A 230,686-nucleotide genomic window follows, 5' to 3' on the forward strand; every position below is an offset into this window, starting at 1 on the left:
CGTAGCGGTACAGAAAACCAGAAAAAATCAGATAGAAAGTCCTGGGTCTTAAATATGAAAGCGATATCCTTACTCAGTAGCGGGCTTGATTCGGTTGCGGCCCTTTCGATAGCAGCCAAAAGTATGGACCTTGAACTGGCACTTAGCTTTGATTACGGGCAACGGGCCGCAGAGCGGGAAATCGAATATTCCCACAGGGTCTGCGAACATTTCGGGATCAGGCAGAAAGTAATAAAACTGGACTGGCTCGCCGAGATCACGGATACGGCCCTTGTGAACCCGGGCGTGGAAGTCCCGGTCCTTTCGGAAGAAGATATCTTAGCCACCGCCCCCGCTGAAATTACCAAAGCGTCCGCAAAGGCTGTCTGGGTCCCGAACCGGAACGGGGTCATGCTCAACATCGCGGCAAGCTTTGCCGAAAGCCTGGAATGTGAATACGTAATAGCTGGTTTTAACGGAGAAGAAGCGGGGACTTTCCCGGACAATTCCCTGGAATTCGTGCAGGCAACAGACGCCTGTTTTACCTATTCCACCCAGAACAGCGTCAGGGTACTTGCCCCTCTTATTAAACTCAGCAAACCTGAAATTGTCAGAAAGGCCCTTGACGCAAAAGCCCCCCTGGAATATAGCTGGAGCTGCTACCATGGAGGGGAAAAACCCTGCCAGACCTGCGAAAGCTGCGTCCGCCGGGCCAGGGCCTTCAAAGAAGTCGGAGAAGAGGACCCGCTCCTGAAGAGGCTCGGACTCTAAAAATCAAAAATCAAAAAAGGTGTTTTTATGAAATGCATCGTCCTTGAAGAGAAAACAGACTACGACGGAAGCCAGATCTCCTCCCTCTGGGGCTATAATAGTTTCGGGGTGAAGGAAGACTCAATAATCATATTCAGAGGAGAATGTGACGTAAAAATCGAGCACATGATCGACCTTGAGGACCGAAGGGAAAACGAGTCCATATGGTCCGAAGACATGCTCAGCTTTATTATCGAACATTTTGATTCCACGGACCTCAAGCTCATCTACGCAAGGCAGCGCCTCTTCACCGCCATAGTAAGGGAATACCTGGCCGATATAGGAGTTTCGACCAGCCGGGAAGGAGACGACCTTTTCCTGGAAGGAAAGAAGCTGACGGTCTCCATTGCCAGTACCTCGGCTGTTTCCCAGAAGATCCATTTCGGAATTAATGTGACCCATCCGGTATACGGGGACCTGGAAGAAGCCGGGATAAAAGGCGAAGGCATCCGGAAGCTCATGCAGGAAATAGGAATGCGCTACGTCCGGGAGTTTGAGGACATTGAAAAAGATCTCCGAAAATCCCGTCCCCTTGGAGTGGTTTGAGAAATGACTCAGGCCCGGGATACACCGGAAGCCCCTATAAGGGAAGTTTTCTGCTCGGTGCAGGGGGAAGGCCCCTATGTCGGAAAACGCCAGATCTTCGTCCGTTTTTGCGGTTGCAACCTGGCCTGTGCCTACTGTGATACGGACTTTAAGAGGCCTGATGCCTGTGATTTTGAAAGGGAGGAAGGCTGCGGGGCCTTTGAGAAAATCCCGAACCCCGTAGATGTTGAGACCCTTGAAAGAATGCTTGGGACTTTCAGGAATGTGCACTCCGTTTCCCTGACAGGGGGAGAACCTCTGCTACATGCGGATTTTATCGAAAAAATGAAAACCCGTCCCCTTTACCTGGAGTCCAACATGACCCTGCCTGAAAACGCGAAGAAAATCCGGGACAGGGTCACATATGTGGCCGGAGACTTCAAGCTTCCCGAAGCTCTCGGGATAAAGGACAGCGGAGCCAGAGAGGCCCACTTTGAAAACACGATGGAATGCTTCAGGACTCTCCGGAATACGGAAAACAGGGATTGCTTCTGCAAGATCGTGGTAAGCAGGAACACGGAAGCTGAAAGCGTCCTCTCCGCGGTGGACGCGATTGCCCCTTATGTCTCATGTGTGATCCTGCAACCGGAAACGGTTTCCGGACCCGGGATAGGACAGCAGGAGACCACATCCCCGGAGTTATTCCCGGCAAAATGCGCCCCTGACCTCAGGGAACTGCACAGACTCCAGGAAAAGCTGCTTGACAGGATAGACACGCGGATAATTCCCCAGACCCACAGGATGTGGGGGTGCTTATGATAACTGAAAATACGAAAACGGAATGTGTGAACATGGAAAAAACAATGACAGAAAATACGAAGGCAGGAACGAAAATGAGACTAGGAATCATCGATTATATAGACAGTGCCCACTACCTTCCCGGACACGGCAAGTGCGGAAGAGTCCACGGCCACACCTACAAAATAGAGGTGGTAATCGAGGGCGAGGTACAGGAAACCGGCATGGTCATCGATTTCTATGACCTGAAAAAGGGAGTAAAAGAAACCCTTGAGGAATACGACCACAGGCTACTCAACGACCTGATCGAGTTCCCGAGTTCCGAATACCTCTGCCAGCAGATCCACGCTCGCCTTTTTGAAAAATTTGGCTTTCCCCTGAAGGTCCGCGTCTGGGAAGGGGAAGGCAAGTGGTGCGAGCTGGATAACTTTTCGGAATGAAACTCCTTCTTTCCGAACCTTTTTTCTCCGTATAGTACGTAAAAGCACCCAATAGATATAATTAGTATCCATAATAAATTATATTGTATCCACTATAAAAGCAAACGAAGTGCTCAATCTGCTAAGGAATGAGTGAAATATAATATCAATTATTGTAACTATTCAGCCATACTTTGAACAAAGGCAATTTTTCCTCGTTTCGAGGAAAAATTGCATATAAAATAACTCTATCTCTTCAGTATCATGCTTACACGTGAAGAGATTCTTGAAATCTATGAAGAAGGCCCTGAAGCAGTCGTTGCTGTAATTCAGAGACTTGAGACTATCATAGAGAAACAGGCTTCTCAAATTGCTGAACTTGAGGAACGTGTAAGGGTTTTAGAGGCTCGTCTAAATCAAAACAGCCAAAACAGCAGTAAACCTCCTTCTACTGACGTTTTTGTGAATGAAAAACCTAAACCTAAGAGTAGCCGCACAAGAAGTGGGAAAAAACCTGGTGGTCAAAAAGGTCATTCTGGAAGTACTTTCGAAATGGTTGGGGATCCTGACCATATAATATTTCATTCCCCTCACTGCTGTGAAAATTGTGGTCATGATCTTGAAGATACTGAAGTTCGGGACTGTGAACGCAGGCAAGAAGCTGATATTCCTCCTGTGAACATCATATTTACCGAACATCGTGCTGAGTCCAAGAAATGCCCTCACTGTGGGAAAATAAACAAAGGTACTTTTCCAGACTCTATAAAATTCCCTATTCAATATGGACCTCGCCTTTTATCCTCTCTTGTATATTTAAGGAACTTTCAATTGATTCCTTATAAACGGATTTGTGATTTGTCAGAGGACTTTTATGGAATACGTATCAGCCCTGCTACCATAAAAAGAGCTGAAAAGGAATTATTCCAGAAATTGGAACCTTTCGAAAAAGCTGTTTTCGAACATCTACGGGTAGCCTATTCTGTACATTGTGATGAAACAGGAATGAGGGTTTTAGGGACAAAATGGTGGCTCCATGTTGTTTCAAACAGTCTGTGGACATACTATTTTGTACATCCAAAAAGAGGATCAGAGGCAATGAATGCTTTGGGTTTTCTTCCAGAATACAAGGGGGTAGTAGTTCATGATGGTTGGGCATCATACAACAAATATGGATGTGAACATGCTCTCTGCAATGCTCATCTTAAGAGGGACCTCACTGGAGTTGAAGAGAATTTTGAGCAGCAATGGGCTAAAAAAGTAAATGAACTTCTGAGTGAAGTAAAAAAATATACCGACGAATGCAGAGAAATGGAAATTCCAATAGATCCAATAAAAGTCAGGGCATTCGAGGAAATATACGATAAAATAATTAAAGAGGGAATTGAAGAAAATCCACCTCCTGACCTCTCAAAACAGGTTAAAAAAAGAGGAAGACCAGCACAAACAAAAGCAAAGAATCTCCTTGATAGGTTCATAAAATACAAGGATAGGATTCTGAAATTCCTCAATGACCTGAGAGTTCCATTTGATAATAATCAAGCAGAGCGAGACATCAGAATGATGAAGCTACAACAGAAGATTTCGGGAACTTTCCGAAGCATCGAAGGAGCGGTAGCTTTCTGCAGAATTCGGGGATACATATCCACTATTAGAAAGAATAGCTTGAATGTCATGGATGCTATTCGAGCGGCGCTCAATGGAGCGCCGCTATTATCCGATAGTTGCAACATTAGCTGAAACTATGCTTTTTTTATCAGTAGGCTGAATAGTTACCAATTATTTTTGTTTACCGTTCCTTAACCACGGAAAAGCACGGAAGGACACGGAAACCGGCCTGATGGCCGGTGAGTATGCCGGGACTTTAAATAATCAATTCAGAACCTACTGTAGACAAAGCGCCATAGCAACCTTAAATATCGTCTTCCTGCATTCATTTTCCGTGCTTTTCCGTGACTTTCTGTGGTTTGGATACACACACCAGATGTCTCCATCAACAAAAATACAACCTGTATGGGCATAAAGTGATTCCCTTTCTGAAAATATGAAGTTATTTTTCAGCCATTCCTAAAGGTATCAAGAAATACATTAAGCATCAGAAATATTTGACGAAATAATTTCAATGCTTCATTATTATTCTGTGAAACATTATAGCAAAAGAAAAGAAAAAAGGTTAGAAATCGAGGTCGAGCCAAATTGATAATTAAACGTGTTGAGCAAATCCAGTTTCATTCCAGGGAAATAGGGGATTTGTGCCATAAGTCCAAAAACCTGTACAATTTCTCTGATTATATTATCAGACAGGAGTTCTTCAATAAAGGAAAATGGATCAGGTACAATAAACTTTATGGGCTTGTGAAGGCCTCTGAGCCTTACAAAGAGCTTCCTGCTAAATCTGCTCAACAGACTCTGAAAGTACTTGACCGTAACTGGAAATCTTTTTTCGAAGCTTTAAAATCTTACAAAAAGAATCCTGAACTTTTCACAGGCAAACCAAAACCTCCAAAGTATCTGGAAAAAAACGGGGAATACCTGTTAATTTTTACAAATCAGCAGGTCAGTATCAAAGACGGGGTGCTCAAGTTTCCCAAAGTAGTTCCGTTATCCATTCAGACAAGACTTCCTGATGATACTAATTTGAAAGAAGTCAGGATCATTCCAAAACACGCAGGATACACCTGTGAAATTGTTTTTGAAAAGGAAATCGAAGACCCCATACCTCTCAATTCCGGTCGAGTCCTGGGAATTGATCTTGGAGTTGTCAACCTTGCAACCATTGGAAACAATTTTGGAGAAAATCCAATTATTGTTAAGGGCGGGGTTGCCAAGTCAGTAAACCAGTTTTACAACAAGCAGAAAGCAAAGCTCCAGAGCACTTATGAGAAGCATGGAATCAAAACAGGAAAGAGTGTAGAAGTACTGACCCATAAAAGAAACTCAAGGATTAAAGACGTACTCCACAAACTGAGCAGGGCAATAATCAACTATTCTCTGGAAATGAACGTGGAGAAAATTATTATCGGAAGCAACCCTTTCTGGAAACAGAAAGTCAACATGGGTAAGAAAAATAACCAGAATTTTGCTCAAATCCCTCACAGTACCCTTATTTCAATGGTCGAATACAAGGCTGGAGAGGTTGGAATTTCGGTTGAACGGATTGAAGAGTCCTATACAAGCAAATGCTCTTTCCTTGATAATGAGCTAATGGAACACCATGAAGAATATCTCGGAAAACGGGTCAAAAGAGGGCTTTTCCGAAGTGCCACGGGAGTTCTTCTTAACGCTGATGTCAATGCAGCATATAATATGATTAGAAAAGCAATCCCTAATGCCTTTGCAGAGGGGATAGAGGGTGTTGTGCTTCACCCTGTTAGTGTTAATCCACTATACAAAGAACAGTTTATATCACAAATTCATAATAGTTTGTGATACTAATTAGGACTTTTCATAGCATAACCTCCTTCAATAGGAGACTCAGTTCCAAAAGTCCCGAGGTTCTTTAAAATACCTTATTTTCAAACTGCCTGCCGGTCAGGCCACAGGTCAGACTTTTATAGTCTGGCATCAAAATTCTTTAACTAATCTCGAAAGAAGCTTTGACCCACTTAAATTTAGTCCGCTTTATAGAGCGAAGTATTAGAAAAACTTTTAAAACTAATCAACCTTATCGAGTAGAATAATGTCCGAGAAAAAACTCCTTGAAATCAGAAATTCTTATTATCTCCCGGAAGACGTCCTGGAAAAAGTACACGGGGCAATTTCCGAAGACGTGGACAACATGGTAAGCTTATTTAAGGTCCTTTCAGACCCGACCCGGCTGAAGATCCTGAAAGCCCTGGAAGTCCGGAACCTTTGCGTCTGCGTACTTGTGGAGATCACGGACTATAAACACTCGGCCCTTTCCTACCATCTAAAACTTTTAAAAGAAGCAGACCTGGTAAACTCCCGGAGGGAGCGCAATTTCCAGATCTATTACCTGACGGAATTTGGGAACCTTCTCCTCAAATCCATTGAAAAGTACTTTTGAGGCTTTTCGAACAGGGTTATTATAGAAGAAAAAAACGAAATCAAAGGTCAGAGTTGATCATTGGAAACTACGGTGGTAAGCTTTGAGAACTTTACACCTTTCATGGACATGATGTTCTCTGCAAATTCCTTGATTTCCTCTCCGTCCCCGTCCAGGACGATTACTTCAAAACAGCTGTCATGGTCAAGGTGGATGTGGATCGAGGACTTTATCAGGTGGGTGTACTTGTGCTGAATATCAGCAAGAGCATTTGAAAGCCCGCGCTTTGTGTGGTCATAGATCACAGAGACTGTCCCGACCCGGTGACCTTTGATATCTCCCATCCATTCGTAATAGGATATGTAGTTCCTGATAGCATCCCTGATTCCTTCCGACCGGGAAGAGTAGCCTCTTTTATCGATAATTCCATCAAATTTAGTTAAAAGAGAGTCGGGGAGTGAAACCCCTATCCGCATAAGTTCTTTTTCCATAGAGTCACCAGATATAAGCTATATAATATACGAAATAATACTTTATGCATTGTACTTAAAACATTATATGTTTTTTTTCACAAAGAAATTAAGTTAAAAGAGTAACTTTTGCTCTTCATTTCAGGACTAAGTAATATTAACATTTCCGGTTTATTATTATTTATACTTACCTGACACATTGTGATGAAAATTATATAAATGGGGAGGCCACATGCCGCTTCAGCCTGCCCTTTATCTGCGGTCTACAAGCCGCTTCGGTCTGCCCTTTACCTTATGGAGTTCAAGCCCTCCGGGGCCCGTTAAATTGAAGAGAATTTTGAAAACCCCTTCCTCGGAAGCCCTGGAAAGTAGAGGTTTATAATTCAGAAAGGAACGCAGGAAATTCTCTTTTATAAGCGTCCTGTCACAGGTCTCCGGGTCTTTGCATTCCAGACTCAGCCGAAGGGTGACCTCTCCCTCGTCCTCGCCTCCGTACACGAAAGCCTCGTACTCCCCGGTAAGATATTCCAGGTTCTCCCGCTGAAAGACCCCCTTCTCCACATCCACTCTGTTAAAAGGAGTCCCTGCAACCCAGACCGTTTCAGCCTCTCGCTGGGGGGTCATGATTTTCATGTGCGTCCTCCCGCAGGGGCAGGTTTTCCGGGAAAGGACAACTGTGGTGTCTTCCGTATCGTAATTCAGGAGAAGGGTTCCGGCCTTTCCCCCAACAGGCAGGAGAGTGCTCAAAACCGTTCTCCCGCATTCCCCGTCAGGCACAAAACTCTCAAGCCGGGGGTCGTAGACGTCCAGGTGCAGGAGGTCTTCGGGCACGTGCAGGCCGGAAAGGTCGGTACATTCCCCGCACATGGTCCCTTCGGTGCTCCCGTAGGTATTGTAAACAGGACAATCCCAAATTTCGGAAAGATAGCTCCTCGCCTCCTCGGCAAAGGATTCGCCTCCCACGACCAGTTTTGAAATCCCACTTTCCTGAGGGTCGAGCCCCTCGGCCTTCATCCTCTTCGCAAGGTCCAGGAGTTTGAAGACACTTCCGACAATGCCCGTCGGGCTGTAGGCCTTTATGACTCTCAGGGGAAAGGTGCATTTACCTTCGGGAATGATTGCCATCCCGAGCTTCCGGGCCGCAAGGGTCATGGTGTTTGCGCCCACGTTCATCCCGTAGGAGGCGCAGACCACAACCCGGTCCCCTTTCCCGAAGCCCTGGGCCTGAAAGATCCGGGCGTACTTTTCCGCATAGCGTTCCCAGTCCTCCCAGGTCAGAAAAAAGCCTTTCGGGTTTCCGCTTGTCCCGCTGGTCTCATGGATGGTGTAGACCTCATCGAGCCCCACGCTCCTGAAAAGAAAATCATCGGTTTCCGGGGGCTGGTTTTCCCGGATAGTTTCCCCTGAGATGATAGGAAGCTCCAGAAGGTCCTCATGAGCCTTTATGTCCCCCGGCTTTACCCCGTGCTTCTCAAACCATTTCCTGTAAAAAGGAGAGTTTTCGGCCGCGTATTTTACCGTGTAGCGGACGCGCTCTTCCACAAGGGCATCGAGTTCTCCCCTGTCCATTGTCTCGATTTCAGGATCGTAATAAGCCTGACTGATGTTAAAACCCCCTTAAACGTATTTTCCCTGAATTCTATATTGGGCTGGGAGAATATCAGGGTATTCCAAAAATCCGGCAATTGGTCCTCGGTTAAGATAATAAATACACGAGAACTCAAATATATTCATAATGTTTGAGGCATACAGGCTCATCCTTTTTGGGTTATTTAAGGTTTATTATGATCTTGATAAGTATTAAACCATTTAATAAAGCTTAATTATCATATCTAGCTATTATTAAAGTTTATTTTGTAAATTTATTCCTTTTTTTAACTTTGTTTCTGAAAGTAACCTTATATTTAAGCCTGCCAATGTGGGGAATGTCAACCGGCAAGAAGTTGAAACCCGGTAAAACCACATCAGAAACAGACCCATAAGATCAAAAAATCCTGGCAGAAATGTCTGGCAAAAACTGCATTACCTGCTATGGAAATTCGTTTCCAAAGCAGAGTGGAGAAATCCGAACGTGGAACGGAATGCCTGAAAGTATATAGCATTCCTCCCAAGACTAAAGTCACAGGCATCCTGCCTGAGGAATCGAGGTGATTGTATGAAGATTTCCGGTATGAAAATAATATCCCTTATCTCAACTTTATTAATATTATCCTGTTTAATCCCCAGTAGTGCGTTTGCTGAGGGTGGTAGAGAAGCACCTCCCTTTGATTCGGGTGAACAATCTATTGATGTAATGAAAAGCCAAATGAACGAATCAATCTCCAGCATGATAGATAATCTGGAGGACTCGGAAGGGGATCTTGACGAGGACCTGGTCGATGAGGCAGAAGAACTCATTGATGAACTTGAGGGACTACAGACAGAACTTGACGACGTCGAAACGGATTCCGAATTGCTTGAGATAAAGACCGAACTTGATTCTTTAATTGAGGAAGCCTCTGATGACTTGAAGGATGTGTTTGGATCTATTGAACAGGGCGGACAGGGAATGAACTCTGATCAGGGTGGACAGGGAATGAACTCTGATCAAGGTGGACAGGGAATGAACTCTGATCAGGGGATGCAGGAAACTGAAGGCGAACCTGAAAGGGATCCATCGATGATGGAAAACAGGAGTCAGGCAAAAGACGAAAATGCAACAAAAGAAGACGGAGTACCTGAAGAAAGGAAAACATCCGAAGAAAGCTCTGATAGGGAAAATGAAAACGCTAAAGAAACGGAATCCGAAAGTACAGGTTTCTTTGGACAATTCTTAAACAGCATAAAATCTCTTTTCAGCTGAGCTTCCGAGCTCAGTTTCCAAATTTTAAGATCAACCCCACATCACAAAAAATTATTTGTTATATTTGATGGCGATTTTGAAACTCTGATACACCCCCTTTTACTCAAAGCATTTCTTCTTCCAGGTCCCGGACCCTGCAATCACAGCCCCTTTCCTTCAGGGTCCGGATGTTCCTCTTAAGGGTAGACGAACTCGTCCTGAACAGCCTTTCCGGTCGCAAGGGCCGGGTCAAGGGGGAAATGGTGCTTATCTGAACAAACCGTGGAATGACTTCGTAAACTCATTCTGGGAAAATACCGATGATTCACAAATCCAACATCTCAGTCTTTTTTATGTCATTACCAGGTCAGAGTCATCTAACTGAGCTGCGGGTGCATAAGCAACAGGAATGACAAATCTGTCGGGCAATCATTTTTAACCAAAAACCGGCTCAATTTCGGGAAATTCCACCATTTCTGTGGTTAAATACTCCCCGGAACAACGATGCTGGAATACCAGAGGGGAATACAGGAGGAATGCACCATGAAAATACCACTACAGAAAAACAAAAAATCAACGGATAAAATAGTCCGGAGAAAACTTCAATTATCCGTTTTAGCGATCTGCACCTGCACGGTGTTATGCCTGCTTGGATGTGGATGCGCCTCTGTCGGAGAGACCACTGAAACAAACCTCGGTGACACCGGACTGAACCGGTCAGTAGACTGGACAGAAGAAACGCATGGAAACGATGCAGCCCCAAACTATTCTGTCGTATTCCCCGAGGACGAGGTAAATGAGATCACCATTGCCATAAGTCCGGAAAATTGGCAGATTATGCTTGATGACATGACCTCGGAATTCGGAGAATTTGGCGGATCTTCGACTGCTCAGGCCGGAATGGGGGAAAAACCACAGGATAACTTTGATTTTGATCCGGTCACAGTTGCGGCAGACATTACTTTTAACGATACAGAATGGACAGATGTCGGTATCCGGTTCAAAGGGCAGTCAACCCTTGGAAATACCTGGACGGACGGTTCGTATAAGCTCTCATTGAAACTGAATTTTGACAAATTTGAAGATGAAAATCCCGACATCAAAAATCAGCGGTTCTATGGATTTGACGAACTGAACCTGAAAAGCGGATTCGGGGACAGCTCACTGATGAGAGATAAAATTGCCCCGGAAATATTCAGTGATGCAGGAGTTATTGCCCCTGATACTGCGTTTTACCGGGTGTATGTCGATTACGGAGACGGCCCCGTATACTTTGGCCTGTATACCATGATAGAGAGTGTTGAAGACACCCTTATTGAGACTGCCTTTACCGATGATTCCGGAAATGTGTACAAGCCTGAGGGAATCGGAGCCACGTTTGCAGAAGGCATGTTTGGCACAGAATATTTCGAGAAGAAGACGAACGAAGACGAGGAGGACTGGAGCGATGTGGAAGCATTGTATACCGTTCTCAATGACGACACCCGGACAACGGACCCCGAAGAATGGAGAGATAATCTGGAAGAGACCTTCAACGTTGATGGATTTATTCGATGGCTCGCCGTAAATACCGCGATCCAGAACTGGGACTCCTATGGAATCGCGAGCAAGAATTACTATCTCTACACCAGTCCTGCTGACGGGACAATTACCTGGATTCCCTGGGATAACAATGAGGCCATCTACGCGGGAAAGAATGCGGATACCACAGACAGGCAAGCAATAGAACGGCCGAATGGTGGGCAGACAAACACCAGCATCCCGGATTTCGGAGGAGATATGCAGCCGCCTGAATGGGCTGAGGATGAGGACACCCGGCCTCCCATGGGAGGGGACAGAATCATGGATGGCCAGCGGATGGCCCCGCCGTTAGAAGACACAGAGAATGCCGGCGGGATGCAGAACGGGGGTGGCCGGATGGGAACGCCGCTTTCGCTCACTCTGGATGAGGTTGACGATTCCTGGCCGCTTATTCGTTACCTGATGGACGACCCTGTGTATCATGCAATGTATCTGGATGACCTTGAAGACGTTGTCACAACCGTCTTTGAACCGGAAGCGATGGAAACAGCCTATCGGTTTAACCATGATCTTATTGAGCCATATGTCACCGGTGCAGAAGGAGAAACAGAAGGGTATTCCAATCTAAAGAGCACGAACGAATTTGATGCCTCACTCAATGAGCTCATCGAACATGCAGATAGCCGGTATGATGCGGTTATGGAATATCTTTCCACACAAACAGGGGGGTCTTCATGATTAATACATCCTCCACCCCTCTTTCTGGTCTCCCGGCAGAACTTGAACGGTTTGAAAAAATTACCCTTGAAGACCTGAAAAACTCAGATGCCCAGCTCCTCAACAGACAGGAGCGAAAATTCCTGATGACACGGGGCCAGTTCTCAGAACTTCTCACCGGCCTTTCCGGTTCATACAGTGTGCTCGAGATTGACCATTCCAGAATGAGCAGGTATTCAACCGAGTATTATGATACTGATTCATTCCTGACATATCTTCAGCACCACAACGGCAAAGCCAACCGCTTCAAACTGCGAATCCGTCACTATCTCTCATCAGGGGACTCCTATCTTGAAATCAAAGAGAAACTAAACACTGGAAACACTATGAAAAGGCGTATTCCTGTAGAGGGCGATACCAAACTCTCAGAGCCGGCCCCGGAGGCATTCCTTTCGTCCGCATTTCCATATGACTACCGGGCGTTCCACCCGGTTCTTACGACCGATTACACGAGAGTCGCCCTTGTTGCACGGGACCATCCCGAACGCATCACGTTTGATTTGAACCTCTCTTTCCAAACCGATGAATGCAAATATTCCTATCCGGATGTTGTTGTGGGAGAAATAAAACACAACTGCCCGCTGCGGCAGTCCCCTGCGGGTGCGGTACTGCATACTTTGGGAATCAGAAATACCAGCTTTTCAAAGTACTGCATCGGAATATCTCTTACCAAAACACAGGTGAAGCATAACCGTTTCAAGAAAAATCTGCTGCTCCTCGATAAACTCTCCAGAGGGGGCACCAGCATATGCTGAGCGATACAAACCTCATATTTGTCCTGGGTTTTTTTATCAATTTCCTGTTTGCGTTCATCATCATACGCTTCGTCTACTTCCCGCGGCAGAGTGAGCACACCTACATCTTCACGTTCCTCGCCTTCAATACGGTGATCTACTTCATCATGGGGCTTTTCACCAGCTTGGAGCTCTCAATCGGGGCCGGGTTCGGGCTGTTTGCCCTCTTTTCTGTGCTGCGTTACAGAACAGAGACGGTCCCGATTCATGAGATGACATACCTCTTCCTCATGGTTGCTCTCCCTGTCCTGAACTCGATACTTATCAGCAGCAGCCAGTACGAGGAAATGATTCTTACCAATGTGCTGATCACCGGAGTCATCTGGGCGCTCGAGAATGGCTGGGGATTTACCAACCGAATGCACAGCAAAGAGATTGTGTACGAAAAGATTGATCTGGTACACCCGGATAAACAGGAAGAAATGCTCGCTGATATCCGGGAGAGAACCGGCCTCTATGTCGTACGGTTTGAGATTAGCAGGATCGATTATCTGCGTGATACAGCGGATGGACGGATCTTTTATCTGGAAGAACCAGATGAATCAGGATCACGAATCCACGTCAAATAATCGGAGTCAACTACCCCACGCTGAAGAAGCTGTCCGACAATTCAATTTCAGGCAAAAACAGGCAATAATTCCCCGGTTTAGGCCCCCGCTTTTCGCTTTAATTCATCTTCCAGGTCCCGGACCCGGCAGTCGCAGCCCCTTTCCTTCAGGGTCCGGACCTGTTCCTCATAGGGGTAGACGAACTCGTCCTGAACAGCCTTTCCGGTCGCAAGGGCCGGGTCAAGGGGAGAGTGGTGCTTATAGCCCCGCGCGGTCATCTCCTTCACAAGGGCCTCGTGCCTCAGGTAAAGGGCCTTTAATTTCCCGACCCAGCGCAGGGTTTCGGGGTGATGCGCATAGGCTTTTTTGTTGTTCGTTATGATGGACCAGAGGGCGTGCAGTTCCCTGTGTTCGCCCAGCAGATGCTGCCTGCACAGTTTTTCAGGAGAGATGTCCCAGATTCTCATTTTTGTGACCTCAGAATAATTTAAAATTTGGGGCAGGATTTACCGGATCTTAGTTTCCAGCCCGAAAAAAGCTCTGATAATCTCCAAGATTATTTTTGTCCTGATATGTATTTACTCCCGACCGGGAATATATTAACTATGAAGAGGAGGACCTGTCTTAAAAGAAGTTCCTGCAAGCATGGCCTTTTGCGTCTCATCCCTGTGTTTTTCTTTTTCGCCCTTCTGTCGGGCATTTTCTTTACAGCTTCCCCCGCTCTTGCCCACGTACCCGAATTTGAGGAAGAGGGAAAAAGCCTTGCAGAGGCTGTCCCAGTCGAAAACCCCGCAAAGTCCAGGGTCCTCTATGGTCGGCTTGAAAGTCGCGGAGATGGGGAAAACGAGGAAAACGGGAGAAATATTCGATACTACAGCTTTGAGATGGAAAAAGGAGAGAGGATTCTGCTCAGCCTCCTCGTCCCGGCCCCTTTCCCCGAAGGTTTTGTCCCGGAAATGGCTTTACTGGGGCCGGGAATCTCCCTGCCCGAAACCCGGCCCGACAACCTGGAAATCCCTGCTGGGTACGGAGCAAAGATCTTCCCCGGTCGGTTGCCCGAAAAAGCTGCATACGAAGGCTTTACTCCGAGCGCATTTTATACCCTCGCCTCCCTCGACCTTGAAGCTCCGGAAAGTGGGACCTACTACGCAGTGGTCCGGGCTCCTTCAGGGAAAGGCAATTACGGGCTTGTGCTCGGCTACCTTGAAATATTTTCATTATCGGAATGGCTGCTTGTGCCCGCAGCTCAGATCAGGATTTACCGCTGGGAAGGCCAGATTTTGCCGCAAATTTTTGCCCCGCTGACCCTGACCCTGCTTCTCAGCGGCCTGTTCCTCAAACGACAAAAACCATCCACAGGCCCTTCAGGCCTGACAGGGACTCTTGCTGCCCTCTTTTTCCTGGGGACGGGGGCTTCCCTCCTCTTTCAGATGTTGCTCGCCCTGAGCCTGACAGCTTTTTCCCCTGAGGCTTTTATAACGCTCTTTCTGGCCCTTTCCCATATCGGGATTGGTGTCCTGGTCCTTTTCCTTTCCCTAAGGTCTGGAAAAAGGAGGGCATATTCCGGAATCTATTTCATTGGCCTGGGACTTGCGGGACTCTTCCTCTGGGCAGGCCTGTATGCGGGGCCTTTGCTCGCAGTTATTGCCGGCCTTATTCCTGAAAGAGGCGGAACGTAAAGGACAGGGGCTGAGATTCTGAAAGCGGAGTTCAAAACCCCGGCCTAAATTTCAAAAGGATTTTCAGGGGCCGGAATATTTTTCAATATAGGCCTTAACATCGAATTTTCGCCGGCAGCCCTCATAATTCATGTACCGGACCTTTCCATAGACTTCGCGTTCCTTCCAGGCCCGGTCATGGAGCCCGCCTATGCTCCAGGCAATTCCCACGTAACCGTTAGGGTCCCGCCCGTCAAGCTCGTAGCGGTCGTTTAAGCAGATGGCGATTTTCAGGGCCTGTTCCGGGGACTCGCTCCATTCCAGGATTTTCTTTGCCCAGTACATCCGCATGTAGCCGTGCATCTTGCCCCTCACCAGAAGTTCCCGCTGGCTTGCGTTCCAGAGAGGATCATGGGTCTTTGCAGCCTCAAACTCTTCAAGTGAATAAAGGTAGGGCCTCGGGTCCTGACGGTGAGCATCAAGTGACTGCCTTGCCCAGGCCGGAAAACCGTTAAAATTGTCGTAGTCCGGACTGTAGTAGCAGTAGTTGTCCGAAAGTTCCCGGCGCACGATAAGTTCTTCAAGGAAAGTTTCCTTTGACTCCTCGTTGGCATCCGCGTTTTTAACTTCGAGTGCCACCTGCTGGACCGAAAGTTGCCCAAAGTGCAGATAGGGAGAAAGGTCCGAAAGCCCGGCTTTCGTGGGGTTTCCACTATTAAGCCGGTAAGAGTCAAGGCGCTCCCGCAGAAAAGTTTTCAGCACTTTTCGGCCGGCTTTTTCCCCGGGCCTGAAATGCCCGGCTTCGAAGAGGGCGTCTCCCGAAAAACTGGAGTCTTGGATCCTTTCGGGCAGGAGGACTTCAATGTCGGAACCTTTCAAGCTGGAAACCTTTAGACCGAAAAGCTCCGATTCCGAACCCACAACTTTTTCCGAAATCTCCAAACCTTCCGACTGTTTTTCAAGTTTCGGAAACTCTTCCAGAAAAAAGGGCAGAAGGGCATGAATTTTCGGCCGGAAAGTCCGGGCCGCGTATTCCTGTTTGGGAGAGGCCAGCCAGCAGGGCACGATGTTGTGGGCGTCCACCTCATAAAAAGGGACGTCGATTTTCGATGCGGTTTTTTCCACCCATTCCTTTTTGATACGAAGGGGAGAAAAGTCTGTCAGGAGGGTGGAAACCCCGTATTTTTTAACAAAAGTGGGAATTACTTTTTCCGGCGCTCCCCTCAGGAAGAAAAAGGGAATACCCTTTGAGGTCAGGGCCTCCTCCACTTCCTGCAGACCCTTCAGCATAAACTCGTACTGCCTGCGGCCCGCACCCAAAAAGCTATCCGTAAGGCAGAAAAGTACGATCAAGGGCACGTCCCCTTCTCGGGCCAGGGCCTGAGAAAAAAGAAGCGCCCAGTTGTCTCTCGTCCGCTGGTCCCGGCTCATCCAGTATGCAACAGGGCCTTTTTTTGCCTTTCCGGGTTTCAGGGTCCGAATCCTTTCCGGGTTCATACTCTAAACTTGGGGGCGCTCGTATATAGGAAATTACAGAGGCCAAAAAAAGGGAGAGCTGAGGAGGTATGCCTTATGCAGGCAGCACCTGAAAACAGGCGGTACCCGAAAGCCGGAACTCAGCTCAAAGAGAAGCAAAAAACAAAAGCAGTTATCAAAACTCAAAGACCTGCCCGTCATAGCCCAGCGGCAGAAAACGAGACTCGACCTCATGCGGACGATATAAATGGCTCAGGTGGACCAGTACCGTTTCTTTTGCGTTGAGTTCTTCCCCAAGCTGCACGGCATCTTCCGAACTCATGTGTTTTACCACATGGATATGAGGAGGGGCAATGGCATCGGCTATCAGAAGGTCCGGCTTTTTCATGATTTCTAGACTGGCCCCGGGAATTTCTTTCGACGTATCTCCCGTGACCACCACTTTTTTGTCCCCGGCTCGAATCATGACCCCCACAGGAACTTCCACAGGCGGGTGATGTACCTTAAAGAGGGTAAACTCAAGCCCGATAAGCTTGAAAGGCCTGTAGAGTTCCATGTAGTGCATCCGGGGCTTTAAAAAGTAGACAAACTGGTGGATATAGTCCAGGGTCTCTTTGACCCCGTAAACATCAACCTTATTCTGAACTCTGTAAAACTCCCCGAAGCCGGAGTAGTGGTCGTAGTGCCCGTGGGTCCAGATAACCGCGTCCACCTTTCCGATTTCCTGTCCCAGGAGCTGCTCTCGCATGTCCGGGCTCGTATCGATAAGGACGCGGCCCTCGTCAGACTCGACCAGGACTGAAAACCGGAGCCTTCGGCTTTTTCCTCCTTCTCGGCCAGCCTTACATGCAGGACATGTACAGCCGATTTTCGGTGTCCCGGTGGCATCTCCGGTCCCGAGCAGGGTGACCCTCATTTTTTCCCAGGGCTCCCATAATCTTCGGTCCTGAACCCTTCCCGTTCGTCAAAGGCCTGCACGGCTTCCAGGAGGTCTAGCTGGGTCAGGACCTTGCGCTCTTCCAGAAGGGCACTCAGGACCGCTTCCCTGATAACCATGCGCAGGTCAGAGCCTGCATACCCCTCGGTCATTTCCGCAATTTCCTTTGTGTCAATGTCCCCTTCGATGCTTTTTGTCACAATGTCCAGGATTTCCTGGCGCATATCAAGGTCCGGGAGCGGGAAGTGTACGATTTCATCAAAGCGCCTCCAGGCTGCACTGTCCAGCATCCGGGGGTGGTTTGTTGCGGCGATCAGGAGTACCCCGTCTTCTACGAGGCTGATTTCGTCGATGGCCTTGAGGAGGGTGTTGACTGCCCGCTTGATTGCAGCGTTTTCGTCCGAGTTCCTGGCCTTTGCCACGAAGTCCAGTTCATCAATGAAAAGGATGCAGGGGTTCAGTTTCTTGGCCAGCAGGAAGACCCTGTCAATGTTTTTGGCGGTTTCCCCGAGGTACTGGTCAGTGATCATGGAAAGCTTAACTTCCACAAAGGGGATGGAAAGCTGCTCGGAAAGGGCCCGCGCAACCGAGGTCTTGCCTGTGCCCGGAGGCCCCACAAAGAGGAGTTTTCCGATATCGTGAAGCCCGATTTCCCGGAGGTAGTCCCTGTGCTTGATGGCTTTCATGATCTTTTCGACCTCGCTTTCCTGCTCCGGGGTCATGACAAGGTCTATAACTTTCTGTTTTACGTCTTCGGGAGCGAGGATGGACACGAGTTTGAGCATGTCCTCCCCCTTTTCCTCCTTCTCGATTTCGGCGATAAGGGACTCGATCCACTCTCTTCCAACTTCCTTTGGTCTGGTCCGGGCCCGGGCCCCTTCATAGCTTGAAGCTTCCCGTTTTTTGATTTCCCCGAAGTAATAGGCAAGCACGGGGTTGTTTTCGATTTTTTCCGCGTTTCCTTCCTGCCTTTCAAACCACTCCGCTCCGAGGTCAAAGGCACTGAGCCGGATTTCGGCAGTGGACCTGTCAACGTTTATAAAGGGCATGTTCTGTACGGTTTTTTCCACGTCTCGGATCTCATAAAGTTTTTCGATCTTCGAGAAGGAAACGTTCATCGGTCTGCGGACAGTCCTTTCCTTACTGCTCCAGTAGTTTTTACGAATTTCTTTAGGTAAGTCGTTGACGTCCAGTTTCGGATACCTGTTGTATATCTCCGCAGTAAGCAACAGTTCCACTATGTCAAATACGGTGCCGGCCATGTTTTTACCCATTGTATCTTGAATTCCTCTCAAAAATTCCGCTCATAGATGCTAGCCTCTCAAATACTAGCTTTGTCAAAAGTAAGCTGTATCAAAAGTCAGTTTACCGAACGCTGGTTCTCAAATGCTGGCTTTATGTCGTTAAACCTAATAGTTCACTTTCTTCCATAATATAGCTTACGTCAACGACCCTTCCCTAAAACCCCCGCCTGAATGCTCAAATTTTTGAAGAAGAGGCTTCCTGCTTCACAGCCCGAAGTAGCCAGTCTCCACCGATCCACATGCCCATCCCCTTTTTCAGGGGTGCAGGGTGGTATATAGTACACGATTTTCTCCAATAATTAAAAATCAAGATAGATATATGAAAAATAATTATATGATACATTTATTAATCAGAAAGACACTACTACATTCTTCATCTTTCCGGGGAAGCCTTACCCTTTTTAAACAAATACTCGCCTAATTTCCGAAAAAAATATTAGAGAAAACATTTTAGAGTAGACATTTTAGATTAAACTTCAATAAGCTGTTAACAATAAGCTGTTAACAATAAGCTGTTAACAATAAGCTGTTAACAATAAGCTGTTAACAATAAGCTGTTAACAATAACCTGTTAACAATAACCTATTAACAATAAGCTGTTAACAATAACCTGTTAACAATAACCTATTAACAATAACCTGTTAACAATCAAATATTAGCAATGAAATATTAGCAATCAAATATTAGCAATTCATTATTATTCAACACATAATTATCAATTCACCATATCCCTGAGAGGATCTTTATGAAAAAAGAACAACTCTATTCCGGGAAAGCAAAAACCGTCTATTCAACTGAAGACCCAGAAGTCTTCTTTGTCGAGTTTCGAAACAGCCTGACAGCCTTCAACGGAGAAAAGAAGGCCGAGATGGAGAAAAAGGGTTATTACAACGCCCAGATTTCGAAAAAGCTTTTTGAGATGCTTGAAGAGAACGGGATCAAGACCCATTATATAAAAATGCACTCCGAGAACGAGATGCTGGTTAAAAAGGTCGAGATCATCAAGCTCGAGGTCATTGTCAGAAACATTGCCGCGGGTTCCATTACTAGAAAGTATCCGATGAAGGAAGGAACGGTTTTTGAATCCCCCGTAATTGCATTTGACTACAAAAGCGATGAGTTCGGAGACCCGATGCTCAACGACGACATCGCCGTGGCCCTTGGAGTGGCCACCCGCGAAGAACTCGCAACCATCAGGAAACTTGCCCTCAGGATCAACGAACTGCTTATCCCCTACATGGATAAGCAGGGAATACGGCTCCCGGACTTCAAACTGGAATTCGGAAGAAAGGACGGAGTAATCCTCCTCGCGGACGAAATTTCCTGTGACACCTGCCGCTTCTGGGACAAAAAAACCGGAAAGTCCCTGGACAAGGACGTATTCAGGTTTGACAAGGGAGACCTTTCAAAAGCCTACGAGGATGTCGCAAGGCGCATTGTACCAGAGATCTTCGAATAATTTATTTAAATCATTTTTTATTTTTTTATTTTTTCAAGTCGTTTCAAAAATATTCGGATGATTCGGATAAGTCGAAAAAATTCGAAATTTTTTCAAAAAAATCAGAAAAAGGCGTCCAGAGTTGTCTGGAAGCGGAAATCCGAAAGCATCCTGGCTTTTTGCACCCATTCAGCCTTTGGAGTCCTGACCCTGCCAGCAAGCTCGCTTACTGCAGCTTCGATGGAGGGAAAGGTCTCGGGCGGGTTTTGAAGGGCTTTTCTGACCCCTTCCCGGACCACCCAGACTCCGAGAGGGGCCCAGTATTCAGGGGTGATTTCCCTCAGGATGAATACGGAGGCCTGTCTTTTTATCGCGGCGAGGTACTCAAGGACGGGAAGCCTTGCGGCGTAGTAGCCCCCTGCAAGGGGCGAATACTGCTTTTTACCGTCAGGACCTTCGCTGTCTTCTCCTATCCAGCTCGATTCCCCGGACCAGACGGTTTTAGGGAGCCAGGCCTCGATTAATTCGAAAGCGTAGCTCCGGGGAAGGAGTAGAATTTCAAAATGGTTTCCGAAATGTGTCCCGGAAAAGAGGCTGATTTCCGAAACCCAGGGGTAGTCCCGGACTTTTTCGTAAATGGCTTTTCCGGTCAGGTCGTCAACCGCGGTTATGGACCAGCGGGTCGGGACAAGTTTACGTTTTTTTCCGAGGAGCCCGATTGAGAAAAGGCGGGAAATCTGTTCAGGTGCGACCTTGCTCCTGTAGAGTTCGAGGGCCGCGTCCTTTGCAAGGGCATCGGTGTCATAGACGAGATAGTCCACTTTTTTAGGGACATTCGGGTTTTCCGCAATTTCAAAGTTTTTGACGAGGCCAGCCGGCCCCATGGGAGAGAGGACGGAATCGAACTTTAGCTCCTGCCTGGGAGCTTTAAAAAACCAGGCCTCGGTATCCACGGGAGTCTTCGAAAGGGCAAGTTCCTGGGTCTTTAAAAGAAGAGGGTTTTCCTTTTTCAGGGCGTCTTTGACATTAAACGTCGTGTTTGCCCTGACAAGGCTGGAGCGCATTGAGATGATGTCCTCGATGGTCAGGTTTCCCCAGCCTGAAGGATCTTCCAGAAAAGCGGCCTCACTGCCCTTTACCAGCGGTGGAATAAGCGGGCCTGCCGAAACTCTTGGGTAACTGTAACTGCCAACAAAAACAGCGGGAGGAGAAGCTCCAAAAACCGAATCTCCGGAAATTATCGGAGATATTGACTTTATGGACTTAAATTTTTCAAGGATAGGACAGCGGGGCCGCCCACAAAGCCCTTTTCCCTTACATTTGATACAGAGTTCTTCTTTCAATTTTATTCAATGTCTCCGCAAATGCTGCAGGATTTTGCTCCGGGGGCGTTTTTGTATAACCAGCCTGATTTCTGGACAAACTTGCACACATTGCACATGCCATCCACTTTCCCCTGGTAACTCAATTTATTTTCCAGAAGGAGAGCCGCAAACTTTTTTATTTCGGCCTGGGTCTCTTCAGAAAAATCAATTTCAGCACCCCGTTTTTCACTCACATACTGGGATACCGCAGCTCTTGAAAGCTCCATGACTTCCGCAACGTCCTGCTGGGTACGCCCATAATCAGAAATCATGACACGTGAAAGTTCCGCCCTGATTGCAGGCAGCACCTTCTGAACCATTATCTCACATGTTGTTTTCATAAAGACCACTTCAATTAAGCGTTTTAAGATATTATATATTTTTTGTGACAGGCAATTATCAAGCGATTAAGCGGAGTAAAAGGCAATAGTCCCTGGAAAAAATCAAATGTTTCCCTAAGTGACCTTCCAGGAGCGGCTTCAATAAGCCGGCTTATCCTTCAATGCCGGTTTATCATTTATAACGCCTCTGCTGCGAGCTCTGTATTTATGAAAAAATCCTGCCGCAGCTTAAAACTCCCACAATGCACACACAGGCATGCAAAAACTGATTAAAATATATGTGCAACCCCGGAACCCGGAAATGTTGCCCTCATCGCCAGAACGAGATGGCCGAAAGGCCATCTCAAATAAACCAATCGAGCCTTTAATGTGAACTTTTAATTCTTAATCTGCTCAGCTGTGAAACCTTTTTGCATGAGTACGTCTTTCATACGGGTCAGGTGATTGCCTTGAAGTTCTACCGTGTTCCCTTTCACGGTACCACCGCATGCAAACTTGGATTTCAGATAGGTGGAAAGCTCGTGAAGGTCAATTTCACTGGCATCAAAGCCCTCTACAACTGTTACTTCCTTCCCATATCTTCGCCGATTAACTTTCACTGTGATCCGCTGTTGCTCCTTTGCCACTTCTTCGCAAATGCAAAGTTCTTTAGGAAGCCCGCAGACCGGGCACATTCCGCTGCTCATTTGTTGGTATGTCCTCCAAATTTGTAATAATTGTATATGTAAAATACATCTAAAAATTACTGAGTAGATATAAAGTACTTATCGATGAAGATATTAAAGCCTAATGGTAATTGTGGGCACTTCAATTAAATCCAGCGCAGGAAAGTAACATGCACTAAATCCTTAAATACAAAACTCAGGCCCCAATAACATTCTTTCCGACTTTAGTCTTCGTATTCTTTATGTACATTAGATACATTATTTATATAGAGCTTATAAATTTTTTGTATTTACTGCATTCAAATATATCTAAAAACCATATACCGTTTCGTATTCCGAAAACAAAAATAGATATAGTTTGAATTTCATATATATATATAGATGATGTTATTAAAAATGATATCATCGATTATATATCAATATATCCAATATATATTATTATAAAGAAATACTAAATAAGCACATTTTATGAAAATGATGACTTAATATAGTCAGCATTCATTTTAAAACCGGAGATATTATCGTGAACGAGCTGATAGGTTTCGTAAACGGAAACAATTTAAGACAGAAAGTGCTGGCCCTGCTTGCCTCAAAAGGGGAAATGGACGGGAAACGTATTGCAAAAATACTCCATATTGCATATCCATCCATGGAGAAGACACTGGGGGAACTTCAAGAAAAAGAACTGATCTTAGAGCAGGAGGAAAAATTCACTCTGACTGACACAGGAGAAAAGATACAAAAAATAGTATTAAGTATCTGAAATTTTTCTCTTTTAAATCCAATCTTTCTTAATTTTTATCTCAAACAGCAGAAGGGCCCCCCTTCCTCGACAGTTTCGGCCTTGCCGGGAATGACAGGAAGGGGATGAATGCTTCAAGACTCATGCCTCATTTTTTCGGTTTTTTTTAACCTGGTACTTTTGGGAGGGATAGTTGACCCTTGCCAGACACGTTCTATTTTTAAAATACTGCAAAGAAATCTTTATCTAACCCCTGTTCCTTTATGTCGGCGTAGTTTGTTTCCTGGTTTATTTCCATTAATCTGAACCCTGATTAGCAGGGATCAATTCATTATTATATAAGCCCGGGGGAAGCTCAGGGCCAGTTCAAGAGACAGCCCCGGCCCCCTATCAGATATGCTTAAGAATCAGAGGCCAAAAACCAGAAGCTAAGAATCAGAGGCCAAAAACCAGAAGCTAAGAATCAGAGGCAAGGCAATGTTACCTGAAGAAGACCTTAAGATCATCAAAGAAAAACTGGGCAGAGAGCCTAACCTTGTTGAACAAGGCTGTTTTTTAAACCTGTGGAGTGAGCACTGTTCCTACCGCTCAAGCGCCCCTCTCCTGAAAACCTTTACCACCACCGGCGAAAACGTCCTGATAGGGCCCGGGGACGATGCCGCAATCCTGAAGTTCGAGGACGGTTACGTGCTCGCCTTCGCAATGGAAAGCCACAACCACCCTTCCTACGTGGACCCCTACAACGGAGCAGCCACAGGAGTTGGGGGGATTGTGAGGGACATAATATCCATGGGAGCCCGTCCGATTGCTCTCATGGACCCCCTTTACTTCGGGACCCTTGACACCCCAAAAAACCTCTTCCTCTTTGAACAGATCATCAAAGGGATTGCAGGCTACGGGAACTGTATCGGGGTACCCGTGCTGAGGGGCGAGACCTTTTTTGACCGGAGGTACAGCGGAAACCCCCTTGTAAACGTGGTCTGCGTGGGCCTCTGTAAAGAAGACGAGGTCGTCATATCCAATGCCCAGACCCCCGGAAACAGGCTCGTACTTGCAGGCTCTGGCACCGGGAAAGACGGGCTCGGAGGCGCGTCGTTTGCCTCAAGAGACCTATCCGAATCCGCCGAAGCCGATGACCGGCCAAGCGTCCAGGTGGGTGACCCCTACACCGAAAAACTCACAATCGAAATGACCCTGGAAGCCATCGGAAAAGGCTATGTGAAAGCCTGCAGAGACCTCGGGGCCGCAGGGCTCGGAGGCGCAAGTTCCGAGATGGCTTTCAAAGGTGGACTGGGCGCCCATATCATCGCGGACAACGTCCCCCAGCGGGAACCCAACATGAACGCCTATGAGATCCTGCTCGCAGAGTCTCAGGAACGCATGCTTTTCGAAGTTGCCCCGGAAGACGTGGATGCCGTACTTGCTCTTGTGGAAAAGTACGACCTGAGCGGAGCCAACATCGGCTACCTGACAGAAGAAAAGACCTACACCGTGGAATTCAAAGGAGAAAACGTTGCAGAGCTTCCAATCGACTTCCTCACAGGCGGAGTCCCCATCTTCGAGCGCCCCTCAAAAGCCCCCGAAGCCAGGAAAGAAGAGAGCAAACCCGAAAAACCCGAAATTCCGACAGACCTGAAACAGGCTGTCCTGAATGTACTCTCCTCCCACAACCTCGCCTCCAAAGAGTGGATCTACAGGCAGTACGACCATGAGGTCCAGCTCAGGACCGTGGTAAAACCCGGAGAAGACGCAGGAGTCCTCAAGATAACCGACAAACACGGCCTTGCCCTTTCCTGCGGCTGTCAGCCGAGGCCTACCCTGCTCGACCCCTATGAAGGAGCAAAGGCCACGGTTTACGAAAACGCAATGAACCTCGCCGTAAAAGGAGCGGAACCCCTTGCCCTCGTAAACTGCCTCAACTTCGGAAACCCGGAACGTCCGGAAATCTACTGGCAGATCAAACAGTCCGTCCTGGGCCTGGGCGACGGAGCCAGAGAACTTTCCATCCCGGTAGTCGGAGGAAACGTGTCCCTCTACAACGAAAGTGACGAGTACAAAACCGCAATTCCCCCGACTCCCTCAATAGGCGTGATCGGAAAGGTGGAACTCGACATCCCCTTCACCTCAGGCTCCTTTACCGGGCCGGGAGAGAGCATCATCCTTATCGGGGAAACAAAGCCCGAAATGGGAGGCTCGGAATACTACACCCTCCTCGGAAAAACCGAAGCCGGAACCGCCCCGAAGGTCCCCAAAAACGCCACAGCAACCGTAAAAGCCGTAAGAGATGCCGTCAAAAGCGGCAAAGTCACCTCGGCCCACGACCTTTCTCTGGGCGGGCTTGCCGCAGGCCTTGCCAGGATGTGCGGGACAAACGGCGCCGAAATAGACCTTTCTAAAATCTCCGCAGGGTTACAGGCCGATGAAGTCCTCTTCGCAGAATCTCCCGTGCGAGCCCTCCTTGCAACATCCGAACCCGAAGCGGTCCTGGCCCTCCTCGGAGACCTGCCCTGCACCATTATCGGGAAAACCGGAGGAAAAGACCTAAGGATAAGAGGAGAAGGCTTTGAAATCGCCCTCTCCCCGGAAGAGCTTTCCGAAGCATACGGGAGCCTGACCAGATTTATGGTCAACTAACCCCACCTAAAATCTTAGCCTTCAGGCTAAGATTTTAGAGTAAGGGGCTTGTTTCGGCAAGTCCCTGGTTGACCAGATCGCCAGTAAGGAGCTTTGTAATACTGGCAGCCGATACGAAAGAATATTATAGTTACCCTGGAATGCCGCCTCAGTTTCAGGCTCTAAGGATGCTGGTTAAACAGTCCTGAGAGGTAGGGACAGTGCTTGCATCATACAAACCTTTCAGTATCAGATCGAGAGGGAGCCGGATTTGGTGGGTTGACTCCATAGCCCCCAATACGCATAACTCCAAAAAATGGAGGTAAACTCTATGCTAGTTTACATAATAAACCAGAACGGAAAACCACTAATGCCCTGTAAACCTTCGAAAGCCAGAAAGCTTTTGAGGGAAGGCAAGGCCAAGGTTTTGAGAACTACACCCTTTACTATTAAACTGCTTTTCGGAAGCAGTGGGTACACTCAGCCCGTGATAGCAGGCATAGACTCAGGCTCGAAAGTTGTTGGCTGTGCGGCTATTGCTAACGGAAAAGTACTTTATCAATCAGAAGTTCAATTAAGGCAAGATGTTTCTAAAAAGATGGATCAACGGAGGATGTACCGAAGAAACCGGAGAGGCCGGAAAACAAGGTACAGGCCCGCAAGGTTCAATAATAGAGCAGTTTCGAGGAAAGAAGGAAGGCTGGCCCCTTCAATCAGGAGTAAGCTGGAGTCCCATATCAGAGAAAAAAACTTTGTGGAATCCATCTTACCGGTTACAAAGTGGAAGGTCGAAACGGCTTCCTTTGACATTCACAAAATAACGAATCCGGAAGTTTCAGGTATTGAGTATCAGGAAGGTCCACTGAAGGATTTCTACAACGCCAGGGCTTTCGTACTGGACCGGGACGGGTACACATGCCAGCACTGCAAAGGTAAATCAAAGGATAAGCATTTGCAGTGTCACCACATCATTTTCAGGTCTGATGGAGGCTCCGATACTCCAGAGAACCTTATTACCTTATGCCGAACCTGCCACCAGGCCCTCCATGCCGGAGAGTTTGAGTTAAAGAAAAAGCAATCAAAAACCAAACATGCAACCGACATGGGAATTATCAAAAGCCAGCTTAAAAAATCAAGTTGGAACTTTGAAGAAACTTTTGGACATGAGACAAAGTTCAAAAGAGAGCAGTTTTTAAAGCTCCCTAAAACTCACTATAATGATGCTATTGCCATCTGCTGCGAGGACGGACAAACGGTAAAGCTGGATAATACGGTTTACCATAAAAAACATGTTTCTGCCGGGGACTTCCAACAGACAAAAGGTGCTAGATCAGAAAAGAAGATTCCAACCGGTAAAATATACGGGATTAGAAAATTTGACCGTGTAAAATCAGTTAAAGGAGAAGGGTTTGTGAAAGGAAAAAGAGCCACCGGCTTCTTTGCAATTCAAGATATATTTGGCAATGTGATATCAAACAGTGTTAATGTAAAGAAAAACTGTACTCGCCTCTGTGCGAGAACTACAACTTTAATCCAGGCGGTGAATGTTTGAACGCATTCCTCCCCCACCTGCCAGTTCCGCCAAAGCCGGAACTGTCGAGGAAGGGGTCTCCTGCTGAGGTAAGATGAAATGATTTATTCATCATCCCCTATTTTTTCATCATCCCCTATTTTTTCATTTTTAAATTCAAACATCCTCTTTTTTCGAATAAAAATCAGAAATCTCAGGCTCGGAACCCAAATAACAATAGCTATTAGTACCTAATCCACAATTTTTTCTGATATGAAAGCGGTATGTGTGTGTGGAGATGTCCACCTTCCGTATAATCCAAAATGGTACTGGCCAGCCAAAGGCACCCCCGACAGGCCGGATCTGGACCGGTACTTTGACAGGAAGACGATATTTGCAAAGTTTCAGACCGTGGGGAGGGGCCTGCTCCGCCTGAACAACCTGGTGCTGGAATCCATTGAAAACGGGGGGAAGTATGCCTTTAACCTCTCGGGCCCCTTCCTTGACCAGTGTCGCTGGGACCCTGAACTTAGCGCTTCCTTCCGGGAACTTTTAGAATCAGGGAGCGTGGAATTTACAGGAAGCTGCCGCTACCATTCCCTCAGTGCCCTTTACCCGGACCTTTCCTGGTTCAGGGAAGAAGTAAGCCAGCAGACGGCCCTGCTCCAGGAGTTTTTCGGGGAGAGTCCGAAAACTTTCGTAAATACCGAGCTTTTGCTTTCGGGCCGGGTGGAGGCCATCCTGGCGGATATGGGATTTAAGAGTATTATTGCGGAAGGTTCACAAAACCTCCTTAACGGCTACGATCCCTCTTACATCTATGAAAACCACCTCCCTACCCTGCTCAGACACATCAACCTCAGTGAAGACCTTGAGACCCGCTTCTCGGACAGGAGCTGGAAGGGATACCCCCTGATCCCGGAAAAGTTCGCGGACTGGATAAGCAACATGGAAGGAGACGTTGTCACGATCTATTTCAATTACGCAAACCTCTGCCTGCACCACAGGAAAGAAAGTCTGATTGCAGACTTTATAAGGAAACTACCCCTGGAATTGAAAAAACGGGGGATTGAGATGCTTACTCCCTCGGAAGCGGTCTCCCGCTTCAAGCCCAAAAAACTCCCCACCCTCAGGACTGAGCAGACAATTCGCTACGGCATGAACAACGCGCTTGGAAACCGGGCCCAACAACTTTACCTGCGGGAACTTGTGAGGGTTGGGGAAGAATTTAAAGAACTTTCAGAGAAAAGAGATTACACGGACTTCAGGAAGATCTTCGGCTACCTCCAACAAAGTGATATCCTCTTTTCCATGAGTTCCGGGGAAAACATCCGGGAAGGCTATGAAAAAGCCGTGAACTATTACTCGATCCTTTCAGATTTCAGGCGGGCTATCCTGGAGGAAGGGACATGACTTCCCTCTGCATGTACTTCCAGTTACACCAGCCCTTCAGGGTGCGCCAGTTCTGGCCTGACGACAGGACAGGCTTTTTCAGATACTTTGACGAGACTGGAAACAGGGAAATTTTTAAAAAAGTAGCCAAGAAGTGTTACCGGCCCACAAACCGGGTGCTTCTGGAAGCCCTTGACGAACACGGGAAAGACTTCAAGTTCTCCCTCTCGACAACAGGGACCCTCCTGGAACAGTGTGAACTCTGGGAACCGGAAGTGCTCGATGATTTCCGGGAAATGGCAAAAAGCGGGAAGGTGGAGTTTCTGGATGAGACCTGCTACCATTCCCTGGCCAGTCTCTTTGAGGACAAAACGGAGTTTATTGAGGAGATTAAAGAACACAGGCAGCTGATGTCCGAACTTCTGGGTGTAAAACCCCGGATATTCCGGAATACCGAACTTCTATATAACAACAGCATAGGAGAAATCGCGGCGGAACTGGGCTACAAAGCCATACTTACGGAAGGGGCTGACCACATGCTCGGCTGGAGGTCTCCGAACTTTCTGTACCGGGCAAAGGGTTCAGGGATCCCCATCCTCCTCAGGAACTACAAGTTAAGCGACGACATAGGATACCGTTTTTCGGCCCGCTGGTGGGACGAGTATCCCCTGACCGCGGAGAAATGGGCGGGCTGGGCCTCGGGAATAAGGGATGACACGGTCAATATTTTCATGGACTATGAAACCTTCGGGGAACACCAGTGGAAGGAAACCGGGATCTTCGAGTTTCTGAGAAACTTACCCGGAGAAGTTCTGAAGACCCACCTGAGCTTTGACACCCCCTCCGAACTTATAAAAAAATACAGGCCTATTGCCGAACTTGACATCGGAGACTTTTCCACCATTTCCTGGGCCGACATGGAACGCGACACAAGCGCCTGGCTGGGAAATGATATGCAAAGGCGCTGTTTTGATGAAATGAAACTCCTGGAGCCTTACGTAAAGCAGACGGGAGACGCAGAACTGCTGCGCATCTGGAAACATCTATTAACATCGGACCACTATTATTATATATGCACCAAATGGCTGGGGGACGGAGATGTCCATTCTTATTTCAGTGTGCACCCTTCACCTTTTGATGCAGCTGTTAACTTCATGGCAGTACTGATGGATTTTAAGGCAAAGGTCTTTAAGAAATTCAGGGAGACTGCCGGACTTTAAGGCAAAGGACTTTAAGAAAATCAGGGAAACTGCCGAAAAACAGATTGGGGCCAGACGGGTTTGATTTTGCGAGATTTCAGGGACAGACTGACGGCGAGTTTATAGGCCATAACAGTTTGTACCTGCATCCGAAAACGGATTCAAAATAAGCTCACAGTGGGGGATTCAAAAGTTACCGGGATCCGTCGGAGACGGGATAGGGGCCCTTACTCGAAGAGAAAAAGGAGAGAAATCAGCAATGGTTCAGGACTTATGCATGTTTGCGGGCTGGGAAGAAGATACGGAAATCGTATGGTTCAAGATACATTACCCCGCAGGAAAAGGAAATCTGGCTTCTATTTTGAATTTTCTGGAAGAACGTGATGTGGGAATAAAGATAGGGCATATAGACAACACCGAATCCAAAGATGTGGGTTACTATTCCATTTTTACCCGGATAAAAAAAGGTGTGGACCTGGATAAATTTACACAGGAGATGAAAGCTCTCGGCCCCGTAAAGGACATTGAGTACGGAATTTCCAAATATAATATGATCTATTCCGTGGATTTCCCCATGAATGTAATCGGGGCCAGGGCAATCATCGCAAGGGCGAAGACCCTTGTGGACGTAATCAAGACTTTTTACGAAAATGCCCCCCATGCGGAAGGTCTGCTTATCCAGTCAGGCCTGAAGGGAGGTATCGAGGCCGCAAAATATTTTGAGAGCGTCATGCCCCTGGACATGAATAACGCCGGAGACATGATTGCCGAGCTTTTCTTCGCGGTTGGCTGGGGACGGCTTGACATTGAATGTGACTGCGAGACCATGGCTGGGAGAGTAATTGTGAGAGACTCTTTTATCGCCGACGTCTGGGGAGATTCCGACCAGCCGGTCTGCGCTTTCATAAGTGGCTACCTTGCAGGCTATTTTACCCAGGTGACAGGCAGGCCCATCCAGGTACGGGAAGTCAGCTGTAAGGCCACCGGACATGAGGTCTGCGAACACGTAATCTCTCCAGCCCCCGAAACCATGAAGCTCGAACACCTGATGAGAGGGGAAAGGTCTTGATTAAACAGCCGAATGTTATCCTTGGAAACGCCGACCTTCTGGTAACCATGGGAACGAAAGGGGAGATTTTCGGGTTTTTTTATCCCCGAAGAGACCACGCCCAGCATGTCGAAGAGTCCCTCGCCTGCATCCATACAGGGGAAAAGCTCCTCTGGACGAACAGCAACGAATGGAGTGCCACCCAGAACTATATTGAAGACTCCAACATCGTGTCCACAAAACTCTACCACGATTCCGGCATCCGGATTTCCATTCTCGACATGGTACACCCCGAGGTGCCCGTACTGATCCGCAGGTTCAAAATCCAGTCCCAGAACAAACTCTCAGGCAAGTTCTATTACTATTCAAACTTCAATGTAGGGGAAACTTCAAAGAAGAATTCGGGTTTTTGCGATACAGAAGAAGGCCTGATTGCGCAGTACTGGCAGGAATATTACCTGGGGCTCTATACCATCCCCGAATTTACGGAATGGCAGATAGGCAAGGCAATGGACACTATCTGGTGGACAAATTCCAAATACGACATGGAAGACGGAGAACTTCAGAAAAACAAGGAAGACATAGGCAACATCAACAACGCGGCCGGCTGGGAACTGGACCTGCAACCCGGGGGTTCAAACGAGTTTATCATCTTCCTAGGGGCCGCCTCCACCCGCCCTCGCCTCTACAAGCGGATGAGAGAACTCTCGAAGCAGTCTCTTGATTTCATTTTTGAAAAAACAAGGGAATACTGGGTCATGTGGCTTTCCAAGAAAAAGGTCCTGAAGTTGCCGGGACTGGAGGCCCAGAGCAACCTGCGCCAGGAACTTTTCAATTCTTATAACCGCGCTCTTCTGAACCTTTACCTCTTAAACGACCATAAACACGGCTCCTTTGTTGCGGCCCCGGAGTTTGACTCGAACTTTGAGAAATGTGGAGGTTATGGTTTTTGCTGGAACCGGGACTCTGCCGAGCTTGTACTTGCCCTCAAACATTCGGGATACCCCGAATATTGTGAAAACTTTTTCAAATGGTGCATCCGGGCCCAGATGCCGGACGGGTCCTGGTTCCAGCGTTACTGGCTCGACGGGAGCACGGGCCCTTCCTGGGGCAACTTTGACTATTCCAGCCAGATCGACGAAACGGGTTCCACCCTCCATGCAATGGACATCTACTACCGTGTCCTGGAAGGCCTGAAGAAAGTTGAGTTTCTGGAAGAAGTCTGGATCTCGGTCCTGCGGGGGGCTGAGTATCTGATGAAACGGAGCAAATCCGGCCTGCATGAGAGCTGCATGGACCTCTGGGAAACCTATTACGGGGTTTTTACCTATACCAACGCCGCGGTCTATGCGGGGCTCATGGGGGCTGCCCACCTGGCCGAGGAAAATCAGGAAATCGGGCTTGCGAGGCGCTGGCGTAAAAGGGCAGATTTTGTAAAACAGGCCACTATCGACCGTTTATGGTTGAAGGAAGGGTATTTTGCAAAAGGGGTTATCAACGACAGGCTTGACAAAACCGTTGACGCAAGCATCCTTGGGGCTTATCTCCCATTCGGGATGCTTTCCCCGAAAGTGCCCCTGGAAAGGGACATGATCATGTTCATGATCGATAATATACAGAAAACATTATCCTGCCCCGTAAATGGACATTACGGGATCAGGCGTTATGAAAACGACAATTACATAAACGGCAACCCCTGGATTGTTACAACCCTCTGGCTTTCGGAGGCCATGTTCGCCCTTGCCCTCGACCTTCCCTATGAGGTAGAGGAGGACCCGTACGCAGAGGTCCGAAAAAGGTTTACTGAAGAGGGGATCAAATTCCTGAAATGGACTCTTGCAGGCACAACAAGCGCAGGCCTCCTCCCCGAACAGGTGGACAAGTCAACCGGGAGGCCTGCCTGGGCCATCCCCCTTGGCTGGAGCTGCTCCCTGATGATTGATAACATCCTGCTCCTGGATAAGATATGCAGGATAAATGAGGGGGAAGAAATTGAGCCTTGAAAAGGGAACAAAAAAGGGAAATTTGAAAAAAACTTGAAAGAAAAACAGGAAAGACGGAATCAGGCCGTGAGTTTCCCGTAAGGGCTTTCTTCGTAATAACTTACAAGCCGACTCACGGACTGAGAGGTCCCGGTAGCTTCCGAGCCCAAAAGCAGGCTTGATAAAGAGGCCCTGTTCATGTACATGACCCTTGGTTCGTCTTCGATTCCTCCCAGTTCGGCGGCCTTGTCAATGGCGTCATAGAGGTTTCCTAATTCGTCTACAAGCCCGAGTTCCTTTGCTTTGATTCCGGTATACACCCGCCCGTCAGCAAGGGATTTTACATCGCTTTTGCTCAGGTTGCGCCCCTCTGCGACACTGCTTATGAAGGTCTCATAGTTTTCCAGGATAATCCTGTCAGCGTACTCTTTTTCATCATCCGTAAGCCCCCGCCAGGAACCTCCCATGTCCTTGTACTCTCCTGACTTTGCGATGTAGAATTCAATGCCTTCATCCTCATAGTAAGAGGATAGGTTCTGGAAAGTCCAGATGACTCCGATGGAGCCCGTCGTTGTTGAGGGGTTTGCTATGATGTAGTCGGTAGGCGCCGAGATGTAGTAGGCTGCACTGGCCGCAACGTCTCCCATGGAGACCACAATCGGAACCCCCTTTGCCTGGGCTTTTTTTATTTCCCCTACAATTTCCTGGGCTGCCGAGGGAGACCCACCTCCGCTATTGACCCGGAGCACGATTGCTTTTACCTGCTCATCCTCGACGGCTTCGCGGATGTTTTCAGAGATCTCTTCCGAGGTCGCATAGCCGAGACCTGAAGGGATGTTGCCTGTAAGCATGGTACCCTGTACGTAAATCACGGCCACCTTGTCCGAGGTCCCAAGGTCTCCCCCGAAACCGAAACCGTAGAAGATGGCTACTATACTAAAACCTATGATAAAGAGGAGCCCGAAGACCAGAGCTATGTAGGAAAGATGGTTTCGCTTCTTTTTTTCGGGAACGCCGGGAGAAGGACTGCCAGTATTCATATACGCATTCTCTCTTTTGAAATCTTGTTTTTGGGATTCCCGAACCGGACGGGATGTCCTGAAATTTGGATTGTCAGTCCTATGGGATCGGGAAGTCTCAAAATTAGTTTTGTCAGTTTGGGAGGGGGCGGAAAATTCATTATTATCCTTACCCCTGGCAGAGACTTCAGGTCCAGGACTCTTTTCAGCTTCTGAGGGACTCGCAGCTTCAGGCTCCTTTTTAGAGTCTGGAACTATTTTAGCTTCGGAAGCAATAGCAGCTTCAGGCTCCTTTTTAGAATCTGGAACTATTTTAGCTTCGGGAGGACTCTCAGTTCCATGACTCATTTCAGCTTCTGAGGGACTCGCAGCTTCAGGCTCCTTTTTAGAGTCAGGAACTATTTCAGCTTCAGGAGCAATAGCAGGTTCAGACCCCTTTTCGGAATCAGGAACTATTTCAGCTTCGGGAGGACTCTCAGTTCCATGACTCATTTCAGCTTCGGAACTTTTCTCAAATTTGAGATTGCTCTCTGGCTCAACTCCCTTTTTAAACTCGGTACTCAATTCGGTTTCAAGATCTTTTTCGAGTTCAGAACTTCCGGATTTCGATGTGGAAACATCAGATGCGCCGGAATCAGGAGTTGAATCTTTCTTAACCGGAACGTCAGGTCCCACATTTTCCGAAGTTGAACTATCCGGATGTTCTTCATCAGTATTATTATCATCAGAATCGGAATTTTCTGGATTCATTTCTACCTAGACCCGTATAACTTGCTTATTTATGAAAGTAAGTTTTTTTGCTTACGTTTATCTCAAACAACAGAAGGCCTTTATCCCAAAAATATTGTTCACCCCAGACAGGAATAAAGAAAGCTCCCAAATTATAAAGAAAAATTATAAAGGAAAAACCGGGTTTCAAAGCCCATCCTGAATAAATAGAGAGATTGCTGACGTTATTAGCCACCTTTTCTTTTAAAAGCTTCCTTTATATATAAGATTATAACCAATCCATTCAAAAATCTTGTCTCGAAAACCCGTAAGCGAAATATATTTCATAATTGCGGACGTCCAGAAAGAATATATTTTAAAAGATTCCATGGAGATCAGAATGTCAGAATTATCCGATAAACCCGTACTGGTGACCTGCGGCCTGCCCTATGCCAACGGGAAAGCCCATGTGGGCCACCTGAGAACTTACGTACCTGCCGATATTTACGTCCGCTCTCTTAAAAAAGAAGGGAGAGAAGCCGTCTTCGTCTGTGGCTCGGACACCCACGGAACCCCGATTGTGGTGAACGCCGAGCAGCTCGGCATCACCCCCGGAAAACTTGTGGAAAAGTACCACGAACACTTTGATGAGACTTTTAAGAAACTGGGAATCAATTTTGATGCCTTCGGGACCACGGACGATGAAGAAAACCATTCCCGGACCCTGGAAATCGTCAGCAGGTTGATTGAAAAGGGGTACGTTTATCCGAAAACCATCGAAATCGCCTACTGCCCGAAATGCGACCGCTCCCTCCCGGACCGCTATGTGGAAGGGACCTGTCCCTACTGCGGAGAAAACGCAAGGGGCGATGAATGTGACCAGGGCTGTGGAAAACACCTTGAACCCGGAGAACTCAAAAATCCTGTCTGTACCATCTGCGGGGGGCCTTCCGAGTACAGGGAACAGGAACACTTTTTCTTCAAGCTCTCGGAATTCAGCGATTACCTGATGGACTACCTCTCAAACGATCTCGGAGGAACTATCAATGCCAGAAACTACGCTCTGGGCTGGGTAAAGCAGGGGCTTACCGACTGGTGCATCACCCGGAACCTTGAGTGGGGTGTGAAGTTCCCGGGTCATGACGAGCTTGTGGTTTATGTCTGGGTGGACGCTCCCATAGGCTATATGGCCTTTACCGAAGAATGGGCGGCCAGAACCGGCGGCTCCTGGGAGAAGTTCTGGAAAGGCGACGGGGAAATAATCCACTTTATTGGGGGAGACATAACCTACCACCACTGCATCTTCTGGCCTGCCATGCTCAAAGGAGCCGACTACTCCAGCCCCACGGACGTTGTGGCCTCAGGCATGGTCAAGATAGAGGACAAGACCTTTTCCAAGTCCCGGGGCTACGTGGTCTGGGTTGGGGAAGACTATCTGGACCACGGCTTCCACCCGGACCTTTTGCGCTACTACCTGTCAAGCTACACCTCCCACACAAAGGAACTCAACTTCTCCTGGCGCGTACTCCAGGAAAAGATCAACACCGAACTCGTGGCCGTGCTCGGAAATTTCCTCTACAGGACCATGCTCTTTGCCTTTAAGAACTACGGGGAAATCCCGGCCGGGAAAATCGAGCCTGAAATCAAAGAAGAAATCGAAAAGACCATCAAAGAAGTGGGAGCCGCCATGGAAGACTACGAGTTTAAGAAAGCCGTGGACACTGCCATGACCCTCGCTTCCTACGGGAACGGTTACTTCCAGGCCCGGGAACCCTGGAAACTGATAAAGGAAGACAAAGAAGCCTGTGGCCAGATACTTTACAACTGCCTCCAGCTCGGAAAAGCCCTCACCCTGCTCTTTGAGCCGGTCCTCCCCGGAAGTATGGAAAGGGCCTGGGAAGGCTTTGGAATGGAAGGAAGCGTCCATGAGGCAGAGTACAGTGAAGCCTTGGTCCCGCTCAAACCCGGCAGCCCAATGGCAAAGCCAGAGATCCTTTTCACCAAACTCGAGGACGACAAGATTGGAGAAATGGAAGAAATCTCCAGCCAGAGGATCAAAGAAGCAGTTGAAAAACAGGCTGCGAAAAAGAAAAATGAAAAACAGGTGAAAGAAGTGACAAAATCCGAAGGAATGCCTCTAAAAGAAGAGGAAAAAACAGAAACCGCAGAAAAAGTAGAAGAAAAGGTAGAAGGGAAGGCAGAGGAAAAGGCGGAAGAGGAAGCAGAAACCCTCCCCCCAATCGACTACGACGACTTCGCAAAACTTGACCTGAGGGTCGGAAAAGTCCTTGTCGCTGAGAAGATCAAGAAGTCCAAAAAACTGCTCAGGCTTGAAGTGGACATAGGAGAAGCCGAACCCAGGCAGATTGTCGCGGGCATGGCCCCCTACTACGACCCCGAGGAAATGATCGGCAAACAGATCATCGTGCTTGCTAACCTCAAACCCGTCAAACTTTGCGGCGTCAAGTCAAACGGCATGATGCTCGCGGCCGAAGACGGAGACCTCGTTGCGGCGCTTATGTCGGACAACAAAGAACTCGGGCCGGGTTCTAAAATAAAATAATCCGGCGAAAAAGCGTAAAATTAAAAAACGGTGGTGTGGTTAAAAAACACACTGCACCTTCTTTTTTTTTATTTTTAAAATCCCGAGCCGCAGGTATATTACCGTGGATTTTTTCAGAAACAAAACCCTGATTTGGAAAAAGCATTTCTGATGACCGGAGCTACCTTAACTGGCATCTTCCTTCGTTCCTGTCCACGCTCGCTTGCGAGCGGCCTTTTCTTAATGACAGGACAGATTGGAAGGTACACTTCGCGTTATAGCCAGACTCAATGAAAAACGAATCAGAAACCGGACCGCAGATCTGAAAAACGAAAAAGACGAAAAAGAGAAGGGAAAGCTGGAAAATAACCGGAAAACAGAAGGAAAACTAAAAAAACCTCGATAAAAAAAGACCTTATTTCTCCATCTTTTCAAGCACCATTTCAAGATAGGAAGTCCTTATCGAATCCGCTTTTCCAACCCCGAAACGTCCAAGGAACTCAAAAAGTTTGGCCCTGCTAACTTCAAGCTCGCTTTCGTCCCCGGCCACGATTTCCACTTCGAGAAACTCCCCGAGCCCTTCCACGGTATCCAGGCAGACGGTGATTTCTTCAACCCGGAAGACTTCCCGGACTTTCCGGACGGCTCCGGCCTCGGAAAAGCCGAGGGCGTGCAGGATTTGAACCATGGGCCCTTCTTCCACGAAAGTTTCGAACTCCTTCCGGCTCTTGGAGACTGCGTCCAGTTTCGGGCCCTTGTAGGTCAGAATGCTTTTTCCATCCAGAGACCTTATCCGGATGGCCTCGTCGGTTTTTGCGAAATCCCGGTGGGGAGCTGCAAAGTAGGCATCGGACTGCTCTTCCACCTTTACTTTTTCCGCCCCGAGGTTTTCAAGGAAGGGACGGACGCGGGCATGTTCGGCCCGCACCTTGACTTCAATTTCTATCATATTTTTGATTCCTCCAGTCCAATCCGATCCGTAGTCCTGACCGGGCCGAATCTGGCCGAACCTGGTCGAATAGACTCCTTTTTCAGCTCAGGCAGCAGGGGGGTCCCCTTCCTCGACAGTTCCGGCTTTGGCGGAACTGGCAGGTGGGGGAGGAATGCGTTCAAACATTCACAGCCTGAATTAAAGTTGTACTGCTTGCTCTTAATCTGATGCAGTTTTTTTTAATATTGACACTTGTAGTTATCATGTTACCGAAAATATCACACAACGTGAAATATCCAGTTGATCTTTTGCCCCTGATAAAACCGGTCCCTTTTTCTGTTATTACAAGATCGAACTTCCTAAGGCCAAACACTTTTCCAGTAGGGATTTTTTTCTCTGACCGCTTACCCTTTGTTTGCTGGTAATCGCCTGCAGGGATGTGTTTTTTGTAGTAAACCGTATTATCCAACTTTACCGTTTGCCCGTCCTCGCAGCAGATAGCAACAGCATCATTATAGTGAGTTTTAGGGAGCTTTAAAAACTGCTCTCTTTTGAACTTTGTCTCATATCCAAAATTTTCCTCAAACTCCCAATCTGACTTTTTAAGCTGGCTTTTGATAATACCCATGTGGGTTGCATGTTTGGTTTTTGATTGCTTTTTCTTTAACTCAGCTTTCAAAGAAGAGCTATTTTTGCCTTGATTTGCCACAAAAATCAGTGGCAAGGAAGATCCGTTAAAAAAAATATTTGTAAGGCCTAAGTTCTAAATTACATTTAAAAAGCCTATTGTATCTGTTTTTTGAAGAAATATCTTTATATACGTAGAACCTAAATTTATATCATGGTTTTTTTAAAACAGAAAATAATCAACGGTAAAAAATACTGGTATATTATTAAAACTGGCAGAATTGATGGAAAAGTGAAAACTATATTTCAGATATATTTAGGCAATGCCGAAAAAATATTTGAAATGAAAAAACAGAGTGAATCATTGCCCTACATGAAACTGAAATCTTTTGAGTACGGCAAACTTGCCGCACTTCTTCATGTGAATGAAGAGCTTGGATTCGTTGACATAGTGAACAAGCACACTATGAAAAAATCAATCGATGGTTTAAGTGTCGGAGAGTATCTTTTACTTGATATAGTGGGGAAATCTCATGGAGTTTTAAGTGAAAACGGTATTGGGGAATGGTTCAAAAAATCGGCCTTATCTTTTAAGTGGAAATTCCCTCATAAATTAAATTGTCAGAATTTTTTGAATCATATGAATTACATTGATTCCGACACAATGAAAAATATTGAAGACGATTTGTGCCGAGTTCTCATCGAAAAAGGACTAACCCCTTCAGTACTGTTTGTGGATGAATCAAACTGGTTCACTTATGCTACCAATTATGATGAAAAAAGTGAATTGCTTCATAAAGGGTATAACAAAAAGCATCGTAAAGACAAAAATCAGGTATCTGTAGCGCTGGCTGCTAATGATTACAACTTACCTTTTATTCACGAGACATATCCAGGAAATGTGCATGATTCAGAGGAATTTTCAGGTCTGGTTGACAAAATAGTAAACCGTCTAACCGAATTGAATATTTGTTCGGAAGACCTTGTTCTTGTTTTTGATAAGGGAAACAATTCAAAGGACAACATTGAAAAAGCAACTTCAAAGATGAATTTTGTAGGGGCTGTAAAAGCAAATCAGGCAGATGATCTTCTTGAAGTGCCATTATCTAAATATCAATTTTTATATGAAAGCTCAGAAGGCCACAAAATTTATGGCTATCGGACAAAGCATCAGTTTTACGGGACAGAATTTACAACAGTAATTACTTTCAATGAAGGAACTCACAAACTTCAAAAAAGAACTTGTGAGTCAAATATGTCAAAAATAACTGAGAATCTGGAAGACCTACAGAGGAGACTGGAAAGCAACAGAGGAAAAGCAAGAAACAGGAGCAGTGTAGAAAAAGAGGTTGCAGACATTATTATCAAAAAATACAGAAGTATGGTGAAATATGAAATTACTGATGCTCCTGAAGGTAAGAAAAAACCTCAGTTAAAGTTCTGGATTGACGAAGAGAATAAAAATAAGCGCGAAAATTCATTAGGAAAAAATATACTATTTACAGATAAGCACCGTTGGCACACTAAAAAAATTGTGCAAACATACAACAATAAAGGCGCTATAGAGGATGATTTTAAGCTATTGAATGATCACCTGCTTGTCCCTGTGGGACCGGTGTACCACCACAAAGATGAAAATATCAAAGTTCACGTATTTCTGTCTATAATTGGCTTACTTTTCTACAGATATTTAGCCTGGGAGACAAAGAGATATGGTCTTTCTATGAGAAGACTAATTGAAAATTTGTCCGAAATTAGGCTGGCAGTTATCCAGGATAAAGAATCAAATAAGTGTAATATTATTCTGGAAGAGATGAGTACAAAGCAAGCATCATTATTTTCTTTCTTGAACTTGGGTAATTACCTGCCACCCCAATAAAAACGTCATCAGTAGGATTATTCATTCCTTAGGCCCACACAAACAAAGCCGCTTGATAACGGAAAAACATGCATCTTTGAAAGTAAAGTTTAACTCAAACTCTCCTGCATGGAGGGCCTGGTGACAGGTTTTGCATAAAGTAATAAGGTTTTCCGGAGTATCGGGGCCTCCATTTGTCCTAAAAATTATGTGGTGACACTGCAAATGCTTATCCTTTGATTTACCTTTGCAGTGCTGGCATGTGTACCCGTCCCGATCCAGTACGAAAGCCCTGGCGTTGTAGGCATCCTTCAGTGGACCTTCCTGATACTCAATACCTGAAACTTCCGGATTCGTTATTTTGTGAATGTCAAAGGAAGCCGTTTCGACCTTCCACTTCGTAACCGGTAAGATGGATTCCACAAAGTTCTTTTCTCTGATGTGAGATTCCAACTTACTCCTGATTGAAGGGTCCAGCCTTCCTTCTTTCCTCGAAGCTGCCCTATTATTGAACCTTGCGGGCCTGTACCGGGTTTTCCGGCCTCTCCGGTTTCTTCGGTACATTCTCCTTTGATCCATCTTTTTAGAAACATCCTGTCTTAACTGAATCTCCGACTGGTACACAACTTTTCCGTTAGCAATAGCCGCACAGCCAACAACTTTCGAGCCTGAGTCTATGCCTGCTATCACGGGCTGAGTGTACCCACTACTTCCGAAAAGCATTTTAATCGTAAATGGTGTAGTTCTCAAAACCTTTGCCTTACCTTCCCTCAAAAGTTTTCTGGCCTTTGAAGGTTTACAGGGCATTAGCGGTTTTACGTTCTGGTTTTTAACGTAAACTAACATAGAGTTTACCTCCATTTTTTGGAGTTCTGCGTATTGGGAGTTGTAGAGTCAACCCATCAAATCCGGCTTCCTCTCGATCTGATACTGAAAGGTTTGTATGATGCAAGCACTGTCCCTACCTCTCAGGACTGTTTAACCGGCATCCTTAGAGCCTGAAACTGAGGCGGCATTCCAGGGTAACTATAATATTCTTTCGTATCGGCTGCCAGTATTACAAAGCTCCTTACTGGCGATCTGGTCAACCAGGGACTTGCCGAAACAAGCCCCTTACTCTAAAATCTTAGCCTGAAGGCTAAGATTTTAGGGAGGGGTAATTGACGCCTCGTCCGGGATAAACTTGGTGCCGTAGTAGATCATACCCCGCTCGCCGTCCGAGCCGAGTTTGCGGAAGACGGACTTTACCCGCAACCCGATGTGCACCTTTTCAGGGGGGCCCACAATCTGGGAGGTGAGGCAGGGGCCTTCGTCCATTTTGATGATGGCAAGAGCGTATGGGGTCTGCGCCTCAAACCCTTCGGCTGCGGTGTGGATTATCGTAAAGGTAACCACTTCCCCCACGCCTTTGAACTTATAAGCCTCGATTTTACCGAGCCGTCTGCAGTTTACACAGGTGTCCCTCGGAGGGTAGTAATACTCTCCGCACTCCTTGCAGTGAGTTCCCTCAAGGTTGTATCTGCTGCCCAGATTTCTCCAGAATCTTGGTACTGACATCTCCAATCACCTGTTCCTCGAAAAGATATGTATGGCTGCGGTTGCTCCGGACCCTCCTACGTTATGGGTCATGCCGTACTCGGCTCCGTCCACCTGGCGTTTGCCGGCTTCTCCACGGAGCTGGGCTACGATTTCCGCTGCCTGCTTGATGCCGGTTGCCCCGACAGGGTGTCCGCAGGCTTTCAGGCCGCCCGAGGTGTTGACAGGGATGCGGCCACCGATTGCGGTTTCGCCTTCGGAGGTAACGATTCCTCCTTTGCCCTTCTCGGCAAAGCCAAGGTCCTCTATAGCGCAGATCTCGGCAATGGTAAAGCAGTCATGCACTTCCACAAGGTCGATATCCTTCGGCCCCACCTTTGCCATTTCATAGGCCCGCCTTGCGGCCACGACTGTCGCGTCCAGAGTGGTGATGTCCCGCCTGTCATGGAGAGCGAGGGTATCACTGGCCTGGGCTGTCGCCTTGATGTAAATTGGAGTATCGGTGTACTTATGGGCGATTTCTGCGGGGGCCAGCACAACGGCTGAGGCCCCGTCCGTAATCGGAGAACAGTCAAAGATATGCAGGGGGTCAGCCACCATAATGGAGCTCAGGACCTGCTCAACCGTGATTTTGTTCCTGTACTGGGCAATCGGGTTATGGGCCCCGTTCCTGTGGTTCTTTACCGCAACTTCGGCCATCTGTTCACTCGTTGTCCCGTATTTATGCATGTGCAGCTTGGCAATCATTGCATAGAGGCCGGGGAAAGTGGCCCCTGCCATGCCTTCCCATTCCCGGTCCGCGGCTGCCGCAAGGGCAGTTGAGGCTTCACTGGAACAGACATCCGTCATTTTCTCGGCGCCTGCCGCAATCACAATGTCCCCGTAGCCGGAAGCCACGGTCATGATTGCCTGACGAAGCGCAAGTCCGCCTGAGGCACATGCGGCCTCGACCCTTGTTGCAGGCACATGCAGGTTCCGGGAAAGCCCGGAATAGTCAGCGATTAAGGCTCCTATGTGTTCCTGGTCAATAAAACGCCCTCCGCTCATGTTCCCGACGTAAAGGGCATCGATATCTTTTCCACTGACTTCGGCGTCCTCAATGGCTCCAATTCCGGCTTCGACCACGAGTTGTCTTAGAGAACGGTCCCAGAGTTCTCCGTACTTTGTGTTTTTTATTCCGATAATTGCTACATCTCTCATTTGCATACACCCCTTTCAGGCAAAGCGGATCTTTCCTTTATGCTTGGCATACTGGCCATAGTCCAGGTAGATCGGATTCTTTATAAGTTCGGAAACCTTCGGGGCTTTGTCCCTGATTTCCTCGATCCTGTCGGTGACCGTTATGCTAAAAGAGTCGGACCCTGCTCCGGACCCGAAAGCTGTCATAAAAATCCGGTCTCCGGGCTTTGCCTGGTCCAGAGTGGCCGCAAGCCCCATCATACAGGAACCTGAGTAGGTGTTTCCGATCTTTGTTACCACAAGGCCCGGTTCGATCTGCTCTTTGCTGAAGCCAAGCATCTTTGCGGCATTTCTCGGGAACTTCCCATTTGGCTGGTGGAAGACCGCGTAGTCGTAGTCTTCGGGTTTTGTGTCCAGCTTTTTCATGAGGCCCTTTGAGGCATTCGTGACGTGTTTAAAGTAGCCGGGCTCCCCCGTAAAACGTCCGCCGTGTTCAGGGTAAGGCTGACCTTCCCTGCGCCAGAAGTCAGGGGTGTCCGTTGTAAAAGAATAGGTGTCTTCAATCACGGCACAGAGTTCGGACTCGTTTCGTCCGATTACTAAAGCGACTCCTCCTGCTGCGGCCGTGTATTCCAAGGCATCACTTGGAGCTCCCTGGGAAACGTCGGACCCGATTGCCAGGCCAAGGTCTACCATTCCGGAACTTACGAGCCCCATGCAGGCCTGAACAGCGGCCGTCCCTGCCTTGCAGGCGAACTCGAAGTCTGCGGCCGTCAGTTCGGGGGTTGCCCCGACTGCCTGAGCTACAATGGTACTTGTGGGTTTTACAGCGTAGGGGTGGCTTTCCGAACCTGTGTAGACGGCCCCTATACGGGAAGGGTCACATTCTCCGCGAGCTAGGGCATAACGGGCAGCTTCAACGGCAATGGTCGCCGCGTCCTCATCGAGGGCAGGTACCGACTTTTCTTGCACCATAAGGCCCTTTTTAAGGATATCCGCGTCGTCTCCCCAGAGCCTGGCGATTTCTTCGACTTTTATCCTGTATTTCGGGACATATGCACCGTAGGATACGATTCCGATAGTCATATTATCACCTGTTTTTATAAAAAATAACGAGAGGTTGGGTTTTTATTATAATCGTAAAAGTGTATTCTTCCAATTCGTTTACATGAATCATTCGTTTACCTGATGGCTGTATTTCTTCAATACCCGAAGGATCTTATCTAGATCCATTGTGGTCGCAATCAGGGGGATCCTGTCAACCTCGGCCATTTTGATAGCCGCCGGGTCCACCTGGTTCGCGCGAAGCCCGTGGATTACAACGGCCCCGGGTTTCAGGTTGGTGACCCGGATTGCCACGAGGGGGGACTTGCCGGTAGTTACTTGTGTAAAGATCATGGCCCTGTCCGTGCTCCAGCCGTAAAGGCGCTGGAACTCGTAGGAGGAAAGTTCCAGGATGGCCCGCTGACTGTCAATTACTGTAAAGCCATAAAGAGGTTTTTCCACGCCTTTGTAGACGACATCGGCTTCGAGAAGGTTGACCAGTTTTGCAAGTTGTATGGGAAATGTGTATTCGTATGTGGAATAAACTGATCTGGAACTGTTTTCAGTGCCCAGCATTGCTTCATAATTGTGGATCTTTTTCCCGCCTCGCCCCAGATCAAGCTCAAGCAGGGACTCAACGATTTTCCGGATGATCATTGTTCCGGGCGATTTTCTCCTCCCGCTCTCATAGTCGCTTATCACGGAAGGGGATACTTTTAGGTAATTTGCGATATCGGTCTGAGAAATTTCGAAATTCAATCTCCATTTTTTCAGGGATTCTCCTGGTTTGTCAGAAAGCGTGATCTCTCCGGCCATTTTTTCAGCCAAACGGTTCCGGAGATTGTCTGATAATTCGTTGGATGTCATGACTCCATACCTTAAGAAGAAATGTTCCCATATATATTTAACGAATGTGGTTTCGTTGATTGTCGCACATTTCTGCCCGGTGCAGAAAATAGTACTTTGTGCATATATTAATAAGTAATGCAACATAAATTTAGATGTTATGAAGTCCAGTACCCAAGTTCCTCAGTCAAGCGTTTCGGACCTGCTACTGTATTTTGGCTGTCCGAGACGGGTGTATTATACAGCCCGGGGGTTTGAACTCCTCCCCGAAATGACCGCCGCCAGGGTAGAACGGATGCTCGAAAAAGAGCTTGCTCTTGCCTATCCTGAACTTATTAGAGAATGTTCGTTAAATGCCGATAGCTTGAACTCGGCCCTTGAAGCTACCTTCGCCCATGCGGCCGAAGACCTGCCCCTGCTCTATCCCGTCGAATTTGCGGCCGTGGACGAAGTCCTGCTCGAAGAAGGAAAAGCTCTTGCAAAGGCCCAACTCCCGGAAATTGGGGCCAATCTCCTGCAAACTCTTGAGGAGTACGGAGAGAAAAACTTTTTGGCTGCCCTGACTCCCATAAAAAGCGAACCCTTCCTCTCCTCAGCTCGCCTGAAACTGAGAGGATCCCCCTCAAAACTGGTCTGCTTTGAAGAAAAACTCCTGCCCTCCGTAATAAAAACCGGAAACTGCCCTACAAACGGAGTCTGGGCCCGGGACCGTTTCCACGTCACAGCTCTCGCCCTCCTCCTTGAAGCCGAAAAGGAGGAAGCCGTACAGAACGCCTTCGTGGAATACGCAGGACACGGCCTTCTCAGGAAAGTCAAGCTCAGGGCCGCCGACCGGCGAGAAGTCCTTAAAGTCACCAGACGGGTGGAAAAAATAAAAAACGGGTTCATGCCCGAAAAAAAGGAAGGCCCCCTCTGCAACCATTGCAGCTTTTCCGAGCAATGCAGCCAGAAATCCTCTTCCCTCCTGTCCAAACTCTTCTGACAAACCGACTTTCAGACAGCAAAAATCCGTAGAAAGAGACTGATTGGACAGCAAAACATTTGACAGACCCGGCTTCAGCGCAGCGTGTCCACCCTGAACCCTCCTTTAGAACCCACGGCCGCATTATAGAGAGCCCCCGTAATGTAACCCGCCAAAAACCCGGAAACTCCATAGAAAACGGGCAAGCTGACCACCGCCAGTTTCCCGAAGATAAGGGAAAATATCCCAAAACTCTCGGGCATAGCATAACCCATAAAAGCGGCAATAGTTGTAAAAACCCCAAACACGAACCCCGCAGAGCCGTAAAGGATAGCAAGAACCTTTCCGTAAGCAAGTGCGTCAATTTCTTTGATGATAACCATATTTCCCCCTAAAATAAAGTTAAATTTATAATTTAATTATTATATGCATGCGTTTTAGATTTAAAATCTTGCAGGCAGGTCAGTCAGCACATTAAAAATCATGGAAGAAAGAAAAAAGAACCACGGAAGACACGGAATACACGGAAAAAAGAACGCATGGAAGACACCATTTACGGTTGCTCTGGCGTTTTTTAGTACTCTTCTCGAAATAAGGTTTATAGTCCTCTTTTCAAAATAAGGTTTATAGTCTGCTTGAGTGAGCGCAGCGAGCGAAACGGACCCCGTGCTCCCGAAGCGGAACTCGGGTGATGGAACTCGGGTGACAAAGCCTTTTTAAAGGTTGCTTTCCTCAGATTGCCTGATGTCGAAACCAGCGTTTCTTGGCAAACTTCTCCTGCACTGGTGTGAAACCTGCAACGTACCCGTACTCGGGAAACGGTGCGGGTGTGGGAATGCCACTAAAAAAGTCGAGGTTACCCCCCCAGGGGATATCCGACCTGCATTTCCTTATGATATAAGGCGTATAAATTCCGTTTCTGAAAAACAGTTCAATACCCCTCTTATCCCCGAGGGAAAGCTTGTCGTGCTGAACAAGGCCCCCTACGACGACCGGATGGACGAGATTATCATGGAAGGGGAGGTCATTGCTTCCATCAGGTTCGAGGTTGAGAGCTGTGAGTGGGTGCTCCTCCCCAGGCTTGAGGGCGCAAGAAGGCTCTTTCAGGGAAAGGACAGGACAGAGCTTAAGAAATGGATCATTCTGGCCGAAGAGGTTCTTCCCTTTATCCTGAAAAAAGGAGCCAGTGTCCTGGTCCCCGGCATTCTTGACGCTGACCCTGAAATCCAGGCAAACGACGAGGTAGTGATCCTCATCCCCTCCGGAGAAGTTGTCTCCTGCGGAAGGGCCAAAATGTCCGGCCGGCAGATGCTTGACGAGAAGCGCGGAAATGCCGTAAGGCCCCGCTGGAGTGGGGAACCGAAACCTTTCACGCTATCGGAAGGGGAAAATGAGGCAGGGACCGAAACCGAAGCAAGGGACGATTCCCGGACCTGGGATGACGCCATCCGGGCAAACGCCAATATCCTGGACAGCTTCGTAGGCGAAGCCCAGGCCTTCATTAAAAACGTAGTCGGAAGCATGGACAAGCCGATAAGCGTATCCTATTCCGGAGGAAAGGACAGTCTGGCCGTGCTCCAGCTCGTGGACGACTGCCTTGACGATTATGAAATCATGTTTGCCGATACCGGGCTAGAATTCCCGGAAACCCTTGAAAACGTCCGGCAGGTAGCCGAATACTACGGAAAAACTCTGAGGATGACAAGTGCCGGGAACGCCTTCTGGGACTCGATAGGAATCTTCGGTCCTCCCACCATGGACACCCGCTGGTGCTGCAAGATCTGCAAACTGGGCCCCATAACCCGCCTCATCCAGGAGAATTACGGGAAAGGCTGCCTGAGTTTCATAGGGCAGAGAAAATACGAGTCCCACGCCCGCTCAATCAGCAAAAGGGTCTGGAAAAATCCCTGGGTAGGAAACCAGGTCGGAGCCTCCCCGATTCAGGACTGGACCGCGCTGCACATCTGGCTCTACATCTTCAGGACAAAGGCCCCCTACAACCCGGCCTACGAGAACGGCTACGACCGCCTGGGCTGCTGGCTCTGTCCCTCCTCGTCCCTCTCAGATTTCTTCCTCCTCAAAGAAGTCCACCCCGAACTCGCGGAAAAACTTAACACCCACCTCCTGGCCTACGCCGAAAAAACCGGCCTCTCCGAAGAATGGGTCAAATACGGCCTCTGGCGCTACAAAAGGTTCCCGCAACCCCTCGAAGAACTGGCCCGTAAAAGAGGAATCGCCCTTCTCCCCCAACACGCAAACCCGGACACTTTAACCTTTGAAGTCGCAACCGGCTACCGCCCCTGCAAAGCCGGTGGTCTCACAGCCGACGGAAGCTTCGGCCAGCCCATCGACCTTGAAACCCTTGACGCAAGTGGCATGTTAAGGCCCATAGGAAAAACAGCCTCAATCGAAGGCATGATCTCCACAAGCGCAGGCGAAGACCGGGTTCAGATCTACGCCTCAGGCAACGTCAACGGCCGAAGCGAAAACAACGAGAAAAGCCTGAAAAAACTCATGCGAAAAGTGGAGTTTTCAGTAAGAAGAGGTCTCCTCTGCAAAGGCTGCGGGGTCTGCGTCGGGCACTGCGACCACGAAGCCATTGAGATAAAAGACGGAAAAGCCATAATTTCCGAAGCCTGTATCCACTGTGGGGCCTGCATTGAGGTCTGCCCGCTGGTCCGGTTTATCTGAAAATCTGCGATTTGAAATCCGGTGGCGGGGTTCTGAGAAGAGTGGGAATTTTTACCCCGCCGGTTTTTTGAATATATGAGAGCTGAAAGACCGGAGTGGGGAAAATGGCGTATTTGGGGGGAGCTTTCCCCGCAGCTGCGCTGCGGCCTGTTCGTGGCGCTGAATGAGAAGAATAGAAGCAAACAAAAACAGGCCGGTATTTTTGAGGAGTATAGTCAAGATGTTACCGTTCTCTCGAAAAGCGGAAGCCTAAAAGGAAAACACAAAAAATACTGAAGAAAAGTTAAATGAAGAATTGTAGACCAATCAGAAGATCGGTATAGTCAATAGAAATCAATACAGATCTGTTAATAGTCTGCTTGAGCTCGCGCAGCGAGCGAAACGGACCGCGTGCTCCCGAAGCGCAACTCGGGCAGCGCAACTCGGGTAATTCAGTGGGTAGTTCATTGGGAAGTGCGCGGATCAAGCATCAATGTGAATTTCAAAGCAGCTTGAAACCTGGTTTCCTTTGCGGCATGTACCGGTTATTTTCTGGCTTCCTCCGGATACTACCTGGATTTGCCAGGTACGGTATCCTAGGACTTCCTGATCACCCCCCCCTTGCAGGGGGACATATTTTTCAGTCATAACTTCCAGGCCGTTGCTTGTTGCTATATCCCAGCTAAATCCCGTGCCGGGGTTTTCAGGGAACTGAATGGTAAACGGTCTTTTGAGCATATTATATCCCTCTCAAATTCCTTTTTTCAACTTAAAACGAATATGTTTTCATGAGATTTCGAAACCTACATGAAAAACAATGATAAATACGGACGTGGAAATAGGGCTTTGGACGTTGGACAGAAGCCGCAAAACATAGATCCATAACAATATTGTAGTTCTTGTTTGATAAATTTTTTGAAAAAAACAATCCATACGGGGTTAACATATAAGGAAAAATCCATGACAGGAGAGAAAATGAGACGAAATCAAGAAAAATATCATGGTTAACATATAAAAAGAGCTTTTTTTGTAAATTTCCCTCTGTCAAACGGAAAAATCGTTAAAAAGGACAAGATTAAACCTCAATAGTCAAACAGGCTGGTCTGGCCCTTTATTTCCTGCAAGCCCCCGACCCGCACCCCGACGCGTCGGAGGGCCTCCGGGTTTTCATCAAGAAAAACTTCCAGGATCTCACGGGCCGTCTGCCGCAGGATTTCCCTGTCCGAGACCGCATGGCTCAGGGTGCGGCTCTTCGTGTGCGTCCTGAAACCCGAGTTAATGGCCGTGAAGGTGACCACCTGGAAAGTAAGGCCCCTTGCATTCAGTTTTGCAATTAAGTCCTCGATAAGCCTCTCTATCAGGGGAAAAATCAGCTCAGGGTCCCGGGTGTCCTCGGGAAGGGTTGCAATCCTGCCGATCTGCTCCGAGCCTTCCCTATCCCTGACAGGGGACTCATCAATTCCGGCCGCAGCCTGCTTGAGCCAGATCCCCCGCTTTTTCCCGAAGGCCGAAATAAGAGCCATCACGTCATGGGCCGCAAGTTCTCCGACCGTTTCAATGCCCATTTCTCCGAGTTTTTCCGCAGTCACGTTCCCGAGGCCCCAGAGTTTCGTAAGTTTCAGGGGAGCCAGAAAAGCGGGGAGGTCCTCAGGCCGAAAAGAGGTGATCCCGTCCGGTTTTTGCATAGGGGAAGCCATCTTGGCAATCAGTTTGTTCGGGCCGATCCCGACCGAGCAGGTGAGCCGTTCCTTTTTTCGGACCTCCTCCTTGATCCGCAGCCCTAGCTCGCAGGCTTTCTCAAAGTTCCCACCTGTGCGCTCCATGATCTCCAGAAAAGCCTCGTCAATGCTGACCTGCTCAAAAGCGAGCGCAGGCCCGGAATTATTTCCATTGCTGCTATTCCCGCGGTCCGCATACTCCCGGAGAATATCCATAACCTCATCCGAAACTGTTTTGTAAAAATCTTTTCGCACTGGCAAAAAGACCGCGTCCGGGTTCAGCTTCTTTGCCTGTGAACAGGGCATTCCGGACCTTATCCCATATTCCCGGGCCGCATAGTTGCAGGTGCTAACCGAACCGCTCAGCTCGCTCCGGCCGGAAAACATGCAGACCACAACTGCTTTTCCCCGGAGTTCGGGGTTTTCCCGTTCCTCGATTGCCGCAAAAAAAGAGTCCATGTCTACATGGATAACGACCCGCTGCATCAGAAGGGGGATATGAGAGGGAGCTTTGTATAATTATCCATCATAATCTTTCAAATTCTTAAAAATCAAAAAATAGAAACACAAACCATAATAATTAAAAACAATAATCTCCTTAGAAGTAGCACTATTTTTTAAAAGTTAACATCGACACCTCAGTGTAAAGGACGTCATCAAGGATGCAGATCACAAATCCCAAAAAAAATCCCAGGAAGGAAGAAGATATCCCGGGAAAAGCCCCGGGCCAGAAAAACATGAAAACCGGCTCAGACCGGGAGGAGCCGGGCCTGGCAGGGAAAAGAGCAGGAGAAGCTCCTGTTCTTGAAACCAGAAAGCTCTGCTACCGCTATCCTCACCTGAAGGAAAACGCCCTTGACGGAATCGACCTGAAGGTTTACCGGGGAGAGAGGATTGCAGTGCTCGGGGCCAACGGGGCCGGGAAATCCACCCTGTTCAAGCACCTTAATGGGATTCTGCACCCTCATTCGGGGGAAGTCCTGCTAAAAGGGGAAAAAATCACGAAAAAGAATATGCGGGCCTGCCGGCAGACTGTGGGAATCGTGTTTCAGGACCCTGACGACCAGGTGCTTGCCCCGAGCGTGGAAGAAGACGTGGCTTTCGGGCCGATTAACCTGGGGCTGCCTGAGACAGAGGTCCGGGCAAGAGTGAAAGAAGCCCTTGTACTGGTCGGTCTCAGCGGGTTTGAGGAGCGAGCTCCCCACCACCTGAGCGGAGGGCAGAAAAAACTGGTCGCAATCGCAGGCATCCTGGCCATGCGCCCCGAGGTCATCGTGCTGGACGAGCCCACGGCCGGCCTCGACCCCCTGAGTTCGGCCCGGGTCCTTGAGTTGATCATGAAAATGAACAAAGAGCTCGGAATTACCCTTTTGCTCTCCACCCACGAGGTGGACATTGTCCCCTATTTTGCGGAAAGGGTGGTCGTGCTCCACCACGGACGCCTGGAAGCCGACGGGGGGCCGGAAGAAATATTCAGTAACCCGGACCTGATCAGCAAAGCCCACCTCAGGCTTCCCAGGGTTGCAGAAATCTTTGAACTGCTGCGGCAGGAAGGGGTCAACGCACAGATCCGGATAACAGCCGAATCCGCAAAAGAGGAAGTCCTGCGCCTTATGCAAACAGGCCCGGATTAATTAAACCGGAAAAGCCAAAAAACCAAAAAACCGGAAAAAAAGAGCTTTTCCAGGCCTTCAAAAAGGAGATTTTCCAGTGGTGACCCTTACCGATATCGAACGCGAATCTTACAAAAACAGCCCCATACACCGGCTTGATGCCCGGGTAAAGCTGCTTTTTACACTTGCGATTATCCTCTACGTTGTGAGCCTGCCCCGGATTCATGAAAAAAATATGGTCCGCTTTCTCTTCCTTGAGATCTACCTTATACTCCTGGTCTTCCTGGCAGGGCTGGACCTGCGGTATTTTGTCCTGCGCATCCTGGCTGTGCTCCCCTTCGGGCTCGGAATTGCCCTCCTCCAGCCCTTCCTCAGACCCTCCTTTGTTGAAAGCTATACCCTTTACCCGGCTACTCTTCCCTTCGGGTTGAGCATAACTTACGAGGGACTGGCTTTCGGGACCTCCCTCATCTTAAAGTTCCTGGTCTGCGTTACGGCAATCGTTTTTTTCTCATCCAGCACCCGGATGAGGGACATGGTCAACGCGGCCGGGAGACTTGGGATCCCGGCGGAGTTTACCCTGCTCCTGAGCATGATGGTGCGCTACCTCTTCCTCTTCTGGGGAATGCTAAAACGCATAAGGCTGGCCCAGCAAACCCGGCTCTTTGACATCTGGAACAAAAAAGTATCGAGGAAATGGGTCCTCAAACAGGTCGGGAACAGCATAAGTTCACTGTTTATAAGGTCCTACGAACAGGGAGAGAAGACCTACATAAGTATGCTCTGCAGAGGGTACGGGAGTGGGCATGAAAGAGCTTATTACAGCAGCAAAATAGGCGGGAGAGATGCCCTCTTTTTGCTTGCGGGCCTTGGGTGCATCCTGTTGACTCACTTTTTTGCCTGAGCATTTTTATCCATTTTTTCAGGATAAAAGAACCTGTACAACCTGTACTGTTTTTCTGGTGAAAATTCATCTGAAGAACCTTTTTTCTTGTGGATACCAGCAGCAGATCCGGATAATAACATGAAGTTCTACTTCAAGTATACATAATGTGATCAAAATCACATATAATCGAAAAAAGTATTATCAAAAAGTATTTATGTAATACTGAATAACATAACAGTGTTAAGTTAACATTGTTATATAAACAGTGTCAACTACCCCTCCCTAAAACCTTCGCCTAATGGCTCAGGTTTTAGAGTAAGGGGCTTGCTTCGGTAAGCCCTAGTTGAATAGCCTTTCGTTATACTGGTCATGATATTCGAGGATACTCCACACGTTCTCGGAGATTTCGATTTGGATTAAACATCCCTGAGAGGTAGGGGAAGTGTTCAGGTCATTAACAAGCCAGTATAACAGTGGCGATGTGGACTCACTCCTGCAAAGGAGGACAGAACATAAGGTCACTGTCAAACAACATTAAGGTCCCCTGTTAAACAAAAAATGGGGGCCTTAGTCTCGATGCATTCATCTCCCACCTGCCAGTTCCTCCAAAGTCGGAACTGTCGTGTTAAACCATAGGTTTAACAGGAGTTTCTAATTTTCAATTAGAAACATCGAGGAAGGAGTCTTCTGCTGTCTGAGATAAATAACAGAAGTGTTACAATGATTATTTTGTTAAAACGGTAAGAATAGAGCAACCGTGCAGTCAAAATTCCACTAATGTATTAAATTAATATTATTAAGTTAACCGATTTAAGACCACATAGTCAACTGCTTCTGACTGAAGACTCAGGGATTTTCTGCTGCGTTCTTATAAATGGACAATAGAATAACATTACAAATATTAGATTCATCAAAAATATCAGATTCATCAAAAATTAAGGAAAAAGAGAGGGAAAAAAGTTGCATATACCTGATGCCTTTATGCCTTTAAACCAGGCAATCATCTACTGGATCATTGCTCTCCCATTCATCCTGATGTCAATGAAATGGGCAAAAAATGAACTTGATGAAATGAAAGTCCCGATCCTCGCCGCCCTTGCGGCCGGAATTTTTGCAATCCAGGCCATGAACATCCCCATCGGGATGGGGACGAGCGGGCACATGGTGGGGGCAACCCTTGTGGCTATCGTCTTTGCAAGCCCCTGGGCTGGAGTCCTTGTCCTTACCCTTGTGCTGCTCGTGCAGGGCTTTGTTTTTGGAGACGGTGGGATTTCCACCATGGGGGCAAACATTCTAAATATGGGAGTTATTTCTGGTTTTGTGGGGTACTATACCTATGCGGCTCTTCGAAAGAGTTTGAGTGCCAACGTAGCAGCCTTTGGGGGCGCCTGGCTCGGGCTCTTCGTATCTGCCATCGTTTGCGCCGTCCAGATGAACCTTGCCGGAATGTTCCCTCTCAAAGAAGGGCTTATAGCCATGGGGACCTTTCACCTGATCATTGGCTTTATCGGGGAAGGCCTGATCACAGCAGTCGTAATCTCAGCAATTGCCAGGTCCCGCCCTGACCTGCTGGAAAACAAATTTGAAGCAGGTTCCGAGAGAGCTGATACGGAGGCCTTCGCATGAAAGCGGATAATATGAAATTCCTCTATGCGGGGGTCCTGATTGCCCTGGTAATTTCAGGGCTTGCCCCCTTCCTTGCATCTTCCGATCCCGACGGGTTGGAAAGTGCAGCTGGTGGGGTAATTGATGAGTCCAGAATGACCGAACTTGAAGAAAGCGAACCTGTTGTGAACGCTCCTATGGCGGACTACGCAATTGAGGGCCTGGGCAAAAGCGGGGAAATTGCAGCCATTGCTCTGGGGACGCTCGCAGTGCTGGGAATAAGTTTCGGATTTGGAAAAGCCTTTAATAAAAAAGCCTGAGAGAGGGAAAATATTCCCCTCTTTCTTCAGAAAAACCTGTGTTTTCTATTTTCTTAATCAGCTCAAATCCTTCTTAATCAAGCTCAAACCGTGCTCGAAGGGCAGAGTTGACTTAGCACGCACTCCATACACTTCGGCTTCCTGGCCTGACAGACCTTTCGTCCATGATAGATCAACGTCATGGACAGGGAGTCGAGATCCTCTTTTTTTGCAAGTGCTATCAGGTCCCGCTCGATTTTAACCGGATCAGAATTTCTGGAAAAGCCCAGCCTTTTCGAAAGCCTTTTTACGTGCGTGTCCACCGCGATTCCCTCAATGATCCCAAAGCCCCGCGCAAGTACGATGTTTGCGGTCTTTCGCCCGACGCCAGGAAGGCTTATGAGCTCTTCCATAGTCTGCGGGACCCTGGAATCATATTTTTCAAGCAGAATCTGCGCGGCCCTGATAATGTTTTTTGCCTTCTGACGGTAAAAACCCGTGGAATAGATGTCCACTTCGAGTTCCCGGGGGTCGGCAAAGGCGTAGTCTGTGACGGAGTTGTATTTTTTGAACAGGTGTTCCGTAACCTTGTTGACCTGAGAGTCCGTACACTGGGCCGAAAGCACGGTTGCTACCAGAAGTTCAAGGGGGTTTCCGCAGTTCAGGGCCGGTTTTGCGTCCGGGTACTCATTTTTAAGGAGAGCCCAGACCCTGTCGAAGTTTTGACGTTTGTCCGGGATTTCAGAAGCTGAAGAAGATGAAGAAGAAGATGGAGCAGGTTTCGGTTTTTCAGAGTTTTTTTCAGGATTTTTTGCGGGCATGGGGAAAACACCGGTTTGATTGGTCTGATTCAGAAAGAAATCTCAAAGACTCTTCCGGGAGGCAGTATTTAGAACTTTGGGCCTGTGTGGGAAGACAGAGAAAAACCCGAACGAATTTTGGGAAGAAATGGAACTCTTTTTGTGAAAAAGCACCAACGTTAACAAAAAATCAAATAAAAGCTGGAGATTCCTGTTTTTTCCGAAATACATTATTATATTAGTCTGTTGACCATAAGTTTTATAGGCACCCATTTAGAAACAAACTATATTGGTGATTTTTTGGTAAAAAGGGCACTGCTCAGCGTCTCTGATAAGACTGGCATCGTGGAATTCGCTCGTGGACTCGAAGAACTCGGTGTGAAGATTATTTCAACTGGCGGAACTGCGAAAATAATTCGCGATGCCGGAATTGAAGTGGCCGATGTTTCGGAAGTTACGGGCTTTCCCGAAATGATGGGGGGCCGGGTCAAGACCCTGCACCCCAGGATTCACGGAGGGCTGCTATGCCTCCGGGGAAGCAAAGAACAAATGGAAGAAGCTCGGAAAGAAGACATAGCTCTCATTGATATGGTGGCCGTAAACCTCTATCCTTTTGAAGTCACGGTCTCGAAAAAAGATGTCGAGCTTGAAGAAGCCATCGAAAACATTGATATCGGAGGGCCCACCCTGCTCCGGTCGGCCGCCAAGAACTACGGCTCCGTGGTGGTCCTTTGCGACCCTGTGGACTATGGGCATATCCTGAAGGAGATCAGGTCAAGCGGGGTCGTCTCGGATCAAACCCGGGCCGAACTTGCGGTCAAGGCCTTCAGGCACACGGCAAACTATGACGCTGCAATTGACACCTACCTGAGCAGGACCCTGCTTGGAGAAAGTGTCATGCGGATGAACTTCACGGAAGGAATAAAACTCCGCTATGGGGAAAACTGGCATCAGGAAGCCAATTTCTATAAGGACCCTGGGGTCAAGGGGCCGAGTCTCTCCAATGTGATCCAGTTGCACGGAAAAGAGCTCTCCTACAACAACTACGTGGATGCCGACAATGCTCTCCAGACAGTCAAGGAACTCGGAAACACGGGCCCTGAGGTTGCCATTGTGAAGCACAACAACCCCTGTGGGCTTGCCACCGGAAACACGCTGCTCCAGGCCCTTCAGGCCGCCTGGGACGGAGATCCAATTTCCGCTTACGGGAGCATCATCTGCACAAACACGACCTTTGACCTTGAGTCTGCCCATTTCCTGAACGGGAAATTCGTGGAAATCATCCTTGCCCCGGACTTCACACATGACGCCCTGGAATTCCTGAAAAACAAGAGCGAAAATCTGAGGCTCCTGAAACTTCCAGAAATAAACGAGAGTTTTGGGACGGACTATACCTACAAATGCTTAATCGGAGGAATGCTCAAGCAGACCAGGAACACAGGGCTCTATGAGAAATGGGAGTCAGTAACCGAAAATGCTTTCCCCGAAGAAAAACTGCCCCTTTCGGAATTCTGCATCAAAGCCTGTAAGTCCACAAAATCCAACGCCGTAATCCTGGCCCATGAATACGAACCCGGTTGCTTTATGGTACTCGGGATGGGAGCCGGTCAGCCGAACCGCGTGGACTCTATCCGCAAGCTTTCCGCCACAAAGGCCATTGAAAACCTGAAGATAATCTATGAAAGAGAGCAGCCTGAACTTCCATTTGAAGCCTACTGCAAGCAGATCATGTCCGAATGCGTGATGGTCTCTGACGCCTTCTTCCCCTTTGACGACAGCATCATCCATGCCGCAGAAAATAACGTCCGCTACGTCGTGTCCCCGGGAGGTTCAATCCGGGATAACGAGGTCATAGAAACCGCAAACAGGCTTGGAGTCTCATTGATTTTTACCGGAATGAGGCACTTCCTGCACTGAGCAAAGTAAAGTCAACTACCCCTGAGCTAAAAACTCAGGGACCCCCTCTGCTGTGTTCTTATAAAATGTTCTTCATTACTGTTCAATTTTTCTTAATTCTGATTTCCGATTTCTTTTTTTGCTATTCCGGTACTTATTATTATTATTATTATTATTATTATTATTATTATTATTATTATTATTATTATTATTATTATTATTATTATTATTATTTTTTAGTAAGCTGCCCTACCAGAAACCATTCTCAGTCAGAAGGCTCGAATTATTGATTAAGGGCTCCTGCTGCAAAGGATTGAACACAACGCTACTTTCTCCAGTTAAGCCTTTTAGCAGGTCGACCTTTTCAGAAATTATGCAAATATATTAATATTAGTGGATAACATTTATATTATTGTAATCAACTAATATTCAATAACCCTTAAAAGGAATATGTCAAACACATACTTACAAACACAATCTACTTATGTTTAATAATTATTATGTAACAATATATATATATTTCCAAAGACATTCAAGCGTAAACTTTATGCATAACTTTCGATCACAATAAATACTCTTGTTACCATATAGTCTCTTCAGGAATAGCTACAGAAACCCTATCAACGACCCTAAGCCAAAGATTAAGAGATTTTCTGCTGAGTTCATATAAAAGTACAAAAAACCCGACAAACCCAACCAGACCCTTAAAAAACCCCATTAAATAATCTGGAAAAATCACAGTAAACCCCACTAAAATGTTTTAATATTGGATGGAAAATCCTGATTAAAACAGCCTTAGAAATTTGATTTTTCCGATAAAACAACTTTATTCCACATCCATGCCATCAAAAACGGGTGATCCAATTGAAATCAAATGGACTGTTAAGTGTACTTACTTTTTCTGAAAAACGAAAAGGACTGCTTTTTTTACTGCAAGAAGAACCAAGAACCCTTTCGGACATAAAAGAGCATTTCGATGTAAGATCTCCTGAGATCCTCCCCCGTCTGAAAGAAATGGAAAACACTAACCTGATTTATAGAGAAGACGGACTTTACTACCTGACTCCCATCGGAAAAGTTGCAGCAAGGCATTTTGAGCCTTTCCTTAAAACCCTTAATGCAATTGAAGTCAATGAAAGCTTCTGGAAAAAACATGACCTTTCCAATATTCCCGAAAACCTGCTTGACAGGATTAAGGATTTGGGAGAATGCAAGATAGAAAAAGACGAAAATGAATACATATATGACTCCCACATACATTTTCTGGACAATGTCACAGCTTCGAGCCATTTCATGGGTTTTTCCTCTATATTTCTCCCCCATTACCCGTCCCTTTTCCTGGAAATGGCCAGAAAAGGAATTGCCGTATCCATTATAGTTACACCAAACGTCTTTTTCAAGCTCAAAAGCGGCCACTCTGAAGAAATCAATGAATTTCTGGAATTCGAGAAAACCGAGCTCTATCTCGCGGACAGCTTTAAAATCGCATTTGTGGCAACCGATAAATTCTTTTCCCTTTCCCTTTTCTTCAAAAACGGGACCTACGACCCGCAAAATGATCTTGTGGGCTTCAGTCCGGATGCCCTGGTATGGGGAGAAGACCTTTTTAATTATTACAGGGAAAAATCAATGAAAATCGAGACCCTTTGAGCTTTCAAAAAAAAGAGGAATGAATTAATGAAGGGGATAAGAATGTGTTTAGTCCCTGCCAATCCGGCAGGGGCTGCTGTGCCCTGAAATACTGGCTACACGACTTATCCCATAAGAGCCCTGGCAGCCAGCCTGAGTCCTACTATTGAGGTGGATTCCCCATCTACCAGGAAGGTGCGCTCTATTTTCTGGCTGGAGAGTACATTTTCTTCTTGTTTGGTATAGTTGAGGATGCAGATTAACCCACTAAAGAGACTGTAAAGAACAATGACTGGCTCGAAGGCTATCACTCCTTGCACCAGGGCAAGGCCGATCAGGAAGTGGGAGAACAGGTGCAGGCCGGTAAGCAGGTGGCGGGTATTTTTCATCCCAAGGCAAACGGGAAGAGTCCTGATACCTGCGAGAGTGTCTCCTTTTATGTCTTTAAAGTCATAGATTGCCGAGTTTATGAAAAGTTTGACCCCGAAGAAAGCGAATACCAGAATAATGGGCAGCAGATGTCCGGAACCGAATCCTGCAAGCCCTGCAATGAAAGCGCCCCAGGTCACCCCGACTACAAGGTTCTTGACTCCGAGCCCGCCTTTGAGCTTAAATGAGAACTTTCCAATTTTTAGACCTTTGCTGTAAAGGTAGCCGGTAATAAAAGGCAGAAAAGCAAGCATGAATAAGCCTTCTCTCGCCAGCAAATATAGCCCGGCAACAAAAGCCAGCAAAGAAACCGCAAGTCCGACACCCCGCCTTGAACCTTTCAGTTCCTGCCGGTTAACAGCATCTTCCTCGGACTCAAGGGCCCTGTCAAGCGTATAGACCGTGTAGACCACAAGCCCCCCCCCTATACAGGTCAAAAGGCTGGACTGAATATGGAGCAGGAGAAAAGCCAGGTGGACCCTGAGAGCTCCCGAAAAGGCGACCAGAGCAGAACTTTTCAGGAGCTCAAGGGTAGCATACAGATCGGGCCATGCAAGTTTATACAGTCTGGGATGTTTGAAAACGTTAGCAAAACTTCCAACTTCTACATTTGAGTTCATCGAACTAAACAGATCTGAACATTGCAATATTATTTATTGGATATAATATATTAGAATTAAAATAAAGTTATAATATAAAAATAATAAAATACGATTCGTTGAATAGAATAACAATGCTATAAAGGATACAAGGACAGACTAAACTAGATAGATATTCAATATCAAATATAATAGTCTGTTAATAACTTAAAAAAGATAAAACCAGGTTGCTTTACGAGGGGGAAAATGTCTCAAATTATACTCCAGTTTTAGGATATTTTGAAAATGTTTAACAGTACAGATAACCGTATCAGAACGTATTAATTGACATATCTCATCCTGCTTTCGGCAGGTACTTTGCATATTCTACATCATTTTTTCCGGATGTACCACATTTTCGGACATGTCTTCAGATTTTTTCACACCTCATTTGTACCTCCTTGCCCCCATAAATTTCACAAGTTCCACGGCAAGAAGGGTGGTCAGGGAAAGTGGCAGGATCACGGCCCAGTCCGAAAGGAAAAGGGCCTCAGTTTGGAAGGCCAGTTGCAGGACCGGAACATAGATCACGAGGAGCTGAAGGATCAAAGTGGTCCCTACGGCATAGAGGAGGGGCCTGTTTGAAAAAAACCCGAGGGTAAAGACCGAGTACCTGTCCGAGCGCCAGTTAAAAGCGTTGAATATCTCGGAAAGGACAACGAGGGTGAAGATGAGGGTCTGGAGTTTCTTAAGGTCAAAGTCATTTTTAAGGTCAAATCCATTTTCAAGGGACCAGACCACCACCAGAAGGGCCTGCACAGCGATAAGACCTCCTATAGCAAGCCCGGCCGTAATTTCCTTGTGGGTGATTAGCCCTTCTTTAACGTTCCTGGGTTTCTGACGCATGAGACCCCGGTCCGGCGGTTCCACCGAAAGGGCCATGGGGGGCAGACCGTCCGTGATGAGGTTGATCCAGAGGATCTGCACGGCGATAAGGGGTAAAAACTTCCAGTAGAGCATGACCGCAAGGACGATAATGACCTCTCCTATGTGGCAGGTGAGCCCGTAGGTGATGAAATTCTTGATGTTTTTGAAGATATTCCTGCCCTCCTCGACCGCGGCCACGATGGAGGCGAAGTTGTCATCGGTCAGGATCATGCTCGAAGCTTCCTTGCTCACGTCCGTCCCTGTGATACCCATGGCGATTCCCATATCTGCCGCCTTCAGGGCAGGGGCGTCGTTTACCCCGTCACCGGTCATGGCCACAACGTACCCCTTTTTCTTCAAAGCCTCGACAACCCTCAATTTGCTCGTGGGGTAGACCCGGGCATAAACCGTGACCTTTTCCACCACAGCCTCGAACTCCGTTTCTCCCATTCCCTCCAGTTCCGTGCCCGTAAGCACGAGGTCGCCTTCCCGGAAAATCCCGAGTTCCTCTGCCACAGCAAGGGCTGTCGTCCGGTGGTCTCCCGTAATCATTACGGTCCTGATGCCCGCGGCTTTGCAGGTTTTGATCGCCTCCCGGACTTCCTGGCGTGGAGGGTCCCGCATCCCCATGAGCCCCACAAAGACCATGTCCTCTTCCGCCTCTTCGTCCGTAATTTTTTGGATATGAGGTATGGGGCCCCCCCGCTCTTGCTCCTCCTTTTCACCCACTTTCTCTTCACCCACCTCCTTTTCAAAAGGCCGGTAGGAAAAAGCCATTACCCGGAGGGCCTGCCCCGCCATGTCTTTGACAGATTCCAGGATTTCCTCCCTCAGGTCGGGGGTCAGGGATTCGATCTGCCCGTTTTGGAAAACTTTCGTGCAGGAAGCCAGGATTACTTCGGGGGCCCCTTTTGAATGGGCAATGACGCCTTCCAGGGAAAGGTTAAGGGTGGTCATCCGTTTACGTTCGGAGGAGAAAGGGACTTCTCCTACCCGCCTGTGCCTGGCCTCAAGTTCGGATTTCCGGAACCCGGCTTTGGTTGCAGCTACCACGAACGCGGCCTCGGTCGGATCCCCTCTGATACCCCAGTTACCTTCTTTCAGGACCAGGCTTGCGTCGTTACAGAGGGCCCCTGTTATCAGGAGCTGCCGGAGTTGCGGTTCGTCCGGGGAAACAGGCACCTGACCAGAATTTTTTAAAAACTTCCCTTCAGGCGCATACCCGGCCCCGGTGACCTCAAGGAGCTGCCCTCCTACATAGATTTTCTCGACCGTCATCTTGTTCTGGGTAAGGGTTCCGGTCTTGTCCGAACAGATGATGTTGGTGGCTCCAAGGGTCTCAACGGAAGGGAGCCTGCGGACAAGGGCGTGCCGCTTAACCATCCTCCGGACCCCAAGCCCCAGGCCCACGGTCACGACTGCGGGCAGGGCTTCCGGGATTGCGGCAACCGCAAGGGCCACCCCCCAGATTAACATTTTATAAAAGTCAAAACCCCTCAGGACCCCGAGCCCCACGACAAAGGCCACCACCACAAGGGTCGCGGCCCCAATAAACTTCCCGAACTGGTCAAGGCTTTCCTGGAGGGGAGTCCTTTCCCGCTCGATTTTCCCAAGAAGCCCGGCCAGGGTCCCGAAGGTGCTTTGCATTCCGGTAGCCGTGACCACGGCGCGACCTCTGCCATAGGTTACCACCGTCCCGGAATAGACCATGTTCAGCCGGTCCGAAGCTTCGGTTTCCGGGGGAAGGACGGCGGAATCTTTCCGGGCGGGCACGGACTCGCCTGTTAGGGCCGACTCGTCTGCCCTGAGGTTTACGGCCTCGACCAGTCTCCCGTCCGCAGGGACCCGGTTTCCGACCTCCAGAAGGATGATGTCCCCCGGGACAAGTTCATTTGAAGGTATTTCTTTCTCAGTTCCCTCTCTTATGACCAGGGCCTCGGGGGCGGTCAGGGATTTCAGGAGATCTATTGCCTTTTCAGCCCTGTACTCCTGCACAAAGCCGAGCACCCCGGCAAGGAAAACCGTGAACATGATGACGACTGCGTCTATAACTTCTCCGAGCCCGGCAGAAACGAGGGCCGCAGCTATAAGAATCATGATCAGGAGACTCCTGAACTGCGAGATGAAGAGTTTCAGGGAAGATGTTTTTTCTTCCTCTTCGAGTTCGTTTTTCCCGTGTTCCAGAAGCCTTTTTTCAGCCTCTTCCGAACTCAGGCCCGCCTCAGACGTCTCCAGGGCCTCAAAAACAGATTTAATTTCCCGGTCATGGTACACTCAAATTTCCCCGTACCGCTGTCAATAGAATCCGTCAGTGGAATCCATTACTCAAATTATCGTATTATTATTAAATCCCTTTTAATATAATGCCTTGGCTCATCTGATTATGATAAATCCTGGTAAATATCTTTTTAGTATTTTTTTGGACTAACTATTATATAGTCACAAAGATAATATAATCATTGACTCTAATTGTAGAACTTCGTTCTGCAGGGCCCGTTGTCTGATCATGTATTCATTTTTCACCGGGGGCATTGGTGGATATGAAGGGGGATAAAGACAACAGGGGATCTAAAAATGAGTGGACGTTAGGCTCTAAAAATATGTAAGAGTAAACGTTAGGTTCTAAAATAGGTCAACTACCCCTCCCTAAAACCTTCGCCTAATGGCTCAGGTTTTTGAGGAAGGGGCTTGCTTCGGTAAGCTCTAGTTGAATAGCCTTTCGTTATACTGGTCATGATATTCGAGGATACTCCACACGTTCTCGGAGATTTCGATTTGGATTAAACATCCCTGAGAGGTAGGGGAAGTGTTCAGGTCATTAACAAGCCAGTATAACAGTGGCGATGTGGACCCACTCCTGCAAAGGAGGACAGAACATAAGGTCACTGTCAAACAACATTAAGGTCCCCTGTTAAACAAAAAATGGGGGCCTTAGTCTCGACGCATTCATCTCCCACCTGCCAGTTCCTTCAAAGTCGGAACTGTCGAGGAAGGAGTCTTCTGCTGTCTGAGATAAACGTTAGGCCGCATCAACCGGCCTTGGGGCCCCTTTCCCCGGATGCTCCGGCTCTGACGGAGCTGGTAGCCGGAGAATTCCTGGAGATTTCCGCATGGGCCTCTTGCAAACAATATTTAGAAAATAAGAAAAGGGAGTGGATAAAAGATGTTATTCTTGGACATTAGTACCTGGGACCCGACGGACCGTGATGCGATTCTGGACCACTTTAAAACACTGAAGGTACCTGACGGAGTTGAGATCATCAACCAGTGGATTGACCTCTCCGGAGGCCGCTACTTCATCCTCTATGAAGCTGAAAATTCAGAGGCCTATGCAGCTTTCAACCTGCCCTGGACAGATGTTTGCATCGTGGACAGCGTGCCTGTAATGGAAGCCAGCGAGTTCATGCAGATTATGCCTAAGTACCAGCAGTAAAGTTTCCGGGTCTATCGGGCGGATTCCAGCCCGAAAACCCGACTATTTTTCATCACAATTTCAATAAATTCGGCCCAGGGGCCGGTTTGCCGAAAACATTTACATATTTTTTAACTTCCTGGGGAATAACTTTTTCTGAAGGACATTTTCCTGTTTTCCGTTTCTCTTTTCCTGTTTTCCGGTTGCCACTCTCAGGTCTTTACCATGACGGTTTTGCTTTCAAGATATTCCGAAAGGGCATCCACCCCGTTTTCCCTGCCGATTCCGCTCTCTTTCGTGCCTCCGAAAGGAAGTTCGGGAGCGACTTTCAGGTGCTGGTTCACCCAGACTGTCCCCGCTTCAAGCCCTTCGTATGCGGTTCTGATCCTGTCAATGTCCTTTGTCCAGACCGAGGCCCCGAGGCCGTACTTTGTCCTGTTGGCCTCTTTGATTGCCTCGTCCAGGTCCAGGACGCGCACGATGGGGAGCACCGGCCCGAAGACCTCTTCCCGGACTAGCCTGGAATCCGGGGCCACGTCTGTTATGAGGGTGGGCTCAAAGAAGTTTCCTCCGGCGTATTCTTCTCCCTCGGGAATCCGCCCGCCCGTAAGCACTGTGCCTTCCTTTTTTTCTCTGACTTCTTCGAGGAGGTCCAGGACGTAAGTCATCTGTTTCTCCGAGTTCAGGGGGCCCAGGTCAACCCCCTCCGAAAGCCCGTTTCCGACCCTCAGGCCTTCTACCCGCACCTGGAGTTTTGCCGTAAATTCGTCCGCAATTGTATCCTGGAGGTAGAGCCGCTTTACAGCGGTACAGGTCTGCCCGCAGTTGTAAAACCTGCCCTTCAGTACTCCTTCGACCGCAGCGTCAAGGTCTGCGTCCTCACAGACTATCATGGGATCACTTCCTCCCAGTTCGAGAGTCAGGCGCTTCATGGAAGGGGCCGAAAGGGATGCAACCCGTTTTCCGGTCCCGGTGTCTCCGGTAAAAGAAAGCCTTTTGATTCCGGGATGTTCTGCAATCGCTTCTCCTACAACCGGGCCCGGTCCCGTGACCACGTTCAGGACTCCGGGAGGAAGCCCCGCTTCTCCGAGGAGGGCGGCAAGGGAGAGGTTTGTGAGAGGCGTGGAACTTGCGGGTTTCAGGATCAGGGTGTTTCCGGAGATCAGGGCCGGCCCTATTTTCCAGCCCATGATCAGAGCGGGCATGTTCCAGGGGATGATGGCGGCACAGACTCCGAGAGGGTTTTTAAGGGTAAAGGAATAGCCGTTTCCCGGAACCCGGACAAAGTCACCTTTAAGGGTACTTGCAAGCCCGCAGTAGTATTCGAGTACCCGGGAAAAACCCCTGAGTTCGTTTTTCGCCTCAGTGAGGGGTTTTCCCTGCTCCGAGGTGAGAAGCACGGCAAGGTCGTCCATCCACTCCCGTACAAGCCCCACGGCCTCATAGAATACCCTGGCCCTTTCCTGTGGGGGAGTGGCTGCCCAGGGCCCGGCGGCCAAGGTTGCGGCTTCGACTGCCGCCTCCACATCTTCCTTTCCTCCCAGTGGGGCCTTATCAACAACTTCCCCGGTCGCGGGGTTCAGGACCTCATAAAATTCCAGGCTATGAGAGTCCTCAAATTTACCGTTTATCCACATTTTCATAATTTTTTCACCTTAATCTACAATATTGATCTTTCAAATTATAGTCATAAACCTGGAATTTAAAATCGACCCATTGGTTAACAAATTTCCCATTAAAGAACCACAGGTGGACACGGATAAACATGGATTGAAGCCTTCGTGTTCATCTGTGTTTATCCTTGGTTTATTCCCAAATTTTAGAAAATCAATACATTAATTTCTTCTTACCCTCTCAACATTTTCCCTTTTTCAGCAGCTTTGTATTGGCATGAGTAACTGGCATGAGTAACAGCTTATATAGCAGAATGCATTTTTATATAATCCTTGTGATATTAATTTGAAAATTGTAAATCCTGTGTTTCCGGAAAAAAGGAACATCGTTTCTTTCATGCTCCTCAAGCCTTATAATTTCAAAACAATTCCATAATGTATATCAAGGGTTCCGCATTATACTTTGCTTAAGATATCAGTTTATATTGAATATTCAAATACCCCGGCACTGAAGTTTCCCTTCAGTTAAGGCCCCGAAAGGAGGATAAGAAATTGTCAGAAAACAATAATCCCAACACTGATTCCGGCACTGAGATGATAGCTGATGAAGAGCTCAGAAGAAAGATTTCCGAGCACCCCTGCTACGATAAAAGGGCCCAGCACAAGTACGGAAGGATCCACCTGGCCGTGGCCCCGAAGTGCAACATCCAGTGCAATTTTTGTGTGCGGGAATTCGACTGTGTAAACGAGAGCAGGCCGGGGGTTACGAGCAAGGTGCTGACTCCTCAGGAGGCTCTGGAAAAGACGGTGCTGGTCCTGAAGGAATATCCGTTTATCAAGGTGGTAGCAGTTGCAGGTCCGGGGGATCCCCTCGCCAACGACGAGACCTTTGAGACCTTTGAGCTAATCCGGGAACAATTCCCTGAAATTACCCTTTGCATGAGTACGAACGGTCTGATGCTTCCCGAAAAGCTCCCCGATATGCTGAGAGTGGACGTCTCCACTCTGACCGTTACGGTAAATGCCATTGATCCTGAAATCCAGGCGCAGATCGTGAACCACGTCTCCTACCACGGTAAAGTCTACAAAGGAGTCGAGGCTGCCAAAATCCTGATCAAAAATCAGCTTGACGGTATAAAGGCAGCTGTGGACGCGGGGATTGTTGTCAAGATCAACACCGTTTTGATTCCCGGCCTCAACGACAAGCATGTGCTTGATATTGCAAAGAAAATCAATGAACTCGGGGTCTACATCATGAACATCATGCCCCTGATCACTCAGGGGGCTTTTGCCGACCGTGAGGCTCCGACTGCTGAGGAACGAAAAGAAGCTCAGGCCGCCTGTGAGCCCTATGTAATGCAGATGCGCCACTGCAGGCAGTGCAGGTCCGATGCCTACGGCCTGCTAAGCCAGGACCTTTCCCAAATGAGCGAGGAACGCAGGAGTGTCGTAAAACTGCAGACAAAAGAGCAGATGGAAAAGAGTATGAAAGAAATGGCTGAAAATGAAAAGGCCGAGTAAAAAAAGATCTGTAAAAGATCTGTAAAAATTCTTAAAAATCTGAATGTGGGAGTTCCGGGCAATTTCCTGAAGAACAGGAAAGGTCCCGAAACTCCTTTTTGGAACGAAAAAAAGATTTCTCCTGAAAAGAAACGGAAATTCGAAGTTCTTTCCTGAAATCCGTATTCAGAACTCGATTTTTAATTTTTTTGAGTATAGTACGTAATAGCACCCAATAGATATAATTAGTATCTATATTACATTATATAATATCCACTATTAATGCAAAAGAAGTGCTCAATCTGCTAAAGGTATCAAGAAATACATTAAGCATCAGAAATATTTGATGAAATAATTTCAATGCTTCATTATTATTCTGTGAAACATTATAGCAAAAGAAAAGAAAAAAGGTTAGAAATCGAGGTCGAGCCAAATTGATAATTAAACGTGTTGAGCAAATCCAGTTTCATTCCAGGGAAATAGGGGATTTGTGCCATAAGTCCAAAAACCTGTACAATTTCTCTGATTATATTATCAGACAGGAGTTCTTCAATAAAGGAAAATGGATCAGGTACAATAAACTTTATGGGCTTGTGAAGGCCTCTGAGCCTTACAAAGAGCTTCCTGCTAAATCTGCTCAACAGACTCTGAAAGTACTTGACTGTAACTGGAAATCTTTTTTCGAAGCTTTAAAATCTTACAAAAAGAATCCTGAACTTTTCACAGGCAAACCAAAGCCTCCAAAGTACCTGGAAAAAAACGGGGAATACCTGTTAATTTTTACAAATCAACAGGTCAGGATCAAAGACGGGATGCTCAAGTTTCCCAAAGTAGTTCCGTTATCCATCCAGACAAGACTTCCTGATGATACTAATTTGAGAGAAGTCAGGATCATTCCAAAACACGCAGGATACACCTGTGAAATTGTTTTTGAAAAGGAAATCGAAGACCCCATACCTCTCAATTCCGGTCGAGTCTTGGGAATTGATCTTGGAGTTGTCAACCTCGTAACCATTGGAAACAATTTTGGAGAAAATCCAATTATTGTTAAGGGCGGGGTTGCCAAGTCAGTAAACCAGTTTTACAACAAGCAGAAAGCAAAGCTCCAGAGCACTTATGAGAAGTATGGAATCAAAACAGGAAAGAGTGTAGAAGTACTTATCCATAAACGAAACTCAAGGATTAAAGACGTACTCCACAAACTGAGCAGGGCAATAATCAACTATTCTCTGGAAATGAACGTGGAGAAAATCATTGTCGGAAGCAACCCTTTCTGGAAACAGAAAGTCAACATGGGTAAGAAAAATAACCAGAATTTTGCTCAGATACCTCACAGTACCCTTATTTCAATGGTCGAATACAAGGCCAAAGAGGTTGGAATTTCGGTTGAACGGATCGAAGAATCCTATACAAGCAAATGCTCTTTCCTTGATAATGAGCCGATGGAACACCATGAAGAATATCTCGGAAAACGGGTCAAAAGAGGGCTTTTCCGAAGTGCCACAGGAGTTCTTCTTAATGCTGATGTCAATGCAGCATATAATATGATTAGAAAAGCAATCCCTAATGCCTTTGCAGAGGGGATAGAGGGTGTTGTGCTTCACCCCGTTAGTGTTAATCCACTATACAAAGAACAGTTTATATCACAAATTCATAATAGTTTGTGATCCTAATTAGGACTTTTCATAGCATAATCATTCAAGAGAGATTGCCCCATTCGGACATGCATCTTCGCATACTCCGCAGTCAAGACACTCGTCTTCTTTCACAACTGCAATATCATCAACAAGGGTAATTGCGGCCGCAGGGCACTCATCCACACATGCTCCGCATCCGGTACAGGAATCTGCATTAACTTTTGCTGTCATTTTTTTCTTCCTCTTTTTTAATTTAATATTGTTATTTATCTATATATTTCTAGTATATTAGTATTCTATAAAAGTTTTCTTATTTTTATAAGTAAGCTTGAATCATCCTATTAAATAAAAAGCTATCGAAATATATCTTGAAAATAAGGCTTTAAACTCAGCTTTCAAAGAAGAGCTATTTTTGCCTTGATTTGCCACAAAAATCAGTGGCAAGGAAGATCCGTTAAAAAAAATATTTGTAAGGCCTAAGTTCTAAATTACATTTAAAAAGCCTATTGTATCTGTTTTTTGAAGAAATATCTTTATATACGTAGAACCTAAATTTATATCATGGTTTTTTTAAAACAGAAAATAATCAACGGTAAAAAATACTGGTATATTATTAAAACTGGCAGAATTGATGGAAAAGTGAAAACTATATTTCAGATATATTTAGGCAATGCCGAAAAAATATTTGAAATGAAAAAACAGAGTGAATCATTGCCCTACATGAAACTGAAATCTTTTGAGTACGGCAAACTTGCCGCACTTCTTCATGTGAATGAAGAGCTTGGATTCGTTGACATAGTGAACAAGCACACTATGAAAAAATCAATCGATGGTTTAAGTGTCGGAGAGTATCTTTTACTTGATATAGTGGGGAAATCTCATGGAGTTTTAAGTGAAAACGGTATTGGGGAATGGTTCAAAAAATCGGCCTTATCTTTTAAGTGGAAATTCCCTCATAAATTAAATTGTCAGAATTTTTTGAATCATATGAATTACATTGATTCCGACACAATGAAAAATATTGAAGACGATTTGTGCCGAGTTCTCATCGAAAAAGGACTAACCCCTTCAGTACTGTTTGTGGATGAATCAAACTGGTTCACTTATGCTACCAATTATGATGAAAAAAGTGAATTGCTTCATAAAGGGTATAACAAAAAGCATCGTAAAGACAAAAATCAGGTATCTGTAGCGCTGGCTGCTAATGATTACAACTTACCTTTTATTCACGAGACATATCCAGGAAATGTGCATGATTCAGAGGAATTTTCAGGTCTGGTTGACAAAATAGTAAACCGTCTAACCGAATTGAATATTTGTTCGGAAGACCTTGTTCTTGTTTTTGATAAGGGAAACAATTCAAAGGACAACATTGAAAAAGCAACTTCAAAGATGAATTTTGTAGGGGCTGTAAAAGCAAATCAGGCAGATGATCTTCTTGAAGTGCCATTATCTAAATATCAATTTTTATATGAAAGCTCAGAAGGCCACAAAATTTATGGCTATCGGACAAAGCATCAGTTTTACGGGACAGAATTTACAACAGTAATTACTTTCAATGAAGGAACTCACAAACTTCAAAAAAGAACTTGTGAGTCAAATATGTCAAAAATAACTGAGAATCTGGAAGACCTACAGAGGAGACTGGAAAGCAACAGAGGAAAAGCAAGAAACAGGAGCAGTGTAGAAAAAGAGGTTGCAGACATTATTATCAAAAAATACAGAAGTATGGTGAAATATGAAATTACTGATGCTCCTGAAGGTAAGAAAAAACCTCAGTTAAAGTTCTGGATTGACGAAGAGAATAAAAATAAGCGCGAAAATTCATTAGGAAAAAATATACTATTTACAGATAAGCACCGTTGGCACACTAAAAAAATTGTGCAAACATACAACAATAAAGGCGCTATAGAGGATGATTTTAAGCTATTGAATGATCACCTGCTTGTCCCTGTGGGACCGGTGTACCACCACAAAGATGAAAATATCAAAGTTCACGTATTTCTGTCTATAATTGGCTTACTTTTCTACAGATATTTAGCCTGGGAGACAAAGAGATATGGTCTTTCTATGAGAAGACTAATTGAAAATTTGTCCGAAATTAGGCTGGCAGTTATCCAGGATAAAGAATCAAATAAGTGTAATATTATTCTGGAAGAGATGAGTACAAAGCAAGCATCATTATTTTCTTTCTTGAACTTGGGTAATTACCTGCCACCCCAATAAAAACGTCATCAGTAGGATTATTCATTCCTTAGGCCCACACAAACAAAGCCGCTTGATAACGGAAAAACATGCATCTTTGAAAGTAAAGTTAAAGGCGTGAAAATCATTTTTGGGAAACAAATGTAAAAGCAACAGAGACAAAAAGGATGAGTTATATGGGGTTGTGCATAATTATGCATATAATCTCTTATTAAGTTCTTAAATGAAGGAGGAAAAGCCTTGCCCGAAAAAAAGAAAAGCGATATATCAGAGACAACCTCTTCCCGGGCTCCGGAAGAAAAATTTCCGGCAGAGCCTGAAAACCCCGAAAACACAGAAAAACAGAAACATACTTTTGATAAAGACCGTTACCGGATAATAGCCGAGCACCCCTGTTACAGCGAAAGTGCAAGGCATAGATTCGGGAGGATGCACCTGGCAGTCGCCCCTAAGTGCAATATTCAGTGTAACTTCTGCGTGCGGGATTTTGCCTGTGTGAACGAAAACAGGCCGGGAGTGACTGCAGAGGTCTTGAGCCCCGACCAGGCTTTTGAAAAGGCAAAACAGGCTCTTGAAGAATACCCTTTCATCAAGGTGATAGGGATTGCGGGCCCCGGAGAACCCCTTGCCAACGAGGAGACCTTCGAGACAATGGAGAGGCTGCGGCAGGAATTTCCGGACCGCCCCTTCTGTATGAGCACTAACGGTTTGCTCCTTCCTGAAAAACTCCCGGAACTTGTCCGGCTGGGGGTGGCCACTCTGACCGTGACCGTAAACGCCGTGGACCCGGAAATCCAGGGGAAGATATGTGACCATATCACGTACGAAGGAAAAGTATACAGGGAAGCCGAAGGGGCCGTAATTCATATCAAAAAGCAGCTTGAGGGAGTCGAGGCTGCGGTAAAGGCAGGGCTTGTGGTCAAGATCAATACTGTCTTCATCCCGGGCATAAATGACGGGCATGTTGTGGAGATTGCAAAAGCCGTCAGGGAACGAGGGGTCTACATAATGAACATCATGCCTCTTATCCCACAGGGAGCTTTTGCCCATATACGAGCCCCGACCCCCGAAGAGGTGCAGGCTGCCCAGGACACCTGTGAGCCCTATGTCAGGCAGATGCGGCATTGCAGGCAGTGCAGGTCTGACGCTTACGGATATCTTGACCAGGACCTTTCTCAGATGAGCGAGGAACGCAGAAAGCTTATCAGGATAGAGACTAAGGCAAAGCAGATGCTTCAGAAAGAAGGAGCAGAAGGGAATAAAAGAGTGTAAACTACCCTTCCCCTCTTTTTTGGAGTCTAAAAGGGGTATTTTGCGGATGGTTAAAATCAGAAAAATGGGTAAACAAAAGAATCTCTAATAATAAGCAAATGTTTATATCGTATCCCATATACGATGCCTGAAAATAATTTTTTTCCTGATTTTTATCTATTTTATCTTTACGGTATTTTTACGGCTTGGGCTTTTAATAAAAGAAAAAGGAAGTTTCTGGATTGGACCTGGAAAAACTTGCAGAAGGAATAAGGAATTTTGAAGGAGTGACCCGGAAAAGGCAGATCGAGGACATTGTCTCGATCTTTGAAAGCGTCCGGTCTGAGTATAAGGACGCTATCGTGGATTTCGGAGACGACGCGGCGGTAATTGATATAGGAGGCGACGATGTCATCCTTTTCGCCGCAGACGGGATATGGGGTCGGCTCCTGGAGAAAAGCCCCTGGTGGGCCGGGTATGGGGCCGTGGTGGTAAATGTAAATGATATCGCGGCCATGGGAGGTAGGCCTATTGCCATGGTGGACATAGCATCCGCAAACAGCCCGGAAGCCTGCAAGGAACTCATGGAAGGTCTGGCCGAGGGGGTCCGGAAATTCGGAATCCCTGTTGTGGGCGGACACCTGCACCCGGACACGGATTATACCTCCCTATCCGTTGCTATTATAGGGATTGCTAAAAAGGATTCTATCATACGGAGTGATACTGCAAAACCCGGGGACCTCGTGATTGCGGCCTACGACATGGACGGAAAAATCGGGATCAATTCTCCTTATAGCTGGGACACGACCTCCTTTAAGGAGCCGAAAGTGGTCAGGGAAAGCTACCTGGTTCCCCGAAAAATCGCCGAAGCCGGGCTTGTTACCGCAGGCAAGGACATCAGTAACCCTGGGCTCATTGGGACGCTCGGTATGCTCTGCGAGACCAGCAGAGTCGGGGCTTCCGTGGACCTTGAAAAGGTCCCTGTGCCGGAGGGCGTGGACTTTGAGCAGTGGTTGAAGGTACATCCGGGCACGGGCTATGTCTTTACGGCAGAACCGGAAAAAGCAAAAGCGTGCGTGGAAATTTTTGAAGAGGCAGGCCTGACCGCGGTCGTTATCGGAAAGATCGAGGAAGGCTTGAAGCTTGATATTTATGAAAAAGAGGACAAAGTCACGGTCTTTGATTTTTCAAAGGACGGTATTACAGGCATAAGTGTCCCCTGATCAGGGAACTTCTGCCTGTATCTTTTTTCTGCATTTTTTCTGTAATCTACTGCTCCGGGGAATGAAGCAGGAATCCCACGGTTTCAGATTTTTAGTCTTGGGTAGTTGACTCTTTTGTATCTTCCCCGATCCAGGCCTTCATTTCCTCGTAAAGGAACTTTTCTGCGGCCTGGACTGTTTCAAGGGTGCCGCGGAGGACCAGGACTTCCCTTTCTTCACTGTTGGCGATGTTTACCTGCATTTTTCGTTGCACAGGTTCAAGTTCAAATTCCTCCACAAGGTCAATGATGATGGACATAACAGTTCCTGGCGGAATGATGAGGTCATAGAGCTCTTCGAGGTTGATTTCCACCCCATCTTCTCTCGCTTTTTCCGCCTGTTTGCTGGCAATCAAATCATCCAGGTTAAGCGTTTTATGCATTCTTTGGACCACCTTTTCTCATTATAAGGATCTGATAACTTTGATCATATTTATGGTTGTTTCTTAAACTTTGTTCATTTTTATATTGTGTTTGGGGTGCGCAGCCGGGAGTAAATGGGGGTGAATAAATAAAAAGGTAATTGAGGATTGCCTAGCAACACGTTTTTAACAGCAATACCCAATATTGAATTAACTCTGACCCATAAGGAATTTTGAGGCTTCAAGGGCTTTCAAATTTACAAAGTTAAGCAACATTTATCACAAATGAAAATCTTTTACAAGAGGATAGTCATGAAGGAATATAAATTAAAACGCGGCTTTAAACCTGATCCGGAACGAATTTATGCTGTTTTACAGGAATGTTTCCCTTCTGAAATCACCCGGAATGGGGACCGGTTCGAGACCTCCTATGGGGCAATGTCAAAGATCTCAGTCTGGATTGAGGACAAGAAACTCTGTGTGGATACGGTCTCCGACACCAGCATGACGGATGATGAGCTTATCCTCAAGACCAACAGGGCTTTCCGTGACTTCCTTAATGAGGGCACGGGATACTCTGCAAAAGAGCGGATGAAACAGGCCAAGAAGGCTGTCGCCGGCAAATAAGCTGCCGGCCAGACCTCCTGTTTTATCATTTTTGAAAACTGAACATCTTTTGCCTGAGGGATTTTTTTGGACTTCGATTTTCTGGAAAAACTAAAGGGCCTGGAGATTCCGACCTGTCTCCGGGTCTGCTGCGGGACCGACGGTTCGGTGACTTTCCTACTGGAAATTATGACCCGCAGGTCCGTGAACGTGGAAACTGAATCTCAGTACGTCCGCAGGGCTGATAGGGACGAAGCGGTCCTCCTGGGAATTGAGGAGGGCAGCGAGATAAATGATCGGAAGGTCCTGCTCTATGCGGGCGAGACGGTCTTTGCTCACGCAAGGTCTCTTTCTCCCCTTGAAAGAATGCCGCAGACCATGCGGGAACAGCTCATGTGCGCGGATATTCCCATAGGCCGGATCTTAAGGGACCACGGCCTTGAGACCCGTCGGGATATGGGTAAACTTGAAATCCTGGAGGGAAATACTTCTTTCGGGGACGTGCCCGTGCTTTCCCGGACTTATAAAATAGTCCATAAAAACAGTGTGCTCATGTGGATTAATGAAGAGTTTCCTATTGATGAGCGCTGGAAACTTTAAATTTTCTTTTTTTTTTTTTTTCTTTCTTTTCTCTTTTATTTGGAGGGCAGGGGGCATGTTCTTCCCGTGACCTGCTCTGTTCCTCATCTTTCCTCAGGGCAGGGGCTTGTGGATGCGGTGTATTTCTTCTGCACTTTTTATAACTTATTCCAATAATTTTGTAAAACTCCCTGATTTTTCCGGTCAAACACTTACGTACAATCTAATTTTGTTACAAACTCCTCGCTTTGTTTGGGTACAGTTGTCTACAGACTTAGGGAAATCCTTCGTCCACTCGACAGCTTTATATGTTTGGTGTGATATTTTGGAGGTGCTCTTATGGCAGCAGTGCCTCGATGGCTCAGAGGTAGAGCGCGTCCTTGGTAAGGACGAGGCCGCGGGTTCAAATCCCGCTCGAGGCTTTTTCCTATGACTCTTTTGATGTGACTTTTTTGAAGATTAATAAATTGAAGCTACACACTATATATTATATTTTTCTAAAGAACTTCTCTGCTAAGTCATATTGTTGTTTTCCAGATCAGTTGATGTTGTTTTTTAGACTGCATCAAATAATTCCTGATTCTTTTTTTACCTCTAAACATCTAAAAGGTGGGTCCTTTAACCTTCTAAACGATTTTATTTTTCAAAATACACATTCGCAACTTATTTATAGCATACGGGATTTATAAAAATAACAGAACAGATGAGCCAGAAGCTATTACAACGCAGGCATTTTTATGATGGGGATATTCGCCGATAGGGCAAGAACAGGAAAAAAAGTCATTCTGACTTTAATAAACGGGATCGTGCTTGAAGGGAATATTGCAGGTCTTGGTGAGGATTACATTTTAGTTGAAACTGACAGGGGCAGCGCAGGCGTCCGGCACGCAATGGTAGGGGCTTGGGAATTATTATCCGGTTCAAAGCCGGAAAATGAGTCGGAAATTATGAAAAATGGCCCCTGGCCTGGTGGGGCCGAAGGGTACAGTCCTGAAAATATTTGTCCTGAATCCGGACCTGAAGAGGAAGTCGAAGCATATGGCCCGCTTGCAGGCCGCATGGGAGAACTGCTCGGAGATTTCAAGAAAAATGTCACAGGAGCAAAACTGTCCCTGAAAGAGCCGGACTTTTCATTTCCCTTAAACAGCCTTGATTCGGATCACCTGCAGGATGACAAAAAAGAATGGGATAAAATAAACAGCAAGTACCGAGATTTCATAAAAAATAAAAACCTATCCCCCATCCCCCTCCTTGTAACCGAACTGCTGAAATTTGCCCGAAAATACCCTGAAATCGGGGTTTTCTATTACAATGCTGCCTGCTATCAGGTAAAGCTTGAAGACTTCCAGCAGGCTCTGGAATACTTTGAAGAGGCGGCCAGCCGTGAACCCCTGCCGGAATACTTCTATAATGCCGCAGCCTCGGCTCTGAAAATCCGGGATTATGAAAAGGCCCGGCTTTCCCTTGCCCGCTACTTCGAGTTTGTGGACCCGCTGGAAGCCCGAAATGCCTGGTATGTATTCTGTGGCCTGACTGAAAATCGGGGAGGAGCTGGTGGTGGAAACACTGCTTTGCCCCGCTATTCCTTATTCAGGGATGTCCTCCTTTCCTGCCTCAGGAATTCCGGGCAGGGAGAAGTCGTTGGTCAGGAAACTGGGGCAAATGGACGTGAGAAACTTGAATTTTTGGTGAAATCGGCCCTTTATTTATTGGAAATGGGGAAAAAATACAGAGAGGCCGAATCCTTGGTCGTTTTTTTTGATAATGAGAAAAATGAAGATGTGGTGACTGAGGGAGAAAATGAAGATGGGGTAATTGAGGGGGAAAATAAAGATGGGGAGATTGAGGAGGAAAAAGGGGCTGAGTGGGAGGAGGTGACCTTCCTGCTTGAGGAGGCCCTTGCAGTTTTTTCAGAATATACTGGTGCTGAATGTGAAACTAATGTTGAAGTTTTGAATCAGCACAAAAAAGGTTTTCAGGCTGAAGGCTTGAAAGAAAAAGCCTCTCAGGAAATCGTTCAAGATGTCGTTCAGGAGGTCATTAAAGATGTCACTCAAGAGACCTCTCAGAGGGCTGTCCATGAAAGTGATGCAGTGGGTGACAGGGAAGAGCCTGGAAGAATAGAGAGCAGGAATCCGCAGGGTGAAGGCTCTGAAAAATATAACACCGGGTCGAATCAGAAAGAGTCAGGGGAAATCGACGAATACGACATAGACCTTGAGGAACTAAAAGCGATTTCTACCTCCTCTCTTTACGAAAGCAAAAACAGCAAAGAAGGCGAACCCTCAAAAGTTCTCTGCAGCAAAATTCCTCGTAGGGTGGGCGACATATACAATTATATCGCAGCGCAGGGGTACGGTTTTATAATGGACAGGGAGGGCAAAAATCACTTTTTTCACGTGAGTTCGATTATAGATAGCTCAATATCCGATGGGGGGCTGAATAACATAGCCTGGGGCGCCCAGATGCGGGTTGTGTTTGAGTCTACGAAAGGTTCTCGGGGGGCTATAGCGGTCCAGATCTCTTCATATGAGGTCCTTAACGAGATGCAAAAGCTGGCAAAAAGGTATGCTAAGGCAAGGGATTACAAAAAAGCCGTTGAACAGGTCGAGTATCTGCTTTCAATCGAGCCTGAACATCCTGGTTCGAAGGAACTCCTCGAAGAATGGGAGATTAAACAAAATGTGGTCTTTGAAGAGGAAGAGGTTCTGGATGAATTGCTTAAAAATGAGCCAGGAAGCAGGGAGAACTGGGATTCGAAAGCTGATTTTCTCATTAAACACGGAAGGCATGAAGAGGCCCTTCCTGTAGTGGATAAGGTAATCGAACGGACCCCGGAGATTTTGAATTCCCTGCCTTCAAAAAAACAGTTATACTCTTTTAGGGATCTCTATGCTTTAAACCCCGAATATGTAAAAGCCCTCTGCAAAAAGAGTTTTGTGCTTTCCCGGCTCGGAAGGCATAAAGAAGCCCTGGAAACCGTTGATAAGGCCCTCAAAATCGATCATGAACATACCGATTCCCTTGCTATGAGAGCGTCCGCCCTTCTGGGACTTGAAAGGCCTCAGGAAGCCCTGGAAATCCTCGAAAAGGTTCTGGAGCAGGAGCCAAAAAGAGGGGATTTTCTCTTTTTGAAAGGAAAAGCCCTTTTGAAATTCCATGAATATGAAGAGGGGCTGGAGGAATTTGAAAGGGCCCGTTTTCTTTCCCCGAAAAACCCTGAGATTCTTTTGAAAATAGGATACGCCCTATCCAAACTTAACAGGTTTGCAGAAGCCGTCAAAGCCTATGACAAGGCAATAGAGCTCCGGCCAGAAAACCCCAGGGCCCTTGCAAACAAAGGTTTTATCCTCATCATGGCCGGGAAATACGAGGAAGCCCTTGAATTTTATAATGGCTTAATTTGCTTAAACCCTTTCAACCCCATGCTGTGGTCAAAGAAAGGGGCCATTCTTACCAAAATGCACAGGTCTGACGAAGCCTTAAGAGCTGTTGACCAGGCCCTGGAAATAGCCCCTTATGACTCGGAAACCCTGTTTACAAAGGGGTATATTTACTCCAAAAACGGAAGGCATGAAGAGGCTCTGAAGTACTTTGATAGGGTTCTGGAACTCAAACCCTATGACCAGAAAACTCTTACTAAAAAAGCTTTCGTATTCTCCAGGCTGGGCAGGCCCTATGAAGCTTTTGAGGCCATCAGAGAAGCCCTTGCACTCAGCTGGCATAATCCAAGGACCTGGTATTACAAGGGGTTTATCCATTACAATATTGAAGAGTATGAAGAGGCCCTTTTGGCTTTTAACAAATCCGCAGAATTGAATCCTGCAGACCCCCGAATCGAAAGAATGAAGCATTTTACTCTTGCCAGACTCGGAAGGCAAGAGGGCGAAAATTCAGCAGACAGCCTGCAGGCTGACGAAGAACTGTTTGATAAAGAACTGCAGGATGAGTATGATTCGGAAGAGTACTATTTCACATAAGGCAGGCAGGAAACCTGTTGTTTAGCGTGGGGTAGTTGACTGAGGGCTGACCTACTGAGGGAAAAAAGGGAGAACTGCCGGGCTATTGGGTAAGCTCTTTTCTGGCCCATCTCACTATTTTTGAAAAAGTTGTAATATATATATATTTTTATACATTTTTCCTCTTTTTGAATATTATATATATATTTTGTCATTTCAACTTATTTTTAATATTAAATTATGAAAAGAATTTGCTTTTTATTGAAATTTAGGCGTAAGCTTTAATAAATGAAAATTCGTGTAAGATTATAATATTTATATATAATATTTTTATAATATGTCACGAAGTTCAGCAGGTTACAGGGAATCACTGTTTTAAAAATTGGCAAACTTATTGAATTCCATGCCAAAAATTGGCTGATTTCTTTAATCCCAAACTAAAATTAGCTGATTTCTTTAATCCCAATTCAGAAATTGGCTGATTTCTTGAACCCCATCTAAAAAACGGAGCGTATTCATGGATATCTGGACACTTGTAAACGGCCTGATCTACCTTGCGGCCTTTGCCCTTTTTGGCTGGGTCCTGGTGGATGCAAGCAAAGTTTCTAAAAAAAGATAATCGTATGACGATCTTACCCAAAAATAATTTTTAAAAACGGAGGTATAAAAAAATGGCAGAATCGACAACAGATACCTCACATAGCGGAGGCCTCGTAAAAACCCTGAAGCCTTACCATGTCTGGGCCCTTGGTGTGGGCATCGTGCTGGTCGGGGAGTACATGGGCTGGAACTTCACGATTGCGAAAGGAGGCGTTTTAGGAGCCCTTTTCGCAATGCTCGTGGCAGGGACCATGTACACGGTTATTTCGCTCTGTGCAAGTGAATTAGGCTCGGCGACAAAGCTCGCCGGTGGGCCCTATGACTGGGCCAGGCTTTTTGTGGGGCCGGGAGCTGCGGCAATTGTCGGGCTTGCGGTATATATGGAATTTATTGCCCTTGAGGCGGCAGACGCGATTGTTGTTGCGAGTATAATGACCGAGATCTTTCCCCGGATACAGGTATTTCCGGTGACGCTTTTTGTAATCGCGCTTTTGACCTTTATCAACTACCGTGGGGTCGTGGGAGCTCTTACCCTGAACTTCGCGCTTACGATGCTGGCTTTCTTTGCAATCATTGCCTTTTTCTTCACAACTGCCCGTGGTGGAGTGAACATCCACCCGGAGTACCTGTTCGAAGGGGCAATTCCAAACGGTATGATAGGGCTTTTTGCGGCTCTCCAGTTTGGGCCCTGGTTCTTCCTCGGAATCGAAGGAGCCGCCATGTGCGCCGAGGAGTGCAAGCACCCTTCAAGGGCTGTACCTCTCGGGCAGCAGGCCGGGATGATCACCCTGCTCGTAGGCGCCGCAATGACGATCTATCTCTGTTCTTCCCTTATCCCCACAGCCCAGCTTGGCACGTCCGTTTACCCCCTATTTGAGGCTGCCCAGAACAGCGGCATAATATTCTTCATAGCCTTCCTGGGACTTGGCACCCTCCTGACCTGTGTGGCCAGTGCAAATGGCTGTGTCTGTGACGCTTCAAGGTCTTGGTTCGCCCTTTCGAGGGATGAATATGTATCTCCCTGGTTCGCGTCCGTGCACCCAAGATACAACACCCCTTACAGGGCCGTAATCTTCACAGCCCCGATTGCCGCAGCCTTTGCTTTTAGTGGTTACCTGGACCAGGTAATTACCTTCTCCATCATCTCGGGCCTGCTCTGCTACGTGTTCATTCCCTTCTCCCTGATCCGTTTCAGGAAGCTCTTCCCGGCAACAACAAGCGCTGTGAGGCCTTTTGCAGGTCCACTTCAGCCCTATATATCCTATTTTGCCATAGGAATTTCCATAATAATCATGTCCACCCTCTTCTGGGGGTACAAATACAACCTGCTCTTCGGGCTCCTTTTCTACATCATCGCGTACTTTTACTTTTCTTCCAAGAACAAGAGTTCGTCCGGAAGTGAACCCGTCTGGAGCGAACTGGGCTGGCCGGAGCCGGAAAAAGCCGGTTCTCAGTATTTAAAGGAGGTAGATGGCGTTGAGTTCAGCAGATAACGTAAACCAGGCAAAATACCAGAGCAGGCTTAACATGGACTCCGTCCTGATCGGGGGAATGCTTGCTCTGCTCTACGTAGCACAGCTTTTTCTTGTGTACTCTGTCCTTTCGGCAACCAGACCTGTCCTTGCGGAGCACGCAATCCTTGTGCCCGTTTATCTGGTATTTGTGGGTCTGATGTTTACAATCGAAACCATCGGCTGCCTGAAAGTCCGCAGTTCCCTAAAGCAGCACATGCATGAATTCCGTTATTATGAGTGAGGAGGCGTACAATGAGTAAAAACAGTAAGGAAAAGGGCCTGATCATGCAGGTCGTTGACATCGCCTTTATCTTCGTGCTGGCCTTCGTCTGCCTTGTGGTCCCAACGACCCTGCAGGGCGCGGTCCTGGTCTCCTGGGATGAGAGCGGATCAGGCATTGGCTTTGTCTGGGACCCGGTGGGCTATTTCGGGCTTCTGCTCGTGATCGTGGCCTTCTTTGCCTTCATCCTGGCCCACTCGGTCAGAAATCACAGGGTATGAATTTGAAAAAATCCTGTTGGGTTGTCTGATTAAAAGAATAAAGACCTGCCAGAAAAATCGGCAGATCTTCTCTTTTTTTTTACAAATACTGGCATTGTTCTTTCAGTTGAGAATCAAATTAAGAATAATCCCGAAATAATAATAAAAAAGTATACTTAATTATGATTAAATTATAATAATAAATAAAAAAATATGAATGAATTAATTCATAAAATCGAATGAATTATGAATTTAAAGAGGTGGTACAGGCTCAGAACAAACATGGCCACTTTTATGATCATAAACTCGATGTGGTGCAGGGAATCTACAACCGTACTTACAGTTAAACTCTCTTCTATCAGGATTTTATCCAAAACATTTTTTAGACTTTTTTTAATTAACATCCAAATTCTGATCCCCCTCTGGTAAACAAATTCAGGACTCATGTATTCCTGATCAGGCATTCTGTACTCGAAAATACCCATTATTTTTATCCCCTCCAGTTTTATCTTTATAGTTTGATAGTATTAATAAGTTTGTTTTCACAGAAGAAATTTTGAACAGATCCCCTCTCTTAAATTCGGCTCTTCATCCGGTTTTCTTAAAGTGGGGGGCCGGAAATTCTTCCATATATGGGAAAATCCCCCTTCAAAATCCATCAGGCAGAAAATGGAAGCCTCTGGCTTTTATTGTGAGCTTTGAAGTGATTATAATCATTTTACAAAAATATCAAAATTGAAATGCAAAAATAAATAAAATCATTATGAGCTATGTCATATCCATGGAATTGCATAATTTGTAAAAATTATATTAAAATAAATATTAATAATTAATAGATATTGTAGTGTATATTATGTAATATTCTGTCAGACCATCAACAAACTAAAATGAATATTTATATATGTAAATTCATTTAAAAATCATTCTTTAAAAAACCTATTTGAAGAAAGCCTGAAAGTCATATACGTCGATATTTGAAACAAAGCCGAAACATTTACTATTAATTAAGTTACTTCTACTATATCTCAAAACCCAATTAGTTCAGGACCTTATTATTATATCAGGAGGCGCACGCATGCAAGATCCTGTTGTCGCAAAAATAAAAGAGCAGTTTTTTAAAAAAGGTAACCCCACAAAGATCCCTCTAATGAGCAGAGCACGCTTTTTTGAAGCCCGGGCCGAAATAGACGGAATTTACGTTGATAGTCTGGATAACAATTCCTTTTTACCCTGGAAAGCTTTCGCAGAGGCCGTCGATTTTATAACGAAAAATGGCGGGCATGCAAGGAGAGGAAATACCCGAATTGCTATGGGGGAGCCGGGCCTTGAGCCTGACACTCTTGAAGGGCATATTGCCCGGAAAATCTACGGCTGCAGAGAAGGTGACAGTGTTTTTAGGGAGATTTCGCTTATCGCCTGCATCCTTGTCTGGGCGGGGATCTGCAGAGATGAAAAAGAGCAGCTTGTGGTCTGTAATGAAGATGAGGAAGAAGAAGGGGAAGACGAAATAAGCTTCGGAATCAGTATACCGGATGTGGAAACCGGAATCCTGCTGGAAGGCCTTGGTGATAATAAAGAACAGGGTGAAGAAAACGTTGGAATCAGCATTCCAACCGTGGAAACAGCTTTCCTGCTGTCAGGTTCCGGAGATGAAATAGAAGCCGGAAATAACCTGGAAGACAGGGCCCTCCACCTGAAAATCATAAGCAAGGCAGTGGAGCTTAACGTTCTTGAAAGCGAAATTGCAAAGAGAGACGGGACAATCGAAAAACTAAACACAGGCCTTGAAGAGAGGGACAAAAGAATTAACGGTCTTGAGGCAGAGCTTGCAGACAACACTGAAAAAAATGAGCGGCTAGAAGGGGAGCTTTCCGGAAAAGAAAAGGAACTCATGGGGCTTGAAGAGCAGCTTACGGAAAAGGGAGAAAAGCTGCAGGGGCTTGAGAAAGAAATCGGGGAGAACGCAGAAAGGATCAAAAAATTCGAAGAGCAGGTCACAGAAAAGGATGGGCTCCTAGCTGCTCTTGGAAGCAAAATCGAGGAAAATGACCTTTCAATAAAGGCTTTTGAGATTGATGTCATGGAAAAGGATGGGCTCCTAGCTGCTCTTGGAAGCAAAATCGAGGAAAATGACCTTTCAATAAAGGCTTTTGAAGAAAAAGCTCTGGAAAGAGATGAACTGATAAAGGCTCTTGAAATCCAGCTTCAGGAGAAAGGCTCTAATATAAAAGCCCTTGAGGAAAAAGTTTCCGAAAAAGATGAAGCTATCATAGATTTCGAGGCCCGGCTTTTGAGCAAATCTGAAAAATCAGAGAAACTTTCCGTAAAAATTGCTGAAAAAGGCGAAGATGTTAAAAAACTCAGTGAAGAATTCCTGGCAAAGGAAAAGGACAACGAAACGCTGAAAGAGAAGCTCCTGGCAAAAGAAAAAGACAACGAAACGCTGAAAGAGAAGTTCCTGGCAAAGGAAAAGGACAGTGAAGCGCTGAAAGAGAAGTTCCTGGCAAAGGAAAAGAACAGTGAAGCGCTGAAAGAGAAGTTCCTGGCAAAGGAAAAGGACAACGAAACGCTGAAAGAGAAGTTCCTGTCAAAAGAAAAGGACAACGAAGCGCTGAAAGAGAAGCTCTCATTGAAAGAAAAAGAGATCGAAGCACTCAGCTTAACAGTGGAAAGAGTGATTCCTGCCCTGGAGTTTGAGGCAAAGGACGGGGAAATTAAAAAACTTGAAGAGAAACTTGCCGGAAAGGAGAAAAGGATCAGCAATCTGGAAACTCAAATCTCCTTACAGGAAGAAAAACTCATGCTCCTTGAAAAGCCGCTCCCGGATGAAGAAGGGACGGGCGAAAATTTCAGGGAAATGGAAGCCCTTATAGAAAAACTAAAAATCATCCTGGCCAGTAAGGGAGAGGAAGTTTCAAGGCTCAACGACGAAAACAGTGTGTACAGGATGCAGCAGAAAATGGCTTCAGAGGGTCTGAAAGAGATAGAAGAGAAGAAAGCTGCAAAAAAACCCTGGTGGAAGTTCTGGTAATTTTTTGAGGGACTCAGATAAGTTTTCGGCCGGGGGATTTTTCCATTCCGTCTCCGCCAACTTTTTCCCCGGCGACTGCGGAAGTCTTACGCAGGATGTGAAGGATCAGGTCCGGGCTTATTCTTCGAAGATTTATTATCTCGGAAATGATCTCCTCTTCAGAAAGGCCCTGGATTTTCAGTTCGTTTATTTTTTCAATTACATAAGCAGGGATTACAAAATAGTTCTCCAGGTCATGCCAGTGCCCGCTCACGTCTCCTTTGACAAGTTGAGTTCCCGCAGATTTCAGGTACATCTTCATAAACTTAGAGAGGGCATCATAGGCTGAGGCCGGAAGCTGGAGTAATTCTATCTTCGGGCAGGCCTTGAGCAGATTAAAGAAATCCCTGTCCGCAGGGCGAAAGGCAAGGTGGATTGCCTTCTCCTCTGGTTTCAGGTTCAGGATTTCATCCCTGCCGGTAACTACCCGAATTCTTATGCTCCCTCTCAACATTATCTCTTCCCTCAACTATGTAAGAGAGGGATTATTTATTTAATTTTGTAGTACTGTTTTTCTGATCAAATATCAGTACATCATGGTAATAATATTTTATAAAGAAGTTAAATAGCTCAGAAAAAAATTCATCCCGGGAATGAAACTTATTTTTCGGCTTTATTTTCAGGTTTGCCCTTCAAGCCTGCTGCAATTGCCTGCCCGAAAGAGATACCCCCGTCTCCACAGGGGACCCTGGAATGGGTGAGGAATTCGAGCCCGGTATCTCTGACGGTTTCGGAGATCCGGGATGTGATGTGCTCGTTGTAAGCCACCCCTCCGCTCAGGCCCACTGCCTCCAGGCCCCTTTTTCGAGCAAGGGAGCACGCAAGTTCCGAGACCCCGCACGCAAGGCCTTCTTCAAAAGCAAAGGCAAGGTCGGAAGGGGAATGCTTTCCCAGAAGTTCATAAACCCCGTACAGGAGTTCACTCGTGTCAAGCACCCGGAGCCCTGTTGCTTCACAGTTCCGGAACACGGGCTCAATTTCCACCCGCAGAGTACTTTTTTTTGCAGAGGACTCAAGTTTCATGGCAGGCTCCCCTTCATAAGTGCGCTCCCCGCAAATTCCCAGGAGGGCCGCAGCCGCATCAAGGACCCTGCCTGTGCTGCTGCTCAGGACAACGTTAATCCCTTTTTCGAGCTGCTGCAGGACAAGCTTCAGTTCGGCCTCCCCTCGCCTGAAAGAGAGGGGTAGTCTCTCCAGTTCACTTTCAGAAAGCAGGCCGGAAAGCATCCCTAGAACCATCCGGGCAGGGTATCTGGCCGCAAGGTCTCCCCCTGGCATGGGCTGGGGCATGAGGTGGGCAAGCCGTTCCTGTCCTGCATAGGAGGAGTCGAAAATTTCTCCGCCCCAGACCGTCCCGTCGCTCCCGTAGCCCACCCCGTCAAGGACAATTCCCAGCAGTCTGGATCTTTCGGGCAGGAAGCTGTCAGCCATGAGAGCCAGCATGTGGGCCTCGTGGTGCTGCACCTCGATGAGGGCAGGGAGGCTCACCTCCTCCTTTCCCCTCTTTCCGAATCCGGTTTTTCTGTTTTTTTTGTTTTCTCCGACTTTTCCGGCTTCTTCCTTTGCAAAGGCAGTCGTATTAAATGAGGGATGCAGGTCGCAGCCCCAGTTTTTGGGTTTTATGCCTGTAAGCCCTATCAGGTGCCGGACCACCTCCTTATGATAGGAAAAGGTCTCGACTTTCCCGGTGTTGCCTATGTATTGGGAAAGGTAGGCCCGCTTTCCCCTTGCAAGTGTTACCGTGGTATTTAACTCGGCTCCGACCCCAATGGCCGGTTTCACTTTGAAAGGCAGCTCAATGGGTTCCGGCACAAAACCCCTGGAGCGTCTTATAAATGAATTTCTGCCGTTTACGACCCTTATGACCGTGTCGTCGTTCCGGTTCGCAATTACCCTGGAGTGGAGCAGGTGGTAGTCCACGATTTCCTCAAGTTTCTCCAGAGCCTCCCGGTTTTCGACCAGCATGGGCCTGCCCGGGAGGTTTGCCGAGGTCATGACATAAATGGCATCTTGCTCCCGGTCAAAGAGCAGGTGCTGGGTCCCGGTATAGGGCAGCATTGTCCCTATGTTGTGAAGTCCGGGGGCAAGTGACTCTGTGAGGGGAAAAAGCTCTTTCTTAGGAAGCAGGGTTATAGGTCGCCTGAAGGATGTAAGGGCCTCTCTCTCTGGCTCCTCGACTTTTGCAAAGGTCTCGACAGCTTCTACCGTTCCCGCCATCACGGCAAAGGGCTGCTCGGGCCTTCCCAGTTTTTTCCGGATTTTTTCGACCGCGTCCTCCCGCCGGGCTGAACAGGCGATATGAAAGCCCCCGAAGCCCTTGACTGAGAGGACAGAGCCCTCTTCGAGGAGGGCCGCAGCTTTTACTATGGCTCCGTAGTTTTCCGCAAGCATCCTGCCCGAGGAGTCAGCAAGCCAGAGTTTCGGCCCGCAGGTCTCACAGCAGACCGGCTGGGCGTGGTACCTGCGGTTTGCGGGATCCGTGTATTCTATATTACAATCCCCGCAGAGGGGAAAGTCCGCCATTGTCGTGTGTTCTCGGTCATAGGGGAGGGCCCGAACCGTTGTATAGCGGGGGCCACAGTTGGTGCAGACCGTAAAAGGGTAATGGTAATACCTCGAAGTCGGGTTCAGGATTTCGGAAAGGCAGGCTTTGCAGATTGAGCTGTCCGGGGGGATAATGGAGTCCTCGGTAACTGCGCATTCACTATGCAGGATAGAAAACTCGGAGTGGCCGCAGACAGCTACTTTTTCTGAATCGAGGCTTGATATCCGGGCCAGAGGAGGTTTTTTTAAGGGGAGTGCCTCAAGAAAAGCCGCAAGGTCAGCCCTCTGGCCTTCAGCAAAAATCTCCACAATATTTCCTAAATTCTTCACATAGCCGGAAAGTCTGTGGGCTTTTGCCAGCCTGTAGACAAAAGGCCGGAAACCCACGCCCTGCACCGTACCGGTCACATGGATAAGTCTGGCTTCGTTTTGCATTGAGGTTTTCAGGATTTTCAGTGTTAAAATAGCTTCTGATTTAACATGAAAGTACTGTGTGTACTTTCATTTTTTTGTGGCTGTTATTTAATATCATATTCGTTTTTGGTTACAGGAACGAAAATTCCGAAACCGGCCAAAAAAACAAGATGCTAACCATGCTAAAAAAAACCAGATGTTAGCCATGTCAGTAAAAATAAGATATTAACTATGCCAGGTAAAATCCGCAAAAAAAACAGTCAAATATCGTGCCAGATATCGAGATGATTAAAATCATCTCGAAAATTCCAGTCACAATAAATTTGGAAAAAGCGTCTTTAATATGATAAGAAACCCTAAAACCAGCATGAGGAGTGATATCCTCCACGAGACTTTTATAAGTCGTGCCTGGTTTTCAGGTTCACTTAACTTAAAAATCGCTTTTTCAACCAAATTGGGTTGATCCCTATATGCTTCCATGTTTAAATCAAGCTCATTTATTTGCTCTTGCCTTGACTCTCTTCAACCTGAAGGTTCCTTCTCTTTCCACTTCTTCAAGGGTGAAGCGGATGAATTTCATTGTATCAATGAGTTCGGGAATGACCTTGAATTCGAGAGCGTTTACACGCCTCTTGGTTTTCTCGATCTCATTAAGGAGTCTCTTCATGGTAGTTTCGAGTTCCGCAGCGATGATAATCTTTTCGACCAGATCCTCATAGGCATCAGAGGTTTCGTCAATGTAGGAATTGGTCCCGATTATCCCGTACCCTTTCTCATTGAGAGGTTTTCGGACTCCGGTGGAGCTGATTTTGGGCACAAACACACCCATGATGTTATGTCCGGAAAGCTTGATTTCAGGCGATCCTTTAGTGGTAAAAGCGGTTGACTTGATGGCAACCACTCCGTTCACGGCGCAGGCAAGATTAATCCTGTCCACTGCTACTTTAAAGGCTTCGTCCAGCTCGGTTCTGACGTTTCTTGCTTCGTTCAGGATCTTGAAGAACTCCAGAATCAGCCCGTCCCTCTTCATCTTCAGGAGTTTGTGTCCGCCTTCCGAAAGCTTGATCCTTTTTTTGAGTGTAATAAGTTCTGACCGAGTTGGTTTTACGTCCTGCAGAACCATGGTAATCACTCAGCTTTTTTGTGTGCCGGGTGGTACTTCTGGATGTACTTGTTGTCAATCCTGTTCAACTGGTTTTCTGGCAGGTGTGCGAGGATCTTCCAACCGATATCCAGAGTTTCTGCAATTGTCCGGTTTTCGTTTCTGCCCTGGGTAACAAAGTTCTGTTCGAAGAGGTCCGCAAACTCAAGGAGTTTTATGTCTCTTTCGGAGAGGGCTTCCTTCCCAACGATTGCCACCAGACCTCTCAGGTCACGCCCTTCAGCGTATCCTGCATACATCTGGTCAGAAACAGCCTTGTGGTCTTCCCTTGTCTTCTCGCCTCCGATACCGGAGTTCATCAGCCTGGACAGGGAAGGCAGCACGTTGATTGGTGGGTAGATACCCTTCCTGTGCAGTTCCCTGGAAATCACGATCTGGCCTTCGGTAATGTACCCGGACAGGTCCGGAATCGGGTGGGTGATGTCGTCACCGGGCATGGAAAGAATCGGAATCTGGGTAACAGACCCTTTGGCACCCTTGACAATACCTGCTCTTTCATAGAGGGTTGCAAGGTCAGTGTACATGTAACCGGGGTACCCACGACGGCCAGGCACTTCATTACGGGCGGCTCCCATCTGACGGAGAGCTTCTGCGTAGTTGGTGATGTCGGTCAGGATAACGAGGACATGCATGTCGTGCTCGTATGCCAGGTACTCGGCTGCAGTAAGAGCCATACGCGGGGTAACCAGACGTTCCACAGCAGGGTCATCTGCAAGGTTCATGAACACAACGGCTCTTTCCAGAGCGCCGGTCTTCTCGAAGTCCTCCATAAAGTACTGGGCTTCTTCGTTGGTGATGCCCATTGCTGCGAAAACCACAGCGAATTCTCCTTCAGAGCCAGGCACAGAAGCCTGCCTTGCGATCTGCAGGGCAATTTCGTTGTGTGGAAGACCTGATGCAGAGAATATAGGCAGTTTCTGTCCACGGACAAGGGTGTTGGTCCCGTCAATCGTGGAAATTCCGGTCTGGATGAAGTCCTCAGGAGGCATCCTGGCGTACGGGTTCATTGCGGCCCCGTTGATGTCAATCATCTTTTCAGGGACAATTCCAGGCCCTCCGTCCAGAGGTTTTCCGGCCCCGGACAGGATCCTGCCGAGGAGATCGATGGATGAGGGAAGTTTCAGGGTTTCTCCTGTGAAAACAACACCACATTCCTTGTCCAGACCGCCTGTTCCTTCATAGACCTGAATAACCACAATATCTGCGGAAGAGTCCAGCACTTCGCCTCTGCGGGTGGTTCCGTCAGGCAGGTTGATGTTAACAATTTCTTTATAACCTACAGGCTCCGTTTTTTCGATAAAGATCAGAGGCCCTGCGATTTCTGTGATTGTCTTATATTCTTTTGCCATACTCACCTACCTCCCAGGGCTGCAAATTCTTTATCCATCTTGGCAAGAACAGCATTCAATGAACCGTCGAAATCCTCTTCGTACTTAACCTTGGCAAGTTCGTCCTTGGCTTCCGACTTGAGAATTTCCGACATTGGAACACCTGCGGCCAGAGCTTCGTTTGCAGAATCTCCGAACTTCATGATTGCCTGCATGGTTTTGTACTGTTCGGCAAACGGACTGTAGGTGTCTATTGGGTGGAATGCGTTCTGCTGCAGGAATATTTCCCTTATCATACGGGTGATTTCGAGCAGAAGCTGCTGGTCTTCCGGCAGAGCGTCGGAACCGACGAGCTGCACGATTTCCTGCAGTTCAGACTCGACCTGGAGCATGTCCATTGCTTTTTCTCTCATGGCTACCCAGTCAGGTGCCACATTGTCAGCAAACCAGCCGCTGAGGCCTTCCTTGTACAGACTGTAACTGTTCAGCCAGTTGATAGCAGGGAAGTGTCTCCTCTGAGATAGTTTGGAGTCAAGGGCCCAGAACACCTTCACGATACGCAGTGTATTTTGCGTAACAGGTTCGGTGAAGTCACCGCCAGGTGGAGATACTGCTCCAATAACCGTAATGGAACCTGTCTCACCACAGAGAGATATTGTAACTCCGGAACGCTCGTAGAATTCTGCCAGCCTTGCTGCCAGGTATGCCGGGTAACCTTCTTCACCAGGCATTTCTTCAAGACGGGAGGAAATTTCTCTCATTGCTTCGGCCCACCTTGAGGTGGAGTCCGCCATCAAGGACACGTCGAACCCCATGTCACGGTAGTATTCCGCAATGGTGATTCCGGTGTACACAGATGCTTCCCTTGCAGCCACAGGCATGTTGGAGGTGTTTGCAATAAGTACGGTACGTTCCATGAGTGGCCTTCCGGTCTGAGGGTCCTCGAGATCGGGGAATTCATTCAGAACATCAGCCATTTCGTTTCCACGTTCACCACAGCCGATGTAGACCACGATTTCCGTGTCACTCCATTTTGCAAGCTGCTGCTGGGTAACCGTCTTTCCGGAACCGAATGGTCCTGGAATTGCAGCGGTCCCGCCCTTTGCAACAGGGAAAAGTCCGTCGAGGATCCTCTGTCCCGTAACCAGCGGCTTTGTAGGAGTAAGTTTCTTTGTTACAGGTCTAGGGACTCTTACCGGCCACCTGTGCATCAACTTAAGCTCGGTTCCGTCAGTTAGGGTACAGATAACATCCACTACTGTAAAGTTTCCACCCTTGATTTCGGCGACTGTTCCTGAGATGTTTGGGGGTACCATGATCTTGTGCTCAAGGTTCACGGTTTCCTGAACAACTCCGATTACTTCTCCGCCTTTTACTGCATCTCCGGCCTTGACGATAGGTTTAAACTCCCAGATTTTTTCGTGGTCAAGCCCGTCAGCGGTGACCCCCCTCTGGATGAAGCTGCCCATCTTCGCAAGCAGGACGTGCAGTGGCCTCTGAACCCCGTCGTAAATACTGGTAAGGAGACCAGGGCCAAGTTCTACGGCAAGGGACATACCTGTTGATTCACAGGGTTCGCCTGGCCTGATGCCGGCTGTCTCTTCGTATACCTGGATGACTGTCTTCTCACCCCTGATCTGAATGACTTCACCCATCAGCCCTTCGTCACCGACTTTTACCAGGTCATACATTTTTGCCTTTAAGTCGATGGCGGTAACAACAGGTCCGGCCACACGATAAATTTCACCTTTTACTTCCACAGATCAACACCTACCGCTTGTTTGATTTTATCTCTTAAACTTGTTGAGCCTTCTCCACTGCCTCCTAGAGCTACCACTGTAGGCTGAATGGACTCATTCAAGTTTTTAGCCACAATTTCCGGCAGATTAGCAATGTCATCATTGTGCATTACAATAATTCCGACATTTTTGTCATCAAGCACTTCTATTACCGCAGACTCTGTCGCCTTGATATCAACAGTTTCATAGACCTTTTTGATACCAGCTAGCCTGAAACCCGTGACAAACTCGCTTTTCCCGATCACTGCCAATTCCATTAGATTACCACCAACTGGTCTTTGATCAATGTATCCGCAAGACCGGCCTCTTTACCCCGTACAATTATACGCAGGTTGTTGACCTCGTTGTTCTTATAAATGATATAATCCATTATAGGTACAATTGAGATCGGAGATACATGCGAATAAGTGGTAGCAGATTCGAGACTGTATTTCGTAAGTTTGCTTTCCAGAGTGGTCAGGGAGTCCATATCAGGACCTATCACGCTTGAAATAGTGTCCCAGTACACTGTTTTACGAAGTCCCTCTACAAAATCTTCATACGGAAGGGCTGCGAGTTTTTCGGTATTTAGAGCAAACCCGCCTTCGATCATCAAAGGCATGATCTCATCAAGTTGCTCGACTCCTGCCTTTTTGAGCCTGAAAAGATTACAAAGATTCTTGACATCGGCTTCCAGCTTTACAAATTTGGCAAAGAGTTTACGGTCTTTGGACCTTGGGTTCCCGATTGCGTTGAATAAACTTGAATAATACATCTTGTCCAGTTCGTTTTCTATATCTGCCAGATTGCTCCCATCATATCTCTGCAGTATTGGATAATATTCGGTTTCCACCAGGCTTTCAATAATGTCCTGATAGGATTCCTTGCCTGCAAGTTCTGATAGGTATGTGTAGGTAAACTCTCCAGCTGATATCAGAGATTCCAGGATCTCTTCAACAGATGCATTATATTGTTTCCCGCGGAGAAGGGTTTTTACGTTCCAGACATCGTACCTTCTCAGGTACTCTGTAATCAGGTAATTGGGTTCTCCTTCGGTGATTCGAAGCAATTTTTCATAGGTAAACGCAAGATTCTTGTTCAGTGCATGTTCTGCCAGATCTGCACCTTTGTATTTCATTGCCAATTCGTCAATGTCACTTTTATACTCAGACTCTTCTATAAAGCGAGTAATTTCGTCTATGCTCATGTTAAGCAGCCTGGGGTATGTCTCCTTTGGCATAAGCTTGCTCTTCATGGCACGTACACGGGTTACGGCATAAGCATAATTAGAAGTGCCTTTTCTCTTTTTATCGGATTTTCTTGAGGATTTTCTTTTTCCCCAGAGTCTCTCCAAAAGCCGCATTGAACATCACCCGTATAAGATATCTGAAATCTGTCTTAAGGAACGTTCATACACGTTTTCAATAATTAAATCATATGTGTAATCTAATTTGATTGTTCCATCCTCGTTTTCGAGGACTATTCCACCGATGCTTTTGATGTTGCCGGCATAGATTATTGAAGATAACTTTTTGACAAGTTCTTCAGAATCTTTGGATGAATAGATTTTTGCACCATCGGCTTCATACTTATCTATCAGAATTTTCAGTAGCTTCTCGTTTTTAGAAGCCGGCAACGACTTAATTTTTTCAACGGTTTGATTATAAACAGAATCCAGAAGTTCCTTGCGCTTGTTAAGCTTGATGCGTTTTACTTCCAGGTTTGCACTGGAAATAATCTGCTGATTCAGCTTTTGAAGGTCATCTTCTGCCTTCGCAAGGCTTTCTCCGAGCATCTTTTTCTGAGTGTCCCTGACCTCGTTTATATACTCGGATGCCTTTGCTTCGGCATCGGCATTGATGCGGGATACTTCGGCCTGCGCACCATTCTGGATATCCTTAACAACGATCTCTAGTCCCATGCTTACACCTCCAAATAAATTAGAGCAAAAGATGCTCTAAGCAGGTAAGGGCTAAGAATGCCCCAAATAATCTAGAGCAGAGAAAAGCGCCCTATGAAACTCAGAGCATTGGATAGCCCTAGAATTCAGGGCAGGAAAAAATGCCCTACGGAACTTAGAGCAGAGGTTTGCTCTAAGAATTTTAAGAGCGAGGACCCGCTCTTAAAATCGATTTATTAGCGGGACCGCTCTTAAAATCGATTTATTAGCGGGACCGCTCTTAAAATCGATTTATCCGTTGATAAGCAATGCAGCGACAAGACCGAAGATAACGATGGTTTCAGGAATGACAGTAAGGATCAGTCCTTTACCAAATAAGCCCTCGTTTTCTGCCATTGCACCAATTGCTGCGGTTCCGATCTCTTTTTCTGCCCATGCAGATGCAAGACCGGTCACTGCGATTGCAAGTGCTGCGCCGAGTGCTTTCATTCCTGCTGCGTCCAAAACTGGACCTGCTACTGCCATTGCTGTTGCTGGATCTGCCATGTTTTTATTCCTCCGTGTATTTTCTTATGTATCCGAATGGGTTGTACTTCTTGCCCCCGCCTTCGTAGAATTTTCCAAAGAATTCTACATACTGCAGCCTGAGCGCGTGCAGTCCGGGAGCGATAATACCTAGAACGGTGTTAAGTCCGTGTCCAAGTACAAATACGATTAATGCAGCTACTGTTAAAAAGCCAATCTTGGAATGATCGGCCCAGATCATCTTGAATGCAATATCATTGACCGTACTCGCAATGTAAATCGAAGACAGACCTACCGCTATTATACGGGCATACGACAGAGAGTTACCCACAAGTGAAGGCAACTCGATCGGTCCTTGTATACCTTCACCTTTGGTAAGCATCGCAAGTCCGACCACGGCGACAATAGTACCGACATTTGTCAGCATGGAATTACCGCCCATGTAGCTAGCGATTGCCACGATTACACCGAGTTCAATTACAATCCAACTGCCTTTTTCAAGGAATGCATGCATAAATCCATGGCGCCTGTTGATGTTTACAAATCCGAGCAGGAACCCGAGGTTTACGTGAAGCAGCCCTATGAGAGAAGTTGCTGCAATCATAGTCATTATCATGTGAGTTCTGTGAATCGGGAAGGTTACCATTTCGCCTCCGATACCGGAAAACAAGTTCATGGTTTCCCAACCCGGAATCAGGCCTGGTACACCATGTAACCCTGCTAAAGGGAATCCAAGGAACTCACCGTAAATAATTCCAAAGAAAGCAGTTGATATCTGACAATAGATCAGAATATCCATGAGAGGTTTCACTGCATCTGACTTTACTAATTTTTTGATAAGTAGTGCAAGTCCTCCCAGGATCATAGCATAGCCGATATCTCCAAGAATCAGGCCATACATCAGCGGGAATGTGATAAAGATAACTGCTGATGGGTCCATCTCAGTATATTTGGGCCTGGAGTACAGGTCCATGATCTCCTGCAGTGGCGCCACTGTTTTTGAGTTGTTATACTCGACAGGGACATTCTCCTCTTCCTCTTCATCAATTTCGAGGTTGGTGATGTATGCCTTGCCATTAGTAGCGTCATTGACAGTGCTGACCAGAGAATCGTAATTCTCAGTGAGGGACCAGCCATCAATAATAAATGTGTTTGCGGATGTGGCTATTCTCAGAGGCAATTCTGCCTTCTGGCTTTCGATACTGAGGATTTCGTCACTTGCTAGAATGAAATCTGCATATTTTGCATTCATGGAGTGAATTTCAGCCTTAAGTGACTCGATCTTTCTGTTGATTTCAACTTCTTTCTGTTCGATTACCTTTAACAGCTCGCTCGGAACACCACCTCTTCCTGGAATTCTAAGTTCTCTAAAGCCAAGATCCTGAAGGAACTCGTAGACTTTGTCGGCAGACGTGCTGGCCGCAAACAGTGCAATTGTTTTTGCCTGTGGGTCATAGAACAGCTCGTATGCCTTTGTGATGCTTGAAAGCTGACTTTCATCCAGGTTACTTTTGATCGTGCCTGCAAAAACCTTCAGGTTTTCGTAGCCACGGTAATAATCAAAGTTCAGATTGATGGACATGAAGGGCAGAATATCCTTTTTCTGGGACTCCAATTCCTTCAGGTCATTCTCGAGTTTTACAGTTGCTTCCGTTTTGGTCGAGATTGACCTATCCAGTTCATCTAGCTTTGAATCAAGTTCGCGCAGGACTGAGTTAGATTTCTGAACTACAGGTTCTTTTTTATCAATTCCCAGGAAACTGGAGATTGAGCGGATCTTTACAAGCTTCTTTGATATGTCTTCTGAGTTTTCAAATGGCTTGTCGATCTTGAAACCAGATTCATCATCAACAAAATCTTCGATATGAAAGAGATTCGAATCATGCAATGCATTGATAGTTTCTTTCATTATACTTTTATGTCCGACAATAACGGCCCTTGTCATCTCTTTAGGTCTACTCATTAAGGACCGCCCTCTCAAACTCCTGTATCAAGTAACTGACGGATTTGTCGATATTAGCTTGAGCACTCTGGGACATGGCTAATGCGTTTTGCTCACCGTCATTGACGATCTTATCTCTCTCTTTCAGGATCTCTACTTCACCAGCTTTAAAACGATCTTGTGCAGCTTTGTGTGCGTCGATTTCGGCCTGAGCCAGAATTTCCCTGGCTTCAGCCCGGGCGTCAGAGATGCGCTGGTTTTTGGCTTCAATGGCTTCATCAATCATTTTTTTCGCATTCTCTTCTGCTTTTTTAATTTCAGATAAGATTTCATTTTTAGCCATGTGAATCTCCGTCTCTCAAAATTTAGTATATAAATCCATAATTAAAAAATCCCTACTCCAGCGGATGTAGTTAACAGATGCTTCGTGAAAGAACTATATAACAGCTTCGGTTTTATTGAATAAGATAAATGTATTTATAACGAATGATTATTACATAAGTACTATTGAAGAATATTCTCACAAATTTAAAAAAATAAATAGTAATATATATGATTCAAATACACAAAGATTAAATATCACAGTAATAAATAATTAAATAAATCATGGCTAAAATAATAAAATAAGTTAAATGGGGTCCACATGTCTCACATAAGCTGGGAGCTCGTTTAACAGGCCCTGGTTGACAGTGGTCCTTTTGTATTTGCTTATAATTATCTTAAGAATCAGAATCGAGCCTTAAGCTCCCCTTTTTTTATTTTTTTGCTACAGCCGGCGTGAACCGGCATTCAGGGTGTAAAAACAAAAACCCGGAGCATTGAAAATTTGATCCGAAAAATATCTACCTGTATACAGTCAATAACCCCCCACTAAAGTGGGAGACTTGTTTCGGCAAGCCTTGATTGACCAGCCTAAGTCTTAATTGACTACGTTGGATACGTCACGATACATTTGGATGCTTCCTCTGTTCAATTCCCTATCGTGTAGCATTAAAAGTCCTAAGAGGTAGGGGTGGTGTGCTACACATGACAAGCATATTCGTGAAAGATCAGGAATCACAAAAAAAGATAAAAATAGAGGGGAAAATTTTATGAAATGATTTTCAAAAAATTATCCCCGGATAGCCGGAATGCAGGTTTAAAAAGCCTTATTTAACTCTGTAAGGAATCTTTGCTCCTTTGGGGATTGTGTGAACATATTTTTTCCGGAATTCGGGATTACGCATCATGCAGTATTCCCCCGGTTTTTTGTATGCTTCATGTTTTCCCATGCGCTTCCAGATGTCTTCAAGGGGTTCTTCAATGGCGTTTCCGAAAGAGAGAGGGGTGTATGCACAGGGCATCACTTCCCCATCGGAGGCCACATGCATCCAGCGCCTGCCTGCAAAACAGCCAAAGAGGTCGGGTCCCATGAAGTAGGGAAAAGCTGTAACTCTTGGCCCGTCGGACTTTTTGTTCATGGCCTTCTGGAACTTTCCAAGCCTTGTAACGTCCTTTTCCCCGATAACCTCGTCCTCGTGCTCAAGCCAGCGCCCCACGGCAATGATCTCATAGATAGACATCTCCTGCATTTCGAGTTCTGCGGCAAGGGAATAAAATTCATCCAGGTCATCGATATTATTGGGGGAAACCACCACGAACATATCGGTCAGGATTCCCGCAGCATTAGCATTCTTGATTCCTGATAGTGCATCGAGATATGCGCCTTTCCTTCCACGCACCCGGTCGTGTTCTGCTTCGAAGGGGCTGTCAATGCTGATATGGGCGGCATAGAGCTCGGCGGCTTTAAGCGCCTCCGCCTTCTCTTTGGAAAGTCCGTAACCGGAGGTAAAGCAGGTTGCAATTGCTTTTGACTTGTCCACATGGGCTACCATCTCCGCAAGGTCTTTGCGCATCATGGTCTCTCCCCCGTCAAAGGAGATAAGATAGGTTCCCATGTCAAGGGTCTGATCAAGGATAGAGCAGATTTCCTCAAGGGTCATCTCCCTTTCGGGTTTTATGTCCGCGGCCCCGCAGTGGATGCAATGGTTAGGACAGCGGGCGGTTATTCCTATAGAAAACTGGTCCGGAACACGTTTTTTCAGGATTGCTGCAATCTCGGAACTTATGACGCGGCTGAAGGCCTTCCCGGGAATTGGGGGTATCCAGGTCGAAAAGATGATCTCGTCATCGTTCACGGATATTGGTTTTTCTTCTTCAAAGATCCCGTTAATACGCTTGATAAAGGGCTTTGCAAGCTGGGAAAGCGGACCTTCCACATCAAGCATGACTTTTCCGTTTTCGGTGCTGGCATTTACTTTAAGAACCGGACTTTCATAAACTCGCATGGATTCACCTACAAAAATTACAAGACATTATTTGGGTCCTGCAGTCAATTTTCGTTTATAATCAGATAATCGCTGTTTTCCGGGCCGGAAAAGCCGGCAGTCGGGTAGGACCTGTAAATAATCAGGTATCTAAATGAACCCCCCACCTGTCAGCCTTCGGCTGTTGTGTTAAACCATAGGTTTAACAGGAGTTTCTAATTTTCAATTAGAAACATCGAGGAAGGGGTCTTCTGCTGTCTGAGATAAATAATTAGATCAATTGGAAATTAGATCAATTCAATTGGAAATCAATCAGAAAAAGCATCCGACCATGCCGTATCAAGCAGGTCCAGGGTCATGTAATCTGTTATCCTGAAGAGTTTTTCCCTTGCAGGGCAGGGGTCCAGGTCTTTGAGTATCTCCTTTGCGGAGTGCACGTATCCCTTCACGCAGACAACAGACTTTTTGACAGCCTCTTCCTCAGGCATTTCTTTCATGTAGATATGGAGCAGGGTTTCAGATTCATGCTTTGATTCCTTGCCTTCAATCATTTTCAGAAACTCCAGCAGGTCGTCAACGATCTGGTAGGCGGTCCCAAGATACTGGCCAAAGAGCCCTAAACGTTTTGCAAGGGCCTCATCTGCCCCGGCCGTGTAGGCCCCGATTGCCGCACTCACTTCAAATAGAGAAGCCGTTTTCCTGTAGATACAGTCAAAGTAGTCTCTTTCCAAAAACTCTTTTCCCTCAAGCTGGAGGTCAAGGACCTCCCCTTCGGCCATGTCCATGCCGGCTTTTCCGAAAATCCGGACCACCTTTTCCCCGTAAGGGGAAATTAACTCAATGGATTTGGCAATAAGAAAGTCCCCGCAGAGCAGAGCCTGAGAGGGGCCGAATTTTTCCGGGGCCGTGGGCATATTTCTCCGGATAAGTCCCTGGTCAAGTAGGTCATCGTGTACAAGAGATGCCGAATGCATCATCTCAACGGCAAGGGCCGCATCAAGGCTGTTTTTATAAGAAGTGGAACAGGCCTCACTCGATAGCAGGAGAAGAAGGGGTCTGATCCGTTTTCCACCGGTATTGCAGACATGCCCCACCATTTTTTTCAGGTAGGAGTTCCCAAGTTCCCGGACAAAGGCATCGATCCCTTCCGCGATATACCCGTACTCTTCCCATTCTTCAATGTCCATCAATGAGCCTCATACCTTTTTTTCCTTGCTCCCCTCATTACTCAGTATACTTGGAGGGACAGCCCGTAACGATTTTGTTTGCCTCGATTGTGTTTTCTGAAACCATAGTCCCGCTTATGCTCACCTTTTTGCCTTCCACAACGTTGGAAGGGAGTTCTCCCGTGTATTCGACACGTATCCTGGAGTTCTCGTCTTCCTCGTCTCTCAGTTCGAAAGAGGTTAGCCCGGGAATCATCTCAAGGGTTCCGGTTTCCACGATGCCCATTGCATTAACCTCCTCTCCAACATGGGCCTGAGGGGCTGAAACCAGTTCGGAAACCATTAAATAACCTTCCGAAAGGTCAACGCCATATAAACCTGTAAGCACCACGGCGGCAACAAAGGCAATTGAAAGTAATGTTTTCCTTTTTTTGTTCATAAAAAACTCCGTACAACGAAGCATTACATTAACTTTTTGTTAAGCCTTGCCCGTGTCCTTATAAGTTTCAGGAGATAAGAACAAATAAGGAGCAAGCTTACTGTAAATGCGAGAACGAATGCTTCCATTTCAAAATACCTCTACTATATATTAGTCAGCAGACCTATTAAGGCCTTTCAGGACCCTCAGCAGATCCCCATATTTAGCGGCGGGTAGTTGAAATTGTCCCGGAGGATTTGAGCTTGAAAGGAATCCATTCTTTCAGGCCTGGCATCTTAAGACTTTGTATCTAAAAATTATGTAAGATATATATATTATTTCTGTTAGTGTCAAATCTCATTGTATTCAAATAGCAAATATATTCCGCATAATGTATACTGTATAAAATATTTAGTTGATGTTGAACCCTAACATATGTAAATTATTATTAAAATTTGCGATTTAGGCCGGAATTGAATATAAAATTTAATCATAATTAAAAATCAATATATTTTACTATGTATAATAATAAAAAAGGAATATTTTTTCAAAGAAAAGGCCAGTTTACATTATGAAAAAATAAATCTTGTGTGTACATTATTTTTTAAAAAATTCTGCAATCTCAAAATAACTATGGATTATATTTTTTGACAACGGGTTAACAATAAAATTATAACATATATATAAATTTAACATTTATTTTCCTGTAATTAAGATTAAGCACAATCAATGGAATACTGTAATCCTTTGGAAAAATAAGTAATACTAAAAACAGTACTAACAATAAAGAAGAAAAAATCAAAATATTTGAATAACAATCTCCAAATTCAACGCAGTTCTGTAAAAAAGTACATTCCGTTACACTTTTTCAAGCGAAATTCTTATATATTAAAAATACCTCTAGAGGTGTTGCAGTTTGCGTTGATGGTCTAGTGGCTATGACTTGGGCCTTCCAAGCCCAAAACCCGGGTTCGAATCCCGGTCGGCGCATTTCTCATTTTTCTCTAATTAATTAAAAAAGTTGTTCCTATTTTTTATTTTAAGATATTTTTCTGAGTGCGAGGGTTGCCCAGAGGTCAAAGGCGATGGGCTTAGGACCCATTTTCGTAGGAATTCGTGCGTTCAAATCGCACCCCTCGCATATCCATTATTGGGTTTAAATAGTTACATCGAATTCAAACGATTTCCGCTTCTTTTTGAATACGGTTTTGCCCTTTTTGTGTTGATTCTTCTTTAGATGGCCTGCTTCTTGAATGTTGAAAAGACCGGCCTATTTGCGGCCGGACTTTTCGTATTATTTAAGCCTCCGAAGGCTCATATCCATCTGAAAGGGTATTCAGGAAAGCAATAAGGTCTGCAATATCCTGATCCGTGAACCCGAAGTTGCCTACGTTTTCATTGATGGTTTTATTGACTTCAGGAGTGTAGGGTTCGCGGTCGTTAAGGAACTCCAGGACCGCAGGCAGGTCAGCAAACACCCCGTTGTGCATGTAGGGTGGAGTCCTGGCAATATTCCTCAGGGTAGGGGTCTTCATTTTCCCGTTCTGGCTTTCATCTCCAAGAGCTGCTCCCAGTCCGTAATCAACATAAGTATCCTTCTCCGGATTGAATTCAAAAGCGATACTGTAGAATGGATTGTCCGGATTCCTTGGCACTCCCAGATTTCGATAGCCATAATCCGTAAATAGGGGACTATCCGCATAGAGACTCGAATCAGAGGGGTGACAGCCAGCACAATTAGCCTCAAACAGTTCAAACCCCCGCAACTCATCATCTTCAAGGCCCTCTTCTGTGAGATAATCGTACTTTGAACTGAACTTATTCACTTCCGATGAATTTTCGTAGGCAGCAATGGCCAGGGCGGCGTTGTGGTAGGCGGCATCATCATCAGCAAAACCGGACGGGTATACCTCAATGAAAAGCCCCGCATACCCGGAATTTTTTATCATGGTTACCACCACGGACTTATCCCTGTTATGCATTTCCAGAGGGTTCAGGAACGGACCCTTTGCCTGTTCTGTAAGGTTTTTAGCCCTCCCGTCCCAGAACTGCCCACCCACGGCTTCCCCCAGTTCATTAAAGGAAAAATCGGGACTGTAGGCCGCATAGGCAGCAGTAGGTGAATTCCTGTTTCCGAACCGGGTATGGATCACACCCCTCGATACCGGAAAATTCGTATTAGGATCGGCAAACCCGGCTCCGGGATCATGGCAACTCGCACAGGACATTCCCCTCGGACTTGAAAGGGCATCATCAAAATAGATATTTTTTCCAAGCGTTTCTATCGCCTTGGGATCCAGAGTCTCTGAAGCCCCTGTAGCAGATAAAGAAAACGCAGCAAGCATAAAAATACTGATACAAACCAGAATTATTTTTATTTTCAATATTATCCCCCCGATGTTCTGATTATTCCAGGTATTCCAGGTATTTCAGGAATTTCAGGAGGCCTTTCAAAAAACGCATTCAGGTAAAAAAACAGGAAAAATATTCCAAATCCTGGCGGTTTACAGGCTCCCAATTAAAATACCCCGCCTTAATCTAAAACGGATTTATATATATACTCACCCAGCTTTAAAATTCGGAATTTTGAAGTTCTTGATGCAAAATCACTATCAAGAGAACTTATAACCACGGAAAAGCACGGGATGACACGGAAACCGGCCTGATGGCCGGTGAGTACTTCGGGCCTTTATATAATCGATTCGTAACTATTCAGCCTACTGATAAAAAAAGCATAGTTTCAGCTAATGTTGCAACTATCGGATAATAGCGGCGCTCCATTGAGCGCCGCTCGAATAGCATCCATGACATTCAAGCTATTCTTTCTAATAGTGGATATGTATCCCCGAATTCTGCAGAAAGCTACCGCTCCTTCGATGCTTCGGAAAGTTCCCGAAATCTTCTGTTGTAGCTTCATCATTCTGATGTCTCGCTCTGCTTGATTATTATCAAATGGAACTCTCAGGTCATTGAGGAATTTCAGAATCCTATCCTTGTATTTTATGAACCTATCAAGGAGATTCTTTGCTTTTGTTTGTGCTGGTCTTCCTCTTTTTTTAACCTGTTTTGAGAGGTCAGGAGGTGGATTTTCTTCAATTCCCTCTTTAATTATTTTATCGTATATTTCCTCGAATGCCCTGACTTTTATTGGATCTATTGGAATTTCCATTTCTCTGCATTCGTCGGTATATTTTTTTACTTCACTCAGAAGTTCATTTACTTTTTTAGCCCATTGCTGCTCAAAATTCTCTTCAACTCCAGTGAGGTCCCTCTTAAGATGAGCATTGCAGAGAGCATGTTCACATCCATATTTGTTGTATGATGCCCAACCATCATGAACTACTACCCCCTTGTATTCTGGAAGAAAACCCAAAGCATTCATTGCCTCTGATCCTCTTTTTGGATGTACAAAATAGTATGTCCACAGACTGTTTGAAACAACATGGAGCCACCATTTTGTCCCTAAAACCCTCATTCCTGTTTCATCACAATGTACAGAATAGGCTACCCGTAGATGTTCGAAAACAGCTTTTTCGAAAGGTTCCAATTTCTGGAATAATTCCTTTTCAGCTCTTTTTATGGTAGCAGGGCTGATACGTATTCCATAAAAGTCCTCTGACAAATCACAAATCCGTTTATAAGGAATCAATTGAAAGTTCCTTAAATATACAAGAGAGGATAAAAGGCGAGGTCCATATTGAATAGGGAATTTTATAGAGTCTGGAAAAGTACCTTTGTTTATTTTCCCACAGTGAGGGCATTTCTTGGACTCAGCACGATGTTCGGTAAATATGATGTTCACAGGAGGAATATCAGCTTCTTGCCTGCGTTCACAGTCCCGAACTTCAGTATCTTCAAGATCATGACCACAATTTTCACAGCAGTGAGGGGAATGAAATATTATATGGTCAGGATCCCCAACCATTTCGAAAGTACTTCCAGAATGACCTTTTTGACCACCAGGTTTTTTCCCACTTCTTGTGCGGCTACTCTTAGGTTTAGGTTTTTCATTCACAAAAACGTCAGTAGAAGGAGGTTTACTGCTGTTTTGGCTGTTTTGATTTAGACGAGCCTCTAAAACCCTTACACGTTCCTCAAGTTCAGCAATTTGAGAAGCCTGTTTCTCTATGATAGTCTCAAGTCTCTGAATTACAGCAACGACTGCTTCAGGGCCTTCTTCATAGATTTCAAGAATCTCTTCACGTGTAAGCATGATACTGAAGAGATAGAGTTATTTTATATGCAATTTTTCCTCGAAACGAGGAAAAATTGCCTTTGTTCAAAGTATGGCTGAATAGTTACATCGATTCAGAAATGATTCTGGACAAAACACAAGAGCAACCGTAAATGGCGTCTTCCGACCTTTTTTTTCTGTGTGTTCCGTGGTTTGAATTCATACACAAAACACCTCCACCAACAAAAACAAAGCAAGCATTAAACAGAGAACTGCCATCAGCAAAATTCGGAATTTTCGCATCAAAATGTAAGGAATAATCCACTATAATTCGGATTTACAATCCTGTATGAGTATCAATCCATTATTTTGCATTAAAAATATCCTGAAGAAAACCTGCTCTTGCAAGCCTTTTTTCAACATAGATCCAGAAAAACCCGAGCAAACCCCCTATCATTGCTCCCACAAGCACGTCCGATGGATAGTGGACTCCAATAAAAACCCGGCTAAGGCTTACAAGCACGGCAAAAATCCACACGAATGGCTTTAATTTTCCCGCTCTGGGATGTAAAAAGACTGCCGAGGCAAAGGACATAAGGGTGTGTCCGCTCGGCATGGAGTAGCCGGTTGTACAGGTCACAAAACGGATATCTTCGGGCCTTGGGACCGCAAAAATCGGTTTAAGGCCCTTTGCCAGACCCCAGGCGACGACAAGCAGGGAAAGATAAAGCAGGGCCTCGTTTCTTCCTCTGTAATAAAAGAGAAGGGCCAGGATCAGGAAGAGAAAGTAATCGAAGTTGTGGCTCACAAAGAGCATGAACCCGTCCAGAAAAGAAAAGGAATTAAGAATCCGCAGGACTTCGTAATTGAACTCTGTAAACATGAAACCATCCTGTAATGTATTAATATGTAATCTTGCTTCCCAAAGCATATCAACCTTTCAGATGAAGTTTGTGGCGGGTTTTGTCCGAAACTCGAAAGCTCATCCCCTCGCAACATAACGCTCGGAATTTCCGTATGGGACCAGTTTCCCGTTTTCAAGCACGGAAATTGAGCCGTGTCCGCAGTAGATCAAACACTTTTTTCCGGCTCCGAGCTGGTCCTCAAGTTCCGAAACGAGGTCAAAAAGGGCCTTTCTTTCTTTGCGGGCAAGTCCGCTATCCACATTTACCGAAGTCATAAGGAAGTCTGCCAGGACGTTGTACTCCGTCCTTTCGGCCCCCAGACTCCTGAAGTTTATCAGGGTATCTTCCGGGAAGAGTAGGCCTTCGCCAGGGCAGAGGTAAAGGACTTCCCCGTGCATGTGCCCTCCCAACCCCTCCAGGGCCTCGAACTCAAGTTCTCCTATTTTGAAGCGACCTATTACCGGAAAGGCTCCCCGCATCTCCATATTTTTGAATTTTTCGGACTTTTCCGGGCCTTCTGATTTTTCTGATCCCTCTGACTTTTCGGAGAGGTCCGGAATATCGGGGAAAAGCTCGAAATTTGTGGGAAGGGAGTACTTTGAAAACAGGTTGATCATCTTTGTATAGACCTCTTCAAGGATGCACTCCTGATGGGTGGAACCGTAAGCCCGGTTTGTTTCCCTTGCGACCTTTAAAGTTTCCCGGTTAAGGTAAGCCCGGGCCGGGAAATAGCCTGCAGCCCCGCAGTGGTCGGCGTCCGCGTGAGTAATATAGATACGTTTAAGCCGGTCCAGGTCTCCGAGCCCGTAGTGATGGAACATCTTCACAAGGTCCGGGTAATAGATCCCGTAACCCGTGTCGATCATGATCATTTCTTCCGGGGTGTTGAAGAGGTAGATGTTGCCTCCACAGGGGGGTTGGAAGCAGAAAAGCTCGATTTTTTTGCTAACCTTTACCCGCTGGACATCAGCGTAAAATCCGGCCCCTGAAGTCCGGTTCAGGGTTTCGCCCACCTTCAGGATGTTCTCAAAGACATCGGAGGGGTCTTTTTCGAGGTTCGAAAGTTCCTGGGCAATATGGTTGATATCCTGCAAAAACCTCATGAGAAAAGCGTCTTCAGTGTCTCCGACATAGGCCCTCAGCCTCTTTGCAAGACAGACGTAAAAAACCGTGTCATCGAGCTTTTCTCCTCGCGTGTCGTACTCGAGGATCTCAAGCCTGTAGCGGGACTTGAGCCGGTTTAGAAGAGTATCTATAAGGCCCGCGTTTTCGACATTCAGACTCACCCTGAGCCTTTCGGGGTGTCTTCCCCGGTCATCGAAGTCCAGGAAGGTGATGTTTGCCCCGGCCAGGGTCAGCTGGTCCAGAAACTCAAAGAGAGCCCCGGGCCTGTGCGGGAGATAAACGTAGAATTTCAGAAATCCTACGGGCTGCAGGGATGTCTGAAGGTAACCAATCCGTTCAAGTTCTTCCCGGATTTTCCCGTATGCCGTGTTTGATGCCGAGACCTCAAAAAAAACGGTATTCCGATCTATCCGCCTGTCGTACTGGACCCGGTTTATGTTTCCCCCGTAGCGTTTGACGATCTCCGCTACCCTGTGAAGGGCCCCCGGCTCGTCCGGCATGTGGGTAATAAATGAGAACTGTTCCGTGCCAAATCCCCCTGTGGTCCAATCTTATTTTACGGTTTTTCCTTCTTATTTTACATAAAAATCCTTTTCACTTTTAATAAATCTTACTGTAATAGATTTTAACATCTGAATCCTGAAGGTAAAAGCCCGCAGGCTGCAAAAGCCTCAACAATTTCCCCAAGCGGATTTCTGGCCCGGTAAAAAAGATGCGATTTACATTTACAGTCCGTGCACCCGAAGCCGGGCACGGAGTCTCCCCCGATTTCAGAGGCCAGGGCACATTCAAGCCTCTCTGGAGTGGGGGCGCAGATCACGCAGGCGAGGGAAAAGGAAGGGCTCAGGTGCAGATAATCAACGTGCCATTTAGGCTTTTTGTCCCGGTTTCCGGAAAGTGATATGTGTCTGATCACCCGTTTCAAGCCTCCCGGTCCGAGGGCAGAGCCTACATATATATGAAAGCCCGGCCTGAAAGAAAAATCTCCTTTTTTTCCCACGGGAAGGGTGCATTCCCGGTTTTCAAAAACCAGGCAGTAAACCCCTTTTTCCGAGAAGATAGGGGAAGGGGCTGAAGCATCAAAAGTTTCCTTGATGATTAAATGAGGAAAAGGGGTAGAAGAGGTAGAAGAGGTAGAAGATGAAGGCTCGGGAGGGTGGAGTGAAGAAGGAAGGTGTGAAGAAGTGGGGGTGGTATGTTTCATCTTTCCCCTACCCTTTTCGAGACCATTTCGTACTTTTCAAGCAGGGGATCTACCATACTTTCAAGGTTTTTTTTTCCCAGAAGGGCCTGAACCCAGTTTTCTGGGACAGCCTCGATCCCGAGCCTGGCTCCCATGATACCTCCTGCCACAGCGCCCACGGAGTCCGAGTCTCCTGTGATGTTAACGGCTGTTTGGACCACTTTTTTGTAGTCGTCGGGATACCTTAACATGCAAAAACAGGAGAGGGCAAAGGTCTCTTCGGCATACCAGCCCTGCCCTATTTTCCGGAGGGCCTCTTCGTCACTCATATCCCGTTTCGCAAGTTCGTAAGCCTCCTCAAAAGCCTTCGTAAACTCTTCAGAAATCCCGGCCGTGACTTTAAGGAGGGGGTCAAACATCTCTTCAGGCCGTACTCCGTCCAGGGCCAGCTTTACAGCATAAGTGCCCGCAATACAGGCTGCGTCTGCTGTCGGGTGGCAGTGGCTGATTTTGCCGGAAAGGGAAGCGACCTCAAGCAGTTTTTCAGGGTTGTTCCTGTAAATGAAACCAATAATTCCGGAGCGCATGAGGCTCCCGCATTTTTTCGATTCTTTAATCCCGGACTCGCTCCAGTGAAAGCCTTCTCTCAGGCGGGCGGCTGCGCCCTTGCAGGTTTCCCCGGCCCCAAGGTCCGGCTCATCCAGCCATTTTACGAATTCCTCGGCAAGGATGGGCATGAAATCTTCAGGCTCAAGTTCGGCCCCTCTGAGAAGGGCCCGGGCAAGCACGAGCATGATCTGGGTATCGTCGGTCCAGGGAGAATCCGGGGGAATTTCAGGGATTCCCTTTTCCCCGTACTTTGCTTTTATTTCCTCAAGGCTGAAATGTTCCACGGGACGGCCGAGGGCATCTCCGCAGGCACTACCAAAAAGATAGCCTAGAAGCTGGTTTTTGAGATTCGCATCCTCTTTCATGGTTTGACCACTTTTGTTCTCAGCATTTTAGGTCAGGGGCCTATTAAAGATGCTTATTGTGAAAGGGTTTTATAAAAAGACCTGGCGAAAAAACATTGAGAAAAAAACATTGAGAAATAACATTGAGAAATAACATTGAGAAATAACATTGAGAAATAACATTGAGAAATAACATTGAGAAATAACATTGAGAAATAACATTGAGAAATAACATTGAGAAATAACATTGAGAAATAACATTGAGAAATAACATTGAGAAATAACATTGAGAAATAACATTGAGAAATAACATTGAGAAATAACATTGAGAAATAACATTGAGTAAAAAAGTTTGATGCTCCGATGGGGATTTGAACCCCAGTCGCAGGAGTGAGAGTCCTGAATGATTGGCCGAGCTACACTATCGGAGCACGTTGTTTGCTTGTGGTTTGCCTCTCAGGCAGATATCAACAAGTTATCAATTATATATATATCTTTCGTTTGAAAAAGGTAAAAAGGTGTAATAAGAGCCTGCCAGACAAAAAATTCGGCCTGAAATCGGGGAAAGGGATGAAACCTGTGTGGCCCTTTCCCGGTTCGGCCGTTATTGTCAGGTTTTGCTCTTTTTTCCGGCTCCAGTTTTTTAGCCCTATCACACGAACATTGCGTTTGGATTGGAGGAAGACTCTTTAAAGTTTATGACCTTTTCACGGGCCTGCAGGAAATCGTCCATGGTGATCTGCTTGCCGCGCCTGCGAAGCACGAAGATCCCGGCTTCCTTGACGATGACGGCAAGTGCTGCCCCGCTCATGTCTTTTGTCAAGATAGCGAGTTTTTCAATGTTCACGTCTTTGGCCAGGTTCATCTTCCTGGTGTGGATCTTCAGGATTTCAAGCCGGCCCTTCTCATCAGGGAGGGGGATTTCAATCGAGCGGTCGAACCTGCCAGGGCGGAGGAGGGCGGGGTCGAGAAGGTCGATCCTGTTGGTCGCCGCAATAATCTTCACGTTGCCTGTGGCATCAAAGCCGTCCATCTCGGCCAGGAGTTGGAGCATTGTGCGGTTAACTTCGGCGGAACCGCTGGTCCCGTCATAGGTTCTCATGCTGCCCACAGCGTCTATTTCGTCAATGAAAAGGATACTCGGGGACTTTTCCCGGGCAAGCTGGAAGATGTCCTTGACAAGCCTTGAGCCTTCTCCGACGAACTTCTGAACGAGGTCGGAGCCGGACATCCGGATGAAGGTTGCGTGGGCCTGGGAGGCGATAGCCTTTGCGATAAGGGTCTTGCCTGTTCCGGGAGCTCCGTGGAGGAGGACTCCTGAAGGAGGTTCGATTCCAAGGTCCGTAAAGAGTTCGGGTTCGGTAAGCGGGAGTTCCACACTTTCGATAACCTCTTGCAGCACATTTTCAAGCCCGCCGATCATGCTGTAGTCAACTCCGGGTGAGGTGATAAGCTCCATGACTTGGGCCCGAACATCGGCGGCCCTGCTGACGATTGAGATAATAGAGTACGCCCCGTTTACCGCAACCCTCATCCCGGGCTCGATCTTTCCCTGGTAGTCTTCCGGGATCTGGGTCAGGACTTCCTGATTGTTCCCGTGCTGCCTGAGAAGCGCAATTTCCCCCGTTACCTCCAGAATAGTGGCAATGAAGAGCGGAGGCTCGGTAAGCTGCTCCAGGTGAGCCTTTAATTTATTGATCTCCTGGAGGTGTCGGCCCGTGGCAACACTGGCTTCAAGGAGTCTTGCCTTCATATTTTCGTTCTGGACCTTAAGAATTTCAATTTCGGTTATCAGGGACTTCACGTCCCCGGGGCTAAATACCCCACACTCAATCTGAGACTCTACCCTGGTTTTTACCTCTTCCAGAGAAGACTGTAATTCACTATTTGCGGACATGAGTAACACCTTTTTTATAAACTTTGAATGAATTACGGGTTCAGTTATCTTTTACCCTATTCAAGCGGCAAAAAGCCAGAATGATAATAATTTAATATGTAACAGGTTGTTTTTATTTTTTTGGAGGCGATGAGACATTGGGTTTTTGAGATGCTCGGTGAATGAACTTTTCGGTGATCCCATCAAACTCGATGCCTTCTTCTCCTGCGTGTGTACAATCACAGGATAATAGTTGGCCACCACATTTAGGGCATATTTCCATATCACACCCGTAATGGTGATAGTTTCCAACTTTGCATCCACAGTCCGGACATCGACCTTTTTCATGATCATCGCATTGACCATCTTCTCCGTATTTCAAGGCTTTTAGAGAGGTTCCATCAGTAAATGTGATGGTTCTTGGTACACACCCCTCATCAACAAGCATTTCTTTTCCACATATGTCACATATTGCCATTATTCAAGTCTCCTGTTTAATATTTACCCCTGGTTTTTTTATCTCATATAGTAAAATACTTCTTCCTCAATGTTTCTAATTAAAAATTAGAAACTCCTGTTAAACCTATGGTTTAACACGACAGCCAAAGGCTAGCAGGTGGGGGGGAATTGGCCGATTAAGTTTAGCAAATATTAATTATCGGACCCCTGTTTGAAGAGTTACATCAAAACCTTAATTATTGGTCGAAGATATATATAATGATGTCTGTATGAATGGCAAAAAGCAAGGGGTCCAGAAACCCTGCAGATTATTTATTATTTCCCAAAATGGGGCACCTTATATATAATTTATGCATATATTTTAAGAAACCAACACTGTCGCGGGCAAACACAAATGAAGGGGTTAAATAATAGGAGAATACTATCATCCCATATGCGGACATCCGAAAGTTTTATGAAGATGGGGGCGACGGTAACTGCGGTAGGATTCATAGTATTATTACTAGGTATTCTCCTTACAATGACCCAGCATCCTGCGACCAATCATATTGGCGGGTTAATTATGCTCGGGCCGATCCCCATTGCCTTTGGTTCCTCTCCTGAAATAACAACAAATATACTCGGAATCGGTTTATTAATTATGGTTCTGTATCTCTTTTTATGGAAAACGAAGCGTTGACCGGAAATGTTCTTGTTTTTCTCGGAATTTTGATAATATTTTCCGGATTTTTGATTTTCACACTCGGAAACTTTTTTGAAACACGGTCGGCCAGTGGCCAGAGCAGGCATTCGGAAAAAGAGGGCTCTTTTGAAAGAAGAGGAGCTCCGGAAAGACGTAGTCCTTTTGAAAGAAGCGGTTCTGCCGGGCAGGACTTTGAAAGAAAAAACACTTATGGATACGGCGCGGAGAGGAACTCACCGGAAAATAGCTCTTCTCCGAAAGTAAGAGGCGGAGGGGTGATAATGCTTGGCCCGATCCCCATTGTCTTCGGAAGTGACGGAGAAAGTGCAAAAAGCGCAATAATACTTTCAATTATATTGACCGTCCTTGCCTTCCTCCTGTTCAGAGGACCTGTTTTTCAGTAATTTTTCGGGTCAATGGAAGTAATCCCTGCCCTTTTTCCGCATACGGGACATTCGGGATTTTTCTTCACCTTGATTTCGTCAAAGGTCATATAAAGGGCATCATAATAGAGCATACGGCCTTTCAGAAGGCTCCCTATCCCCAGCAGGTATTTCAGGACTTCCGTGGCCTGAATGGACCCAATAACTCCCGGAAGTACTCCGAGCACCCCTTCATCCCCTGGCCTGCGTTCCGTTTTGGGCGGGCGCTCAAAAAGGCACCTGTAGCAGGGCCCGTCCCCGGGAAGGATGGTCATCGCCTGACCCTCAAAGCGATAGATGCTCCCGTGACAGAGTGGTTTTTTCAAAAGCACGCAGGCATCGTTTACAAGGAAACGGGTCTCAAAATTATCCGAGCAGTCCACGACCACGTCATAGGCCTTTACAAGCTTCAGGATGTTTTCGGGACTCACCCTTGGGAAGGGCTCCACCCGCACCTCCGGGTTGAGTTTTCGCACAAACTCTGCCGCAGACTCGACTTTTGGGGCCCCCAGTTTTCCCCCGTGGATTATCTGGCGCTGCAAGTTGCTACAGTCCACGGTATCCCCGTCCGCAATTCCCAGGGTACCCACCCCGGCAGCGGCAAGGTAGGAGATCACAGGAGAGCCCAGGCCTCCTGCCCCTATACAGAGGACACGGGAAGAGAGCAGGCGTCTCTGGCCCGCCTCTCCGATCTCAGGGAGGACGATGTGCCGGGCATAACGGGAGAGCTGGTTTTCAGAAAGTTTCTCAGAAATTTTTTCAGGGATATTTTCAATAATATTTTCAGAACGTTTTTCAGGAATCTTTTTGGGAATTCTTGTGGGCTGCTTTTTGGACATGGAAACGGAACTCCTGCTGCTCATTTTCAATTAGAAGTTTTTCATGTGCTTTCGGGGAATATAAATTATATGGAGGGCCTTTTTCTCCAATCAAAACATTATTAACCCTTAAAGCTAAATCCAGCGCGTATGTTTACGATTATCACTGGCGCGCAGTTTGGCGACGAGGGAAAAGGCAAGATCGTTGACCTTCTTGCAAAGGATTATGACATTGTTGCCCGTTTTCAGGGCGGGAACAACGCCGGGCATACTGTAAAGGTAGAAGATAAAGTATACAAGTTCCACCTGATTCCCTCCGGCATCCTTCTGGAGGCAAGGGCCCTTATTGGACCGGGGGTTGTTCTGGATCCGGCTGTCCTGTTAGAAGAAATGGAGATGCTGAGGGAAAATGGTGTGGAGGTCAAACCCGAGAAGCTTGGGATCGACGCAAAGGTCAGTATAATCATGCCCTACCATATAGAACTGGACGGGCTTCGGGAAGCTGCCCGGACAACGAAGATCGGAACCACCAAGCGTGGAATAGGCTTTGCGTATATTGACAAGGTCGCAAGAGACGAAGTCCGTCTGGCCGACCTGGCCAACGAAGAGCATTTTCTTGCAAGACTGGAAGAACTCGCTCCTCAGAAGGAAAGCGAGATCTCCGCCCTCGAGGGAGACCCGGCCCTTGTCAGGGATAAGGCCCTGATCGAGAAATACATCCGGCTCGGAAAAGAGCTTGGCCCCTATATAACGGATGTCTCAAGGGAGATTAATGAGGCCCTGGACTCCGGAAAAAACGTAATGGCCGAGGCTGCCCAGGGCACGCACCTTGACGTGATTCACGGGACCCAGAAGTTCGTGACCTCTTCCTCCACAATCGCAGGCTCCGCCTGTGCCAACCTGGGAGTGGGCCCGACAAGGGTGAACAACGTGATCGCGATTGTGAAAGCCTATATAACCAGGGTCGGAGAAGGGCCCCTTCCTACGGAACTTTCAGGGGAACTCGGAGAACAGCTCCAGAAAGCCGGAGGCGAATTCGGGACGACCACGGGCAGAGGCAGAAGATGCGGCTGGTTTGACCTGCCTCTCCTGAAAAAATCCATTGCTCTGAATGGCTATACGGGAATTGCCCTCACGAAACTCGACGTGCTCTCAGGCCTCGAACCGATTAGGGTCTGTGTGGGGTACAGCTACAGGGGAGAAACAATAAACTATCCTCCCGAACTTACGGAAAGCCTTGCGGAGTGCGAACCTGTCTATGAAGACCTGCCCGGCTGGAAGGCCGAACTGACAGAGGTCAGGTGTTTTGAGGACCTGCCTGAAAATGCCAGGAACTACGTCAACAGGTTAGAAGAGCTCATGAGCGTGCCTATTCGCTATATCTCGGTGGGTCCGGGTAGAGCGCAAACCTTTAAAAAACAGTAACTACCTTTAGTTATCTGCTTGGTACACCGAAAGGTGTATATATTAACCAAGAAATTAATCAAACTCACTTTCCAGTTTAGACTAGATCATACTAATCAGCATTATCAAGTCTTGAGACGGAAAATGCGGGTCCTTCATATGGGGGCCTGCTGAGTCCAATAAGTCCAGTAAGAGTCCAATACTGGCAAACCAGCTTGAGTGGATCAGAGTTACAATGTGCCAGTCAGGAAAGACACTGACTAAAATCGGAACGGCACCGGTTGAAGCCAGAACGGCACAGGCTGATAAATCAGTCATCTTCAATAAATATCAGACTAACTCTTAAATGGAGGAGAGTATGACTACCGCTTATGACGTCCCTGCAGCGGAACTGATCGACAAGGTTGCAGGAATTCTCAAGGAAAATGACAAAGTAGTCCCCCCTGAATGGGCGGAATCCGTAAAGACCGGAGTTCACAAAGAACTTCCACCAATCGAAGAAGACTGGTGGTACACAAGGTGTGCCGCAGTTCTTAGAAAGATCTATGCAGACGGGCCTATCGGCGTCGAGAGGCTTCGTTCTGTTTATGGCGGGAAAAGAGACAGAGGCTCAAGACCCTACAGGCGGGCAAAGGGCAGTGGTTCCATTGCAAGAAAGGCTGTACAGCAGCTTGAAGCCGCCGGTCTCCTGCAGAAGGTAAAGGATGGAAGGGCCATATCCCCTAGGGGAAGGTCCACACTCGATAATGCTGCTCACGAAGTTAAGCAGGAATTAATTGAGACAATCCCGGGACTTGCAAAATACTGAAATCATAATTGGTCGGAAGGGGTAAATTTTTCCCGAAAGGGATAAATTTTTCCCGGAAAGCTGAGATTTTTTCAGGATTTTTTCCAAAAAAGCTTAATCTTATATCCCTTTAATATTTTTTCCGGTGATTTCCATGACAATGGATAACGAGCTCGAAGAACTTCGTAAAAGACGGCTTGCCGAACTGCAACAGCAGCAGCAAATGCAGCAGCAGCCCGACCCTCAGGCTGCATATCAGCAGGAGCAGGCAAAAGCTGAAATGGATGCCCAGAAACAGGCAATTCTGCGCCAGGTCCTGACCCCTGAAGCCAGGGAACGCCTGACCACTCTTAAGATGTCAAGGGCGGCTCTTGGGGAACAGCTTGAAATGCAGCTTATTTCCCTTGCCCAGAGCGGAAGGCTTCAGTCCAAGATCAACGACGCACAGCTCAAAGGCCTCCTTATGAAGATGCAACCGAAAAAACGCAATACTTCCATCACCAGGGTCTAAACACGATGAAAGTCTCGGTCCTGTTCAGCGGGGGGAAAGACAGTTCCCTTGCTGCCATTTTGCTCGAACCATTTTTTGAAGTGGAGCTTGTGACCTGTACCTTCGGGATAATCCCGACCGGTGACATTGCGGCAAAAACCGCAGGGGAGTTAAATTTCCCTCACAGGACTCTTCTTCTGGACAGGAGTGTTCTGGAATCAGCATATGAGACTATAATGGAAGACGGTTTTCCTAAAAAAGCGATTAACCATATCCACGAAAAAGCCGTCGAGGCTCTGGCCTCTGACCCGGAAGTGTTGGTTATCGCGGACGGAACAAGGAGAGACGACCGGGTCCCGGTGCTTGACCTGCCGCGGGCAAGGAGCATCGAAGACCGCTTTGGGGTTCAATATACATGTCCTCTGAAAGGGTATGGTCGGAAAACCGTTGACCTTCTTGTGGAAAGGTACCTGGTAATTGAGGAAGGGCTGAGCGAATATACGGTCAAAGCCGATTACGAAACCGAGCTTCGGGAACTGATAAAGCAGCGGACCGGAGAAGACAAAATACGTGAACTTTTCCCGGTGCATGTCCAGTCACATGTCCTTGCCCGGAAAAAGCTTCAGTAAAGGGGAGCTGGATTAATGATTTATAGAATAATCAAGATATTCGGCCTAATCGCTTAAGCTGGAAGAACTTTCCCGGAAACGGGAAGTTGCGGGAATCAATAATAATTGAAGGATTAGAACCGGCCGGTCACAGCTAAAGCTGGATCGATAACGGATTATAAATTTTACAAATTATACGGGTGTGATTCATTTGAGTCATAACATGAAAGGACAAAAAATGAGGTTGGCAAAAGCGCACAACCAGAACACAAGGGTCCCAATGTGGGTTATTGTGAAGACGAACCGGAAGGTAGTAACTCATCCCAAGAGAAGGCACTGGAGAAAAAGTAGCCTTAAGGTAAAGTAAGGTGGGTAAAATGGCAGACGAAGTTGTTAAAGAACAGGTATATACCATTCCTCTCAGGGTAGCAAGGAAAGTTCCTGTCTGGAAGAGAGCTAACAGGGCGATTATAGAGGTCAGGAAGTACCTTGTAAGGCACCTCAAGGCTGATGAAGCTCAGATCAAGCTTGACAGTTCCATTAATGAGCATATCTGGAAAAGAGGCTGTGAAAAGCCCCCTCTTTCGATCCGCATCCGTGCGGTGAAGTTCGAGGGCGGCGAGGTTCAGGTCGAACTTGCAGAAGTTAAGTTAACTTAAGTAAAGATTTGAAGACACTAGTATGATTCGAACGGTTAACATCTACGACACTCCAATTATAGGGCTCTTTGCGACCTGTTCCGAGGACGTGGCCCTTGTCCCTACCGGTACAAAGCCAGAGGTCTGTGCTTTACTTGAAGAGTTACTTGACCTCAGGGTCCTTCAGACCCTTGTAACCGGCAGCGTTGTTGTGGGTTCGCTCTCCCGGGGGAATTCAAACGGTTTTATTTTCCCCCTTAACAGCAATATCGACAAACTGCAGAAACTTCTGGACATGCCGGCCGCAATCCTTCCGTCCAGGCTAAACGCTGTTGGAAACCTTATCCTTGCCAACGATTCCGCGGCCCTGGTACATCCTGAATTTTCAGATAAAGCCCTGGAACTGATTTCCAGGACTTTCAAGGTGGATGTATACAGGGGCACCATTGCCGGGATCAACAACGTAGGGATGGCAGGGGTTGTAACAAACAAAGGTCTGCTGGTGCATCCGAAGGTGACGCCTTCTGAAAGGGATATGCTGGAAGATATTTTCGGCTTCCCTGTGGATATCGGCACCACGAACTTCGGGACACAGATGCTTGGCTCCGGCCTGCTCGCAAACTCGAAAGGGTACGTTGCAGGCTCCGAAACCACGGGCCATGAACTTGGAAGGATCGAAGACGCACTCGGATTTATAAAATGAATCAAAATTTTTAAATCCGATAAAAACTTTGAAAGATCCGGGATTCGCTTAAACTACTTTAAACCCGGTTTTGATTATTTAGGGCCGGAAACTCAATGGTTTGCAGGCCCTGAATACCCGGGCTGTAGAATGAGCAAGTCCTGTTCAGGTTCTGTTTGGATCCTATTTAGGTCCTATTTGGGCGCTCTGTTTCGGCTCTGGCTTCATGCCTCCTTTTCAGGCCCTCTTTTCAGGTCCCCTTTTCAGGCCATCATCTTTAACCGTTCAGAATCCATAACATCTACAATAAAAGTATGGTGATCAATTATGAAGAATTTCGTAGTCACAGGCACCTTCAAAGCAGGATATGCATGGGCAAAATTCACGAAGAGTGTGGAAAGCCAGAACGAGAAAAACGCAATTGATAAGACTTACTCGACTTTTGGCAGCAGGCACCATGTCAAAAGAAATCAAATTAAAATCGAAAACATCGTCGAGGAATAATCATGCCGGAAGTCAGTGAAGAGCTCAAAAATCTGGCAGCCAGACACCAGGAATTTCAGAAGAGGGCCGAAGCCATCCGGGAAGATCTGAATATGGCGCAGGCCTCCATTGCAAGTTGTGATAGGGCAATCGAGTCCATTGGGGAACTGAAAAAAGCCAGAGAAGAAAAGGAAAGTGCCGCAACCATGGTATCTCTGGGATTCGGATCCTTCGCCCATGCTGAAATCAGGGAAACCGACAGGATTGTCGTGAACCTCGGAGCCGGGTACAGTGCAGAGAAAACTGCAGATGACGCGGTAGAGACCCTGAAGAGTCGCAGGGAACAGCTTGGAAAAATAATGGAACAAATGAACGCTTCACTGACTCAATTCGCTCAGGGCATGAAGGCTCTTGAAGCTGAAGCCACCAGCATGAGCCAGTAAGTTCCTTCTCCGGAAACCCGGGCGGGTTTTCTGAACCAGGGCCGATAAAAGCCCTAACGTTTCAAGCAATATTCAACTGACTCAGCAGGAGTCCCCTTCCTCAGTGTTTCTAATTGAAAATTAGAAACTCCTGTTAAACCCATGGTTTAACACGACAGCCGAAGGCTGATAGGTGGGGGGGGAATGCGTCAAGACTACAGGAGCCGGTTCTTTCTCTGGAAACTCTTGTATATATTTACGTTTATATTATATAGTACGTAACAGGTTGCCCCGATGCCTCCTCGGAGGTAGGGCACTCTCTTTGAGAGATAACGGTTTTTACATTGGGTCTACAATCTGAAATAGTTCTATCGGATATTATGTTTGGCAACAAACACACCGAAATTGCCTTTGGAGTGTTTCGATAGAACTGGGTCGCCGTTTTTGAAAGAGAACTGGTGGTTGGCAGCCACTAAGTCAACCGGCCATACGAATAAGATGATCTGAGAACATAATCAGTGATATTCAAGCCCCTTCCTCGGTGTTTCGAATTGAAAATTAGAAACTCCTGTTAAACCTATGGTTTAACACGACAGCCAAAGGCTGACAGTGGGGGTAGTTGACATATTTAACTTAAGCAAGCGGCAAACATGCCAGGCTTCAAAAACCTATTTTTTAAATCTTTTTTCGGGATGGATTCCCTTGTTCAACAAACTAAAAGAGAAACTCAGCGGTTTTAAAAAGGCACTCAGTAAAACGATCGATGAAAAAGCAGTAGCTATCGAGCCCGTAGAGGAAGAAGTCCCGGAAGCCGAGCTAACGGAAGCTCCGGAAATCGAAGAGGGAACCGGGATTGCTGTCCATGCTCCGAAAGAAGAAACAGAAGCTGCCGAAAAAGTTACCTCCGAGAAAAAATCTTTTTTCAAAAAGGTCCCGAAGGTGGGCTTCGTCAAAAAGGCAAAAGCTCTCGTTTTTAACAGGGAGGTCTACCTTGATGGCAAAGACCTCGAAGGGCCTTTCTGGGAACTTGAGATGGCGCTTCTTGAAAGCGACCTTGCACTTTCGGTCTCGGAAGCTATCGTGGAATCCGTGAAAAACCAGCTTGTGGGTACAACCAAACGCATAGGTGCAAATACGGGCTCAATCGTGGAAGATGCCCTGAGAAACGCCATATTCGACGTGGTTTCCGCCAATACCATTGATTTTGACGAATTTGTGAAGGGCAAAAAAAAGCCTGTTCATATCGTCTTTGTGGGGGTCAACGGGACAGGCAAGACCACGTCTATCGCAAAAATCACAAAAAGGCTGCAGAAATCGAACTATTCCGTGGTCCTGGCCGCAGCAGACACTTTCAGGGCAGGGGCTATTGACCAGCTTGAAGTTCATGCGGACCGGTTAGGGGTAAAGATGGTCAAGCACCAGGAAGGAGCCGACCCCGCGGCCGTTGTGTATGACGCGGTCCAGTATGCAAACTCCCACAAAATCGATGTCGTGCTTTCGGATACTGCCGGGCGTATGCATACTAACGTGAACCTTATGGCGCAGATGAAAAAAATCTGCCGGGTAAGTGCGCCTGACCTTGTGATTTTCGTGGACGAAGCCGTGGCAGGAAACGACGCGGTTGAAAGGGCTGCCCTGTTCAACAAGGCCGTGCCAATCGACGGGTCCATCCTCACAAAGATCGACGCTGACGCCAAAGGCGGGGCTGCCATATCCATTGCCTACATAACAGGCAAACCCATCCTTTTCCTGGGCGTGGGCCAGGGATACGAAGACCTGAAAAAATTCGATCCGGACTGGTTCGTGGACCAGCTCTTCAACAGCTAAAAAAGGTTTTAGGGGGAGAGGGGCTCTGAAACCATGGATGCCCTTCCTCTTTCTTTTTTATTTTCTTATTTTTCCGAGGGGAATTTTATCTCCCCGGCTCTTCAGGGATAATGATCCAAGCTACGAGGTAAGCCAGGCCTCCGGACCCGCCTCCGAGAACGAAAAGTACCCATAAAAGTCTAATTATTGTCGGATCGACGTTAAAGTATTCAGCCAGGCCACCGCAGACGCCTGCAATCATTCTGTTTTTTCTTGATCTGTACAGTTTTTTGTCCATATTTTTACCATTTTTTTAGTGTAATATCTGGAAGGCTTCCTGTTTAACTTTTTCCAGCCTGGAAAAAATGATTGTCATAACTGTACAACAATTGTTAAAAATACAAACTTAACCGGAACTGAAAAGTGAACCGGAGCTTTCAGAAAAACTCAGCCCCGGCCACCCCGGCCAGGAGAAATACCCAGTCGCTCATCATTCCTTCGGAAATTACATTTTCTCCAAAGGCCTGTACGTAAATCCTGAAAGCTTCTCCGTCAGGGACAAAAAGCCCTTCCGCAGTGTAATAATATGATTCTTCAGGTTCCACCTGCATGGGTCTGCTTTCGATTTCATCCCAGACTGTGCCTCCCTCTCTGGACTGAAGCGCCACATAAATGGCGGTGTCTTCGGCAGTTTCGGAGCCCACATTTTTCATTGTGACATTGACTTCCACAATGCCTCCTGCTTTGTCACACTCGCACACGCCTTTGAAATCAAGGTCAATAAAAGGCCTTTTGAAGATGGGAATGACTTTTACCGATTGGTTTAGATATTCGTCTGGTATTTCCCCTATATTCCATTCAGTCCCCGTGGTTTCAAGGTAATAGTAAGGGCTTTCCATGTAAGAAAAACTTTTTCCGGAAAAGCTGGAATCGGATTTTATCCCGATTGCCATATGCTCGGGAAGCTCGAAAAGCACCACTTCATAACCCATTTCCTGGAGGATGGCTGCGGAAAGGATGGATGTATCCTCACAATCTCCTCCGTTCTCGTAAAGGGTCTCGTAGGGAAAACGGGGATACTGATCATAGCCGGCACTCACAAGGTCCGATGTATAATTCAGGGACTGGACAAAAGAGGTGCAAAGGCCCGGTATTTCCTCCTCTTTAAGCTCGTATTGCCAGGTGAGATTTGTGAGTGTTTCCGCAATGTTTTGAATCAGTCTGTCGTCATAGGGGTCCGAGGCAAAAAGGTCATAATCCCGCTTGCGAGTCCTTTCCTTATAAATCTGGTATAGTTCCTCGTCAAGCCTCATCGTCAGATGCCACTCATAGTCTCCATAATTCCAGGTATAGTTCCGGGAAGAGCTGCTGGAACCGAGCTGCTTTTCAGTAACCTGGGGGGACCACCCCCCGGAAGCTTCAAGATTTATCCCTCCGGGTTCCGGCACATCCGAATTCAGGGTCTCTGCTTCCTTCGAATTCAGGGTATCCGCTTCCTTCGAATTCAGGGAATCCTTTTCCTCTGAACTCAGGGAATCCTTTTCCTCTGAACTCAGGGAATCCTCTTCCTCTGAACTCTGGGAATCCTTTTCCTCTGAACTCTGGGAATCCTTTTCCTCTGAATTCAGGGAATCCTTTTCCTCTGAACTCAGGGAATCCTTTTCCTCTGAACTCTGGGAATCCTTTTCCTCTGAACTTTGGGAATCCTTTCCCTCCGAATTCAGGAAATCCTTTTCCTCTGAATTCTGGGAATCCTTTCCCTCCGAATTCAGGAAATCCTTTCCCTCCGAATTCAGGGTATCCGCTCCTTCCGACTTAAGGGCCCTCCCCATTCCCATTGAATTCAGGGTCTCTGCTCCTTCCGGATTAAAGGAATCCTTTCCTGCACCGGGTTCCTCCGGAGGGACACAAAACAGGAAACCTGTAAAAAGCAGCATCAATAGGGAAAAAAATAGAATGCTCTTGAGCTTCATGAAAAAATTCCTTCCTCTTTCTGAAAACCGGTTTTAAGCTATTATTTCCAGAGATCCTCTCGCCTGTCGGAATCCACTATGTCCACTTTCATCAGGCCCTCGGGGTAGGGGTCAAAAAAGGTCTGTCTCGTCAGGTATTCATCCCCAAAACGCACAATCCAGGTCCGTATAATGTTCAGGGCTGGACAGAAAGGGACCTCTCCGGCTCTGTATCGCTGGACCCAGTCCAGAAAGAAGGCTTTCTCCCCCTCGTTCAGCTCTTCTGAAAAATGTCCGAGGGCGTGCATTAGCACGTTGATTTTCGATGTGTACCTGGGTGCTCTCGAAAGTGCCCGGTAGAGCCGGGGCTGGTATTCGAGGACCAGTTCTTCAAAAGGCTTCTTTTCAGGATTTGCGACTATTTTTCCCAGCTTTTTGAGTTCAGCCTGGGAATAGGCCATTAGAAGGTAGCTGTTCTCGGTGTGGAAGGCTACAAGGTCCTTCATTTGCCCTTCGTTTTTCAGCTTTCTAAAAGCAGCAAGTGTATAGAGTTTTGTCAGGAAATGCTCCTCTATCCTGTGGTTTCGGAGCCGGCCTTCATCCTCGACGGCAAGAAAAGGATACTTTGAAAGGACCGCTCCTCCGAAAAAACCCGCAGTCTTTGCAACAGCTCTCGATTTTTCCATGGCCCCGTAGACCCTCACGTCCTTCAGCCCGCAGGAAGGAGACCGGGTCTTCAGGATAAAGCCGTCTACACCATCCAGAGAGTCAAAAAACGAAGTGATGAAATCGTTCATTTTATCCGTTACGTCCAGGCCACTTGCCGGCTGCACAAGCCTTTGTTTTTCTCCCCCCTCCGAAACGATCCTTACCGGATTCCTCGGGACCCCAAGCCCGATTTCAAGTTCGGCACAGACCGGTAAAAAATCCACGTAGTTTTTGAGCTTTTCCACTATCGAGCTCGATATCATGTCCCCGTTATACCTGCAGTGATCAAAACCAAGGCATCTGCTGACCACTACCTTCGGCTGAACAAACTCTCTCGTATGAATCCCCCATACAAAAGATGCCTTACTCACATAAATTCATTTCTAAAAAAAAAGGGCTACTGTTAGTGTTTTCAGTTAAGAAACAAAATTCCTGATGAATTTAGGTCTGCTTAAAAGAGTTTAAAAAAAAGAGGTGGATATAGTGCTCAATTCCATATAATAATTCTATATAGTATATAAGTAATATTATATATTGTGTCACATATAAGCTGAGTGAGTTCTAAGCTTTCTTAAAATCACAAGGATAACGTTACACCATGTACGTAAAACAAGGAGAAATCAGAGTTAAATTTGATGAGATAATTTCAATGCTTCACTGCTATTCCACAAGCATTATAGCAAAAAAGGAGAATATAGTATAAAGTTGGGGTCGAATCAAAGTGATGGTTAAGCGTGTTGAGCAAATACAATTTCGTTCCGATGAAATTGGTGATTTGTGCCATAAATCCAAAAACCTGTATAACTTTGCAAGCTACATAGTTAGACAGGAGTTTTTCAAAAACAAGAAATGGATAAGGTACAAGAAACTCTACAAACTCGTAAAGGATTCGGAGCCTTACAAAGAGCTTCCGGCCCAAACTGCTCAACAGACTCTAAAAGTGCTTGACAGTAACTGGAAATCTTTTTTTGAAGCTATGAAAGCTTTCAAAAAGAATCCCAAACTTTTCACAGGAAAGCCGAAACCCCCTTACTACAAAGAAAAATATGGAGAGTTCCTGTTAGTTTTTACCAATCAGCAGGTCAGGATTAAAGACGGAAAACTCAAGTTTCCCAAAGTAGTTCCATTGTCCATCCAGACAAGACTTTCTGATGACATAAATTTAAGAGAAGTCAGGATCATTCCAAAACACGTAGGGTACACCTGTGAAATCGTTTTTGAAACCGAAAAAGAAGAACCTGAACCCATTAATTCTGGAAGAGTCCTGGGAATTGACCTGGGAGTTGTCAACCTCGTAACCATTGGAAACAATTTTGGTGAAGTTCCAATTATTGTTAAGGGCGGGGTTGCCAAGTCCGTAAACCAGTTTTACAACAAAGAAAGAGCAAAGCTCCAGAGCATTTATGAGTCCCACGGGCTCAAAACCGGTAAGAAAATAGAAGTCCTTACCCACAAACGAAACTCAAGGATTAAAGACACACTTCACAAACTGAGCAGGGCAATAATAGACTATGCTCAGGAGATGAAAGTGGAGAAAATTGTCATAGGAAGTAACCCGTTCTGGAAACAAAAATCCAACATGGGCAAAAAAAATAACCAGAAGTTTGCTCAGATTCCCCACAGTACTCTTATTTCAATGGTCGAGTACAAGGCCGAGGAAGTTGGAATTTCAGTTGAAAGGATCGAAGAGTCCTATACAAGCAAATGCTCTTTCCTTGATAATGAACCAATGGAGCACCGGGACAAATATCTTGGAAAACGGGTAAAAAGAGGACTTTTCCGGAGTGCTGCCGGAGTTCTCCTTAATGCTGATGTAAATGCAGCATACAACATGATTAGAAAAGCAGTCCCTAATGCCTTTGCAGAGGGGATAGAGGGTGTTGTGCTTCACCCTGTTAGTGTTAATCCACTATGCAAAGAACAGTTTATATCACAAATTCATGATTGTTTGTGATACTAATTAGAACTTTTCATAGCATGTCGAAAAAATGGAATTTTTATAAGAACACAGCAGAAAATCCCTGAATCTTTAACTCAGGGGCAGCTCACTCTTCAAGTATGTCTATAATGTCTTGAATTTTTTCATTGTCTATCGAATACAGCCTCATCTTTCCATCTTTTCGAACCTTGATGACGCCCCAGTTCTGGAGCTTTGCCAGGTGCATCGAGGTGTTTGACTGGGTCTTTCCGATAAGGTCCGGGATTTCACAGGCGCATTTTTCTCCGTTTAGGAGGACCTTTACGATTTTGTACCGGGTTTCTTCACTGAGAGCCTTGAAAAGCTTTATGTTTTCTTCATCAATCATATAATCAATTATTGATATGTCCGCTGATAAATAGTTTCTGGTCCTGGGGTTGGTTCCAAAAATTAATTGAAATATCTCAGAAAAAGCGAAGAACAAAAATTAAAAAGAAAAGTTGGGGGGCTTATTCGGACTGGAGGATTTCCTCAACTTTTTCAAGAGCCAGGGATAATTCCTCTTCCTTTATGTCCTTATCCTGGTTCTTCTTGATTCCCATTTCGGAAATCACAATGTGGCGGTCCACGTTGAAACCTGCCAGTTCCATAGTTTTCCTTGCGCAGTTTACAGGGCAGCCATCAATAGCGATAATTTTTTCGGAGGCTTCGGCGGACTTCATAAGTCCGGCGGCCCTTGCTCCGATCCCAACGGTGCACATCATGTTTCCGACTTCCTGCCGGGCAAGTTCGATTGCGATTTTGTTTGAGATCTGGCCTACGTTGGAAGCCCCGGCACAGGGGAAGATTGCAACGTTTGCGGAGCCACATGCGCATTTTGTGTTTTCTGTCATAGTATCACCTGTTTTTTTGTTACCTGTTTTTTGGTTTTTAAATTAATTTTTATCTCGTGTCGCAGAAGATTCCTTCCTCGATGTTTCTAATCGAAGATTAGAAACTCCTGTTAAACCTACGGTTTAACACGACCGCCGTAGGCGGGCAGGTGGGAGATGAATGCGACAAATTGGTTTAAATTTTAATTATTTGAATAAGTGTTGTCGATCTTGCAGTTAGTCGGACACAGTTCTTTTTGATGGTGACACTTGTAATTGTCGTGTTCCAGTTGATGTCACACAATACTCCGTATCCTTTGGACATTCGACCCTTTACAAATCCTTCTCCTTTTTTAGTTCTTATCTTGTCGAATTTTCTAATTCCGAATATTTTACCAGTTGGTATTGATTTTTCGGATCGTTTGCCTTTGGTTTGCTGGTAATCTCCCGCACTAACATGTCTTTTGAAATATACTGTATCATCCAGTTGAACATGTTGATTGTCGGTGCAGCATATCGCAACTGCATCATTATAGTGAGTTTTCGGCAGTTTTAGTATTTGTTCTCGTTTGAATTTCGACTCGTAACCAAACGTTTCGTCGAATTCCCATGGTGATTTTTTAAGTTGAGATTTAATAATCCCAATTTCAGTCGCATGTTTTGTTTTGGATGGAGATCCTGTTATTTCAAACTTGCCTGCATGTAATTCGTCATGGCAGGTACGACACAATGTGATAAGATTATCGGGAGTATCTGTACCACGATTTGATCTGAATATAATATGATGACAATCCAGTTTACGGTCTTTTGATTTGCCTTTACAATGCTGACATGTATATCCGTCTCGACTCAGGACGTATGCTTTTGCATTATACAGGTTTTTCATAGGACCGTTTTGATATCCAGTTCCCGATACATTAGGATTTGTTATTTTGTGAATATCAAATGATGCAAGCTCGACTACCCATTTTGTTATCGGTAAGATGGACTCAACAAAATATTTTTCTCTCATATGAGATTCGATCTTGCTATGGATTGATGGAGCGATTCTACCAGGTTTCCTGGAGTTATGACGGTTGTTGAATCTTGCTGGTCGATACCTGGTTTTTCGGCTTCGGCGGGTACGTCTATAACTGGATCGAGTTTTCATCTTTTTAGAGATGTCGTCTCTGATCTCGATTTCAGACTGGTATACTACCTGATTATTGGAAACTGCAGCACAACCGACATGTTTTGATCCCGTATCCATTCCTGCAATAATCGGCTGAGTATATTCTTTACTATCGTAAAGTAATTTGATTGTGAACGGAGTGGTTTTCATCACTTTTGCCCTGTTAGTTTTTAACAAAATTCTGGCTTTCGCAGGATTCGTTGGCATGAGCGGCTTTCCGTTCTTGTTCAGTACATATACAAACATTTGTAATTACTCCCAATTAAATAGGGTTATGCGTATCTGAACTTGTGGAGGCAAGTTCGGAATTCGTCTTCCTCTCGATCTGATATGGAAAGGTTTTGTATGATGCAAGCACTGTTCCTACCTCTCAGAACTGTTTAACTTACACCCTTAGAGCCTGGAACTGAGACGGCATTCCAGGGTAACTATAATATTCTTTCCTATCGGCTACTGACTATATCAAACTCCTATTCAGTGATCTGGTCAATCAGGGACTCGCTTTTACAAGCAAGCCCCTTCCTCGATGTTTCTAATCGAAGATTAGAAACTCCTGTTAAACCTACGGTTTAACATGACTCCGTGAGGAGGCAGGGAGGGGTTATTGACATTATAAGCAGATCCTTCGTTAGATTATTCCGTAATCCATTTCTTGATGTTATCGAGGCTTGGGATTTTGCCTGCGATTTTCACATCCCCGTCAATCACGAGGGCAGGGGTGACCATGACTCCGTAGTTCAGGATTTTTTCAAAATCCTCTACCTTGACAATTTCCGCGTCCACACCGGTTTCTTTAACAGCCTTTTCAGCGAGTTCTTTGGTTTTGTTGCACTTTGCGCAACCTGAGCCCAGTATTTCGATTTTCATACATTTCACCTTTATTTTAAATCCTTGTTGATTTCTGATTGATTTCTGATAAATATTCAAATTTGTTATAAGAAGAACGCAGCATAAAACCCCTGAGTCTTTAGCTCAGGGAAAGAATGCGTAAGGCTTCAAGCGATCATTTCTCCGAACACAAAGCCCGAAACGGTTGCGATCAACACTACAATCGAGATATAAGTCATGCCCCGCTTTGCCCCCATGATCCTGTTGATGACGATCATGTTGGGAAGGCTGAGCGCCGGTCCCGCAAGCAGCATGGCAAGGGATGGTCCTTTTCCCATTCCGAGCCGGGTGAGGGCATCGATGATCGGGACTTCGGTAAGCGTGGAGAAATACATAAGGGCCCCGGCAACCGAGGAAATGAAGTTCGAGCCCAGGGAATTTCCTCCCACAAAGGAAGCCACGATTTCTTTGGGAAGCACCTCAACCGCAATCCCGGCAAAGAAGACGCCTATTATGAGGAGAGGCGTAATCTGCCGGGCCAGGAACCAGGTCTCCCCCATCCAGCTTTCCAGTTCCTCTTTTGAGAACCACCTGTAAGACAGAAAAGCCGTAAGTCCTATTAGGGGGGCCCAGGCAAGGAGCTGGGTGCTGAACTTCCAGCCCCAGGTGGTCATGAATTCGGGGGCCAAAAGGACGACAAGGAGCAGCAGGAAAAGCTGAGCACTGTGTTTGTGTTCTTCTTCCCCGAAGGTCTTTATCGATTTGCGTTCCGATACTTTCCTTTCATATATAAGGGCCATCACCAGCCCCACAAGTACGGAAAGTAGCACCGCTGTAAAGGCCCGGGCTGCCCCGAGGTCGTATCCCAGGATTTTTGCCGTATAGACAATCGCCAGGATGTTGATTGCGGGGGCCGAAAACAAAAAAGTGGTTGCAGGCCCTATGCCCGCTCCCCTTTTATAGATCCCCGCAAAAAGAGGCAGCACCGTGCAGCTACAGACCGCAAGCAAACAGCCGGAAACCGCAGCAACCGTGTACGAGATATACCTTGGTGCGTCCGCTCCAAAGAACTTGAGCACAGATTCCTTGGAAAAGAGGGAGGCAATAGCTCCGGCCAGGAAAAAGGCGGGCACAAGGCACATCAGCACATGCAGGGCCAGGTATTCCTGCACTGAATGAAAGCCAATTGTCATTAGATAAATGATATAATCAATAGTCATTTTTTTCAAATCCCGAATTTCTATTTCAAATATATTTGAAATAACCTATTTAACATTTTCTATTTCAAGATAATTTGAAATAGCTTTTCGGATTAAATAAAAAAATTTTGGGTAAATTAAGAACATTTCGGATAAAATAAGAAACAACCTGATGAGGTTTGGAAAGTTATTTCCGGTTCGGTTTGCCCTGAGTTGTCTGATTCCTTTTTTAATTTCGGGCCTCTTCATACGCCTTTTATGTTATTCTCTTTATCCTGGATTCCCGGCGGTCCATAATGAACCCAGCAATACTTGATTGTATATCCCTTGAAATTTGAAACGATTATCGTATATTGGAGCGTTGATTATTTAAAAATATAAAATGTTATTTTGTATCGGAGCGTTAATATTATCCTCGTTTTGTGTTATTTTGCACATAACGATTAGAGAACTTGCGCGGTGACAAACTCGATGGCATTGAATGCTTCGAACAGCCAGGAAAATTACTTTAAGTAGGCGAAATGCTGGTAAAACAAAAACAGCTGTACAATCACAATTTTATATTATATTTATTCTTATATAATGATCAGTAAATGACTCGGACAACGCAAAAATTAGAAACTTCTGTTAAACCTATGGTTTAACACGACAGCTGAAGGCTGACAGGTGGGGGTAGTTCACAGAGGTAAGCCCAACCAGCTATAAACTCCAATCATTTTCAATCCCATGTACAGCATCACTATGATAAAGATATTCATGAGAGTTTTATGGGACAGCATGTGTGCTACTTTGGAACCCACAAAAGCCATCGGTACACTGGTACCCGCCAGGAGTGCAAGTTGGAGCAGGTTGACATAGCCCAGTGAATAGGCAGGCAATCCCGAAACATTCCAGCCGTTATACATGTATGAAAGGATTCCACCAACGGCAATAATAGCCATCACTGCTGTGGATGTACCTATAGCCTGATGCATCCGGAATCTCAGTCCCAGAACCATAATAGGGATCATTACGACTCCTCCGCCAATGCCTATTATTCCGGATACAAGTCCAAGGAAAATACCGGCAATTGCATACAACATTGGGGATTCGGACGGTTCCTCATCTATCTTCATAGGTTTGGCTGTCAACATCCTTACAGCCCCCAGAACTATTACAAGCCCAAATGCTGTTTTAAGTACATCCCCGGGAAGATTGCTGGCAATGTAAGCCCCCAGGATCGCACCGCAGAAGCCAAAAGCTCCAAGGTAGGAAGCTTGTTTCCAGAGCACAGCACCATTTTTATTGTGGCCGTACGCTCCACTGATTGCTGTCGGAAGAACCACAGCAAGGTTGGTACCAAAAGCAATACGTATTGCAATAGTAGGTTCAATTCCCATTTGCGTCAGGACCCAGAACTGGACAGGAACCATGATAAAGCACCCTCCAACACCTAAGAGCCCGGAAGCAAGACCAACAATTATTCCTGTAATGAGCAGACCGATAATAAATATCATTTCCATATGCTATCTCCTTTATTTTTTCAAAGCAAATTCGAAATTTATTCCACATTTTTTTCATTAAGGGGAACTCTTTTACTAAGTTACAAAGGAATCTATTGTATCTATTTCAAATATATTTGAAATAACCTACTTAACATTTTCTATTTCAATATAATTTGAAATAGCTTTTCGGATTAAATAAGAAAATTTTGGGTAACATAAAAAAATTTCGGGTAAAATAAGATAAAATCTGTTGAGGCTTGGAAAGTTATTTTCGGTCCGGTTTGCCCTGAGCTGCCGGACTTTTTTTTTAATTTCGGGCCTCTTCATACGCCCTTTTTGTTATTCCCTTTATCTTTTCTCCGACAAATGACGATTTTTCACAGTGTGAGGCCACCTTTGGGCTGCAGTTTATGAGCACGTCCATCACTCTATCAGCCATTTTGTAATTTTCCGTGTCTTCGAGCTTTTCCAGAAGTTTGGCCAGGTTCCCGTTAAATTTCCTGCATTTTTCATAATCACACGTTGCCCGGTCATGCAGTTCGCACAGTTCATCCAGATCTTTCAGGATTTCAGGCCAGCTTGTTTTTTCGGTCATCTTACCTCAGCAGGGGGGTCCCCATCCTCGACAGTTCCGGCTTCTTCTCGATCTGATACTGAAAGGTTTGTATGATGCAAGCACTGTCCCTACCTCTCAGGATTGTTTAACCAGCATCCTTAGAGCCTGAAACTGAGGCGGCATTCCAGGGTAACTATAATATTCTTTCGTATCGGCTGCCAGTATTACAAAGCTCCTTACTGGCGATCTGGTCAACCAGGTACTTGCCGAAACAAGCCCCTTCCTCAAAAACCTGAGCCGTTAGGCGAAGGTTTTAGGTGGGGGTAGTTGACAATGGAAGGGCACCATTTAATTTTTTTTCGGATTTTGCAAATGTTCTAAGGTTCTCACACCCTGGTTTCAGAATGTATAAACCTGTTCGCAGTGTTCCATTAAGTCTTCTGTAAAAGTTTCGTAAAAAGCTTCCGGAATTGTTAGCTCTGCTCCGGTCCGTGTCCCTTCGGCTCCTCTACCTTCGGTTCCTCTCCCTTCAGTCCGTATCCCTCTTGCTTCCAGGTCTTCTTTGCAGGCGTAAACTTTGCAGGCGGGCAAATTCCCTCCCAACAGGTGATAAACCCCGTCTCCCGCAAGGTAAAGTCTGGTCGGCTTTCCTCTTTTTTCGGCCCTGACAATTAAGCTGAGACAAAGTTCCGACCTCGGGCTTCCGGGAGGTTTTGTCAGAAGGAAGACCTCTCCTTCTCCTGTTTCCATTTTTGTTCCCCCATTCATTTTTATCTACTATTTTATATGTCCAAATCTGAAATTTTAAAGAAAAAGCACGCAGTCAGACTTTTCCATCGCTTCCAGAAAGTCCTCCTCGTCCGCCAGTTCCACGGTTTCTATCAGGGCTTCCCACAAAAGCCCCCTTTCCAGCAGGGAAGGTTCATGGGCCAGCACCCTCAATTCCCCGTAAGCGTAGAGGATATCCGCAAGGCTCGGAACGCCGAGGCCTTTGCTGTCCTGGCCTGCCAGAGCCAGGTAGACCCCATCCCCGTACAGGCCCAGGGTCACGTCCGGCCCGTTGAGACTTACGACAGCCGCGTTTAATATTCCGTAGGCTTTTTCACTGCCGTAAGGGGCGGTTTCCAGGAGATAAAATACGGATTTCATCGCATAAAGTCCTCTTTTAACAGGTTCAGCGAGAGAGTGCTATTACCCGGTCGCTTTCGCTCAACATTCCGGCCAGTTCATAGAGGCTGGTAATCCTTATTCCGGGAAGGTAATCCTCGCAGTCCCCGGCTTTTGTCTGGTAACCTTTGGCCGCAGCACAGCGGGCACAGGCCCTGATGACTGCTCCTTTTTCGGCCAGGCCGCTGAAAAGCTCGCCCAGATTGGAAAAGAAAGAGGGAGCCTGCCCTTTTTTGGGTATGTGCACCGCATCCAGGTAAAGGAATATGTTTACATGATAGTGTTCCAGCGAAGCTTCTGCAAGCTTGCAGGCCATGTCGGCATATTCGGAAATATAGGGGCCGTCCGTAAGCACTATGGTTAGCGTCTTCAAGATTCCTCCTCCTCATATGTAGGCACTCATATGTAGGCACTCAGGATCCTGAGGTGTTCCAGACTGGTTGCGTATTCCGGCTCCTTCAGGGCCGGGCAGTTGTCCAGGGCCGTATCGCTTCCCATCAGTTTGATGGCAAAGGTGTAGCAGCCCTGTTCTCCGCATTCCCCGCAGTTGGTCTGAGGCAGGTATTTGTAGACCTCCATGGGATCAACCCTGATCTTTTCCCGGGGGGCCGGAGCAACACCTTTTGCTATGGCCTCGTTGATTGTCTCCTTCAGGTCCCCTAGAAGCTTTTTAGCCTCGGCCTCGTCTTTGATCATGGTAATGGTGACTTTCCCGCTGCCGTAGATGGTGGTCAGGACGTCTCCCTTCTGGCTTATCAGGGCCCCGACCCTTTCCGCGTACCGACCTCTCGGAAAAAGAGCTTCAAGGGTTTTGAGAGCTCCTCCCAGGGGGGGTTCCATATTTGCGATTATCCTGAACTTCGTCGGGTCGGCTATGCAGGGTAAAAGTTGCCTGAGCTCTGCGATTTCCACGGGTTTTGCCCCGGCCAGGTCCCGGGACTTCTCCGCTCCTTTCCCGGCTTTTTCTTCAATGAAGTTCCTGCCATATTCGCTCAGGCTTGCGCTTCCCTTCTCCAGATTGATCAGGCCTGCCTGCTGCAAGAGCTTGAGATGATAGTCAAGCATGGCTTTTCCAATTGCCTTTCCGATCTCCTCTATTGTCCGATCCCCCTCGACCAGGAAGTTCATTACTTTCCGTCGGGTTACATTGGCCAGGGCATTGTTTACCAGCTTTATCTCTTTCGGATCTCCAGGCATTTTCACATCCTCCCTAAATCCGTGGCCGAAATCTCTGCACACATCACTTTTTTCCGGAGGCTTTTTTCTTGGAGTGGGCCTCTTCCTGTGGAGCTTGCAGCCACAATCTAATTTATTTTTATATCTCTTTAGTTGATATTTATAGATTGCTGTTTCAATTTATTTTGAAATAGCCTAGCTTTACGAAATAAATAGAATCAGTTGTGGAAAAGTGCAAATCGGAATTTCCTCAGTTCCTTATAATACTTATTGAACTGGTATTAAATATTCAATAGTATATTTCTTATATCAGAACTAGGTAACCAAATGTTTCCTTCCTTTTTCCTATTTTTTATTATTTAAATAAATCTGTATCAGTCGCCTGTATTTGACCCTGTACAGATAAGTTTAAATTGTATCAGTTAAGAAGTAAGTTACCTACTGGTGGTCTCAATGAAATATGTAATAGCAATAATAAGGCCGGAAAGGCTTGATTCAGTCAAACGGGAACTTCAGAATGTTGAAGTCAACCGGCTGACCGTATCGGCAGCTTCCGGATACGGTGCGCAAAAGGGGCATCTTGAAGTCTACAGGGCATTGGAACTTGAAGTAAACCTCCTTGAAAAAATCAGGCTTGATATCGCAGTAAATGATAATTTTTTGAAACCGACGATCGATGCAATCCGGAAGGGAGCCAAAACCAATAGCGGTCAGATCGGAGATGGCAAGATCTTCGTGCTCCCGCTTGAGGATGTCATCAGGATCAGTACGGGTGAAACCGGATCTGACGCTATTTAAGGTGAGGTAAAAAATGGATATTGTAGCAGCAGATCTTGTGTGGGTCTTGATTTCATCCGCACTTGTATTATTCATGCTTCCCGGACTTGCTTTATTCTACGGCGGAATGGTCAGGCGTAAGAATGTCCTGAGCAGCATGATGTATTCCTTTGTCGCAATGGGCGTTATGGCCATAGAATGGGTGGTAATAGGTTACTCGCTTGCTTTTGGAACCGGAAACTGGTTCATAGGTGACCTTGAATACACCTTCCTGCGGGGAATTGACCTTTATTCGGTAACAGGCACAATTCCCACATACGCATTTGTTGTGTTTCAGGGGATGTTTGCCGTAATTACGCCTGCTCTTATCTCCGGCGCGATTGTCGGACGTGCCAAATTTAGCTCATACATTGCTTTCATAGCCCTCTGGGGTGTCATCGTCTACGCCCCGGTCTGTCACTGGGTCTGGGGTGGGGGCTTTCTTACCGGAGAAGCCCTTGACTTCGCAGGCGGTACGGTTGTCCATGTAACTTCAGGTATCTCTTCCCTTGCAATTCTGATCTTTCTCGGAAAGAGAAAGGGGTACGGCGTAGATTCGATTAAACCGCATAATGTTACCCTCACCCTTCTCGGCACAGGACTTTTATGGTTCGGATGGTTTGGGTTCAATGCCGGATCGGCCCTTGCCGCAAATGAGGTTGCAAGCCTTGCATTTCTTACAACATTTATTGCTCCCGCGGCCGCAGGCCTTTCCTGGATGGCGATAGAATGGATACAAACAGGAAAACCAACTGCTCTCGGGTTTGCCACAGGCATTCTTGCAGGCCTCGTCGTAATCACTCCCGCTGCCGGTTTTGTCACGCCAATGGCAGCGATTGCAATGGGTTTAATCTCAGGTATTGTATGTTATGAGGCTGTGATGCTCAAAGGAAAGCTTGGGTATGATGACTCCCTTGATGCTTTCGGCGTCCACGGAGTCGGCGGAATTACCGGCGCTATCTTAACGGGAGTGTTCGCAAGTGTGGGAGCCTCTGGCCTTCTCCTGGGTAACTCACATCAGCTATTCCTCCAGGTCGAAGGAGTTATTCTTACGATTATTTATTCGGTAGTTTGCACGCTCCTGATAGGCCTCGTCCTCCAGAAGACTATCGGGTTCAAGGTTTCCGAGAGCGAGGAAAACATTGGGCTTGATAAAACCCAGCATGGAGAAGCCGCATACAATATTTGAGGGAAATTCCCTCTTTTTTTTATCGGGTAAATCTATATTCTCTCTTTTTTTAAACTGTTTTCAAACTTTCACCTGCATTCGCTTTTAGTTTTTTTGTTCATTTTTGATTTTTTTCAAAGTTCCTCAAATACGAGAACTTTTATTCCCTAACATGAATTCAGGACCATGTTCGAAGAAATAGGCACTGTAAAAAATAAGGCCGATGCAGAGGGTCTCGGGCTCCTTGGGCTCTTCAGGGGAAGTATAAGTGAAATCTGTCTGAAGGAGCCGGAGTCTGTATCCGCATATTTCAACCCGGATTACTCGCATTACATCGTTGTCCATACCCCTCTCAATATACAGTACCCTGAAAAAAGGAAAGAATGGAACCTTCGTTTTTCCAGAGACGCCGGGGTTTCGCTTGTGGAACTGGTGGCAGCCGATGAGACCGCGATCTACGTGAAAGGCCTGATGGCCGTAAACGGTTCAAAAGTCTATGCAATTCTCCCGTACACCTCGATAGACGCGGAGAAAGCGAAGAAAGCAAAGTTTCCGGAAGACCGGATGGGGAAAGTTCGGGCCGGAATCATTCCTGAAGTCCTTTCTGAAATCAAAGGTGAAACGATCCTGGACGTTGGCTGCGGTTTCGGTGGCCTCACTATGGAAATCGCAGGGAACAACCCCGACTCAAAAGTTTACGGGATCGATATCCACAACTCCATGACCGCTCAGGCCCGGATGAACGCCGATGTTCTGGGGGTCCCCAATGTTGAGTTCAGGACCGGAAGTGCCTATGCTCTGCCTTTTGAGGCCGGCTCGATTGAAACGGCGACCTGCTTTTTCATGCTTCACCATCTTGAAGACATCCGCTATGCCCTTTCTGAAATCAAAAGAGTCCTGAAAGCCGGAGGGGAACTGACGGCGATAGAACCACTTGTGCAGCATCACACCCACGGGACTATGCTTTCGGAAGGCGGCTGGAAAGAGCTTTTTGAAGAGGCGGAGTTTGAAACTGTTGTGGAAAGCAAACCCGGAGCTGTCTTCCTGAAGGGGCGAAAAAGAGATATCTGAGTTATTCAGGCAAAATAATTGGTCAACTACCCGCCAACAATTATTTAGACTATTGTTCACACAGGTTTCAGACATGATCCCCGAAACTTCTTATGATATCATCGTGGTTGGGGCAGGCCCCGCCGGTTCCACGGCCGCCCTGTACGCCGCCAGAAACGGGGCCTCTGTCCTTTTAATCGATAAAAAACAGGAGATCGGAACCCCTATCCAGTGTGCGGGCTTCCTGCCTGACGCGAGCGAAGTCAGAGCTCTGCTTCCGGCAGCCGAACTGCCCGAAACTCTGGAAAACTATCCGGCTTCCTGCCTCCTCCGCAGGATAAGCACCCAGCGTATAATCCCCCCTTCCGGAAACGTTAAGGAATTTCCTGTTAAGGGGGCTGTCCTCGACCGCCGCAGGTATGACCAGTTCCTGGCAGAGCAGGCAGCCCTGGCAGGGGCGGAACTGATGGTTAAAACAAAGGTCCGTTCAATCGAAAACACGACGGTCGAAACCTCGGGAGCTTTCGGAAAACACAGGATCAGCGCAAAAGCAATAATCGGAGCCGACGGCCCGAACTCTCTTGTCGCTAAGGCAAAGGGCCTGACCTGGAAACCCGGCTCGAAGGAAACTTCCGTCGCTCTTGAGTACCAGGTGAGAAATGTCGATATAGACCCCGATACCCTCGAAATGTATTTCGGAAAAGAGTTCGTCCCCGGCGGCTACGCCTGGATTTTTCCGGAAGGCGAGGACAGGGCCAATGTGGGGGTAGGGTTAAGGACCGGCATGGCCGAAAAAGGAGTCTCTGCGAGAACCTACCTCAACCGTTTCATGCGAGAGCACCCCCTGGCCGCCCCCAGGCTGAAAAATGCCGTCGTCATGAACGTTATAGCGGGCATCCTCCCGGTCAACGGGGCCCCCGAAAAGACCGCGACCGCCGATTCCCTGATAGTGGGGGATGCGGCTGGCCATGTCATCGCAACAAACGGAGGCGGAATCCCTCCCGCCATGATCGCCGGAAAAATCGCGGGAGAAACTGCTGCTGAATTTATACAGGGAAAATGCCGGCTAGAGGACTACGACTGGCGCTGGAGAGCTCAAATGGGCTCAGCTCTTGAAACCTCGGTTCAGGCCAGGCAGCTCATGGATGGGCTCATGAAATCCGATACCCTGATGAACGCGGCCTTCAAGTTAATTTCCCCGGAACAGCTGAAGGTCATGCAGTGCGGAAAAATGCCGGCTCCGGTCAGGCTGGGGCTTCAGGCCCTCAACCGAAAAAAGTAAAAATTAAGTGGAAGCAGGGTCAGGCCTCGATAGGTCCCATTTCCTGTTTTCTCATTTCGGTTTCGGCATCATCCCGGTTGTACTTTGCCTCAGGGTAGTTAGGCCGGATATCGAGGGCCTGGTCAAAGCAGTCAATTGCTTCTTGATATTGTTTCAGGACGACGTATTCGAGGCCCTTGAGGTTCCAGGCCCCGGCAAAGTCCGGTTTGAGGGTAATTACGTTGTCCAGGTATTCGATTTTCTTTTCAGGATCGGTTTCCCTGGCAGCGAGCTGGTACCATTCTTCGGCGTTTTTGCCTTCGATCTGTTTTTTGAAAAGTTTGTCCAGAAAACTCAATAGAATCACTTCCCATTATTATATGGGTCTGGTAAATAGAAATAAGTAGCGCTGCTACACTGGCGGCCGAAGAATAATAGCTAAGTTTTTTTTCAGGGGGCATGGGCTTTTTTTTAGTCGATTTTCAATCCCGGTGCTCTCAACGGCCGACGCAGGAGGCCGGGTTTTTCGAAAATAAAATGAAGATAAAATTCAGGCTAAAAAAGCGGGTCAGAATGAACAAAAGCATGTTAGGAGGCAGCATTCCTGTCTGTTTGGCCTGATATCACATTCTTCAAAAACCTGTTATGGCGTTCGATTTCAAATTTTTTCTTTTCAGTCATGAAAAGCCCGGCCTGATGGCCGGTGAGTACGCCGGAATCCAAGGAAATCGAATTCAAAACCCATTCCGGTATCCTGCCAGCCGAACAATTTCGTAAAAAAAGTATTATGTTTCGCCCATAATTATTTAAGATCTGAAGCCTGGGAAAGCCTCGGGTAGAAGGCAACCGGAGACGGGGATAACCTCCCTCATCTCTGAGGATTTCCAGAAATAAGGGACATGTCCACAAAAATTCAGGCAGGGAGCCCGGTTGCTTTAGCGCCGGGAGGAATGCCGCACTTCTCTGTTGAATATTCATAACCATCTGTCCTCTGTAATACTTTGAAGTATTTTTTATTAATTGAGATCCTTTTCCCCTCTTTGTTTTTGATGTCGAAACTACCCGATTTTCTACAAGCAACGGAACCAAACCATGTCCCTTTGTACTTGCCTTTGGGTACAACCGCCTTGACTGTATCGCCAGTTTGAAAACCGAAAAAGGTTTTTTGCCGGGGTAAGTATGACCGTGGAAAGCCGTACTTATCAAGGTTTGTTCTTTTATACTGCCCTCTTCCTTTTGCTTTGATATGCAGGACGTTGTTTGTTGCAAAATTGATTTTTTCTGGAGTGGATTCTCCTACACAAATAGCATCAAAATGATGATCTTTTGGCAGCTCTGCCCTGATTCGGTTCATTTTTGTCCTTGCACCCGTGCCGCATTCTACCGGAAGTCCTGTTTTAGTCAATGCCTCGAAAACTTTCCATCTGGTAGCTGTTACAATCGCAGCATCTTTAAGCGACTTTTTGGCCAGGTTCTGCACTTCAGGATGTCCAAACTCTTCTGCAGTTTGACTTCCTTTTTTCTGGTTGCATTCTCTACAAGCCAATGTTAAATTGGAGACTCTGTTTGAGCCTCCTCTGATTTTAGGAATAATGTGTTCAATCTCCAACGGAACGTTTTCAGCTCCGCAGTACACACATTTTCTACCACATTTTTCAAGCAGGTATTCCCGGACCTCATAACCTTGCAGCTCTCCCTGCTGATACTCAATTCCACTTATCTCAGGGTTTTGCATGAGTTGAGTATCAAACTTGCAGTTTTCATAGGAAATATGTGTCAGTGGGCATAGTTTCCTGAGCCTATCTGCCCAATTTCCTATGTTATCTACACGGCTTTGCAGGGATGGAGGCAGCCAGCCTTCCCGCCTTTTCCGGTTCAGAAACCTCGGTTTTCTGTATCTGGTTTTGCGGTTTCTTCGGGTTCTCCTCATTGCTCTTCTGCTATCCATATTCTTTTTTATGCTTGTTTTGTGGTGCAACTGTGCAACCCAGACAACATTTGAACCTTTCAGAATAGCAAGACCCGTGTGACGGCTTCCGTAATCTATTTTCAGTCTAAAAGCCGAATTGTCCTTAGACTCTTTCAGCTCTTTGAGTCGAATTGTAAAGGGATATTTTTTGTGAATAACCGCTTTTCCCGCTTTAAGCAGTTTTCTTGCAACTGCTTCATGGCAGGGACTTAACGGCTCTTTGTTTTTGTTAAGTATAAATATCATGCTGGATTTCTCCTCTCTGCGCTGGAAACAAATTTCCATAGCAGGTAACGCAATTTTTAAATTGTCTCCCCTCGCCAATGTTGGAAACGCTTGTCATGCGTAGCACACCGTCCCTACCTCTCAGGACTTTTAATACTACACGATAGAGCTGCAAACTGAGGAAGCATTCGCAGGTATCAGTCGGCTAAGTCGGAGGGATTACTCCCTCTTTCTCGCCTAAGAACTGTACGTGAGACTTTCACCTCATACAGCTCAAGCATCTCTTAACTCGTTAGGGCAGCAGTTATTTGGTTAATAACTGCTTTCGTAAGTCATGACTTGCAGCCTATTAACATGTGTTTTGTTTGTAAGCTTCTCGTGGATTGATTTCTCGATCAGCGTATTTGAATGACTTACATTCATAGGTCATACCTTCATTCTTACGTTTTGATACCACGGAGTAAGTCTGCATCCTTTTGGATTAGGGCAAATTTTGAACCCCTATACAGTTCATTACAAATTGTCATTCGCTTTCTACTCCTTTCCTTTACCCTCTATGTCATTGTCATCCTTTGCAGGATTCCTACCCCGAGGGGAACATATAGGGCTTACCAAGTTCTATAAAATGAATAATTGTGAATACCTTAGAAGCCATCTTTAAACCGAAAATCATATGTCCATTTCCCAATAAGTATGTCAAGCCTTATTGGTCTGATTTCATTACCATTTTGGTTCAAGCGTATCAATCTAATTTCGCTTGTTGTTGGTCACGATTCTTACAATGGTTCACATTACGTTCTTCTTAGAATTCTTATCCTAACAGATGGTTTAGATTAGATTTCTAAACTTCTCCATATTGTCATATGAGCTTCACACCTTGACGTTACCATCAACGCATGTCATAGTAGGATTATCCCAAATGGAAGGGATAGCGTTACCGCAATTCATATTATAGCTTTCTTGTCGCACTGACATTTCCAACGTAGTCAATTAAGACTTAGGCTGGTCAACTAGGGCTTATACAAGCCCCACTGCTTCAGCGTGGGGTAGTTGACCGTTAATTTTCTGAGAGTTTTTTCTCTTTCAACCTGTCCATAACATACTCGACGTTCTTTTTTGGATCTTTATAGGAGGGGTATATTTTTATGGCCCGTTTGAGGTATTCAAGCGCTTCGTCGTACTTTTTCAGTTTAGCAAGGGCCAGCCCCTTATTGTTAAGTCCGAATGAATTATCAGGTCTGCCTTCCAGAAAGATGTCAAAGCATTCGATTGCTTTTTCGTACTGTTTAAGCTGTATATACACTGTTCCCAGGGCGTTTCTTGTTTCGTGATTATTGGGGTCCAGGTCCAGGGCTTTTTTCAGACATTCAGCTGACTTTTCGTATTTTTCAATTAGAAGGAGGATGTACCCCTTGTTTTCCCAGGCTTCGGGGAATTCGGGGTCAAGGGTGAGGGCTTTCTCAATGAAGTCAAGGGCCTCGTCGTACTTTTCCAGATGTCTGGATACGACTCCTTTTGCAAGCCATGCATAAGCGCTTTCAGGTTCAAAAGCCAGGATTTTCTCGGCGCATTCGGCAACTTCTTCGTACCTGTCGAGCAGCAGCAGGGCATCGATTTTAAGTTCCAGAGCTTCCAACGATTCCGGTTTTATTTTAAGGGCTTTGTCCAGATATTCGATTTCCAGTTCTAACCTACCAAGCTCTTTTAGAGCTCTGGCTGCGGAAAGCGGGGCCCTGTAATTTTCCGGGTCCAGTTTGCAGGCCCTGTTATAGGCCTTGAAAGCTCCTGCATACTTAGATAAGCCCATTAAAACATCTCCTTTTGAAACCCGGACATCTGCCAGGCCGGGGGTGAGCTTCAGGGCTTTTTCATAAGCTTTGAGGGCTTCTTCAGGTCTTCCGAGTTTTTGCAGGACGTTTCCTTTTCTCCTCCAGACAAGAGGGTCTTTCCGGTTAAGGGCCAGGGCCTGCTCGTAGCATTCAAGAGCCTCTTCGGCCCTGGACATTTCTGTCAGGACATCGCCTTTGAGTTCCCAGGCTCCGGGATATTCGGGGGAAAGCCCAAGTGCTGTTCTGGAACATTCAAGGGCCTCTTCATATTTTTTAAAGAGCAGAAGTGCCCTTCCTTTGTTAACCCATATTCCTTCTATTTTCGGTTCAAGAGCCAGGGCCCGGTCGTAGGCTTTGATTGCATCCTCAAATTTACCCTGCAAGGAAAGGATTAAGCCCCCGTTTGCCAGGGCAGGGAAAGAATCCGGGTTAAACTTTAAGACCTGTTCATAAACTTCAAGGGCCTCATCCATCCTTTTCAGTTTCAGGAATACTTCTGCCTTTTCAATCAGGGCTTCTTCGAATTTTTTATCAATTTTAAGGACTTTGTCGAGGTAAAGCAGCTTTTTTTCCGGGTTTCGGGCCTTTAAGCTCAGCTCAAACCACTCCTCTGCCACCCTGTCCTCGAATTTCCTAACTTTTTTGGCCAGTTTCCTCACCTCTAAGTGGTCACATCCAAACATTGAATATATTTTCATCTCAAGCTGGATGAGCCCTGGTTTTTGATTATTGTATTTTTAGGTACTACACATTTCCAATGGCAAGAGGCCCATTAAATCAACATCTTTGAAACCTTGCTTTGATTAAAAAACTATCAAATCGAGGAAGTGTTCTTTTTTTCCTTCAGAATTCTGGCTATAATCTGCCTGTTCTTTTTTGCTTGTTGGTTCCTGGGATTTATTTCAAAAGCTCTGTTAAAGCATTCGAAGGCTTCCTCATACCTTTCCATTTTATCGAAAGTCGTTCCTTTATTGTTCAGGGCAGAAGAATCATCAGGATGTATATCCAGCAGTTTATCAAAACATTCTAATGATTTTTCGTATTCATTTAGATATGAATAAACAACACCCTTTGAGTTCCAGATATTCAGATTCTCAGGGTCCAAAGTAAGGGCTCGGTCATAGTTTTCAATTGCTTCCTCATATTTTCCAAGTTCCTGAAAGGAATATCCACGCTGGGCCCGGGCCGCGGAAGTTTCGGAACCAAGGGCAAAAGCCATGTCGAAGGATTCTATTGCCTCTTCAAAGCTTCCTGAGTAATTGGCTGCAACCCCTTTCTTTATCCAGATTTCCGGGTCTTTCGGGCTGATGGCCAGAATTTTGTTGAAGGCATGGACAGCACGCCTGTGCCTGCCAAGTAAATGGTTTGCATCTCCTTTTATTGTGAGGACTTCAAGGGACTTCGGGGAGCACTTCAGAGCAGCGTCAGCATAGTTAATTGCGTCCTGATACTTTGAATATCTCATTAGTATTCGGGCACAGGATAGCAGGGAATAAAAGTTATCAGGTTCTATTTCAAGGGCTTTGTAATAAGCTTTAAGAGATTCAGGATCTCTTTTAAGCATCTGCAGCATATCTGCTTTTGAAATCCAGATATCTACATGTTTGGGATTCAATTTAAGGGCCTTTTCATAGGCTTCAAGGGCTTCTTCATACCTTTTAAGTTTCTGTAAAGCTGCTCCCTTCCCCATCCAGGCTTCAAAGATTTTTCCGTTGAGGGCCAGGCCTCTATCATAGGCTTCGATTGCTTCCTCATTCCTGTCCAGTATGTTCAATGATTCGGCTCTGGAAAACCAGGTTCCTGCAGCCTCAGGGTTAATTTCAAGAGCTCTGGCATAGCATTCGAGAGCTTTTTCATCGTTTTCCAGCCTCGAAAATGAATTTCCTCTATTAATCCACACCCCCTCATTTTCCGGGTAAAGGACCACGGCCCGGGCGTAGAGTTCAAGAGCTTCTTCATCCCTTCCGTCTTCGAATAGAAAAGCCCCTTTATTAAGATAAGCATTTTCTGAATCCGGGTTAATGGCAAAAATCATATCAAACAATTTGAAAGTGTCCTCTTTATGTCCTGCCTGGAATAAAACTTCGGTCATTTGAAACAGGAGGTCTTCAAATTTAGGATTAAGCTTGTAGGCCCGTTTGAAACACTCCATCTTTTTTTCCGGGTCGCTGATGTCCATGCCCCGTTTGAACCAGACGCTGGGGTCATTTTCATCGAATTTCTTTTGTAGTTTTAAGAGTTTACTTTTTGCCAGTTCTTCTCTGTTTCTTTTCTTTTTTATTAATTTTCTAGACATTTTAGGCACACTCTGGAAGCCAGTTCAAATATTTTAAAAATCCCAATAATTCAAAAAATCAAATCCAATGCCTGATGATTTATTCTATTTTTCTCTATTCTATTTTTTTCAATTCTATTTTATTTTTCTACAGGGGGCAGATAGCAAGGGCTCTATTATAGTATTCCAGGGCCTTTTCGTATTCTTCTATTTCAGCGTGGACATTTCCAAGCAGGATCCAGCCTCTTACAAACTTAGGTTTCAGTCTTACCGCGTTTTCGAAACACTCTCTTTTTTTTGCGATGTCCTTCTCCTCTGTCCCGACTTCGACCCAATCAATTGCGGTTTTGCCGTCAATTCTTTTCAAAAAAGTTCTTTCGAAAAATTCGAAAAATCCCAACTTTTTCCACTTTTTAATTTCTTTCGACAGGAGATCCGATGATTATGGTTCAAGCTCCAGATACCTGTCAATAATTAAGGTTCAAGCTCCAGATACTTATCAGTACACTTCTGGGCTTCGTCGGACCTTCCGAGTTCCTCCAGGACTTTTGCTTTTTGCTCCCAGCTTTCTGCGTATTCGGGTTCAGAGGCAATGGCCCTGTCATAAGCCTTCAGAGCTTTTTTATATTCTTTAAGAGATGCAAACACATTTCCTTTCCCAATCCAGGCCCACTTGTATTTCCGGTTGAATTTAAGAGCCGTATTTAAAGCCTGCAGGGCTTTTTCATATTCCTTAAGGCCTGCAAGGGCGTTTCCTTTTTCAGTCCAGGAGTTTTCGTTTTCAAATCCCAGTTGAATTTCCTTATTAAAAGTCGTCAGGGCTTCTTCAAACCTTTCAAGTTCGAGCAGGGTCAGGCCCCTGTTATGCATGGCATAGACATTTCCCGGCTCCAGTTCAAGCCCCTTTTCGGTGGCCTCAAGCGACTCAGGGTATCGTTTGAGCCGGGAGTATATAATCCCCAGGTTAACCCAGACTTCAGCGGCTTTCGGGTCCAATTCAAGCGCTTTTTTGAGGGGGTCGAGGGCTTCTTCAAATCTTTTAAGTGTGTACATGACCTGGGCCTTTGACACCCAGGGTCCGGCATCTCCGGGATTTTCAACGATGGATTTATCAATGAGTATCAGGAAAGCTTCCGGGTCAAGTTCCAGGGCCTTATTATAATAATTTAACGCCTTTTCCCGGGCTCCCAGTGCGGAAAAAGCATGACCTTCTCCCAACCAGGCTTCATAATAGTTGGGGTCAATGTCGGTTGCTTTTTCGTAGCATTCGAGAGCTTCCTCAAACAGTTCAAAGTCCATGTAAAGTTCAGCTTTGTAATACCAGGCCTCCTTATAGTGGGGGTTCCTTACAATGGCATTTTCATAATACAGGAGTTGTTTTTCAGGATCTGCTTCGCAGCTGGCCATCTCAACCCATTCTTCGGCAACTTTGCGGTTGACATTCTTTTTTTTATTCACTAGTTTAACACCTTTCCTTTTTATACCTGTACAGGTTTGGTTTTCAGAATTATACTGGGTTATTGCCCTGCATTTTGATGCAAAAAATCCGAACTTTAAGGCTGGTTGATTATATATAAAAGAAAAAATGCAGTTCTCTGAGAGCGTGTCTTAAAATTCAATTTGATTATACAATTGGGATAGTACTCACGTATTTGGACCAAAAAACGGTAACATTAAACCGTCAAATGTCTAAAGTCTAAGAGGCTGTCTAAATATTCACATTTCAGTTTTCTAAATGTTCTATCTTAGCCAGTCGTTTGCTCATTACACGGATCATAGCAGCATAGATGAAGGCTTGACTGGACTCTGTCAATCCTTCATAATCTTTGCTCAAACGCCGATATCGACCCAGCCATCCAAATGTACGTTCTACTACCCATCTGCGAGGAAGTACTTGAAAACCTTTGACATCATCCTTACGCCTTATGATTTCCAAAACCCAACTGCACGTAATATTGACCCAATCAATCAGTTTACCAGCATAAGCAGCATCAGCCCAAATAAGCTGCAATCGAGAGAATGTCCCATTAACTCGTTCCAGAACAAGTTTAGCTCCATCTCGATCCTGAATATTCGCTGCATGAACTACAACCGTCAATAGTAACCCTGTTGTATCCACCAGAATGTGGCGTTTTCGCCCTTTGACTTTCTTGCCAGCATCATAGCCGCGCACTCCAGGTGTTTCTGTGGTTTTGACTGATTGACTATCTATAATCGCTGCACTTGGTTCTGGTTCTCTGCCATTTGCAACTCTCAGTTTAGTTCTCAGCGCAGCATTTATGCGCTCCCAAATTCCTTTGATCCTCCAAAGACGGAAATAGTGGTAAACAGTTTTCCACGGTGGAAACTCGTGTGGTAACATTCTCCATGCACAACCAGAACGTAGCAAATAGAATATGGCATTCAATATTTTCCGATAAGAATGAACACGCTTTCGACCTCGATTATTTCTGGAATTTGGGATATGCGGCTTAAGTAGTTCCCATTCTTCATCAGATAAATCACTCGGGTAAGGCAGTCTTTCATTTTGTTCTGGCATCAACAAATGATTTGGGTGCAAGTATTATTTAATTATATTACACCCACTCAATTTTAATTATGATGTCCAATGAATTTGATTTTAAACATCGAGTAGATAAGTATGACTAAATTAATTTGCTGTGTTAGCTGAAGATCAACAATGCCTATTACCCAAATGTAGAAATGGTTTGAATATTCAGACAGCCTCTGAGATGTAGTTTCCTGAGCTGCCCTTCTTGAACTGTATTTCTCCGGGTTTACCTCCGGCAGCAGAAGATCCCTTACTCTAAAATCAAAGATATTATGGATGGGTAATTGACTGGCTAAGCTCCAGGTACTTATCAGTACACTTCCGAGCTTCATCAATCCTTCCGAGTTCCTCCATAACTTTTGCTTTTTGCTCCCAGCTTTCTGCGTATTCGGGATCTAAAGCAATGGCCCTGTCATAAGCTTCCAGAGCTTTTTTATATTTTTTAAGGGCTGCAAAAACGTTTCCTTTCCCAAACCAGGCCCACTTGCATTTCCGGTCGAATTTAAGGGCCTTATTAAAAGCCTGCATGGCTTTTTCATATTCCTTAAGGCCCACAAGTGCGTTTCCTTTTTCAGCCCAGGTGTTTTCGTTTTCAAGCCCCAGTTTAATTTCCTTATTAAAGGACTCCAGGGCTTCCTCAAACCTTTCGAATTTAATCAGGATCAGCCCCCTGTTATGCCAGGCAAAGAAATTCTCCGGGTCAAGCTCAAGCGCCCGGTCAGTGGACTCAAGCGCCTCCGGGGTTCGTCCGAGAAAGAGTAGCATAAGCCCTCTGTTAATCCAGATATCAGGGGTTTCCGGCTCCAGCTCCAGCGCTTTATTGAGGGCCACGAGGGCTTCTTCTTCTCTGTCAAGCATGTACAGGACCTGAAACTTTGACACAAGAGGCTCGGCCTCTCCCGGATTTTCGGCGATGGAGTTATCGATTAATTCCAGAAAAGCTTCCGGGTTAAGGAAGAGCGCTTCATTATAATATTCAAGGGCATCTTCAGGGCACTCCATTGCAGAAAATGCATGGCCTGCTCCCATCCAGGCTTCATAATAAGTAGGGTCAATATCAGTTGCTTTTTCGTAGCATTCGATAGCATCCTCAAACCTATCGAGGTCCATGTAAAGCTCCCCCTTGTTAAACCAGGCCTCTTTGTAGAGAGGGTCCCTTATAATGGCATTTTCGTAATACAGAAGTTGTTTTACCGGGTCTGCTTCGTCCCTGGCCATCTCAATCCATTCTTCGGCAACGTTGCTGTCTATCTTTCTTATTTTATTTACCAGTGTGTCACGTCCAAAATTATGTTAAAGTAAATGTGCATTTCTCTAAGATGTATTTTCCTGAGCTGCACTTCTTTGAGTTGTATTTCTCCGGAATTATGGCTTAATCTCCAGATATTTTTCAATACACTTCCGAGAGTCTTCGGACTTTCCAAGTTCCTTCAGGACTTTTGCTTTTAGCTCCCAGCTTTCTGCGTATTCAGGTTCACAGGCAATGGCCTCATCATAAGCCTCCAGAGCTTTTTCATATTTTTTAAGGGTTGCTAACACCTTTCCTTTCCCGATCCAGGCCCACATGTGTTTCCGGTTGAATTTAAGGGCCTTATCTAAAGCCTGCATGGCTTTTTCATATTCTTTAAGGCCTGCAAATGCGTTTCCTATTTCAGTCCAGGAGGTTTCGTTTTCAAACCCCAGTTGCATTTCCTTATTAAAGGACTCCAGGGCTTCTTCAAACCTTTCAAATTTGAGCAGGGCCAGGCCCCTGTTATGCAGGGCAAGGACATTTTCCGGGTCCACTTCAACTCCCTTTTCGGTGGACTCAAGCGCTTCCTGGTGTCGTCCGAGAAGAGTAAGTATAAGCCCTCTGTTACTCCAGATCTCAGAGACTTCCGGGGCCAGTTCCAGCGCTTTATCCATGGCGTCGAGGGCATCCTCATACCTGTCAAGCATGTACATGATCTGGGACTTTTCCACCAGGGGGCGGGGATCGTCTGGATTTTCAGCGATGGGTTTATCAATAAATTCCAGGAAAGCTTCCGGGTTAATGGTGGACGCTTCATTATAACAATAATAGGCCTCTTCCGGGTCCTCAAAGGCAGTAAATGCATGGCCTGCCCCCATCCACGCTTCATAATAGTCAGGGTCAATATCGCTTGCTTTTTCGTAGCATTCGATAGCATCCTCAAACCTGTCGAGGTCCATGTAAAGCTCCGCCTTGTTAAACCAGGCCTCTTTGTAGAGAGGGTCCCTTATAATGGCATTTTCATAATACAGGAGCTGCTTTACAGGGTCTGCTTCGTCCCTGGCCATTTCAACCCATTCTTCGGCAACTTTGCTGTCAGTCTTTTTTACTTTCTTTTTCAGTGTGTCACTCCCTAACTTATATTAAAGTGATTGTGCAGTTATCTATGATGTATTTTCCTGAGTTTGCAAGCTCTAAAACTAAACGATAAAAAAAGATAGAGAAGTCCTGAAGTTTATATGTCGCTTTTCCCAGCCTTCAGATCTCTGTTTAAGGGGACAGTTAAGGATCGAATGGGTGTATATCTATAAAATAATTGGCCTCTAACTTACTGAATTTTTCCCGACAAGTCACATTTCCCCATACCAGTCATAATAGTCACCGGCTTCATCATCCCTTCCAAGGGCCATAAGCACATCTCCTTTCTTTTTATAGGCCTCCGCAAACCTGCGGTTAAGGGCAAGGGCCGTGTCATAACATTCGATGGCCTTTTCAAACTTTCGAAGCCCCTCATAGGCGTTTCCCTTTCCGAGCCAGACTTCTTCGCCTTCATACCCGAGTTTAATCGCCTTTTCAAAACTCCTGAGGGCCTCCCTGAACTTTTCAAGCTCGATAAGGACCAGCCCCCTTGAATTCAAGGCCTCGGTATATTCCGGATCAAGTTCAAGCGCCCGGTCACAGGACTCAAGGGCTTCCGGGAACCTTTCAAGTATATAAAAGGCATTTCCCCGGTTGGTCCAGGCATCCACGTTTTCCGGCTCCATTTCAAGCCCCTGATTGTAATATACCAGGGCTTCTCCATCCCGGTCGAGCATGTAGAGAGCGTTGGCTTTGGAAATCCAGGCCCCTCCTAATTCCGGGTCAAGTTTTAGGGCCTTATCAAAACATTTGAGGGCTTCTTCAACTTCATTCAAATCCATGAGGGTTGAGCCCATGTTTACCAACAGTGGGGCCAGTTTTGGCTTAATTTCCAGGGCTTTTTTATAGTACCAGAAAGCCTGGTTCGGAACCCCGAAAGCCGAAAAGATATTGCCCGCATTAAGCCAGGCCTCGTAGTATTCCGGGTCAAGTTCCGTTGTCTTATCATAGGCCTTGATTGCTTTTTCGAACTTTTCAAGCTCCAGATAAACCCCTGCAATCTCAAACCAGGCATCCGTATGGTAAGGGTCCAGCTCCAGGGTTTTTTCATAGAAAAGGAGCTTTTTTTCGAGGTCTTCCGTCTCAAAGGCCAGATCGAACAGTTCTTTGGCCGTCATTCCGTCAGTTAACTTCTCAACTTCCTTTTCATCGGTTAACTTCTCAGCTTCCATTTCATCAATTTCGTTGCTTTTTCTTGCCAGGGGATCACTTCCTTAACACAAGAACAATTTGTTTGGGCAATTCTTTTTGGTTTCAGCATTAAGACGGGATATCATTTATTTACAGGCAGTTGCTGCCCTCAACACAAAGCCAAACTGTACATATTCCACCGGAAGATTAAGGAGAAAATGAAGAATTTGTATCTCCCAGCTCTGCAAAAAATTTATTGAATTTTCAGCCGCCGAATTCCTCATTCCACTTATCATACTTTTCAAGCTCGGCCTTCGTCATTGGAGATCTGATCTTTTCAAAAGCCGCCTCGAAATAATCAAACTTTAGCGAAGTCACTTTCAATTGCCTTTCTTTAAGTTCTTTATAAGGGAGGTCTGCCAGGGAATCGAGGTTCTTATTCTCTTCCCGGACCATGTTCCAGATGGCCTGCTGGCAGAGGTTCTGGAGGTCCCGGCCCGAGTAGAGCTGTTCGACGCAGGTTTCGGCCAGGGAATCGAGGTCCAGTTTTGAGTAGTCAAGGTCCTTGATGTGGAGCTTTATAATTTCCCTGCTGGCGGTTTTGTCGGGAAGCGGGACTTTGATCCGGCGTGGGAAGCGGGAGAGGACGGCCGGGTCCAGGTCCCAGGGGGTGTTTGTGGCGGCGAGAGTCAGCATGAGTTTATCGCTTTTCTTGTCCTGAAGCCCGTCGAGTTCCGAGAGAAGGCTTGAGAGCAGGCGACGGGAAGATTCGCTCGTATCTCCTTCCCGGGAGAGGCTGATTGCGTCGAACTCGTCAATGAAAACAATTGAAGGGGAATGTTTACGAGCTGCTCCGTAAAGGGCCGAGATCATTTTTGAGGATTCCCCGAAGTACTTGGAGAGGACCTTATCAGCCTTTATGTCAAAAAAAGTTGCGTCCAGACTGCCTGCGGCTGCGGCTGCAAGGAGAGTCTTTCCGGTTCCGGGAGGACCAAAGAGCATAATGCCTTTCCAGGGCTTGATGGAGGCCGGTTTCTGGAGACCCGCAATTGCAATGGTCTCTTTCATGAGCCGCTTTACCTCGGAAAGGCCGCCTATGTCGTCCCAGCGTACCCCGGATTTTGAGATAAGGGACTCGGCGTAAGTGAGGAGTTCGTCTTCCTTTTCTACTTCGGAATTTCCCGCATTTCCGCTTCCTCCTCCGTTTCCGCCCCCCCGTCCCGGGCCGGATCCGGGTCTTCCTGAAGCTTTTCCGGAGGCTGCGGCTTTTCGGGCCTGGATGTTATTTCCTACATTGTCGGCGTTTCGTTTCCACTTCTCGGCCCTTTCCAGGTAGGCCTGTTTCTGAGCCGGGACTTTTTCAGCAAGGATTTTCATTATCCTTGAACATTCCAGGGCCTTTTTCCTAGCTTTTCCGCTGTCTTCGGCCGCTCTTGCCTCTTTATACTCTTTTGTGGCGGCTTCAAGGGCAGAAAAGAGGGGGCCTGTTAAATCCACTATCATGCTGGACCTCATATTATTAACTGCTAAAACCGAGCCCGACTTTATGAGTGATAATTTCTGCTTTTTTTATCAATTCAGCCGGGATATCATCTATCCCTTTTTCAATTCTTGTTTCAAGTTGCCTGCACATTTCATGTGCATCATCATGGATTTCGCCTTTTGAATAATGGATCAGATCGCTTGCATATTTGTATGCAGTTTCAACATCTCCGATCTTGAGATATGCCATAAACAGTTCTCCGCAATAGTATCCGGATCTTCTCAAATCTTTTTCAGAAACACTTTTCCTCAGGGATTCCACATTTTTGATTTTCAGGAATTCAGCAATGTCTTTTTGGAGTTCCCAAACTGATTGATAGCGCTCTGTCTGGTCTTTTTCCAGACATTTCATAATTATAGAATCAAGGTCCTTAGCTTCAGGATTTATAGAAGAAGGTAAATGTGGTGCTTCCATCATGATACCGAACATAATTTCTGCCGGATCATCTCCTGCAAAAGGTAGCACTCCCGTTACTATTTCGTAGAATGTTACCCCAAGTTGCCAGATGTCAGTTTTTTCATTTTTACTTCCAAACTTGTTGGGTGATATTTGCTCGGGGGCGGCATAGAAAGGAGTATATCTTCCCGTTGCAGAACTTTTCGAATTGCTTGAAACTTTAGAGAATCCCCAGTCTGAAAGCTTGGGTATGCCATTTTTCAAAAGAATGTTTTGTGGTTTCAGGTCTCTATGAGTAATTGATTTTGAATGGGCATACTTCAGCCCTTCACAGGCATTGAAGATTATTTTCGTAGCGGTATACACATTCATTGGATATTTTTGATCTGAAAGTGGGCCATCGCAAAGTTCCATTTCAAAAAAAGGTATTGGAAGTATGTTGTAATCAAGGACTTTCACAATGTTTTCGTGCTCAATATTTGTCCAGTTAATAAGTTCGTTGGTAAACGTTTTCCCTGTGTCTTGATCTAAAGTAATAGGTATTTTTACAGCAACAGAAACCCCATCTTCTTTTCTTTCCGCTTTGAAGACTTTTGCAAAACCTCCTCTTCCAATCAATTCAATATTTGAATATTTTTTTTCAATTTCTGATGGAAAAGAATGTTCAAAAGAATGTTTGTAATGTACAACATCTTTTTTTGTTGGAGATTCATAGTTCTGTTTGGAAGATGTCTGATCTTTTTTTTCGGATAAATTGGGTTGTAAAGCAAGGTATTGCCAGTTCCACCCCCAGACTTTACCAAGTTCTTCTTTGAAAGCTTCCCTTGCTTCGGTACCCTCTGGATTTCCATCAAAACCCCTGTATTTTATCATATAGTCGATGAAAAATCTTTTACCGGGCATTCTATGAGCTGTGTTTATTACAAGTGCTGTAAGAAGTGGCTCTGATTTTTCGATATTTTTTTTTGAAATTTCATCGAGTTTCCTAATCAGTAGGTTCCTATTTTCTTGGAAATTAACACCCAGAAGCCCAGCAAGACCACCATAAGTTACTGTATCTTTTTCTTTTGCTACATTAACCAGGCAATTATAAACTGACAAGTATGTAATGCCTTGATTCCTCACAAACTCAGCTCCATATTTTGGATTTCATAAATAATAATTTTTACAATTATTTTCCTGTCTGTTTAGGAATAATTTATCCTTCTTCAGCTTCCTCTTTCATTTTCTTTTCCAGCTTTTCCTTATTGTACCGGGCCTCTCTGTACGAGGGCCGGACGTCCAGAGCCTCATTGTAGTATTCCAGGGCCTTATTGTATTCTCCAAGTTCTGCGTGGGCATTTCCGAGCAGGTTTAAGGCTCCCACAAAGTTTGGCTTCAGTTTTAGGACGTTTCCGAAACACTCTATCTTTTTTACAGGGTCATGTTCCCTTGCTCCCAGATTGAACCATTCCTGAGCGTCTTTGCCGTCTATCTTGTTTTTTAATATCCTTTCGATAAATCCCATAGTTGTTCCCTCATCTGTTTTTCCTGTTCATTCGTAATCTTTAGCCATGTAGTCCCTGTTTTCACTCACGACTTCCTCGGCCTCTTCAGGGTCAAGGTCCCCGTCCTTTACCGCCCGGATCGCGCTCAGGATGTCGTCAAGGTCTTCTTCCTGCTCAACTCCGGTCAGCATGGTGCTGGAGGTCATGTCAATTATGGAGCTGACGACGGAGTCCCGGCTCTGGGCCTCTAGGTTCTGATTTATCAGCCAAGTTTCGAGTTTTTCCGGCTCGATTTTCTGGACTTTTTCCCAGACGCCTGTGGCCTGCAGGTCGGCCTGGTGTTCCTTGAGAATAAGCATGTTGGAAACGGCTCTGAGCTCCTTGTCAAGTTTGGCCTGGGCCGCAAGTTTCATTTCTTTTCTCTGGGAAACGGTTTTTATCCGTCTGGCAATGGAGAGTTCTTCGTTCTTTGATTTTGCAGCCCTTGCTTTTTCAAAGAGTTTGGTGATTTCATTCTCGGTTGTACGGGCTTCAGCCTGCAAGTCATCGATTTTGCGGTTAAGTTTGATTTCCATGAGCCGGAGGTCTTCGGTTTTCATGGAATCGACCGGGTTTCTGGCTCCGAAGAGTCTTGAAAAAATACCCATTCTGCTTTCCTCACCTGGTTTTTTAGCTCTTGTTTGGATTATTCCGGATTTATTCCGGATTTGTCTTCGAGTTTCGAGTTTCGAGTTTCGAGTTATTACTCTTCCAGGCCTTTCTCAAGGTTTTTTTCGAGAGAGATGGTCTGCTCCACTTCCTCAACGTCCATAGCTCCGGTTTCAACACTGCTCCAGGCGTTAAGGAGCTGGGCCTCGTCCTCGTCTTCCCCGGCTTCAAATTCCGTAATGTCCATCTCAAAGACGCGGTTCAGGTCGGTCAGGACTCCTTCAAAGTCCTTGCCGGTAAGACTGGTCCTTATTAGAGCACTTTCGAAGTTTTCAGAGCCAATTTCGGAAATTTTGTCCCAGATCTTGTTTTTCTTCAGGTCCTCTTCGTACTTTTTGACCACAATGAGATTCGAGACAAACATATACTGCTTGTTCAGGGTCGTGAAGTTTTTGAGTTTCAACCTGGCCTCGGTGTCGAGCTGCTTTATCTCCTGGGCAAGCATCTTTTTTTTCATAAGGTCCGAGCCGACCCCGTCCTGAAACTTCTGTTTCTTGTCCTTTTCGATCTTGTTAATATCTTTCCTGATCCTTTCCATGCGGTTCTTCAGGCGGATTTCCTCTGTCTGGAGGTCCCTTGTGTTCATCTTGTCAACCGGGTTTTTCTTTAAAGAGTCCATCGAATTTTTTATTGTATCCCTTATTCCCATATGCTTCACCTCTGCAAATTTTGAGCCTCGGCACCTCAACTTTTCCCCCAGATGCCTGTTTTCGGACGTTTTTAGTGTAATGGGGTAAGCTAAGAGTCTAGATATTATTAGTGAGTATTCCCTATATTAACTTTTTCTCCATTATGGATGTAACCTTCTATTTTCTCCAAAACGGTCACATTTTTTACCCGTCAAATACTTATTAGCATCCAAAACGGAGCTATATTTATATAGGACTGGTAACTTTACTCTTAAAAGATGGAATATCTGTTTACCATTGACTACAGTTCGGATGCAGAAAGAAAACGGATCGATTATACCATCGAGCGCTGGAGCGACAGAGCCGAGGTCAGAAAGCCCAAAGGAGCCGTCCTGCTCTTCAAAGGCTCTGAATCTGACGTGGACGAGTTTATAGAAGACCTTTTTTCCAGGCTTGACCTTGAGGCCGGGAAAGTGGGGATCTACAGGGTCGAGCCTTACGAATCCACGGTTGAAAAACAGAAAAGGGAGCTTGCTTATGAAAGCTCCGAACGCTTTGAAGCCCTTCAGAGTTTCCTGAACTACCTCATGAGCAAGTTCGGAGCGAGTTTTGAGTATTCGACTGAAAACACCAGCCATTACACGGCTTACACTAAAAAAGGGCAGGCCAGTATTGAAATCTGCTGGCTGGGCTGCTCATGCGGGGAAGAGCCTGAGGGTGCGGAATTTGAAGAGGAAGAGGGATTGGGAGGAGAGAGTCTGGAGTCCCCGTGTTCTCTGCTCCGTTTTATTATCAGGGTGGAGGGGTATGGAAACGCAGTTGATTTTATCGCGGAAAGGTTAGATGAGGAAATGAGTATCTTTTTGGGACGGTGAGTAGAGTGTTTGCCGAGGGAAATATTGAGTGTGTGGAAAAATTGCTGAAGCCCGCAAAACGGGTCCTGAAAGTGGGAATGCCCATAAAACATGATGCTTTTGAGCGCAGGGTCGATCTCTGGAACAAAATACGGATGAACTATGACAGTTACCTGGACGAGGACTGCGGCTCCTTCCTGAATGACCTGGACCAGCACTTCCGCTCCACGTTTGACGGCGGCCTGCTCGTACTTGCGGCAAGTTTCAAAGAAAACGGCGAGTTCTTCGGGGCCGCTAATATTTTCAGTGAAGGGGAAATCGAACTCTACCGGCGGATCGTAAGGTACGACATCTTTGAGCTTCTTTCCGTGGCAGACCTCCGGAAAAAGCTTGTGCAAAAAGACGATAAAGTACTCGACCTTCTCAGGGACTATTATGTCTCAATGGACTCCTGGGTTGACACAAAACTGAATGACTCTTCCCTCAGGCTCACGCTGCGCTATTACCTGAAGAAAAAATGGGACGGCTACAGGACAAAGCTCAATGAGGCGGTCAGCAGCTCGGTTATGGAACTGGACTGGTTAAAGTCCCTTATCAAAAGCTGGGAATCCGAAACCGAAGTGCAGGTGGAAGCAAAGACAAGGGAACTCGGAGTCGAAAAGGAGCGGGTTGAAGCCAGAGTTGAAGAGCTTCATGTAGAAAAAGCCCTTACGGAAGCTTCCCTTAAACAGGCGGAAGCTGAAAAGTTGATTGCCGAGGAAAAGGCAAGAACTATTTCCACAGAAAAAGCCCTTGCAGACGCACAGATGCGGCAGGCATCTTTACAAAAAGCAGAAGCTGAAGCCCGGCTTCAGGCCCTGGCCCGGGAAAACGCAGCGACTGAGGCCCGGATTGAGGCTATTAAATCCGAAAAAGCCGGTGCAGAAGCCAGGGTTCAGACTATAGCTGCTGAAAAAGAGCTTGCTGAACAGCACGTAAATGAGATGGCCGCTGATAAAGAAAAGGTTGAATCAAAACTCAGGAAGCTCACAGACGAGAGGGCCTTCTTGCAGGGAAAAGGCAGCCGCTATGTGAAGCTTGAAGAAGTGAAGCAGTACGAGCTGAACTTCATAGGGAGGATTGAACACAAACTCGGAAATACCGTCACTATTTCGGGCAAGACCTACAAAGTAGATGCCCTCAGAGAAGTAAAGCAGGTGGACACTTCGCACTTTTCGGAAGGTTTCGGCCTCACCTCACTGGACCTTAAAAACCTGCCAGAAAACCGGGCCCTGCTCGCCTCTTTCATTGAAAAGAAGCTTTTCGGGAAAAAGGAACGTTACAACTTCAAGGCCCTCTTTTCAGCAAGGGTCGAGAGATATGCGGAATCCGGTTATGATACTGACCCCTTTGGCCTGAAAGACGTAAATGCCTGTCTCGTGGATGCCCGGGACGAGGCCAGGGAAAAGGGAGATTCCGGCCTCCTCTGCCTCGCTTCCCCGACCGGGTTTGAAGAGTCAGTTGGCAACTACATAAACAGTGAGGACTTCCACAGGAACTTTCTCTCAAGATACCTCTCCGTCTGTCTCCTTGACCTGGATACAGGAAAGCAGCTCTACAACCCCAATGATGAGGTAGCAAAGGAGTTTGCAAAACTCTGCGAAATGGTAACCGAAACCGAAAAAACCGAAAAATTGAAATTTTCCACGGCGGCCGTAATTGAAGACGTTTTGCTCATGCAGGACTACGTGGTCTTCGGAGATATTACTAAAGGCCTGGGAAATCCCTCCGACATAAAGCCCATTTTTTATGATTATGCCGGGGAAAATGGTATGAAGGTCCAGTTTGTCGAGGATGTAGGGCTTTTGATGATGAAAGAAAAAAAGTGATAAGGGAAAAAGAAAACGTCAGTAAATTCGAAATTTTGAAATTTTGAAATCGTGGAGTGGGAGGGTTTTATGGGGTTCCATAAAGTAAGGGACGATGCCTGGAAAGCTGCTGAACAATGGTTTATGCGGGGACGTAAATCACAGGATCTTGAAAATAAATTATATTGCTATGACAGAGCTATAAAAATAAACCCGGGTTATGCATACGCCTGGAATAGCAAGGGAAATGTACTTTATACCCTTTTTCGTTTTGATGAAGCTCTGAAATGCTATGATAAGGCTCTCGATTTGAAACCAAATTTTTCGAAGGCCTGGGTTGGAAAGGGAAATGCCCTCCGGAGGCTTGGCTGGGATTCAGATGCCTTAATATGTTATAATCAGTCCATTTCTCTTTTTTACGACAACCCTTATGCCTGGAATGGTAAAGGGGATGCTCTTAGGGAGCTTGGAAAGTATCAGGATGCAATCAAAGCTTACAATACGGCAATAAAATTAAAAGGATTTTCATACCCATGGAATGGTAAGGGCTTTGCACTTCATGAGCTTGGATTATACGAAGAAGCGCTAAAGTCTTTTGAGCGGGCTATCGACCTTGAGCCAATCTTTTTTTATTCCTGGTATGGCAAAGGAAAATCTCTCTGTAAACTCGAAAGATATGATGAGGCTGTGGTCTGTTTTGAAAATGTTTTGAAGCTAAATCCTAAATTTAAAATGGCTCTGGAATGTAAGGAAATTGCAGAAGCTACCATGGAAAGTAAATTCACCATCGCTTCCGGGGCTAATATGAAAACTCAGGGGCTTGAAAGAACATTTTTTAAAAATCTTGTGAACCTTGTTCTCCTTTATGCCAGAATAGATGACAAGCTGGAAATTTTGAACAGGTTCGAAGAATTAAAAAGCTACACCGTTACCCACAGGGAAGAACTGGATAATTCTTCGTCTCAGATTGAGTATATGCTGAAAAATAATATTGCACTGGGCAGTGATTCCGTGGACAGTATTAAACGGATACTGTGTAATATTGAAAGGGAAGTTATTGCTGGTTGACTACAAATGATAATCAATCCTGAAAAATAGATAATAAGTGGACGGTTTATGGCTTTAAGCCATAATCATTGCCGTCTCGTTGTTCATGCTTTTAAAGTCTGCGGTTATAACCAGTTTTGTTATGTTTCCTTCGGTTGTTATGTTGTAAAGGACGTTGCGCTCACTGCAATTTGCTTCCATGGTGGTCATTTTCCTGGTCAGGTTCTCATCGGGATTCAGGTAAATACTGGTCTGGGAGTAGCTGCCGTCGTCGGACTTTTTAAGGTCCTTATACCACTGTTCGGCCGGGATGCTTACGAACATGTCCCTTTTGATAACTTCCTGGAAGATTGCGCCGCTTGGTTCCGCATAGCTTAAGATGTATTCGAAGGTCCCTGCTCCTGAGCTGATATTTTCTCCCAGGACGTCGATTACACTTTTAACGCCTTCCTGAGACCCGAAAACAACCGGGTTTCCGACAACGTTCCAGATGTCATAGCTTTCGTTGGTCCTTGCAAAAAGCTGGTATCCTTCATACTGGCTCACATTCCGAGGCATCCCTATCTTCTGTTCGGAAGTCTGGTGCAGTTCAATGTGCTTTCCATCAAGGTAATCCGCAGCATATCTTTGTGTTATATCTCCTCCATAAAGGTAGTACATCATCTGCTGGTCGCTCTGGGCCGATTCAAGGGGTGTACCCTTTGTTTTCTGGAGGTCTATATATTGCGCAGTTACCAGGCCGTCGGGAGACATTGCAAGGCCGTCGGCGATGGAGTCAAATTCGTGCTGAACCTGGTTGCCGGGAATCTGGTAGAAATTGATCAGCTGGACCGGGTCTTCTCCGGAAACTTCAATATCTTCACTGCCGTCTACGTCCGTTTTGGAACTGGCCGTAAAGTAAACCATAAAGACCGATAAAAACATTGTCGCAGCCAGAAAGATAGCCAGATATTTCTGTTTCTTCTGGGCTGGTGTTGAACACTTCTTCATTCGTGAATCCTCATTCTATTAAATTAATAATATCTTATATATTATATTTATGTGATGCTATATAAATGTGGGCTGTGGTTATTGCTTAAATCAGGACTTCTAAAAAATTATTTCTTACGTATCTAACACATACATGAAATATCTATTTATTGATTGAAAAAAAGTAATTAAGTCGGGCCTCCTGATAAACGAGATCTCTTTTCAAGATCCATTTTTTCAAGAGGTCCGCCGTTTTTCCGTTCTTCGGGCAGATGTTCTCAGGGGAATGTGAGTATCTTGAGCATGTTGGTGCCTCCGGGTTTACCTGAGGCTTGGCCCTGGGTCAGGACCAGGAGGTCTCCGCTTTTTGCAAGTTCGAGTTCTCTTAATTTTTCAATTGTCCTTTCCTCCCAGTTTTCAACAGGGCTTTTTGTAAAAATGGGATACACCCCGTAGGAAAAGGCCAGGTTGCTGCAGGTCATCGGAAAGCGGCTGAAGGCCAGGATCCAGGGCTCGGGCTTGAACCGGGAAACCCTTCTGGAGGTGCTCCCACTCCTGGTTGGGGTCAGGATGTAGGCAACCGGCAGTTTTTGGAGGGCCTCGTGGACCTGGAGGGTGATTACCTCGTCCACGGACATTTCCTTTTCAAGGATTCCCTTGATTATGGAATCAAGGCCCCATTTTGTCCGGGAACGCCATTCTTCGGTGGCTTTTGCGATTTTTGCCATCATCTCCACGGTTTCCACGGGATAGTTGCCCATGGCTGTTTCTTCCGAGAGCATGATTGCGTCCGTCCCGTCCAGAATGGCATTTGCAACGTCAGTTGCCTCCGCCCTGGTGGGCCTTATATTATCGACCATGGAGGCGAGCATCTGGGTTGCCGTAATAACCGGAATCCCCAGAAGGTTGGCTTTGTTGATAAGCTCTTTTTGGGTCGAAGGCACTTCCTGTATGGGAATTTCGACTCCCAGGTCCCCTCTTGCAACCATCAGGGCATCGGTTTCTTTAAGGATCTCCTCAATGTTCCGGACCGCCTGCTCGCGTTCGATTTTGGAAATTATGTAGACGCTTTTTCCCTTGCTCGTCGCAAAGTCCCGGACCTTCCGGACGTCTTCGGCCTTTTCCACAAAGGAGATGCCGAAGGTGTGCACCCCTTCCCCGAGGGCGAAATCAACGGCTTTCAGGTCTCTTTCCGTCACCGTATCCAGGAATATCTTTGCCCCCGGCAGGTTAAGTCCTTTATGGGAAAAGAGTTGACCACCTATCAGGACCTCGCAGAGGACTTCCGTTCCCGAGACTTCCAGGCAGCGGAGCTGGATGTAGCCGTCGCTCAGGTAGATAAGGCTGCCTTTGGAGACGCTTTCAGGGAGTTGTTTATAGTTGACCGATATGCGGGTTTCGGTTCCGGCAACTTCTTCCACTGTCAGGGTAAGCCGGTTTCCTTTGTGCAGCATAAGGGACTCTTTTTCAAGTTTCCCTATACGGATCTTGGGGCCGGGCAGGTCCGCGAGAATGGCCACGGGCCGGTCAAGTTCTTCAGCGACTTTTCGAATTCTCCGGATAACCTGTCCATGGGTCTCAAAGTCCCCGTGGGAAAAGTTGATCCTTGCCACATTCATGCCTTTTCTTACCATCTCTTTCAGGGTCTCTTCCGAAGAAGAGGCCGGGCCTATGGTGCAGACGATCTTTGTCTTATGGTCAGGAAGTTGCATATTTTCACGTCTCCTCAGGCGGGAGGCCCCGTTACTTTAGTGCGGGGGACCCCTCCCAACCTCTATTTTTACTTATTCGTTTTTGTAAATCTTAAGGGCCTCTTCGACGCTGGCCTCTTCTACTGTTATGGCATAAATGGCATTGCACATGCGCACAGCTTCGGCCAGGCCTTTTTGATGGACGTTCCTGCCGGTTGCGTTTCCTTCGGCTCCGGAGACGTGGATCTGATCGTATAGTTTTTTGAGGAAAGCTTCGGGGTCGTCGCTGGACCCGCCGGCACAGACCACTTTGCAGCGGCCGGCAGCTTTGACTGCTTCTTTAAAGGACTCTTCGGGAGCTTCTCCTTCTTTCTTCGGGTAGTTGACCTTCACGAAGTCGGCTCCGAGGCAGGCTCCCACTCCGGTCGCCCCTGCGATAAGGTGTGGGTCTTTTTCGTCTTTTACGGCAGTTCCTCTCGGGTAGATCCAGAGCACCGTGATCAGCCCGTGCCGGTGGGCCTCGTAAATGACCTGGGCGGCCTGTTCCAGCATGTCGCCTTCAAACTCGCTTCCCAGGTAAATGGTGTACCCTACTCCCAGGATATTGAGTCCGCTGTTTTTCTTAAACTCGGCCACCTGGGCCATGTCATACCAGAGGTTGCTAAAGGGGTCTACCTGGCTCTTATTCACCAGATTTGTCTTGGAGTTGACCTTTACCAGGTAGGGTATGTTTCTGTAATCCATGCCGTAGCGGGCGATCAGGCCAAGCTGGGTTGCAAAGACTCCTATTTTACTCTGTGCGGCGATCCTGAAGAGATGTTCGGGGTCCGCGTCGTCTTCGGGGATTCCCTCTCCGTAAAAGTCCCCGTTTAAGTGTTCCACCTTCTGGTCTCCGGCAAAAAGCATGAGTCTGCCGGTGCCCCTGGTAATTTCCATATAATTTTTTACGTATGTGTCGCGCATTGCTGCCGGGATGTCTAAAGGTACTATCACGTCATTATCGGTAATTGAAACCATATATAAAACCTCGATTTATTTTGATTATAATACTGCGATTCAAAGATATTATGTTTTAATCTGATTATCTGGAAGCGGTTTAAAGGTCAAAGAATTTTCCATCTTACCTCAGCAGGGGGGTCCCCATCCTCGACAGTTCCGGATTTGGCGGAACTGGCAGGTGGGGGAGAAATGCGTATAGACTACGGGGGCCGGATTCTATATTTTTTTAACGTGGTACTGATTGGTCAATCCAACAGAATCCTTTGCCGTACTTTACAATTTTAACTTTTTGAATATTTACTACTTTGGACGATTTAATTGCTGAGGCTCGAAGTTTCACATACTTTCCGTAATTTTGTGCTCCAGCTACATAATATAGCTCTCCTTCGTACTCAACTAAATCCATTGGCTGAATTGGATAATGATTTTTCCTTATGCTGTACCTTCCTTTCTTTGTTTTCCTACCCCTATACACTCTCAAATTTTCCCCGTTAAGATTTTTGTTTCTGGTAGTTCTTCCAGAATTTAAGTCCTGTCCGGTTTTTTGAGTGCCGTTCCTCAAATCAATATACTTCGCATCGTAGAATTTCGAGAGGCTTCTGTTATTTCTTCTTATTTGTCGTATTTCATGGGGAGCACATCGAGCCTGAGTTCCCCCTCCAGCAATACAGAAGGCATCGGTTGAATGAGTTTTCTCAAGATTAAGCTCGTACCTTTTTGCTTTTGTGACATATCCGAAAGTGTGCTCAACATCATACTTTTCTTTTAAAATATCCATGAGCTTCCAGCGTACTATATTCATGAATGTAGCATCTTTGAAGTCTCTTACCTTTGGTTTCCATGTTAAAAGGAATCCTTTGTGGTTCTTTTTAGTATGACACTTATTACAAAGTATGATAAGGTTATCAGGCCGATCAGAACCACTGTTACTTCTGTACTGGATATGATGTACCTGGAGCAAAGGCTGTTTTGATTTGTTTTTGCAGTCCGGGTTCTGGCAAGAGTATCCGTCTCTGTGCAAAATATAGGCCCGAACGTTATCGTAGCTTGTCTGTTCCCCTTCCTGATACTGTTTTCCTTCAATTTCTGGATTTTTGATTTTTTGAATGTCAAAATTTCCAACTTCAACTATAATTTTTGTAAGGGGTAAGATTTCGGCAAGATCCTCTATTAATCTGATATGGCTTTCAAGCTTATGCTTGATAGATGGAGCCAACCAATCTTCTTTGTTGGTGTTTTTGTTGTGTCCCCGTTTCCTGTATCTTATCAGGTTTCTTCGGTTTCTTCGGTACATTCTACGTTCTTCGTTTCGCTCTGGCATTCCAGCAAGAAGTTTTACCTCTCCTGAAATAAGTTCTTCTTTTTCGGAAACTACCGAAAATCCTATATTAAGGAACCCAGTATCGATTCCCAGGGTTATTTCCTGAGTATTTTTTCCCGAAGGATAAAGAAGTTTGATAGTGAATGGATTCTTTTGTACCACTTCCGCACGTCCTTCTTTTAACAATATTCTAGCTTTTCGCGGGGTGGTGGGCATTAGTGGTTCTTTTTTGTTGTTAATAACAAAGACCTTCAAAAGTTTTGTCCTCCTTGATTGGAGTGGGTCCACATCGCCACTGTTATACTGGCTTGTTAATGACCTGAACACTTCCCCTTCCTCTCAGGGATGTTTAATCCAGATCGAAATCTCCGAGAACGTGTGGAGTATCCTCGAATATCATGACCAGTATAACGAAAGGCTATTCAACTAGGGACTTGTCGAAACAACCCCCTATTCTAAAATATCAGATTTTTGCAGAAAAAATTCCAGATATTTCCTTACAATCTGGATAAAAAATGCAAAGTGTAATTATCTTTCCTATATTTTCCCCTATTTTCCCGACGGAAAGTTGGAATTTTTTCCCCATTTAACATCATTATTCAATTCAGAACTATTAAGGATTTCGGGGATTTTTAAAAAAACATGATTAAGAAACCGCAGCAAGAGGACAAAGTACGGGGGGAGGATTAGGATTATTTGGATAATCGTGGATATAAAAAATGTCAAAATAATGGAATCAAAACAGCATACTTTAAAAAAAAGTTCGTTGGATTATTTTTAGACGCCGCCAGCAGGGCTCGAACCTACGACATTCTGGTTAACAGCCAGACACTCTACCAACTGAGTTATGGCGGCTTTTTGATTGTATTCTTTGAATCATACGGTTTCTTTCAGGTCCGTACTTTTTTTTAATCAATTATTTTTGGTGGGCCTGACAGGATTCGAACCAGCGACCACTCGGTTATGAGCCGAGCGCTCTAGCCAACTGAGCTACAGGCCCTCTCTGTTTATTCCTAATATACTTTCCTTATCTACTTTTAATCACTTTTAAATTCTCAAAAAAGGTTTGTTATTTAGGACGCCGCCAGCAGGGCTCGAACCTACGACATTCTGGTTAACAGCCAGACACTCTACCAACTGAGTTATGGCGGCATATATTCCCGCGCGGGCCTTCTTTTCCTTTCTCGCGCGAACACTCCTAAAGTGTCTATGATATTTATACTTTTTGCTTTTTCAATTCTTTTCCGGGGGGCTTCGAGGGCACACGGTATAATTTATTTAAAAAAAATACTTCTTTGTTATATTAACTATGATGTAGCTATATCATTTTTTTAAAATTATTTATATTTATTTTTTCAAATCTTCTTTTTTCCTCCCATCTATTCTAATACTTATATCTTTTTTTAGTGCTAATCCTTATATCCTTTCAATGAGGACATTTAAGTTATCTCTGCTGTTCTATTAATGCGGCAGGGTGGGGGTAGTTGCAGTCAAAAATAGGTTCTTCTGGTATATTTTAAAAATAGTCGGATGCAAACTCTGTTTAAATATCTTAATTTACATCGCCAATTATTTTATACTGTATAACTAAAAAAATTTAATTGATATGTCTGGCGTTTCTGAAAGTTCACTTGTTTTTTCAGTACGCTACAGCAAGCTTGAGGGCAGTTCCCGCGCGATTTACGGCATGTAGGGGGCTTTCCGGTTTAAAAAATGTACTGTGGGGGGTTATTCTACGAAATCTCTTAAAACATGTCCAAAATGTAATGCTGAACTGAAATTGAGCAGGGATAGGGAAGTCCAGTATTGTCCTGTGTGCAGGTACTGGACAAAAAAAGGTACTGCGAGACTTGACTCGATCATGATCTATAGTTGAGGGGACCATAAGAAAAGTTCTAACTTTTCTTTATTGTCCGGCCTTTATTTCTCTGCAAAAGTTTTCTACATCAGCTCGGAACTCGTCCTGGCTGATACCGAAGAGGCCTGCAAGGTACATGGCTCCTCCTGCTCCTGCTCCTTCCTTAATGGTGCCGGTCTCGTAGGGGTGGAGGCCAGGAAGGACGGATTTTCCAAACCCGGGGTCGGCCGCATAAACGGTTGAAACTCCCAGAGCTCTGGTCATTTCCATAAAGTTTGCGGTTTTGTCTTCGACCACATAGCGAGTGGTGGCAAGTTTTATCTTTTCGGTGTTAAGGCCCAGGTGTTTGATCACTGCAAAAACGGCTGCCATCTGGGTCCCTCCCGCAAGGACAACATCGATTCCCTCGAACCCGGCAACAAGACCTGCCACGGCTGGCATCATGGGGTCTCCAAGGGTCTCTATGGCCCTGAAGGGGTCTTCCCTGAGGCTTCCGAAACTTACGCCTGAGGCTTCCATAGCTTCTTTTACCACCCTCTTCTTGAGTTCCAGGGGGTTTTCGTTCGAACTGCTGCTGACCTCTCCGTCGTAGCCGAGAGCGTTTAAGACTCCTTTGGCCGTGGTGGTGCCTCCGGGGATGCTTTCCCCTATCACGACGTGGTCGGTTTCGGCTCTCAGCTTCTTGGCTTCGGCCTTTGCGCATTCGAAGATGCCTTCAGGGTCGTGGACTGCTATTTTTTCCCGTATGTCTTCTCCGGGTTTTGCTTTAAGGTCAATATAGGGGACATCAGGGGTTACAATAAGGCCGGAGTTCACGAAATAATGCGGGGTCCCGGTGAGCCTCAGGGCCGAGCTGGTCATTATCGCCGGAGTAGGGGTGTCAAGGGGCGGGGTCATGGGAAGGACCGGGACACTGACGATGTTTCCGGTTTCCATGAGTTCGGCATCCCCGGCAGGAGTATAGTCCGTAAGTTCGGCGGTCTTTCCGGCTGCGGAGAGCTTCGGGATGTGTGCGGTCTTTGTGTTTGAAAGCACGCATATGAAGATCGGCTTTTCCGGTTTGCAGGTAGCTTCAGGTGTAATCCAGCTCATTTCATGTCTCCTTTTTTTGTGTACGGCTCACTTCTTATTTAATTTCAGTTATGTGTGAATGTTGTTGTAACAGATCTCCTGCTAATAATCTGCGGGTATATGTGGCTATGAAAAAGCTATAAGCCATCTTTTTCTGAGAAGTCCGGGAAGTATTTATTGGAGAAATATTATTTAACCTTATTTACCTTTCGTAGCAGAAGGCCCCCTCCTCGATGTTTCTAATCGAAGATTAGAAACTCCTGTTTAACCTGCGGTTTAACACGACAGCCAAAGGCTGGCAGGTGGGGGATGAATGCGTCGTTGCGTATTGTTTAATCGGGGTATTATTTAGCATGGTATCTGTTTACTTATCCAACAGAATCCTTTTCCATATTTCACTATTTTAACTTTTTTAGAGTTGATCGTGTTGGCGGATTTCTGTTTGGGATCTTTAACTCTTATGTATTTTCCGTATGTGATTGATCCTGTTACATAATACAATTTTTCATCGGATTCAATCAGATCCATTGGTTGGAATGGATAGTGCTTTTTTCTGATACTGCATCTTCCTTTTTTTGTTTTTTGTTGTCTATATATTCTCAGGTTTTCGCCGTTCAGGTTCTTGTTTCTGGTAGTTCTTCCCGAATTAAGTTCCTGCCCTGATTTAGTTGATCCATCTCTCGAATCTGTATATTTTGCATCGTGAAATGTGGATAAACTTCTATTATTTCGTCTGATTTGTATTATTTCTGACGAAGATGATCTGATTTGTGTATTACCATTGGCAATGCAAAACGCATCGTTTGCATGCGTTTTTTCAATTCCAAGCTCGTATCGTTTGTTTTTTGTCAAATACCCATATGTATATTCAACGTTGTAGTTTTCTTTTAACCTGTCAATGAGTTTCCATTTAATGATGTTCATAAATGTGGCATCTTTGAATCCTCTTACTTTCGGTTTCCAGGTTAAAAGGAATCCTTTGTGATTTTCGGGGGTATGACATTGATTGCAGAGTGTAATCAAGTTATCAGGTCTATCGGGTCCACCGTTTCTTTTGTATTGGATATGGTGAACATGAAGCATTTGTTGTTTTGATTTGTTTTTACAATCGGGATTTTGACATGTGTAATTATCTCTATGTAATATGTAAGCTCGGAGGTTATCGTATCCTTTTTGTTCTCCGTTCTGGTATTGCTCACCTTCGATATCGGGATTTTTGATTTTTTGTATATCGAAATTTGCTACTTCGAAGATGATTTTGGTTATCGGAAGAATTTTTGCGATATCATCTACAAACTTGATATGACTTTCCAATTTGTGTTTAATAGATGGAGCTAACCAGTCGGGTCGATTTGTATTTTTGTTATAACCTGGTTTTCTATATCTCAATTTGTTTCTTCTAGTTCTGCGATACATCCTTCGTTCTTCGTTTCTTTCGGGCATTCCTTTGAGAAGTTTGATTTCGCCTGAAATCAGTTCTTCTTTTTCAGATACTGCTGAAAATCCTATGTTGAGGAACCCAGGATCAATCCCCAGTACAATATCCTGTGTGATATTTTTAGTGGGGTATAACAGTTTGATGGTGAATGGATTTCGTTGTACTACTTCTGCTCCACCTGATCTGAGCAATATTCTTGCTTTTCTCGGCGTCGTGGGCATTAGTGGTTCATTGTACATGTTTTTGACAAATATCTTCATTAATTTGTCCTCCTTTATTGGAGTTGGTCCACATTGCCATTGTTATAATGGCTTGTTAATGATCTGAACACTTCTCCTACCTCTCAGAGATGTTTAATCCAGATCGAAATCTCCGTGAACGTGTGGAGTATTCACGAATATCATGACCAGTATAACGGGATAGGCTATTCAAACTAGGGCTTGCTGACGCAAGCCCCTTACTCTAAAATCTTAGCCTAAGGGCTAAGATTTTAGGAAGGGGTAGTTGACTTTATTTAAACTTAACTTTGTTTCAGTTCTTGCCCTCTATCCGTTCATTGATACCGAATATCCGGGCATTGCTTAAAAATCATCAATTCATTTAAACAAAGCTCGGTTGATTTAAATCTAGTGTGGGTTTTCAAATGATCTCCTTGTGGTCTTCGAATGTTCCTATAGGGTCTCCTGTACGCAAAATTTCCCTGATCCCGGATTAAGAGTTTTTAACAAAATTGCAAAAAACAGGTATGTCTCACCGGGTTCCGGGATTCACTGGGTCCGAAAAATGAAATATAAAACAAAAAATGAAAAATGAAATATAATTCGGAAATAAAAAAAAGAAATTCGGAAAAGGGTTTTTCCGAAATTTACAGGAATTTTCAGTATTTTCCAAAAAGTTTCAGTAAGTCCTTGCCACGTACACGCGGGTCGTTGTCTCTTCCCCGCAGATCGGGCATTTTGCAGGTTTGTTTCCTTCCTGGTCGAGGGGGATTCCAAGGATTCCGGCTTCCATTTCGTCTTCCATGGCAAGGCCACATTCCTTCTTTTCGCACCAGGGAATTGTCGCGATGTCTTTCTTGATCGTTTCTTTGACCTCTTCCAGGCTTTCACAGGGGATGGTACGGCTTTCAAGTTCGGCCTTTGCTTTTGCGTAAAGGCTGTCATGGATTGCCTCAAACCTTGCCAGGACTCCTGCCTCGATTTCAGGCAGCGGGACCTGTTCCTTTTCTCCATTGTCTCTCCTGACCACGACTGCGACATCGTTTTTCAGGTCACGGGGCCCGATTTCAAGCCTCATGGGGACGCCTTTCATTTCCCACTTATAATACTTGGCTCCGGGCCTGATGTCACTTGAATCGATTTCCACCCGGACCCCGGCTTTCCTGAGCCGGACCTGGACGTCTTTGCAAGCCGCAAGCACTTCCTCGGCCCCTTTCTTGAAGATGATCGGGATAATGACTACCTGCACGGGAGCGATTTCCGGAGGCAGGACCAGGCCTTTGTCATCCCCATGGATGGAGATCGTGGCTGCGATGGACCGCTCGGAAATCCCGTAGCAGGTCTGGTAGGCCAGGACCTGTTCTCCTGTGGGGTCCTCATATGTAATCTCGAAAGTCTTTGCGAAATTGTTCCCCAGGTGGTGGCAGGTCCCTATCTGGAGAGTCTTTCCGTCCGGCATCATGGCATCGATGGCATCGGTGTAGTCGGCTCCCGGAAACTTGTCCCAGTCCGGTCTTCTGGACCTGAGCACGGGGACCCCAAGCCTCCTGTAGATCTCGGTGTAGAGTTCCACGGCTTCCTTTACCTGGGCTGCGGCATCTTCCCAGGTCGCATGTACGGTGTGGGCTTCCTTGAAGGATGTAATTTCCCTGAGCCTGATCAGAGGCCTCGTGTGCTTCGTTTCGTAGCGGAATGTGTTTACCACCTGATAGAGCTTGAGAGGCAGGTCTGCGTGGGAGCGGACCCAGAGTTTGTACATCGGGTAGATGGCGGTCTCGCTGGTCGGCCTCAGGGCAAGCTTCATGTCAAGCGGGTCTTTTCCCCCGTGGGTTACCCAGTACACTTCGTCCTCAAAGCCCTTGATGTGCTCGGCTTCCTTCATGAACTCGTTTTCCGGGATGAGCAGGGGAAAAAGGGTTTCCTGGTGCCCGCTTGCATCAAGGATTTCCCGGATGATAGCATAGGTGTTTCTCCGGATCGCAAAGCCAAAAGGGTACCAGACATAAAGGCCCTTTACCGGATAGCGGACGTCCATTATCTCGGCCATCCACAGGAGATCGTTGTACCAGTCGCTGAAGTTCTCTTTTAACGGAAGTGCTGCTTCTTTTTCAATTTCTGCCATACCTTCACCGCATTATAATGATTTTCATTGAGTTAATGACTTTCCGGGATTATTTTGATGGATTATTTTGATGGATTATTTTTGGGTAAAGTATTTTCGTTTTGTTTTACGAATTTACCTTAAATTTGTTTAAAAAATGTACTGTCCAAATAATGTATAACTTCAAAAGGTACAGGAGCCGTCTCCGACGTGCAGGAAACTGCCCTTCAGTACCCGGGTTAACAGGTGATACTCAAGTAATAGAAACCAGTTTTAATAAGCACGATTTGCTATTTAAAAGTGGCATCTGGCCTCAAACATCATTTTCAAAAATACAGAGGGGGTACTGTCCAAACCATGGGCTGGAGCAGGAGCCGGTTTTTCCCGGCAAAAAAGAATTATTCCTCTCTGGAGGATTCTTCTTGAGATTCCTCTCCGGAGGATTCCTCTCCAAGGGGCCTGGCATTTTCTGAGACGTCCATTTCAAGTTCGGACTTATCAACATCAAATACTATCATGCCGGTGGTCAGCTTTTCAGCTTCCTCCCGCGTGAGTTTTATCGCTTTAACTTTCTTCGAAACAATCGCGCTGTTTCCGAGGGGGTCTTCGATTACAAGCACGATCTTCCTTTTGCCTTCCATTACTTCCCCGAGTATGGACATCAGTTCCTGACTGCGGGCGAATTTTTCCTCGTCATCAACAGACCATTTGCTGGCCGTTATCAGGACATCCATAATCCTTTGCAGCACGCCCTCAATGTTGGTCACGTAAGATTGTGAGATCGTGCCGGGTTCGACATCTATGCCAAGTTCCGGGATGCGGATGGTACCCGAGGTGGAGCGGATTACCCTTGCGTTCAGATCTTCCAGGCCCTCGATTGAAAGCTCGTATCGCATGGGTTCTTTGCTCGCGAGGATCATGGTGTCGGTAAAGCGGAACTTGCAGTTCTCACAGACCCCTGTTATGTACATGACCTCCCCGAAATAGGGTATGTCGTCTCTCTGCCAGTTTATTATAATCTCTGTGTGGCAAATAGGGCAGTTAATCCTCGTTTCAAAATTCTCCTTTGCGAAAAAATTGTTATTCAATATCTCCCACCGATGAGTTTGGATCTATCAATTTTAATACCTGTAGGGGTCACTATAACCGTGTTTCCCTTAACACCCGCAATGTCTCCATGCACATCGATAACCACATCTTTCAATTCTTTCAGGACACGGTCTCTCAGGAATTCATCCCCTTTAATGTTTGAGATGTCTATCATCAGGATGTTTCCATTATAAATTTCCTGTTTCAATGCACCTACCTGATTGGTGTTTGAGATTTCTGCAATTTTTATGTAGGTTTCTGCAGGTACTTCTTCCATGACTTCTTCGTACTTGCTCAGGTCAATTTCCGGAAACTCTTCGACACTGGTCGTATTTCTTGAGCTGCCGCCAAGAAGCTTGTCTATTATTCTAGCCATTTATGCCCGCCTTTTGTCTCTTTTTATATTTGGATAATAAGTCTTATATTGAAATCTATCTTAATTAAGTTTGCTGTCAACTCCTCCTCCCTAAAACCTTTGCCGATGGCTCATGTTTTTGAGGAAAGGGCATCCTGCTGAAGAAGGTGAATGCCGTTTAGCTGGTTGCTGTGGGACTGGTCCGTGATGGCCAGGGACTTTCCGTGCTTATTTTTCCTGCACTTCTTTTCAGATTTCCATGTTCCATATTTTGTCTCCCACATGGATAATGGACTGGACGGCTTTTCCGGATGTGGCTTCCACCATGGTCGGGCCGTCCATGAGGGCCCTTCCCACAGCAAGGGGTTTTCTGTGGGCTTCTTCCACCACTATGACAAGTTCCCTTTCCTTGATCTCGGGGTCAGCTTCCACTATACCGGGGCTCATGATATCCGCCCCGTTGTAAATAAAGCGGACTGCTCCCTTATCCACGACAACCAGGCGTTTTTTGAGTTCCATTTCAAGGGCTCCCCTCACGGTTGGATAGAGGGTCCCCTCAATCTCAAAAAACAGAGGTTTACCGTCTACGAGGATAATTGTGTATTCGTCCAGGGTGATTTTTTCAAATACACTATTCTCCAGCTTCTCGGCCTCTTTCCCGAAAAGCAAGATCATTTCCTTTACTAAGTTGTTCTTTACGTTTTTTCTTAGCTGAATTCTGGCTTTTATCTTCAATTGATCACCTAAAAATAAAGAGTATGGTCTTGACGTGTTCGTCTACTATCCATAGTGTTCCCGGCTTTTTAATATTTGTGTGCGGGCATGTTGAGTGGGGGAGAGGATTCCAGTTCCTTCCATCTCTTCCCTCCATCTCTTTCCTCCCTCTCTTACTTCCACCTCTCCCCTCCGGATTTTTTTCGTATTTCCGAAAAGCTTCAGAGCTTAATCAGGAGGGCGGCAAGGAGTACAAGGGCGCACCCCTGGAAAAGTTTTTCAAATCCAAGGACTCCGAGAAGGGAACTTCCGAGCACCGGGACCAGGCCGAGCCCGGCATAGACCCCTGTATTGAATAGCCCCATTGCAAAGCCGCTCGAATTGATTTTTGAAACTGCTGTTACAAGCCCGACAGCGGCGGCTCCGCCTCCGGCTCCTATCAGGGTAAACGCGAGGACCGGGTTTCCCGGGGAGATCAGGGTCCCGGCAGCCGTAAGAATGATCCCTGCCCGGATTACTGTCCTGTACTCGAACTCTGGCCTGCCCGCTGCAAGGGAGCCGAACATGGCTGCCAGGTATGAGGCTGCAATTGCTAGGCCGAGTTCGGGTTTTGTCAGAAAGTCTATACTGTATACGGGATAAATGGCAGTAACGACTCCGGTGGCGCCGTAGAGCAGGACTGAGATTCCCCATATCTTTCCAAACTTGCTCTTAAAGAGGGCACTGGCTATTTTTTTCAGGTAAAGTGCAGGGGAAAGCCCGGCCGGACTTTCTGAGCCTTGAGCCTTGCCGCTTTCTTTTTTTTCGGATGCCGCTTTTCCTCTATAGATTAAAAAGGTAAGGGCTGCAAGCCAGGCTAGCAGGGTGAAACCCCTAATTGCGGTCCTTATTTCATATCCCGCGAGCAGTCCTGAGAAATAAACCCCAGTGGCAAGCCCGGCGTTCAGTAAAAAGGTGAATTCCCCCACACTTTTCTGACGGTCCTTCTCCTCAGAAAGCATGGAATATGCGGCCGGAAAAAAGGCCCCGCAGCCCACACCTTCCACAAACCTGAAAACTCCGAGGACAAGGAGATTTTCTGAAAAGGAGATAATGCTTCCCGAAAGCACGGTCAGGAAGATTCCCAGGCCCACAAGGCGCAGGTTTCCCACCCTGTCTGCCAGGGTCCCGAAGGGGATCATGGTCAGTAAGGCCCCCACAAAATAACCGGAATAAAGCAAACTTGAAGCTATAGGTCCGCCTACTCCTCCCCCTGAGGCCGCAAGTTCCGGGAGGACCGGGATCACCGAATTGCAGAGGCCCTGAATTGTAAAGACCGATAGATAAAGCAGAAGTTTTCTGGAATTCATGGTTTTTTGATTTTGGTTTTGTTTACCGGTTTTGTTTACCGGTTTTGTTTACCGGTTTTGTTTACCGGTTTTGTTTTAAAGATACATTCTTCTGAAAAAGCCGCGGTTATAAATACGTTATCATGAATTGAGGAGAGATGTCTTAAGCTTCCTTAAATTGCAGGTTTACTATTTTGAAATTTGTTTAGGAATGGTGAAAATATAACTTCAGGTTTTATTTTGGGAGTTGCTTTATACTCATACATGTTGTGTTTTTGTGTAAGGGGGTGTTTGGTGTGTGTGCATTCAAACCACGGAAGACACGGAAAAACACGGAAAAAGAATGCAGGAAGACGGCAATGAAGGTTGCTCTGGCGTTTTTTAGTCTGCTTTCAAGAATCCAGATTTGTTTTTGAATCAAATTATATAAAGGTCCAAAGTACTCACCGACCATCAGGTTGGTTTCCATGTGTTCCGTGGTTAAGAAATGGTAAACAAAAATACTTGATATTATATTTGACTCATTCCTTAATATTTGGTGGTCCATTTGTATTCGATTGATATTATTTTGAACAATTAGAATGGGGCCTTAAGCTCCTTTTTTCCATTTTTTGCTGTGGGTGGAATCAACCTGCACCCAAGGTCAAAAAACACAAGCAAAAGACACATTAGATATTTAACCATGAAAACATCAACCATGTAACACTGGACGACCCGAATCGCTAGCTATATTAGTAATACACTTTAAAAATATAGCTGATCTTATTATTTAATTTAATACACTGTATAACCCATGATTTCTTTAATATTATATTACACTGAAGTAAATGCATAGTCTTTTATATAATAAATTTGCATAAGGTAATATTGTGAGCGGGAAACTATTTTTTCACATACCATACCCCCCACTCCCCATATGACCCCCCACTCCCCAAACCCGCTCACAATCCTTCTAATGTTCTTTAATATGGGTTTGGGTGCCTGAAAGTTTTTTGTTTTTTGTTTTACTTTTTCCGTATCTATTCAGCTACCTCTGTTTCTAACTTATATTTCGTATAAACTCAACAATTACTTTTTTCATATAGATTAATATAAAAATCATCGGATTTTGGAATGAGGTTTATGAAATGTGAAGAGATTCTTACTCAATGCCGTTCAGACCCTGAATCCATTGTTTCATATATTGAGGATCTTGAGTCTCGGTATGAAGATCTTGGATCTCGGTATGAAGATCTTGGATCTCGACACGAAGAGCTTGAATCTCGGTATGAAGATCTTGGATCTCGACACGAAGAGCTTGAATCTCGATATGAAAATCTTGAATCCGAAAACACCGAACTTCGAGAAAGACTTAATGAGTTAGAATCTCGCCTAAAAAAGAATAACCAAAACCAAAAAAGAAATCGACTTCCCTCTACTAACAATTCTACTGATAAAATACCTCAATCAAAAGGTTCACAAAAAGGAAGTTTTAGACGTCCTGGCGGCCAAAAAGGGCATCCTGGTTCTACATTAAGGATGATTAAAAATCCTGATAAAACAATCATTTATAAGCTACATAAATGTGAACATTGTGGTTGTAACATTGAGAAGATTGAAGTTATAAATTACGAGAAGAGACAAGAATTTGAAATAATTGTAAGGCGTAAAGTGACCGAACATCGTGCTGAGATCAAAAAATGTCCTTATTGTAACCGCAAAAACAAAGCTGCTTTTCCGAAATCAATTACAAAACCTGTCCAATATGGCAATATGGTTTTAACAATTGCAATTTACCTCCGAAACTACCAATTGATTCCCTATGACCGAATCAAGAAATTATTTAAAGATGCCTTTGGATTTGATATAAGCGTTGGTACAATAATTAGGGCAGAAAATAAGTTATTTCACAAGTTGAAAGGTGCTACAAACCACATCAAGAAGCAACTGATAAAAGAAAATGTCATCCATGGTGATGAAACTGGAATCGACGTTGGTGGTCAAGGGGAATACTGCCATTTAATCTCTACAAAAAAATATACATACTATTTCCATAATAGGAGTCGAGGATCAAAAGCAATGAATAAAATGGGAGTGTTGCCTAAATATAGAGGAATTATAGTCCACGATTTCTGGAAACCCTATTTTAAATACAAATGTGAACATGCGGCATGTAATGTCCACATTCAAAGAGAACTTAAAGACATTTATAACATATTCAAGCAAGTGTGGGCTGAGGAGATGTCTGATCTCCTATATGAAATTAAAAAATGCGCAGACTTTGCCAGAAAACAGGGCATACAAATAGATGAAGATACGCTCAAGACCTTTAAAGAAAAGTATCAGTCAATACTAATGAAAGGATTTGAGGACAATCCTCCACCTGAAATCTCGAAAGACAATGGGGTTAAAAGAGGAAGAAAAGCGCAGAGCGATGCAAAAAATCTCCTTGATAGACTTTCAAAGTATGAAAAAGAAATCTTGAGGTTTGCTACGGATCTAAGAGTTCCTTTCAGTAACAACCAAGCAGAAAGAGATCTCAGAATGATAACAGTTCAGCAAAAAATATCGGGAGATTTTAGGAAACCCCATGGAGCAGATGTTTTCTTTAGAATTAGGGGATACATATCTACACTAATAAAGAATAATATACCTACTATAAGTTCACTTCATGCGGCGATTGAAAATGTGCCACCCTTACCCTGAATAGATACCTTTTTCCTTTTGGTGGGCTATTCCAGAGTGTTTTTTCTTCCTTCTCTTAAAGGTTTCCGCAGGTTCATGTATGCCTGGGTTTTCAATTTCTAATGGTTTTACATGCTTTTTTTTCTCTGATGGCAGGGAATAATTTTAAATCATTATTTATATATATTTATCATTTTATTTATATAATTATGTATTAAAAATGCAAATCAGCACCCGATTATTTTTCAAAAGTTATTCTCCAACCTGATTCTCAAAAAAAGGAACGCTGATGAAAGCTGATTGTTCCGGGCCATGTTCTGATCTGTGTATTTTTTGTTATTAGAGGGCCAAGGTCCTGACTTATCTTCTCTGAACCTTTTCCAGGGCCAGGCCTGCGCTGTCCTTGAAGGGGTCGCCAACGGTGTCTCCTACTATGGAAATTTTATGGGCTTTGGAGCCCTTGCCTCCGTGGGACCCGTCTTCAATGGTGGGTGGTTGACCTTCCTTCCTTTTCTCCTTCTGGCCTGTGTCCTGTTTGCAGTTTGTGGTTTAATTCACACTGCGGACCTGGAGGACCTGGAAATCAAAATCTTCAGGGAAAGAGGTCAGAAATACAATAACTGTGTAACCGAGTTCTTTCACTTCCTCGATTGCCAGGGCCTGGGTTTCACTGACTTCTTTTGAATCGCTGACGATGCAGAAAGATTTTCTGTCGCCGGTGTTTATCAGAAAATTAAAGGCTTCGTTATAGGATTTTAAAAAGTTTACCAGGTGTTTCAATTCCTTCCAGGTGTTGCACATATGGGTATTTTTGGTACCTGTGTTTTCCACGTACCAGTCCCGGCTGACGTAGGAATAGGCTGCGTACTGTTCTTCCAGTTCTTCATAGGCCCTGAAGATTTTTCCAGTATCATTTTTCAGGTTGATCCATTTCCACTGTTGTTCCGTAAAATAACGGGCTGCAACGATCTCAAAGATCGCTTCCTTATCCTCAGAATTGAGCTGCATGATTTTACCTTCTTTTTTTTCGGACTGTTCTTCACTTTAAGACTGTTCTTCTCTTTCAGAACGCATCGTCCTGTGCATAACTTCTGGAAAAGTGCAGGGCCAGTTCGGCTTTTTCGAGTTCTCGGCCAATATAGGCCGCATGGTCCAGCCTGGAGATCAGTTTCATTTCAAGGAGAGTGTCCATGACTTCCCCTGCCTTTTCCCCTGTGACCACGGCGTTTTCATGTTCCGCAACAATCAGCCCTCCGTTGCCTTTTATCCGGTCGGGTACGATTCCTATACGGATGGGACCCGCAGGGTCGGTCCGCCAGTTCTTTGCGGCCTTTGCCCTTATTGTTTTTTCAGGGAGGACTTTATCAGGGCGCCTGCGCTTTTCCTTGATCCGGAGGAGGTCAAGCCCCAGGTCTTTGGGGGAACTTTCCCTGGTCCGGGAGAGGAGCATCATTCCGGAAGCCGTTTTCAGTTCCTGGATGGAGCCCTGAGCCTTGTTGCTGAACTCCGGGGTAAAGAGGATACTTGCACCAACCTCGGCCCCTATCCCGCAGAGGAGAGCATTGACTCCTATCGTGTCCACGTCCAGGAGTTCCGTTACGTTTCCTGCCCCGAAAAAGACGGGTATTTCAGGGTACAGCCTGTGGAATTCGTGATAGCGTACAATGGAGCCTGCAATTCCGTGTCCCACGGGGTCGAGCACGGGGTCTGCTATAATTTTTTTGATTCCGAGGCGCTTCGCAGCTTCGATGTTTTTTATGAGGCTTTCCAGGCTTTCTCCATCATCCGGGATCAGCACCACAGACACCCCGGCTTTTGCAACAGCTGGGCCCGCAGCCTCAAGGTTGCTCCCGTTAAGGCTCAGGACAAGGTCCACCCCGGCTTCAACCCCTTCCCTGATCAGGGCGGGGTCCAGGGTGTCGATGCTGATGGGAATTCCTCCTCCCTTCCGGCAAAGGGCCCTGGCAAGGGTTACGGTTTTTTTTACCTGTCCGGGTCCGGTGTTGAGGGAGGCCCCAAGGTCAATAATGTCTGCGCCCCTTGCGACAAAGCTTTCGATCTTTTCTTTGAGGGGGCCGGGCTCAAGTTCGGTAGCCCCAACGATTTCCCCCATGACCTTCATGCGGGCCTCTCCTCCTAGTTTCACTTTTCCGAGGTTCAGGAGGGGGTAGGCCTTTTCTTCACTTTTCCGAAGGAGGTCAAGCGCCATCTCTCGCCTCACATCGGCAAGCAGTTCACAGGCAGGGGTGGTTCCGGAAAAATCCACGATTTTGGCAAAAGGGAGGACGAATCCCAGGTCATAAGCATGTTTCGGACCCAGCCGGACCTTGCAGCCGAGTTCTTCCTCAACTCCTGAAAAGTCTCCGGAGACCAGGCCAGGGACAAGGACCAGGTCGTATTTCCCGGCAGGTTTTTCTGACAGAACAGTTTTAAGGAGTTTCCGGGGGGTGATGAAGGCGGCGATATCAATGTCCACAACAAGGATATCGACTTTTTTTCCAACTGCCTTCCTTACGGTGTTTTCTGCAAGTCTCCCGGTTGCGATTAATATATCCATGTTTTTTAGATATAACCACTGATAAAAAAGAGTATCTGTTCTGGTGTGACGTATCAATCAGGATTCCCGGCTCTTCCGAAGTTCCCGATTTCTGGCGATTTTTTCCTCCATGACCTTCGAACTCGAAGGTCTGGAGGGTGACTCCAGCTCGCCTGAAACCGGGTTTCTGCTTTTTTCGTTTTCGGTTTTTTGAGAGTTTTCTGCTTTTTTCTGTTTTTTAATTTATGAAATCAATTATTGAATCAGTTCCACTTTTTTTCCTGAGAGATCCGGCTTTGTTTACACTGGTCTGCCTTCCTTCCCTTCTCTGCTGGAAGTTTACAGAATCAGTTGTACTCTCAAAGAGCCCGGCTTCGGCCTGCGGTCCGAGGATCTGGGCGGATTGAACTCCGGTCATGATTGCCATTACCCGGATCTTTCCCTCATAGTCGTCTCTGATTCGTGCACCCCATATTACGTTGGCGTTGGGGGAGAGTTCATACGTTAGCATGGAGGCTACTTCTTCGGCTTCTTTTAGACTCAGGTCGGGTCCCCCGGTTACGTGCACCAGGCTTCCGGTTGCGCCCTTGTAATCGACGTCGAGCAGGGGGTGGTTAAGGGCAGTCCGGACAACTTCGTTGCTCTTGTCCTGACTCTTGGATTCTCCCACAAGCATTACGGCAACCCCGCCGCAGCCCATAATGGTCCTGATATCGGCATAGTCGAGGTTGATAAGGGATGGCACGGTGATGGTTTCCGTTATGCCTTTTACGGTTTCGGATATAAGCTGGTCCATGACCGAGAAAGCTTGGTCAATGGGGAGGTTCGGTACGTATTCGAGCAGGCGGTTGTTGTCCAGAACGATAACAGTATCCGCTGCCCTGCGCAGTTCTTCCAGACCCTCTTCGGCCTTGACAACACGGGCTCTTTCAACCCTGAAGGGGCTTGAGACCATGCCGACCACAATGGCTCCCTGTTCCTTTGCAATCTCTGCGACAACCGGGGCGACCCCTGTCCCGGTCCCGCCGCCAAGTCCCGCGGTTACGAATACAAGGTCCGCGTCTTTTAAGACCTCTTCAAGGGTGCCTCTTGCGAGTTCTGCGGCCTTTTTCCCCATTTCTGGATAGCCGCCTGCTCCAAGGCCCCTGGTAAGGGTTTTTCCCACAAGGATTTTTTTATCGGCCCGGACATTGTCCAGGTGCTGTTTATCCGTGTTGATACATACGGTTTCAGCTCCTTCGATTCCTATGTTGTAGAGCCTGTTAACGGTATTGTTCCCGGCGCCTCCGCACCCGACAATCATAATCCGTGGTTGCCCGAACTCTTCAAAATCGTCCTCAAACGTAGCGTTTTTTCGGTATTCCTTTTCTTTTTCAGTGTACTTCATCGCTTCCTGTACTATAGATTGCAATTCATCCCCTCGGTTGATTATTTTATAAATTTAATTAGTGAATTATTTTTTACACCCCACTCTTTGCTCAGGGGTTTTCAATTATTTGAACAGAATTCAAAGAAAATTTAAATTGAATCTGGATAAAATTGATCTAAACCTTCTGATAACCTTAAGTTTGTTATTTCTAATAAATTGAACTCTTATGATGTTAAATATTTTGGCTATGTTTGGTTATATTATTTAATATGTATGTCAACTTTACGTAGATTTCCCGTAAACTACCTCCTCATGTCAGCCTTCGGCTGCAGAGGAGGGGACTCCACTTGCTTCATTCCCCTGAGCAACCTCCACGGATTCACAGGCTCTTTCCGCCTTTCCAGCGCTGTATCTACAATATCTACATATTATGTAACAAGTGTAAACTTTTTTATGCTGATTGCAGCGTTAATATCCCTCTTATGGAATGAGGCTCAGGATAACATATGGCGGCTTCAGTACAGTTAAAAACGTTAGTTGTAATGAGAAAATCAATGTAATCAGTTACTAAACCCGGGTGGATTTATCTCAAACAGCAGAAGACTCCTTCCTCGACAGTTCCGACTTTGGAGAAACTGGCAGGTGGGAGATGAATGCGTCGAGACTAAGGCCCCCATTTTTTGTTTAACAGGGGACCTTAATGTTGTTTGACAGTGACCTTATGTTCTGTCCTCCTTTGCAGGAGTAGGTCCACATCGCCACTGTTATACTGGCTTGTTAATGACCTGAACACTTCCCCTACCTCTCAGGGATGTTTAATCCAAATCGAAATCTCCGAGAACGTGTGGAGTATCCTCGAATATCATGACCAGTATAACGAAAGGCTATTCAACTAGGGCTTACCGAAGCAAGCCCCTTACTCTAAAACCTGAGCCATTAGGCGAAGGTTTTAGGGAGGGGTAGTTGACAACCATAATTCCATACGTTTTGAGGGATCAGTATAATTTAATTATATTTTTAATTATATTAAGTGTTTGGCATTTCAAGTGCGTAAGTCCTAAATATTTTTTGTCCGCATCCGGGAGATTGCCTATTTGGATGTGGAAGCCCCTACATTTTTTCAGGAACTCATAAATCCTGTAGGTTGGGTTCTAAAACACCGGGGATAAGGTGCAGCCTTTTTTCCCTATTTTAAGCGCATATAAACATTTTTATATATATGATCTCAATAAATGCACTTTTAAATAAGGCCAGAATGATTCTGTGCTTAAATTCGTGCGCATAATTTGACATGAAGGGATATTTATGTGCCTGAAAATGTGGAATGCAGGGTTAATGGATAATCAGGTTTTTCTCTGGTTGCTTCGCTTATCTCTTAATATTCCGGGAAGTTCCGGCTACTCCGGGGCAGATTCCCGTTGGCCAACCAAACTTTCTCAAAAGGTCCGGTATTCGGGTTTCCTGAATACCGATTCGTATTTATTGTTTTGAAACCATACCACGAGACCATATCACGCCAGAGATTTTTGGGCATTCAATTTTTAGAGCATATGGCAGACAGTAATATTTATAATTCAAAGTCCCCAGGGTTATTTGGGATTTACCTATTTATAATTTACATAAAGATTATCCGGAATCCTTATATTTTCAGAGTTCACGAGAGGGAAAGCAATGAGCAACATTTTACGGAGGGGCAGGCTTGACGCGGCCCCGGATAAGGAAATTTTGAACTACACCTCCTCGATGGAGGCGGACAGGTGGATCTTTGACGCGGACATCCTGGTGGATCTTGCGCATACCGTGATGCTGAAGGAGCAGGGCATTATCAGGGCCGAAGATTGCGGGAAAATCCTTTCAGGGCTTTTACAGGTCCGGGAAGAGGGCATGGACAAACTCGACTTCAGTTACGAGGACATCCACATTTCCCTGGAATCCCGCCTGATCGACCTTGTTGGAGAAGACGTGGGCGGCAGGATGCACTCGGGCAGGTCCAGAAACGACGAGGTTGCGACCTGCATCCGGCTGGTGCTGCGGGACGAGCTGCTCGGGCTCCTTGAGGAAATCCATGCCCTCAGAAAAACCCTGCTGGCCCTTGCGGAAAAACACAGTGAAACCCTCATGCCGGGTTTCACCCACCTCCAGCACGCCCAGCCAACCACTCTGGCCCACCACTTAAGCGCTCATTCCCAGGCCCTCGGCCGGGACTTTGACCGGGTGATCGATGCCTTTTCCCGGGTTAACCTCTGCCCCCTCGGGGCTGCGGCCTTTGCTTCAACCGGTTTTAACCTCAACCGGAAACGGACCTCTGAACTTCTGGGCTTTGCGGGCCTTCTTGAAAACTCCATGGATGCCGTGAGCAGCCGGGACTTTCTGATCGAGTGCGCCTCAGTCTTCACCAACCTCATGGTAAACTTCAGCCGGATGGCCGAGGAACTGGTCGTCTGGTCCACTTCCGAGTTCAACTACATCGAACTCGAAGACATGTACGCCTCCACCTCCTCGATAATGCCCCAGAAGAAAAACCCGGACACCGCTGAGCTCATGCGCGGGAAAACCGGGGTTGCGGTCGGAGCCCTTATGTCCCTCATCACTATCTGCAAGGGCCTGCCCTTAAGTTACAACCGGGACCTTCAGGAAGCCACCCCCAACATCTGGCGCTCGGTCGAGACCGTGCGGGCCTCTGTTCGGGTGATGAAAGGAATGTACGGGACCCTGAAAGTTAGGGCTGACGTGCTGGAAGTCCAGGCAACAGCGGGCTTTACCACCGCGACCGAACTTGCGGACACCTTTGTCCGGGAAGCCGGAATTCCCTTCAGGACGGCCCATCAGCTTGTAGGGATCCTGGCCAGAGAAGGCTGCGAGCCTACCCTTGAAAAGATAGATTCAATCTCCGAAGTCGTGCTCGGAGAAGCCCTCTCGGCCCGGGGCCTGACGGAAAATCAGGTTAAAGAAGCCCTTGACCCGGAATCGAACATAAAGCGGAGAAAATACATCGGTGGGCCAGCTCCTGAAGAGATGGAGCGTTACCTCGCAAAGCAGAAAACGGAGTTCGAACTCAATGAAGATGAAATCGCGACCCTTAAGGACTCGATAGACTCTTCACTTGAAAAGCTGCTATCGGTTGTAGACGAGTGCCGGAAAACTTGAAAACTTGGAAACCTGAATTTTTAATAATATTAGAATGAGTATTTACAGGTAGGGAATCACTTTATACCCACACAGGTTATATTTTTGTTAATGGAAATATCTTGTGTGTGCATTCAAACCACGGAACACACGGAACACACGGAAAAAGAATCTCGGAAGACGACAATTACGGTTGCTCTGGTGTTTTTTAGTCTGCTTGAGCTCGCACAGCGAGCGAAACGGACTTCGTGCTGTTGCGATTTCATCGCAACTCCCAGGAAATCTTTGATTTCCTGTGATCCCGAAGCGAAACTCGGGTAGTGGAACTCGGGTATTTAAAGGACCGGCGTACTCACCGGCCATCAGGCCGGTTTCCGTGTCCTTCCGTGGTTAAGAAATGGTAAACAAAAATACTTGATATTATATTTGACTCATTCCTAAACAGCTCAAATTCACAATTTGGAAAAGGGATATTTCATGGAAATCAAACAGGGCGACTGGGTGCGCGTTGAAAAAGACGGCACGGTGTACGAAGGCAAGGTGATGCCCTCCGCGGAAGGGTACATCACACTCAAAATGATAAGCGGATACAACGCAGGTTTTCTGGAGTCTGAGGTAAAAATAACCCTGCTCGAAAGCAAAGTTGAAGAGTCGAAAGCCACAGAAAAAGGAAGCAGGGGATCACCCATTGAACTTGCCGCAGAAGTTTCAGGAACACTTCCGAAGGTAGCCATCCTCTCGACAGGCGGGACTATCGCAAGCAAGATAGATTACCGCACAGGAGCCGTCAGCTCTCAGTTCACCGCCGACGACATCCTGAGCGCAATCCCGGAACTTCGGGAAATCGCGGACTTCAAGGGCCGGGTAATCTCAAGCATCCTCTCCGAGAACATGGACTCTTCCTCCTGGGAAATCCTGGCAAAGGCCGTTGTGGAAGAGATTGAAGCGGGAGCTGAGGGCGTAATCATCACCCACGGGACAGATACCATGATGTACTCGGCAGCCGCTCTTTCCTTCATGATCGACACCCCGGTCCCTATCGTTTTCGTGGGTTCTCAGAGAAGCGCGGACCGCCCGAGCAGCGACAACGCCATGAACGCCATCTGTGCGACCCTTGTTGCGATAAGCGACATTGCCGAAGTCTCGGTAGTCATGCACGGTACAACCTCAGATGACTACTGTGAAGTCCACAGAGGCACGAAAGTCAGGAAACTGCACACTTCTCGAAGAGACGCTTTCAAATCCGTCAACTCAAAGCCCATAGCAATTGTGGACTATGAAACCCGGAAAATCGAGACCCTCATTACCCACAAAAAGCGCGGAGAAGTTTCCCTTAAATTCAAACCTGGCATGGAAACGAAGTGTGCCCTTGTCAAGTTCACGCCTGGAGCAGATCCCGCAGTCCTCGACTACTACATCGGGGCCGGATACAAAGGAATCGTTATTGAAGGTACAGGTCTCGGACACGTCTCCACTAAATGGATTCCTTCTATAGAAAAAGCTACAAAGGCCGGGATTCCCGTTGTCATAACCTCTCAGTGCCTCAACGGCCGGGTATGCGACCGGGTCTACGATACGGGCCGGGACATGCTGAAAGCCGGAGCCCTTGAAGGTGAGGACACCCTTCCTGAAACCACTCTTGTAAAAATGATGTGGGTACTCGGCCAGACCAGGGCCTTCGAAGAAGCAATCGAACTGCTCAGGGCCGACCTGAGCGGGGAAATAACAGAGTGCACCCTGTGAAAAGCGAAGGCTGAAAGCCGGAAACTGAGGCCTTCCGGCCTGTTTCCTTTTTCCAGTATTTTCAGATCTCATTATTTTCCTTTTTTCTTGTTTCTATAATCCTATTACTGTTTCTATAATCCTGTTCTTGTTTCTGCGATTATCTTTTTTATTTAATTTATTACATATTCCGGCTTCGGGAGACAGAACAATACCTTTAAATAATAATATGTTTTTATGTACTGTGCTAACAAGTGTCATGTTAGCTTGTGACAATAAGCGGGTTTCAGAAAAGCCCGTCTAAAAGGATGATAAAAATGTTAGGAATCGATGATCCTCAGATCTGGCTTGCATACTTATTATGTATCGGAAGCGCACTTTTGTGCGTTGTTTACGGGGCTCTTAACTGGAAAGAAAGGGGAACTGAACAGACCCACAATACAGGAAGCTCCACGGTCGCAGTCCAGGAGTGAAAGCCCGTCGAGAGCCTGCATATCCGGGCCCGGGAATTGTCCGACTACTGACATTTGTACATATAATACAGGAATGTTTTAACAGGGGCCTGAACCTCCGGGCACACAGGCCTCAAAAACATCAGGTTCATGGCGATTTTTATGGCTGTTAATACTTCTACTCTCTTGTTTCTGGTTTTAATCTACCTTGTGTGCATCTTCTACCTTGCTCGCCTGGGTTACAGGAAAAACTCCCAGTCCGATTATATGCTTGCGGGCCGGAAGGTACACCCTGCCATCATGGCCCTCTCCTATGGAGCAGCCTTTATAAGCACCTCGGCGATCATAGGTTTCGGAGGCGTGGCCGCGTCTCTTGGAATGGGGCTATTGTGGCTCGTTTTTATGAATATATTTTTCGGGATTTTCATAGCCTTCGTAGTCTTCGGGCCGAAGACCCGGCGCATAGGTTTGAACCTCGGAGCGGTCACCTTCCCCGAATTTATTGGAAGAAGGTTCCAGTCCCGTTTCATCCAGGGTTTCTCCGGTCTCCTTATCGGGGTTTTCATGCCTCTCTATGCAGGCAGCGTGCTTATTGGGGCTGCGAGGTTCATTGAAACGATCCTCGGAATCAACTACAACCTGGCCCTTCTGATTTTCACGATTATCATTGCTTCCTACGTAATCAAAGGCGGGCTGCTTTCCGTCATGTACGTGGACGCCTTTCAGGGCACCCTCATGTTCATCGGAATGGCCTTCCTGCTTGTCTTTACCTACGTAAAACTCGGAGGAGTTGTGGGAGCTCACCAGACCCTGACCGACATGGCCCCTCTGGTCCCCCAGGCCCTTACAGACATCGGACACCAGGGCTGGACCGCCATGCCGGTTTTTGGCTCGCCGCTCTGGTGGACTATGGTCTCGACCCTCTTCCTCGGAGTGGGAATTGGAGTGCTTGCCCAGCCCCAGCTTGCTGTCCGCTTTATGACGGTTAAGGACGACCGCTCCCTCAAAAGAGCTGTCCTTGTGGGAGGCCCCTTTATTCTCATGATGGCAGGTGTGGCTTACGTCGTGGGAGCCCTCTCAAACGTATACTTCTACCGGACCACAGGCATGACGGCTCTTGAGGTCGTTGGGGGTAACACCGATCTTATAATGCCGGAGTACCTGAACACTGCCATGCCCGAAATCTTCGTGCTCTTCTTCATGTTGACCCTGCTCTCGGCCGCCATGTCCACCGCCGGGGCCCAGTTCCACGCCATGGGCACAGCCCTCGGGCATGACTTCTACCAGCAGGGCCTGAAAAACGGAAAAGCAGGAGGCTCCACCATCCACGCCACAAGGATCGGAATAGCCGTTACCATTCTGCTCTCGGTAATCCTTGCCTACATACTGCCCGGAAGCATCATCGCCCGCGCAACGGCCATGTTCATGGGACTCTGTACCTCGGCTTTCCTGCCAATCTACATGGGGGCCCTTTTCTGGAAGCGCATGACAAGAGAAGGGGCAGTTGCAAGTCTTGTGGTCGGAACATTCGGAAGTCTTTTCTGGCTGACCTTCGTCCACGCAAAAGAAGCGGTCCCTCTGGGGATCTGCCAGGCGATCTTCGGAAAAGCCACCTTACTTCCCGGAACCTGGACCCTTGTGGACCCGATCCTGATTGCAACTCCACTGGCCTTCCTTGTGGCCATTGTTGTGAGCCTTGCAACCGAGGTCCCTTCAAAAGAGTTCCTGGACAAATGCTACAGGCTCACCCCCGAAGATGAAAACGCTGACGGGACAGAACCTGTATTCTCAAATCACGATAAAATAAGCAGCCCGGACTTCTGAAGTTTCGGGCTGGAAGAGGGGGGTAGGGGACCTGAGGGGAGTCCCCTCCTTAACCTCAACATCAACCTTTTAGCACTGTTTTTAGCACTGTTTTTTGCACTATTATTAGCACAATTTAAATTTCCATTCCCTATTTAATTTTCTTTTCTTACCGGGAGCGTCTGCCCGCCGTGGGGCATGATGTGGATTTTCGCGTCCGGGTTTTCGGCAAGGACGGCCTCAAGGGCATCCTTTACGCTTTCCATGGGGGTAAAGAAAGCTTCCCTGGTCTGTTCCTGAGGCATCTTTGAGACCAGGTAGAGTTTGAACTTCATAGCGGCCTTTGCCACGATTGCGCTCTTGTGTCCCCCGAACTCGAAGCACTGTTTGAAACGTTCAACGGCATCTTCCGGGTTTTTGCATTCCCGGTTCCAGCACTCGTAGACCTGGTTTCCTATCCCTTCGGCACATTCGGCCACCAGGATGATGGAGCCTCCGTTTTTAACAGCCTGGGTTGCGTTATCAAGGGCCTTATTGGCCTGATAGAGGTTCATGTCCTTGGGGTAGCCTCCGCAGGACACGATAACAGCGTCAGCGGGCTCGACCTCGATTTTGTACATGGAGTCCACCACCTCGGTCCCTTTCCTGTGGGCCTCGATGTAGTCCCCGGCAACGGCGGCGACGATTTCTTTCCTGCTGTCAAGTACGACGTTGAGGATGAAATCAAGGCCTGCAACCCCTGCAGCCTCTTCCATGTCCTGCCGGACCGGGCCGTCCACCCTGCCGGAAACCGCGTTTTCCTCGATCATCATCTGGTGATTAGTAAGCACAGACTTTTCCGAACTTACCCCGGGCAGGACGGATTTTGCTCCTCCGCTGTACCCGGCGTAGTAGTGGAACTCGATCCCGCCGGTCCCAACGACCACGTCGGAGTCAAGCACCTCTTCCAGGACCTCGATGGGTGTTCCCCGGCTTGTTTCCCCGATATGCCTGCAGTGACCTGTGTCGTGCTGGATGCAGCGGATTTTTTCATAGATCTCGGCCCCTACAAGTTTTCTGGATTCTTCTTCGGTCTGCTGCCTGTGAAGGCCGAGGGCAAAGACTATGGTTATATTTTCGGCCTTTGCCCCTCCGAGATAAAGTTCCTCAAGGAGAGGAGGCAGGATTTTTGTGGTGGGAGTGGGCCGGGTAACGTCACTTACTATGACTGCGATTTTTGATTCCGGGCCCACGATTTCCGAGAGCCTCTGACTTCCGATTGGGTTTTGCAGGGCTTTCCTGATAAGGGTCTCTGCGTCTCCTTTTGTTTCGGGCTCAGATGGGAGGATTATACTGGATATGTTCTTTTCCGGGAATTCCGGTTCCAGTTTCCCGCTTCCGAAAGCGAGTTTTATCTTTTTCATACTTGTTTTTATATCCATGTTCATATCCGGAAAATTTCTTTTTGATGCTATAAAACGCTATTGAGTCAATTGCAGAGGGGTACATACAATATTATTAGAAACTGTCGCCATTCCTCCAGCAATAAAAATAAGAGAATTATTTATTAAACCATGAGTATATAAATTATAACCGAAGATCCCGGACGTACATGCCGGGGTACTTCAGGGGGGAATAACATGAAAATAATCGACACGATGTCAGCAGAGGAAAAGCCAAATCCTCACAACGTAAGCGTGCGCAAACTCTACGATACCGAACATGCCCAGGTCATGCATATCGAGCTAAAACCGGGGGAGGAACTGAAAAAACACATCACTCCTGTGGATGTTTTCTTTTACATACTGGAGGGAAAAGGCACGGTTGAAATCGGGGACGAAAAAGAGGAGGTCAGCCGGGACATGCTGATCGAAAGCCCTGCAAAGATTCCGCACCGGCTTTTGAATGAAGGGGATTCAACGTTTCGGGTCCTTGTGGTAAAGATCCCCAGACAGAGCGAGTCCACAAAACTTCTTTGAAATGCTGTGAAATATCGAAAACCGTTTTTTGCAGGAAATTAAAAAGCAAGAGAATTGGGGAGTGGAAAACAATGGAAAAGGAGAGAATTTCATATCATGAATCCGTACAAAAAATGTACGAGAAGATAAAAAAAGACGGCATGACAAACGTCTGGGACCGCTATGAAGCCCAGGGCCTTGGGGGAGACCCGGATAAGCGCTGTATGTTCTGTATGGGGGGAATGCGCTGTGATTTCTGTTCCAACGGTCCCTGTCGGGCGGATGCCGCCAAGGACAAGCGGGGTGTCTGCGGGATTACGGCCGACGGCATGGCCATGCGGATGATGTTGCTTCGAAACGTTATGGGGGCGGCAACCTACCAGTATCACACGTCTCAGACCATAAGGACCCTCAGGGAAACCGCGAAGGGGAACACCCCTTATGAAATCCGGGAGCCTGAGAAACTGAAGCAGTTTGCGGCCCGCCTGGGAGTGGATACCGGAGGCACGGATTCCGAAGTTGCCCTTCGTTTCTGTGACTTTGTCGAGCAGGACTTCAACCGGCCTTCCTATGAAGCGAGCCGGATAGTTGAGGCCCTGGCCCCTCCTGAGCGAAAAGAGAGATGGAAGGAACTTAATATGTTCCCTGGCGGGATTTACGGGGAAATGATGCTTTCCACAGGTTCCTGTCTTACAAGCGTGGACGGCTATTACGTGAGCCTGGCCCTGAAGGCGATGCGGCTGGGGGTTTCCATGGCCTACCAGAGCCAGCTTGTAAACGAGTACTGTCAGGACGTCCTTTTTGGGACTCCTATGCCTCACATGATGCGGGTTGACCTCGGGGTGCTTGACCCGGCTTACGTGAACGTCCTTCCGAACGGACACGAGCCTTTCCTGGGCTTTGCCATGGTCCAGCTTGCCCGACAGCCTGACTGGCAGGAGAAAGCAAAGGCTGCCGGGGCAGAGGGCCTGAGGGTAATTGCCAGCATCGAAACCGGCCAGGAAATGATACAGAGGTGGGAGCAGGACGACGTTTTCTACGGTTTTACGGGCAACTGGATTTCCCAGGAAGCCGTATTTGCAAGCGGCTGCGTGGACCTTTTTGCGGCCGATATGAACTGCTCTTTGCCGGTTGCTCCCCTCTATGCTGAAAAGTACGGGTTCAAGCTCATGCCTGTGAGCGAACTCGTGGCCTTTGAGGGTATCAGTGAAAGGTTGAACTACAACCCCGCCGAGGCCGAACAACAGGCAGCTACCCTCCTGGACCTGGCAATCGAGAACTTCAAAAAGCGGAAAAACCAGAAAGAACCCGCCCTGAAACTGCCCATGAAAGAGGCCATGGTGGGCTTTTCAACCGAGAGTATCCTGGCCGCCCTCGGAGGTAAACTCGATATCTTGATTGATGCCATAACAAGCGGCGCAATAAAGGGCGTGGTGGGAATGGTTTCCTGCACTTCCCTCAGGGACTCCGGCCAGGACACGCACAGTGTCAAGGTTGTAAAGGAGCTGATAAAAAGGGATATCCTGGTCCTTTCCCTGGGTTGCGGAAACGGGGGAATGCAGGTTGCAGGCCTTTGCAGTCCGGAAGCCAGGGAGTTTGCGGGCGAAGGCCTGAAAACCGTTTGCCAGGCCCTCGGGGTTCCCCCTGTTCTGAGCTACGGGACCTGCACTGATACCGGAAGACTTGCCGACCTCCTCCTGGCAATCTCCGAGGCCCTCGGAGGTGTTCCCATTCCCGACCTCCCCGTGGCCGCCGCGGCCCCCGAATACATGGAGCAGAAGGCCACCATCGACGCCATCTTTGCCTTGGGCTTCGGGCTCTACACCTACGTAAACCCCGTCCCCACCATAACCGGGGCCCCTAACCTTGTCAAACTGCTGACAGAAGGTTGCCTGGAAGTTACAGGCGGGGTCATGAATGTGGAAACGGATGCTGTGAAGGCAGTTGACGGGATCGAAAAGCACATCATGGAAAAGAGGGCGAAACTGGGGATCTGAGGAATTCAGACTTTACTAGACTTACGCAGTTGAACAAAAAACCAGTAGCATGAAGCACCAAACTGTCTAAAGCACAATATTCTTGACAGGCTCTCATGTGCTTGGTTTTGCATCTCAAGTGCGTAACTCCTATTTACTTTCAAAGATGTATGGTTTTCCGATACCAAGCGGCTTTGTTTATGTATTGCCTAGAAAAGAATAATCCTGCTGATTCTGTTTTGTTCGTTCACTCACGGTAAGAAGGGAAGCTAAATCTTCGTCAACTACCCCACGCTGAAGCAATGGGGCTTGTATAAGCCCTGGTTGACCAGCCTAAGTCTTAATTGACTACGTTGAAAATGTCATGATACCTGCAAATGCTTCCTCAGTTTGCAGCTCTATCGTGTAGTATTAAAAGTCCTGGGAGGTAGGGACGGTGTACTACGCATGACAAGCATTTCCAACATTGGCGAGGGGAGACAATTTAAAAATTGCGTTACCTGCCGCGGAAATTCGTTTCCAAAGAAGAGCGGAGAAATCCAAATATGACATTCGTACTAAACAAGAACAAAGAGCCTTTAAGTCCCTGCCACGAAGCAGTTGCAAGAAAACTGCTTAAAGCGGGAAAAGCGGTTATTCACAAAAAATATCCCTTTACAATCCGACTCAAAGAGCTGAAAAAGTCTAAGGACAATTCAGAATTTCGGCTCAAAATAGATTATGGAAGCCGTCATACTGGCCTTGCTATCCTGAACGGTTCAACGGTAGTCTGGACGGCCCAACTGCATCACAGGACAGGAATTAAAACGAAACTTGATGACAGAAGAGCAATGAGGAGAAACCGAAGAAACCGCAAAACCAGATACAGAAAACCGAGGTTCATGAACCGGAAAAGAAGGGAAGGCTGGCTGCCTCCATCCCTGCAAAGCCGTGTAGATAACATAGAAAATTGGGCCGATAGGCTCAGGAAACTATGCCCAATGACACATATTTCCTATGAAAACTGCAAGTTTGATACTCAACTCATGCAAAACCCTGAGATAAGTGGAATTGAGTATCAGCAGGGAGAGCTGCAAGGTTATGAGGTCCGGGAATACCTGCTTGAAAAATTTGGCAGAAAATGTGTGTACTGTGGAGCTGAAAACGTTCCTTTGCAAATTGAGCATATTATTCCTAAAAGTAGAGAAGGCTCAAGCAGGATTTCTAACCTAACTTTAGCTTGCAGAGAATGCAACCAGAAGAAAGGAAACAGAACGGCGGAAGAATTCGGACATCTGGAAGTGCATAACCTGGCCAAAAAACCGCTTAAAGATGCTGCGATTGTAACTGCTACCAGATGGAAAGTTTTTGAAGTCTTGACGAGAACGGGCCTTCCTGTAGAATGTGGTACAGGCGCAAGAACGAAAATGAACAGGATCAAAGCAGGAATTCAAAAGGATCACCATTTTGATGCTGTTTTTGTAGGCGAATCCACACCAGATACAATCAAGTTTGCAACAAACAGCGTACTGCATATCAAAACAAAGGGAAGAGGGCAGTACAAAAGAACAAATCTCGATAAGTACGGTTTTCCACGGTCATACTTGCCCCGGCAAAAAACCTTTTTCGGATTTCAAACTGGCGATACAATCAAAGCTGTTGTAACTGGAGGGAAGTACAAAGGGATCTGGTTTGGCTCCGTTGCTTGTAGGAAATCAGGCAGTTTTGACATTAAGAACAAGGAAGGAAAAAGAATTGCACAAGGAATTAATAAAAAATACTTCAAAGTGGTACAGAGAGGAGATGGCTACGAATATTTGGCAGAGGAGTACGGCATTCCTCCCGGCGTTAAAGCAACCGGGCTTCCTGCCTGTTGATCCGTGAGTAAACAAAGCACCCTGATCATATGCTTCCTTTGCATATCGAAGGATCTTTGCTTTTCTGACTGCAGGAACTCCATATTCAGATAAAACATCGAGATCAGTTTTTGAGACAAGGGTTATCCAAACAGTTACAAATTTGCATTTGATAAGTGGTTTTCCTGCTGGTTCATCAGAAGAAACAAGGTTTATGGAGATTATATTTTTGCTAAGTCCGTTCTCGTGAAAATATTCCGGATCAAAGTGATATTTGACAGACTCAAGGATAGACCTGGCAACTCCAGGAGCAATTTCAAAGTCATACTCAATTTAGGAGAGAAATTCTGTTCAGCACTTTTGACATCTAAACGATGGACATCCTTCATGGCCTTTACCCCTAATTATATAATGACCAATCTGACATATGTCTGCATTTATTATACTATGAAAAGCCTTTCAAGCACCCCTTCAAGGCTGGAACTAATCAAGCTCAAAAAGCTGAACATATTGATATATAAATAAAATCATATTCAATTATATGAGGGTTTTCCAGAGACTGAATGTTTTTATCCTGCTGGTTTTGATACTTTTTATCGCATATATCCGGTATCTGACTGACTTTTATATCGTCGAGGACCGGTCTCTATTGGATGCTCTTCTTACCTCTTTAATTGTAGTTTTTCTAGCCTATGTAATAAATTCCCTTGTCGGAAACCTCATCCTTAGAAGAGTTTCGGCTTCCAAAGATAGATATACTCTGCGGAAGGTGATATCTATCCTTGTTACAGTACTTGTTTTTGCTTCCCTTTTTGCAATCTGGATTGAGAGAACGACCACCCTGATTATTGCCTATGGGATTCTGAGTGCCGGAGTTGCAATTGCACTTCAAGACCTTCTGAGGAACATAGCCGGAGGAATTCTCATAATCATATCCAGCCCCTTTAAAGCAGGAGACAGGATCCAGGTCGGAGACAGTACAGGTGATGTGCTGGATATAGGGAGTTTCAACACCACAATTATGGAAATCCGGGAATGGGTGGACGCAGACCAGTACACTGGCAGGATTCTCCACATCCCTAACAGTTTTGTCCTCAATCAGACGATTAAAAATTATACCAGGGACTATTCCTTTATCTGGGACGAAATCCGGATTCTGTTAATCTATGGCAGCAACTGGAAAAAAGCCGAAGAGATCGCCCTCAAAACTGCAGGCCCAATCGTAGGGGAGTTTGAGGAGCTGGCGCAGAAGGAGCTTGGTCTCCTGGGAAAAAAATACTTTATTACAACCTATGATGTGCAGACAAAACTCTTCATGAAGATGCAGGAAAACTGGATCGAAATGCGGTTAAGGTATGTTGTAGAGCCCAGAAAAAGGAGGGCAATCAACCACCTTTTGATCTCAAGCATTCTCGAAGCTCTGGAAAAAGAAGAGGATATTATGGTAGGAACAGCAACGAGTATCGACCTTATGAAGTCCCGGACAAAAGATGATGTATGATATACAGTAGTTGGTTTAGCTGCCCGAATTGCCGCCCGAATTGCGCCTCGGGAGTAAGCGGTCCTTTTCGCTACGCTCAAGAGGACCAATTTAGAAGTTATAGTAGTAAGCTTCATTGGTCTTCGGTTAAGATACGAATTGTTACAAACGTGTTATTTTCATCATACTTTCTGTCAACTACAAAATTGGAAATCGATATGTTGTTAGAACACGAGTAGTCAATTTAGGGTAAACAAAATCCTTAACCGAATACAAATGGACGTTTCTTATCTATTTGTTATTTTCTCCAAAACCAGAGAGCAGCCTGGATAGAAACTTCAAAACGTGGATTTCCTGTTATTTATTTTTCTCGTTTATTATTAAGACAAGGCCGTTTGCTCCGCAAATGGGAAACGGCTCAACCTCTTCGAATATCCTCTAAAAACCCAATGGAAACACCAGAGAGTTGCCAGTTTAAAAAAATGAAATTACTAAAGATGCGGCCAACTGATTATGATACAACCTCATCCAGTTAAATCTAATTACTAATTTTAACATAATTAGTAATTATTAGTTATTCAACTCAGTAATAAATTTTCAAAAACTATAATTTATTTTTTTTATCCCTAAAAATGCGCGGAACTCAGGGTGCAATCAAGGAAGTATATTTTGTAAAAATACATTAATGTAGAATAGTTTATTTTTTAATAATATACTATAATAGCTTATTATATTTTAAGAAAATATAATTTTGATATAAATTATATCATAGCAACATAGATAATCAAGGACCACCTGATTAAAAGCATGGAAAAAGAAATAATAAAGCAAACAATCCTTGAGCAGAGGAAGCTTTTCGAAAGAGATGAAGATATTGTAAAAAGAGAGGTCCCCGAATACCTTCTTCATACCCCTAAAATTGTCGTCATAACTGGTATAAGGAGATGTGGAAAGTCCACACTATTAAAGGAGATATCCGAAGGATGCAAAAATCACGCTTACACAAACTTCGAAGACGAAAGGTTTCTTGAATTCAGTGCAAAAGATTTCAACACTCTTCTGGAAATATTCCTTGAGTTTGGCCCCGAAACGGACACCCTGTTTTTTGATGAGATACAAAACATATACGGCTGGGAAAAATTTGTCAGAAGGCTGTTCACGGAAGGATACAAGATCTTCGTTACTGGCTCAAGTTCAAACCTATTAAGCTCGGAAATTGCCACAAGCCTTACCGGAAGAAACTTCAAACACGAGCTATTTCCATTCAGTTTCAAGGAATACCTCAGATACCAAAACTTCGAAACAAAAGACGTTTACACAACCCGGGAAAAAGCGGCTCTTTCCGGACATTTCGAAGACTATCTGAAATACGGCGGCTTTCCTGAGATAGCAAAATCAAGAAATGAAAAAGAACTGATGGAAATATATCAGGATATACTGATAAAAGACCTGCTCGTAAGACTTAAAATAAAAGATTCAAAAGATTTCCGCGACCTTTCTCTCTACCTCCTTTCAAATATTTCTAGAAAAATGAGTTACAACAACCTGAAAAATGTGCTTGGGTTCAGCAACGCCTCGAAGGTAAAAAACTACGTGGAATTCCTCTCCGAAGCTTATCTTTTTTTCACTCTGAACAAATACGACCCCTCATTAAAGAAACAGATTCAAAGCGCAAGGAAAGTTTACGCAATCGACACGGGCCTTGTAAACGCGGTATCCTTCATGTTTTCAGAAAACACCGGCCCTCTGCTTGAAAATCTCGTGTTTCTCGAACTCAAGAGGCGCTTTTCAGAAATATATTACCACGAAGGAAAAAAAGAGTGCGACTTCCTGGTAAAAGAAAAAGAAAAGATCGTACAGGCAATCCAGGTTACAGCTTCAATGGCGGACCCGATAACCGAAAAAAGAGAAATCGAGGGCCTCGAAGAAGCCATGGAAAAACACAGTCTCAAAGAAGGGTATATAATTACGAAAGACATGGAAAAAACAGTGGAGCGGGAAGGAAGAACAATACACGTAATACCCATAATTAAATGGCTTCTGGAATAACAATGCAAAAAAATAAAAAATTATGAAAAAATAGAACCAAGGGGTCCCCTCATAAAAATTAAACAGCCCGGAAAGGCCACTTTAATCTTACCGGTTTTTAGCAAAATTCAAAGCTCAATCGGTTCTCCAGGCTTCATAATAATTACTTCTGTCTCCCCTTTTGCTTCCACGGCCCTTTTAAATTCTTCCGGGTCCTGGTCAATCACATCAAAGGTGCCGTAATGCATGGGAATTACGATTTTTGGCCTCAGAAGTTCGACGGCCTTTACAGCTTCCCGGATACCCATTGTGAACTTATCTCCTATGGGCAGCAGGGCGATATCGGGTTCATAGAGTTCACTTATAAGCCTCATGTCCCCGAAAACTCCGGTATCTCCGGCATGATAGATCGAATGTCCCCCCATCCCTATCACAAACCCAGCCGGGCAGCCCCCGTCGAACCCGAAGCTTGAGGCTTCAATGGAAGAGGAATGCAAAGCCTCGGTCATGGTGAAGCTAACGCCTTCGACATTCACGGTCCCGCCTTTGTTCATGCCCTCGGCAAAGACCTCTTTTGACTTGATGAAATTTGCAACCTCATGGATGGAAATAATCCGGCAGCCGACCCTTTTCCCGATTTCTATGGTGTCGCCCAGGTGGTCAGAGTGTCCGTGGGTCACTGCGATAATATCAGGGTTCAGAGATTCGGGGCCACAGGGAGCTTTCGGGTTTCCGGTGATGAAGGGGTCGATCAACACTTTTTTCTCAGCTTCAAATAAAAAAGCAGAATGTCCAAGCCAGGTAATTTTTACTTTTTCCATATAAGTCACCTTTTTAATTGATTGTTAATTAGAAATTTAAATCAGAATTGATCAGCATCAATAATCGTTATTTAATCAAGTTAGGAATGTGAAAATATAACTTAAGATTTTATTTCGGGAATTGCTCTATACTCATACAGATTGTGTTTTTGTGTGAGAAGGTGTTTGGTGTGGGCATTATTCAAACCACGGAACACACGGAACACACGGAAAAAGAATGCAGGAAGACGATATTTATGGTTGCTCTGGCGTTTTTTAGTCTGCTTGAGTGAGCGAAGCGAGCGAAACGGACCTCGTGCTCCCGAAGCGAAACTCGGGGAAGACGACAAGTACGGTTGTTCTGGCATTTTTTAGTTATTTCTCAAGAATTTAAAAGTGTTTTTGAATTCTATTATATAAAGTCCCGGCGTACTCACCGGCCAAAGGCCGGTTTCCGTGTCTTTCCGTGTCTTCCGTTGTTGAAAGTCCTCTTGATGGTGATTCTGGACAGAGACCTTCAAAATACCAAATTTTAAAGCTGGTGGAGTATAAATCCGAATTTTAAATCAGGAATGACTTTCCTTAATATTCCAAAAGAATCTACAACATTCTAAGTGGAAGGAACATATTAACGTGTTTCTTTTTGAAATGAACACATTTATAAATTTTGACTGTAATCAATGGGTAGTTAATACAAAAGAAGATGGGAAAGTATGAACAAAAACGAAAAACATATTTCAGCCTGCATATGGAACCCTTTTGGGTCCAGCCTATTATTCCAAAGTAAACATTCATTGGAGGCCTGAAAATGGCTCTTAAAAAATCCGAACTTTACTCCTCTCTCTGGGCCGGTTGCGACGAATTGCGCGGGGGAATGGATGCCAGCCAGTACAAGGATTACGTTCTCGTCCTGCTATTTATCAAATACGTAAGCGACAAATACGCCGACGTGCCCTTTGCTCCCATCACCGTCCCGGAGGGTGCGAGCTTCAAAGATATGGTTGCCCTCAAAGGCAAACCGGATATCGGGGACCAGATCAACAAGAAAATAATCGCTCCTCTTGTCAGTGCAAACAAACTGTCTGACATGCCGGACTTCAACGATGCCAGTAAACTCGGCAGCGGGAAGGAACAGGTGGACAGGCTGAGCAACCTCATTGCTATTTTCGAGAACCCGGCCCTTGATTTCTCAAAGAACCGCGCTGAGGGGGACGATATCCTGGGCGATGCTTACGAATACCTCATGCGCCACTTCGCAACGGAGAGCGGGAAAAGTAAAGGTCAGTTCTATACTCCCGCCGAGGTCAGCCGGATCATAGCCCGGATACTCGGCATCCGCGAGGCTGAGACCACCGCTTCCACAACAGCCTATGACCCCACATGCGGTTCCGGTTCGCTGCTTTTGAAGGTCGCGGACGAGGCCAGGACCAGGATAACCCTCTACGGGCAGGAAAAAGACGCGGCCACATCCGGCCTCGCCCGCATGAACATGATACTGCACAACAACCCCGAGGCGCTTATCATGCAGGGGAATACTCTGACCGATCCCAAATTCAGGGACGGGGAGACCCTGAAGACCTTTGATTATGTCGTTGCCAATCCCCCTTTCAGTGACAAACGCTGGAGCACCGGGCTCGACCCGCTTCACGATGCTTACGAGCGTTTCAAATCTTTTGGGATTCCGCCTGCCAAACAGGGGGATTATGCTTACCTGCTGCACATTGTCCGCTCGCTCAAAAGCACGGGCAAAGGGGCCTGCATTCTGCCCCACGGCGTACTGTTCCGGGGCAATGCCGAGGCCGAGATCCGCCGGGCTCTGGTACGTAAAGGTTACATTAAGGGAATCATCGGGCTTCCGGCCAACCTTTTTTACGGCACCGGCATCCCGGCCTGTATCATTGTTATTGATAAAAAGGAAGCCCGGACCCGCAGGGGCATTTTCATGCTTGACGCCAGCGCGGGTTTCATGAAGGATGGCCCCAAGAACCGCCTCCGGGCCCAGGATCTCCACCGGATAGTGGATATTTTCACAAGACAGGTCGAGCTTCCAAAATACTCGCGGATGGTCAGCCTGGAGGAGCTCGAGAAGAACGAGTTCAACCTCAACCTCCCCCGCTACATCGACAGTCAGCAGGCCGAGGACCTTCAGGACATCGAAGGCCACCTGCACGGAGGCATTCCCACATGCGATGTGGATGCCCTCAAGCGTTACTGGGCCATCTGTCCGGAACTCCGGCAGACCCTGTTCAAAGAAAAAGGCCCCGGTTATCTGGAGCTTGCCGTGGATAAGGCAGCCATTAAACCCGCCATCTACGAACACCCCGAATTCGCCTCTTTCATCACAGGCATGAATACCCACTTCGCGGTCTGGCGTGAGAAGTCCACTGCTATGCTCCGGCAGTTGCAGCCCGGTTGCCACCCGAAAGAGATCATAGTCGAACTCTCCGAAGACCTGCTCGCCCACTACGCGGATAAGCCGCTCATCAACCAGTACGATGTTTATCAGCACCTGATGGACTACTGGGCCGAGATGATGCAGGACGACTGTTACCTTATCTCCGCCGACGGCTGGAAAGCTGAGACTTCCCGCGTTATCGAGAAGGACAAGAAGGGAAAGGAGAAGGACAAGGGCTGGATCTGCGAGCTCGTGCCAAAGTCTCTGATCGTGGCCCGCTACTTCCCCGAAGAGCAGGGAGCTATCGATAAGCTCGCGGCTGAACTGGAAAGCGTAACCGCCGGGAAGACCGAGCTTGAGGAAGAACAGGGAGGCGAAGAAGGCGCTTTTTCCGAACTTGAAAAGGTGAATAAAGCCAGCATCAGCTCCCGCCTGAAGGAGATCAAAGGGGATCGGGAAGCAAAGGACGAAAAAGATGTCCTCTCCGCCTGGCTGAAACTCGCAAACGAGGAAGCTGCCCTCAAGAAAGCCCTCAAGGAAGCCGAAGCCGCCCTCGATTCAAAGGCCTACGCCCACTACCCCAAACTCCCCGAGGCCGACATCAAAAAGCTGGTCGTGGAAGACAAATGGCTCTCAGCTCTCGATTCCGCCATCCACGGCGAGATGGACCGTATCAGCCAGTCCCTCACCCGGCGTGTGAAGGAACTTGCCGAACGCTACGAAACCCCTATGCCAAAGATGACCGAGCGCGTGGCCGAGCTGGAAGCGAAAGTAAACCGGCATCTGGAGAAGATGGGGTTCAAGTTATGAGTGTAGAATGCAGCGCCGGGAATATTCCTCCCGGCTACAAACAGACCGAGGTGGGGGTTATCCCGGAAGATTGGTATCCTGTGACGATTGGTGATATCGCAATCAAAGTTGGCAGTGGTATCACCCCCAGAGGAGGAAGTAGTAATTACAAAGAATACGGCAGACCATTCGTCCGAAGCCAGAACGTTGGTTGGGGAACACTTCTACTTACTGACTTAGTCTATATAGACGATAATACGCACAAAAGTTTCTCCTCAACAGAACTGCGGCAAGAAGATGTCCTCTTGAATATCACTGGTGCCTCAATTGGTCGCAGCGCAATCGCAGATGCACGTTTGGCTGGAGGAAATGTAAATCAGCACGTCTGTATTATTAGAACAGAAGCCACTGAAGTTGATTCTCGCTTCCTCAACTTCGTCTTACTTTCGGCTCAAGGTCAAAGGCAAATAGACAGTTTTCAAGCTGGAGGAAATCGCGAAGGACTTAACTTTGGCCAGATTCGTTCCATCATACTTCCTCTTCCATCAACTCTCGCTGAACAAGAAGCCATCGCCGAGGCCCTCTCCGATACGGATGCCTTCATCGAATCCCTGGAGCAGCTCATCATAAAGAAACACCAGATCAAACAGGGCGCCATGCAGGAATTGCTGACTGGGAAGAAACGGCTGCCGGGATTTAGTGAGGAATGGGAAACGAAGCGATTGGGAGATGTGGCGGATATGGGAAGTGGGGGAACCCCGCCTTCATCCGTTTCTAGCTACTACGACGGAGAGATTTCCTGGGTTTCCATTTCCGACATGACAAAAGGAGGGAAAGTGATTCTCAGCACAGATCGCAACTTGTCCCAAAAGGGATTTGCTAACAGTGCAGCGCAGATGTTTCCGAGTGGTACAGTGCTTTATGCAATGTATGCATCCATTGGCGAATGCAGTATCGCAGGCATCTCACTTTGCTCAAGTCAGGCAATTTTGGGCATCCGACCTAAGGAGAAACTTAGCAACGAGTTCCTTTATTATTATCTGATATCTCTCAAGAACGATGTGAAGTCGATGGGACAACAGGGCACACAAGCAAATCTAAACAAAGGAATGGTTCAATCGTTCAAATTTCACCTACCCCCATTACCCGAACAAACCGCCATTGCTACTATCCTCTCCGACATGGACGCGGAAATTTCCACTCTGGAAGAAAAACTGACCAAGGCCCGCCAGCTCAAACAGGGAATGATGCAGGAACTGCTCACAGGGAGGATTCGCTTAATCTGAATGCTGTGTGCCAGTTATACTCACCCAGCTTTAAAATTCGGAATTTTGAAGTTTTCTTTTCAAAATCACTATCAAGAGGAACTTTAACCACGGAACACACGGAACACACGAAAAGACACAGAAAATTTTCCAAAATAAGGTTTATAATCCGCTTGAGTTCGCGCAGCGAGCGAAACGGATCCCGTGCTCCCGAAGCGGAACTCGGGCGACGGAAAGACACAGAAAATTTTCCAAAATAAGGTTTATAATCCGCTTGAGTTCGCGCAGCGAGCGAAACGGATCCCGTGCTCCCGAAGCGGAACTCGGGCGACGGAAAGACACAGAAAATTTTCCAAAATAAGGTTTATAATCCGCTTGAGTTCGCGCAGCGAGCGAAACGGATCCCGTGCTCCCGAAGCGGAACTCGGGCGACGGAAGGACACGGAAGCCGGCCTGCGGCCGGTGAGTATGTCGGGACTTAAAATACGCGATTAAAAACCCACTGTGAACAAACCACCAGAGCAACCGTAATTGCCGTCTTCCTGCCTTTTTTTCCATGTGTTCCGTGTGTTCCGTGGTTTGAGAGCACGCACCAAAAGTCCCCATCAACAAAAACGGGTTGTGGAGTTCAGTCATTGAAAATCAGTTGCATAACAACTTTATATAAATATTCATAAATGAGCTAAATGTATCTGTATTTTCAACCATGATCAATGGTTCACGGACACGACATGTTTTTTAAAGGCTTTAAAAATAATTTTTAAGCTAAATAAGCATTTATAGGCCCCATTTTAGCTTTTAAATGATTTTGGTAATTTTTGGTAAAGCCTCAGTTACGTTAAATGAGGGTATACCCCAAAAAGAAACACGTTTACAAAGCCATGGGTCAGCACGATCAGAGGAAGGCTTTTCGTTTGCTGGAATATAAATCCTAGAATAACCCCTACAAAACTTGTGTACAGTATTTCATATGGCGTGCCGTAGCCTGAGTGCATCAACCCAAATAGAAGAGATGAGATTAGCAACCCCATGTCCAACCCAAAGACTTGCTCCAGCCTTTTCTGAATGATCGACCTGAAAATAAGTTCCTCAATAAGTCCAACACAAAAAACCATCACAAGTGTAAGCTTAATCAGGTTTAGAAATGAAATGTCAGGGATAAGATAGTCTGCTTTGATAATGTTATACTCACTTGCCCCAAGGATAGCCCCTATAAAAATTGATAAAGGGAAAAAATAGCCGATTTTATTGAATGTAAGCCCGATCTCTTTAAATGTAAACTTTTGATGTATTGCTACCATAATTATAGGGATTGCCAGAGGAGCATAGATGAATAAAAAAGAATAGAGGGTAGTCTCATAAAAAATGGGCATTGATAAGTTTACGAGGCGAAGAATTGGAAGCAGCATGAGTGCCTGACGGGCTTTGAGGTAGTTCTTATTTTTCACCCATATTTGAGAAAGAGCCAGGTCAATGAGAAGGAAATCATATACCCACATGCATACATCACACATATTAAAATAGATAAGCAATTCAGCAAAAACGATCACTAAGAGTGGGATAATTACAAGTCCTACTCCACAATAAATTATTGGTATTACTTGCTTTCCGTTTACTTTGATCTTCCTTATAAGAGTAAATATATTCAATTCATGTTTGGTATAGAATACAGAAGATTTTCCTTCATCCACTAAACTCCTCCAAAAAATCACAACTTAGATGAATATAAAATTATAATTTCATATAAACTTTGTTAATTTTTTAAATACATGATAAAAATAAATATGCGATATATAGGATAATTAATATAATCTAAGGGGTTATTTTCAAAAAAAGACGTTAAAAAGTGCCTATATTAAAATTAAACGAATATAACTATGAAATTTAACAAAAAAAGTAATTATAGTTGTTTTATTACAAAAAGGATTATTATATTTGTTTAAAAGGACATATAGACCAGGTTCCTCTTTTTTAGGCGCATGAAATATATGCATTTATTTAGGAGGATGGATTGTGGCTAAGATCCATCAGCAATTTCCGTTATGAACAGACTTTCCGACAATTATCATCAGTAATAAATAACAACTGTCTATTGTTAAACTGCATAAAATTTGATAACTTTATGAAATTTGGTCGTGAGGTTCAATCATTGAAAATCGGTTGCAGAACAACATTATATAAATATTCATAAATAAGCTGAATGTATCTGTATTTTCAACCATGATCAATGGTTCACAGACAACACTCAAGAACACAACAAGAATTAAACATGGAACTGCCATCAGAAAAATTCTGAATTTTTGCGTCAAAATGAAAAGAATGATCTAATATAATTCAGAAAAACCTTTACAAGTATTCATTCACTAAAATCGAGATGCTGGAAGAAATGTATGAAGAGTTAATCATCCAGTGAAATATCCAGGAGTAATAAACATGGACATGGAGAAACAGGTTATTGCGTTTGATCCGGCTTATCGAATACGAGATAATCAATTATGGTACACCGATTGCAGTTTTGCCAACCTTATAAGGGATAAAGAATCCATTGAAATGGATATTGAAGGGCTTGGTGTACGCACCCTCACACACTCTGCACGTGGTGGAACAACTGGACAAACTACAACTTCATATAAACTCCCATATAGTGAGGATATACAATGGTGGATAGCACATCGTGGAAAGCATGTTCGGCTGGAGTTGCTGAGTATTCAGGCTGAAACTGAGTGACAAGGCCTCTTCCACAGCACGCCGATGATGGTCATATTATCGGCCCGGGACTTTCAAATGATGGGAAATGGACTGCTGCATGTACCAATTATGTGGGAAGTAATGAAGTATGACTACTGTAGGAAAAAGCGAACGGGCCACCCAGAACCGGATTATCTCTCTTTTCCGTGACGAACTTGGCTACCAATACCTCGGCAACTGGATTGACCGGGAAGACAACAGCAACATTGAGGAAAAACGTCTCCGCACCTACCTGACAAAAAGCGGCTACACCCAGCTCCAGATCAGTGTGGCAATCGACTTGCTGAAATCCGCGGCTAACAGACACAACCAGAGCCTCTACGGAAACAATCAGGCCGTTTATAGCCTGCTGCGTTATGGCATTCCCGTAAAAACCGAGGCCGGGAAGGTTACGGAAAACGTCCGCCTCATAAACTGGGAGGAGCCGGAAAAAAACGATTTTGCCATAGCCGAAGAAGTCACCCTCAAAGGTAAGCGTGAGCGGCGGCCTGACCTCGTGCTCTACGTGAACGGCATCGCAATCGGCGTGCTGGAACTGAAAAACAGCCGCGTGAGCATAGGAGACGGTATCCGGCAGAACCTGTCCAATCAGCAGCCTGAGTTCAACGAATGGTTCTTCAGCACCGTGCAGTTCATCTTTGCAGGCAACGATTCCGAAGGCCTGAAATATGGCGCAATCGGCACGCCTGAGAAATATTTCCTCAAGTGGAAAGAAGACGAAGAAGATAACAGCCGCTTCAAGCTCGATAAATACCTGCTCAAGCTCTGCAACAAAGCCCGGCTTCTTGAGCTGATGCATGACTTCGTGCTCTTTGACGGCGGGGTTAAGAAACTGCCAAGAGTGCACCAGTATTTCGCGATCAAGGCCGCACAGAAACATGTACGGCAGCGCAAAGGCGGGATCATCTGGCACACCCAGGGCAGTGGAAAAAGCATCGTCATGGTGTTGCTGGCCAAATGGATTCTGGAAAACAACCCCGATTCCCGCGTGGTTATCGTCACCGACCGGGACGAGCTGGACAAACAGATCGAGGGAGTCTTTAACGCTTCAGGCGAAACAATCAAACGTAGCACGAGCGGGTGGGACCTCATGAACCAGCTCGGCCAGGCCACACCCCGCCTGCTCTGTTCCCTGATCCACAAGTTCGGACGCAGGGACGTGGACGACTTCGATTCTTTCATAAAGGACCTTGAGGCCCAACCGAGCAAAACCGTGGGGGAGGTTTTCGTCTTCGTGGACGAATGCCACCGGACCCAGAGTGATAAACTGCACCGGGCGATGAAGGCTATTATGGCAAACGCGGTCTTCATTGGCTTCACCGGTACGCCGCTCCTTAAAAAGGATAAAAAGACCAGCCTGGAAGTCTTCGGCGGCTACATCCACACCTACAAATTCAGCGAAGCGGTAGAAGACAAAGTGGTGCTTGACCTGCTCTATGAAGCCCGGGACATCGACCAGCTTCTCGGCTCCGAGGAAAAAATCGATTTGTGGTTTGAGGCAAAGACCAGAGGACTCAACGACTGGCAGAAAGACGAATTGAAGAAACACTGGGGCACCATGCAGAAAGTGCTCAGTTCCCGCTCTCGCATGGAAAAGGTTGTAAGAGACATCATCTTCGATTTTAGCGTAAAGCCACGCATATCACGCGAACGCGGAAATGCCCTTCTGGTAGCCTCAAGCATTCACGAAGCCTGTAAGTACTTCACCCATTTCCAGAAGACCGTTTTCAAACTCAGCTTTCAAAGAAGAGCTATTTTTGCCTTGATTTGCCACAAAAATCAGTGGCAAGGAAGATCCGTTAAAAAAAATATTTGTAAGGCCTAAGTTCTAAATTACATTTAAAAAGCCTATTGTATCTGTTTTTTGAAGAAATATCTTTATATACGTAGAACCTAAATTTATATCATGGTTTTTTTAAAACAGAAAATAATCAACGGTAAAAAATACTGGTATATTATTAAAACTGGCAGAATTGATGGAAAAGTGAAAACTATATTTCAGATATATTTAGGCAATGCCGAAAAAATATTTGAAATGAAAAAACAGAGTGAATCATTGCCCTACATGAAACTGAAATCTTTTGAGTACGGCAAACTTGCCGCACTTCTTCATGTGAATGAAGAGCTTGGATTCGTTGACATAGTGAACAAGCACACTATGAAAAAATCAATCGATGGTTTAAGTGTCGGAGAGTATCTTTTACTTGATATAGTGGGGAAATCTCATGGAGTTTTAAGTGAAAACGGTATTGGGGAATGGTTCAAAAAATCGGCCTTATCTTTTAAGTGGAAATTCCCTCATAAATTAAATTGTCAGAATTTTTTGAATCATATGAATTACATTGATTCCGACACAATGAAAAATATTGAAGACGATTTGTGCCGAGTTCTCATCGAAAAAGGACTAACCCCTTCAGTACTGTTTGTGGATGAATCAAACTGGTTCACTTATGCTACCAATTATGATGAAAAAAGTGAATTGCTTCATAAAGGGTATAACAAAAAGCATCGTAAAGACAAAAATCAGGTATCTGTAGCGCTGGCTGCTAATGATTACAACTTACCTTTTATTCACGAGACATATCCAGGAAATGTGCATGATTCAGAGGAATTTTCAGGTCTGGTTGACAAAATAGTAAACCGTCTAACCGAATTGAATATTTGTTCGGAAGACCTTGTTCTTGTTTTTGATAAGGGAAACAATTCAAAGGACAACATTGAAAAAGCAACTTCAAAGATGAATTTTGTAGGGGCTGTAAAAGCAAATCAGGCAGATGATCTTCTTGAAGTGCCATTATCTAAATATCAATTTTTATATGAAAGCTCAGAAGGCCACAAAATTTATGGCTATCGGACAAAGCATCAGTTTTACGGGACAGAATTTACAACAGTAATTACTTTCAATGAAGGAACTCACAAACTTCAAAAAAGAACTTGTGAGTCAAATATGTCAAAAATAACTGAGAATCTGGAAGACCTACAGAGGAGACTGGAAAGCAACAGAGGAAAAGCAAGAAACAGGAGCAGTGTAGAAAAAGAGGTTGCAGACATTATTATCAAAAAATACAGAAGTATGGTGAAATATGAAATTACTGATGCTCCTGAAGGTAAGAAAAAACCTCAGTTAAAGTTCTGGATTGACGAAGAGAATAAAAATAAGCGCGAAAATTCATTAGGAAAAAATATACTATTTACAGATAAGCACCGTTGGCACACTAAAAAAATTGTGCAAACATACAACAATAAAGGCGCTATAGAGGATGATTTTAAGCTATTGAATGATCACCTGCTTGTCCCTGTGGGACCGGTGTACCACCACAAAGATGAAAATATCAAAGTTCACGTATTTCTGTCTATAATTGGCTTACTTTTCTACAGATATTTAGCCTGGGAGACAAAGAGATATGGTCTTTCTATGAGAAGACTAATTGAAAATTTGTCCGAAATTAGGCTGGCAGTTATCCAGGATAAAGAATCAAATAAGTGTAATATTATTCTGGAAGAGATGAGTACAAAGCAAGCATCATTATTTTCTTTCTTGAACCTGGGTAATTACCTGCCACCCCAATAAAAACGTCATCAGTAGGATTATTCATTCCTTAGGCCCACACAAACAAAGCCGCTTGATAACGGAAAAACATGCATCTTTGAAAGTAAAGTCAAAGGCAAATGCGCCGTGGTAACCTCCTACAACCCCCATTCACAGGACGTGACAAAAGAAGACACCGGCGCAAACAGCGAGACAGATAAAGAGTTCATCTACACCACCTACACGGACCTGCTCAAAGACATTGAAGCCAACCCCGGAATGACAAAAACCGAGACCTACGAAGAGCAGGCAAAGGCCCTTTTCACAAAAGAGCCAGCAAACATGAAGCTGCTAATCGTTGTGGATAAACTGCTCACCGGCTTTGATTCGCCTCCCTGTACCTATCTCTACATCGACAAATCAATGCAGGACCACGGCCTCTTCCAGGCAATCTGCCGCACCAACCGGCTGGACGGCGAGGACAAAGACTTCGGGTATATCGTGGACTACAAGGACCTATTCAGGAATCTGGTCAACGACAAAGGAACCGGAGCCCTTCAGGTTTACACCTCCGAACTGGACCACAGCACAGAAGGGGCCAATCCGGAAGTGCTCATGCAGGACCGCCTGAAAAAAGGTAAGGAAAAGCTTGACTCCGCCCTGGAAACCCTGGCCCTGCTCTGCGAGCCGGTCGAACCCCCGAAAGGCGAACTGGAACACATTCACTACTTTTGCGGAAATTCGGAAATCCCGGCTGACCTCCAGGCCCACGAACCGCAACGTGCAGCCCTCTACAAAGCCACAGCTTCCCTGGTCCGGGCCTACGCAGGCATTGCCGACGAACTGGAAGCCGCAGGATACAGCAGTTCAGGCATCGCCCGCATTGAACAACAGCTAAAATATTACCTGAACATCCGCGAGCTTATCCGCAAGGCCAGTGGGGAAAGCCTCGACCTGAAAGCCTACGAAGCGGACATGCGCCACCTTATCGACACCTACATCGAGGCAACCGGGCCCAAAAAGATCTCGGCCTTTGAAGATATGCCGCTGCTGGATCTGATAGTAAAAACAGGGATTGACAAAGCCATCGCAACCCGGCTCGGCGGATTGAAGGGTAACAAAAACGCTGTGGCAGAGACTATCGAGAACAATGTCCGCAGCAGGATAATCAAAGAGAACCTGAACGATCCGGCTTACTATGAGAAGATGTCAGCCCTGCTGGATGAAATAATCGCCGCCAGGAAAGCCAAAGCCATCGAGTATGAAGAGTATTTGAAACAGATTGCCGACCTGGCAAAGAAAGTGGAAGCCGGACATGAGGACGATATCCTCGAAGTACTCAAAACAAGCCCTGCGCTAAGGGCGCTCTACAGCAACCTGCAAAACCACGACCTGCAAAACCTCAACCTGCAAAATCACGGAAAAAATTCCGGAGACATGGTAGAAGAAAATGAAGAATACACAATTTCTGGCGATCAGGTCCTTGACCTAGCCCTGAAGCTCGATGAAGCAGTAAAGCAGGTCAAGTCCGATGACTGGCGTGGGGTTGGACCTCGTGAGCTGGCGATCAAGAAAGCCCTGTATGACATCCTGCCTGACGTAGCTGAGGTAGAGCGTATCTTCATTATCATCAAGGCACAAAAGGAATACTAATGACCACGCAGATAAAAATCGGTGATATCACAGTAGACGTGGTGCTCAAGGACATCAAAAACATTCACCTGGGCGTGTATCCTCCCTCCGGCAGAGTCAGGATCTCCGCTCCCCTGCGAATGGATATAGATACGATTCGCATATTCGCCATTTCAAAGCTGGGCTGGATCAGGCAGCAGCAGAAAAAATTCCAGGAGCAGGAACGTGAAACCCCACGTGAGTATCTGGACCTTGAAAGCCATTACGTATGGGGGAAGCGCTACCTGCTTAAAATTATCGAAGTCAATAAAGCCCCTTCGGTTGAACTGGAACATCACAAAATGGTTCTGCGAGTACGGCCTGGAGCGGACGATAAAAAGAAACAGGCTGTTATTGATGCCTGGTATCGCGAGCAGCTCAAGAAAGCCGTACCCCCGTTAATTGCAAAGTGGGAACCACTCATGGACGTGAAGGTCGAGCGCTTCTTTGTGCAGCGGATGAAAACAAGATGGGGAAGCTGTAACCACAAAGCAGCTAACATTAGACTCAACACCGAACTTGCAAAGAAACCACCGGAATGTCTCGAATACATTATCATACATGAAATGACACATCTGCGGGAACCGACGCATAATTCTCGCTTTATCGCACTAATGGACAGCTTCATGTTTAAATGGCAATTCTACAGAGATAAATTGAATCAGTTGCCGGTCAGTCATGATAAATGGATTTATTGATGCAATTTCCCTGAAATTTGGTATCAAATATCATTTTCACAGTCCCGGCTACAGGGTCATATTAATATCTCTTCTCAAGAATTAATATTTAAATATGAAAATTGGCGTAGTTATCCACGGCCCCGAAATTATAGATTCCGGACAGGCCGAACAGATCCTTGAAAAATTAAGTGAACTCGGCAAAGTCCGGGCAAGTCTTGGCGGGACAATGGGAAAAACCGCAATCATTGACGCCGGACTCGAAGGGCTCATAGACATAGAAAGTTCCCTGAAACCGAGTGCCTGCATTGAACTTTTTTTTGAAAAACACGACCTCGTTTGCCTCCTGAACACAGGAAAAACCCCTGAGACCGGCCAGATATTCGGGGAAATGGTTTCGGCCCGGCTCCGGGACCGGAAGAAAAAACCGCTCCTCCAGATCGAAAGCCCCGGAAATCCCAGCGGGCAGGTAATTCCCCTGAACGAAAAAGGGCAGGCCTTTGTCGAGAAGCTTTCAGACCTGCTCGGGCTTTCCGCCGGGAAAGCCTGCGGGATTAAGCCTTCCGGCTTCGGTGGCTTCGGTGGCTGCGAAAAAACCGAAGTGGGACCTGAAAAATCTGAAAATAGGGAAAAGCGCATCGTCCGGAAAGTCTCCGGTGTTTTTCCCGGAGAAAACGTCTTTGTGAACGGGATCATTATCGGAAAAGCGGAAGCCTCCGAGGTTCGGATCATCTCGGAAGCCGGTTTCATAACATACCTTGAAGGGGGATGCATAAAGGAGCACGGACTCGAAAAACTCCACCAATACGAAGACAGAGTCCCGCTTGACCTTGAAAATGCCTGGGTGAAAAGCGGAAACATAAGGAGAAGTTTTCCCACATCCAAAAAACCCGGTGACTTGAAAAGAGCGGTAAGGATTGCCCTCCCTCACGGAAACAAGGCTTCAGGCAAGGGTTCGGGCGGAAAAGTAGTGTTCATAGACCACGCCGCAGAACGCTGCTTCGAACTGACCCGGGGCGCGGACTTTGCGGTCACGGTGGGAGACGACACAACTGCAATTGCGGGTGATATTCTCTCCAGGCTCGGGATTCCTATCCTCGGGATCACGGACGGAGACAGCGATGAGGTTGCGGAATACACGGAGGTCCTGTCTGGGTCTATAGTACTTTGCCTGCGGGCCGGAAAGGACGACATTGTGGGAAAAATGCTGAAAAACAAATATTTCAATGTAAGCACGTCCGCCTACTTTGAGGATATATCCTCCCTGAAAAAGGAAATTCTGGAAATGGCCGAACCCCTGACTGAAAGGATAATCGAGTACTGAAAACTCTTACTTTCTCTTATTTTCTCTTATACTCACCCAGCTTTAAAATTCGGAATTTTGAAGTACTCGGTCCAAAATCACTATCAAGAGGACTTCCAACCACGGAACACACGGAACACACGGAAACCGGCCTGATGGCCGGTGAGTATGCCGAGGCTTTAAATAATCGATTCAGAATCAACGGTGGACAAAAAACCAGAGCAACCTTAAATGGCGTTTTCCCAGAGTTCCGCTTCGGCACCCGAGTTCCGCTTCGGGATCACAGGAAATCGAAGATTTCCTGGGAGTTGCGATGAAATCGCAACAGCACGAGGTCCGTTTCGCTACGCTCAAGCGGACGAAAAAACGCCAGAGCAACTGTACTTGTCGTCTTTCATCGTTATTTTTCCGTGTCTTCCGTGTGTTCCGTGGTTTTTGAATGCACACACCAAAAGTCTCCACCGACAAAAAACACTCCTGGATTCTTGAAAGAGGACGAAAAAACACCAGAGCAACTGTACTTGCCGTCTTCCCCGAGTTTCGCTTCGGGAGCACGAGGTCCGTTTCGCTCGCTTCGCTCACTCAAGCGGACTGAAAAACACCAGAGCAACCGTACTTGTCGTCTTCCTGCATTCTTTTTCCGTGACTTTCCGTGGTTTGAATGCACACACCAAACGATTCCACCAACAAAAACACAATTCGGAATTTTTGCATCAAAATGCAAGGCGACATCCCAACATAATTCTGAAAACCAAACCTGTATGAGTATATTTTCCCCTATTTTTTCTTATTTCCCTCATTTTCTCTCATTCTCCCTCTCTTCAATCATAATTTTTTAATAGTTGGGGCGAGTATGTAAAATTATTTAGGAACGGGGGATTTGTTTCTTGAGCGATACACCGAAATTATTAACCGCGCTTAGCTGCCAGCTTTCAAGTTTGCTTAAAGGGGAAGAAAAAGAAGGAGAAATAGAAGGGGAAAAAACAGGGAAAATAGAAGAAGAGTCTTACCCTTACAAAATAATAAACGCACTTAGTAACCAGCTTTCCAGTTTGCTTAAAGGGGAAGATAAGGAAGAAGAGCCCTGCCCCTACAAAATCAAAAGCACGAAAAACCGGAACACCATCCTGGTCAACTGCAGGGAATGCGAGGGCGCCTCTTCCCTGAACTATGAGCCCTGCCGGAAGAAGCTCTTCAGCATCCTTTTGAAGGAGGGGCGGGCTGATAGTCTGGTCCTTTCCAGACTTTACGAAAGGGAATACGAGGGAAAGGCCCTGGCCCTGCTCTATGCCCTTGCGGAATTCAGGGACTGCACCGCAGCTTACGGAAATCTCGGAACGTTCTTTGACTCCTGCCCGGCCTCCGAAGACCAGGAATGTGCCCCGGAAAGAAAAGCCTTCTTTGATTCCGTCCTTGAATATTCGGAAAGTTCTCCTCTTCTGGCCTTTGAGGAACTTACAGGCCCGGAAGCTGAACGGCTTCTTCAAAAAGCGGTGGCGGGACTCCTGCCTACCTCAAATCCGGAATGCAGGGCCTGTTCCGAAGCTTTTTACACGTTTCTCTCCGAAATGCGGGAAAAAGCCTCCGGGTTCGGGAGAGGGCAGGAGAGTTCCCTTCTCTCTTTTTCAGGGACGGGAAGGCGCCTTTCCGTGGATGATTACGAAGCCCGGGCCAAACCTTACGTCAGGCCTCCTTTTTCTACCTCCCGGATCTACACCGAGGCTCCCGATAATACTGAATTTCTTGAATGTTACGACATCAGCCGGGGAGATGAACGGGTCCTTGAGCTTTCCCTCTACCGTTTCACGGACAGGCCCGAAAAGCTCTACCTGATCAGGCCCCCGGAATACAACCTGCGGCCGGACGCCCTCAAACTGCTTGAGCGGGCCAGGAAGAAAATGATACTGCACAGGCCCGAAGACCTCTCCTTTGCAGACCCTGCGGGAGCGAGGCGCTACTTCAGGCGCATGGCGCGGGACTTCCTGCTCGAAGCCCGGGAAGAGGAAAGAGAAGAAAAAAGGGACGAAAAAAGGAAAAGAGAAAGGAAAAGAGAAAAAGAAGAAAAAAGGAAAGCCTGGGGAAAGGAATGGGAGAAAAACGAAAAACGAAAAGAGTCTCTGACCCCGACCCTTCTGGAAAACTACTCCGACCTGCTGGCCAGGTACACAAACGGGCTTGGAATCCTGGAAGACCTGCTCTCGGACGAAAGGATTACGGATGTTTACATCAACGCACCGGCAGACAAAAACCCGGTGCATGTGGTGCTGGACGGGGAAGAGTGCGTCAGCAACGTTTTCTTTTCCCAGGACGACCTCGACTCGCTCGTCTCAAGGTTCAGGACCATCAGCGGTCGGCCTTTCGGGGAGGCCATCCCGGTGCTGGAGTTGAACCTGGAAGACTTCGGGGTCCGGGTTTCGGTGATAGGCGACCCCCTGAGCGCAAACGGGTTGGCCTATGCCTTCAGGAAACACGCCCTTACCCCCTGGACCCTTCCCCGGCTGATAAACACGGGTTCCATATCGGCTTTTGCAGCCGGTTTCCTGAGTTTTCTCATGGACGGGCAGGCCTCGGTGCTGCTTGCGGGAGAGGTGGGCGCAGGCAAGACCTCGCTTCTCTCGGCCATGCTGCTTGAAATTCCGCAGAAGTACCGCATCCTGACGATTGAGGATACTCTCGAACTCCCGGTCGGGGATTTGCAGGCCCTCGGCTGGAAGGTCCAGGGTATGAGTTCCCGTTCCTCTATCCTGAAATCCGGGGCCGAGTTCAGCCCTGATACGGCGCTTCGGGCAGCGCTGCGGCTCGGGAGTTCGGCCCTTGTGCTCGGGGAGGTCCGGGGGCCGGAAGTGAAGGTGCTCTATGAGGCCATGCAGGTCGGAAAGGCCGGAAACTCCGTTATCGGGACTATCCACGGCTCTTCTGTCAAAAACGTGTATGAGAGGATCGTGCATACCCTGGGAGTGCCCGCCACCTCCTTCAAGGCTACGGACGCAGTCGTGGTCTGCTCAAATATCAGGCCCGGGGGGAGCATGAGGCGCATAAAAAGGGTCAGCCAGATAGCGGAGGTCAGGAACGGAGAAACCGAGAACCCTGGGGCGGACGATGTATTTACCTCCATCCTGGAATACGATGCCGCAGAAGACCTCCTTTTACCCAGCGAGGTGCTTGAACAGGGACAGTCCGAACTGGTCGAGAAAATCGCCCGCAAATGGGGTATTTCCGTGGACCTGGCGCTCCAAAATATCGATATGCGGACCAGGATGAAGGAAAAGATCGCGGATGCCGGACGGTCGAGGCCCGGACTTCTGGAAGCGGGGGCCGTCGCCAGGTCCAATAATATGTTCTGGTTGCTCATGGATTCCCTGGAAAACGAGCAGGAAGGACCGGATTTCGATGCCCTCTACACCTGCTGGGAAAGGTGGTTCGAGGCATTTTCCCACACTTTCCCGGAAAACCGGGACCTTTCGGGGCCGAAAAACCGGGTTTCGGAAGAATTGCCGGACAGGATTTCGGAAGAATTGTCGGACAGCTTTCCGGAAACGTTTTCGGATACGGTTCAGGGTAGGTGAGAAGGAATGGAAACGAGCAACCTATCTGGTCGTAGATCCGGCAGCAGGTCAGGCAGCAGATCCGGCAGCAGATCCGGCAGCAGATCAGGTAGCGGATCAGGCAGCAGATCAGGCAACCGGTCAGGAAACTGGTACGTGAAAGCCTGCAAAAGTACGGCCCGGAAATGGGGTAGGCCTCCTGTGCTTCAGGACAAACGAGCTTTTCAAAGAAAATGTGAGCAGAGCGTGAGCCCGGAATACAGAGACTCCCTTCACTTCACGGGTTTTGACCTGGAGCCTTTCGAGACTGTGTTCTTCTCCTACCTCGGGACCTTGGCCGTGTTCTGCCTCCTTTTCGGACTCGACCTTTTTCTTATCCTCTTCAGGAGTTTCGAGGCGAGGACCCTGCTCATTTTTGGAGTGCTGACCTTCCTTCTGCCTTTAGGCGTGCTCATCTACCTGAGCGAGTACGTTAAGATCCGGGCAAAGCTCATGAGAATCTCGTCCATTGGGGACATCCCGGAGGTTTTGAGCTACATTGTCATGTCCATGAAACTCGTCCCTAACCTGGAACACTCTGTTCTTTTTGCGGCCCGGAATTCGGATCGGCCGCTTGCAAAGGACCTGAAAAAGCTTGTGTGGGACCTGAACCTCCGGGTTTACAGTAGCATGGATGAGGGCCTGCTCTCTTTTGCCGAGCTCTGGGGCCGGAATACCGAGTATTTCAGGCGCTCGCTTCACCTTATAAAAAGTTCCACGGCCGAGCCTGACGAGGCCCAGCGGGTCTTCACCCTGAACCGCGCTCTGGACGTCAGCCTTGAGGGTACGGAGCGGCTGATGGACTCGTATTCCGCAAAACTCCAGACCCCGAGTTACATCCTCTATTCGATTTTCATCCTCATCCCCCTGGCCCTTGTGGCCCTCATTCCGGCGGCCACGGTGGTCGGGATGAAGCCCGGGTTTATGGACCTCGTGCTCCTCTATGACTTCCTTTTTCCCCTGCTTGCGGCAGTCTATTCCGAGTTCATTCTTCTCCAGCGTCCAATCGCTTTCATGCCTCTGAAAATCCCGGATTCCCATCCGGCCCTGTCGGACATTAAGAAAAAGAAACAGACTGCCCTCCTGCTCGCAACCCTCTGCTTTCTGTTGCTGGCCCCCTCGGCCTACCTCCTTCAGAAATTCGGAAACCCGGGCGGCCTGGTTTCAACCGTTCCTCTGGAAGGTCTGCTCCTTCCGACCCTCCCCCCGATTCTGGGAGGGGCTTTTGCCCTTTCAATCTACCTCCGCCTCTCCTCGGCTCCCTACAAGAAGATAAGGGACGAACTCCAGCAGATGGAAAGAGAGTTTTCGGATTCCCTTTTTGTCCTGGGCCGCAGGATTTCGGAAGGAAAAGCTCCGGAGCAGGCTTTTTCCGCAACCGCAAAAGCCCTTAAAGGCTCAAAGATCGGAGAAGCCTTTGAGCGGATTTCCATGAACCTCCTGAGTATGCGCACAACCCTTCAGGCCTCAATCTTCGACGAGGAATTCGGGGCCTTCCGGCACATCTACTCGGAACGGATAAGAAACACCATGCTCCTTTTTACGCAAAGCGTCCACAAAAACCACGAAGCCGCAGGAACAGCCCTGATAAAAATGGCCGACCACCTGAAGGAACTCAGCGACGTCGAAGAAAGAATCCGTCGCTCCCTCTACGACGTAACCGCCACCATGCGCTCAACCGCCGCAATCTTCGCCCCCTTGATCGCAGGAATAACCCTGGCCCTCTCCGAAGTAATAACAAAAATCCTCTCCCGCGTAGCCGGAAAACTCAGCACCGTCCCCCAGGACACAGGTCTCATGCCCGTCCAGCTCGACTCAACCGCTCTCTCCCAGACAATCCCCCCCGACCACTTCCTCCTAATAATCGGAATCTACCTCTGCCTCATCTGCGCCATCCTCACCCGCTTCGCCGGGGCCGTCGAATACGGCGGGGACAAAAACCAGCTCCACTACGATTTATCGGGTATGCTGCCTCTGTCGGTAATTATTTTCGCGGTTACGACTACGGCTTCGAGGGTGATTTTCCGGGGTTTTGTATAAAAATTTTGTAGAACATTTCACAAATGAGTGTTTATTAGATAGACAAATTTCGATTCATTAAAATAGATATATGTAGTATTATTTTCAATAGTTGTTAAGTTCAAATGAATTAAAATAAAAATAAGGATGTAATTTATGAGAGGAACTATACAAAATATAAATGCCAGTAGTATTACAATACCGAAAATTCATTTTGAATTAAGAATTGACAATACTGGACAAGAAAAAATCAAAACACTTGGTTACTCAATGGAAATATCTCTTTCTGGTTTGAGTATTGGAAACATATTTAAAATTTATAATGATGTATTTGATTCTAGAGGTTCACATGAATTTACAGAAGAATTCATTATAGATCCTTATCTATTCAACGCAATTGAAAAAAATAGAAATGGAGGGGATGTAACAGTTGACGTAAGGTTTGAATTTATGGTTGTAAAAGAAAATATAGAAACAGGAAATAAAATTGGACTTTTAAGGTATTATTTTAATAATCAATATGTAAGCATCAATCAAACAAAACTATCACAGAAAGATTGGGCAAAAATGGCCTCTGATATGGGTTATTTGAACTATGGCATATTTGAGATATCTTATTCTTCAGAAGTATTCAAGGAAGACTTCAGTGACATAATGACCCGGTTAGAAAAAGCGCAAAAAATGTTTTCACAAGGCGAATATGAAGAGACCTTAACTCAATGTAGAATGGCATTTGAAGCCTTAGCACCGCTTGTTTCCAAGAAGACAAATAATTATGAGATGATACCTGCCTTGGCTCATGAAGTAAACATGGGCTGTAAAGAAGAAGTTAATGAGCTGAAAAGTAATAAAATTGAATCACTTCGTCAAAAAATAAGGAATTCTCTTCACATAGGACCTCATGAAGGATACAGAGTAACCAGAGAAGATGCCGAATATTTACTAACAATGTGCATTTCTACAGTTCGATATTATGCGATATTATTCAATAAGATATCAAAATGACCAGCTTATATATTAGTAACTATTGCCTTGATAGTCACTATTCTGGGTTCTATTAAATAAAATTATTTTGTATCTGATGTGAGAGTGCATTACTTTTAATATTAGATATTGTTAATCCTTCAAATATTACACAGAATGTTGGTGAAATTGTGACACCCGATAAATTTTACATTTTTATTGATACAAACTTGCTCTATGTTGATACATTAGATTATCAACTTTTTAATACATGGACCATGAACGAACTTTTAAAAATTAGAAATATGTACAACAAAGTTTTTGAAGATAATAAAGAAATACTTATCCACATTCCAGAAATAGTAGCAAAAGAAGTCTTCTTGATAAAGCATGATATTTCTAAACAAAAGTTGCAAGAAGCAACAAAAACTGTGAAGTATCTTGAAGAAGGTAAACTTAAAAGGGACTTAGAAGAAATAGGGAGGAACTTCGAAGAAAAACTAAAAACAAATGGAAAATCATTCATCTCAGATAATAATATAATCATCATACCTTGTTGTAGTGACTTTTATTTTAAAAAAATAGGTATCTATTCAGCTACCTCTGTTTCTAACTTATATTTCGTATAAACTCAACAATTACTTTTTTCATATAGATTAATATAAAAATCATCGGATTTTGGAATGAGGTTTATGAAATGTGAAGAGATTCTTACTCAATGCCGTTCAGACCCTGAATCCATTGTTTCATATATTGAGGATCTTGAGTCTCGGTATGAAGATCTTGGATCTCGGTATGAAGATCTTGGATCTCGACACGAAGAGCTTGAATCTCGGTATGAAGATCTTGGATCTCGACACGAAGAGCTTGAATCTCGATATGAAAATCTTGAATCCGAAAACACCGAACTTCGAGAAAGACTTAATGAGTTAGAATCTCGCCTAAAAAAGAATAACCAAAACCAAAAAAGAAATCGACTTCCCTCTACTAACAATTCTACTGATAAAATACCTCAATCAAAAGGTTCACAAAAAGGAAGTTTTAGACGTCCTGGCGGCCAAAAAGGGCATCCTGGTTCTACATTAAGGATGATTAAAAATCCTGATAAAACAATCATTTATAAGCTACATAAATGTGAACATTGTGGTTGTAACATTGAGAAGATTGAAGTTATAAATTACGAGAAGAGACAAGAATTTGAAATAATTGTAAGGCGTAAAGTGACCGAACATCGTGCTGAGATCAAAAAATGTCCTTATTGTAACCGCAAAAACAAAGCTGCTTTTCCGAAATCAATTACAAAACCTGTCCAATATGGCAATATGGTTTTAACAATTGCAATTTACCTCCGAAACTACCAATTGATTCCCTATGACCGAATCAAGAAATTATTTAAAGATGCCTTTGGATTTGATATAAGCGTTGGTACAATAATTAGGGCAGAAAATAAGTTATTTCACAAGTTGAAAGGTGCTACAAACCACATCAAGAAGCAACTGATAAAAGAAAATGTCATCCATGGTGATGAAACTGGAATCGACGTTGGTGGTCAAGGGGAATACTGCCATTTAATCTCTACAAAAAAATATACATACTATTTCCATAATAGGAGTCGAGGATCAAAAGCAATGAATAAAATGGGAGTGTTGCCTAAATATAGAGGAATTATAGTCCACGATTTCTGGAAACCCTATTTTAAATACAAATGTGAACATGCGGCATGTAATGTCCACATTCAAAGAGAACTTAAAGACATTTATAACATATTCAAGCAAGTGTGGGCTGAGGAGATGTCTGATCTCCTATATGAAATTAAAAAATGCGCAGACTTTGCCAGAAAACAGGGCATACAAATAGATGAAGATACGCTCAAGACCTTTAAAGAAAAGTATCAGTCAATACTAATGAAAGGATTTGAGGACAATCCTCCACCTGAAATCTCGAAAGACAATGGGGTTAAAAGAGGAAGAAAAGCGCAGAGCGATGCAAAAAATCTCCTTGATAGACTTTCAAAGTATGAAAAAGAAATCTTGAGGTTTGCTACGGATCTAAGAGTTCCTTTCAGTAACAACCAAGCAGAAAGAGATCTCAGAATGATAACAGTTCAGCAAAAAATATCGGGAGATTTTAGGAAACCCCATGGAGCAGATGTTTTCTTTAGAATTAGGGGATACATATCTACACTAATAAAGAATAATATACCTACTATAAGTTCACTTCATGCGGCGATTGAAAATGTGCCACCCTTACCCTGAATAGATACAAAAATAGTTCAAAAATCAATTGAGAAAAAGATGCCTTTCAAACCCAAACTTGATGAGAAAAAAAAGAGATATATTGGGGATAATGGTTTTAAAGATACTGTCATATGGTATTCCATCATAGAACACATAAAGAACCAAGAGATAAGCGAAAATGATCAAATTATTTTATTGACAAATAATATAAAAGATTTTAAGAGTGACGGCACTTTGAGAGAATTTAAATTATTAGCTGGTAAAGATATACACATCACTAATTTTAAGCCTGCAAAAGGTAATGGTTCCAAACCTTCAGAATTTTTAAGAATTATTTTAGAGAACTCAAAAGATCTCAAAATTGATACAATAAATATTTCTTATTTAAAAATCAAAGATAAGATTCAAATTCATTCAATAAAGGGTTCTCCTCTTAATTTCAATCTTGCTCCTTTGTTTCCAAACTCAATAGATCCTAGCAATTTTGAAGATAAAATAGAAACACAAATTAAATACAGATTTTCTAGCTTTGGTTTTAATGTAGAAGATTTGAAATTTAACTTTGATGAGGCAAAAGTAGTTGCTGTTACTGTTAATTTAAGGAATTATAAATTATGGTTTATAGACATTGACGGTATAGAGTTAGAGTTTGAGGACGGTATTTTTATAGAGGAGTTTAATTTCGATGTTAATTTTGGTACAGATATACTAGAATATAATGGTTATGATGGGGAATCAAGAGACGCTGATGAAGATTTCAGAGAAACAATTATATCGATATTAGAAGGTAGAGGGTATCATCATATCGAGCCTGATTCGATTGAATATGAAGTTGAGTATATCCCACCAGATGATTAATCAACTGTTGTAACTGTTTACCAAAGACGCGACTATATAATCAATTGTCCTTTTATTAAATCCACATTTTGATCCCCTGTCAAGATGGGTAAATAATTCTTGCATGTTGGCTATTTAATAGATAGGATCTCAACTAAATGTCATATTTGTACACTATGAATTTGTACAGAAATGACATTAATACGAAATGTGAATTATACTCATCCAGTTATATTATTTTGAATATTAGCTTGACTTTGTCAGATTAGACAATTACTTCAGCCACTGTTAATGTGACATAATCAAGTTAAAATCACAGTATTATTTACTCAATCAGCTGGCCCGAATTCTTCAAAACCTCTTTTGCCTGCCCCTCGGAAAGTCCGGCTCCCATCACTTTTTTCAGGCCCTTTTCTTACGGAGATTTCCAGGCAGACAGGCCGGAAAGTTTTTTGAAGGATTTCTGAGACCTGCGGCCTTTTATAAATTTTGTTTCTCAGTTGACAGGGGCCTTTTTTTACTGGATTGACCTCTTTTGCCTGCTCCTCGGAAAGTCCGGCTCCCATCGCTATTTTCAGGCCCCTTTTTTACGGAGATTTCCAGGTAGACTGGCCGGAAAGTTTTTGGAAGGATTTCTGAGACCTGCGGCCTTTTACGAATTTTATTTCTCAGTTGACAGGGGCCTTTTTTTACCGGATTGACCTCTTTTGCCTGCCCCTCAGAAAGTCTGGCTCCCATCGCTATTTTCAGGCCCCTTTTTTACGGAGATTTTCAGGCAGACAGGCCGGAAAGTTTTTAGAAGGATTTCTGAGACCTGCGGCCTTTTCTGAGTTTTGTTTTTTCAAAGTGCAGCGGCCTTTTTTCTACTCTTCTCTCTTTTTATCTAAGTATCTAGTATATTCAAATTTTGAACCAATTGTTCTTTTTTATGACGTAATATCCAAATTTTGAACGGCATATTGAAGTTCATTGAACGCATTTAGCAATCTACGTGATAAATTTGACAAAGCTGCAACAAGATATACAAAAAATTCTCAAAGAATCCTCTGAACCCCTCGGCCCAGCAGCTATTGCAAATGAATTGGGTCTAAGTAGAGATAGGCATAAAAGTAAAATCCACTACAATTTGACAAAATTAAAGGAAAAAGGAATTGTCATTTGTCTTGAAGGAGGAAAGTATTCGATAAACAAAGAAGACTTGGAAATAATAAGAGAATTAGAAATCAAAATTCTTGAGTTATTAGCAGAAAAAGAATATAATCCAAAGGAACTGGAAGAGAAACTGGTCCAAGATGAAGGTAAAGTTATTGGTGCCATCAGCCGACTTGAATTAGATGGGCTAATTAAAGAGGGGGATATCTCTCTGACTAAAAGGGGAGGCTTACCAAGAAAAGGGCCAACTGTTTATGTAACAGATTATTACAGAGCTTCAACCTACACTCCAACACATTTAGGATACTCAAAAATAGGTCTTTGTCCCATATGCAAAAAAAAGCTGAATGATTATGAAACAATTGTAGTAGCATTTTTTAGACAAATTAATGACTTTAGACAAAGACCATGGCTTTCAACAGAGATTCACTCAAAGTGCTTGCCTAAGTCTAAAGCATATGATATGGTATACAGTAAACATAAACAATCAATGTTCTGTTATCATTGTGGCCTTCCCCTTTCTCCAAAAATGTTACCTGAATACTCAATAGATTATGGACTATTAAAAGATCATTTTTTCGGTTTTGAATTGAATTCAATCAAGTTGCTTGAGGAATTAATAAAAAGTTGGTTTGTACCCCTTGATGTTCCTTTCTTGAAAGAAAAACACGCAATCACACCTCAAAACTCAACAATAAGAAAAGTATACAACAAATTAGATCTAGAGATGCCTGAGTGGTTAGATGAGAGAATAAAGAATGATGAAAATAACCCTGAAATGCCTCCATTTGGAGAAATATGCCACGAAATTTCAAATGATCTGATGTTTACTTTTGATGGAGATCTCTCAAAACTAGAAATTGCAGAAAAATTCCAGAAACTTTTGATCAAATATAGGTTGTCTTGTCCAGAAGAATACAATGTTAGTTCTAGAACAAAAGAGATATGGACTGCGGCTCAAGACATTAAGAAAAATTATGATGAGAATATTAGAATTTCTTATGAAAAATTGCTTGGACCTGAAGCAAACTTGCATACTCATATTGATTGGGCATTCGATCCAGATGATTATGATTTCGATAAGGCAGCATTAGGTTCTTGTAACGATAGAAATTTTACATTTATTTTGGCTCAAACTTTTGCAATAAAATGTGGGAATCGATATTATCATCCTTATTGTGCTGATAAACTCGGATTAAATGACAGTCATTGCAATGACAAATAATCAAAAGGAGGTGAAGGTATTGAGTAATAAATCCGATCAGGATAACCACGCAAACCAGTGCAATCCTAATAACGATGCTTACTGGCAAAGCCGTGGGGAAGACGAAAGACCCGAAGACTGCGAAGAAAAAGCTAAAGACTGAAAATACAACAATTTTTGATAAGTAATTGGGAAAATACATAATGACAAAGAAAACGCCCATGACCAAAGAGGCTACATCAAGAATACAATCCCATGCTGACAGAACCGATACAAACCAAGGTTTCAAGGCAAGAGCACAATCTGCAGTTACAAAGAACAAGAAATAAAACACACTATAAATTTATTTATTTATTTATTTTTTACTATGGAGATCAGATGATGGTTCAAAAAGAGAATTTAGGCCTAATAAAATGCGAAAATTGTGGAAGAACATATACATTAGACCCAAAATGGGAATATAATATATGTAAAAACTGTGCTAGCAAAAAAATTGACGAGGTATTTAGGGTATGGGCAACCGAAATCCTTGGATATCACGAAGAACTTTGGGAGTTCTTACCTAAGTTGCCAAGAGACCTATTTTTTCTTACCCTCAAGGATTACGTTTCTGACAATGAATTGAAACAAAAAGTTGATAATGCACTAAGATCACATCCCGACAAACGCTACTCCAGCATGGATTTGAAGCAAATTGCAATAGATGAAAAAGATAAATTGCTGACTGCCGCAATACCTTCCAAAAAGGGGGTATGTGAAAAATGCAATTCCAGTTATGATATCAATGGCATATGGCCTTACAAAATTTGCCAAAAATGTGCTTTGAATGAAAAATACAAATGGGAAAATATTTGGCTTAGTGAACTAGGTTATGATGAGGAATTTGCAGGCATCATACCAACTCCACCGATAGATACTAAAAAGTATAGAATCGATGCTACTTTTAGCACAGAATCTTCAGGAAGAGGTAAAACGAATATGACTCAGGAAACTGCAGCGAGAATTCAATCTCACGCAGATAGAAACGAAACAAATCAGGATTTTAAGGCAAGGGCTCAATCTGCAGCTGCTAAAAAATAAAACAATATATATGGAATGTTCAGGCCTTCCATTTATTTCAGGATGTAGATTGGTGAGTAGTGGGTGTAAATCATTGAAAATTGTTTGTAGAAGGACTTTCGATAAATACGTCCAAACAAGCTGAATGTGTATTTATTTCCAGCATGATAAATGACTCACGGACACGCCCCATCATTTCAACCCTGGAGATTTTAGGGAAACTCTGAATTCCCAATTTAATTTATTTTTATTCACAGGTGAGAAATTACATCTAATCATAGCTTCTTTAAACTGTTTATTTGTGATGAAAAAACCTTCTGGCGATTGTTCAAAAAGAATTTTAAGTGCATAACTGGTGTAATTTTTATCTGGTGTTTTTTGTGGAAGTATATTCAACATTATCCAATTATCCAGGGCTTTTTTATTAATGTCGGGTAGTTCGTATCCACTCATTTTACTCACTCCTATCTTTCATAATTTGCCAATAAAGTACCACTGAGCTATGCCTTGATTTTGAAAAACAACCGGCTAAGGCCACCACCAGGGTCCATACAAAAACGCCCAAAATAAACCATTTCCGGTTATTTCAGAAAATAGACCGGAAACAGCCTAAAAAAAAGAAAAATTAACAAATAAACCGGGCCGAATTTTTCAGAACATCTTTTGCCTGAACTTCAGAAAGCCCTGCACCCATCACTATTTTAAGGGCCATTTCATCCGTGATAAGGTCGTCCGGGCTGTGGGTGTCCGTATTCAGGACAAGGGTTGCCCCGAGTTCAAGGCCCAGTCTGGCGACATGCCCGTTTGTCCGGTTGTGCCCGTTTCTTGCCGTGATTTCCAGGCAGACATTATTTTCAATTGCGGTTTGCACGTCCTCCGGGGAGATCAGGCCGGGGTGGGCCAGGATGTCCACGTCCTCGCAGGCTGCGGAGGCGGCGTTTGTGCCGGGAGCCACGGGCTCGGCTATGGTTTCCCCGTGCACGACCACGATGTCGGCTCCGAGTTCCTTTGCCTTTCGGGCGAGGGGGGCGATTTTTCTCGGAGGAACGTGGGTCAGCTCGACTCCTGCCAGGACTTTTATGTCCCATTCTTCCTCAAGGTACTTCGCCTTATTTGCGCCCTCAAGGAGGAATTCAAGGTTCGTAAAGTCTGCGTGGTCGGTAATTGCTATCGCCTCGTAGCCGTGCACAACAGCCCGGCGGACGAGTTCGCTGGGGATTAATTCCCCATCACTGAAAAGACTATGAGTGTGAAGGTCGATCAAATGGAACCACCTGTTTTTGGGAATAATGATTATTTTTTTTAGGGTATGGTCTTAAATTTATGTCAAACGAATTTTTTAACCACGGAACACACGGAACACACGGAAAAAGAATGCAGGAATACGACAATTAAGGTTGTTCCGGCATTTTTTTCACTTTTTTGAAATAAGGTTTATAGTCCGCTTGAGCTCGCGAAGCGAGCGAAACGGACCTCGTGCTCCCGAAGCGAAACTCGGGTAGCGAAACTCGGGTGGTTGGAAGTCCTCTTGATATTGATTCTTGACGGAGAACTCCAATATTCCGAATTCTAAAGCTGGGTGAGTATATATTAACAGCCCACCCTGCTTAAAAAATTATTCAATATTATCAGGATCATTAGAGTTCTCAGAACTCTCAGGCTTCTTCCCCACATCTGCATAAGCGAAACTGGGCTTTATTTTTGTCCTGACCTTCTCAGGTTCCTCTGGATTCTCAGGGCTCTCAGTCACATCTGCAAAGGCTAAACCGGGCTTTATGGCCTCGTTTTTAATCCTGACATTCTTAGGCACAGGCTTCTTGGGAATATCCACCACATTTCGCTCCAGCACACTGGCAAAAGCTAAATTGGGCTTAACGTCCTCGATTACTATCCTGACCGTCTCTCCAATCTCTACTTCCTCTACAAAGACCACAAGGCCATTGACAATCACGGCCCCGTCTCCGGAAGTTCCGAGTTGATCGATCTTGACCACGAACTCATTGCCCTTCCGTATAGAAGTCGTCAGATATTTCTTTCCGATAACGTAGATCTCCGCACTCTGGGTTCTGGAGGCTTTCGGGGTGTAGGCCGAGGTCCGCACGAAATTGGCCCTTACCTGATTCATGTAGTCCCCGAACATATCGCCCTGGAAGACCTTCACCACGAAAGTTCCGTCCGGCTTCAGGATCTTTTTCGCGCACTCAAGGGCCGAGGTGGTAAGCTCGATTGACCGGGCATGGTCATAGGCCCAGTTTCCGGAAAGATTTGGCGCAGCATCACAGATAACCACGTCCGCTCCACCCTTTCCGACAATATCGATGATATTCTCAATCGTGGAATCAGCGTTAATGTTCCCCCGGATAGTCTGCACTCCCTCAATGGGCTCGATTACCTGGAGGTCAACCCCCAGAATCTTCCCCTTGGAAAGCTCCTTTGCAACCTGCAACCACCCGCCTGGAGCTGCCCCCAGGTCCACAACCGAGTCTCCCTGACTGATAATTCGGTGCTTTTCATTAATCTGCTTGAGTTTAAAGGAGGCCCTGGAACGGTAACCTAATTGTTTTGCCTGATGATAATAAAAATCTCGTCTGTCTCTTGCCATGATGTACCTTCCCTGCACTGAAGTATATAATATAGATTGCGCAAAATCGTTTATCTGGATATCTATACTATATAATCCTTTTATAAATATATATCTTCGGTTATTATATGGAGGGGGATAAAATGGATAAAAAGGACAAAAATAGACAAAATGGACAAAATGGGCAAAACGGACAAAAATAGCTAATTACGACCACTCCGGGAAGTGCCGTGTTAAAAAAGTACATAAAAGAAGGGGCAAGAGGCCTGACGCATTCGTCCATGCCCTGCCCTGCCCTACCCTGCCCTTCCATTTACGACAAAACCGGAAATTTGAGGAAGAAGTCTTTTACTGACGGAGAAAATAATTCTGATTTTGTCCTTCAGGCCCTCTGGCACTCGCGCATGAAAGCCCTCAGTTGTTCGCTCAATGCCCCGCAGTAGAAATACCAGGGCTTTTCTTTGACCTCAATTAGCAGATGTTCTGCCCCGTCCCAGGTGAAGTGGGCAACTATCTCGTTTCCTTCAAGTACCCCGGAATTTCCGGGCGTGGCCTCCAGCCCGTATTCCTGAAGTTTTTTCATCATGCAGGTAAATACGTTCGGAGTAACGTTTTTGAACTTTATCCCCCGACAACCTTCCTCTTCCAATCTCTTTCCGGTCATCCTTCCAATCCCGATTCCCAACAGGCCTTATCCTTAATTTGACGTCCTCTGACACTGCCTCACGAAACTTTTTATTTTATTCTGCAATGCCCCGCAACCGATGATAAATGGTTTTTCCGTTATCGTAATAGTAAGCTTTGACTCCCCGTCCCATTCGTAATCGGCAGTAACTCCCTTCCCGGAGAGTTCTCCTTTCTTTCCCGATGGTACGTAAAGCCCGGCCTCGCTAAGCTTTTTCTTCATGCAGTTAAACACATCAGGTGTGACGTTTTTAATTATTACAGGTTTGCATCCCATATCTTTTCCTCTCCTATTTGACATGTGAACTACCCCCACCTGTCAGCCTTCGGCTGTCGTGTTAAACCATAGGTTTAACAGGAGTTTCTAATTTTCAATTAGAAACATCGGGGAAGGAGACTTCACGTCTGTTTGTCAAATTATATTTATAACTCGTCATTGAATAACCTATGTATAAATTCAATTAAATATATTTATTTTCACGATCAAGGAAGCCAATTTCGGTAGTTCAGGATTTCAGAGTAAATACCTGCGACAACTGAGCACAGCCCTCAAAACCTCTTCCCCGCTAATCCTCTCCATCTTCAAATCCATCGATTTTTCAATAACATCAAGGTCAAACGGCAGGCGTTTTTCGACTTCTCTCATAAGCTGGAGGTCCCCGCTCATGATAACGTAGTCTATGTCCGCCTGGGCCTCAAGGACTCTGTTTATGGCCTCCATGATCTTTCCCATGTGGTGGGCGATGTCCTCTTCCCTGAGGCGCTCGAAACGGCGCTGGGAAAAACCGCCTTTAGTGTGCTTTTCCTTAACACTGCTCCGGACGAGTTCTTCGCTTTCAAAGGAGTAGCGGTCGGGAGCAAAGCCTACAAAGGACTCTCCCGCGTGGAGGAGAAGGACAAGCATTCGGTAATCCGCATCCAGACCTTTCTCGAGGGCCTCGGTCTCGAAACTATCTTTAAGGTGCCAGACGCTCCCCTTAATCGGGATGGGGGGGGCAACCGCCTCGGAGACCATACGGTGAACGTCCTGGAAGAGGATCAGGCCGGTTTCGGAATCAAGTTTTTCCAGGATGAAGCGGGTGTTTTCCGGAAGTCTGTCCCGAAGTTTTTCAGGCAGGACATCCGCGAGGTGGCTTCCGGGGGGCAGGTAGACCGTGAGCAGCTCTTCGGAGAAAGGGTCCGGAGCCCTGAATGATACAAGTTTTAAGAGGTATGTCTGCATAGCGGCCGGGCTTAGGGTCTCCAGACCGCGGAACTCAAGCTTTTCAGAGGCCTCTACCCTGAAGCTTTCAAGTTCATGGGTCAGAGTCTGCATTCTCACAAGTTCCTGGTTCAGGCGAGACTCAGCTTCCTGCCTGTCGGCCACGGCATCTCTGGCCAGCTTTTCTCTCTTTTCAAGCTGGATCTGCGCGGTCTTAATGTCTACTTCAAGCTCCACAATCCGGGAATTGAGCCGGTCTATTTCGAGCTCAAGCTGCTCTTTACCAGAGATTTTTCCGAAAAGGGAACTTATGCCCTTTACCATATCTTCCTTTCCATCTCTGCCATCTTTTTTAGCAGTTTTTCCATTTCCCGAAGCTTTTTTACCGTTCATTCCGTTTCCCTTTCCTTTCCAATTATTAACTTATTTTCCTAAGTGATAAAAGAAATTAAGAATATAAAGAATATACTATAACGACGGAGATACGCCATTTACGATTTTTCTGGCGTTTTTTAGTCCGCTTTCAGGTGTTTTAGTCCACCTTCAGGTTTTCAGTCCGCTTGAGTGAGCGCAGCGAGCGAAACGGACCCCGTGCTGTTGCGATTACATCGCAACTCCCAGGAAATCTTCGATTTCCTGTGATCCCGAAGCGGAACTCGGGTAGCGCAACTCGGGTGGTGCGGGAGCGAGAGCTTAAAATACCGGAAGAACAAGTTTTTTTGCATGGAACTTACTGAAGTAGTAAAAACTCTTGAAGAAATTGCACCTCCTGAACTTGCGGAGGACTTTGACGAAGGTCGAATAGGCCTTATCCTCGGTCTGGAAAAAGAAGTTAATAA

Annotated in this window: 200 protein-coding genes, 7 tRNA genes and 3 pseudogenes (1 of these 210 running past the window's edge); 96 read left to right on the forward strand and 114 right to left on the reverse strand. The window is 45.9% G+C overall.

Going from position 1 to position 230,686, the window contains the following annotated elements; translation table 11 throughout:
- Positions 1–54: 54 nt before the first annotated feature.
- The 7 genes from queC to ACZ5QV_RS09315 all read left to right on the forward strand — a co-directional run bounded on the left by queC (position 55) and on the right by ACZ5QV_RS09315 (position 6,555).
- The gene (gene queC / locus ACZ5QV_RS09285) at positions 55–750 is read left to right on the forward strand and encodes a 7-cyano-7-deazaguanine synthase QueC (protein WP_464599557.1); all 696 of its coding nucleotides are present in this window, start codon (positions 55–57) and stop codon (positions 748–750) included.
- A gap of 27 nt (positions 751–777) precedes the next feature.
- Positions 778–1,335, forward strand: a complete 558-nt coding sequence (locus ACZ5QV_RS09290; protein WP_464599558.1) for a DUF366 family protein — start codon at positions 778–780, stop codon at positions 1,333–1,335.
- A gap of 3 nt (positions 1,336–1,338) precedes the next feature.
- Positions 1,339–2,133 (forward strand): 7-carboxy-7-deazaguanine synthase QueE, encoded by a 795-nt coding sequence (locus tag ACZ5QV_RS09295; protein WP_464599559.1) that lies wholly within the window; start codon positions 1,339–1,341, stop codon positions 2,131–2,133.
- 44 nt (positions 2,134–2,177) lie between these two features.
- Complete coding sequence (queD, locus tag ACZ5QV_RS09300) at positions 2,178–2,552, forward strand: 6-carboxytetrahydropterin synthase QueD (RefSeq protein WP_464602077.1); 375 nt, start codon at positions 2,178–2,180, stop codon at positions 2,550–2,552.
- Positions 2,553–2,795: 243 nt separating this feature from the next.
- A complete protein-coding gene (gene tnpC, locus ACZ5QV_RS09305; protein ID WP_464599339.1) occupies positions 2,796–4,268 on the forward strand; it encodes an IS66 family transposase in 1,473 nt (490 codons plus the stop codon).
- A 456-nt stretch (positions 4,269–4,724) separates the two neighbouring features.
- Positions 4,725–5,957, forward strand: coding sequence for an RNA-guided endonuclease InsQ/TnpB family protein (locus ACZ5QV_RS09310; RefSeq protein WP_464599560.1), 1,233 nt, complete (start codon positions 4,725–4,727; stop codon positions 5,955–5,957).
- A 250-nt stretch (positions 5,958–6,207) separates the two neighbouring features.
- Positions 6,208–6,555 carry an ArsR/SmtB family transcription factor gene (locus tag ACZ5QV_RS09315; RefSeq protein ID WP_464599561.1) on the forward strand — a complete coding sequence of 116 codons (348 nt, stop codon included), beginning with the start codon at positions 6,208–6,210 and terminating at the stop codon, positions 6,553–6,555.
- 47 nt (positions 6,556–6,602) lie between these two features.
- On the opposite strand, the gene nikR is transcribed toward ACZ5QV_RS09315, so the two are convergent.
- Both nikR and ftsA read right to left on the reverse strand, forming a co-directional pair.
- On the reverse strand, positions 6,603–7,025 hold the full coding sequence (gene nikR, locus ACZ5QV_RS09320) for a nickel-responsive transcriptional regulator NikR (protein ID WP_464599562.1): 423 nt from the start codon (positions 7,023–7,025) through the stop codon (positions 6,603–6,605).
- A gap of 231 nt (positions 7,026–7,256) precedes the next feature.
- Positions 7,257–8,609 (reverse strand): coenzyme F390 synthetase, encoded by a 1,353-nt coding sequence (gene ftsA, locus ACZ5QV_RS09325; protein WP_464602078.1) that lies wholly within the window; start codon positions 8,607–8,609, stop codon positions 7,257–7,259.
- A 550-nt stretch (positions 8,610–9,159) separates the two neighbouring features.
- Here ftsA and ACZ5QV_RS09330 point away from each other — a divergent pair.
- From ACZ5QV_RS09330 to ACZ5QV_RS09345, 4 genes are all read left to right on the forward strand, one after another.
- Positions 9,160–9,846: a hypothetical protein gene (locus ACZ5QV_RS09330; protein WP_464599563.1), complete on the forward strand. Its 687-nt coding sequence runs from the start codon at positions 9,160–9,162 to the stop codon at positions 9,844–9,846.
- Positions 9,847–10,368: 522 nt separating this feature from the next.
- Positions 10,369–12,084: a CotH kinase family protein gene (locus tag ACZ5QV_RS09335; protein ID WP_464599564.1), complete on the forward strand. Its 1,716-nt coding sequence runs from the start codon at positions 10,369–10,371 to the stop codon at positions 12,082–12,084.
- Positions 12,081–12,878, forward strand: a complete 798-nt coding sequence (locus ACZ5QV_RS09340) for a polyphosphate polymerase domain-containing protein (RefSeq protein ID WP_464599565.1) — start codon at positions 12,081–12,083, stop codon at positions 12,876–12,878. Before ACZ5QV_RS09335 ends, ACZ5QV_RS09340 begins: the two co-directional genes overlap by 4 nt.
- Positions 12,872–13,486, forward strand: coding sequence for a DUF4956 domain-containing protein (locus ACZ5QV_RS09345; RefSeq protein ID WP_464599566.1), 615 nt, complete (start codon positions 12,872–12,874; stop codon positions 13,484–13,486). The genes ACZ5QV_RS09340 and ACZ5QV_RS09345 overlap by 7 nt, the downstream gene beginning before the upstream one ends.
- 77 nt (positions 13,487–13,563) lie before the next feature.
- Here the strand turns inward: ACZ5QV_RS09345 and ACZ5QV_RS09350 are convergent, their stop codons facing one another.
- On the reverse strand, positions 13,564–13,932 hold the full coding sequence (locus tag ACZ5QV_RS09350; protein ID WP_464599567.1) for a pyrimidine dimer DNA glycosylase/endonuclease V: 369 nt from the start codon (positions 13,930–13,932) through the stop codon (positions 13,564–13,566).
- Between the two features lie 138 nt (positions 13,933–14,070).
- Between ACZ5QV_RS09350 and ACZ5QV_RS09355 the strand changes: the two genes are divergently transcribed.
- Positions 14,071–15,144, forward strand: coding sequence for a hypothetical protein (locus ACZ5QV_RS09355; protein WP_464599568.1), 1,074 nt, complete (start codon positions 14,071–14,073; stop codon positions 15,142–15,144).
- A 63-nt stretch (positions 15,145–15,207) separates the two neighbouring features.
- Here the strand turns inward: ACZ5QV_RS09355 and ACZ5QV_RS09360 are convergent, their stop codons facing one another.
- The 3 genes from ACZ5QV_RS09360 to ACZ5QV_RS09370 form a co-directional block, all read right to left on the reverse strand.
- Entirely contained in the window at positions 15,208–16,620 is a 1,413-nt protein-coding gene (locus ACZ5QV_RS09360) for a deoxyribodipyrimidine photo-lyase (protein WP_464599569.1), read from the reverse strand.
- A 154-nt stretch (positions 16,621–16,774) separates the two neighbouring features.
- The gene (locus tag ACZ5QV_RS09365) at positions 16,775–17,515 is read right to left on the reverse strand and encodes an MBL fold metallo-hydrolase (RefSeq protein WP_464599570.1); all 741 of its coding nucleotides are present in this window, start codon (positions 17,513–17,515) and stop codon (positions 16,775–16,777) included.
- Positions 17,512–18,798: an AAA family ATPase gene (locus ACZ5QV_RS09370; protein ID WP_464602079.1), complete on the reverse strand. Its 1,287-nt coding sequence runs from the start codon at positions 18,796–18,798 to the stop codon at positions 17,512–17,514. The genes ACZ5QV_RS09365 and ACZ5QV_RS09370 overlap by 4 nt, the downstream gene beginning before the upstream one ends.
- A gap of 787 nt (positions 18,799–19,585) precedes the next feature.
- On the opposite strand from ACZ5QV_RS09370, the gene purC reads away from it, so the two are divergent.
- On the forward strand, positions 19,586–20,299 hold the full coding sequence (purC, locus tag ACZ5QV_RS09375; RefSeq protein ID WP_464599571.1) for a phosphoribosylaminoimidazolesuccinocarboxamide synthase: 714 nt from the start codon (positions 19,586–19,588) through the stop codon (positions 20,297–20,299).
- Positions 20,300–20,400: 101 nt separating this feature from the next.
- Here purC and ACZ5QV_RS09380 read toward each other — a convergent pair whose 3' ends face one another.
- The 3 genes from ACZ5QV_RS09380 to yciH all read right to left on the reverse strand — a co-directional run bounded on the left by ACZ5QV_RS09380 (position 20,401) and on the right by yciH (position 22,669).
- The gene (locus ACZ5QV_RS09380) at positions 20,401–21,621 is read right to left on the reverse strand and encodes an Nre family DNA repair protein (RefSeq protein WP_464599572.1); all 1,221 of its coding nucleotides are present in this window, start codon (positions 21,619–21,621) and stop codon (positions 20,401–20,403) included.
- 2 nt (positions 21,622–21,623) lie between these two features.
- Positions 21,624–21,983 carry a transcriptional regulator gene (locus ACZ5QV_RS09385; protein ID WP_464599573.1) on the reverse strand — a complete coding sequence of 120 codons (360 nt, stop codon included), beginning with the start codon at positions 21,981–21,983 and terminating at the stop codon, positions 21,624–21,626.
- A gap of 377 nt (positions 21,984–22,360) precedes the next feature.
- Positions 22,361–22,669 (reverse strand): stress response translation initiation inhibitor YciH, encoded by a 309-nt coding sequence (gene yciH / locus ACZ5QV_RS09390; protein WP_464599574.1) that lies wholly within the window; start codon positions 22,667–22,669, stop codon positions 22,361–22,363.
- Between the two features lie 502 nt (positions 22,670–23,171).
- On the opposite strand from yciH, the gene ACZ5QV_RS09395 reads away from it, so the two are divergent.
- From ACZ5QV_RS09395 to ACZ5QV_RS09425, 7 genes are all read left to right on the forward strand, one after another.
- Positions 23,172–23,411 carry a winged helix-turn-helix domain-containing protein gene (locus ACZ5QV_RS09395; protein WP_464599575.1) on the forward strand — a complete coding sequence of 80 codons (240 nt, stop codon included), beginning with the start codon at positions 23,172–23,174 and terminating at the stop codon, positions 23,409–23,411.
- A gap of 456 nt (positions 23,412–23,867) precedes the next feature.
- Positions 23,868–26,024, forward strand: coding sequence for a phosphoribosylformylglycinamidine synthase subunit PurL (purL, locus tag ACZ5QV_RS09400; RefSeq protein WP_464599576.1), 2,157 nt, complete (start codon positions 23,868–23,870; stop codon positions 26,022–26,024).
- Positions 26,025–26,334: 310 nt separating this feature from the next.
- Positions 26,335–27,555, forward strand: a complete 1,221-nt coding sequence (gene iscB / locus ACZ5QV_RS09405) for an RNA-guided endonuclease IscB (RefSeq protein ID WP_464599577.1) — start codon at positions 26,335–26,337, stop codon at positions 27,553–27,555.
- Between the two features lie 231 nt (positions 27,556–27,786).
- Entirely contained in the window at positions 27,787–28,926 is a 1,140-nt protein-coding gene (locus ACZ5QV_RS09410; RefSeq protein WP_464599578.1) for a glycoside hydrolase family 57 protein, read from the forward strand.
- Entirely contained in the window at positions 28,923–30,125 is a 1,203-nt protein-coding gene (locus ACZ5QV_RS09415; RefSeq protein ID WP_464599579.1) for a glycoside hydrolase family 57 protein, read from the forward strand. Before ACZ5QV_RS09410 ends, ACZ5QV_RS09415 begins: the two co-directional genes overlap by 4 nt.
- 238 nt (positions 30,126–30,363) lie before the next feature.
- Positions 30,364–31,173, forward strand: a complete 810-nt coding sequence (locus ACZ5QV_RS09420; protein ID WP_464599580.1) for a V4R domain-containing protein — start codon at positions 30,364–30,366, stop codon at positions 31,171–31,173.
- Complete coding sequence (locus tag ACZ5QV_RS09425) at positions 31,170–33,155, forward strand: glycoside hydrolase family 15 protein (RefSeq protein ID WP_464599581.1); 1,986 nt, start codon at positions 31,170–31,172, stop codon at positions 33,153–33,155. The genes ACZ5QV_RS09420 and ACZ5QV_RS09425 overlap by 4 nt, the downstream gene beginning before the upstream one ends.
- A gap of 59 nt (positions 33,156–33,214) precedes the next feature.
- Here the strand turns inward: ACZ5QV_RS09425 and sppA are convergent, their stop codons facing one another.
- Positions 33,215–34,903, reverse strand: a complete 1,689-nt coding sequence (sppA, locus tag ACZ5QV_RS09430; protein ID WP_464599582.1) for a signal peptide peptidase SppA — start codon at positions 34,901–34,903, stop codon at positions 33,215–33,217.
- Between the two features lie 358 nt (positions 34,904–35,261).
- Here sppA and metG point away from each other — a divergent pair, with 358 nt between their 5' ends.
- Positions 35,262–37,424, forward strand: a complete 2,163-nt coding sequence (gene metG, locus ACZ5QV_RS09435; RefSeq protein WP_464599583.1) for a methionine--tRNA ligase — start codon at positions 35,262–35,264, stop codon at positions 37,422–37,424.
- Between the two features lie 394 nt (positions 37,425–37,818).
- Here metG and cyaB read toward each other — a convergent pair whose 3' ends face one another.
- On the reverse strand, positions 37,819–38,352 hold the full coding sequence (gene cyaB, locus ACZ5QV_RS09440) for a class IV adenylate cyclase (protein ID WP_464599584.1): 534 nt from the start codon (positions 38,350–38,352) through the stop codon (positions 37,819–37,821).
- 160 nt (positions 38,353–38,512) lie between these two features.
- Positions 38,513–39,043 (reverse strand): hypothetical protein, encoded by a 531-nt coding sequence (locus ACZ5QV_RS09445; protein ID WP_464599585.1) that lies wholly within the window; start codon positions 39,041–39,043, stop codon positions 38,513–38,515.
- Positions 39,044–39,175: 132 nt separating this feature from the next.
- Here ACZ5QV_RS09445 and ACZ5QV_RS09450 point away from each other — a divergent pair, with 132 nt between their 5' ends.
- On the forward strand, positions 39,176–40,840 hold the full coding sequence (locus ACZ5QV_RS09450) for an IS1634 family transposase (protein WP_464599431.1): 1,665 nt from the start codon (positions 39,176–39,178) through the stop codon (positions 40,838–40,840).
- Positions 40,841–40,861: 21 nt separating this feature from the next.
- Here ACZ5QV_RS09450 and iscB (ACZ5QV_RS09455) read toward each other — a convergent pair whose 3' ends face one another.
- The 5 genes from iscB (ACZ5QV_RS09455) to ACZ5QV_RS09475 form a co-directional block, all read right to left on the reverse strand.
- Entirely contained in the window at positions 40,862–41,665 is an 804-nt protein-coding gene (gene iscB, locus ACZ5QV_RS09455; protein WP_464599586.1) for an RNA-guided endonuclease IscB, read from the reverse strand.
- 300 nt (positions 41,666–41,965) lie between these two features.
- Entirely contained in the window at positions 41,966–42,376 is a 411-nt protein-coding gene (locus ACZ5QV_RS09460; RefSeq protein ID WP_464599587.1) for a Zn-ribbon domain-containing OB-fold protein, read from the reverse strand.
- Between the two features lie 6 nt (positions 42,377–42,382).
- Complete coding sequence (locus ACZ5QV_RS09465) at positions 42,383–43,555, reverse strand: acetyl-CoA acetyltransferase (RefSeq protein ID WP_464599588.1); 1,173 nt, start codon at positions 43,553–43,555, stop codon at positions 42,383–42,385.
- A gap of 15 nt (positions 43,556–43,570) precedes the next feature.
- Positions 43,571–44,620, reverse strand: a complete 1,050-nt coding sequence (locus ACZ5QV_RS09470) for a hydroxymethylglutaryl-CoA synthase (RefSeq protein WP_464599589.1) — start codon at positions 44,618–44,620, stop codon at positions 43,571–43,573.
- Positions 44,621–44,707: 87 nt separating this feature from the next.
- Positions 44,708–45,445: a helix-turn-helix domain-containing protein gene (locus ACZ5QV_RS09475; RefSeq protein WP_464599590.1), complete on the reverse strand. Its 738-nt coding sequence runs from the start codon at positions 45,443–45,445 to the stop codon at positions 44,708–44,710.
- 139 nt (positions 45,446–45,584) lie between these two features.
- Between ACZ5QV_RS09475 and ACZ5QV_RS09480 the strand changes: the two genes are divergently transcribed.
- Positions 45,585–46,406 carry a Dna2/Cas4 domain-containing protein gene (locus ACZ5QV_RS09480; RefSeq protein WP_464599591.1) on the forward strand — a complete coding sequence of 274 codons (822 nt, stop codon included), beginning with the start codon at positions 45,585–45,587 and terminating at the stop codon, positions 46,404–46,406.
- A 74-nt stretch (positions 46,407–46,480) separates the two neighbouring features.
- Here the strand turns inward: ACZ5QV_RS09480 and ACZ5QV_RS09485 are convergent, their stop codons facing one another.
- A complete protein-coding gene (locus ACZ5QV_RS09485; protein ID WP_464599592.1) occupies positions 46,481–46,768 on the reverse strand; it encodes a hypothetical protein in 288 nt (95 codons plus the stop codon).
- Positions 46,769–46,868: 100 nt separating this feature from the next.
- On the opposite strand from ACZ5QV_RS09485, the gene ACZ5QV_RS09490 reads away from it, so the two are divergent.
- From ACZ5QV_RS09490 to ACZ5QV_RS09500, 3 genes are all read left to right on the forward strand, one after another.
- Positions 46,869–47,006 (forward strand): hypothetical protein, encoded by a 138-nt coding sequence (locus tag ACZ5QV_RS09490; RefSeq protein WP_464599593.1) that lies wholly within the window; start codon positions 46,869–46,871, stop codon positions 47,004–47,006.
- Positions 47,007–47,129: 123 nt separating this feature from the next.
- A complete protein-coding gene (locus ACZ5QV_RS09495) occupies positions 47,130–49,076 on the forward strand; it encodes a phosphoadenosine phosphosulfate reductase domain-containing protein (RefSeq protein ID WP_464599594.1) in 1,947 nt (648 codons plus the stop codon).
- 75 nt (positions 49,077–49,151) lie between these two features.
- Complete coding sequence (locus ACZ5QV_RS09500) at positions 49,152–49,352, forward strand: hypothetical protein (RefSeq protein ID WP_464599595.1); 201 nt, start codon at positions 49,152–49,154, stop codon at positions 49,350–49,352.
- 186 nt (positions 49,353–49,538) lie between these two features.
- Here the strand turns inward: ACZ5QV_RS09500 and ACZ5QV_RS09505 are convergent, their stop codons facing one another.
- Together ACZ5QV_RS09505 and dinB are read right to left on the reverse strand one after the other, a co-directional pair.
- Positions 49,539–49,793: a protease inhibitor I42 family protein gene (locus ACZ5QV_RS09505; RefSeq protein ID WP_464599596.1), complete on the reverse strand. Its 255-nt coding sequence runs from the start codon at positions 49,791–49,793 to the stop codon at positions 49,539–49,541.
- 344 nt (positions 49,794–50,137) lie between these two features.
- Entirely contained in the window at positions 50,138–51,259 is a 1,122-nt protein-coding gene (gene dinB, locus ACZ5QV_RS09510; RefSeq protein ID WP_464599597.1) for a DNA polymerase IV, read from the reverse strand.
- 176 nt (positions 51,260–51,435) lie between these two features.
- On the opposite strand from dinB, the gene ACZ5QV_RS09515 reads away from it, so the two are divergent.
- Together ACZ5QV_RS09515 and cbiQ are read left to right on the forward strand one after the other, a co-directional pair.
- Entirely contained in the window at positions 51,436–52,407 is a 972-nt protein-coding gene (locus ACZ5QV_RS09515) for an energy-coupling factor ABC transporter ATP-binding protein (protein WP_464599598.1), read from the forward strand.
- A gap of 79 nt (positions 52,408–52,486) precedes the next feature.
- A complete protein-coding gene (gene cbiQ / locus ACZ5QV_RS09520) occupies positions 52,487–53,290 on the forward strand; it encodes a cobalt ECF transporter T component CbiQ (RefSeq protein WP_464599599.1) in 804 nt (267 codons plus the stop codon).
- Here cbiQ and ACZ5QV_RS09525 read toward each other — a convergent pair.
- Positions 53,275–53,412, reverse strand: coding sequence for a hypothetical protein (locus tag ACZ5QV_RS09525; RefSeq protein WP_464599600.1), 138 nt, complete (start codon positions 53,410–53,412; stop codon positions 53,275–53,277). The genes cbiQ and ACZ5QV_RS09525 overlap by 16 nt on opposite strands.
- Positions 53,413–54,232: 820 nt before the next feature.
- Between ACZ5QV_RS09525 and cbiM the strand changes: the two genes are divergently transcribed.
- Positions 54,233–54,898, forward strand: a complete 666-nt coding sequence (gene cbiM, locus ACZ5QV_RS09530) for a cobalt transporter CbiM (protein ID WP_464599601.1) — start codon at positions 54,233–54,235, stop codon at positions 54,896–54,898.
- Positions 54,895–55,197 carry a PDGLE domain-containing protein gene (locus ACZ5QV_RS09535; RefSeq protein WP_464599602.1) on the forward strand — a complete coding sequence of 101 codons (303 nt, stop codon included), beginning with the start codon at positions 54,895–54,897 and terminating at the stop codon, positions 55,195–55,197. Before cbiM ends, ACZ5QV_RS09535 begins: the two co-directional genes overlap by 4 nt.
- 83 nt (positions 55,198–55,280) lie before the next feature.
- Here the strand turns inward: ACZ5QV_RS09535 and nth are convergent, their stop codons facing one another.
- The gene (nth, locus tag ACZ5QV_RS09540; protein WP_464599603.1) at positions 55,281–55,997 is read right to left on the reverse strand and encodes an endonuclease III; all 717 of its coding nucleotides are present in this window, start codon (positions 55,995–55,997) and stop codon (positions 55,281–55,283) included.
- Positions 55,998–56,276: 279 nt separating this feature from the next.
- Between nth and purH the strand changes: the two genes are divergently transcribed.
- Positions 56,277–57,893 (forward strand): bifunctional phosphoribosylaminoimidazolecarboxamide formyltransferase/IMP cyclohydrolase, encoded by a 1,617-nt coding sequence (gene purH / locus ACZ5QV_RS09545; protein WP_464599604.1) that lies wholly within the window; start codon positions 56,277–56,279, stop codon positions 57,891–57,893.
- Positions 57,894–58,727: 834 nt separating this feature from the next.
- The gene (locus ACZ5QV_RS09550; protein ID WP_464599605.1) at positions 58,728–59,522 is read left to right on the forward strand and encodes a helix-turn-helix transcriptional regulator; all 795 of its coding nucleotides are present in this window, start codon (positions 58,728–58,730) and stop codon (positions 59,520–59,522) included.
- 104 nt (positions 59,523–59,626) lie between these two features.
- Here ACZ5QV_RS09550 and ACZ5QV_RS09555 read toward each other — a convergent pair whose 3' ends face one another.
- On the reverse strand, positions 59,627–60,550 hold the full coding sequence (locus tag ACZ5QV_RS09555) for a UbiA family prenyltransferase (protein ID WP_464599606.1): 924 nt from the start codon (positions 60,548–60,550) through the stop codon (positions 59,627–59,629).
- 405 nt (positions 60,551–60,955) lie between these two features.
- Positions 60,956–63,709, reverse strand: a complete 2,754-nt coding sequence (locus tag ACZ5QV_RS09560) for a cation-translocating P-type ATPase (protein ID WP_464599607.1) — start codon at positions 63,707–63,709, stop codon at positions 60,956–60,958.
- An 889-nt stretch (positions 63,710–64,598) separates the two neighbouring features.
- Here ACZ5QV_RS09560 and ACZ5QV_RS09565 point away from each other — a divergent pair.
- Positions 64,599–64,868: a DUF3303 domain-containing protein gene (locus ACZ5QV_RS09565; protein WP_464599608.1), complete on the forward strand. Its 270-nt coding sequence runs from the start codon at positions 64,599–64,601 to the stop codon at positions 64,866–64,868.
- Positions 64,869–65,059: 191 nt separating this feature from the next.
- Here ACZ5QV_RS09565 and ACZ5QV_RS09570 read toward each other — a convergent pair whose 3' ends face one another.
- Complete coding sequence (locus ACZ5QV_RS09570) at positions 65,060–66,490, reverse strand: aldehyde dehydrogenase family protein (protein ID WP_464599609.1); 1,431 nt, start codon at positions 66,488–66,490, stop codon at positions 65,060–65,062.
- 564 nt (positions 66,491–67,054) lie between these two features.
- Here ACZ5QV_RS09570 and nifB point away from each other — a divergent pair.
- Together nifB and ACZ5QV_RS09580 are read left to right on the forward strand one after the other, a co-directional pair.
- On the forward strand, positions 67,055–67,981 hold the full coding sequence (nifB, locus tag ACZ5QV_RS09575; RefSeq protein ID WP_464602080.1) for a nitrogenase cofactor biosynthesis protein NifB: 927 nt from the start codon (positions 67,055–67,057) through the stop codon (positions 67,979–67,981).
- A gap of 413 nt (positions 67,982–68,394) precedes the next feature.
- The gene (locus ACZ5QV_RS09580) at positions 68,395–69,627 is read left to right on the forward strand and encodes an RNA-guided endonuclease InsQ/TnpB family protein (RefSeq protein ID WP_464599610.1); all 1,233 of its coding nucleotides are present in this window, start codon (positions 68,395–68,397) and stop codon (positions 69,625–69,627) included.
- A 27-nt stretch (positions 69,628–69,654) separates the two neighbouring features.
- Here the strand turns inward: ACZ5QV_RS09580 and ACZ5QV_RS09585 are convergent, their stop codons facing one another.
- Entirely contained in the window at positions 69,655–69,867 is a 213-nt protein-coding gene (locus tag ACZ5QV_RS09585; RefSeq protein ID WP_464602081.1) for an indolepyruvate ferredoxin oxidoreductase subunit alpha, read from the reverse strand.
- A gap of 291 nt (positions 69,868–70,158) precedes the next feature.
- Between ACZ5QV_RS09585 and ACZ5QV_RS09590 the strand changes: the two genes are divergently transcribed.
- From ACZ5QV_RS09590 to ACZ5QV_RS09600, 3 genes are all read left to right on the forward strand, one after another.
- Positions 70,159–71,823: an IS1634 family transposase gene (locus tag ACZ5QV_RS09590; RefSeq protein WP_464599431.1), complete on the forward strand. Its 1,665-nt coding sequence runs from the start codon at positions 70,159–70,161 to the stop codon at positions 71,821–71,823.
- A gap of 354 nt (positions 71,824–72,177) precedes the next feature.
- Positions 72,178–73,074, forward strand: a complete 897-nt coding sequence (locus tag ACZ5QV_RS09595; RefSeq protein WP_464602082.1) for a radical SAM protein — start codon at positions 72,178–72,180, stop codon at positions 73,072–73,074.
- A 221-nt stretch (positions 73,075–73,295) separates the two neighbouring features.
- Positions 73,296–74,276, forward strand: coding sequence for a methanogenesis marker 2 protein (locus ACZ5QV_RS09600; protein ID WP_464599611.1), 981 nt, complete (start codon positions 73,296–73,298; stop codon positions 74,274–74,276).
- A 91-nt stretch (positions 74,277–74,367) separates the two neighbouring features.
- Here ACZ5QV_RS09600 and ACZ5QV_RS09605 read toward each other — a convergent pair whose 3' ends face one another.
- A complete protein-coding gene (locus ACZ5QV_RS09605; RefSeq protein WP_464599612.1) occupies positions 74,368–74,697 on the reverse strand; it encodes a hypothetical protein in 330 nt (109 codons plus the stop codon).
- Positions 74,698–74,988: 291 nt separating this feature from the next.
- Between ACZ5QV_RS09605 and ACZ5QV_RS09610 the strand changes: the two genes are divergently transcribed.
- Both ACZ5QV_RS09610 and ACZ5QV_RS09615 read left to right on the forward strand, forming a co-directional pair.
- Positions 74,989–75,303, forward strand: coding sequence for a DUF5611 family protein (locus ACZ5QV_RS09610; RefSeq protein WP_464599613.1), 315 nt, complete (start codon positions 74,989–74,991; stop codon positions 75,301–75,303).
- Between the two features lie 66 nt (positions 75,304–75,369).
- Entirely contained in the window at positions 75,370–75,882 is a 513-nt protein-coding gene (locus ACZ5QV_RS09615) for a chorismate--pyruvate lyase family protein (RefSeq protein ID WP_464599614.1), read from the forward strand.
- Here the strand turns inward: ACZ5QV_RS09615 and ACZ5QV_RS09620 are convergent.
- Entirely contained in the window at positions 75,857–76,069 is a 213-nt protein-coding gene (locus ACZ5QV_RS09620) for a hypothetical protein (protein ID WP_464599615.1), read from the reverse strand. The two genes, ACZ5QV_RS09615 and ACZ5QV_RS09620, sit on opposite strands and share 26 nt — an antisense overlap.
- A gap of 142 nt (positions 76,070–76,211) precedes the next feature.
- Here ACZ5QV_RS09620 and ACZ5QV_RS09625 point away from each other — a divergent pair.
- The 5 genes from ACZ5QV_RS09625 to ACZ5QV_RS09645 all read left to right on the forward strand — a co-directional run bounded on the left by ACZ5QV_RS09625 (position 76,212) and on the right by ACZ5QV_RS09645 (position 82,435).
- Positions 76,212–76,283 (forward strand) — tRNA-Thr (locus tag ACZ5QV_RS09625).
- A gap of 315 nt (positions 76,284–76,598) precedes the next feature.
- Complete coding sequence (locus tag ACZ5QV_RS09630) at positions 76,599–79,841, forward strand: tetratricopeptide repeat protein (RefSeq protein ID WP_464599616.1); 3,243 nt, start codon at positions 76,599–76,601, stop codon at positions 79,839–79,841.
- Positions 79,842–80,491: 650 nt separating this feature from the next.
- Positions 80,492–81,913: an APC family permease gene (locus ACZ5QV_RS09635; RefSeq protein ID WP_464599617.1), complete on the forward strand. Its 1,422-nt coding sequence runs from the start codon at positions 80,492–80,494 to the stop codon at positions 81,911–81,913.
- Positions 81,897–82,175 (forward strand): monomethylamine permease, encoded by a 279-nt coding sequence (locus ACZ5QV_RS09640; protein ID WP_464599618.1) that lies wholly within the window; start codon positions 81,897–81,899, stop codon positions 82,173–82,175. The genes ACZ5QV_RS09635 and ACZ5QV_RS09640 overlap by 17 nt, the downstream gene beginning before the upstream one ends.
- A gap of 11 nt (positions 82,176–82,186) precedes the next feature.
- Positions 82,187–82,435, forward strand: a complete 249-nt coding sequence (locus ACZ5QV_RS09645; protein WP_464599619.1) for an AcrB/AcrD/AcrF family protein — start codon at positions 82,187–82,189, stop codon at positions 82,433–82,435.
- A gap of 206 nt (positions 82,436–82,641) precedes the next feature.
- Here the strand turns inward: ACZ5QV_RS09645 and ACZ5QV_RS09650 are convergent, their stop codons facing one another.
- Positions 82,642–82,899 (reverse strand): hypothetical protein, encoded by a 258-nt coding sequence (locus tag ACZ5QV_RS09650; protein ID WP_464599620.1) that lies wholly within the window; start codon positions 82,897–82,899, stop codon positions 82,642–82,644.
- A 590-nt stretch (positions 82,900–83,489) separates the two neighbouring features.
- Between ACZ5QV_RS09650 and ACZ5QV_RS09655 the strand changes: the two genes are divergently transcribed.
- Complete coding sequence (locus tag ACZ5QV_RS09655; RefSeq protein WP_464599621.1) at positions 83,490–85,445, forward strand: hypothetical protein; 1,956 nt, start codon at positions 83,490–83,492, stop codon at positions 85,443–85,445.
- Between the two features lie 13 nt (positions 85,446–85,458).
- On the opposite strand, the gene ACZ5QV_RS09660 is transcribed toward ACZ5QV_RS09655, so the two are convergent.
- The 15 genes from ACZ5QV_RS09660 to ACZ5QV_RS09730 form a co-directional block, all read right to left on the reverse strand.
- Positions 85,459–85,938 (reverse strand): DUF1699 family protein, encoded by a 480-nt coding sequence (locus ACZ5QV_RS09660; RefSeq protein WP_464599622.1) that lies wholly within the window; start codon positions 85,936–85,938, stop codon positions 85,459–85,461.
- Positions 85,939–86,084: 146 nt separating this feature from the next.
- A complete protein-coding gene (hypF, locus tag ACZ5QV_RS09665; protein ID WP_464599623.1) occupies positions 86,085–88,463 on the reverse strand; it encodes a carbamoyltransferase HypF in 2,379 nt (792 codons plus the stop codon).
- Positions 88,464–88,935: 472 nt separating this feature from the next.
- Positions 88,936–89,565, reverse strand: coding sequence for a V-type ATP synthase subunit D (locus tag ACZ5QV_RS09670; protein ID WP_464599624.1), 630 nt, complete (start codon positions 89,563–89,565; stop codon positions 88,936–88,938).
- A 5-nt stretch (positions 89,566–89,570) separates the two neighbouring features.
- Complete coding sequence (locus ACZ5QV_RS09675) at positions 89,571–90,953, reverse strand: ATP synthase subunit B (RefSeq protein ID WP_464599625.1); 1,383 nt, start codon at positions 90,951–90,953, stop codon at positions 89,571–89,573.
- Between the two features lie 2 nt (positions 90,954–90,955).
- Positions 90,956–92,692 (reverse strand): ATP synthase subunit A, encoded by a 1,737-nt coding sequence (locus ACZ5QV_RS09680; RefSeq protein WP_464599626.1) that lies wholly within the window; start codon positions 92,690–92,692, stop codon positions 90,956–90,958.
- The gene (locus ACZ5QV_RS09685; RefSeq protein WP_464599627.1) at positions 92,683–92,988 is read right to left on the reverse strand and encodes a V-type ATP synthase subunit F; all 306 of its coding nucleotides are present in this window, start codon (positions 92,986–92,988) and stop codon (positions 92,683–92,685) included. The genes ACZ5QV_RS09680 and ACZ5QV_RS09685 overlap by 10 nt, the downstream gene beginning before the upstream one ends.
- On the reverse strand, positions 92,988–94,073 hold the full coding sequence (locus ACZ5QV_RS09690; protein ID WP_464599628.1) for a V-type ATP synthase subunit C: 1,086 nt from the start codon (positions 94,071–94,073) through the stop codon (positions 92,988–92,990). The genes ACZ5QV_RS09685 and ACZ5QV_RS09690 overlap by 1 nt, the downstream gene beginning before the upstream one ends.
- A gap of 6 nt (positions 94,074–94,079) precedes the next feature.
- Positions 94,080–94,631, reverse strand: coding sequence for a V-type ATP synthase subunit E (locus tag ACZ5QV_RS09695; RefSeq protein WP_464599629.1), 552 nt, complete (start codon positions 94,629–94,631; stop codon positions 94,080–94,082).
- A 270-nt stretch (positions 94,632–94,901) separates the two neighbouring features.
- Positions 94,902–95,156 carry a V-type ATP synthase subunit K gene (locus ACZ5QV_RS09700; protein ID WP_464599630.1) on the reverse strand — a complete coding sequence of 85 codons (255 nt, stop codon included), beginning with the start codon at positions 95,154–95,156 and terminating at the stop codon, positions 94,902–94,904.
- A gap of 4 nt (positions 95,157–95,160) precedes the next feature.
- Positions 95,161–97,098, reverse strand: coding sequence for a V-type ATP synthase subunit I (locus ACZ5QV_RS09705; RefSeq protein ID WP_464599631.1), 1,938 nt, complete (start codon positions 97,096–97,098; stop codon positions 95,161–95,163).
- Complete coding sequence (ahaH, locus tag ACZ5QV_RS09710; RefSeq protein ID WP_464599632.1) at positions 97,091–97,420, reverse strand: ATP synthase archaeal subunit H; 330 nt, start codon at positions 97,418–97,420, stop codon at positions 97,091–97,093. Before ahaH ends, ACZ5QV_RS09705 begins: the two co-directional genes overlap by 8 nt.
- A gap of 805 nt (positions 97,421–98,225) precedes the next feature.
- The gene (locus ACZ5QV_RS09715) at positions 98,226–99,404 is read right to left on the reverse strand and encodes a radical SAM/SPASM domain-containing protein (RefSeq protein ID WP_464599633.1); all 1,179 of its coding nucleotides are present in this window, start codon (positions 99,402–99,404) and stop codon (positions 98,226–98,228) included.
- 287 nt (positions 99,405–99,691) lie between these two features.
- Positions 99,692–100,570, reverse strand: a complete 879-nt coding sequence (locus tag ACZ5QV_RS09720; protein ID WP_464599634.1) for a polyprenyl synthetase family protein — start codon at positions 100,568–100,570, stop codon at positions 99,692–99,694.
- 37 nt (positions 100,571–100,607) lie between these two features.
- On the reverse strand, positions 100,608–100,988 hold the full coding sequence (locus ACZ5QV_RS09725; RefSeq protein WP_464599635.1) for a cytochrome c maturation protein CcmE domain-containing protein: 381 nt from the start codon (positions 100,986–100,988) through the stop codon (positions 100,608–100,610).
- 23 nt (positions 100,989–101,011) lie between these two features.
- Positions 101,012–101,116 carry a CcmD family protein gene (locus tag ACZ5QV_RS09730; RefSeq protein ID WP_464599636.1) on the reverse strand — a complete coding sequence of 35 codons (105 nt, stop codon included), beginning with the start codon at positions 101,114–101,116 and terminating at the stop codon, positions 101,012–101,014.
- A gap of 769 nt (positions 101,117–101,885) precedes the next feature.
- Between ACZ5QV_RS09730 and ACZ5QV_RS09735 the strand changes: the two genes are divergently transcribed.
- Both ACZ5QV_RS09735 and ACZ5QV_RS09740 read left to right on the forward strand, forming a co-directional pair.
- Positions 101,886–101,957: transfer RNA gene (locus ACZ5QV_RS09735), tRNA-Gly, on the forward strand.
- A gap of 68 nt (positions 101,958–102,025) precedes the next feature.
- Positions 102,026–102,108 (forward strand) — tRNA-Leu (locus ACZ5QV_RS09740).
- Between the two features lie 157 nt (positions 102,109–102,265).
- On the opposite strand, the gene ACZ5QV_RS09745 is transcribed toward ACZ5QV_RS09740, so the two are convergent.
- The 10 genes from ACZ5QV_RS09745 to ACZ5QV_RS09790 all read right to left on the reverse strand — a co-directional run bounded on the left by ACZ5QV_RS09745 (position 102,266) and on the right by ACZ5QV_RS09790 (position 111,661).
- Positions 102,266–103,312 carry a cytochrome-c peroxidase gene (locus ACZ5QV_RS09745; protein ID WP_464599637.1) on the reverse strand — a complete coding sequence of 349 codons (1,047 nt, stop codon included), beginning with the start codon at positions 103,310–103,312 and terminating at the stop codon, positions 102,266–102,268.
- Between the two features lie 41 nt (positions 103,313–103,353).
- Positions 103,354–103,485: a hypothetical protein gene (locus ACZ5QV_RS09750; protein ID WP_464599638.1), complete on the reverse strand. Its 132-nt coding sequence runs from the start codon at positions 103,483–103,485 to the stop codon at positions 103,354–103,356.
- Positions 103,486–103,707: 222 nt separating this feature from the next.
- Entirely contained in the window at positions 103,708–105,180 is a 1,473-nt protein-coding gene (gene tnpC, locus ACZ5QV_RS09755) for an IS66 family transposase (RefSeq protein WP_464599339.1), read from the reverse strand.
- 325 nt (positions 105,181–105,505) lie between these two features.
- On the reverse strand, positions 105,506–106,024 hold the full coding sequence (locus ACZ5QV_RS09760) for a phosphatase PAP2 family protein (RefSeq protein ID WP_464599639.1): 519 nt from the start codon (positions 106,022–106,024) through the stop codon (positions 105,506–105,508).
- 99 nt (positions 106,025–106,123) lie between these two features.
- Positions 106,124–107,671: an MBL fold metallo-hydrolase gene (locus ACZ5QV_RS09765; RefSeq protein ID WP_464599640.1), complete on the reverse strand. Its 1,548-nt coding sequence runs from the start codon at positions 107,669–107,671 to the stop codon at positions 106,124–106,126.
- 125 nt (positions 107,672–107,796) lie between these two features.
- Complete coding sequence (locus ACZ5QV_RS09770; RefSeq protein WP_464599641.1) at positions 107,797–108,375, reverse strand: GIY-YIG nuclease family protein; 579 nt, start codon at positions 108,373–108,375, stop codon at positions 107,797–107,799.
- Positions 108,372–109,328 (reverse strand): ADP-ribosylglycohydrolase family protein, encoded by a 957-nt coding sequence (locus tag ACZ5QV_RS09775; protein WP_464599642.1) that lies wholly within the window; start codon positions 109,326–109,328, stop codon positions 108,372–108,374. Before ACZ5QV_RS09775 ends, ACZ5QV_RS09770 begins: the two co-directional genes overlap by 4 nt.
- Positions 109,329–109,663: 335 nt before the next feature.
- A tRNA-Glu gene (locus ACZ5QV_RS09780) sits at positions 109,664–109,738 on the reverse strand.
- A 221-nt stretch (positions 109,739–109,959) separates the two neighbouring features.
- Positions 109,960–111,204, reverse strand: a complete 1,245-nt coding sequence (locus ACZ5QV_RS09785) for a proteasome-activating nucleotidase (protein ID WP_464599643.1) — start codon at positions 111,202–111,204, stop codon at positions 109,960–109,962.
- Between the two features lie 112 nt (positions 111,205–111,316).
- A complete protein-coding gene (locus tag ACZ5QV_RS09790; RefSeq protein ID WP_464599644.1) occupies positions 111,317–111,661 on the reverse strand; it encodes a hypothetical protein in 345 nt (114 codons plus the stop codon).
- 441 nt (positions 111,662–112,102) lie between these two features.
- On the opposite strand from ACZ5QV_RS09790, the gene ACZ5QV_RS09795 reads away from it, so the two are divergent.
- Positions 112,103–112,321 carry a TIGR00304 family membrane protein gene (locus ACZ5QV_RS09795; RefSeq protein ID WP_464602083.1) on the forward strand — a complete coding sequence of 73 codons (219 nt, stop codon included), beginning with the start codon at positions 112,103–112,105 and terminating at the stop codon, positions 112,319–112,321.
- Positions 112,303–112,728, forward strand: a complete 426-nt coding sequence (locus ACZ5QV_RS09800) for a TIGR00304 family membrane protein (RefSeq protein WP_464599645.1) — start codon at positions 112,303–112,305, stop codon at positions 112,726–112,728. The genes ACZ5QV_RS09795 and ACZ5QV_RS09800 overlap by 19 nt, the downstream gene beginning before the upstream one ends.
- Here ACZ5QV_RS09800 and ACZ5QV_RS09805 read toward each other — a convergent pair.
- On the reverse strand, positions 112,722–113,609 hold the full coding sequence (locus ACZ5QV_RS09805; protein ID WP_464599646.1) for a HesA/MoeB/ThiF family protein: 888 nt from the start codon (positions 113,607–113,609) through the stop codon (positions 112,722–112,724). The two genes, ACZ5QV_RS09800 and ACZ5QV_RS09805, sit on opposite strands and share 7 nt — an antisense overlap.
- Before the next feature lie 105 nt (positions 113,610–113,714).
- On the opposite strand from ACZ5QV_RS09805, the gene ACZ5QV_RS09810 reads away from it, so the two are divergent.
- The 10 genes from ACZ5QV_RS09810 to ftsY all read left to right on the forward strand — a co-directional run bounded on the left by ACZ5QV_RS09810 (position 113,715) and on the right by ftsY (position 120,905).
- Positions 113,715–114,989, forward strand: a complete 1,275-nt coding sequence (locus ACZ5QV_RS09810) for an adenylosuccinate synthase (protein WP_464599647.1) — start codon at positions 113,715–113,717, stop codon at positions 114,987–114,989.
- Between the two features lie 337 nt (positions 114,990–115,326).
- On the forward strand, positions 115,327–115,776 hold the full coding sequence (locus ACZ5QV_RS09815; RefSeq protein WP_464599648.1) for a 30S ribosomal protein S19e: 450 nt from the start codon (positions 115,327–115,329) through the stop codon (positions 115,774–115,776).
- A gap of 124 nt (positions 115,777–115,900) precedes the next feature.
- Positions 115,901–116,266, forward strand: a complete 366-nt coding sequence (locus tag ACZ5QV_RS09820; protein WP_464599649.1) for a DNA-binding protein — start codon at positions 115,901–115,903, stop codon at positions 116,264–116,266.
- A gap of 5 nt (positions 116,267–116,271) precedes the next feature.
- Positions 116,272–116,874: a DUF7411 family protein gene (locus tag ACZ5QV_RS09825; protein ID WP_464599650.1), complete on the forward strand. Its 603-nt coding sequence runs from the start codon at positions 116,272–116,274 to the stop codon at positions 116,872–116,874.
- Between the two features lie 190 nt (positions 116,875–117,064).
- Positions 117,065–117,220: a 50S ribosomal protein L39e gene (locus ACZ5QV_RS09830; protein ID WP_464599651.1), complete on the forward strand. Its 156-nt coding sequence runs from the start codon at positions 117,065–117,067 to the stop codon at positions 117,218–117,220.
- A 10-nt stretch (positions 117,221–117,230) separates the two neighbouring features.
- On the forward strand, positions 117,231–117,512 hold the full coding sequence (locus ACZ5QV_RS09835) for a 50S ribosomal protein L31e (protein ID WP_464599652.1): 282 nt from the start codon (positions 117,231–117,233) through the stop codon (positions 117,510–117,512).
- A gap of 22 nt (positions 117,513–117,534) precedes the next feature.
- Positions 117,535–118,194, forward strand: coding sequence for a translation initiation factor IF-6 (locus ACZ5QV_RS09840; RefSeq protein ID WP_464599653.1), 660 nt, complete (start codon positions 117,535–117,537; stop codon positions 118,192–118,194).
- Between the two features lie 306 nt (positions 118,195–118,500).
- Complete coding sequence (gene rpl18a, locus ACZ5QV_RS09845; protein WP_464599654.1) at positions 118,501–118,677, forward strand: 50S ribosomal protein L18Ae; 177 nt, start codon at positions 118,501–118,503, stop codon at positions 118,675–118,677.
- A 2-nt stretch (positions 118,678–118,679) separates the two neighbouring features.
- On the forward strand, positions 118,680–119,099 hold the full coding sequence (gene pfdA, locus ACZ5QV_RS09850; RefSeq protein WP_464599655.1) for a prefoldin subunit alpha: 420 nt from the start codon (positions 118,680–118,682) through the stop codon (positions 119,097–119,099).
- Between the two features lie 681 nt (positions 119,100–119,780).
- Positions 119,781–120,905 (forward strand): signal recognition particle-docking protein FtsY, encoded by a 1,125-nt coding sequence (gene ftsY, locus ACZ5QV_RS09855; RefSeq protein WP_464599656.1) that lies wholly within the window; start codon positions 119,781–119,783, stop codon positions 120,903–120,905.
- A gap of 85 nt (positions 120,906–120,990) precedes the next feature.
- Here ftsY and ACZ5QV_RS09860 read toward each other — a convergent pair whose 3' ends face one another.
- The 3 genes from ACZ5QV_RS09860 to ACZ5QV_RS09870 all read right to left on the reverse strand — a co-directional run bounded on the left by ACZ5QV_RS09860 (position 120,991) and on the right by ACZ5QV_RS09870 (position 123,855).
- Complete coding sequence (locus ACZ5QV_RS09860) at positions 120,991–121,182, reverse strand: PspC domain-containing protein (RefSeq protein WP_464599657.1); 192 nt, start codon at positions 121,180–121,182, stop codon at positions 120,991–120,993.
- A gap of 139 nt (positions 121,183–121,321) precedes the next feature.
- Positions 121,322–122,857, reverse strand: coding sequence for a hypothetical protein (locus ACZ5QV_RS09865; RefSeq protein ID WP_464599658.1), 1,536 nt, complete (start codon positions 122,855–122,857; stop codon positions 121,322–121,324).
- A gap of 41 nt (positions 122,858–122,898) precedes the next feature.
- Positions 122,899–123,855, reverse strand: coding sequence for a YbgA family protein (locus ACZ5QV_RS09870; protein WP_464599659.1), 957 nt, complete (start codon positions 123,853–123,855; stop codon positions 122,899–122,901).
- A 413-nt stretch (positions 123,856–124,268) separates the two neighbouring features.
- Between ACZ5QV_RS09870 and ACZ5QV_RS09875 the strand changes: the two genes are divergently transcribed.
- Positions 124,269–125,498 carry an RNA-guided endonuclease InsQ/TnpB family protein gene (locus tag ACZ5QV_RS09875; RefSeq protein ID WP_464599660.1) on the forward strand — a complete coding sequence of 410 codons (1,230 nt, stop codon included), beginning with the start codon at positions 124,269–124,271 and terminating at the stop codon, positions 125,496–125,498.
- Positions 125,499–125,589: 91 nt separating this feature from the next.
- Here the strand turns inward: ACZ5QV_RS09875 and ACZ5QV_RS09880 are convergent, their stop codons facing one another.
- The 11 genes from ACZ5QV_RS09880 to ACZ5QV_RS09930 all read right to left on the reverse strand — a co-directional run bounded on the left by ACZ5QV_RS09880 (position 125,590) and on the right by ACZ5QV_RS09930 (position 133,936).
- Positions 125,590–125,850 (reverse strand): ArsR/SmtB family transcription factor, encoded by a 261-nt coding sequence (locus ACZ5QV_RS09880; protein WP_464599661.1) that lies wholly within the window; start codon positions 125,848–125,850, stop codon positions 125,590–125,592.
- Between the two features lie 121 nt (positions 125,851–125,971).
- Complete coding sequence (locus ACZ5QV_RS09885; protein ID WP_464599662.1) at positions 125,972–126,355, reverse strand: putative zinc-binding protein; 384 nt, start codon at positions 126,353–126,355, stop codon at positions 125,972–125,974.
- A gap of 175 nt (positions 126,356–126,530) precedes the next feature.
- Positions 126,531–127,751 carry an RNA-guided endonuclease IscB gene (iscB, locus tag ACZ5QV_RS09890; RefSeq protein ID WP_464599663.1) on the reverse strand — a complete coding sequence of 407 codons (1,221 nt, stop codon included), beginning with the start codon at positions 127,749–127,751 and terminating at the stop codon, positions 126,531–126,533.
- A 387-nt stretch (positions 127,752–128,138) separates the two neighbouring features.
- Positions 128,139–128,372 (reverse strand): thioredoxin family protein, encoded by a 234-nt coding sequence (locus ACZ5QV_RS09895; protein ID WP_464599664.1) that lies wholly within the window; start codon positions 128,370–128,372, stop codon positions 128,139–128,141.
- 128 nt (positions 128,373–128,500) lie between these two features.
- Positions 128,501–129,553 (reverse strand): permease, encoded by a 1,053-nt coding sequence (locus ACZ5QV_RS09900; RefSeq protein ID WP_464599665.1) that lies wholly within the window; start codon positions 129,551–129,553, stop codon positions 128,501–128,503.
- A gap of 656 nt (positions 129,554–130,209) precedes the next feature.
- Entirely contained in the window at positions 130,210–131,034 is an 825-nt protein-coding gene (locus ACZ5QV_RS09905; RefSeq protein WP_464599666.1) for a sulfite exporter TauE/SafE family protein, read from the reverse strand.
- A gap of 289 nt (positions 131,035–131,323) precedes the next feature.
- The gene (locus ACZ5QV_RS09910) at positions 131,324–131,611 is read right to left on the reverse strand and encodes a hypothetical protein (protein WP_464599667.1); all 288 of its coding nucleotides are present in this window, start codon (positions 131,609–131,611) and stop codon (positions 131,324–131,326) included.
- 360 nt (positions 131,612–131,971) lie between these two features.
- Positions 131,972–132,322 (reverse strand): hypothetical protein, encoded by a 351-nt coding sequence (locus ACZ5QV_RS09915; RefSeq protein ID WP_464599668.1) that lies wholly within the window; start codon positions 132,320–132,322, stop codon positions 131,972–131,974.
- Between the two features lie 54 nt (positions 132,323–132,376).
- Positions 132,377–132,721, reverse strand: a complete 345-nt coding sequence (locus ACZ5QV_RS09920; protein ID WP_464599669.1) for a DsrE family protein — start codon at positions 132,719–132,721, stop codon at positions 132,377–132,379.
- A 25-nt stretch (positions 132,722–132,746) separates the two neighbouring features.
- Positions 132,747–133,112 (reverse strand): DsrE/DsrF/TusD sulfur relay family protein, encoded by a 366-nt coding sequence (locus ACZ5QV_RS09925; RefSeq protein WP_464599670.1) that lies wholly within the window; start codon positions 133,110–133,112, stop codon positions 132,747–132,749.
- Between the two features lie 26 nt (positions 133,113–133,138).
- Positions 133,139–133,936 carry a (Fe-S)-binding protein gene (locus tag ACZ5QV_RS09930; protein ID WP_464599671.1) on the reverse strand — a complete coding sequence of 266 codons (798 nt, stop codon included), beginning with the start codon at positions 133,934–133,936 and terminating at the stop codon, positions 133,139–133,141.
- A 432-nt stretch (positions 133,937–134,368) separates the two neighbouring features.
- On the opposite strand from ACZ5QV_RS09930, the gene ACZ5QV_RS09935 reads away from it, so the two are divergent.
- The 4 genes from ACZ5QV_RS09935 (at position 134,369) to ACZ5QV_RS09950 (ending at position 138,231) form a co-directional block, all read left to right on the forward strand.
- Complete coding sequence (locus ACZ5QV_RS09935) at positions 134,369–134,713, forward strand: P-II family nitrogen regulator (protein WP_464599672.1); 345 nt, start codon at positions 134,369–134,371, stop codon at positions 134,711–134,713.
- A 13-nt stretch (positions 134,714–134,726) separates the two neighbouring features.
- Positions 134,727–135,920 carry an ammonium transporter gene (locus ACZ5QV_RS09940; RefSeq protein ID WP_464599673.1) on the forward strand — a complete coding sequence of 398 codons (1,194 nt, stop codon included), beginning with the start codon at positions 134,727–134,729 and terminating at the stop codon, positions 135,918–135,920.
- A 165-nt stretch (positions 135,921–136,085) separates the two neighbouring features.
- Positions 136,086–136,970, forward strand: coding sequence for a class I SAM-dependent methyltransferase (locus ACZ5QV_RS09945; RefSeq protein ID WP_464599674.1), 885 nt, complete (start codon positions 136,086–136,088; stop codon positions 136,968–136,970).
- Positions 136,971–137,043: 73 nt separating this feature from the next.
- Positions 137,044–138,231 (forward strand): geranylgeranyl reductase family protein, encoded by a 1,188-nt coding sequence (locus tag ACZ5QV_RS09950; protein ID WP_464599675.1) that lies wholly within the window; start codon positions 137,044–137,046, stop codon positions 138,229–138,231.
- 19 nt (positions 138,232–138,250) lie between these two features.
- Here ACZ5QV_RS09950 and ACZ5QV_RS09955 read toward each other — a convergent pair whose 3' ends face one another.
- From ACZ5QV_RS09955 to ACZ5QV_RS10025, 15 genes are all read right to left on the reverse strand, one after another.
- Positions 138,251–138,568, reverse strand: a complete 318-nt coding sequence (locus tag ACZ5QV_RS09955) for a tetratricopeptide repeat protein (protein ID WP_464599676.1) — start codon at positions 138,566–138,568, stop codon at positions 138,251–138,253.
- Positions 138,569–139,123: 555 nt separating this feature from the next.
- Complete coding sequence (gene iscB, locus ACZ5QV_RS09960) at positions 139,124–140,425, reverse strand: RNA-guided endonuclease IscB (RefSeq protein WP_464599677.1); 1,302 nt, start codon at positions 140,423–140,425, stop codon at positions 139,124–139,126.
- Positions 140,426–141,461: 1,036 nt separating this feature from the next.
- Positions 141,462–142,931: a tetratricopeptide repeat protein gene (locus ACZ5QV_RS09965; protein ID WP_464599678.1), complete on the reverse strand. Its 1,470-nt coding sequence runs from the start codon at positions 142,929–142,931 to the stop codon at positions 141,462–141,464.
- Between the two features lie 116 nt (positions 142,932–143,047).
- Complete coding sequence (locus ACZ5QV_RS09970; RefSeq protein ID WP_464599679.1) at positions 143,048–144,529, reverse strand: tetratricopeptide repeat protein; 1,482 nt, start codon at positions 144,527–144,529, stop codon at positions 143,048–143,050.
- 127 nt (positions 144,530–144,656) lie between these two features.
- Positions 144,657–144,875 carry a tetratricopeptide repeat protein gene (locus ACZ5QV_RS09975; RefSeq protein WP_464599680.1) on the reverse strand — a complete coding sequence of 73 codons (219 nt, stop codon included), beginning with the start codon at positions 144,873–144,875 and terminating at the stop codon, positions 144,657–144,659.
- Positions 144,876–144,982: 107 nt separating this feature from the next.
- The gene (locus tag ACZ5QV_RS09980; RefSeq protein WP_464599681.1) at positions 144,983–145,966 is read right to left on the reverse strand and encodes a tetratricopeptide repeat protein; all 984 of its coding nucleotides are present in this window, start codon (positions 145,964–145,966) and stop codon (positions 144,983–144,985) included.
- A gap of 265 nt (positions 145,967–146,231) precedes the next feature.
- Positions 146,232–147,047, reverse strand: a complete 816-nt coding sequence (locus ACZ5QV_RS09985; protein WP_464599682.1) for an IS5 family transposase — start codon at positions 147,045–147,047, stop codon at positions 146,232–146,234.
- A 282-nt stretch (positions 147,048–147,329) separates the two neighbouring features.
- The gene (locus ACZ5QV_RS09990; protein ID WP_464599683.1) at positions 147,330–148,277 is read right to left on the reverse strand and encodes a tetratricopeptide repeat protein; all 948 of its coding nucleotides are present in this window, start codon (positions 148,275–148,277) and stop codon (positions 147,330–147,332) included.
- Between the two features lie 147 nt (positions 148,278–148,424).
- Positions 148,425–149,357 (reverse strand): tetratricopeptide repeat protein, encoded by a 933-nt coding sequence (locus tag ACZ5QV_RS09995; protein ID WP_464599684.1) that lies wholly within the window; start codon positions 149,355–149,357, stop codon positions 148,425–148,427.
- A gap of 282 nt (positions 149,358–149,639) precedes the next feature.
- Complete coding sequence (locus ACZ5QV_RS10000; protein ID WP_464599685.1) at positions 149,640–150,599, reverse strand: tetratricopeptide repeat protein; 960 nt, start codon at positions 150,597–150,599, stop codon at positions 149,640–149,642.
- A gap of 223 nt (positions 150,600–150,822) precedes the next feature.
- On the reverse strand, positions 150,823–152,061 hold the full coding sequence (locus ACZ5QV_RS10005; protein WP_464599686.1) for an AAA family ATPase: 1,239 nt from the start codon (positions 152,059–152,061) through the stop codon (positions 150,823–150,825).
- 16 nt (positions 152,062–152,077) lie between these two features.
- Positions 152,078–153,622 (reverse strand): serine/threonine-protein kinase, encoded by a 1,545-nt coding sequence (locus tag ACZ5QV_RS10010; RefSeq protein WP_464599687.1) that lies wholly within the window; start codon positions 153,620–153,622, stop codon positions 152,078–152,080.
- 73 nt (positions 153,623–153,695) lie between these two features.
- Complete coding sequence (locus ACZ5QV_RS10015) at positions 153,696–154,004, reverse strand: tetratricopeptide repeat protein (protein ID WP_464599688.1); 309 nt, start codon at positions 154,002–154,004, stop codon at positions 153,696–153,698.
- 27 nt (positions 154,005–154,031) lie between these two features.
- Positions 154,032–154,631 (reverse strand): hypothetical protein, encoded by a 600-nt coding sequence (locus ACZ5QV_RS10020; protein ID WP_464599689.1) that lies wholly within the window; start codon positions 154,629–154,631, stop codon positions 154,032–154,034.
- 95 nt (positions 154,632–154,726) lie between these two features.
- A complete protein-coding gene (locus ACZ5QV_RS10025; protein ID WP_464599690.1) occupies positions 154,727–155,341 on the reverse strand; it encodes a hypothetical protein in 615 nt (204 codons plus the stop codon).
- 258 nt (positions 155,342–155,599) lie between these two features.
- On the opposite strand from ACZ5QV_RS10025, the gene ACZ5QV_RS10030 reads away from it, so the two are divergent.
- The 3 genes from ACZ5QV_RS10030 to ACZ5QV_RS10040 all read left to right on the forward strand — a co-directional run bounded on the left by ACZ5QV_RS10030 (position 155,600) and on the right by ACZ5QV_RS10040 (position 159,090).
- Positions 155,600–156,196: a hypothetical protein gene (locus tag ACZ5QV_RS10030; RefSeq protein WP_464599691.1), complete on the forward strand. Its 597-nt coding sequence runs from the start codon at positions 155,600–155,602 to the stop codon at positions 156,194–156,196.
- Positions 156,197–156,228: 32 nt separating this feature from the next.
- On the forward strand, positions 156,229–158,043 hold the full coding sequence (locus ACZ5QV_RS10035) for a hypothetical protein (protein ID WP_464599692.1): 1,815 nt from the start codon (positions 156,229–156,231) through the stop codon (positions 158,041–158,043).
- A gap of 69 nt (positions 158,044–158,112) precedes the next feature.
- Positions 158,113–159,090 (forward strand): tetratricopeptide repeat protein, encoded by a 978-nt coding sequence (locus ACZ5QV_RS10040; protein WP_464599693.1) that lies wholly within the window; start codon positions 158,113–158,115, stop codon positions 159,088–159,090.
- Positions 159,091–159,144: 54 nt separating this feature from the next.
- Here the strand turns inward: ACZ5QV_RS10040 and ACZ5QV_RS10045 are convergent, their stop codons facing one another.
- The 15 genes from ACZ5QV_RS10045 to ACZ5QV_RS10115 form a co-directional block, all read right to left on the reverse strand.
- Positions 159,145–160,059, reverse strand: a complete 915-nt coding sequence (locus ACZ5QV_RS10045) for a hypothetical protein (RefSeq protein ID WP_464599694.1) — start codon at positions 160,057–160,059, stop codon at positions 159,145–159,147.
- A gap of 257 nt (positions 160,060–160,316) precedes the next feature.
- Positions 160,317–161,750 (reverse strand): pyruvate kinase, encoded by a 1,434-nt coding sequence (pyk, locus tag ACZ5QV_RS10050; protein ID WP_464599695.1) that lies wholly within the window; start codon positions 161,748–161,750, stop codon positions 160,317–160,319.
- A 72-nt stretch (positions 161,751–161,822) separates the two neighbouring features.
- Positions 161,823–162,746, reverse strand: coding sequence for an aldolase (locus ACZ5QV_RS10055; protein ID WP_464599696.1), 924 nt, complete (start codon positions 162,744–162,746; stop codon positions 161,823–161,825).
- A gap of 208 nt (positions 162,747–162,954) precedes the next feature.
- Positions 162,955–164,376, reverse strand: a complete 1,422-nt coding sequence (gene iscB / locus ACZ5QV_RS10060; protein ID WP_464599697.1) for an RNA-guided endonuclease IscB — start codon at positions 164,374–164,376, stop codon at positions 162,955–162,957.
- 455 nt (positions 164,377–164,831) lie between these two features.
- A tRNA-Asn gene (locus ACZ5QV_RS10065) sits at positions 164,832–164,904 on the reverse strand.
- 68 nt (positions 164,905–164,972) lie between these two features.
- Positions 164,973–165,049, reverse strand: a tRNA-Ile gene (locus ACZ5QV_RS10070).
- A gap of 79 nt (positions 165,050–165,128) precedes the next feature.
- Positions 165,129–165,201, reverse strand: a tRNA-Asn gene (locus tag ACZ5QV_RS10075).
- A gap of 754 nt (positions 165,202–165,955) precedes the next feature.
- Entirely contained in the window at positions 165,956–166,999 is a 1,044-nt protein-coding gene (cobT, locus tag ACZ5QV_RS10080) for a nicotinate mononucleotide-dependent phosphoribosyltransferase CobT (RefSeq protein WP_464599698.1), read from the reverse strand.
- Positions 167,000–167,326: 327 nt separating this feature from the next.
- Positions 167,327–168,676, reverse strand: coding sequence for an RNA-guided endonuclease IscB (gene iscB, locus ACZ5QV_RS10085; protein WP_464599699.1), 1,350 nt, complete (start codon positions 168,674–168,676; stop codon positions 167,327–167,329).
- Positions 168,677–169,313: 637 nt separating this feature from the next.
- The gene (gene proS / locus ACZ5QV_RS10090; RefSeq protein WP_464599700.1) at positions 169,314–170,756 is read right to left on the reverse strand and encodes a proline--tRNA ligase; all 1,443 of its coding nucleotides are present in this window, start codon (positions 170,754–170,756) and stop codon (positions 169,314–169,316) included.
- A 377-nt stretch (positions 170,757–171,133) separates the two neighbouring features.
- Positions 171,134–171,823, reverse strand: coding sequence for a ZPR1 zinc finger domain-containing protein (locus ACZ5QV_RS10095; protein ID WP_464599701.1), 690 nt, complete (start codon positions 171,821–171,823; stop codon positions 171,134–171,136).
- Positions 171,820–172,200 carry a cell division protein SepF gene (locus ACZ5QV_RS10100; RefSeq protein ID WP_464599702.1) on the reverse strand — a complete coding sequence of 127 codons (381 nt, stop codon included), beginning with the start codon at positions 172,198–172,200 and terminating at the stop codon, positions 171,820–171,822. Before ACZ5QV_RS10100 ends, ACZ5QV_RS10095 begins: the two co-directional genes overlap by 4 nt.
- Before the next feature lie 110 nt (positions 172,201–172,310).
- On the reverse strand, positions 172,311–172,463 hold the full coding sequence (locus ACZ5QV_RS10105) for a hypothetical protein (protein WP_464602148.1): 153 nt from the start codon (positions 172,461–172,463) through the stop codon (positions 172,311–172,313).
- Positions 172,429–172,914 carry an RNA-binding protein gene (locus ACZ5QV_RS10110; protein WP_464599703.1) on the reverse strand — a complete coding sequence of 162 codons (486 nt, stop codon included), beginning with the start codon at positions 172,912–172,914 and terminating at the stop codon, positions 172,429–172,431. Before ACZ5QV_RS10110 ends, ACZ5QV_RS10105 begins: the two co-directional genes overlap by 35 nt.
- 200 nt (positions 172,915–173,114) lie before the next feature.
- Positions 173,115–174,242, reverse strand: coding sequence for an MFS transporter (locus tag ACZ5QV_RS10115; protein ID WP_464599704.1), 1,128 nt, complete (start codon positions 174,240–174,242; stop codon positions 173,115–173,117).
- 1,101 nt (positions 174,243–175,343) lie between these two features.
- Between ACZ5QV_RS10115 and tnpC (ACZ5QV_RS10120) the strand changes: the two genes are divergently transcribed.
- Positions 175,344–176,906 carry an IS66 family transposase gene (gene tnpC, locus ACZ5QV_RS10120; RefSeq protein WP_464599444.1) on the forward strand — a complete coding sequence of 521 codons (1,563 nt, stop codon included), beginning with the start codon at positions 175,344–175,346 and terminating at the stop codon, positions 176,904–176,906.
- Between the two features lie 339 nt (positions 176,907–177,245).
- On the opposite strand, the pseudogene ACZ5QV_RS10125 reads toward tnpC (ACZ5QV_RS10120), so the two are convergent.
- From ACZ5QV_RS10125 to ftsZ, 4 genes and pseudogenes are all read right to left on the reverse strand, one after another.
- Positions 177,246–177,371 (reverse strand): annotated as a pseudogene (locus ACZ5QV_RS10125) (sodium/proton-translocating pyrophosphatase); the annotation flags it as partial.
- Positions 177,372–177,434: 63 nt separating this feature from the next.
- Positions 177,435–177,893, reverse strand: coding sequence for a hypothetical protein (locus ACZ5QV_RS10130; protein WP_464599705.1), 459 nt, complete (start codon positions 177,891–177,893; stop codon positions 177,435–177,437).
- Between the two features lie 55 nt (positions 177,894–177,948).
- A complete protein-coding gene (locus tag ACZ5QV_RS10135; RefSeq protein WP_464599706.1) occupies positions 177,949–179,442 on the reverse strand; it encodes a dihydropteroate synthase-like protein in 1,494 nt (497 codons plus the stop codon).
- 217 nt (positions 179,443–179,659) lie between these two features.
- Positions 179,660–180,832: a cell division protein FtsZ gene (gene ftsZ / locus ACZ5QV_RS10140; RefSeq protein WP_464599707.1), complete on the reverse strand. Its 1,173-nt coding sequence runs from the start codon at positions 180,830–180,832 to the stop codon at positions 179,660–179,662.
- Between the two features lie 1,629 nt (positions 180,833–182,461).
- Between ftsZ and argH the strand changes: the two genes are divergently transcribed.
- From argH to ACZ5QV_RS10160, 4 genes are all read left to right on the forward strand, one after another.
- Positions 182,462–183,937 carry an argininosuccinate lyase gene (gene argH / locus ACZ5QV_RS10145; RefSeq protein WP_464599708.1) on the forward strand — a complete coding sequence of 492 codons (1,476 nt, stop codon included), beginning with the start codon at positions 182,462–182,464 and terminating at the stop codon, positions 183,935–183,937.
- A gap of 456 nt (positions 183,938–184,393) precedes the next feature.
- The gene (gene gatD / locus ACZ5QV_RS10150; RefSeq protein WP_464599709.1) at positions 184,394–185,659 is read left to right on the forward strand and encodes a Glu-tRNA(Gln) amidotransferase subunit GatD; all 1,266 of its coding nucleotides are present in this window, start codon (positions 184,394–184,396) and stop codon (positions 185,657–185,659) included.
- A gap of 296 nt (positions 185,660–185,955) precedes the next feature.
- The gene (locus ACZ5QV_RS10155) at positions 185,956–186,111 is read left to right on the forward strand and encodes a symporter small accessory protein (protein ID WP_464599710.1); all 156 of its coding nucleotides are present in this window, start codon (positions 185,956–185,958) and stop codon (positions 186,109–186,111) included.
- Between the two features lie 141 nt (positions 186,112–186,252).
- Positions 186,253–187,914, forward strand: a complete 1,662-nt coding sequence (locus tag ACZ5QV_RS10160) for a sodium:solute symporter family protein (protein ID WP_464599711.1) — start codon at positions 186,253–186,255, stop codon at positions 187,912–187,914.
- A gap of 134 nt (positions 187,915–188,048) precedes the next feature.
- Here the strand turns inward: ACZ5QV_RS10160 and larAH6 are convergent, their stop codons facing one another.
- The gene (gene larAH6 / locus ACZ5QV_RS10165; RefSeq protein WP_464599712.1) at positions 188,049–189,296 is read right to left on the reverse strand and encodes a nickel-dependent malate racemase, LarAH6 family; all 1,248 of its coding nucleotides are present in this window, start codon (positions 189,294–189,296) and stop codon (positions 188,049–188,051) included.
- 216 nt (positions 189,297–189,512) lie between these two features.
- On the opposite strand from larAH6, the gene ACZ5QV_RS10170 reads away from it, so the two are divergent.
- The 3 genes from ACZ5QV_RS10170 (at position 189,513) to iscB (ACZ5QV_RS10180) (ending at position 193,662) form a co-directional block, all read left to right on the forward strand.
- On the forward strand, positions 189,513–189,851 hold the full coding sequence (locus ACZ5QV_RS10170) for a cupin domain-containing protein (RefSeq protein WP_464599713.1): 339 nt from the start codon (positions 189,513–189,515) through the stop codon (positions 189,849–189,851).
- A gap of 71 nt (positions 189,852–189,922) precedes the next feature.
- Positions 189,923–191,827, forward strand: coding sequence for an anaerobic carbon-monoxide dehydrogenase catalytic subunit (cooS, locus tag ACZ5QV_RS10175; protein ID WP_464599714.1), 1,905 nt, complete (start codon positions 189,923–189,925; stop codon positions 191,825–191,827).
- Between the two features lie 524 nt (positions 191,828–192,351).
- A complete protein-coding gene (gene iscB / locus ACZ5QV_RS10180; RefSeq protein WP_464599715.1) occupies positions 192,352–193,662 on the forward strand; it encodes an RNA-guided endonuclease IscB in 1,311 nt (436 codons plus the stop codon).
- Positions 193,663–193,677: 15 nt separating this feature from the next.
- On the opposite strand, the pseudogene ACZ5QV_RS10185 reads toward iscB (ACZ5QV_RS10180), so the two are convergent.
- Positions 193,678–193,974 (reverse strand): annotated as a pseudogene (locus tag ACZ5QV_RS10185) (DUF1670 domain-containing protein); the annotation flags it as partial.
- Positions 193,975–194,410: 436 nt separating this feature from the next.
- Here ACZ5QV_RS10185 and ACZ5QV_RS10190 point away from each other — a divergent pair.
- Positions 194,411–195,142 (forward strand): mechanosensitive ion channel family protein, encoded by a 732-nt coding sequence (locus tag ACZ5QV_RS10190; protein WP_464599716.1) that lies wholly within the window; start codon positions 194,411–194,413, stop codon positions 195,140–195,142.
- Between the two features lie 786 nt (positions 195,143–195,928).
- Positions 195,929–197,170 (forward strand): ATP-binding protein, encoded by a 1,242-nt coding sequence (locus tag ACZ5QV_RS10195; RefSeq protein WP_464599717.1) that lies wholly within the window; start codon positions 195,929–195,931, stop codon positions 197,168–197,170.
- 107 nt (positions 197,171–197,277) lie between these two features.
- On the opposite strand, the gene ACZ5QV_RS10200 is transcribed toward ACZ5QV_RS10195, so the two are convergent.
- Complete coding sequence (locus tag ACZ5QV_RS10200) at positions 197,278–197,970, reverse strand: metal-dependent hydrolase (RefSeq protein WP_464599718.1); 693 nt, start codon at positions 197,968–197,970, stop codon at positions 197,278–197,280.
- A 787-nt stretch (positions 197,971–198,757) separates the two neighbouring features.
- Here ACZ5QV_RS10200 and ACZ5QV_RS10205 point away from each other — a divergent pair.
- A complete protein-coding gene (locus tag ACZ5QV_RS10205) occupies positions 198,758–201,154 on the forward strand; it encodes a type I restriction-modification system subunit M (protein WP_464599719.1) in 2,397 nt (798 codons plus the stop codon).
- Entirely contained in the window at positions 201,151–202,419 is a 1,269-nt protein-coding gene (locus ACZ5QV_RS10210) for a restriction endonuclease subunit S (RefSeq protein ID WP_464599720.1), read from the forward strand. The genes ACZ5QV_RS10205 and ACZ5QV_RS10210 overlap by 4 nt, the downstream gene beginning before the upstream one ends.
- Positions 202,420–203,231: 812 nt before the next feature.
- On the opposite strand, the gene ACZ5QV_RS10215 is transcribed toward ACZ5QV_RS10210, so the two are convergent.
- Positions 203,232–204,089, reverse strand: a complete 858-nt coding sequence (locus tag ACZ5QV_RS10215) for a lysostaphin resistance A-like protein (protein ID WP_464599721.1) — start codon at positions 204,087–204,089, stop codon at positions 203,232–203,234.
- A gap of 742 nt (positions 204,090–204,831) precedes the next feature.
- Here ACZ5QV_RS10215 and ACZ5QV_RS10220 point away from each other — a divergent pair.
- The 6 genes from ACZ5QV_RS10220 (at position 204,832) to ACZ5QV_RS10245 (ending at position 212,347) form a co-directional block, all read left to right on the forward strand.
- Positions 204,832–205,125, forward strand: coding sequence for a hypothetical protein (locus ACZ5QV_RS10220; RefSeq protein ID WP_464599722.1), 294 nt, complete (start codon positions 204,832–204,834; stop codon positions 205,123–205,125).
- A gap of 109 nt (positions 205,126–205,234) precedes the next feature.
- On the forward strand, positions 205,235–206,971 hold the full coding sequence (locus tag ACZ5QV_RS10225; protein ID WP_464599723.1) for a type I restriction endonuclease subunit R: 1,737 nt from the start codon (positions 205,235–205,237) through the stop codon (positions 206,969–206,971).
- Between the two features lie 81 nt (positions 206,972–207,052).
- On the forward strand, positions 207,053–208,717 hold the full coding sequence (locus ACZ5QV_RS10230; RefSeq protein ID WP_464599431.1) for an IS1634 family transposase: 1,665 nt from the start codon (positions 207,053–207,055) through the stop codon (positions 208,715–208,717).
- A gap of 72 nt (positions 208,718–208,789) precedes the next feature.
- Positions 208,790–210,328, forward strand: coding sequence for a type I restriction enzyme subunit R domain-containing protein (locus ACZ5QV_RS10235; RefSeq protein ID WP_464602084.1), 1,539 nt, complete (start codon positions 208,790–208,792; stop codon positions 210,326–210,328).
- The gene (locus tag ACZ5QV_RS10240; protein WP_464599724.1) at positions 210,328–211,044 is read left to right on the forward strand and encodes a M48 family metallopeptidase; all 717 of its coding nucleotides are present in this window, start codon (positions 210,328–210,330) and stop codon (positions 211,042–211,044) included. The genes ACZ5QV_RS10235 and ACZ5QV_RS10240 overlap by 1 nt, the downstream gene beginning before the upstream one ends.
- A 94-nt stretch (positions 211,045–211,138) precedes the next feature.
- Positions 211,139–212,347, forward strand: coding sequence for a DUF2117 family protein (locus ACZ5QV_RS10245; protein ID WP_464599725.1), 1,209 nt, complete (start codon positions 211,139–211,141; stop codon positions 212,345–212,347).
- 379 nt (positions 212,348–212,726) lie between these two features.
- Here the strand turns inward: ACZ5QV_RS10245 and ACZ5QV_RS10250 are convergent, their stop codons facing one another.
- Positions 212,727–212,912 carry a hypothetical protein gene (locus ACZ5QV_RS10250; RefSeq protein ID WP_464599726.1) on the reverse strand — a complete coding sequence of 62 codons (186 nt, stop codon included), beginning with the start codon at positions 212,910–212,912 and terminating at the stop codon, positions 212,727–212,729.
- Between the two features lie 301 nt (positions 212,913–213,213).
- Between ACZ5QV_RS10250 and ACZ5QV_RS10255 the strand changes: the two genes are divergently transcribed.
- From ACZ5QV_RS10255 to ACZ5QV_RS10295, 9 genes are all read left to right on the forward strand, one after another.
- Complete coding sequence (locus ACZ5QV_RS10255) at positions 213,214–215,892, forward strand: ATPase, T2SS/T4P/T4SS family (protein ID WP_464599727.1); 2,679 nt, start codon at positions 213,214–213,216, stop codon at positions 215,890–215,892.
- A gap of 135 nt (positions 215,893–216,027) precedes the next feature.
- Complete coding sequence (locus ACZ5QV_RS10260) at positions 216,028–217,950, forward strand: hypothetical protein (RefSeq protein WP_464599728.1); 1,923 nt, start codon at positions 216,028–216,030, stop codon at positions 217,948–217,950.
- 135 nt (positions 217,951–218,085) lie between these two features.
- Complete coding sequence (locus ACZ5QV_RS10265) at positions 218,086–218,934, forward strand: hypothetical protein (protein ID WP_464599729.1); 849 nt, start codon at positions 218,086–218,088, stop codon at positions 218,932–218,934.
- A 236-nt stretch (positions 218,935–219,170) separates the two neighbouring features.
- Positions 219,171–219,521 carry a hypothetical protein gene (locus tag ACZ5QV_RS10270; RefSeq protein WP_464599730.1) on the forward strand — a complete coding sequence of 117 codons (351 nt, stop codon included), beginning with the start codon at positions 219,171–219,173 and terminating at the stop codon, positions 219,519–219,521.
- Between the two features lie 63 nt (positions 219,522–219,584).
- Positions 219,585–221,147, forward strand: a complete 1,563-nt coding sequence (tnpC, locus tag ACZ5QV_RS10275; protein WP_464599444.1) for an IS66 family transposase — start codon at positions 219,585–219,587, stop codon at positions 221,145–221,147.
- 12 nt (positions 221,148–221,159) lie between these two features.
- On the forward strand, positions 221,160–221,987 hold the full coding sequence (locus ACZ5QV_RS10280) for a PIN domain-containing protein (RefSeq protein ID WP_464602085.1): 828 nt from the start codon (positions 221,160–221,162) through the stop codon (positions 221,985–221,987).
- Between the two features lie 979 nt (positions 221,988–222,966).
- Positions 222,967–224,343, forward strand: a complete 1,377-nt coding sequence (locus tag ACZ5QV_RS10285) for a hypothetical protein (protein WP_464599731.1) — start codon at positions 222,967–222,969, stop codon at positions 224,341–224,343.
- Positions 224,344–224,362: 19 nt separating this feature from the next.
- Entirely contained in the window at positions 224,363–224,485 is a 123-nt protein-coding gene (locus ACZ5QV_RS10290; RefSeq protein WP_464599732.1) for a hypothetical protein, read from the forward strand.
- Between the two features lie 215 nt (positions 224,486–224,700).
- Entirely contained in the window at positions 224,701–225,402 is a 702-nt protein-coding gene (locus tag ACZ5QV_RS10295) for a hypothetical protein (protein WP_464599733.1), read from the forward strand.
- 171 nt (positions 225,403–225,573) lie between these two features.
- Here ACZ5QV_RS10295 and ACZ5QV_RS10300 read toward each other — a convergent pair whose 3' ends face one another.
- The 6 genes and pseudogenes from ACZ5QV_RS10300 to ACZ5QV_RS10325 all read right to left on the reverse strand — a co-directional run bounded on the left by ACZ5QV_RS10300 (position 225,574) and on the right by ACZ5QV_RS10325 (position 230,240).
- The gene (locus ACZ5QV_RS10300) at positions 225,574–225,834 is read right to left on the reverse strand and encodes a hypothetical protein (protein WP_464599734.1); all 261 of its coding nucleotides are present in this window, start codon (positions 225,832–225,834) and stop codon (positions 225,574–225,576) included.
- Positions 225,835–226,006: 172 nt separating this feature from the next.
- Entirely contained in the window at positions 226,007–226,645 is a 639-nt protein-coding gene (locus ACZ5QV_RS10305) for a histidinol phosphate phosphatase domain-containing protein (RefSeq protein WP_464599735.1), read from the reverse strand.
- Between the two features lie 573 nt (positions 226,646–227,218).
- A pseudogene (locus ACZ5QV_RS10310) lies at positions 227,219–227,983 on the reverse strand (23S rRNA (uridine(2552)-2'-O)-methyltransferase); the annotation flags it as partial.
- Between the two features lie 361 nt (positions 227,984–228,344).
- Positions 228,345–228,626 (reverse strand): hypothetical protein, encoded by a 282-nt coding sequence (locus ACZ5QV_RS10315; RefSeq protein WP_464599736.1) that lies wholly within the window; start codon positions 228,624–228,626, stop codon positions 228,345–228,347.
- A 33-nt stretch (positions 228,627–228,659) separates the two neighbouring features.
- Complete coding sequence (locus ACZ5QV_RS10320) at positions 228,660–228,947, reverse strand: hypothetical protein (protein ID WP_464599737.1); 288 nt, start codon at positions 228,945–228,947, stop codon at positions 228,660–228,662.
- A gap of 213 nt (positions 228,948–229,160) precedes the next feature.
- Positions 229,161–230,240, reverse strand: coding sequence for a Vms1/Ankzf1 family peptidyl-tRNA hydrolase (locus ACZ5QV_RS10325; protein WP_464599738.1), 1,080 nt, complete (start codon positions 230,238–230,240; stop codon positions 229,161–229,163).
- A 330-nt stretch (positions 230,241–230,570) separates the two neighbouring features.
- On the opposite strand from ACZ5QV_RS10325, the gene ACZ5QV_RS10330 reads away from it, so the two are divergent.
- Positions 230,571–230,686: the 5' portion of a Nif3-like dinuclear metal center hexameric protein gene (locus ACZ5QV_RS10330; RefSeq protein WP_464599739.1), read on the forward strand. 637 nt of this gene lie beyond the right edge of the window; 116 of the gene's 753 nt are visible here — the first part of the coding sequence; the start codon lies at positions 230,571–230,573; the stop codon falls past the right edge of the window.

The sequence above is a fragment of the Methanosarcina baltica genome, assembly GCF_055394095.1.

Excerpts from the sequence above, each read along its gene's own strand:
- ACZ5QV_RS09635 (WP_464599617.1), top strand. The coding sequence starts at position 80,492 with ATGGCAGAATCGACAACAGATACCTCACATAGCGGAGGCCTCGTAAAA.
- ACZ5QV_RS10160 (WP_464599711.1), top strand. The coding sequence starts at position 186,253 with ATGGCTGTTAATACTTCTACTCTCTTGTTTCTGGTTTTAATCTACCTT.
- ACZ5QV_RS10210 (WP_464599720.1), top strand. The coding sequence starts at position 201,151 with ATGAGTGTAGAATGCAGCGCCGGGAATATTCCTCCCGGCTACAAACAG.
- ACZ5QV_RS09900 (WP_464599665.1), bottom strand. The coding sequence starts at position 129,553 with ATGACTATTGATTATATCATTTATCTAATGACAATTGGCTTTCATTCA.
- ACZ5QV_RS09825 (WP_464599650.1), top strand. The coding sequence starts at position 116,272 with ATGAAAGTCTCGGTCCTGTTCAGCGGGGGGAAAGACAGTTCCCTTGCT.
- nth (WP_464599603.1), bottom strand. The coding sequence starts at position 55,997 with ATGCCCGCAAAAAATCCTGAAAAAAACTCTGAAAAACCGAAACCTGCT.
- ACZ5QV_RS09895 (WP_464599664.1), bottom strand. The coding sequence starts at position 128,372 with ATGAAAATCGAAATACTGGGCTCAGGTTGCGCAAAGTGCAACAAAACC.
- ACZ5QV_RS09800 (WP_464599645.1), top strand. The coding sequence starts at position 112,303 with ATGGAAAACGAAGCGTTGACCGGAAATGTTCTTGTTTTTCTCGGAATT.
- ACZ5QV_RS09815 (WP_464599648.1), top strand. The coding sequence starts at position 115,327 with ATGACTACCGCTTATGACGTCCCTGCAGCGGAACTGATCGACAAGGTT.
- ACZ5QV_RS09875 (WP_464599660.1), top strand. The coding sequence starts at position 124,269 with ATGGTTAAGCGTGTTGAGCAAATACAATTTCGTTCCGATGAAATTGGT.
- ACZ5QV_RS10265 (WP_464599729.1), top strand. The coding sequence starts at position 218,086 with ATGAGAGGAACTATACAAAATATAAATGCCAGTAGTATTACAATACCG.
- hypF (WP_464599623.1), bottom strand. The coding sequence starts at position 88,463 with ATGCAAAACGAAGCCAGACTTATCCATGTGACCGGTACGGTGCAGGGC.
- dinB (WP_464599597.1), bottom strand. The coding sequence starts at position 51,259 with ATGCAGCGGGTCGTTATCCATGTAGACATGGACTCTTTTTTTGCGGCA.
- ACZ5QV_RS10100 (WP_464599702.1), bottom strand. The coding sequence starts at position 172,200 with ATGGCTAGAATAATAGACAAGCTTCTTGGCGGCAGCTCAAGAAATACG.
- ACZ5QV_RS10230 (WP_464599431.1), top strand. The coding sequence starts at position 207,053 with ATGGTTTTTTTAAAACAGAAAATAATCAACGGTAAAAAATACTGGTAT.
- ACZ5QV_RS09805 (WP_464599646.1), bottom strand. The coding sequence starts at position 113,609 with ATGAGCAGCAGGAGTTCCGTTTCCATGTCCAAAAAGCAGCCCACAAGA.
- ACZ5QV_RS10245 (WP_464599725.1), top strand. The coding sequence starts at position 211,139 with ATGAAAATTGGCGTAGTTATCCACGGCCCCGAAATTATAGATTCCGGA.
- ACZ5QV_RS09905 (WP_464599666.1), bottom strand. The coding sequence starts at position 131,034 with ATGGAAATGATATTTATTATCGGTCTGCTCATTACAGGAATAATTGTT.
- tnpC (WP_464599444.1), top strand. The coding sequence starts at position 219,585 with ATGAAATGTGAAGAGATTCTTACTCAATGCCGTTCAGACCCTGAATCC.
- ACZ5QV_RS09650 (WP_464599620.1), bottom strand. The coding sequence starts at position 82,899 with ATGGGTATTTTCGAGTACAGAATGCCTGATCAGGAATACATGAGTCCT.
- ACZ5QV_RS10170 (WP_464599713.1), top strand. The coding sequence starts at position 189,513 with ATGAAAATAATCGACACGATGTCAGCAGAGGAAAAGCCAAATCCTCAC.
- ACZ5QV_RS09885 (WP_464599662.1), bottom strand. The coding sequence starts at position 126,355 with ATGACAGAAAACACAAAATGCGCATGTGGCTCCGCAAACGTTGCAATC.
- ACZ5QV_RS09765 (WP_464599640.1), bottom strand. The coding sequence starts at position 107,671 with ATGCCGGACGAGCCGGGGGCCCTTCACAGGGTAGCGGAGATCGTCAAA.
- ACZ5QV_RS09685 (WP_464599627.1), bottom strand. The coding sequence starts at position 92,988 with ATGGAATTGGCAGTGATCGGGAAAAGCGAGTTTGTCACGGGTTTCAGG.
- ACZ5QV_RS09450 (WP_464599431.1), top strand. The coding sequence starts at position 39,176 with ATGGTTTTTTTAAAACAGAAAATAATCAACGGTAAAAAATACTGGTAT.
- ACZ5QV_RS09910 (WP_464599667.1), bottom strand. The coding sequence starts at position 131,611 with ATGACCGAAAAAACAAGCTGGCCTGAAATCCTGAAAGATCTGGATGAA.
- ACZ5QV_RS09470 (WP_464599589.1), bottom strand. The coding sequence starts at position 44,620 with ATGACTATCGGAATCGTATCCTACGGTGCATATGTCCCGAAATACAGG.
- ACZ5QV_RS10200 (WP_464599718.1), bottom strand. The coding sequence starts at position 197,970 with ATGGAAAAAGTAAAAATTACCTGGCTTGGACATTCTGCTTTTTTATTT.
- ACZ5QV_RS09720 (WP_464599634.1), bottom strand. The coding sequence starts at position 100,570 with ATGGACATTGAAGAATGGGAAGAGTACGGGTATATCGCGGAAGGGATC.
- iscB (WP_464599677.1), bottom strand. The coding sequence starts at position 140,425 with ATGATATTTATACTTAACAAAAACAAAGAGCCGTTAAGTCCCTGCCAT.
- ACZ5QV_RS09970 (WP_464599679.1), bottom strand. The coding sequence starts at position 144,529 with ATGTCTAGAAAATTAATAAAAAAGAAAAGAAACAGAGAAGAACTGGCA.
- ACZ5QV_RS09795 (WP_464602083.1), top strand. The coding sequence starts at position 112,103 with ATGGGGGCGACGGTAACTGCGGTAGGATTCATAGTATTATTACTAGGT.
- ACZ5QV_RS09745 (WP_464599637.1), bottom strand. The coding sequence starts at position 103,312 with ATGCTTGCTGCGTTTTCTTTATCTGCTACAGGGGCTTCAGAGACTCTG.
- pyk (WP_464599695.1), bottom strand. The coding sequence starts at position 161,750 with ATGCAACTTCCTGACCATAAGACAAAGATCGTCTGCACCATAGGCCCG.
- ACZ5QV_RS09565 (WP_464599608.1), top strand. The coding sequence starts at position 64,599 with ATGTTATTCTTGGACATTAGTACCTGGGACCCGACGGACCGTGATGCG.
- ACZ5QV_RS10270 (WP_464599730.1), top strand. The coding sequence starts at position 219,171 with ATGAACGAACTTTTAAAAATTAGAAATATGTACAACAAAGTTTTTGAA.
- ACZ5QV_RS10005 (WP_464599686.1), bottom strand. The coding sequence starts at position 152,061 with ATGATAGTGGATTTAACAGGCCCCCTCTTTTCTGCCCTTGAAGCCGCC.
- ACZ5QV_RS10240 (WP_464599724.1), top strand. The coding sequence starts at position 210,328 with ATGACCACGCAGATAAAAATCGGTGATATCACAGTAGACGTGGTGCTC.
- ACZ5QV_RS09480 (WP_464599591.1), top strand. The coding sequence starts at position 45,585 with ATGAAGTCCAGTACCCAAGTTCCTCAGTCAAGCGTTTCGGACCTGCTA.
- ACZ5QV_RS10135 (WP_464599706.1), bottom strand. The coding sequence starts at position 179,442 with ATGGATATATTAATCGCAACCGGGAGACTTGCAGAAAACACCGTAAGG.
- sppA (WP_464599582.1), bottom strand. The coding sequence starts at position 34,903 with ATGAATCCAGAAAATTCCGATTCTGATGATAATAATACTGATGAAGAA.
- ACZ5QV_RS10130 (WP_464599705.1), bottom strand. The coding sequence starts at position 177,893 with ATGCAGCTCAATTCTGAGGATAAGGAAGCGATCTTTGAGATCGTTGCA.
- ACZ5QV_RS09760 (WP_464599639.1), bottom strand. The coding sequence starts at position 106,024 with ATGTTTACAGAGTTCAATTACGAAGTCCTGCGGATTCTTAATTCCTTT.
- ACZ5QV_RS09990 (WP_464599683.1), bottom strand. The coding sequence starts at position 148,277 with ATGGCCAGGGACGAAGCAGACCCGGTAAAACAACTTCTGTATTACGAA.
- ACZ5QV_RS09350 (WP_464599567.1), bottom strand. The coding sequence starts at position 13,932 with ATGAGAATCTGGGACATCTCTCCTGAAAAACTGTGCAGGCAGCATCTG.
- ACZ5QV_RS10025 (WP_464599690.1), bottom strand. The coding sequence starts at position 155,341 with ATGGGAATAAGGGATACAATAAAAAATTCGATGGACTCTTTAAAGAAA.
- ACZ5QV_RS09345 (WP_464599566.1), top strand. The coding sequence starts at position 12,872 with ATGCTGAGCGATACAAACCTCATATTTGTCCTGGGTTTTTTTATCAAT.
- ACZ5QV_RS10055 (WP_464599696.1), bottom strand. The coding sequence starts at position 162,746 with ATGGTTTCAATTACCGATAATGACGTGATAGTACCTTTAGACATCCCG.
- ACZ5QV_RS09965 (WP_464599678.1), bottom strand. The coding sequence starts at position 142,931 with ATGAAAATATATTCAATGTTTGGATGTGACCACTTAGAGGTGAGGAAA.
- ACZ5QV_RS09940 (WP_464599673.1), top strand. The coding sequence starts at position 134,727 with ATGGATATTGTAGCAGCAGATCTTGTGTGGGTCTTGATTTCATCCGCA.
- ACZ5QV_RS10325 (WP_464599738.1), bottom strand. The coding sequence starts at position 230,240 with ATGAACGGTAAAAAAGCTTCGGGAAATGGAAAAACTGCTAAAAAAGAT.
- ACZ5QV_RS09915 (WP_464599668.1), bottom strand. The coding sequence starts at position 132,322 with ATGGAAACAGGAGAAGGAGAGGTCTTCCTTCTGACAAAACCTCCCGGA.
- ACZ5QV_RS09525 (WP_464599600.1), bottom strand. The coding sequence starts at position 53,412 with ATGTTATTATCCGGATCTGCTGCTGGTATCCACAAGAAAAAAGGTTCT.
- ACZ5QV_RS10205 (WP_464599719.1), top strand. The coding sequence starts at position 198,758 with ATGGCTCTTAAAAAATCCGAACTTTACTCCTCTCTCTGGGCCGGTTGC.
- ACZ5QV_RS09555 (WP_464599606.1), bottom strand. The coding sequence starts at position 60,550 with ATGAACTCAAATGTAGAAGTTGGAAGTTTTGCTAACGTTTTCAAACAT.
- ACZ5QV_RS09715 (WP_464599633.1), bottom strand. The coding sequence starts at position 99,404 with ATGCGAGTTTATGAAAGTCCGGTTCTTAAAGTAAATGCCAGCACCGAA.
- ACZ5QV_RS09790 (WP_464599644.1), bottom strand. The coding sequence starts at position 111,661 with ATGGCAATATGTGACATATGTGGAAAAGAAATGCTTGTTGATGAGGGG.
- ACZ5QV_RS09655 (WP_464599621.1), top strand. The coding sequence starts at position 83,490 with ATGCAAGATCCTGTTGTCGCAAAAATAAAAGAGCAGTTTTTTAAAAAA.
- ACZ5QV_RS09420 (WP_464599580.1), top strand. The coding sequence starts at position 30,364 with ATGGTTCAGGACTTATGCATGTTTGCGGGCTGGGAAGAAGATACGGAA.
- purL (WP_464599576.1), top strand. The coding sequence starts at position 23,868 with ATGTTACCTGAAGAAGACCTTAAGATCATCAAAGAAAAACTGGGCAGA.
- ACZ5QV_RS10155 (WP_464599710.1), top strand. The coding sequence starts at position 185,956 with ATGTTAGGAATCGATGATCCTCAGATCTGGCTTGCATACTTATTATGT.
- ACZ5QV_RS09930 (WP_464599671.1), bottom strand. The coding sequence starts at position 133,936 with ATGCCTGGAGATCCGAAAGAGATAAAGCTGGTAAACAATGCCCTGGCC.
- ACZ5QV_RS09840 (WP_464599653.1), top strand. The coding sequence starts at position 117,535 with ATGATTCGAACGGTTAACATCTACGACACTCCAATTATAGGGCTCTTT.
- ACZ5QV_RS09690 (WP_464599628.1), bottom strand. The coding sequence starts at position 94,073 with ATGCGGCTTTTGGAGAGACTCTGGGGAAAAAGAAAATCCTCAAGAAAA.
- ACZ5QV_RS10300 (WP_464599734.1), bottom strand. The coding sequence starts at position 225,834 with ATGAGTGGATACGAACTACCCGACATTAATAAAAAAGCCCTGGATAAT.
- ACZ5QV_RS09810 (WP_464599647.1), top strand. The coding sequence starts at position 113,715 with ATGTTTACGATTATCACTGGCGCGCAGTTTGGCGACGAGGGAAAAGGC.
- ACZ5QV_RS09660 (WP_464599622.1), bottom strand. The coding sequence starts at position 85,938 with ATGTTGAGAGGGAGCATAAGAATTCGGGTAGTTACCGGCAGGGATGAA.
- ACZ5QV_RS09515 (WP_464599598.1), top strand. The coding sequence starts at position 51,436 with ATGCAGATCACAAATCCCAAAAAAAATCCCAGGAAGGAAGAAGATATC.
- ACZ5QV_RS09500 (WP_464599595.1), top strand. The coding sequence starts at position 49,152 with ATGAGAGCTGAAAGACCGGAGTGGGGAAAATGGCGTATTTGGGGGGAG.
- ACZ5QV_RS09730 (WP_464599636.1), bottom strand. The coding sequence starts at position 101,116 with ATGGAAGCATTCGTTCTCGCATTTACAGTAAGCTTGCTCCTTATTTGT.
- ACZ5QV_RS09995 (WP_464599684.1), bottom strand. The coding sequence starts at position 149,357 with ATGGCCAGGGACGAAGCAGACCCTGTAAAGCAGCTCCTGTATTATGAA.
- ACZ5QV_RS10015 (WP_464599688.1), bottom strand. The coding sequence starts at position 154,004 with ATGGGATTTATCGAAAGGATATTAAAAAACAAGATAGACGGCAAAGAC.
- ACZ5QV_RS10020 (WP_464599689.1), bottom strand. The coding sequence starts at position 154,631 with ATGGGTATTTTTTCAAGACTCTTCGGAGCCAGAAACCCGGTCGATTCC.
- iscB (WP_464599699.1), bottom strand. The coding sequence starts at position 168,676 with ATGAAGATATTTGTCAAAAACATGTACAATGAACCACTAATGCCCACG.
- ACZ5QV_RS09935 (WP_464599672.1), top strand. The coding sequence starts at position 134,369 with ATGAAATATGTAATAGCAATAATAAGGCCGGAAAGGCTTGATTCAGTC.
- ACZ5QV_RS09290 (WP_464599558.1), top strand. The coding sequence starts at position 778 with ATGAAATGCATCGTCCTTGAAGAGAAAACAGACTACGACGGAAGCCAG.
- ACZ5QV_RS10105 (WP_464602148.1), bottom strand. The coding sequence starts at position 172,463 with ATGTGGGAGACAAAATATGGAACATGGAAATCTGAAAAGAAGTGCAGG.
- ACZ5QV_RS09485 (WP_464599592.1), bottom strand. The coding sequence starts at position 46,768 with ATGGTTATCATCAAAGAAATTGACGCACTTGCTTACGGAAAGGTTCTT.
- ACZ5QV_RS10000 (WP_464599685.1), bottom strand. The coding sequence starts at position 150,599 with ATGGAAGCTGAGAAGTTAACCGATGAAAAGGAAGTTGAGAAGTTAACT.
- cyaB (WP_464599584.1), bottom strand. The coding sequence starts at position 38,352 with ATGATAGAAATTGAAGTCAAGGTGCGGGCCGAACATGCCCGCGTCCGT.
- rpl18a (WP_464599654.1), top strand. The coding sequence starts at position 118,501 with ATGAAGAATTTCGTAGTCACAGGCACCTTCAAAGCAGGATATGCATGG.
- ACZ5QV_RS09985 (WP_464599682.1), bottom strand. The coding sequence starts at position 147,047 with ATGCCAGAACAAAATGAAAGACTGCCTTACCCGAGTGATTTATCTGAT.
- iscB (WP_464599663.1), bottom strand. The coding sequence starts at position 127,751 with ATGTTTGTATATGTACTGAACAAGAACGGAAAGCCGCTCATGCCAACG.
- ACZ5QV_RS09475 (WP_464599590.1), bottom strand. The coding sequence starts at position 45,445 with ATGACATCCAACGAATTATCAGACAATCTCCGGAACCGTTTGGCTGAA.
- ACZ5QV_RS09495 (WP_464599594.1), top strand. The coding sequence starts at position 47,130 with ATGTCGAAACCAGCGTTTCTTGGCAAACTTCTCCTGCACTGGTGTGAA.
- tnpC (WP_464599339.1), bottom strand. The coding sequence starts at position 105,180 with ATGCTTACACGTGAAGAGATTCTTGAAATCTATGAAGAAGGCCCTGAA.
- ACZ5QV_RS09880 (WP_464599661.1), bottom strand. The coding sequence starts at position 125,850 with ATGATTGATGAAGAAAACATAAAGCTTTTCAAGGCTCTCAGTGAAGAA.
- tnpC (WP_464599339.1), top strand. The coding sequence starts at position 2,796 with ATGCTTACACGTGAAGAGATTCTTGAAATCTATGAAGAAGGCCCTGAA.
- ACZ5QV_RS09785 (WP_464599643.1), bottom strand. The coding sequence starts at position 111,204 with ATGTCCGCAAATAGTGAATTACAGTCTTCTCTGGAAGAGGTAAAAACC.
- nifB (WP_464602080.1), top strand. The coding sequence starts at position 67,055 with ATGATAGCTGATGAAGAGCTCAGAAGAAAGATTTCCGAGCACCCCTGC.
- ACZ5QV_RS10115 (WP_464599704.1), bottom strand. The coding sequence starts at position 174,242 with ATGAATTCCAGAAAACTTCTGCTTTATCTATCGGTCTTTACAATTCAG.
- ACZ5QV_RS09360 (WP_464599569.1), bottom strand. The coding sequence starts at position 16,620 with ATGAACCCGGAAAGGATTCGGACCCTGAAACCCGGAAAGGCAAAAAAA.
- ACZ5QV_RS09465 (WP_464599588.1), bottom strand. The coding sequence starts at position 43,555 with ATGAGAGATGTAGCAATTATCGGAATAAAAAACACAAAGTACGGAGAA.
- ACZ5QV_RS10195 (WP_464599717.1), top strand. The coding sequence starts at position 195,929 with ATGGAAAAAGAAATAATAAAGCAAACAATCCTTGAGCAGAGGAAGCTT.
- iscB (WP_464599715.1), top strand. The coding sequence starts at position 192,352 with ATGACATTCGTACTAAACAAGAACAAAGAGCCTTTAAGTCCCTGCCAC.
- queD (WP_464602077.1), top strand. The coding sequence starts at position 2,178 with ATGACAGAAAATACGAAGGCAGGAACGAAAATGAGACTAGGAATCATC.
- metG (WP_464599583.1), top strand. The coding sequence starts at position 35,262 with ATGTCAGAATTATCCGATAAACCCGTACTGGTGACCTGCGGCCTGCCC.
- ACZ5QV_RS09920 (WP_464599669.1), bottom strand. The coding sequence starts at position 132,721 with ATGAAATCCGTATTTTATCTCCTGGAAACCGCCCCTTACGGCAGTGAA.
- iscB (WP_464599586.1), bottom strand. The coding sequence starts at position 41,665 with ATGTTAGTTTACGTTAAAAACCAGAACGTAAAACCGCTAATGCCCTGT.
- ACZ5QV_RS09570 (WP_464599609.1), bottom strand. The coding sequence starts at position 66,490 with ATGAAAATGTGGATAAACGGTAAATTTGAGGACTCTCATAGCCTGGAA.
- ACZ5QV_RS10320 (WP_464599737.1), bottom strand. The coding sequence starts at position 228,947 with ATGTCAAATAGGAGAGGAAAAGATATGGGATGCAAACCTGTAATAATT.
- ACZ5QV_RS09415 (WP_464599579.1), top strand. The coding sequence starts at position 28,923 with ATGACTTCCCTCTGCATGTACTTCCAGTTACACCAGCCCTTCAGGGTG.
- ACZ5QV_RS09865 (WP_464599658.1), bottom strand. The coding sequence starts at position 122,857 with ATGAAGCTCAAGAGCATTCTATTTTTTTCCCTATTGATGCTGCTTTTT.
- ahaH (WP_464599632.1), bottom strand. The coding sequence starts at position 97,420 with ATGGCTAAAAATGAAATCTTATCTGAAATTAAAAAAGCAGAAGAGAAT.
- ACZ5QV_RS09385 (WP_464599573.1), bottom strand. The coding sequence starts at position 21,983 with ATGAAAACAACATGTGAGATAATGGTTCAGAAGGTGCTGCCTGCAATC.
- ACZ5QV_RS09410 (WP_464599578.1), top strand. The coding sequence starts at position 27,787 with ATGAAAGCGGTATGTGTGTGTGGAGATGTCCACCTTCCGTATAATCCA.
- pfdA (WP_464599655.1), top strand. The coding sequence starts at position 118,680 with ATGCCGGAAGTCAGTGAAGAGCTCAAAAATCTGGCAGCCAGACACCAG.
- ACZ5QV_RS09535 (WP_464599602.1), top strand. The coding sequence starts at position 54,895 with ATGAAAGCGGATAATATGAAATTCCTCTATGCGGGGGTCCTGATTGCC.
- ACZ5QV_RS09610 (WP_464599613.1), top strand. The coding sequence starts at position 74,989 with ATGAAGGAATATAAATTAAAACGCGGCTTTAAACCTGATCCGGAACGA.
- ACZ5QV_RS09775 (WP_464599642.1), bottom strand. The coding sequence starts at position 109,328 with ATGAAAGAGGATGCGAATCTCAAAAACCAGCTTCTAGGCTATCTTTTT.
- tnpC (WP_464599444.1), top strand. The coding sequence starts at position 175,344 with ATGAAATGTGAAGAGATTCTTACTCAATGCCGTTCAGACCCTGAATCC.
- ACZ5QV_RS10225 (WP_464599723.1), top strand. The coding sequence starts at position 205,235 with ATGACTACTGTAGGAAAAAGCGAACGGGCCACCCAGAACCGGATTATC.
- larAH6 (WP_464599712.1), bottom strand. The coding sequence starts at position 189,296 with ATGAAAAAGATAAAACTCGCTTTCGGAAGCGGGAAACTGGAACCGGAA.
- ACZ5QV_RS09605 (WP_464599612.1), bottom strand. The coding sequence starts at position 74,697 with ATGCATAAAACGCTTAACCTGGATGATTTGATTGCCAGCAAACAGGCG.
- ACZ5QV_RS09860 (WP_464599657.1), bottom strand. The coding sequence starts at position 121,182 with ATGGACAAAAAACTGTACAGATCAAGAAAAAACAGAATGATTGCAGGC.
- ACZ5QV_RS10220 (WP_464599722.1), top strand. The coding sequence starts at position 204,832 with ATGGACATGGAGAAACAGGTTATTGCGTTTGATCCGGCTTATCGAATA.
- ACZ5QV_RS09370 (WP_464602079.1), bottom strand. The coding sequence starts at position 18,798 with ATGGCCGGCACCGTATTTGACATAGTGGAACTGTTGCTTACTGCGGAG.
- ACZ5QV_RS09695 (WP_464599629.1), bottom strand. The coding sequence starts at position 94,631 with ATGGGACTAGAGATCGTTGTTAAGGATATCCAGAATGGTGCGCAGGCC.
- ACZ5QV_RS09330 (WP_464599563.1), top strand. The coding sequence starts at position 9,160 with ATGAAGATTTCCGGTATGAAAATAATATCCCTTATCTCAACTTTATTA.
- purC (WP_464599571.1), top strand. The coding sequence starts at position 19,586 with ATGAAAAAAGAACAACTCTATTCCGGGAAAGCAAAAACCGTCTATTCA.
- ACZ5QV_RS09675 (WP_464599625.1), bottom strand. The coding sequence starts at position 90,953 with ATGGCAAAAGAATATAAGACAATCACAGAAATCGCAGGGCCTCTGATC.
- ACZ5QV_RS09705 (WP_464599631.1), bottom strand. The coding sequence starts at position 97,098 with ATGAGTAGACCTAAAGAGATGACAAGGGCCGTTATTGTCGGACATAAA.
- ACZ5QV_RS09490 (WP_464599593.1), top strand. The coding sequence starts at position 46,869 with ATGGAAGAAAGAAAAAAGAACCACGGAAGACACGGAATACACGGAAAA.
- nikR (WP_464599562.1), bottom strand. The coding sequence starts at position 7,025 with ATGGAAAAAGAACTTATGCGGATAGGGGTTTCACTCCCCGACTCTCTT.
- ACZ5QV_RS09945 (WP_464599674.1), top strand. The coding sequence starts at position 136,086 with ATGTTCGAAGAAATAGGCACTGTAAAAAATAAGGCCGATGCAGAGGGT.
- ACZ5QV_RS09700 (WP_464599630.1), bottom strand. The coding sequence starts at position 95,156 with ATGGCAGATCCAGCAACAGCAATGGCAGTAGCAGGTCCAGTTTTGGAC.
- ACZ5QV_RS09335 (WP_464599564.1), top strand. The coding sequence starts at position 10,369 with ATGAAAATACCACTACAGAAAAACAAAAAATCAACGGATAAAATAGTC.
- ACZ5QV_RS09835 (WP_464599652.1), top strand. The coding sequence starts at position 117,231 with ATGGCAGACGAAGTTGTTAAAGAACAGGTATATACCATTCCTCTCAGG.
- ACZ5QV_RS09645 (WP_464599619.1), top strand. The coding sequence starts at position 82,187 with ATGAGTAAAAACAGTAAGGAAAAGGGCCTGATCATGCAGGTCGTTGAC.
- ACZ5QV_RS09340 (WP_464599565.1), top strand. The coding sequence starts at position 12,081 with ATGATTAATACATCCTCCACCCCTCTTTCTGGTCTCCCGGCAGAACTT.
- ACZ5QV_RS09315 (WP_464599561.1), top strand. The coding sequence starts at position 6,208 with ATGTCCGAGAAAAAACTCCTTGAAATCAGAAATTCTTATTATCTCCCG.
- argH (WP_464599708.1), top strand. The coding sequence starts at position 182,462 with ATGAGCAACATTTTACGGAGGGGCAGGCTTGACGCGGCCCCGGATAAG.
- ACZ5QV_RS10040 (WP_464599693.1), top strand. The coding sequence starts at position 158,113 with ATGGGGTTCCATAAAGTAAGGGACGATGCCTGGAAAGCTGCTGAACAA.
- ACZ5QV_RS09590 (WP_464599431.1), top strand. The coding sequence starts at position 70,159 with ATGGTTTTTTTAAAACAGAAAATAATCAACGGTAAAAAATACTGGTAT.
- ACZ5QV_RS10295 (WP_464599733.1), top strand. The coding sequence starts at position 224,701 with ATGATGGTTCAAAAAGAGAATTTAGGCCTAATAAAATGCGAAAATTGT.
- ACZ5QV_RS09630 (WP_464599616.1), top strand. The coding sequence starts at position 76,599 with ATGATGGGGATATTCGCCGATAGGGCAAGAACAGGAAAAAAAGTCATT.
- ACZ5QV_RS09770 (WP_464599641.1), bottom strand. The coding sequence starts at position 108,375 with ATGAAACATACCACCCCCACTTCTTCACACCTTCCTTCTTCACTCCAC.
- ACZ5QV_RS09725 (WP_464599635.1), bottom strand. The coding sequence starts at position 100,988 with ATGAACAAAAAAAGGAAAACATTACTTTCAATTGCCTTTGTTGCCGCC.
- cooS (WP_464599714.1), top strand. The coding sequence starts at position 189,923 with ATGGAAAAGGAGAGAATTTCATATCATGAATCCGTACAAAAAATGTAC.
- yciH (WP_464599574.1), bottom strand. The coding sequence starts at position 22,669 with ATGAGCAGCGGAATGTGCCCGGTCTGCGGGCTTCCTAAAGAACTTTGC.
- ACZ5QV_RS10045 (WP_464599694.1), bottom strand. The coding sequence starts at position 160,059 with ATGAAGAAGTGTTCAACACCAGCCCAGAAGAAACAGAAATATCTGGCT.
- cobT (WP_464599698.1), bottom strand. The coding sequence starts at position 166,999 with ATGAGCTGGATTACACCTGAAGCTACCTGCAAACCGGAAAAGCCGATC.
- queC (WP_464599557.1), top strand. The coding sequence starts at position 55 with ATGAAAGCGATATCCTTACTCAGTAGCGGGCTTGATTCGGTTGCGGCC.
- ACZ5QV_RS10315 (WP_464599736.1), bottom strand. The coding sequence starts at position 228,626 with ATGACCGGAAAGAGATTGGAAGAGGAAGGTTGTCGGGGGATAAAGTTC.
- ACZ5QV_RS09950 (WP_464599675.1), top strand. The coding sequence starts at position 137,044 with ATGATCCCCGAAACTTCTTATGATATCATCGTGGTTGGGGCAGGCCCC.
- ACZ5QV_RS09365 (WP_464599570.1), bottom strand. The coding sequence starts at position 17,515 with ATGAGGGTCACCCTGCTCGGGACCGGAGATGCCACCGGGACACCGAAA.
- ACZ5QV_RS09505 (WP_464599596.1), bottom strand. The coding sequence starts at position 49,793 with ATGCTCAAAAGACCGTTTACCATTCAGTTCCCTGAAAACCCCGGCACG.
- gatD (WP_464599709.1), top strand. The coding sequence starts at position 184,394 with ATGGAAATCAAACAGGGCGACTGGGTGCGCGTTGAAAAAGACGGCACG.
- ACZ5QV_RS09295 (WP_464599559.1), top strand. The coding sequence starts at position 1,339 with ATGACTCAGGCCCGGGATACACCGGAAGCCCCTATAAGGGAAGTTTTC.
- iscB (WP_464599577.1), top strand. The coding sequence starts at position 26,335 with ATGCTAGTTTACATAATAAACCAGAACGGAAAACCACTAATGCCCTGT.
- ACZ5QV_RS10030 (WP_464599691.1), top strand. The coding sequence starts at position 155,600 with ATGGAATATCTGTTTACCATTGACTACAGTTCGGATGCAGAAAGAAAA.
- proS (WP_464599700.1), bottom strand. The coding sequence starts at position 170,756 with ATGGCAGAAATTGAAAAAGAAGCAGCACTTCCGTTAAAAGAGAACTTC.
- ACZ5QV_RS09460 (WP_464599587.1), bottom strand. The coding sequence starts at position 42,376 with ATGTCAGTACCAAGATTCTGGAGAAATCTGGGCAGCAGATACAACCTT.
- ACZ5QV_RS09670 (WP_464599624.1), bottom strand. The coding sequence starts at position 89,565 with ATGGTTCTGCAGGACGTAAAACCAACTCGGTCAGAACTTATTACACTC.
- ACZ5QV_RS09355 (WP_464599568.1), top strand. The coding sequence starts at position 14,071 with ATGAAGAGGAGGACCTGTCTTAAAAGAAGTTCCTGCAAGCATGGCCTT.